Annotated in this window: 200 protein-coding genes, 1 tRNA gene and 2 riboswitches (1 of these 203 running past the window's edge); of the genes, 105 read left to right on the top strand and 96 right to left on the bottom strand. The window is 39.8% G+C overall.

The features are described from left to right. Positions 1 to 553, bottom strand: the 5' portion of a protein-coding gene (locus tag B3600_RS18570) for a SphA family protein (RefSeq protein WP_286753941.1). Its footprint begins 401 nt before the window's first position; only the first 553 of its 954 coding nucleotides appear in the window; its start codon is at positions 551 to 553; the stop codon falls past the left edge of the window. 335 nt (positions 554 to 888) lie between these two features. On the opposite strand from B3600_RS18570, the gene B3600_RS18565 reads away from it, so the two are divergent. Continuing rightward, positions 889 to 2,106 (top strand): transglutaminase-like domain-containing protein, encoded by a 1,218-nt coding sequence (locus B3600_RS18565; RefSeq protein WP_286753940.1) that lies wholly within the window; start codon positions 889 to 891, stop codon positions 2,104 to 2,106. 259 nt (positions 2,107 to 2,365) lie between these two features. Here B3600_RS18565 and B3600_RS18560 read toward each other — a convergent pair whose 3' ends face one another. The 7 genes from B3600_RS18560 to B3600_RS18530 all read right to left on the bottom strand — a co-directional run bounded on the left by B3600_RS18560 (position 2,366) and on the right by B3600_RS18530 (position 9,855). Further along, positions 2,366 to 2,938 carry a hypothetical protein gene (locus B3600_RS18560; RefSeq protein ID WP_286753939.1) on the bottom strand — a complete coding sequence of 191 codons (573 nt, stop codon included), beginning with the start codon at positions 2,936 to 2,938 and terminating at the stop codon, positions 2,366 to 2,368. A 175-nt stretch (positions 2,939 to 3,113) separates the two neighbouring features. After that, positions 3,114 to 3,869, bottom strand: a complete 756-nt coding sequence (locus tag B3600_RS18555; RefSeq protein ID WP_286842423.1) for a DUF6882 domain-containing protein — start codon at positions 3,867 to 3,869, stop codon at positions 3,114 to 3,116. Positions 3,870 to 4,101: 232 nt separating this feature from the next. After that, the gene (locus B3600_RS18550) at positions 4,102 to 5,217 is read right to left on the bottom strand and encodes a TlpA family protein disulfide reductase (RefSeq protein WP_286753937.1); all 1,116 of its coding nucleotides are present in this window, start codon (positions 5,215 to 5,217) and stop codon (positions 4,102 to 4,104) included. An 891-nt stretch (positions 5,218 to 6,108) separates the two neighbouring features. Beyond that, entirely contained in the window at positions 6,109 to 6,948 is an 840-nt protein-coding gene (locus tag B3600_RS18545) for an AraC family transcriptional regulator (protein WP_112376251.1), read from the bottom strand. 79 nt (positions 6,949 to 7,027) lie between these two features. Continuing rightward, on the bottom strand, positions 7,028 to 7,729 hold the full coding sequence (locus B3600_RS18540; protein WP_286753936.1) for a peroxiredoxin-like family protein: 702 nt from the start codon (positions 7,727 to 7,729) through the stop codon (positions 7,028 to 7,030). Positions 7,730 to 7,890: 161 nt separating this feature from the next. Further along, positions 7,891 to 9,189 (bottom strand): spondin domain-containing protein, encoded by a 1,299-nt coding sequence (locus B3600_RS18535; protein WP_286753935.1) that lies wholly within the window; start codon positions 9,187 to 9,189, stop codon positions 7,891 to 7,893. A gap of 102 nt (positions 9,190 to 9,291) precedes the next feature. Then, entirely contained in the window at positions 9,292 to 9,855 is a 564-nt protein-coding gene (locus tag B3600_RS18530) for a dihydrofolate reductase family protein (RefSeq protein WP_286753934.1), read from the bottom strand. Between the two features lie 290 nt (positions 9,856 to 10,145). Here B3600_RS18530 and B3600_RS18525 point away from each other — a divergent pair, with 290 nt between their 5' ends. Then, positions 10,146 to 11,255: a serine hydrolase domain-containing protein gene (locus B3600_RS18525; RefSeq protein WP_286753933.1), complete on the top strand. Its 1,110-nt coding sequence runs from the start codon at positions 10,146 to 10,148 to the stop codon at positions 11,253 to 11,255. Positions 11,256 to 11,332: 77 nt separating this feature from the next. On the opposite strand, the gene B3600_RS18520 is transcribed toward B3600_RS18525, so the two are convergent. The 7 genes from B3600_RS18520 to B3600_RS18490 form a co-directional block, all read right to left on the bottom strand. Next, a complete protein-coding gene (locus B3600_RS18520) occupies positions 11,333 to 12,103 on the bottom strand; it encodes a hypothetical protein (RefSeq protein ID WP_286753932.1) in 771 nt (256 codons plus the stop codon). Between the two features lie 53 nt (positions 12,104 to 12,156). After that, positions 12,157 to 12,624, bottom strand: a complete 468-nt coding sequence (locus B3600_RS18515; RefSeq protein WP_286753931.1) for an SRPBCC family protein — start codon at positions 12,622 to 12,624, stop codon at positions 12,157 to 12,159. Between the two features lie 174 nt (positions 12,625 to 12,798). Next, complete coding sequence (locus B3600_RS18510) at positions 12,799 to 13,437, bottom strand: hypothetical protein (protein ID WP_286753930.1); 639 nt, start codon at positions 13,435 to 13,437, stop codon at positions 12,799 to 12,801. A 202-nt stretch (positions 13,438 to 13,639) separates the two neighbouring features. After that, entirely contained in the window at positions 13,640 to 14,494 is an 855-nt protein-coding gene (locus B3600_RS18505; RefSeq protein WP_115049247.1) for a GNAT family N-acetyltransferase, read from the bottom strand. Between the two features lie 76 nt (positions 14,495 to 14,570). Next, positions 14,571 to 14,999 (bottom strand): DinB family protein, encoded by a 429-nt coding sequence (locus tag B3600_RS18500; RefSeq protein WP_046672965.1) that lies wholly within the window; start codon positions 14,997 to 14,999, stop codon positions 14,571 to 14,573. Positions 15,000 to 15,107: 108 nt separating this feature from the next. Continuing rightward, positions 15,108 to 15,710 (bottom strand): GrpB family protein, encoded by a 603-nt coding sequence (locus B3600_RS18495; RefSeq protein ID WP_115049250.1) that lies wholly within the window; start codon positions 15,708 to 15,710, stop codon positions 15,108 to 15,110. 140 nt (positions 15,711 to 15,850) lie between these two features. Then, positions 15,851 to 16,741 (bottom strand): DMT family transporter, encoded by an 891-nt coding sequence (locus tag B3600_RS18490; protein WP_286726792.1) that lies wholly within the window; start codon positions 16,739 to 16,741, stop codon positions 15,851 to 15,853. 111 nt (positions 16,742 to 16,852) lie between these two features. Between B3600_RS18490 and B3600_RS18485 the strand changes: the two genes are divergently transcribed. Further along, positions 16,853 to 18,265 carry a PLP-dependent aminotransferase family protein gene (locus B3600_RS18485; RefSeq protein ID WP_286753929.1) on the top strand — a complete coding sequence of 471 codons (1,413 nt, stop codon included), beginning with the start codon at positions 16,853 to 16,855 and terminating at the stop codon, positions 18,263 to 18,265. 66 nt (positions 18,266 to 18,331) lie between these two features. On the opposite strand, the gene B3600_RS18480 is transcribed toward B3600_RS18485, so the two are convergent. After that, entirely contained in the window at positions 18,332 to 20,974 is a 2,643-nt protein-coding gene (locus B3600_RS18480; protein WP_286753928.1) for an alpha-L-rhamnosidase, read from the bottom strand. A 159-nt stretch (positions 20,975 to 21,133) separates the two neighbouring features. Then, positions 21,134 to 21,229, top strand: a riboswitch (TPP riboswitch). A gap of 60 nt (positions 21,230 to 21,289) precedes the next feature. Between B3600_RS18480 and thiS the strand changes: the two genes are divergently transcribed. The 8 genes from thiS (at position 21,290) to B3600_RS18440 (ending at position 28,550) form a co-directional block, all read left to right on the top strand. Then, positions 21,290 to 21,496: a sulfur carrier protein ThiS gene (gene thiS, locus B3600_RS18475; RefSeq protein ID WP_286753927.1), complete on the top strand. Its 207-nt coding sequence runs from the start codon at positions 21,290 to 21,292 to the stop codon at positions 21,494 to 21,496. A gap of 46 nt (positions 21,497 to 21,542) precedes the next feature. Further along, positions 21,543 to 23,357 carry a phosphomethylpyrimidine synthase ThiC gene (gene thiC / locus B3600_RS18470; protein ID WP_286753926.1) on the top strand — a complete coding sequence of 605 codons (1,815 nt, stop codon included), beginning with the start codon at positions 21,543 to 21,545 and terminating at the stop codon, positions 23,355 to 23,357. After that, positions 23,354 to 23,971: a thiamine phosphate synthase gene (locus B3600_RS18465; RefSeq protein ID WP_112376242.1), complete on the top strand. Its 618-nt coding sequence runs from the start codon at positions 23,354 to 23,356 to the stop codon at positions 23,969 to 23,971. The genes thiC and B3600_RS18465 overlap by 4 nt, the downstream gene beginning before the upstream one ends. Further along, positions 23,917 to 24,549, top strand: coding sequence for a thiamine phosphate synthase (gene thiE / locus B3600_RS18460; protein WP_286753924.1), 633 nt, complete (start codon positions 23,917 to 23,919; stop codon positions 24,547 to 24,549). Before B3600_RS18465 ends, thiE begins: the two co-directional genes overlap by 55 nt. Next, positions 24,546 to 25,316: a thiazole synthase gene (locus tag B3600_RS18455; protein ID WP_286753923.1), complete on the top strand. Its 771-nt coding sequence runs from the start codon at positions 24,546 to 24,548 to the stop codon at positions 25,314 to 25,316. Before thiE ends, B3600_RS18455 begins: the two co-directional genes overlap by 4 nt. Before the next feature lie 9 nt (positions 25,317 to 25,325). Next, positions 25,326 to 26,450: a 2-iminoacetate synthase ThiH gene (gene thiH / locus B3600_RS18450; protein WP_286753922.1), complete on the top strand. Its 1,125-nt coding sequence runs from the start codon at positions 25,326 to 25,328 to the stop codon at positions 26,448 to 26,450. A 4-nt stretch (positions 26,451 to 26,454) separates the two neighbouring features. Continuing rightward, entirely contained in the window at positions 26,455 to 27,162 is a 708-nt protein-coding gene (locus B3600_RS18445; RefSeq protein ID WP_046672955.1) for a HesA/MoeB/ThiF family protein, read from the top strand. A gap of 146 nt (positions 27,163 to 27,308) precedes the next feature. Further along, on the top strand, positions 27,309 to 28,550 hold the full coding sequence (locus tag B3600_RS18440) for a YaiO family outer membrane beta-barrel protein (protein ID WP_286753921.1): 1,242 nt from the start codon (positions 27,309 to 27,311) through the stop codon (positions 28,548 to 28,550). On the opposite strand, the gene B3600_RS18435 is transcribed toward B3600_RS18440, so the two are convergent. The 9 genes from B3600_RS18435 to B3600_RS18395 form a co-directional block, all read right to left on the bottom strand. After that, positions 28,547 to 31,969, bottom strand: coding sequence for a sulfatase-like hydrolase/transferase (locus B3600_RS18435; RefSeq protein WP_286753920.1), 3,423 nt, complete (start codon positions 31,967 to 31,969; stop codon positions 28,547 to 28,549). The genes B3600_RS18440 and B3600_RS18435 overlap by 4 nt on opposite strands. After that, positions 31,963 to 33,030 carry a hypothetical protein gene (locus B3600_RS18430; protein WP_115049269.1) on the bottom strand — a complete coding sequence of 356 codons (1,068 nt, stop codon included), beginning with the start codon at positions 33,028 to 33,030 and terminating at the stop codon, positions 31,963 to 31,965. Before B3600_RS18430 ends, B3600_RS18435 begins: the two co-directional genes overlap by 7 nt. A 4-nt stretch (positions 33,031 to 33,034) precedes the next feature. Next, a complete protein-coding gene (locus B3600_RS18425; RefSeq protein ID WP_070570518.1) occupies positions 33,035 to 33,391 on the bottom strand; it encodes a response regulator transcription factor in 357 nt (118 codons plus the stop codon). 4 nt (positions 33,392 to 33,395) lie between these two features. Further along, the gene (locus tag B3600_RS18420; protein WP_286753919.1) at positions 33,396 to 37,316 is read right to left on the bottom strand and encodes a response regulator; all 3,921 of its coding nucleotides are present in this window, start codon (positions 37,314 to 37,316) and stop codon (positions 33,396 to 33,398) included. Between the two features lie 326 nt (positions 37,317 to 37,642). Then, entirely contained in the window at positions 37,643 to 38,797 is a 1,155-nt protein-coding gene (locus B3600_RS18415; protein ID WP_286753918.1) for a TIGR03364 family FAD-dependent oxidoreductase, read from the bottom strand. 31 nt (positions 38,798 to 38,828) lie between these two features. Then, the gene (locus B3600_RS18410) at positions 38,829 to 40,169 is read right to left on the bottom strand and encodes a DUF5690 family protein (RefSeq protein WP_286753917.1); all 1,341 of its coding nucleotides are present in this window, start codon (positions 40,167 to 40,169) and stop codon (positions 38,829 to 38,831) included. Positions 40,170 to 40,353: 184 nt separating this feature from the next. Then, positions 40,354 to 40,932 carry a helix-turn-helix domain-containing protein gene (locus B3600_RS18405; protein ID WP_286753916.1) on the bottom strand — a complete coding sequence of 193 codons (579 nt, stop codon included), beginning with the start codon at positions 40,930 to 40,932 and terminating at the stop codon, positions 40,354 to 40,356. Positions 40,933 to 41,097: 165 nt separating this feature from the next. Further along, entirely contained in the window at positions 41,098 to 41,922 is an 825-nt protein-coding gene (locus tag B3600_RS18400; RefSeq protein ID WP_070565327.1) for a glycoside hydrolase family 16 protein, read from the bottom strand. Between the two features lie 130 nt (positions 41,923 to 42,052). Continuing rightward, positions 42,053 to 42,538 carry a nuclear transport factor 2 family protein gene (locus tag B3600_RS18395; protein ID WP_286753915.1) on the bottom strand — a complete coding sequence of 162 codons (486 nt, stop codon included), beginning with the start codon at positions 42,536 to 42,538 and terminating at the stop codon, positions 42,053 to 42,055. A 363-nt stretch (positions 42,539 to 42,901) separates the two neighbouring features. Here B3600_RS18395 and B3600_RS18390 point away from each other — a divergent pair, with 363 nt between their 5' ends. From B3600_RS18390 to B3600_RS18380, 3 genes are read left to right on the top strand one after another with little or no spacing between them, the layout of a single operon-like run. Then, complete coding sequence (locus B3600_RS18390) at positions 42,902 to 43,828, top strand: ring-cleaving dioxygenase (protein WP_070565329.1); 927 nt, start codon at positions 42,902 to 42,904, stop codon at positions 43,826 to 43,828. 38 nt (positions 43,829 to 43,866) lie between these two features. Then, positions 43,867 to 44,166 carry a GNAT family N-acetyltransferase gene (locus B3600_RS18385; RefSeq protein ID WP_046672947.1) on the top strand — a complete coding sequence of 100 codons (300 nt, stop codon included), beginning with the start codon at positions 43,867 to 43,869 and terminating at the stop codon, positions 44,164 to 44,166. Positions 44,167 to 44,190: 24 nt separating this feature from the next. Continuing rightward, positions 44,191 to 44,808, top strand: a complete 618-nt coding sequence (locus B3600_RS18380; protein ID WP_286753914.1) for an alpha/beta hydrolase — start codon at positions 44,191 to 44,193, stop codon at positions 44,806 to 44,808. A gap of 85 nt (positions 44,809 to 44,893) precedes the next feature. Here the strand turns inward: B3600_RS18380 and B3600_RS18375 are convergent, their stop codons facing one another. Further along, positions 44,894 to 46,177, bottom strand: coding sequence for a Gfo/Idh/MocA family protein (locus B3600_RS18375; RefSeq protein ID WP_070565333.1), 1,284 nt, complete (start codon positions 46,175 to 46,177; stop codon positions 44,894 to 44,896). Positions 46,178 to 46,751: 574 nt separating this feature from the next. Here B3600_RS18375 and B3600_RS18370 point away from each other — a divergent pair. Then, the gene (locus B3600_RS18370) at positions 46,752 to 46,943 is read left to right on the top strand and encodes a cold-shock protein (RefSeq protein WP_046672944.1); all 192 of its coding nucleotides are present in this window, start codon (positions 46,752 to 46,754) and stop codon (positions 46,941 to 46,943) included. A gap of 186 nt (positions 46,944 to 47,129) precedes the next feature. Next, complete coding sequence (locus B3600_RS18365; protein ID WP_070565335.1) at positions 47,130 to 48,254, top strand: DEAD/DEAH box helicase; 1,125 nt, start codon at positions 47,130 to 47,132, stop codon at positions 48,252 to 48,254. Positions 48,255 to 48,317: 63 nt separating this feature from the next. On the opposite strand, the gene B3600_RS18360 is transcribed toward B3600_RS18365, so the two are convergent. The 3 genes from B3600_RS18360 to B3600_RS18350 all read right to left on the bottom strand — a co-directional run bounded on the left by B3600_RS18360 (position 48,318) and on the right by B3600_RS18350 (position 52,215). After that, positions 48,318 to 50,585 (bottom strand): cation:proton antiporter, encoded by a 2,268-nt coding sequence (locus tag B3600_RS18360; protein ID WP_115049275.1) that lies wholly within the window; start codon positions 50,583 to 50,585, stop codon positions 48,318 to 48,320. Between the two features lie 177 nt (positions 50,586 to 50,762). Continuing rightward, complete coding sequence (locus tag B3600_RS18355; RefSeq protein WP_201303549.1) at positions 50,763 to 51,485, bottom strand: LytR/AlgR family response regulator transcription factor; 723 nt, start codon at positions 51,483 to 51,485, stop codon at positions 50,763 to 50,765. Next, complete coding sequence (locus B3600_RS18350; protein ID WP_083295901.1) at positions 51,475 to 52,215, bottom strand: histidine kinase; 741 nt, start codon at positions 52,213 to 52,215, stop codon at positions 51,475 to 51,477. The genes B3600_RS18355 and B3600_RS18350 overlap by 11 nt, the downstream gene beginning before the upstream one ends. A 294-nt stretch (positions 52,216 to 52,509) precedes the next feature. On the opposite strand from B3600_RS18350, the gene B3600_RS18345 reads away from it, so the two are divergent. Further along, complete coding sequence (locus B3600_RS18345; protein ID WP_046672939.1) at positions 52,510 to 52,728, top strand: hypothetical protein; 219 nt, start codon at positions 52,510 to 52,512, stop codon at positions 52,726 to 52,728. A 123-nt stretch (positions 52,729 to 52,851) separates the two neighbouring features. On the opposite strand, the gene B3600_RS18340 is transcribed toward B3600_RS18345, so the two are convergent. Continuing rightward, positions 52,852 to 54,030: a thiolase family protein gene (locus B3600_RS18340; protein ID WP_112376231.1), complete on the bottom strand. Its 1,179-nt coding sequence runs from the start codon at positions 54,028 to 54,030 to the stop codon at positions 52,852 to 52,854. Positions 54,031 to 54,348: 318 nt separating this feature from the next. Between B3600_RS18340 and B3600_RS18335 the strand changes: the two genes are divergently transcribed. Together B3600_RS18335 and B3600_RS18330 are read left to right on the top strand one after the other, a co-directional pair. Further along, positions 54,349 to 55,524, top strand: coding sequence for an acyl-CoA dehydrogenase family protein (locus tag B3600_RS18335; protein ID WP_286753913.1), 1,176 nt, complete (start codon positions 54,349 to 54,351; stop codon positions 55,522 to 55,524). A gap of 28 nt (positions 55,525 to 55,552) precedes the next feature. Next, on the top strand, positions 55,553 to 57,664 hold the full coding sequence (locus tag B3600_RS18330) for a 3-hydroxyacyl-CoA dehydrogenase NAD-binding domain-containing protein (RefSeq protein ID WP_286753912.1): 2,112 nt from the start codon (positions 55,553 to 55,555) through the stop codon (positions 57,662 to 57,664). 201 nt (positions 57,665 to 57,865) lie between these two features. On the opposite strand, the gene B3600_RS18325 is transcribed toward B3600_RS18330, so the two are convergent. The 10 genes from B3600_RS18325 to B3600_RS18280 form a co-directional block, all read right to left on the bottom strand. Beyond that, on the bottom strand, positions 57,866 to 59,317 hold the full coding sequence (locus B3600_RS18325; protein WP_115049281.1) for a bifunctional 2-methylcitrate dehydratase/aconitate hydratase: 1,452 nt from the start codon (positions 59,315 to 59,317) through the stop codon (positions 57,866 to 57,868). A 121-nt stretch (positions 59,318 to 59,438) separates the two neighbouring features. Next, positions 59,439 to 60,590, bottom strand: coding sequence for a bifunctional 2-methylcitrate synthase/citrate synthase (gene prpC, locus B3600_RS18320; RefSeq protein ID WP_112376587.1), 1,152 nt, complete (start codon positions 60,588 to 60,590; stop codon positions 59,439 to 59,441). 10 nt (positions 60,591 to 60,600) lie between these two features. After that, positions 60,601 to 61,476 (bottom strand): methylisocitrate lyase, encoded by an 876-nt coding sequence (gene prpB, locus B3600_RS18315; RefSeq protein WP_286753911.1) that lies wholly within the window; start codon positions 61,474 to 61,476, stop codon positions 60,601 to 60,603. A gap of 435 nt (positions 61,477 to 61,911) precedes the next feature. Beyond that, positions 61,912 to 63,423 (bottom strand): SusD/RagB family nutrient-binding outer membrane lipoprotein, encoded by a 1,512-nt coding sequence (locus tag B3600_RS18310; RefSeq protein ID WP_070565667.1) that lies wholly within the window; start codon positions 63,421 to 63,423, stop codon positions 61,912 to 61,914. A 45-nt stretch (positions 63,424 to 63,468) separates the two neighbouring features. Next, positions 63,469 to 66,702: a SusC/RagA family TonB-linked outer membrane protein gene (locus tag B3600_RS18305; RefSeq protein ID WP_070565349.1), complete on the bottom strand. Its 3,234-nt coding sequence runs from the start codon at positions 66,700 to 66,702 to the stop codon at positions 63,469 to 63,471. Positions 66,703 to 66,974: 272 nt separating this feature from the next. Continuing rightward, positions 66,975 to 67,598: a peptide chain release factor H gene (gene prfH, locus B3600_RS18300; protein WP_286753910.1), complete on the bottom strand. Its 624-nt coding sequence runs from the start codon at positions 67,596 to 67,598 to the stop codon at positions 66,975 to 66,977. Positions 67,599 to 67,603: 5 nt separating this feature from the next. Beyond that, complete coding sequence (locus tag B3600_RS18295; RefSeq protein ID WP_286753909.1) at positions 67,604 to 68,995, bottom strand: RtcB family protein; 1,392 nt, start codon at positions 68,993 to 68,995, stop codon at positions 67,604 to 67,606. A 528-nt stretch (positions 68,996 to 69,523) separates the two neighbouring features. After that, the gene (locus B3600_RS18290; protein WP_286753908.1) at positions 69,524 to 70,837 is read right to left on the bottom strand and encodes a PDZ domain-containing protein; all 1,314 of its coding nucleotides are present in this window, start codon (positions 70,835 to 70,837) and stop codon (positions 69,524 to 69,526) included. A 736-nt stretch (positions 70,838 to 71,573) separates the two neighbouring features. Next, entirely contained in the window at positions 71,574 to 72,119 is a 546-nt protein-coding gene (locus B3600_RS18285; protein WP_286753907.1) for a DUF4468 domain-containing protein, read from the bottom strand. A gap of 10 nt (positions 72,120 to 72,129) precedes the next feature. Then, a complete protein-coding gene (locus B3600_RS18280) occupies positions 72,130 to 72,507 on the bottom strand; it encodes a helix-turn-helix domain-containing protein (RefSeq protein ID WP_286753906.1) in 378 nt (125 codons plus the stop codon). A gap of 196 nt (positions 72,508 to 72,703) precedes the next feature. Between B3600_RS18280 and B3600_RS18275 the strand changes: the two genes are divergently transcribed. The 16 genes from B3600_RS18275 to B3600_RS18200 all read left to right on the top strand — a co-directional run bounded on the left by B3600_RS18275 (position 72,704) and on the right by B3600_RS18200 (position 83,467). After that, entirely contained in the window at positions 72,704 to 72,958 is a 255-nt protein-coding gene (locus tag B3600_RS18275; protein ID WP_286753905.1) for a hypothetical protein, read from the top strand. A gap of 10 nt (positions 72,959 to 72,968) precedes the next feature. Further along, a complete protein-coding gene (locus B3600_RS18270; RefSeq protein WP_286753904.1) occupies positions 72,969 to 73,424 on the top strand; it encodes a hypothetical protein in 456 nt (151 codons plus the stop codon). A gap of 89 nt (positions 73,425 to 73,513) precedes the next feature. Beyond that, on the top strand, positions 73,514 to 73,852 hold the full coding sequence (locus B3600_RS18265) for a DUF4406 domain-containing protein (protein ID WP_286753903.1): 339 nt from the start codon (positions 73,514 to 73,516) through the stop codon (positions 73,850 to 73,852). Positions 73,853 to 73,854: 2 nt separating this feature from the next. Continuing rightward, positions 73,855 to 74,289, top strand: a complete 435-nt coding sequence (locus tag B3600_RS18260; protein ID WP_286753902.1) for a hypothetical protein — start codon at positions 73,855 to 73,857, stop codon at positions 74,287 to 74,289. Positions 74,290 to 74,301: 12 nt separating this feature from the next. Then, positions 74,302 to 74,484, top strand: a complete 183-nt coding sequence (locus B3600_RS18255) for a hypothetical protein (RefSeq protein ID WP_286753901.1) — start codon at positions 74,302 to 74,304, stop codon at positions 74,482 to 74,484. Further along, the gene (locus tag B3600_RS18250; protein WP_286753900.1) at positions 74,485 to 77,490 is read left to right on the top strand and encodes a hypothetical protein; all 3,006 of its coding nucleotides are present in this window, start codon (positions 74,485 to 74,487) and stop codon (positions 77,488 to 77,490) included. After that, positions 77,481 to 77,711: a hypothetical protein gene (locus B3600_RS18245; RefSeq protein ID WP_286753899.1), complete on the top strand. Its 231-nt coding sequence runs from the start codon at positions 77,481 to 77,483 to the stop codon at positions 77,709 to 77,711. The genes B3600_RS18250 and B3600_RS18245 overlap by 10 nt, the downstream gene beginning before the upstream one ends. Next, complete coding sequence (locus B3600_RS18240; protein ID WP_286753898.1) at positions 77,708 to 77,995, top strand: hypothetical protein; 288 nt, start codon at positions 77,708 to 77,710, stop codon at positions 77,993 to 77,995. Before B3600_RS18245 ends, B3600_RS18240 begins: the two co-directional genes overlap by 4 nt. A 69-nt stretch (positions 77,996 to 78,064) precedes the next feature. Beyond that, positions 78,065 to 78,589 carry a 3'-5' exonuclease gene (locus B3600_RS18235; protein ID WP_286753897.1) on the top strand — a complete coding sequence of 175 codons (525 nt, stop codon included), beginning with the start codon at positions 78,065 to 78,067 and terminating at the stop codon, positions 78,587 to 78,589. Between the two features lie 147 nt (positions 78,590 to 78,736). Beyond that, complete coding sequence (locus B3600_RS18230) at positions 78,737 to 79,108, top strand: hypothetical protein (RefSeq protein WP_286753896.1); 372 nt, start codon at positions 78,737 to 78,739, stop codon at positions 79,106 to 79,108. Further along, entirely contained in the window at positions 79,105 to 79,956 is an 852-nt protein-coding gene (locus tag B3600_RS18225; protein WP_286753895.1) for a hypothetical protein, read from the top strand. The genes B3600_RS18230 and B3600_RS18225 overlap by 4 nt, the downstream gene beginning before the upstream one ends. A gap of 21 nt (positions 79,957 to 79,977) precedes the next feature. Then, on the top strand, positions 79,978 to 80,367 hold the full coding sequence (locus tag B3600_RS18220) for a hypothetical protein (protein WP_286753894.1): 390 nt from the start codon (positions 79,978 to 79,980) through the stop codon (positions 80,365 to 80,367). 214 nt (positions 80,368 to 80,581) lie between these two features. Next, positions 80,582 to 81,643 (top strand): RNA-directed DNA polymerase, encoded by a 1,062-nt coding sequence (locus tag B3600_RS18215; protein ID WP_286753893.1) that lies wholly within the window; start codon positions 80,582 to 80,584, stop codon positions 81,641 to 81,643. Positions 81,644 to 81,834: 191 nt separating this feature from the next. Then, positions 81,835 to 82,233, top strand: a complete 399-nt coding sequence (locus B3600_RS18210) for a hypothetical protein (RefSeq protein WP_286753892.1) — start codon at positions 81,835 to 81,837, stop codon at positions 82,231 to 82,233. 9 nt (positions 82,234 to 82,242) lie between these two features. After that, the gene (locus tag B3600_RS18205; RefSeq protein ID WP_286753891.1) at positions 82,243 to 83,148 is read left to right on the top strand and encodes a DNA cytosine methyltransferase; all 906 of its coding nucleotides are present in this window, start codon (positions 82,243 to 82,245) and stop codon (positions 83,146 to 83,148) included. Between the two features lie 13 nt (positions 83,149 to 83,161). Next, positions 83,162 to 83,467 carry a hypothetical protein gene (locus tag B3600_RS18200; RefSeq protein WP_286753890.1) on the top strand — a complete coding sequence of 102 codons (306 nt, stop codon included), beginning with the start codon at positions 83,162 to 83,164 and terminating at the stop codon, positions 83,465 to 83,467. Between the two features lie 49 nt (positions 83,468 to 83,516). Here B3600_RS18200 and B3600_RS18195 read toward each other — a convergent pair whose 3' ends face one another. Then, positions 83,517 to 83,666 (bottom strand): hypothetical protein, encoded by a 150-nt coding sequence (locus tag B3600_RS18195; protein WP_286753889.1) that lies wholly within the window; start codon positions 83,664 to 83,666, stop codon positions 83,517 to 83,519. A gap of 116 nt (positions 83,667 to 83,782) precedes the next feature. Here B3600_RS18195 and B3600_RS18190 point away from each other — a divergent pair, with 116 nt between their 5' ends. The 27 genes from B3600_RS18190 to B3600_RS18060 all read left to right on the top strand — a co-directional run bounded on the left by B3600_RS18190 (position 83,783) and on the right by B3600_RS18060 (position 111,548). Further along, complete coding sequence (locus tag B3600_RS18190; RefSeq protein WP_286753888.1) at positions 83,783 to 83,995, top strand: hypothetical protein; 213 nt, start codon at positions 83,783 to 83,785, stop codon at positions 83,993 to 83,995. Positions 83,996 to 84,621: 626 nt separating this feature from the next. After that, positions 84,622 to 85,158: a hypothetical protein gene (locus B3600_RS18185; RefSeq protein ID WP_286753887.1), complete on the top strand. Its 537-nt coding sequence runs from the start codon at positions 84,622 to 84,624 to the stop codon at positions 85,156 to 85,158. Next, positions 85,155 to 85,538, top strand: a complete 384-nt coding sequence (locus B3600_RS18180) for a hypothetical protein (protein WP_286753886.1) — start codon at positions 85,155 to 85,157, stop codon at positions 85,536 to 85,538. Before B3600_RS18185 ends, B3600_RS18180 begins: the two co-directional genes overlap by 4 nt. A 278-nt stretch (positions 85,539 to 85,816) precedes the next feature. Continuing rightward, positions 85,817 to 86,716 (top strand): S49 family peptidase, encoded by a 900-nt coding sequence (locus B3600_RS18175; RefSeq protein WP_286753885.1) that lies wholly within the window; start codon positions 85,817 to 85,819, stop codon positions 86,714 to 86,716. Positions 86,717 to 86,741: 25 nt separating this feature from the next. Continuing rightward, positions 86,742 to 88,274, top strand: coding sequence for a hypothetical protein (locus tag B3600_RS18170; RefSeq protein ID WP_286753884.1), 1,533 nt, complete (start codon positions 86,742 to 86,744; stop codon positions 88,272 to 88,274). A gap of 69 nt (positions 88,275 to 88,343) precedes the next feature. Then, positions 88,344 to 88,898 carry a hypothetical protein gene (locus B3600_RS18165; protein ID WP_286753883.1) on the top strand — a complete coding sequence of 185 codons (555 nt, stop codon included), beginning with the start codon at positions 88,344 to 88,346 and terminating at the stop codon, positions 88,896 to 88,898. Between the two features lie 55 nt (positions 88,899 to 88,953). Next, entirely contained in the window at positions 88,954 to 90,015 is a 1,062-nt protein-coding gene (locus B3600_RS18160) for a hypothetical protein (protein ID WP_286753882.1), read from the top strand. Continuing rightward, complete coding sequence (locus B3600_RS18155) at positions 90,005 to 90,460, top strand: YcbK family protein (protein ID WP_286753881.1); 456 nt, start codon at positions 90,005 to 90,007, stop codon at positions 90,458 to 90,460. Before B3600_RS18160 ends, B3600_RS18155 begins: the two co-directional genes overlap by 11 nt. 11 nt (positions 90,461 to 90,471) lie before the next feature. Then, the gene (locus B3600_RS18150) at positions 90,472 to 90,780 is read left to right on the top strand and encodes a DUF2829 domain-containing protein (protein WP_286753880.1); all 309 of its coding nucleotides are present in this window, start codon (positions 90,472 to 90,474) and stop codon (positions 90,778 to 90,780) included. A gap of 2 nt (positions 90,781 to 90,782) precedes the next feature. Continuing rightward, positions 90,783 to 91,499, top strand: coding sequence for a hypothetical protein (locus tag B3600_RS18145; RefSeq protein WP_286753879.1), 717 nt, complete (start codon positions 90,783 to 90,785; stop codon positions 91,497 to 91,499). A 45-nt stretch (positions 91,500 to 91,544) separates the two neighbouring features. Then, positions 91,545 to 92,492, top strand: coding sequence for a hypothetical protein (locus B3600_RS18140; protein ID WP_286753878.1), 948 nt, complete (start codon positions 91,545 to 91,547; stop codon positions 92,490 to 92,492). A gap of 12 nt (positions 92,493 to 92,504) precedes the next feature. Next, positions 92,505 to 94,268 carry a hypothetical protein gene (locus tag B3600_RS18135; protein ID WP_286753877.1) on the top strand — a complete coding sequence of 588 codons (1,764 nt, stop codon included), beginning with the start codon at positions 92,505 to 92,507 and terminating at the stop codon, positions 94,266 to 94,268. Positions 94,269 to 94,339: 71 nt separating this feature from the next. Then, entirely contained in the window at positions 94,340 to 94,630 is a 291-nt protein-coding gene (locus B3600_RS18130; protein ID WP_286753876.1) for a hypothetical protein, read from the top strand. Continuing rightward, the gene (locus tag B3600_RS18125) at positions 94,620 to 96,041 is read left to right on the top strand and encodes a hypothetical protein (RefSeq protein WP_286753875.1); all 1,422 of its coding nucleotides are present in this window, start codon (positions 94,620 to 94,622) and stop codon (positions 96,039 to 96,041) included. Before B3600_RS18130 ends, B3600_RS18125 begins: the two co-directional genes overlap by 11 nt. A 15-nt stretch (positions 96,042 to 96,056) precedes the next feature. Next, on the top strand, positions 96,057 to 97,001 hold the full coding sequence (locus B3600_RS18120; protein ID WP_286753874.1) for a DUF6712 family protein: 945 nt from the start codon (positions 96,057 to 96,059) through the stop codon (positions 96,999 to 97,001). A gap of 4 nt (positions 97,002 to 97,005) precedes the next feature. Next, on the top strand, positions 97,006 to 97,875 hold the full coding sequence (locus B3600_RS18115; protein WP_286753873.1) for a hypothetical protein: 870 nt from the start codon (positions 97,006 to 97,008) through the stop codon (positions 97,873 to 97,875). After that, positions 97,872 to 98,300 carry a hypothetical protein gene (locus B3600_RS18110; protein WP_286753872.1) on the top strand — a complete coding sequence of 143 codons (429 nt, stop codon included), beginning with the start codon at positions 97,872 to 97,874 and terminating at the stop codon, positions 98,298 to 98,300. The genes B3600_RS18115 and B3600_RS18110 overlap by 4 nt, the downstream gene beginning before the upstream one ends. A gap of 9 nt (positions 98,301 to 98,309) precedes the next feature. Further along, the gene (locus B3600_RS18105; RefSeq protein WP_286753871.1) at positions 98,310 to 98,618 is read left to right on the top strand and encodes a hypothetical protein; all 309 of its coding nucleotides are present in this window, start codon (positions 98,310 to 98,312) and stop codon (positions 98,616 to 98,618) included. Positions 98,619 to 98,678: 60 nt separating this feature from the next. Continuing rightward, on the top strand, positions 98,679 to 99,584 hold the full coding sequence (locus B3600_RS18100) for a hypothetical protein (protein WP_286753870.1): 906 nt from the start codon (positions 98,679 to 98,681) through the stop codon (positions 99,582 to 99,584). 283 nt (positions 99,585 to 99,867) lie between these two features. Next, positions 99,868 to 100,365, top strand: coding sequence for a hypothetical protein (locus B3600_RS18095; protein WP_286753869.1), 498 nt, complete (start codon positions 99,868 to 99,870; stop codon positions 100,363 to 100,365). After that, positions 100,358 to 104,218, top strand: a complete 3,861-nt coding sequence (locus B3600_RS18090) for a phage tail tape measure protein (protein ID WP_286753868.1) — start codon at positions 100,358 to 100,360, stop codon at positions 104,216 to 104,218. The genes B3600_RS18095 and B3600_RS18090 overlap by 8 nt, the downstream gene beginning before the upstream one ends. 116 nt (positions 104,219 to 104,334) lie before the next feature. After that, positions 104,335 to 104,559, top strand: coding sequence for a hypothetical protein (locus B3600_RS18085; protein WP_286753867.1), 225 nt, complete (start codon positions 104,335 to 104,337; stop codon positions 104,557 to 104,559). 101 nt (positions 104,560 to 104,660) lie between these two features. Beyond that, positions 104,661 to 106,508, top strand: coding sequence for a hypothetical protein (locus tag B3600_RS18080; RefSeq protein ID WP_286753866.1), 1,848 nt, complete (start codon positions 104,661 to 104,663; stop codon positions 106,506 to 106,508). Positions 106,509 to 106,552: 44 nt separating this feature from the next. Beyond that, positions 106,553 to 106,870, top strand: a complete 318-nt coding sequence (locus tag B3600_RS18075) for a hypothetical protein (protein WP_286753865.1) — start codon at positions 106,553 to 106,555, stop codon at positions 106,868 to 106,870. Then, positions 106,867 to 107,565 carry a hypothetical protein gene (locus B3600_RS18070; protein ID WP_286753864.1) on the top strand — a complete coding sequence of 233 codons (699 nt, stop codon included), beginning with the start codon at positions 106,867 to 106,869 and terminating at the stop codon, positions 107,563 to 107,565. Before B3600_RS18075 ends, B3600_RS18070 begins: the two co-directional genes overlap by 4 nt. 1 nt (position 107,566) lies before the next feature. Further along, a complete protein-coding gene (locus B3600_RS18065) occupies positions 107,567 to 108,619 on the top strand; it encodes a hypothetical protein (RefSeq protein WP_286753863.1) in 1,053 nt (350 codons plus the stop codon). 10 nt (positions 108,620 to 108,629) lie between these two features. Continuing rightward, entirely contained in the window at positions 108,630 to 111,548 is a 2,919-nt protein-coding gene (locus B3600_RS18060) for an SGNH/GDSL hydrolase family protein (protein ID WP_286753862.1), read from the top strand. 53 nt (positions 111,549 to 111,601) lie between these two features. On the opposite strand, the gene B3600_RS18055 is transcribed toward B3600_RS18060, so the two are convergent. The 4 genes from B3600_RS18055 to B3600_RS18040 form a co-directional block, all read right to left on the bottom strand. Then, positions 111,602 to 112,723 carry a M48 family metalloprotease gene (locus B3600_RS18055; protein ID WP_286753861.1) on the bottom strand — a complete coding sequence of 374 codons (1,122 nt, stop codon included), beginning with the start codon at positions 112,721 to 112,723 and terminating at the stop codon, positions 111,602 to 111,604. A 43-nt stretch (positions 112,724 to 112,766) separates the two neighbouring features. Further along, the gene (locus B3600_RS18050; protein WP_286753860.1) at positions 112,767 to 114,014 is read right to left on the bottom strand and encodes a site-specific integrase; all 1,248 of its coding nucleotides are present in this window, start codon (positions 114,012 to 114,014) and stop codon (positions 112,767 to 112,769) included. A gap of 171 nt (positions 114,015 to 114,185) precedes the next feature. Next, positions 114,186 to 114,265 (bottom strand) — tRNA-Leu (locus B3600_RS18045). Between the two features lie 114 nt (positions 114,266 to 114,379). Then, on the bottom strand, positions 114,380 to 115,117 hold the full coding sequence (locus tag B3600_RS18040; RefSeq protein ID WP_046674621.1) for an SIMPL domain-containing protein: 738 nt from the start codon (positions 115,115 to 115,117) through the stop codon (positions 114,380 to 114,382). A gap of 95 nt (positions 115,118 to 115,212) precedes the next feature. On the opposite strand from B3600_RS18040, the gene B3600_RS18035 reads away from it, so the two are divergent. Continuing rightward, positions 115,213 to 118,032 carry a S9 family peptidase gene (locus B3600_RS18035; RefSeq protein ID WP_286753858.1) on the top strand — a complete coding sequence of 940 codons (2,820 nt, stop codon included), beginning with the start codon at positions 115,213 to 115,215 and terminating at the stop codon, positions 118,030 to 118,032. Positions 118,033 to 118,207: 175 nt separating this feature from the next. After that, positions 118,208 to 120,397 (top strand): glutamine synthetase III, encoded by a 2,190-nt coding sequence (locus B3600_RS18030; RefSeq protein ID WP_070565356.1) that lies wholly within the window; start codon positions 118,208 to 118,210, stop codon positions 120,395 to 120,397. 108 nt (positions 120,398 to 120,505) lie between these two features. On the opposite strand, the gene B3600_RS18025 is transcribed toward B3600_RS18030, so the two are convergent. Then, positions 120,506 to 122,956 carry a TonB-dependent receptor domain-containing protein gene (locus B3600_RS18025; protein ID WP_286753857.1) on the bottom strand — a complete coding sequence of 817 codons (2,451 nt, stop codon included), beginning with the start codon at positions 122,954 to 122,956 and terminating at the stop codon, positions 120,506 to 120,508. 342 nt (positions 122,957 to 123,298) lie between these two features. Between B3600_RS18025 and B3600_RS18020 the strand changes: the two genes are divergently transcribed. From B3600_RS18020 to B3600_RS18005, 4 genes are all read left to right on the top strand, one after another. Then, the gene (locus B3600_RS18020; protein ID WP_286753856.1) at positions 123,299 to 125,326 is read left to right on the top strand and encodes an FUSC family protein; all 2,028 of its coding nucleotides are present in this window, start codon (positions 123,299 to 123,301) and stop codon (positions 125,324 to 125,326) included. Between the two features lie 182 nt (positions 125,327 to 125,508). After that, positions 125,509 to 125,621, top strand: a riboswitch (SAM riboswitch). Between the two features lie 255 nt (positions 125,622 to 125,876). Then, a complete protein-coding gene (locus B3600_RS18015) occupies positions 125,877 to 127,187 on the top strand; it encodes an O-acetylhomoserine aminocarboxypropyltransferase/cysteine synthase family protein (protein WP_046674616.1) in 1,311 nt (436 codons plus the stop codon). 33 nt (positions 127,188 to 127,220) lie between these two features. Beyond that, complete coding sequence (locus tag B3600_RS18010) at positions 127,221 to 128,264, top strand: homoserine O-acetyltransferase family protein (RefSeq protein ID WP_286753855.1); 1,044 nt, start codon at positions 127,221 to 127,223, stop codon at positions 128,262 to 128,264. Positions 128,265 to 128,301: 37 nt separating this feature from the next. Next, positions 128,302 to 129,483, top strand: a complete 1,182-nt coding sequence (locus B3600_RS18005; RefSeq protein WP_046674614.1) for a homoserine dehydrogenase — start codon at positions 128,302 to 128,304, stop codon at positions 129,481 to 129,483. Positions 129,484 to 129,546: 63 nt separating this feature from the next. Here B3600_RS18005 and B3600_RS18000 read toward each other — a convergent pair whose 3' ends face one another. Further along, a complete protein-coding gene (locus tag B3600_RS18000) occupies positions 129,547 to 131,877 on the bottom strand; it encodes a GH92 family glycosyl hydrolase (RefSeq protein ID WP_286753854.1) in 2,331 nt (776 codons plus the stop codon). 353 nt (positions 131,878 to 132,230) lie between these two features. On the opposite strand from B3600_RS18000, the gene B3600_RS17995 reads away from it, so the two are divergent. Further along, complete coding sequence (locus B3600_RS17995) at positions 132,231 to 133,565, top strand: hypothetical protein (protein ID WP_286753853.1); 1,335 nt, start codon at positions 132,231 to 132,233, stop codon at positions 133,563 to 133,565. A 64-nt stretch (positions 133,566 to 133,629) separates the two neighbouring features. Here the strand turns inward: B3600_RS17995 and B3600_RS17990 are convergent, their stop codons facing one another. Next, positions 133,630 to 134,364, bottom strand: coding sequence for a GntR family transcriptional regulator (locus B3600_RS17990; protein ID WP_046674612.1), 735 nt, complete (start codon positions 134,362 to 134,364; stop codon positions 133,630 to 133,632). Between the two features lie 93 nt (positions 134,365 to 134,457). Here B3600_RS17990 and B3600_RS17985 point away from each other — a divergent pair, with 93 nt between their 5' ends. Genes B3600_RS17985 through B3600_RS17975 form a run of 3 tightly spaced genes read left to right on the top strand, consistent with a single transcriptional unit; the run spans position 134,458 to position 138,929 of the window. Then, a complete protein-coding gene (locus B3600_RS17985) occupies positions 134,458 to 135,795 on the top strand; it encodes a sugar porter family MFS transporter (protein ID WP_286753852.1) in 1,338 nt (445 codons plus the stop codon). 50 nt (positions 135,796 to 135,845) lie between these two features. After that, positions 135,846 to 137,600 carry a class I mannose-6-phosphate isomerase gene (locus B3600_RS17980; protein ID WP_286753851.1) on the top strand — a complete coding sequence of 585 codons (1,755 nt, stop codon included), beginning with the start codon at positions 135,846 to 135,848 and terminating at the stop codon, positions 137,598 to 137,600. A gap of 30 nt (positions 137,601 to 137,630) precedes the next feature. Next, a complete protein-coding gene (locus B3600_RS17975) occupies positions 137,631 to 138,929 on the top strand; it encodes a hypothetical protein (protein ID WP_286753850.1) in 1,299 nt (432 codons plus the stop codon). A 277-nt stretch (positions 138,930 to 139,206) separates the two neighbouring features. Here B3600_RS17975 and B3600_RS17970 read toward each other — a convergent pair whose 3' ends face one another. The 4 genes from B3600_RS17970 to B3600_RS17955 all read right to left on the bottom strand — a co-directional run bounded on the left by B3600_RS17970 (position 139,207) and on the right by B3600_RS17955 (position 145,923). Next, positions 139,207 to 140,619, bottom strand: coding sequence for a c-type cytochrome domain-containing protein (locus B3600_RS17970; RefSeq protein WP_286753849.1), 1,413 nt, complete (start codon positions 140,617 to 140,619; stop codon positions 139,207 to 139,209). Next, the gene (locus tag B3600_RS17965; protein ID WP_286753848.1) at positions 140,616 to 141,488 is read right to left on the bottom strand and encodes a sugar phosphate isomerase/epimerase family protein; all 873 of its coding nucleotides are present in this window, start codon (positions 141,486 to 141,488) and stop codon (positions 140,616 to 140,618) included. Before B3600_RS17965 ends, B3600_RS17970 begins: the two co-directional genes overlap by 4 nt. A 4-nt stretch (positions 141,489 to 141,492) precedes the next feature. Next, positions 141,493 to 142,992: a DUF1501 domain-containing protein gene (locus B3600_RS17960; RefSeq protein ID WP_286753847.1), complete on the bottom strand. Its 1,500-nt coding sequence runs from the start codon at positions 142,990 to 142,992 to the stop codon at positions 141,493 to 141,495. A gap of 174 nt (positions 142,993 to 143,166) precedes the next feature. Beyond that, positions 143,167 to 145,923 carry a DUF1553 domain-containing protein gene (locus B3600_RS17955; RefSeq protein ID WP_286753846.1) on the bottom strand — a complete coding sequence of 919 codons (2,757 nt, stop codon included), beginning with the start codon at positions 145,921 to 145,923 and terminating at the stop codon, positions 143,167 to 143,169. 515 nt (positions 145,924 to 146,438) lie between these two features. On the opposite strand from B3600_RS17955, the gene B3600_RS17950 reads away from it, so the two are divergent. Both B3600_RS17950 and B3600_RS17945 read left to right on the top strand, forming a co-directional pair. Further along, positions 146,439 to 148,676 carry a glycosyl hydrolase family 95 catalytic domain-containing protein gene (locus B3600_RS17950; protein ID WP_286753845.1) on the top strand — a complete coding sequence of 746 codons (2,238 nt, stop codon included), beginning with the start codon at positions 146,439 to 146,441 and terminating at the stop codon, positions 148,674 to 148,676. A 248-nt stretch (positions 148,677 to 148,924) separates the two neighbouring features. Then, complete coding sequence (locus B3600_RS17945) at positions 148,925 to 151,336, top strand: TonB-dependent siderophore receptor (protein WP_286753844.1); 2,412 nt, start codon at positions 148,925 to 148,927, stop codon at positions 151,334 to 151,336. Between the two features lie 67 nt (positions 151,337 to 151,403). Here the strand turns inward: B3600_RS17945 and B3600_RS17940 are convergent, their stop codons facing one another. Then, complete coding sequence (locus B3600_RS17940; protein ID WP_070565384.1) at positions 151,404 to 152,039, bottom strand: NAD(P)H-dependent oxidoreductase; 636 nt, start codon at positions 152,037 to 152,039, stop codon at positions 151,404 to 151,406. 336 nt (positions 152,040 to 152,375) lie between these two features. Between B3600_RS17940 and map the strand changes: the two genes are divergently transcribed. Next, positions 152,376 to 153,137 (top strand): type I methionyl aminopeptidase, encoded by a 762-nt coding sequence (map, locus tag B3600_RS17935; RefSeq protein WP_286709999.1) that lies wholly within the window; start codon positions 152,376 to 152,378, stop codon positions 153,135 to 153,137. A gap of 560 nt (positions 153,138 to 153,697) precedes the next feature. Then, entirely contained in the window at positions 153,698 to 154,549 is an 852-nt protein-coding gene (locus tag B3600_RS17930; RefSeq protein WP_286753843.1) for a helix-turn-helix domain-containing protein, read from the top strand. Between the two features lie 85 nt (positions 154,550 to 154,634). Here B3600_RS17930 and B3600_RS17925 read toward each other — a convergent pair whose 3' ends face one another. After that, complete coding sequence (locus tag B3600_RS17925) at positions 154,635 to 155,189, bottom strand: cysteine hydrolase family protein (RefSeq protein ID WP_046674600.1); 555 nt, start codon at positions 155,187 to 155,189, stop codon at positions 154,635 to 154,637. Positions 155,190 to 155,410: 221 nt separating this feature from the next. Between B3600_RS17925 and B3600_RS17920 the strand changes: the two genes are divergently transcribed. After that, entirely contained in the window at positions 155,411 to 156,193 is a 783-nt protein-coding gene (locus tag B3600_RS17920) for an alpha/beta fold hydrolase (RefSeq protein ID WP_286753842.1), read from the top strand. A 79-nt stretch (positions 156,194 to 156,272) separates the two neighbouring features. Here B3600_RS17920 and B3600_RS17915 read toward each other — a convergent pair whose 3' ends face one another. The 7 genes from B3600_RS17915 to B3600_RS17885 all read right to left on the bottom strand — a co-directional run bounded on the left by B3600_RS17915 (position 156,273) and on the right by B3600_RS17885 (position 161,885). Further along, entirely contained in the window at positions 156,273 to 157,571 is a 1,299-nt protein-coding gene (locus B3600_RS17915) for a cryptochrome/photolyase family protein (protein WP_286753841.1), read from the bottom strand. A gap of 158 nt (positions 157,572 to 157,729) precedes the next feature. Beyond that, on the bottom strand, positions 157,730 to 158,785 hold the full coding sequence (locus tag B3600_RS17910; protein WP_286753840.1) for an NAD(P)-dependent alcohol dehydrogenase: 1,056 nt from the start codon (positions 158,783 to 158,785) through the stop codon (positions 157,730 to 157,732). A 304-nt stretch (positions 158,786 to 159,089) separates the two neighbouring features. After that, entirely contained in the window at positions 159,090 to 159,320 is a 231-nt protein-coding gene (locus B3600_RS17905; RefSeq protein WP_046674596.1) for a hypothetical protein, read from the bottom strand. Between the two features lie 7 nt (positions 159,321 to 159,327). Further along, positions 159,328 to 159,630, bottom strand: a complete 303-nt coding sequence (locus B3600_RS17900) for a hypothetical protein (protein WP_286753839.1) — start codon at positions 159,628 to 159,630, stop codon at positions 159,328 to 159,330. Positions 159,631 to 159,769: 139 nt separating this feature from the next. After that, positions 159,770 to 160,357, bottom strand: coding sequence for a TetR/AcrR family transcriptional regulator (locus B3600_RS17895; protein WP_286753838.1), 588 nt, complete (start codon positions 160,355 to 160,357; stop codon positions 159,770 to 159,772). Between the two features lie 32 nt (positions 160,358 to 160,389). After that, positions 160,390 to 160,956 carry a DUF6624 domain-containing protein gene (locus B3600_RS17890; protein WP_286753837.1) on the bottom strand — a complete coding sequence of 189 codons (567 nt, stop codon included), beginning with the start codon at positions 160,954 to 160,956 and terminating at the stop codon, positions 160,390 to 160,392. A gap of 140 nt (positions 160,957 to 161,096) precedes the next feature. After that, positions 161,097 to 161,885 (bottom strand): AraC family transcriptional regulator, encoded by a 789-nt coding sequence (locus B3600_RS17885; protein ID WP_286753835.1) that lies wholly within the window; start codon positions 161,883 to 161,885, stop codon positions 161,097 to 161,099. A gap of 88 nt (positions 161,886 to 161,973) precedes the next feature. Here B3600_RS17885 and B3600_RS17880 point away from each other — a divergent pair, with 88 nt between their 5' ends. From B3600_RS17880 to B3600_RS17870, 3 genes are all read left to right on the top strand, one after another. Beyond that, positions 161,974 to 163,029: an SDR family oxidoreductase gene (locus B3600_RS17880; protein ID WP_286753834.1), complete on the top strand. Its 1,056-nt coding sequence runs from the start codon at positions 161,974 to 161,976 to the stop codon at positions 163,027 to 163,029. Between the two features lie 140 nt (positions 163,030 to 163,169). After that, positions 163,170 to 163,853, top strand: a complete 684-nt coding sequence (locus B3600_RS17875) for a dihydrodipicolinate reductase C-terminal domain-containing protein (RefSeq protein WP_112376204.1) — start codon at positions 163,170 to 163,172, stop codon at positions 163,851 to 163,853. 47 nt (positions 163,854 to 163,900) lie between these two features. Then, complete coding sequence (locus tag B3600_RS17870; protein WP_070565406.1) at positions 163,901 to 164,401, top strand: hypothetical protein; 501 nt, start codon at positions 163,901 to 163,903, stop codon at positions 164,399 to 164,401. Between the two features lie 135 nt (positions 164,402 to 164,536). On the opposite strand, the gene B3600_RS17865 is transcribed toward B3600_RS17870, so the two are convergent. Both B3600_RS17865 and B3600_RS17860 read right to left on the bottom strand, forming a co-directional pair. Continuing rightward, the gene (locus B3600_RS17865; protein WP_070565408.1) at positions 164,537 to 165,676 is read right to left on the bottom strand and encodes an acyltransferase family protein; all 1,140 of its coding nucleotides are present in this window, start codon (positions 165,674 to 165,676) and stop codon (positions 164,537 to 164,539) included. Between the two features lie 105 nt (positions 165,677 to 165,781). After that, positions 165,782 to 166,567 (bottom strand): hypothetical protein, encoded by a 786-nt coding sequence (locus B3600_RS17860; protein WP_286753833.1) that lies wholly within the window; start codon positions 166,565 to 166,567, stop codon positions 165,782 to 165,784. 337 nt (positions 166,568 to 166,904) lie between these two features. Between B3600_RS17860 and B3600_RS17855 the strand changes: the two genes are divergently transcribed. Further along, the gene (locus B3600_RS17855) at positions 166,905 to 168,107 is read left to right on the top strand and encodes a transglutaminase-like domain-containing protein (RefSeq protein WP_286753832.1); all 1,203 of its coding nucleotides are present in this window, start codon (positions 166,905 to 166,907) and stop codon (positions 168,105 to 168,107) included. A gap of 200 nt (positions 168,108 to 168,307) precedes the next feature. Here B3600_RS17855 and B3600_RS17850 read toward each other — a convergent pair whose 3' ends face one another. Next, positions 168,308 to 168,754, bottom strand: coding sequence for a GNAT family N-acetyltransferase (locus B3600_RS17850; RefSeq protein WP_115049334.1), 447 nt, complete (start codon positions 168,752 to 168,754; stop codon positions 168,308 to 168,310). A gap of 248 nt (positions 168,755 to 169,002) precedes the next feature. Here B3600_RS17850 and B3600_RS17845 point away from each other — a divergent pair, with 248 nt between their 5' ends. After that, positions 169,003 to 169,548 (top strand): hypothetical protein, encoded by a 546-nt coding sequence (locus B3600_RS17845; RefSeq protein ID WP_115049336.1) that lies wholly within the window; start codon positions 169,003 to 169,005, stop codon positions 169,546 to 169,548. Positions 169,549 to 169,654: 106 nt separating this feature from the next. On the opposite strand, the gene B3600_RS17840 is transcribed toward B3600_RS17845, so the two are convergent. Beyond that, a complete protein-coding gene (locus B3600_RS17840) occupies positions 169,655 to 169,858 on the bottom strand; it encodes a hypothetical protein (protein WP_139144971.1) in 204 nt (67 codons plus the stop codon). 284 nt (positions 169,859 to 170,142) lie between these two features. On the opposite strand from B3600_RS17840, the gene B3600_RS17835 reads away from it, so the two are divergent. Continuing rightward, positions 170,143 to 170,343: a YqaE/Pmp3 family membrane protein gene (locus B3600_RS17835; protein ID WP_046674694.1), complete on the top strand. Its 201-nt coding sequence runs from the start codon at positions 170,143 to 170,145 to the stop codon at positions 170,341 to 170,343. 34 nt (positions 170,344 to 170,377) lie between these two features. On the opposite strand, the gene B3600_RS17830 is transcribed toward B3600_RS17835, so the two are convergent. Together B3600_RS17830 and B3600_RS17825 are read right to left on the bottom strand one after the other, a co-directional pair. Further along, positions 170,378 to 171,163: an alpha/beta fold hydrolase gene (locus B3600_RS17830; RefSeq protein ID WP_046674583.1), complete on the bottom strand. Its 786-nt coding sequence runs from the start codon at positions 171,161 to 171,163 to the stop codon at positions 170,378 to 170,380. Between the two features lie 45 nt (positions 171,164 to 171,208). Then, on the bottom strand, positions 171,209 to 171,643 hold the full coding sequence (locus tag B3600_RS17825; protein WP_070565417.1) for an SRPBCC domain-containing protein: 435 nt from the start codon (positions 171,641 to 171,643) through the stop codon (positions 171,209 to 171,211). 303 nt (positions 171,644 to 171,946) lie between these two features. Here B3600_RS17825 and B3600_RS17820 point away from each other — a divergent pair, with 303 nt between their 5' ends. Beyond that, entirely contained in the window at positions 171,947 to 172,396 is a 450-nt protein-coding gene (locus B3600_RS17820; protein ID WP_112376195.1) for a hypothetical protein, read from the top strand. Between the two features lies 1 nt (position 172,397). On the opposite strand, the gene B3600_RS17815 is transcribed toward B3600_RS17820, so the two are convergent. The 5 genes from B3600_RS17815 to arsC all read right to left on the bottom strand — a co-directional run bounded on the left by B3600_RS17815 (position 172,398) and on the right by arsC (position 176,119). Further along, positions 172,398 to 172,844, bottom strand: coding sequence for a hypothetical protein (locus tag B3600_RS17815; RefSeq protein WP_286753831.1), 447 nt, complete (start codon positions 172,842 to 172,844; stop codon positions 172,398 to 172,400). Between the two features lie 91 nt (positions 172,845 to 172,935). Further along, entirely contained in the window at positions 172,936 to 173,310 is a 375-nt protein-coding gene (locus tag B3600_RS17810; protein ID WP_139144972.1) for a hypothetical protein, read from the bottom strand. Positions 173,311 to 173,647: 337 nt separating this feature from the next. Beyond that, positions 173,648 to 174,385: a DUF1266 domain-containing protein gene (locus B3600_RS17805; RefSeq protein WP_115045787.1), complete on the bottom strand. Its 738-nt coding sequence runs from the start codon at positions 174,383 to 174,385 to the stop codon at positions 173,648 to 173,650. A 33-nt stretch (positions 174,386 to 174,418) separates the two neighbouring features. After that, positions 174,419 to 175,066 carry a hypothetical protein gene (locus B3600_RS17800; RefSeq protein WP_201303551.1) on the bottom strand — a complete coding sequence of 216 codons (648 nt, stop codon included), beginning with the start codon at positions 175,064 to 175,066 and terminating at the stop codon, positions 174,419 to 174,421. A 699-nt stretch (positions 175,067 to 175,765) separates the two neighbouring features. Further along, positions 175,766 to 176,119, bottom strand: a complete 354-nt coding sequence (arsC, locus tag B3600_RS17795) for an arsenate reductase (glutaredoxin) (protein WP_112376581.1) — start codon at positions 176,117 to 176,119, stop codon at positions 175,766 to 175,768. A gap of 184 nt (positions 176,120 to 176,303) precedes the next feature. Between arsC and B3600_RS17790 the strand changes: the two genes are divergently transcribed. Both B3600_RS17790 and B3600_RS17785 read left to right on the top strand, forming a co-directional pair. Next, positions 176,304 to 177,212 (top strand): helix-turn-helix domain-containing protein, encoded by a 909-nt coding sequence (locus B3600_RS17790; protein WP_286753830.1) that lies wholly within the window; start codon positions 176,304 to 176,306, stop codon positions 177,210 to 177,212. Positions 177,213 to 177,294: 82 nt separating this feature from the next. Beyond that, positions 177,295 to 178,296 (top strand): aldo/keto reductase, encoded by a 1,002-nt coding sequence (locus tag B3600_RS17785; protein ID WP_286753829.1) that lies wholly within the window; start codon positions 177,295 to 177,297, stop codon positions 178,294 to 178,296. 127 nt (positions 178,297 to 178,423) lie between these two features. Here B3600_RS17785 and B3600_RS17780 read toward each other — a convergent pair whose 3' ends face one another. The 9 genes from B3600_RS17780 to B3600_RS17750 all read right to left on the bottom strand — a co-directional run bounded on the left by B3600_RS17780 (position 178,424) and on the right by B3600_RS17750 (position 187,561). Beyond that, the gene (locus B3600_RS17780; RefSeq protein ID WP_286753828.1) at positions 178,424 to 180,160 is read right to left on the bottom strand and encodes a HAMP domain-containing sensor histidine kinase; all 1,737 of its coding nucleotides are present in this window, start codon (positions 180,158 to 180,160) and stop codon (positions 178,424 to 178,426) included. A gap of 24 nt (positions 180,161 to 180,184) precedes the next feature. Continuing rightward, positions 180,185 to 181,306: a histidine kinase gene (locus B3600_RS17775; RefSeq protein ID WP_070565435.1), complete on the bottom strand. Its 1,122-nt coding sequence runs from the start codon at positions 181,304 to 181,306 to the stop codon at positions 180,185 to 180,187. A 61-nt stretch (positions 181,307 to 181,367) separates the two neighbouring features. Then, positions 181,368 to 182,453: a porin gene (locus B3600_RS17770; protein WP_070565437.1), complete on the bottom strand. Its 1,086-nt coding sequence runs from the start codon at positions 182,451 to 182,453 to the stop codon at positions 181,368 to 181,370. Positions 182,454 to 182,500: 47 nt separating this feature from the next. After that, entirely contained in the window at positions 182,501 to 183,067 is a 567-nt protein-coding gene (locus B3600_RS17765) for a K(+)-transporting ATPase subunit C (RefSeq protein ID WP_070565439.1), read from the bottom strand. Positions 183,068 to 183,092: 25 nt separating this feature from the next. Continuing rightward, on the bottom strand, positions 183,093 to 185,102 hold the full coding sequence (kdpB, locus tag B3600_RS17760; RefSeq protein ID WP_286753827.1) for a potassium-transporting ATPase subunit KdpB: 2,010 nt from the start codon (positions 185,100 to 185,102) through the stop codon (positions 183,093 to 183,095). Positions 185,103 to 185,128: 26 nt separating this feature from the next. Continuing rightward, entirely contained in the window at positions 185,129 to 186,814 is a 1,686-nt protein-coding gene (gene kdpA, locus B3600_RS17755; protein ID WP_286753826.1) for a potassium-transporting ATPase subunit KdpA, read from the bottom strand. 141 nt (positions 186,815 to 186,955) lie between these two features. Then, a complete protein-coding gene (locus tag B3600_RS25620; RefSeq protein WP_084823209.1) occupies positions 186,956 to 187,033 on the bottom strand; it encodes a potassium-transporting ATPase subunit F in 78 nt (25 codons plus the stop codon). Beyond that, positions 187,034 to 187,375: a DUF7674 family protein gene (locus tag B3600_RS25650; protein WP_422663611.1), complete on the bottom strand. Its 342-nt coding sequence runs from the start codon at positions 187,373 to 187,375 to the stop codon at positions 187,034 to 187,036. It abuts the gene before it with no gap. A gap of 63 nt (positions 187,376 to 187,438) precedes the next feature. Continuing rightward, positions 187,439 to 187,561, bottom strand: a complete 123-nt coding sequence (locus tag B3600_RS17750) for a hypothetical protein (protein WP_256604641.1) — start codon at positions 187,559 to 187,561, stop codon at positions 187,439 to 187,441. A 683-nt stretch (positions 187,562 to 188,244) separates the two neighbouring features. Here B3600_RS17750 and B3600_RS17745 point away from each other — a divergent pair. Then, positions 188,245 to 188,976: a 3-keto-disaccharide hydrolase gene (locus B3600_RS17745; protein WP_286753825.1), complete on the top strand. Its 732-nt coding sequence runs from the start codon at positions 188,245 to 188,247 to the stop codon at positions 188,974 to 188,976. A gap of 140 nt (positions 188,977 to 189,116) precedes the next feature. Here the strand turns inward: B3600_RS17745 and B3600_RS17740 are convergent, their stop codons facing one another. The 4 genes from B3600_RS17740 to B3600_RS17725 all read right to left on the bottom strand — a co-directional run bounded on the left by B3600_RS17740 (position 189,117) and on the right by B3600_RS17725 (position 191,235). After that, positions 189,117 to 189,587 (bottom strand): hypothetical protein, encoded by a 471-nt coding sequence (locus B3600_RS17740; protein ID WP_046674568.1) that lies wholly within the window; start codon positions 189,585 to 189,587, stop codon positions 189,117 to 189,119. Positions 189,588 to 189,752: 165 nt separating this feature from the next. Further along, complete coding sequence (locus tag B3600_RS17735) at positions 189,753 to 190,070, bottom strand: DMT family transporter (RefSeq protein ID WP_286753824.1); 318 nt, start codon at positions 190,068 to 190,070, stop codon at positions 189,753 to 189,755. 77 nt (positions 190,071 to 190,147) lie between these two features. Beyond that, entirely contained in the window at positions 190,148 to 190,705 is a 558-nt protein-coding gene (locus B3600_RS17730; protein WP_286753823.1) for a Crp/Fnr family transcriptional regulator, read from the bottom strand. A gap of 17 nt (positions 190,706 to 190,722) precedes the next feature. Next, complete coding sequence (locus tag B3600_RS17725) at positions 190,723 to 191,235, bottom strand: DUF4269 domain-containing protein (RefSeq protein WP_286753822.1); 513 nt, start codon at positions 191,233 to 191,235, stop codon at positions 190,723 to 190,725. 282 nt (positions 191,236 to 191,517) lie between these two features. Here B3600_RS17725 and B3600_RS17720 point away from each other — a divergent pair, with 282 nt between their 5' ends. Together B3600_RS17720 and B3600_RS17715 are read left to right on the top strand one after the other, a co-directional pair. Further along, on the top strand, positions 191,518 to 194,784 hold the full coding sequence (locus tag B3600_RS17720) for a TonB-dependent receptor (protein ID WP_286753821.1): 3,267 nt from the start codon (positions 191,518 to 191,520) through the stop codon (positions 194,782 to 194,784). A gap of 63 nt (positions 194,785 to 194,847) precedes the next feature. Further along, positions 194,848 to 195,792, top strand: coding sequence for an MBL fold metallo-hydrolase (locus B3600_RS17715; RefSeq protein WP_070565455.1), 945 nt, complete (start codon positions 194,848 to 194,850; stop codon positions 195,790 to 195,792). A 42-nt stretch (positions 195,793 to 195,834) separates the two neighbouring features. Here B3600_RS17715 and B3600_RS17710 read toward each other — a convergent pair whose 3' ends face one another. Continuing rightward, the gene (locus tag B3600_RS17710) at positions 195,835 to 196,434 is read right to left on the bottom strand and encodes a nitroreductase family protein (RefSeq protein ID WP_070565457.1); all 600 of its coding nucleotides are present in this window, start codon (positions 196,432 to 196,434) and stop codon (positions 195,835 to 195,837) included. A gap of 142 nt (positions 196,435 to 196,576) precedes the next feature. Between B3600_RS17710 and B3600_RS17705 the strand changes: the two genes are divergently transcribed. Further along, a complete protein-coding gene (locus B3600_RS17705; RefSeq protein WP_201303552.1) occupies positions 196,577 to 196,873 on the top strand; it encodes a winged helix-turn-helix transcriptional regulator in 297 nt (98 codons plus the stop codon). 208 nt (positions 196,874 to 197,081) lie between these two features. Here B3600_RS17705 and B3600_RS17700 read toward each other — a convergent pair whose 3' ends face one another. Then, a complete protein-coding gene (locus tag B3600_RS17700) occupies positions 197,082 to 197,990 on the bottom strand; it encodes an NAD(P)/FAD-dependent oxidoreductase (protein ID WP_286753820.1) in 909 nt (302 codons plus the stop codon). A gap of 12 nt (positions 197,991 to 198,002) precedes the next feature. After that, entirely contained in the window at positions 198,003 to 198,611 is a 609-nt protein-coding gene (locus B3600_RS17695; RefSeq protein ID WP_070565463.1) for a class I SAM-dependent methyltransferase, read from the bottom strand. A gap of 266 nt (positions 198,612 to 198,877) precedes the next feature. Here B3600_RS17695 and B3600_RS17690 point away from each other — a divergent pair, with 266 nt between their 5' ends. After that, positions 198,878 to 199,540 (top strand): DUF1349 domain-containing protein, encoded by a 663-nt coding sequence (locus B3600_RS17690; protein WP_286753819.1) that lies wholly within the window; start codon positions 198,878 to 198,880, stop codon positions 199,538 to 199,540. Positions 199,541 to 199,586: 46 nt separating this feature from the next. Here the strand turns inward: B3600_RS17690 and B3600_RS17685 are convergent, their stop codons facing one another. From B3600_RS17685 to B3600_RS17670, 4 genes are all read right to left on the bottom strand, one after another. Beyond that, positions 199,587 to 200,366 (bottom strand): helix-turn-helix domain-containing protein, encoded by a 780-nt coding sequence (locus tag B3600_RS17685; RefSeq protein WP_286753818.1) that lies wholly within the window; start codon positions 200,364 to 200,366, stop codon positions 199,587 to 199,589. A 29-nt stretch (positions 200,367 to 200,395) separates the two neighbouring features. Next, the gene (locus tag B3600_RS17680) at positions 200,396 to 202,951 is read right to left on the bottom strand and encodes a BamA/TamA family outer membrane protein (protein ID WP_286753817.1); all 2,556 of its coding nucleotides are present in this window, start codon (positions 202,949 to 202,951) and stop codon (positions 200,396 to 200,398) included. A gap of 89 nt (positions 202,952 to 203,040) precedes the next feature. After that, complete coding sequence (locus B3600_RS17675) at positions 203,041 to 203,466, bottom strand: GNAT family N-acetyltransferase (RefSeq protein WP_286753816.1); 426 nt, start codon at positions 203,464 to 203,466, stop codon at positions 203,041 to 203,043. A gap of 55 nt (positions 203,467 to 203,521) precedes the next feature. Further along, entirely contained in the window at positions 203,522 to 203,977 is a 456-nt protein-coding gene (locus B3600_RS17670) for a DUF1572 family protein (protein ID WP_286753815.1), read from the bottom strand. Between the two features lie 499 nt (positions 203,978 to 204,476). Between B3600_RS17670 and B3600_RS17665 the strand changes: the two genes are divergently transcribed. The 13 genes from B3600_RS17665 to B3600_RS17605 all read left to right on the top strand — a co-directional run bounded on the left by B3600_RS17665 (position 204,477) and on the right by B3600_RS17605 (position 223,358). Then, on the top strand, positions 204,477 to 205,793 hold the full coding sequence (locus tag B3600_RS17665) for an ATP-binding protein (RefSeq protein ID WP_286753814.1): 1,317 nt from the start codon (positions 204,477 to 204,479) through the stop codon (positions 205,791 to 205,793). Positions 205,794 to 205,883: 90 nt separating this feature from the next. Then, positions 205,884 to 206,483, top strand: coding sequence for a TetR/AcrR family transcriptional regulator (locus B3600_RS17660; protein ID WP_046674552.1), 600 nt, complete (start codon positions 205,884 to 205,886; stop codon positions 206,481 to 206,483). A 77-nt stretch (positions 206,484 to 206,560) separates the two neighbouring features. Continuing rightward, complete coding sequence (locus B3600_RS17655; protein ID WP_286753813.1) at positions 206,561 to 207,763, top strand: efflux RND transporter periplasmic adaptor subunit; 1,203 nt, start codon at positions 206,561 to 206,563, stop codon at positions 207,761 to 207,763. Positions 207,764 to 207,777: 14 nt separating this feature from the next. Beyond that, on the top strand, positions 207,778 to 210,966 hold the full coding sequence (locus B3600_RS17650; protein WP_070565477.1) for an efflux RND transporter permease subunit: 3,189 nt from the start codon (positions 207,778 to 207,780) through the stop codon (positions 210,964 to 210,966). A gap of 24 nt (positions 210,967 to 210,990) precedes the next feature. Continuing rightward, positions 210,991 to 212,418, top strand: coding sequence for an efflux transporter outer membrane subunit (locus B3600_RS17645; RefSeq protein ID WP_286753812.1), 1,428 nt, complete (start codon positions 210,991 to 210,993; stop codon positions 212,416 to 212,418). A gap of 290 nt (positions 212,419 to 212,708) precedes the next feature. Next, on the top strand, positions 212,709 to 213,191 hold the full coding sequence (locus B3600_RS17640) for a DUF4822 domain-containing protein (protein WP_286753811.1): 483 nt from the start codon (positions 212,709 to 212,711) through the stop codon (positions 213,189 to 213,191). A 384-nt stretch (positions 213,192 to 213,575) separates the two neighbouring features. Further along, positions 213,576 to 214,679, top strand: coding sequence for a sensor histidine kinase (locus tag B3600_RS17635; RefSeq protein ID WP_070565481.1), 1,104 nt, complete (start codon positions 213,576 to 213,578; stop codon positions 214,677 to 214,679). Then, positions 214,679 to 215,440 carry a LytR/AlgR family response regulator transcription factor gene (locus tag B3600_RS17630; protein ID WP_115045752.1) on the top strand — a complete coding sequence of 254 codons (762 nt, stop codon included), beginning with the start codon at positions 214,679 to 214,681 and terminating at the stop codon, positions 215,438 to 215,440. The genes B3600_RS17635 and B3600_RS17630 overlap by 1 nt, the downstream gene beginning before the upstream one ends. A 240-nt stretch (positions 215,441 to 215,680) precedes the next feature. Further along, positions 215,681 to 216,799, top strand: a complete 1,119-nt coding sequence (locus tag B3600_RS17625; RefSeq protein WP_115045750.1) for an efflux RND transporter periplasmic adaptor subunit — start codon at positions 215,681 to 215,683, stop codon at positions 216,797 to 216,799. Between the two features lie 184 nt (positions 216,800 to 216,983). Continuing rightward, on the top strand, positions 216,984 to 220,145 hold the full coding sequence (locus B3600_RS17620) for an efflux RND transporter permease subunit (RefSeq protein ID WP_115045748.1): 3,162 nt from the start codon (positions 216,984 to 216,986) through the stop codon (positions 220,143 to 220,145). Position 220,146: 1 nt separating this feature from the next. Then, positions 220,147 to 221,583, top strand: a complete 1,437-nt coding sequence (locus B3600_RS17615) for an efflux transporter outer membrane subunit (protein ID WP_286753810.1) — start codon at positions 220,147 to 220,149, stop codon at positions 221,581 to 221,583. 305 nt (positions 221,584 to 221,888) lie between these two features. Further along, positions 221,889 to 222,758, top strand: coding sequence for a DMT family transporter (locus tag B3600_RS17610; RefSeq protein WP_115045744.1), 870 nt, complete (start codon positions 221,889 to 221,891; stop codon positions 222,756 to 222,758). A gap of 234 nt (positions 222,759 to 222,992) precedes the next feature. Then, complete coding sequence (locus tag B3600_RS17605; protein ID WP_046674543.1) at positions 222,993 to 223,358, top strand: VOC family protein; 366 nt, start codon at positions 222,993 to 222,995, stop codon at positions 223,356 to 223,358. A 72-nt stretch (positions 223,359 to 223,430) separates the two neighbouring features. Here the strand turns inward: B3600_RS17605 and B3600_RS17600 are convergent, their stop codons facing one another. The 3 genes from B3600_RS17600 to B3600_RS17590 form a co-directional block, all read right to left on the bottom strand. After that, entirely contained in the window at positions 223,431 to 224,657 is a 1,227-nt protein-coding gene (locus tag B3600_RS17600; RefSeq protein ID WP_205400959.1) for a DEAD/DEAH box helicase, read from the bottom strand. A gap of 143 nt (positions 224,658 to 224,800) precedes the next feature. Beyond that, entirely contained in the window at positions 224,801 to 225,988 is a 1,188-nt protein-coding gene (nhaA, locus tag B3600_RS17595) for a Na+/H+ antiporter NhaA (protein WP_286753809.1), read from the bottom strand. A gap of 496 nt (positions 225,989 to 226,484) precedes the next feature. Continuing rightward, entirely contained in the window at positions 226,485 to 227,465 is a 981-nt protein-coding gene (locus B3600_RS17590; protein WP_115045738.1) for a hypothetical protein, read from the bottom strand. A gap of 271 nt (positions 227,466 to 227,736) precedes the next feature. Between B3600_RS17590 and B3600_RS17585 the strand changes: the two genes are divergently transcribed. Further along, positions 227,737 to 229,362 (top strand): ABC-F family ATP-binding cassette domain-containing protein, encoded by a 1,626-nt coding sequence (locus B3600_RS17585; RefSeq protein WP_070565495.1) that lies wholly within the window; start codon positions 227,737 to 227,739, stop codon positions 229,360 to 229,362. 134 nt (positions 229,363 to 229,496) lie between these two features. Here the strand turns inward: B3600_RS17585 and B3600_RS17580 are convergent, their stop codons facing one another. After that, positions 229,497 to 230,540, bottom strand: coding sequence for an endonuclease/exonuclease/phosphatase family protein (locus B3600_RS17580; protein WP_115045734.1), 1,044 nt, complete (start codon positions 230,538 to 230,540; stop codon positions 229,497 to 229,499). Positions 230,541 to 230,686: the final 146 nt, after the last annotated feature.

Below are 230,686 nucleotides of genomic sequence, written 5' to 3'. Positions count from 1 at the left end.
ATCCATGCCCCCCATTATCTAAACTACCATGCTCGTATTTCCCAGTCGGCGCCCATAGGCCATAATTTAATGCATATTGAAACTTCCCCTGCTTCCATGATAACCAGATTGGCTGTACATACATGTCGCCAAATCCTAAACTCTTATTGGTAAAAACATATCTTCCAGGACCTGTCTGCTGCGAATAGTAGTCCAACGCAATATTGGCGGTAGGACTGTTTACTGTCGGAATAACCATCAGTCCCCAATTGGCGCCCAAGATCTTCCCCTTTCCTCCGTAAATTGCCATCAGGATAAAAGAATGCGTGATCACCTTTTGTTCAATTTGTAAAGTAGTAGGATTTCCAGGAACCGGATTAATCAATTGATCTGTCTTTTTACCCTGACCATTGAAATAATTCATATTGGCATAACCATACCATACTGGTATAATCAACCCTTCATGCGGAGCAAAATAATCGTTGGGATTAAACGATGAACCGTTGTAATGCCCCTGACCATAAACTTTCATCATGGAAAGGATAAATAGAAACACATAAAATATCTTTTTCATATGACGAATCATTAATCCCTTATAATATCATTCAAAATGCAAACAACTCTACGCGTGTTTTGTTGCATTTTCCAGATAATTTCCACTTTATATTCATCCTCCTACTCGCGCAGCGCTTAAATGTATTAAAGACGATATTCGATCACAGCGAATTAAGCAATAATTATTTAAAAAGTATTTGGATAATATTTTACGAGCCAGATGTAATATTTCACATGGCATAACTGTCTTAAAGCAAAATCTATTTTATAAAATCGTAGAACAACGCTTTTCAAGCACAAAATTACAGTTGACATTGATAAAATAAAGCTATTTACTTAAACTAAAACCCCCCAATGAAACTATTATTTAACCTCCTTCTTTTCATGCTATTGACCACCTGTGTATTCGCGCAGACAGCTTCTACGACATGGCATAAATTCCTCTCAGACTTTAAGAATTTAGAACAGGAATATAATAATTATTACCCGGCAAAGGATTATCAAAAAGCAACCACAGTATTAAATGCCATATCGGCCAAAATGGACAGCTTACAGCTGTCTGAAAAAGAAAAGCAGGAATATCAAACTACGATAAGTGAAATTAATGCGAATATAAACTACAACCTTGCTTGTTTACAATCATTACTCAATCAAAAAAAACAAGCTATTTCAAGTTTTGAAAAGGCAATTTTGTGGGGATATACCGACTATCGTAATGCTTTAAATGATCATGATCTAAATAATATTCGTAAGGAAAGTAAATTTTTAAAAGCATTAGCCCAACTGAAGCAATACGATAAATTAACCCTGCTGCAGCAATCTGGAGGATATGTTTCTGCAAATAGTGACTCTTTGCCGACATTTACTTACGAGGTAACAAGCAATCGTAATTTATCAGCGGTAAAAAGTTTTTTCAACCTGGACTCGATAGCTGGTAATGGCGACGAAATTTCCAAAATCCGTAATATCATGTTTTTTGTGGCAAACAACATCAAATATGACGGCAGCAATTGGGCGCTATGTGAATTTGACGCAATTGATTTTTACAACTACCACAAGGCAACAGGAAAAGGTATCAACTGTCGGCACAAAGCGATGACGTTAAATGAAATGTATCTCGCTATGGGATTTAAGTCACGCTATGTTACGTGCATGCCAAAAGACGACAAAGATACTGATTGCCATGTAATCAATAGCGTATATGCTGAAACTCTAAAAAAATGGCTGTGGATGGATCCTTCCCATGGCACATTTGTGATGGACGACAACAACAATTTACTGAGCATTGAAGAAGTCAGGGAGCATTTAAAAAATAATCAATCGCTCAAGCTAAACCCAGAGTCCAAAGTAAATAAACTTTGGTACCTGGATTATTATATGGCAAAGAATTTATATTGGATTCAATGCACAAATAAAAGCCAGTTTAACACAGAAAGTAGATATAGGCCTGCCGACCCTGATCTGCAGTACATTTCTTTAGTTCCAAGCGGGTTTAACAAAAGCAATAACAAATATTTAAAAAACAATGTGATTACATTCGATCCTGCCTACTTCTGGAGATCTCCGCAATAAATAACAACATACTCATCTTTATTAACGATTTTTGCAAATTTTACATTCGCTAATTGGCTTACTACAATGAAAATTAGTGCTAGGAGATTTTTGTGATTCATTTTTTATCATATTATTGCTCATCATAATTTGGGAACGTTTCGAAATAGAATTTTAATTTCTAGCTCAGACTCGAAGGCTTTGACTTTACGTGAATGCCCGTCATTACCGCGTATTTATAAACACAATTTGTTGATCGCAGATTTTCATACGCTTAAATTCAACTTGTCGGACTATCATTTTTATTTACAATCAATTCTTCAATTTCCTGCTTCCAAAATTCCGAACTTGATAGCAAATCAGCGTTTATTTTTGAGAATTTTTGTTTGAGTGTTTCAATATCCTCTTGCCTATACAAGTTATCAAATAAAGCTTCCGCACCATATTTTGATTGTACAACGTTAATAAACATTCTGTAGGCCAATATTGAATCCAAAAACTCATCTATGTTTCTGTTTGTTGAGACAATCTTCTCCAGTTCAAAATCTAAAAGGACAATTTCGTTGTTGTTTAATTTATTAATACAAAAAGGATTCCCAGCTCCGTCTGATCCAAATACAATATATTCTAAACCATTTTCAAAATTTTTATCGAAATAATCATTTAGTGTTTGAAAGTATATAAAGCTTTCTTTCCTATTAAAACTTGAAAACGGAGCAAATGATTCTGGAACACCGCCGTTTAAAGCTTTTGCTACTTTGTCGTCAGAAATTAAATTACCAATCAGATCAAGGTTTAATTCGAGCCATTCTTCATATTCATGAGGACTCCAATTTTCTTTGCTAAATTTCATATACGATTGTTTTGGTACACATGGGTTCATCATCCATTCTAGACTTATCCCTTATAAACTGAAAAAGATCTATCTTTATTTCTTCTAGATTTTCCACCATAATTTTTCTAACATAGCTAATAATTTTGTAAGGCTGGTTTTAAAGCATCTATACTTGAGGTGATAACCATCAATTTCAATGACAATTAAAGCTTTTCAGTTCAAAGTAACAGTCTTCACAGATAAGTTTGATATTTGCGAATTTCTCAGAATCTTCGTTCCAACCATTATTTCTGAGCCTGACCTTTTCACATTTATCACACCAAGCTTGAAAATCGTCATCGTCACCAAGTTCCATCCCTCTATATGTTTCAAAAGCCTCTTCAAAGCCTTTGGGATCCGCTAAGTTTAGATGCTGACAAATAAATGCGGGTCTTGATCGTCCATGGATTTTGCATTCAACTTTTGCTTGGTTAAAATGGATAACTTCCCGAGAATCTTCCTCTAAAACAGCAATGATGAGAAAATAGCTTTGGAGCTTTTCGGTGGAAACCCTATACACTCCCATGCCGCCCAAAAGATCAAAAGATATCGCCGCAAATTCCCAACAATCGAACTCATCGGCTGGGAAAGTTCCATCTATCAATTTTCGATAATCGTTTTTGATTCCAAATTCTCTAACTGCAAATGTGCTGTCCTTATTAGGCTCGAGACAATGGTCATTGAACCAACTCCACATCCACGTTTCTGATGTAAGTGAAAAAGTACCAATAGGAATATATTTGAAATACAATTGATCTTTATCGTCATTGTATAACCGCAAGAGTGCAAGTTCAGCATCGTAAAACCAATGTTGATAGCCGTCCATGCTCAATTGTTCTCTAAATATTTCCTGGATTTGCATAAGTTCACGACACTTTTTACCAGCAAACTGTTCGTAATTTATTCCCAACTTTGTATATGTTTTATTTTTGGCAGTCTTTACAACATTTCTAACTACTTAAAACTGAATGACTATCCGGCCTTTCAGCTTCTATCAGAGTGACAATATAATCATATGGCATCTATTGATCAAAATAAATAAAATTTTCTTCTGTATCCCGCAATGGAATAAACCTGAATCAATGTAATGCAGTCACATCTATGTCATTTTTAGAATAATAACGTTTTGCTTCTTCCTATAACTAATTGTCCGAAATCAATTTATGCAATACTTTTTTTAATTCACTACTCCGAAGGTTTCGTGCTACAATCTTTCCTTCTTTGTCTAAAAGAAAGTTGTCAGGAACTCCTTTTAAACCAAAAATCTGATAAAGTTCACCACTAAGCCCCCCCTTGTCCCTTACATTAGTCCATGAAAGCTTTTCATTATTTATTGCTGTAAGCCAGTCCATACGTGATTCATCGATCGATACGGCCAGGATCTCAAAGTTTTTTGATTTGTATTCGCTATGCAAAGATTGCAAAAGGGGAAATTCCTTGCGGCATGGCCCGCACCAACTTGCCCAAAACTCAACCAAAACATATTTACCTCTGAAGTCTTCAAGACTAACGAGATTGCCGTTATCGTTTGCAAGCTCAAAAATGGGAAGACTTTTGCCGATTTCAAGCTGAGGCTGAGCCTTTATCTTTTTGTTCAAAAGTATGCCTGTGAAGCTATTTTTTTGTTCGGTTGACAATGCGTTATACAAAGTATTTAGCAAGTCGGGGTGTCTACTCAAGGACGAAAAAGATCTGTTCAAAAGGTATAAGCTATAGAAACTGTTAGGATTGTTTTGGATAAATTTGCTTATTATGCTGTCCTCTAGTCCGGTCGCTTTTTCTTGGTCTTTATTTGATAAATAGATGGCTCTTCGGTTTTCGCCATAGGTAATTGCTATCTTATCCAATGTGGAACCTTTCAATACATATTTGCTATCATCTATTTTCAAATTGCTTTTAGGGCCCACAAGCCAACCTGTTAGACCATGAAAGTCAACCGTATCCCCTGGTGAAACCCAAAATGAGTAAACAATTTGATCTTTTACAAGTCGTGGATTGAAATCATTATCAATAATAAAATTAACCCGCGTCGGCTCACCAATACTACCATGAAAAGTAAAAGTTCGATCCGCAGATAATTGTAGCAAATCATCTATTTTCTTTTCATTATTTCTATACATAATTCTATATTTCGCATTCGGAACAGTGTCGATCTTTCCTTGAATAATAAAGCCGTTATTCCTCTGCCCTAAGATTATCAAAGGCATTGATAACAAGAATGAAACTATAGCCAATAATGCAGTTGACCGTTTTCCCATAACTATTAATTAGGTTTATACTAATCAAATTACTAGTTATAGATCACAAATGCAATTCATCTGCAAAAAACTAATCCTTTGGTGAGAAAATTACCATTGTAGTATCAAGAAAAGATAGGTTGTAAGTTCGCACCTAATCGCATAGCCTCATTGAACGAAATCTATGCTATCGTAAATATTGAGAAAAAGTCTCCCTTGAAGATGGTCAAAAGAAGATTTATTAATTTGCTCTTTCCAAATGATCATTTATCTAGTTCCATTCAAAACTATAATATGCTTGATACCAATGTCCTGACACAGATTGAAATCTAAAAAATAAAACAATGTCGTCCAACTTTGACTGATAGGTTATCTCATAATAATTATCTCCTTTCTTCTTTAAAAAGGAATAATCTTCAACATTACAATCCTGATATTGTCAATAAAAAGTTTAAACATATTAAGTTTTTTACCATTGAATCGATTTGTATTTTTAAAGATTTTATAGGTCATAAGTTAGCACCCCAAATTGTTGAAAACAAAGAAAATTATGGGGCGAAATTTGTAGTCTGGTTGCAGGACATGAAATACTTAAACAATTCTTGAACAATATAGGTCATCCTCTATTTTTTGAAAAATCGTTTTGATCCGTAAAATACTCAAGCCCTATAATTAATACAATGGTGCTGCCATTATTTATTTTCTGTATCAATGAAAGCAAATCCCACCGTCCTGTAACATACAAATAGGTTTTCTAGCGCCAGCTTACCAATGGCATACTTTTTATTTTAGGAGCAAATTCACTTATTTTTCATAAGGAAACCTTAATCGCATATTCATTGAAAGGTATAAAATCAAATTCCCATACAATACAGTCTTTTTCTAAACGGCAACCCGTGCCTTGAATTATGATCAAAGGTTCTTAAAAGCTGAAACATTTGTTCCAGAGTACTTTTTGAAAAACCGGCTAAAATGGGCAGGACTTTCAAAACCGAGTTCGTATGCTATTTCCTTCGCTGACTTCTCGGTATAATGGAGGTACCTTTTAGCCTCAAGAATTATTCGGTTACGGATAAGAACAGATGGCGCTGACTGTTTCAACAGCCCAAATACATTGCTCAGTGTTTTTGGTGATTTGTTGAGTGCAGCGGCATAGAACCTGACTTCATGTTCCTCTTTAAAGTTACATTCCAGTAGCAATGCAAACTTTCTCACAATATCCATTTTTTCGTCGGGAAATAGCTGATAGCTTTCACTTTGGAGCTTTGCAATTCTTGTGGTATTGATAATAACTCTCTTAAGAAGGGTGCGCAGCATTTCACCCTGAAAATTATCTTTTACCATCATCTCATTGGAAAACACATTCTCCAGATGAGACATTTCTTCGACAGCAGTATCATTTAATACAATGAACATTGGATGTCGAATACCATAGAACAGAAAACCAACACAACCGACCTCAGCATCGTGGTCAACGATACAATAGAACTCCCTATTAAACTGCCAGGCAGTCAGCGCATCGGGCTGCTCAAATACAAAATGCTGATTGGAAACCAAAGGAAGTATACACCTTGCTGGCATCGTATAGCTAATCTCATCGATCGTCACTTTCTGTTCGCCGCCCTTGTTGTAGATAAATGTGTTGATAGGCAGAGAACCCGCATTACGAAGTCCCCTACCTGAAAACTGGTTGTTGTCACTATGCATCACAAACCGTGCAGCGGTCACGTTATCATTATACTCCCTAATCATGTTGTCGTTTACTTACAGCATTTCAATTCGCTTAAATTTAATCATTTTCTTAAGAGTCTACTATCCAAAAACTAGAAATTTAAAGGTCTTCTTTAATGCTGCTTGCAGCTGCAAGCAGCAGATTGGAGGACAATCTCTGTTTGAAATCGGGATTGATAAATTCAAAGTGTATGGTTCCCGTTTGATCGACTATAAAAACTGATGGCACTGGGAGCAATAACTCGCTGTCCTTACCTCCAGTTGTTTTCGGAAGCATCTCCCAATAGTCTTTTGGAGCTTTATATGCAATCCCCATTTGTTTCGACAGCGCAAGATCTGAATCCGATAAAAGTGTATAGCTTAATTTTTCTTTTGCTGCAGCTTCCATTAGTCCTTCAGATTCGTCTGTGCTTATGGCAATCAACTGATACCCCATTTCCTCCAATCCTGAAAAGGCCTCTTGTAAGCCCGAAAGTTGTCTGATACAATAAGGACACCAGCCACCGCGGTAGAAAACCAAAATGGTCGGTTTTTGGGAAATCGCCCTATTGAGATCAAATCGTTTACCGGAAACGTCAAACAATACGGCCATCGGTATTTTTTCTCCACACAATAGCGGGCTGATGTCTTCCGGATTTTGCGGAATATGATAAGGTGATTGCTTCATTTCGATTTTATGTATCACGCCGTCAGCTTTACTCATGCGAGAAGGCTCTTGCGCATTGGCTAGGCCTGCGATGCACGTCGTGAATAACAGCAACGCAATAAACGCAGCTAATTTTGTTTTTATATAATTTTTCATTTTACAACACATTTACTACTTATTAAACTGAATCTATACTTTTTCCCCATGGAAACTCAATCGATACTTTAGCCCCGCATGTAATAGGTTGCTGATTGTCCTGTCTCCAGTAAGGACAATAATATCCATGAGATTTTCGTACGTATAACCGGACTCAAAAATTAGTTGATTGTTACTTTTATCATGCTGGAAATTGATGGCAGTGTGGTGAACCCATTTGGATTAGGCACTTCTATAACAGGTTTACGTTCTGTCGCAGGAGTGCCGCCTAATCCTGCTTGCTCATTGCCGGCTCCGGGAAACTGATTAATCGCTGTCCCATTGTCAAACAATCCGATTGAATAGGATACATCTCCTTTTACTGTTGCATCAATTCCATTATCTTTTGTGGCGAAGAACCAATCGTTGGAAAGCCCATACATGCTTGCAATGGCAATTCGGTCTCCACTTGCTACACTTAACTGCTGCGAAACGCTACTTCCCGCCTGCGCTCCGATTTTAGGAAGTAATACAGTTGAGCTAGCAGCCGGAAGGATATAAACAGCTTTTACACCTGCGAGTGTTTTAAGATAAGTCGCCAGGCCTGATGCATCACCTTTTTGCGCTAAATCTTTCAGTCCTTTTCCAAGGTCATTTTCACCGGTTTTATATATCGGGTTTTCGATGCCTTTATACAACACCACCAAAACCGGAGATAATGGTGTAAAAATACCTGTTTGTGTATTGATATAATTTCCTAAAACGCTATTGTCTCCCATTTCCGCAATATTTGTCATGCCATTTGCACTTGGTTTTCCTGCCTCAAATAATGGATTAGAATTTATCAGCTTGCCTCCTGCGATATATGAAATCGCCCAAACTCCGGGACTGAAGGGAGTCGGATTGCTCGTATCGCCAGAGGTATTCGTGATTATAAGTGTAAAATTGGAATTCCCTTCATAATGAAGTGTTGCCTTCATTAAAGTAGAAGCTGCAGCATAAGTATTGCCCTGTGCATCGGTTCCATTTACTTCGCTAATAGCTTTTGGAGCAGTTTCTGTGGTTCCCGGGTGCATTACAGCTGCGCCTGGGCTCTGATTGATACGAGTACCATTATCCCATAATTTGATCTGTACCGAAACATCGCCCTCAACCGGAGTTCCATTGTCCTGATACAGCTTTATGCCAGGATTTTCTGGAGCAAAAAACAAATCATTCGACCAACCATACATCGTTGCAAAGCTAAGCGCTTGTCCTTTGGCTGCAGAAAACTTAATTGAAATTGCTTCACCAGGCATAATCACTGGCGAAGCACCATTGTTTTTAAAACGACCAGACTCGACCAATGGTTTCGAATCCAATACATTTTCTATCGTGATGGTCGTCTCCGACATCGATGGCATAGCATCATTTCTTTTGCAAGCGGTAATTAGCGAGGGGAATGCTGCTATAGCCCACAAAATTGAATGTTTATATTTCATAATGAATTCTTTTTAAATTACATTACAAATGTAAATTTCATCAGAGGAGCTGCAGGTATCTGGATTTCCCGCTGTGTTGCCGATATTTCCCGATGGAATAGTTTATAGGGAAGTAGGTGTTGGACTGTATTGATAGTACAAGAGGACTGATCCGCCAGAAAAAGGCTTTGTTTTTAACAATTTAAAAACTTTTCTATGGATTATATTTTCAAAAAGTGAAAGCCCCTGTCCTACAACAACTGGATAAATGCACAGTTGAAATTCGTCGATCAAATTGAGATTCAACAACTGTACAATTAAACTTCGACTCCCAACCAAAATATCCCTACCGGATTGCTGTTTCAATTTCAATAATTCATCTTTAAGTATACCATCGGCCAATTTTGCACTTGCCCAGTCTATATTTTTCAGGCTATTTGAAAAAACAACTTTTGGAATTTTATCGATAGCCAATGCAAAGTCATCCATTGATTTTTCACCTGAGGGACTTTTCACAAAAGGCCGCCAATATTCCATAAGCTGATAAGTAATCCTACCATACAAAATGACATCAGCGTTATTTAATAGATGCGTATAATGAAGATGTATTTCCTCATCGGGAATGCCAGCTGTATGATCACAAAACCCGTCAAGGGTCATATTGAATGCTGCAATTACTTTTCTCATATCCTTACGATAAGCTTCTTTTACACCATAAATCTAACATTTTATATATTGAAAAGACTTTGCATACGACAAGAAATAAAACTGATGTGCTATTTTACATTTTTCACCATCAAGATTATTATTTTAATTCTTATTTTCACAAGCGCAACAGGAAGCAAAATCCGTTACTCCTACTGTAGGATCAATGCTTTCGCAGGTGCAGTGGCGTCTGTTAGTGAAGTAGTAAAGAAATATACTTAGCAATGCTCAGACAGTTTCTGGATCTGAGATACACGTTTAGAAAAGAACATATGAAAAAAATCGTGTTATTAAATACCATGTTTATTCCATTAATCGGATGGGCTCAATTACAGCCAGTTTTTAAGCATAAAGTAGATTCTATTTATGATAAAAATAAGGATGCAATCGGGATTATTGTTCATGTAGAAGCACCGAAACACAATATTTCCTGGAGTTATGCAAGAGGAGTAGCAGATACCAGCACGAACCAAGCGCTGGAAGACCAACAGCCTGTTTTGATTGCTAGCAACACAAAACCTTATGTTGCTGCAGCAATGCTAAGATTGGTAGAAAAAGGTGAATTTTCTATTGATCAACCGATTGCCAATTTATTATCAAAAAAAACACGTCACCTATTTGAAAGCGATGGCTATAATCTAGCGGGAATCACTATAAAGAACTTGCTGTCACATACTTCGGGAATTCAAGATTATGTAGATGAAGCTTATTTTGAATTCGTCAATCAGCATCCTAAATATAAATGGAAAAAAGACGAGCAGATCAAAAGATCCATCGATATCGGGAGCCCACAGCCTGTCGGGGAAAAGTTTAGTTACGCTGATATTAATTATTTGCTCCTCACCGAGATTATTGAGCAAAAAACGCATCTGCCATTTTATACAGCTATTCGAAATTTACTGAAATACAAAGAATTAAATCTTACAAAGACATGGTTTATAAACTTAGAGCATTATCCTGAAAGCACCTTGCCACTCGCCCATCAATACGCTAACAAATACAACTGGGACTCTTATGCTATTGATCCTTCCTGGGATCTGTACGGAGGCGGCGGAATCGCAGCAACAGCCAAAGAGACTTCCCTGTTTTTCCAATATCTATTTAACGGGAAAATCATTCAGGATAAAAAGCTTCTAGAAGCGATGCATACCTATGTTCTTTCGTCGGATAAATCTAAATATTGTTTGGGAATTTATCATTTTGACATGGGATTCAACGCCTACTATCATGGGGGTTGGTGGGGAACAGATGTGATCTATTCGCCGGAGTCTGATGCGACTATCACTGTCTTTACATTGCAAAAAGGATTTCAGCACGTCATCAATCCATTTATCGGAAAAGAATTTCAAAAGCTATTGATTGCAAAATCAGCAATAAAATAATAGTTGGCTTCGCTGCATTACTATGGAAAGCTTAAAATTCGATTGCCAACAGAATCATGCACTTTATTAGGTAAGGACTAGAAAGGCTGTCGCTTACGATATTGAATAAAGTACACAATTACATTTAGCAAAACAATAATGGCTGCCATTATAGCCGCTGCATATACAGTGCTATTAACTAATTTATTAGCAGCTGCAATGGCTATTAAAGCCCATGCGGCGACAAGTCCAAATACCGGCAAATGACGTTGCCAGATCATCAATAAGTGAAGAATTAATGCAATTGAAAACATGATAATAGCCCACATGGTAGCTGATAATCCAAAACCTCCCCAGCCTATCTTCGTCAGATAGGCTGCAATATTGGCAATCAAAGCGACAGAAATCCACCCTGCATAAAGTTGAAAAGGTATCTTAAGAAATATACGCTTGCTGCGTGCAGCATGAAACGCAATAGTTTGTGTATAGTAAATTATCTTTAATAGCGACACAAAAAGTAAGACCATCAATAAAATAGTTAAAAAGGTATAGTCATACAACCAGGTAATGACCCATAAACTATTTGCTAGACAAGAAATCAAGAACCACCATCCGACTTTTAAAACTACTTTATCTTTTTCATTTGTCTGTCTGACAAAAGGACCAAAATAAATTACAAATCCAAACAACCCCAAATAAATGAGACCCCATATGGAAAAGGCATATCCCGCAGGTGTAAATAGATTTTGATATTTAGCAGAAATTGTTGCCATGGTCTCCCCATTAAAAATCCCCGTATTGGATAGGTAATTAATGATCACAGTGATGACCAAAGCAACTCCATTGCTTATTTGATAAAATTTCTTCATTGTAGACTACTTCTTTCTTTTCGGTCACGTGAACTGCAATAGATTCGTTACCACTAATTCTGAGTTTGATTAAATAATTTTTCTAAAACCTGATGACGGTAATCGAAGATTCGCTCCAACTTCCTTTTAACAAAAATTCCATGCACAATTGTGCCTAGAATCCCCAAAGGCAATTCATAGTCAACCCTGTCTTTCATGAGTACCCCATTTTCGTTTGGAATAAATTCATGAAAATGATTCCAATAGGCATAAGGTCCCTTTAGTTGGAAATTAGTAAAACTTTTATTCTTTTCCACCTGCGTTATTTTGGTCTTCCACTTCAGCGGAAACCGAAGAATCGGAGATACCAAATAATCGATGATCATTCCTTCAAAAATTTCTTGTTGATCACAGTCTGAGGTGACTACAAAACCCATATCTTTTGGAGTAATTTCTGAAAGATTCATGGGTGACGAAAAAAATGCCCATGCGGTATCCATATCGCAGGTCAATTGCTGTTCTCTATATAATTTGTACCTCATCTGATTTGAGCTAACTTTATTGCTTGCCAATATAACAATATTAATGCAATTTAGTTTATTATTACACCATAAAACACCTTTACGAGGTACTGAATCGGTGTTATAAAGAATATTTTTACACAAATACATTATTTAAATTGAAGCTAGCTTTTAAAGCATACTTTTTATCAATGGCTATTTAGCAGCAATATCCTTTTCCAATGCTTTTACGAGCGCCTTTGTATAACTTTTAGAAAAATCTGCTAAGCTGGAAGGGTTGATCGTTTCAGACTGTACACTCCAAAGCAGTTGTTCGGAGCTAACATCATATAGATTGCTTTCCAGATAGTACATTTTATCCGTCGTGTAATAACCAGGATCGTATGCAATTGGGTACCAATGGGAGTAATAGCTCCAAAAATTACCATACCAACCAAATCTCGGATAAGGCATATAAGGCCCATTTCCCGGTACATATCGGGTCTCGCTGGCTTTGTCGATCAGGGTAACAGTGAAAATGGCATCTGCATTCAAACTGTGTACTGCTTTCATCACTAAATCTTTGTTTTGACTTTCATCTTTGGTAAACGTCCGTCTAAAAACGTCGCTGCTTTTAATAGCCTTGTAGCCATGCATGGAAGCTGCTTCTGCCAAATTGGATTCAATGACCTCCTTTGCTTTAGCGTGGTTTGTCATTGCAATAATGAATATTGTTTGGTATTGTTTGGGAGTAAGGTCTCTATTTTTATAGATATCTGTTATCCTTGTTGAAGTGCTACAAGCCAACAACAATAAGCTTGAGACAATTGCGATTAAAAATGACTTCGATTTCATATGTTTTAAAAATTAGTGTCGTTTAAATTGTTGAAGAGCGTCTTTTCCGAGGGATGGTAAAATTACACCAGTAAATAGAATTATAATGGACAGTTTAATAGCACATCCTATCTAACCTTTTGTTAAACAACACTTTTACAACAACATTTGTTTTCACAATTATTGATCGTAAATGAAATACTTTAATTTTTAATTGATATTATCAGAAAATCATCTTGACCATTTCAATCTGGTTGATTGTGTTGACCAGGCCTTGTCTTTGTAGAAATAGTTGCAAGTTTTTGGCTTTTTCATCAACGTTAGTAATTTGTACCTTTGCGCTGGACACAAATACTTTCAGCTCGGATAAAAGCTGTGTTGCAATACCTTTCCGCCTATGCTGCTGTGCTACCGCAATTTGGTAGATCCGCCTATTGGACGAATTGAACAAGATATATCCCACCAAATCGGAGCCAATAAATGCCCCCAACCCTTTAAGCTGAATTAATTCACTACGCTCACTTCTATTTTGCCAGCTGGGTTCAACATCCCAAAAAGACTGCAAAATATCCCAAGAAAAGTCATGGATAGACTGTATACGGATAGGCTGTGTTCTGCCAGATAAAGCACCCATCTTTACATGAAGTTCTCCTCCAAAGCACAGTAATCTACGGCCTTTAACAAAACCATTTTTTTCATATACCCGAATAGCACGTCGATTACTTTCTATCACTTCCAATAGTAATTTTTTCACGCGATACTCTCTGAAGGATGGCTGCATAAATCTGTACATTTCACCGACTAATCCGCTGTTCCGATAGGCGGGCAAAACACCTGTACCAGCATTGTAGATCACTTTACTACCCTCAATTTCTCGCATGCCATGCATGATAAAAGCTACCAGTTGTATTCCGTCAAAAACACCAACTGACAAGTCCATTAAAATATCCTCGCCTCTGATCTTCGACTCCAATTGCAATGCGTCTAACTGAAATGGTACAATATAGTCGGCAAAAGCTCCATTAATTGCATTTAATAAGTCAGCACTATCTCCCGCTTTCAATTTCCGTATCTCCATCCCTTATTTTTTATGGACTATTAAATTTACTGATGCCTGAACAAAGAGCTCTCATGCTATCCTTTCCTAAATTTTTTCATTCGGACAAAATCTGATTTCTGTGATGCTTCAAATGCACCACATAGTCAAGCATTAAAAATTCGAGGCTATGGTCATTACAAGTCCTTTGAATCAATTTGTTCGCAATTACCTGCTTAAACAAAAACAACAATTGTTCGTTTACCGATCGCCATAGATTGCATAATTTCTCGGTCTCAGCATGTTGGTAACCTGCAGATGCACAATAGGCTACCTGATCATAGTATATTTTTGGATTTTCTTCAAATTGAGCTCTTATAAACCGTTGGTAATTAACAAAAGCGCTATCGACTAGATGACCCAGAATCTCTTTTTTGCTCCATTTATCTGGTTCTAATTTGCGATTAAAATCGTCATCATTTATTTCCAAAATTTGCGAAGAAAACTTCTGAATAATATGCTCAAATTCTTCCAATAATGTATTCATACCTAAATTTAGCTAGTATAACCTTAATTTCTTACCAATTTAATCCGATGCATCCACGCTGCTTGTCCAAGGTTCTCATTGTAATACGATTCTATTGTTCCGCAACCTTTATTGTACCATTCCACTATTGTACCATTCCACAGCTTTTGCTTCATGCTCTTTCAAAAATTCATCTTTCGCATCATTATAATCGTTACCATCTTTCCATTGCTGCAGTACCAATTTTTCTTTGAGTGCCTGATAGCGATCTCTTACATTGTCGTGCGTACGCAGGTAATCGCGAAAGGCTATATGGCGCAACCAGTGTTTTGATTGCAAGGGTATGCTATGGATATGTGCTACTCGTAACGAATGGTCATGCAATCGTGCAGGAATTTCATCGCCAGGTGCGATTTGCTCTGGTAATCCTAATACTTCAGGACGATCAATCAGGGCGATAAAAAAACGTCTGTAAGGCATATCCTCATTGTATTTTTCATAATATACATAGCAATTGTCCCGCAACAGGAGCGGAATGCGATCAAGATCGTTTTCTTCCTCTAAACCGATCAATATATCAATGATTGGTTTGGCAGACAATCCCTCAATGGCCGTACTGCCTATGTGATCAACCCTCGACCTTATTGGTTTCAACAACGTAAAAAGTTCATGTTGAATACTGTCAAAATTCGCTTTCCATATCGGATTATAAGGTTCAAACGGTAAAATCATACGCTGTTTTCTTTGCCAATACAAGATAAATACACATCATTCGATCAAATACGCCTCGAATGATACCCTAAAAGTTAAAGTTAATAAATTTATCGTTTTCCGAGAGAGCCTATAATCCAGTTCTCTTTTTTCTAATGCATTTATCGGGCAAATCTCTTCGTTCCAACGACACAAAGAATAACAGCAACTGTTACGGCCAGCATGCCAACACCGACTTGTTCATGAAGAAGCCCGGCGGCTAAAGCCAGACCGAAAAAAGGCTGGAGTAACTGTAATTGTCCGATGGTCGCCGTGCCACCTTGGGCAAGTCCTTTATACCAAAAAACAAAGCCAATAAACATACTGAACATCGACACATAGGCTAAACTGGCCCAGGCCCCGATAGGCACAGTGTCAAAAGACGATGGAAGGTAGACAAAGGTAAGTGGCAACATCAACGGCAGCGACAAAACCAAGGCCCAGGAAATGACCTGCCAGCCCCCTAGCGTCTTGGTCAATTTTGCACCTTCAGCATAGCCCAAACCACAGAGAATGACCGATAAGATCATTAAAACGTCGCCTAAAGGTGAGGCTGTTAGTCCTTGTGCCAGCGCATAGCCGATCACCAGTAGACTCCCTAAAGCAGAGAACAGCCAAAAGATTGGCTTCGGACGCTCGCCACCGCGTATAATACCAAATACAGCTGTCGATACGGGCAAAATACCGATAAAAACGATGGAATGTGCGGACGTGATGTGCTGCAGAGCCAAAGCGCTTAGTAAGGGAAATCCAACGACACATCCTATTGCCACGATGCATAGCGACCCCAATTGCTTTCTTTCTGGACGTTTTTCCTTAAAAACCATCAATGTTATCAGTGCCAATATGCCTGCAATGGAAGCCCTTGCTAGTGTAACAAATACAGGGTCAAACGCTAAAACGGCCATGCGTGTTGCCGGCAACGAACCGCTAAATAATACCACACCAATAAAACCATTTAACCAACCGCTTGTTGTATTTTCCTGTAATTTACTTATACTTAATTGCGCCATGTATCAATCTTTTACACAAAGTTCGTCCATTACAAGAATTAAGCACAGTCACAGTTTTTGATAATTCAATGGACACAGTTACCTTTGAAGACGAACACTAATCCTTATTTGATGAAAAAAGACTATTTGTATCATGAAATAGCAGACAATATTGCCAATAAGATTAAATCAGGCGTCTTAAAAGCTGGCGAAAAACTACCTTCGGTGAGGAACCTAAGCGCTGAACACGGTATCAGTATAAATACCGCAAAAAGGGCATTTCTAGCATTGGAAGAACGTTCTCTTATACAGTCCAAGCCCCAATCCGGCTACTTCGTTAGTCCTCCAAACTATTTGCAACTTCCGTTGGCGGCAGCCAGTCAACCTATTCCAATCGCCAACAACAGAGAACCGGATCAATTGATGAATAAGGTGTATTCAACCATGGGACGTCGGGACTTAACCTTATTTTCAATCGGTGTTCCTTCCGGAAGTCTCCTACCTACCGCAAAATTAAAAAAAGAAATCGTCCTCGCTACACGGGAGCTCAGCGATGGTGGCACAGCATATGAACCCTTGCAAGGCAATATAAAATTACGTCGTATGGTGGCCGTACGTTCATTGGCCTGGGGTGGAAATCTCAATGAAGATGATGTCGTTACCACCAACGGCTGTATGAATGCTTTAGTTTTGTGTCTGATGGCCTTAACCAAACCTGGAGATACACTGGCTCTGGAAAGCCCCTGCTATCCGGGTATCCTCCAACTTGCCGTCAGTCTAGGGCTTAAGGTGCTGGAAATAGCTACGGACCCCATCATAGGAATAGACATTGAAGCCCTCAAAAATCTATTGCCCCAAATTAAAGTCTGTTTACTGGTCCCCAATTTTAACACCCCTTTGGGTTATTGCATGCCGGATGAGCATAAGCGGGAAATTGTGGCATTGCTGTCAAAACACCAAATTCCGCTAATCGAAGATGACACCTACAGCGACCTCCATTTTGGCACCCAACGCCCCAAATGTTGCAAATCTTTTGACCGGGATGGCAATGTCCTCTGGTGTGGATCCGTTTCTAAGACGTTGGCTCCAGGCTTCCGTGTCGGATGGGTTGCTCCTGGAAAATACAAAGAGCAGATTATCAAACTAAAACTGATCCATTCCCTGTCATCTACGGCGATCATCAATGAGGCGGTTGGAAATTTTCTATTAACTGGAAAGTATGAAAACCACCTGCGTAAACTTCGTAGATCATTAACGGAAAACTACCAGCACTACGCTGCCATCATTTCGGACCATTTTCCGGAAGGCACTAAAATTAGCCGTCCACAGGGTGGACTTGCCCTTTGGGTCGAGTTTCCAAAACACATCGATACAGGCAAGCTATATAACTATGCGCTTAAACTACAGATCAGCATTTCACCGGGGCGGATTTTCACCTTACAGGATCAATTTCACCATTGCATGCGTCTCTGTATTGGTTTACCCTGGAGCAATGAACTCGCTTTAAAATTAAAACAGCTTGGTAAACTTGCAAAAGCACTCTAATACATAACATGATAAGAGCATAATACCAACGGTCGGGGCAATGAAACAACAGATCGGAGCCTATGATTACTTGAGTTCCAGCTCCAGCCTATGTTTACCAGCGTCCAATTGGACGACATCGCTACTGCTAATGCTAACATTATCCGGCGGATAAAATGTCGCCGTGGCATTTGCGGGTATTTGGATATCATAAACAATCTTTTTATCCTTTAACTTCCATTCGGAAACAATTTTACCGTAGGGTGAATCATAAGAAATAGAAGATTCTTTCAGTTCCTGGGGAAAGATGGGTTTTAAGAGCACATGTTTAAATCCAGGTTGTTTAGGATCTGGCAGAATCCCGCCGATAGATTTAAAAAACCAACCACCGATTTCGCCAAACATCATGTGGTTGTCTGAAATATCACGGGTTGCTTTTAAATCCCAGTTCTCCAACAATGTTGTTGCGCCATTTACAATCCACCATCCCCAAGACGGATAAGTATCTTGTACCGCAACCTTATAGGCTGTCGTTGCATAACCGTTATCTTTTAACGCATTCAATAATGCTTTTGCACCCAATACCCCTACATCTAAGTGAAAGTTGGTCTCTTCCACTTTCTTATTCAGGCTGGCTGCAACCCGGGCTTTCATTTCGTCAGGTACCACACCCCAATAGAGTGGAACACTCAGTTCAGTCTGTGTTCCATTGCTATAAATACCCTTGGAAGCATCTAAAAATTTAGCGTTGATGGCCGTCTTAATTTTTCTGCTCAGCAGTTCATATTTTTGTTGATCTGCTGTGTATCCAAACAATTTAGCCGTAGCAGCCAAGATGGTCGCATCCACATAAAAATAAACCGAGGAGGTCAACTCCAGATTCGACTGTGACTTCACTGGCACCCAGTCTCCACGCCCAAAAGTCGTCAACCCAGATGGGCTGATTCCGTCGACATAATCGACATAGCGTTTGATATTAAGATAGCATTCTTCTAATGCAAGTGGGTCTCCATAAAACTGATAGATCTGCCAGGGAATGATGGCAATGGTACTTGTCCAATCCAAACCATTCGCTGTACCATAACCCCATCCCCCAGTTGGAATAATATCGGGTAAGACACCGTTCTCCTGTTGCTCATCACGATGATCCGCCATCCATTTTTCATAAATTGTTATCCCGTCAAAATTGTACAAAGCTGTTTCAATCGCAAGGTGCCCATCCCCTGTCCAACCGTTCTTTTCGCGCTGCGGACAGTCTGTCGGATAGCCCATCAAATTGGACAAGTAGGCATTGTTGGTCGCTTCCCATAGTTTGTTGACCAACGCTGATGACGTCTTGAGCTGTCCAATAGCGGGCACATCACTATGCATAAAATAAGCGGTCACAGCCGAACTATCCAATGCAATTGCCGCACTACTACTAATTTCGACGTAACGAAATCCTTTGTAACCGAACTTTGCCATAAACTCATCATTACGACCGCTTAAGGTAAGAATGTCCGTTTGAAAGGGCTCCTTTTCCTTATCGCCCCGGTAATAAACATCAATATTGGACAGGTCAAGACGCCCATCTGCCGACAATCGTTCACCATGCTTGATACGTAGCATAGTCCCTGCAGCTCCTTTGACTTTAACTTTTGTAATCCCAGCCATATTCTGACCCATATCGAAAACATAAGTACGTTGGTCTATCTTTGTCACTGATTTGGGCTTATAGGACTTCACGAGCCGAATCGGTACCATCTGTTGGGAAACGATATGTGCAGATGGCGCATTTCTATACTGAACAGCCTGCCAAGTTGAATCATCATATTTAGGTTTGTCCCAGTTGGGTATTTCCAGTCTTGCATCATAATGCTCACCAGTGTAAATATTATTATAAGTAATTGGTCCCGAAGCTGTTTTCCACTGCTTATCTGAAACAATAGTTTCTACTGTACCATCTGTATAAACGATTTTCAGCTCAAAACAGAATGTTGGTCGGGCCCGCCACGGTGCTTTATCAAAGTTCCAAACCGCCAGTGGTTGGTGATTATACCAGCCATTCCCCAAAACAACGCCAATAGCGTTCTCTCCTTGTTGGAGCTGCTGGGTTACGTCCGTCACGACATATAATGTACGCCGGTCGAATCGAGTATACATTGGATCCAGGCGATGGTCTCCTACGCGTTGACCATTCATGGAAAGTTCATATAGCCCTGCTGTGGCAATATACGCGCGTGCAGACTTTATCGGCTTATTTATCTTAAATTCTGTTCTAAAATAAGGCGTTTCTCGCGCATGAATATCCTTATTGTCGCTAATCCATTTTCCTTTCCAAAGGTCCATTCCCATCATTCCAGTTTCGAACGATGCTATTTTAGAGCTTGTTGATATACCATCCTTATCCCATACTTTAACCTTCCAGAAATACGTGGTCTGTGGCTTTAACTGTGCGCCGTTATAGGGCACTAACATGGACGAGCTGAGCTGTTTGCCACTATCCCAGCTATTTTTCGTCTCCTTCAGTAGTGCCAGCGAATCTTGCCCTAAAAGGATCTGATAAGCCTGTTGTACCGCACCATTACGTTGGTCCTCAAGTCGCCAGCTAAGTCTCGGCTGGGTTGCATCGATACCCAATGGATTGACCAGATGTTCGCATGTCAACTGTACCGCGATGCAGTTGCTTTTAGGTTGGGCATAAGTGCTGTTCGTTATACACAACAGTATTGTCAATAAAATCCTACGCATGAAAAGATACTATTCTTGGTGGTTGTTAAATTGTTTTAGCTGATTTAAAAATCTAATATATCAAATATTTTCCACATGGTGACCTGTACTTTCCTGCACGATATACCTCAGGCAGCAAAATAAATTCTTGCAACTTTCATAAAAATAACCTTATATTAGTCGCAACTTTAGGGGTGTCTGCTCATGCAGGCTGAGATTTTACCCTTAGAACCTGATCCGGATCATACTGGCGTAGGGAAAAGTGAGCTGTCTACAAGGTGCATTGCTGCGCCTTTGTGTAGCCATTCCTAAAGTTTTACCAAAAAAAATTAAGGAATGGAACTTACAATAAACCATCAAATTCGATTTTTCGATCCCGCACTTACGTCACTAGAAGGCTTGTTACTTTTGGAATTATCTGGCAAAACCCAGGGTGTGGCTGTAGCCATCAACAACCAAGTCATCCCCAAAAAGGACTGGGCTACGACAACACTTAAACCTTATGATCAGATTATCTTAATCACTGCATCTCAAGGCGGCTAGCCTTTCAAAAAAAATCAACCGAGTAATTCACCACAATACAGAAAAAATGACAGCTGAAACAATTACGCAATCCCCCTTTCCAAATGCAAAGAAAATTTTTGTAGCCGGAAAACTATTTCCTATTCAAGTCGCTATGCGTCAAATCTCCTTGAGCCCAACCAAATTAACGAATGGACAGATCGAAATTAATCCGCCGGTAACAATCTATGATACTTCTGGGCCTTATACAGATGACACCATCCATATCGATATCCGCAAAGGACTCCCTCGCCTTCGCGAGCAGTGGATCTTGGATCGTCAGGATGTCATACAGTTGGCTGGCATCAGCTCTGAATATGGACAAAAACGACTTTCTGATCCAACGTTGGACGAACTCCGATTTGCCTATAGCCACAAACCGAAAGTAGCCTCCGCCGGCAAGAATGTCACCCAATTACATTATGCAAAGCAAGGCATCATTACCCCGGAAATGGAGTATGTTGCTATCCGGGAAAACCAACGTATTGAGCAGTTGGAAGCTAGTACCCCTGGAATGGATCATCAGCATCGGGGGCAAAACTTTGGTGCGAGAACACATGATAAAGCTATTACACCAGAATTTGTCCGTGAAGAAATCGCCGCCGGAAGAGCGATCATACCCAATAATATTAATCACCCTGAAAGTGAACCCATGATTATCGGACGCAACTTTCTTGTTAAAATCAATGCCAATATTGGCAATAGCGCCGTAAGTTCAAGCATAGAGGAAGAAGTTGAGAAAGCGGTATGGGCCTGTCGTTGGGGGGCTGATACCATCATGGATCTATCCACTGGCAAAAATATTCACGAAACCCGCGAATGGATTATCCGTAACTCGCCAGTCCCAATCGGTACAGTACCGATCTATCAGGCGCTCGAAAAAGTAAAGGGGGTGGCCGAGGATCTTACCTGGGAAATATTCAAAGATACCTTGATTGAACAGGCCGAACAGGGTGTTTCGTACTTTACCATACACGCCGGCGTATTGCTTCGTTATATCCATCTCACGGCATCCCGAGTTACTGGAATTGTCTCCAGAGGCGGCTCTATCATGGCCAAATGGTGTCTTTTTCATCACAAAGAAAATTTTCTCTATACCCATTTTGAGGAAATATGCGAAATTATGAAACAATATGATGTGGCTTTTTCACTTGGCGACGGTCTTCGCCCCGGAGCTATTGCAGATGCAAACGATGCAGCTCAATTTGCGGAGCTCGAAACCCTGGGCGAACTCACCAAAATCGCCTTGAAACATGATGTTCAGGTGATGATCGAAGGGCCAGGACATGTTCCTATGCAATTGATCAAAGAGAATATGGACAAGCAATTGGCCTGTTGTGACGAAGCGCCATTTTATACCTTAGGTCCCTTAACAACAGATATTGCTCCAGGCTATGACCATATCACATCCGCCATTGGAGCGGCTATGATCGGTTGGTATGGCTGTGCAATGCTTTGCTATGTTACCCCCAAAGAACACCTGGGTCTACCAAATAAAAAAGATGTCAAAGATGGTGTAATCACCTATAAACTAGCTGCCCATGCGGCCGATTTAGCCAAAGGACACCCTGGTGCACAATATCGTGATAACGCCTTGAGTAAAGCCAGATTCGAATTCAGATGGGAAGATCAATTCAACCTTTCCCTTGATCCAGATACCGCACGGGAATATCATGACGAAACATTGCCGGCAGATGCGGCTAAAGTTGCGCACTTCTGCTCCATGTGCGGTCCCAAATTTTGCTCGATGAAAATAACGCAGGAAATCAGGGATAGTGCCGCCCAGGGGATGCTGGAAAAATCACAGGAATTCATCGCACAAGGAAAAGAGATCTATTCATGATTATTGCATTGACAGCAGCAGAAACAATCCGTTCTGAACAGGCGATTATAGCAGCGTTGTTTAAAGAAGGTCTTGATATTCTGCATTTGCGTAAGTATCATTTTACAGACTTACAAATGTCGCGATATATAGAAACTATAGCTCCTATATACCGCGACAGATTGGTTCTACACTCACATGCGCATCTATCGGCTGAGCTTGGGATTGCACGAATCCACCTGAACGATAAAAGTAGACTGCATGAATCTGCAAATCAACTGGGGCCTACAACAATCTGTTCAACATCTGTGCATGATATTGATCAATTCAATAGCCTTGATGAACGTTGGGCCTATGCTTTTTTCAGTCCATTATTTCCGAGCATCTCAAAAGTGGGGTATGGAACGCATAATGCAAGACTAGGTCAACTCCCGTCACGCGCCAACTTTGCTGTTCGTCTCATCGGTCTTGGAGGGATAAACCAAGACAACTGTCTTATTCCGATGCAGCAAGGTGCAGATGGAATTGCCTTATATGGCACTTTATGGAAACATCGGGATCCTATTCAAAATTTTATTGCATGCAAACAAAAACTATGGAAAGACTCCAATATATCTCACAAGGTAAAACTATAAGGGAACAAAAAAACAACATGCTGAAAGCGCTGGATGCGGGGGCCAAATGGATACAGATCCGATGGAAGGAAGCCGAGGAAAAAGATCTTTATGCGCTCGCCGAAGAGATCAGGCAGGCTTGTTCCGAATTTGGTGCCAGCTGTATCATCAATGACCATCCTTCGCTTGCAGCAGCTGTAGACGCTGATGGGGTGCACTTGGGACTGGACGACTGCAGTGTAGCAGCTGCCCGGCACCTATTGGGTGCAGGAAAAATAATCGGCGGTACAGCCAATAGCTTTGCCAATGTAAAGCAAAGAATAAGTGAACATTGTGACTATATCGGGCTCGGGCCATTCAACTATACCACGACAAAACAAAAACTAAGTCCCCTACTGGGGATTGCAGGATATGAAAACATCATCCAACAAGTCCGCCGAGAAGGCCTAACCCCTATTCCAATATTCGCAATTGGCGGTATAAGCCAACTTGAAGATATCCAACATCTATTAGAAATTGGCGTCTACGGTGTAGCACTCTCGGGAATCGTAACCAAGACTCCAAACATTGTTTCATCCATCAATAAAATTTTACTATGAGCAACCTACATATAGCCGATTGCGTATTTGAATCCAGATTATTTCTCGGTACGGGCAAATTCGGTAATCTCACGGAAATGAGCGATGCCATTGTGGCTTCGGCTTCCCAATTGGTCACCGTCGCCCTCAAACGAATCGACCAGACCGGCTCAGACGACAGCCTCATCAGCGCGCTCGATCTGGCGGCAATCCATTTGCTTCCCAATACTTCGGGAGCACGAACAGCTGAAGAAGCAGTACTTGCGGCTCAACTTGCTCGCGAAGCACTGGAAACAAACTGGGTGAAATTGGAAATTCATCCCGACCCACGTTATCTGCTGCCCGATCCTATTGAAACCTTACGCGCAACCGAATCACTTGCTAAATTGGGTTTCGTCGTCATGCCCTATATTCACGCAGACCCGGTACTTTGTAAACGTTTAGAAAATGCAGGCACAGCTGTCGTTATGCCTTTAGGTGCCCCTATTGGAAGCAATAAAGGGCTGCGTACCTTGGACTTTCTCGAAATTATTATTGAGGAAAGTAATGTCCCAGTGGTCGTAGACGCTGGAATCGGAGCGCCTTCCGATGCCGCTAAAGCCATGGAAATCGGAGCTGATGCGGTGCTTGTCAATACGGCAATTGCAGTCTCTAATAATCCGATACGTATGGCCGAAGCTTTCAGAGAGGCCGTTATCGCTGGACGGAAAGCTTATGAGGCCGGATTGGGAAAGATAGGCTCCCACGCAATCGCTTCGAGCCCCCTAACTTCATTTTTATTTGATTGATAATTCACTATGACAGATTTCAAAATGATACGCGATGAATACTCCTGGGATAAGGTCCATGCACAGATTTATGACGCTACTGATCAGGATGTACAACATGCGTTAGAAAAAGACCATTTAACGCTCTCTGACTTTAGAGCGCTCATCTCACCGGCTGCAGCACCATATCTGGAGCAAATGGCACAAAAAACCCAACAAATCACGCAACGTCGTTTCGGTAAAACCATACAGCTCTATGCCCCGCTTTACCTGAGCAATGAGTGCCAAAACATCTGTACATATTGCGGTTTTAGCATGGACAATAAAATCAAACGCAAAACGCTGAGCAACACCGAACTATTACTGGAAGCAATGGCACTTAAAGCCATGGGAATCAATCATATCTTACTGGTCAGCGGAGAAGCCAACAAAACTGTCGAGATCACTTATTTCCTAAATGCTATTCGGCTTTTAAAACCTCATTTTTCACAGATATCCATTGAAGTACAGCCATTGGAAGAATCCGAGTACCGATTACTGCAGGCAGCCGGAGTCTATGCAATATTGGTCTATCAGGAAACCTACCATCGCGAAGTTTACAAACAATATCATCCGAAAGGAAAAAAGTCCAATTTTGACTATCGTTTGGATACGCCTGACCGTATAGGCCGGGCGGGAATCCATAAAATCGGACTGGGCGTATTACTTGGGCTGGAGGACTGGCGGGTGGACAGCTTTTTCACCGCGGCACACATCGCCTATTTACAAAAACAATATTGGCAAACACGCTATTCGATTTCCTTTCCACGCCTGCGACCAGCCGCAGGTTCTGTTGAGCCAAATTTTCATTTGGCAGACCGCGATCTACTGCAGTTGATCTGTGCATACCGCCTGTGGAATGAAAATTTAGAAATCTCCATTTCCACCCGAGAGAACGAAACCTTCAGGGATCATATCATACCTATTGGCGTAACGACCATGAGTGCCGCTTCAAAGACCAATCCGGGAGGCTATGTTGTTGATCCGCAAGCTTTGGAACAATTTGAAGTAAGTGATGAAAGAGATATGGAAACAATAAAAAATCAAATCAGAAAGATGGGCTATTCTCCAGTGATGAAAGACTGGGAGAGCAATTATGCCGGTATAGTACGTTAAATACATGAAAAATAACATTTTTGATCGCTATAGCAGACAGATTTTTATTGAAGAGATCGGCGTTGCCGGACAACGGAAGATTATGGATGCCAAGGTATTGGTCGTCGGTGCAGGGGGACTCGGGAGCCCTGTCGTTCAATATTTAGCCGCAGCTGGTATAGGCAAACTTGGCCTGGTTGATTTTGACAGGGTTGAAATCCACAATCTAAATAGACAGATCATTCATTCCGAAGATAATATACACCAGGCAAAAACAGAAAGTGCCACAGCCTATATACGGCAACACAATAGTACAATTGATTTTGAGCCCTTTCAGGTAAAAATAGATGCAGACAACGCGCTAGCATTGCTCGCTCCCTATCATATCATTGTCGATTGCTGTGATAACTTTACAACACGCTACCTGCTTAATCATACGTGCCTACAACTCGATAAACCTTTGGTGTACGGTAGCATCTATGGTTTTGAAGGACAGCTGGCTGTCTTTAACTATCAGGGTAGTAAAAACCTATTGGATATCTTTCCAACGCCCCCCGATCCGGAACAGGTTCCAAATTGCGATAAAAATGGGGTGCTGGGTCCTTTACCCGGTATTATCGGCAGTATGATGGCCATGCAGGTGCTTAAAATAATAACCGGATTACCCGTAGACAGCAACCAGTTAACGGTTGTTGATACATTCCATTGGCGTTTTTCGAAACTCTCCTTCTAAGGATTATTTCGGAAGGCGTTCCGCAAAAAGAGATAGAACGCTTTAAAAGAGCTCAAAAATTTATTTTAAAACAAAAGCAGACAAACAAAATTTGCTAATTTTAGTTTATATATTAGCAAGCTTAAATGTCAACTTTACGATCTGGAATGAAAAAAGTAATTTATCCATTACTCTCCCTCTCTTTATTACCCTTATTTTCAATTGCGCAAGAGACGAAACTCACTGCTGATGATCTCTTTGTAAAAGCGCGAAAGGTAGCCTTTGATTCAAAAGATTATCCGCAAGCCATTCAATTATCCAAACAGGCGCTACTTCAAGCACCGGATTACACCGATATTAGCATCTTTCTCGGGCGGCTTTATACCTGGTCGGATAAAATTGATTCGGCAAGAACCATCTTCACAGAACTGGACAAAAAGAACACAAATGATGAAGATTTCTTTTTGGCCTACGCTTCCTTGGAATATTGGAATGATCAGACTGACAAAGCTATTGCAATTACAGACAAAGGGCTTAGCCTACATCCGCAGTCGCAGGATCTACTTCTGTTAAAAGGTAAAATTAGTTATGGCAACGATCATTATGAAGCTGCCGAAAAGGCAATTCATAGTTTATTGGCCATTAATCCTAAAAACACAGAAGCTCGAGCACTGGCAAAAAGTATTGAAGAATATACGGCTAAAAACGCAATCGGTCTGACCTACAACTTCGTCTATTTTGACAAACAGTTTGATCATAATTGGCACATTGTCGGCTTAAGTTATAAGCGGGCAACCCCCATAGGATCAGTTATTTTCAGGACCAACTATGCAAATAAATTTGCAGAAAATGGCGTACAATTCGAGATGGAGGCTTATCCTCGTCTTTCAAAGATATTTTACCTCTACGTGGGTGCTGGATACTCCAATAATGTGGGGATTTTTGCGAAATATAGAACTGGCGTGTCTCTCTATGCCAATCTTCCGAACAGCTTTGAGGGAGAGATCGGATATCGTCAGCTTTATTTTAGTGACAACATCTGGATGTACACGGCTTCATTAGGAAAATATTACCAAAACTTTTGGTTCAATCTGAGGACTTATCTTACACCGGGCGAAAAGAATATTTCCCAATCCTATACCGGAACAGTCCGCTATTATACAAAAGGAGCAAACGATTACTTCGGATTTAGTGCCGGAACGGGTCTGAGCCCCGAAGAAAACCGAAATAATCTATTGGACAACGCTTCCTATAAATTAAAGACATTCAAAGTAGGTGCCGAGTATAACTTCTCGGTGAAACAAAGTAACCTATTTTCAATTTCGGGCACCTATTATAATCAAGAATTCAGGCCAAAAGAGAAAGGAAATCAATTGGACATCATCCTTGGTTATATTCGAAAATTCTAGTTCTTCTTTGTTCTATTAAAGTAATTTGTATACACACTGTCTGGAAGAAGTCGCTTCTGGGTATAAAAGAGTTTGTTCTTGCGCTTAAATAATTCAAAGCGCTTGGACAATTCCTCTCTTGCATTATCCGAGGCGGCATCTTCATTGAGCACTCCATCCAATTTATACAGTTGTCCGTCGGAAAGATGGTAACTGCCTTTTACAAAATCAATCAATTGATTTTTACTCTGCATCATGGCAATGCCATCACCCTGTGCTGAAGTGCCCTTGTCAAGGCCCTGACCGATCCAGGTAACTTGTGTAGGAGTTTTCATACCAAAATTCTCGCGATAGTAGGCCAATATGGAAGGTGCGACATCAAAATGGCTAACAAAATGATGAAAAGTCTTTGGCCCTTTCAAAAGTGGTGAATAAATCAACAGTGGAACATGATAACGATCGATTTTGCTTTGCAAGGGTATCTCAGGCATCGCGTGGTCCCCAGTTATGACAAAAATAGTATTTGCAAAATCTGGTCTCTTTTTATATTCATTAAAGAACTGCTCCATCGCATCATCCAGATTCAGCACCGAAACAAGCTGGGTACGGTTTTCCAAAGCCCACTTTTTTTGTTCGGGTGTAAGGTTCAATGTTGCGATACGTTGATCAAATAGTTGCTCATAATGAGCCGCATTATTAATCAAAAACGGATTATGGGTTGATAGTGTCAAAAGAACATGGAAATAAGGGTGTTCCTGTACCTTCTGTACTTCAAGAAGTTTGCTAAAGACAGCTTGATCTTCATATCCCCAGCTCTCCCCACCCTTTTCGGGTAATTTTTTATAAGGAGGTCCGAATGCGGCTTGGTCCATGAGCATATCTATTTTATTATAATCCATGAACTTTTTCATGAAATCAAAATTAGAATGACCGCCATAGAAAAACCCAGTATTGAATCCATTACTCTTCAGAATATTAAATAGATTAAAGTTGTCAGGCAAGGTGTCTTGTTCCAGGAATCCATGTGTTGCAAAAGGCAACGAACCTGTTATGGTCGGCAAAACGGAAAATGTCCGACCCGAGGAACTCATATTATTATCCCAATACAAAGACTGTTGCTTCAATGTACCTATAAAAGGTGTAAAGTTGCCAATATAGCCATTTTCAGCACTATAGGCATGTCCTAAACCCTCGATAACAAGAATGACCAAATTGGGTACTTTCGCCGTTTTCTGCATGTATGCCCCTAGGAAATCTTTAGTATCCTCTTTTTTCAAAAAGGGAAATTTAGTATCTACCACTTTTGCATCATCGTCGTCTTTATTGAACATAGCGAGCATCCCAGGGTGCTCATCCACGTAATTAGTGAAATTGGAATCGAAAAAATAACGCCACTTACTCCGGCTTGCGTTGGCGACGAATTCATCTTTTTCGGAGCTCCCCCCCAAAAGCGAAGCCGAGGAGACAAAAAACGATATGATCCCCAAAGATAACAGTGCAATACTCGCATAAGCCTTTTTGAATGTCTGTTTATTGGCTACCCAAAGGGGAACCCAAGAAATTACGATCAATAATAAAAGTAAAGCAATATTGGTAAAACTCAACATACCACTGGCCTCCAAAATTTGCTTCATCTCTTCCGAACTGTAATAGAACATATCAGCCCCAAGCAAATTTCTCGATTCGCCAAAATACAAAAACAAGATGAATTGCATAACGACAATAAACGAGAACGATATGACCATAAGAAGTCTTGCCCAAAAACTGCTGATGAACTGAAGCAATAAATAGCCGATTCCCAAACAGGCCAAGGATTGAAAGATAAACAAGATGTTATCCAAAAACAGGTATTTCCCGGCATGTGACTCCGAAAGCTGAGAAAATCGACGACCGTACCACCACCACTCGACACCAACAGATAACATATACAAGGCAAAGACAACCAACATAACAGGTCCTAAGCTCTGTAACGACAGAGTTAATCGCTGACCAAGGTATTTCCAAACCGACTCATTGGCATCTTTTTGTTGAAAGCCTTGCCGTGTCATTTCTCCCCAGCCATGCTGCTTGCGAAAGTAATCAACAACCCCCTGTACCCCAGCTTTAACAACAATGGGATGAAAGTATAAAGGTTCTAGTATCGCCGTAGTTATCAGGGTGGAGAGATCTCGTTTCTTCGAATAAACCTGATGGCTAACAAGATCAACCAAGATGGCATAGATCGAATACAAAATTCCGGAAGCTATCACCAGTGCAAATAGTGCAACGAAAAATGGCCAATTGATTATTCCTAGAATAAAAAAGATTAGAAAAACAATATAGCCCGTAAATTCGACAATGGGTCCCAAGAATTCAAAGAAAAACCAATAAGGCATACTGAGCATACCAAAACGGCCGTATTTGGGATTGAACATGAGTTTTCGATGTTTCCATAAGGTTTCCATCGTGCCCCGCATCCAACGATTGCGCTGCTTACGCAATACTTCTTTTGACTCGGGTACTTCCGTCCAGCACAATGGATCAGGAATGTTGACCACCTCGTAGGCTTGCTTTTGCTCCTCCATATAGCGGCGCATACGAACAACGAGTTCCATGTCTTCTCCCACCGTATTTCGGTCATAGCCCCCGCACGCTAATACAATCTCCCGGTCAAAAGCGCCAAATGCCCCGGAAATAAGAATTAATCCAGAAGCTCTGGACCAAGCCATACGGCCTAAAATAAAAGCGCGGATATACTCCAAAGCCTGCGTACGTCCCAACCATGATTTTGGTAGATTAACGTCGACCACCGAACCGTTCACGACATTACAGTTATTAGCCAAACGTATAACTCCGCCACAGGCTATAACGCGTTTGTCGGTCTGCTCCAAAAATGGCTTTGCTAATTTTAGAATAGCATCCTGTTCCAAAATGCAGTCCACATCAATACAGACGATATAATCTCCCGAAGAAATATTAACGCCGACATTGAGCGCATCAGCCTTACCTCCGTTTTCCTTGTCAACAACAATCAGCTTCTTAAAAGCTGGATTTTTGCTCTTATAGATCCCCCTTATATCCTTGGTCTCAATAGTTCCCTGAACAAAAAAGGACGTTGGTTCAAGTTCATAAGAAGCTATCAATTTCAAAATTGAGTCGTCTTTACTACCATCATTAACGATAATAATTTCCAGATTATGATAATACAGCGACAATAATGAACGTACGTTTTCAACGATGGTCATCCCTTCGTTGTATGCTGGCGCAATCAGACTGAATGTTGGCGCGTTGGGGTTGGTGGCAATAATACTATAATCCGTAAATGTATTATTGTGTTTGTAACGAAACACCGCTCCATAAGCGTATAGCCCTATCCAAGTATAGATAATGAATACTGCTGCCGAATAAAGCAAAAATAACCAAACTATAATTTCGTATACGATATGGGAAAACTCTAACATTTTTTCTCTTGCAAAGCGTGTTTAATAATTTGTGTAAGTTCGTCGTATGTATCTTCACGTTGTGAAATCTCGCGCAAATACTGTTCTTCGCCCAGTACAACGAGTACTTCTGCTGCAGAAATTTTAATTGACACTTGGTTATGATTCCACAGTTGATCCTTTAGAAAATACTCACTTTCTCTACTTTTGGCAATCTTCATTGCTTTAAGGATTTCGATCTGAACTTCTATTGGTTGCAGATCAAAATTTTGCATAAATTGCTGAATTGTCCCACTGTTCTCAATAGCCTGCAACGTTCGTATGGCTTGTACACGAACCTTCGTAGATGGATGATCCAATAGGCTAAAAACTTCGGTATAAAAAGTCATCAATCTAAATTTTCGGATCAAACGCAATGTAAATACGACGACAGAATCATTTGAACTCTTAAGCCAGGTATCCACATGTAACTCCGAAAGCTCGGGTATTTCATGAATAGAAAACAATAAACGCAATTGTTGCCAGTCAGATAAGGGACGATCGAAATGGTCCAAAAAACCAAGTCCCTCATATCCCTTAAAACTTACGATCGCATATTGTGCTTCTTGATATACCGCAGTACGGGGATCATTAAGCTTGGCTGTTATCTCAGGGATTGCCGGTTCAACATTCATCGCGGCAAGCTCTTGAACACCACCCGCAACCAGATAAGCTTTTCTATGCCGAAGCTTTCGCCAAGCCTCATCCTCCAATTTAAAATCATGAAACAACCTATTGATCGATTGTTTCGCTCCACCAGAAAATTTTCGATCCGAGTCAACTAATACATCCAAAAAAAGAGCCCGAAAAGAAGGTTCCTTCAGGTATTTCGCAAACTCCAAGTCTCGATCGCCATTCTCATCGCCACCTACTATAGTTTCCATAATTTTGTACTCGATGATCTGTCGCCAAGATTGCCTATTATGAAGGATTCTATAGCTATAAAAGCTGTATCCCAGTACTGTGATAATCAATAATAGTACTAAAATCAATACGATAACAATAGCCAGAATAAGCTCATGTAGCTCGATATGGTGGTGCATAATTTTATTTATTTATCAGGCGTTTTATCCTAAGAATCAGTTCGTTTGGACTAAATGGCTTAACCATAAAATCAGATGCGCCTAAATCAAATGCATCCACCACGACCTCCTCTTGGCCCATACTCGATAATACAATAACCGGGATTTTCTTTCCGATACTCTTTATTGCCGAAAGAATTTCAATACCAGAAGCAAAGGGCATCATAATATCCGTTACAACTAAATCCAAATTCAGTTCATTAATTTTCTCGATGGCTTCACGGCCATTTCTGGTCAGCACCACTTCGTGTCCTTCTTTCACTAATTTGTGTTCAACAGTACGTAGTATCAATTCGTCGTCTTCCGCTATTAAAATCAACATATCATTATTTATTTAAGATTTTTGCAATTAATTCCAATCCGATATCCATTTCTTGTTCGATTGCCGCAAAAGCGATCGCAAGGTCTGTTTCAATCGTTGGGCTGATCTCAAGGTCCTTGGTCATTTGAGCCAATTTAATAAGTCCGGCTGTCGATGAAGTTCCCCGCAACTTATGAAGGAGTTCTTTGATGCGTACAATATCGTTTGTATCAATGGCCTCCTTTAACTGCTTTCTAGACCCCTTTATTTCCCGGACGACCAAATCCAGAAAAAAGGTTAAAAATGCGGGATCATCGCCAGCCTGTTCTTCCAGCCGTCGCATATCCAGATGCTCGTCCAAATCTTCCAGATCCGAGGCTTCGGCAGCACTAGGTTTAACCGATAACATGGCTTTTTCCAAGGCCTTGAATAAATCCTGTTGACGAATAGGTTTAGCTAGAAAGTCTGACATTCCCGCTTCCAGACAGCGTTCCTTTTCGCCTGAAATATTACCGGCAGTAACACCGATAATAGGTGTCTCAGCATAGGATGACATTTGCCGGATCTGTTTGGTTGCTTCAATACCATCGACCTCGGGCATCTGAACATCCATCAAAATAAAATCAAATTGTTTTTCTTTGCAAGCACGAATGGCTTGGGCTCCGTCAGAAACTTCGGTTAACTGGGCGCCAGGCATGATACTAGCCATCATGCGTAAATTAAGCGCCATATTAACGGCATTGTCGTCTGCCAGGAGCACCTGAACGTCTTGACCGTACGAATCTGATGATAACGATAAGTTTGCATTCGCCTTTACTTGCACAGCATCTTCCCTATTTTGTTGTATCGCCCTTCTTAAAGTCGAATACAGTTCTTCAGATTTAATCGGCTTAAGTAGACAGAATGACCGCTCCTCCTGTCTAAATGCAGAAATCACCTCATGCTCTTCCGAGGAAGTATGTAATACAATCAATGGAATGCCTTCTTCTTGTTTTCTAAAGAGTTCCTTAATCTTTTCTATCGTTTCCAGACCCGATAAGATAGGCATATGATAGTCCATTAAAATCACATCGAATCGTTCACCTTTCATCAGCAACTGTAAGGCTTCCATACCGTTTTCTGCGAGGACAGACTCAACGTTTTTATAGGCCAACATATGTTGAAGGATAATCCGATTATTAGCATTGTCATCGACAACGAGGACACGATTTAACGGTAAGTCTGTATCTTCCTCCTCCATTTCTTCGCATCGGACCTCGATATCAAAATAGAACGTCGATCCGACGCCCAGTTCGCTTTCCAGATTCAATTTACTACCCATGTATTTCAGGAGGTTGTTGGAGATTGTCAAGCCTAGTCCCGTGCCGCCGTATCGTTTACTGACGGAGCTATCTTCTTGTGTAAAGGCATCAAAGATGCGTTGTTGTTTCTCTGGTGGAATTCCTATCCCCGTATCTCTAACCGAAAAACGTAAGGTCAATTTATCCTCATCGTTGCGAAGTTTACTGATCTTAAATTCAATCTCACCTTTTTCCGTAAACTTAACGGCGTTACCTAATAGATTCACCAATACTTGCTTAATACGTGCCTCATCAATCCAAACAAAAGCCGGCAGCCCCTGTTCAATGTTCAAAAGCAGTTCGACTTCTTTGCGTTGTGCTTGATAGAGAACAACATTAATAACCTGATTCGCTACATCATATACATTATACTTATCGACAAATAATTCAAGCTTACCGGATTCGATTTTTGAAAAGTCTAAAATATCATTAATAATATTGAGTAAGCTATTTCCAGATTCATTGATATAGCCTAAGTATTGTAACTGTGTGTCATTTAATGGTGTTTTTAATAACAAATCGGAGAATCCAATCACACCGTTCAATGGCGTTCGAATTTCGTGACTCATATTGGCGAGGAATTCGGACTTTGCCTTACTCGCCAGATCGGCCAACTCTTTCGCTAATTTTAATTCATCATTTATTTTAACCGATTCAGTGATATTTTGTGTAAAAATAATGATCCCACCTATACTTCCATCAGCGAGATGCCACGGTCTTACTTCCCAATTGAAATGTTGTGCTTCGGCAAGTCCACCAGCCTGTATGACTTCATCCGTATTCTTATACGGTATTCCCTCCAGCGCATCAAGGTAGATTTTTTTTCTATTTTCCGGTATATTTGGAAACAATTGAAAAAAGTTACTATTTGGCGGCAAACTTACTCCTTCGTGAAAATCTTCCAACCATTGATTACTCACCGAAATATAGTTAAAGTCTCGGTCAAACATAGCAACCGAAGCAGGAACATAATCCACAAAAGCCCGTAACATAGATTCTTTGCGTTCCAGTTCCAAGAATAGCGATTTACTTTTATCAATATCCTGAATAATTCCAAAAACACGTTTACACACATCATTTTCAAATTCGGGAATACCTTTTACCCGCACCCAAATTGATTCACCATCTTGTTTTAATAGACGCAATTCGGTATCATAGGGTGTTCTTGTTTTAACGGCGTTTTCAAAAATTCCACGCAAAATAACCTGGCTTTCCGGCTCATAAAATCCGATTGCATGTTCAAAATCAGGTGTAAAATCAGGATCCACACCATGAATTAACTTCGTGGAGTCGGACCAATAGACCTTGTTTTCAGCTAAATTGACCTCCCATCCGCCTACCTGAGCGACAGCATTGGTCTGCTCCAGGATTTGTTTGGTATGCAAAAGATCATTTTCAAGGCGCAGTCGATCCGTCATATTCAAGGCCGTACTGACAACATAAGATCGTCCATTTTCATCCGTTTCCAACATATTATGGTATAGCCAAGAAATGTCTTCACCATCTTTTGTTTGAAGAACCATCATTCCCGAGTCCTCTTTGTTGCTTGCAATACGTTTGAGATAGTCTTCAACAAGACCGACATGATGAGACGGCACCAATTTCTTGAGGTTAAGTCCTTTTACCTCTTCTTTGGCATACCGCAATATCTCCCTTCCTTTTTCATTAACGGATAGAATATTACCGTCCAAGTCATGCATGCTCATCAGACCGATCGCATTTTCAAAAAAGCTACGGAATCTACGTTCAGAATTCTCCAACTTGAGTTTTTCTTCGCGCTCTTTTGTTACGTTTCTGCCAAAAGCCAGAATATCATGATTTATTGGATCATATTTGAAATGCCATTCAATTTCAACAACTTGGCCATTCTCTATTTTAGTCCTACTCGTTGATTGAACGCCGTATTTGGTTTCCTCAACCCGACCTAAGTCCGACACTAATTCCCTTTCAGTATCTCCCAATAAGGTAAAAATAGATTTGCCTAAACTATTCGACCTGGACAATCCCAGGACTTTACTAAATGCGGGGTTAACTTCTTTTACCTTGCGCGCCTCATCCAATACACAAATAATATTGTTCGTCAAGTGAAAAATTTCGGAGAAATAACCAGCCTGAACTTTTCGTTTTTTTCCCAATAATATTTTGGTTACTGCCTTGCCCAGCTCCTCCAACGAGTCTTTTTGTTTATCCGAAAGCGTTTTCGGGTGGAAATCAATGACACAGATCGTTCCAAGCGCATCGCCATCATCATCCAGGAGCGGAACGCCGGCATAAAAACGGATATTTCCCTCGCGAATCAATGGATTGGAAGACGAGCGTGGGTCTTCAAAAGTATCTTCAATGACGAGGACCTCCTTACTCATTATGGTGTATTGACAGACTGTATTCTTCCTGTCAACGGTATCCAGCTCCATACCAACGCAACTTTGAATACGTTGTGTGTCTTGCTCCATCATGGCAATTAACGCTGCGGGACAATCTGTAATCAGACAGGCCGCCTGCGCAAAAACATCCAGCTCAGGGTCTTTCCCGAGTCCCATTAACTCATAGGACTTTAATTTTTCTATCCTTCTTAACTCATTTTCAGGAAAAACATTATTTGCCATTCACTTCTACTATTTAGATCTGGTTTATTGTGACCGTGAAGTTAATAAAAACATTGTTTAACGCCTAAACAATAAGGAAATATTGCTCAGATAAATGTTTTATAAAGAACAATCAACTGCAAAAATAGTTGATGCTATAAAAAGATTATTCATACGCCTTCTTCATAATTTAGTTATTTACTAATTGAATTTTATATCGTTTTTACCTTATTAAGAAAGCGGGAACTTTAATTCTACAGTGCATTTGGATAAATTGATCCAGAAAATAGCTTAAAAACGAAAGAGCCCCGCTAAATGTGATAGCGGGGCTCTGCGATAGGTATAAGTTAAAAAAGTTTTTCAATACTATGTTCGGCATAGCCGGCACTTGCTGTCATTCCCTTCCCTCCGATACCGGTTCTAACATGTATCCTTGAGCTAACGTCGATTTCAAGAATATGGTCTTTGTGCTGCGAATAATAACCTGCCCAAGAGGATGAAATCGAGGCACGCTCCATCGGCATGATACGGTTGGCTTCTGTAATCATCAATTCATTGATATAGGAATTCACAGCGAAGCCCAATTCATCCAGTCTGTTGCCCGCTGCATATTCGTGCGAATCACCGATAATAATACTACCATCCGTGGCCTGTTTAAAAAGCATATGAATTCCATAATTGCGTAGCTCCTGATAGTGATCAGGCAATGGAATTGTTTGAAAAGATGGGCAGTATTCTTCAAAACTCTCGTATCGACGAATGGTCAGTCCTGTTAAAATATTCCCTGGCAAATGGATATGGGCCAAAGGTTTCGTTCGCATCATTTGCAACTTGCTAATTTCAAGTCCACTATTGTCAAATAAGGAACGATATAAAATTTTAAACTCGTATCCATTGCAAATAAGCAATTTCTTCCCTTCAAAGTTTTGCAACGTACTGCTTGTGACAACAACAGCATCATTTTTATCCTCGCAGGCCACAATTGTCGTATCGTATTTCAACGTATAGTCCACAAACTTATTTTGCATATAAATATGCAGCTGTCTAATCATTGACTCGGGTTCTACACTGAGTTCCTGCGGAAAAAAGATGGCCTCTTTAACATAACTAGCATTCATCACAGGATATTTCAATAAAACCTGTTCCTTCGACCAAAGTTCATGTTCATATCCTTTCGCTTGATAATGCTTAGATAACTCATGAAGTACCTGAACTTCATCATTATCTGAAGCAATATAGATACTACCATTTTTTCTAACGGATATATCCATCTCCCGCTGAATAGATTGATATATTTCAAGTCCACGTACACCATAATCAAACCATTCACCGGCCATCCCCGATGGCACTACTTGTCCAAAATTACGAACGGTAGATCCCACGGGAAAATTATCCTTTTCGAGTTGGAGCACACGTAACCCCTTTTGTAACGCATGATAGGCATGAAAGGTTCCTAAAATCCCGCCCCCAACAATAATTACATCATATGTATTTGTTTTCATCTTTATAAATAGAATATCATAAAAAGTATAGTTAACTAATTTGTACTTCTCCTTTTGTCGCATGCCAAGGAGCCAACAACTCATCGTCGCTTTCTTTCATCTGTTCTTTTTTTCGAATAAAATAAAGTAGGGAGAAGATGCCCAAAATCGCTCCGATAATAGACGCCGAAAAAACCAATTGAATAAAGTAATTTCCCCAAGTAACAGAATTTGGCATAAACTCTTTGTTCACCAATATCAGAAAACTACCCAAATAGCCGATTGAATCAGCCATATACATCACAAAACCAATATTACTTTTCATACGATATGTAGCGATCATTCTTTCAAAAAATATAGCGTTATAAGGAATGTATGCCATATATAACCCCAAACCGACGAGCAACATCCAACTTAAACCATCAATCCATTGCCTCGTAAACAAATAGGTAGAAATACCTGCAGTAAGGAAACCCATAATGATCATATAGTGAATCAACTTAAACGCTTTAAGATTGTTTTTAACCATGATAAGACAACTCACCAACAGCAATACAATTAATGAAATAGTCCCATCAACTTTTGCAAAAATACCCGCTCCTTTTACATGTAACATCTGCCAGATTTCTACCTCAAAGTTATCCCGCACGTCACGTAAAATAGTAAGCATCGTGTACACGATAATAGTCAATACAATCCCGGGCATAAAGGTTTTAAAAAAGTGTTTTCGCATTTGACTGTCCATTGCAACGCGTTCTGTCCGTAGCTTCTTATCCTCCGTTGTAGGTTCTGGGGCATTTTCAAGTATCCATACGCACAAAATAAAGGGTAGAAAAAAAAGTAAACCCGTCAAAAATGGCATCCAAAATTCATTAATATGAAAAGAAGACATCAACCACCGTCCAACAGTTTTTATCAGTCCAGAAGCAAAAATCAGACTCACGGACATTACTGCCCCCATAATCTCTGTAAAACGCCTTCCTTCTAAATAACTAAATACCAATCCCCAAACCATTCCCAATGGAAAACCATTGATAAAAAGAAAGACAACATTCCAAGGCCTTGGACAAAGTGCAAATGCCAAAAGCCCTATCCATGAAATACAAATCAATGCGATTAAATACCGTCCTCTATTACGTTGTTTACTTTCAGAAATAAATTTAATGCCATAGAACTTTGACAACAAATAGCCCAGCATTTGAATGACCACCATACAGACTTTATAATCGACACCAAAAATAGTATCATTTGCAAAGGCAGATGCCGTAAATGACTTTCTAAATGAATACATACTCGTATAACATAAAAATGCTGTAACAGCCAGAACAATAGCCACAGATTTCTCATCCAGTCTATTTATGCGTCGTTTTATTCGTTGGTTTAACTCCATCATCTAAACTTGTTAACAGACCTCATCGTCCGCAATCAAAAGTAAATTTTGGAAATTAACACAAGACTAAACTTTTGTTAAGTATTTGTAAACAAATATAATTATCCATTTGTAATACGAAAAGTATAAAATAAAAAAAGCATCATTGAATGATTCAATGATGCTCTAATACTTAACGTGTTATTATCTATTTCTTATTTTCAAAAAAGTATACAATTAGCATGACGGCCTTTCCATTTCCAACATTGCGCGGTGTATGTGATAGTCGTCCATTAAAGAAAATCGAATCGCCCTCCGCTAAGCTAATTTTTTGATCATTGAAGATATACTCCACCTGTCCGCTAATGATATATTTATATTCATAGGCTTCGGTCTCCACCATGGGGCGTTCTGCATCTGGAAGCAACTCCAAAAGAACAATATCCATGGTCGAACTATCCATCGCAGTTGTAAAAATCCGTTTATAATGAAAACCTATCGCCGACTCTTTTTCAAACGGACTATACGTATCTTTTTTCCGAACGACCACAGGGCCTGAATCCAAGTCAGAATTAAAATCTTTAAAAAACTCGTTAAGATCAATATTCAGTGCATTGATGATATTAATCAATACGAGTAAGGAGGGTATTGTTCTGTTATTTTCAATCTGCGAAATAAGCCCCTTGCTTACACCCGCTCTATCGGCAACTTCCTGTATGGTAATTCCTTTTTCTTTTCGAATTTCCTTAATTTTATTGCTAATCTTGAATATCGTATTATCTTCCATAACTTGGCCAAAAGTAAACATTTTTATGATGTCGTGTATATTAAGTTTTTATCACTTAATCATAGGTCACCTATAAAATTATGATATTTTACTGTTCTCAGAAAACTGAGGTTCAATAACAGTAGATTTTTTTTCATCATTCATTTTGCTCAGCATTGGTGAGTACTATTGGTAAACTTTAACCCAGTCAACACGCATCTCAACGGGTAGCTTGTCTTGATTCACTTCACCAACCCAGCTTCCGCCCAACTGTTGGTCAATCAAAAGATAAAAGGGTTGATCATAAGGCCACTGAGAGGGATCTACACCATCAACTCTTGGGTAAGTAAAGGTGTCAACACCATTTAACTGAAATACGATACGGTCGGGATACCAGCTTATACCATATATATTATACGCGTCAGTGTTGACCGAAGCGGTACCAAAATGTTTCGGATTCTCCTTTTGCCCCAGATCCAACGTATAATAGGAATGCGTGGTCTGGTATATGATATTGTCAAAATTAAGATGCTCCATAATATCGATTTCACCATTTCTAGGATATTTCCCATACTTGTCCAACTCCGCCAGCATCCACATGGCAGGCCATGCTCCTTTTGCACTTCCTAGCTTGGCTCTGATTTCTATGCGTCCGTACTGAAAAGCAAACTTCCCCTTGCTCCATATCCCGCCTGTCAAAAATGGTCTTGAATCGCTATTTTTGTCTGTATTTTTTATTCCTTTAAGAATTAACTCACCATTTTCCCATCCAAAACAGGCGTCATCCATGCTCATATGCCGATTCCAATCGGCTTCCCCTGCTGGAATCCGGGACCATTTACTACTATCTAGTTTTGGGGAATTGAAGTTTTCTTCCCATACCAGCTTCCATTCTTTAAGCTCACGATCCTTCTTTTGCATATACACATAAGGATATTCTTTTGGACTATAATGAACACTACATGCAGAAAATAGTAAGAAAAAACAACTTAGGCTTAGGACTCTCTTCATAATTAAAATAGTGGTTTCGCAAAAAATGATTTAGGCCTAAATTTAGACATAAATTACCATAACCGACAACTCCGCTAAAAATTAATAGAAACAAAGATTCGAACGCAAAAAATGAGATTGCGCAAAGTCCTTAAAACATAGGGTGAGCATTTGCCGCGTTCTTAGGTACATCTTGCTGCGCGTCCCAATGCTCTACGATTTTACCTTCTTCCAATCTGAAGATATCGATTGTCGATTTAAGGCTACCATCTGGATTCTTATTTTTTAGGTGTATGAAGACCAAGTCGCCGTCTGAAGCAATATGCTGTACATCAATCTTTGTCTTAGGCTGCCCTTCAAACCACTTTGTCGCAGCGAGCTTAAACGCTGCTGCCCCATCCGCAACAGCGGGATTATGTTGGATATACTGAGGAGAAATGGACTTGTCAACTGCAGAAATATCCTTATCACCAAACATTTGCTGATAAAAATCTAAAACGATTCTTTTATTCTCTTTGTTTTCGTCAAGTTGTTTTTGCGCAGCTTCTTTGGATTCATCTGTCGAAGGTTGCTGACAACCCAGCGTTAGCAATAAAACAGAGAAAGTCATAACCTTAACCATTATTCTATTTTTCATCTTTAAATCCATTTTAATTGAAGTCATCGATTCACACCTCACCTTAGCACACTCCAATTTACCTAATTTATACAATATAAACAGCTTTTATCTGAGGTCTTTTACTTTATAAATATTGGCATGATAATTGGATTTATTCCTATAGTATAATATTCAGAAATATACATTTCATAAATTTAGGTTAATAATTGGTTAGGTTAAACACCTGAAGTCCCCAACTTCAGGTGTTTTTTATATATTTTCGAAAATCAGTATTGCTATAAAAACAAAAATGACAATTATCGCTTTTATTAATCTAGTTCAATAAAATTCCTTATTGCGCGATGTAACTTTACGTCAGTTAAGAAAATAAAATTATCAGCTATGGAAAATAAAATATTAGGACTACATCACATTACGGCGATAGCAGACAATGCGAAGCGAAATCTCGATTTCTATACAAAAGTACTGGGCGTACGCCTTGTCAAAAAAACAGTTAATTTCGACGACCCAAGCACCTACCACTTCTATTTCGGTAATGAACAGGGCGAACCAGGAACGATTCTTACGTTTTTCCCTTGGGAAGGTATCGGAAAGGGTACTCCGGGAGCGGGAATGGCAACTCATATTGGCTATGCCGTACCTCAAGGGAGTTTGGATTTCTGGAAAAATCGCTTAGCGGAACATCAGATTAGTTTACAGGAAAATGAGATTTTTGGAGAGAAGCTGATTTCATTTAATGATCCCGATGGATTGCAACTTCAGTTTATTGAAACTAACGACCCTAGAAAGGCATGGACAACTACCGACGTCAATGCAGATCATGCGCTAAAAGGATTCCATAATGTCACGCTTTCATTAAAAGAAGCAGATCCAACTATACGCGTATTGACCGATATTTTAGGTTATTCGTTTCATCAGCAGGATGAGAACCGCTATAGATTAACAACTGACAGCATTGAAACAGCAAACATTGTCGACATAATAGCGGATAAAAATCTGCCCTATGGCAAAAATGCGGCCGGCACAAACCATCATATCGCATTCCGGGTAAAGGATGATAATGTATTGATGGAGTATCGCGAAAAGGTCCTTTCGGCAGGGCTGAATATCACAGAAAAAATAAATAGAGATTACTTTTTCTCACTCTATTTTCGTGAACCTGGCGGTGTCTTATTTGAAATCGCGACAGACAATCCCGGGTTTACAGTAGATGAACCCTTATCCACTTTAGGAGCGGCACTCAAATTGCCAAAACAATATGAAAGCTATCGTTCGCAGATTGAACAGACATTGCCAAAAATCGATTAATAAAAGTTTATAAACATCATTTTACAAAAGAAAAAGTTATGGAAAGAACTGAAATTGTATTAGACAAAAATCAACGTGGGGAGCTCCAATTATTCTCCGACGATCACAAAGCAGGTTTAATGAGCATCGCTATCATTGACGGGAATTTAGTAGTTTACCATACAGAGGTAGACGAAGCTTATGAAGGCCGAGGATTTGCCAAAATACTTCTTGAGAAATTGGTATCTCATGCGCGTGAAAACAACATGAAAATTGTTCCTTTATGTCCTTATGTAAATGCACAGTTTCATCGTCATCCAGAGCTTTATCAGGATGTTTGGTTTAAAAAAACGGTATAAATTACCATAAAAAGAAGGTACAAAATGAGTCATTCAATCAATATTAAAACGGCTGGGCAAAGTTTGGAACAGGCAAAAAAAGCCATCGTCATGATCCATGGTCGTGGGGGAAGTGCAGAAGACATCATTGGTATGTCATCCTATCTTCATGTCGATAATTTTGCGTTACTTGCACCACAGGCAGAAAATCACAGCTGGTACCCCTATTCTTTTATTGCTCCCGTACAAGAGAACGAACCCTGGTTGAGTTCTGCAATTGATCTGATCGATCATACGGTCAAACTAGCTTTAGCCAATGGAATCCTCACCGAAAACATCTATTTTTTTGGTTTTTCTCAGGGTGCCTGTTTAACACTAGAATACCTTACACGGCATGGTCAACGCTATGGTGGTGCTATAGCAATTATTGGCGGAGTAATCGGTGAAGAAATTAACAGGGATAATTACAAGGGTGACTTTGCTCAAACACCTATTTTTATAGGCACTAGCGATCCAGATTTCCATGTTCCTCTTGAACGGGTGGAAGCTACAGTAGCCATCTTAGAACAAATGAATGCCAATGTAAAGCTCATGGTATATCAAAACGCAGGCCACTCCATCAACCGCGAGGAGATCGATCTTGCAAACGAATTCGTTCTTTAAGAAAGACAGAAATGATCCATTGGTAAGAGTGATCCATTGGTTGTTGATTAACTATGATTAATCAACAACCAATTTTTTCGACACATTAGACTTTAGGGTATTTATAGCCATTATGATAAACTGATGCCAGGTACCTATTCGCTTTCTGATCCGTAAAATGCTGTTGTTCTTTATCCCAATAGAGTTTTTGTCCTGTCCTAAATGCAATATTTCCCAATTGAGAAAAGATGGCAATATGGGCTCCTACTTCAATTGGTGCATGGAGTATTTGTGGATTACGTTGGCGAATGGCAGCCACAAAATTTTCCATATGTTTATCCAAGCCATTATCTAAAGAAGGTTGGATAGAGACCGCTTCCATCCTTCCTTTTTCTGGAATGACCTCCCATCCCGATCTATTCAACACCAGCGTACCATTGTTACCAATAAATGCGACACCATGATTACGATTATAAGGTCCGAGATCAATACCCTTAGCATGCTCCCATTGGATGTTGAAGCCCTCAAACTCATATACGGCAGTCATGGTATCAGGCGTTTGGCCAGCATCGTCCGGGAATGCGAACTTACCTCCTGAGGCCATGATGGATTTTGGATCGGAAACTTTCATCCCCAGTAAAGCATAATCCAACATATGCACGCCCCAATCTGTCATCAAACCACCCGCATAGTCCCAAAACCAGCGGAAATTAAAATGGAATCGATTCGAATTAAATGGTCTTTTTTGTGCCGGGCCTAGCCATTCCGTATAATGCACACCTGCGGGAACCGGTTCATCGGGTACAATGGGAATAGCACTTTTCCACCCCTGATAAGACCAAGCTTTCACCAATCGTATTTTACCTAATTTACCCGAATGAACAAAATCAATGGCGTCCTGGAAATGTTGCTGGCTCCGTTGCCACTGTCCAACTTGCACAATAGCCTTATTCTTTTTTGCCGCCTGAACCATTAATTGACATTCAAGGATAGAGTTACCAATAGGCTTTTCGACATAGACGTGTTTCCCCGCATTTACGGCATCGATCATTTGCAGGCAATGCCAATGATCCGGAGTTGCAATAATGACCGCATCCACCATTGGGCTGTTGAGCATTTTTTTATAATCTACAAATGTTTCGACATGTATGTTTCTTTTCTGAAGTTCTTCCGCTCTCTTTTTAAGAATATTTTCATCCACATCGCAAAGAGCGGTACAAACCAAGCCATCATTCTTTAACAACGCATTCAAATCAGCCCAGCCCATACCATTTACACCAATTAATCCAACCCGGATGGATTGATCTAAAAAGGTTGAACCTTTCGCATTTAAAAAAAATGTTGAAGCAGCTAAAACAGTAGACGTTTTGATAAAATCTTTTCTATTCATTGGATATTGGTTTAAGTTTTGTTTTTAACGGATATCATCTAAATATCAAATACGAATAGACTACATATGCTTGGATGAATGCCATTTAACAAGAATTACGTTCTTTATTATTAAAAACAAATTGCTTCGATGAAAATACAAAAATGAATTTAGGTGCTCGCAAAAAGCATTGTAAAATATATATCGACAATTGTTGCGGAACCTTATGGACAAAACGAAAAAATGGTCGAGTTAGAATCACTCGACCATACATCTACCTATGAAAAACATGCCCTTGGGAGGGGCGCATGAAGTTAATACTAATTTCACGAAGAACAAACATTTAAAAAAATATTTATCTAAATAATTAATAATACCATTAACAATGGAATTATTAATTGATCATGTTACATTGGTTGGAGGGATTGTGTTTTATTAGGCATTTATGTTCAATAATTTCCTTCCTCTAGCGCTGTTCCAATCAACATCTTCTTCAAAAAAAGCCTCAGTTACATAACACATTTTATAATTCATTTAAAAAAAATAAAAGATTAATCATTTATTATGCCTACCTTGCTGCACTTAATTAAAAATAATGAATACAGGTAAAATTAAATTTTTCAATGAAACTAAAGGTTTTGGTTTTATTACACCAGAGGATGGTAGTGCAGATGTTTTCGTACACGTTTCTGCGCTTAAAAACCAAGTATCTGAAGGCGACGTTGTAACTTATGATGTAGAAAGAACTCCAAAGGGGATCAGCGCTACAAATGTAAAATTGGCGTAATCCAAAAAATACACTTTCTTGTTAATGGGGTAATTCTTAATGACTTATCCCATTTCTTTTTCCTATTCTTCCTTTACAATTTTTCAGCAATCCTTTACTTTTCCGTTGAAGACTTTTAGTTTTCAAATAAAAGCATAAAAAGGATTCTCAAAGGTTTTATTTAAGACAAATTCGAACATACTATTTATGGAATTTAAACAACTCAGTTTAATCGCTCCGCTTTTAAAAGCAATAACAGAAACAGGCTACACACACCCCACTGCAATTCAACAGAAAGCCATTCCAGTTGTATTGCAAGGCAACGATCTTATTGGTTGTGCACAAACGGGAACAGGCAAAACCGCCGCTTTTGCACTTCCGCTTTTACAACGTCTTGAAGAAACTAAGACTTCAGGTAAGCTCGTTCCGATTAGGGCTTTGATCCTTACGCCAACACGTGAACTAGCCATTCAAATTGGAGACAATATAAACTTATACCGGAAATATCTAAAACTAAACTACTGCACTATTTTCGGTGGTGTAAGCCAAGAAAAACAAGTTAAAGAAATTAAAAAGGGTGTCGATATTCTTGTAGCTACCCCAGGCCGCTTACTGGATTTAATGAATCAAAAAATAGTTTCTCTAGATAAAATCGAAATCTTAATATTGGACGAGGCGGACAATATGCTGGACATGGGCTTTATTCATGACATCAAAAAGATCCTGGCCAAAGTTCCGTCAAAACGACAAACATTATTCTTCTCGGCAACGATGCCACCCAATATCCGTAAATTTGCACATGGCATATTACATAAACCTATTGAAGTTGACGTCACCCCGGTAAGCTCAACGGCCGAGAAAGTCAATCAATCTGTATTTTTTGTTGAAAAGAAGGATAAGATCAAATTATTGACGAGCATACTAAAAAAGCTGAAGCATGAGCGTACCATTGTCTTCTCCCGAACAAAACATGGAGCGGATAAAATCGTTAAGTTACTTGCGAAAAATGGTTTGAGAGCAGCAGCCATTCACGGAAATAAATCTCAAAATGCGAGACAAAAAGCGCTAGGTGAATTTAAGGACAGTCATCTTAAAATATTGATCGCTACCGATATTGCTGCAAGAGGAATTGATATCGAACAACTCCCCCTTGTGATTAATTATGATCTCCCTAATGTACCGGAAACCTACGTTCATCGCATCGGAAGAACAGGAAGAGCTGGCCAGGAAGGAAAAGCCGTTTCTTTTTGCGATGTAGAAGAAAGACCATATTTAGCTGATATTGAAAAATTAATCGGACTAAAAATCAAAATAGAAAAGATCAATAAATAGATCTTTATAAAACCTCAAGTAAAAGCCCCTAAATTATTGGATTTAGGGGCTTTTATGTTTTATTTATGGTTTGCGATCTGCCATCAACAGTGTCGATGGCGTGAAAGGAAGCCAATGTACTTTTTTATTGACAATTTTGTTCCAGCTGGGAAGGCTGATCAACATTAAGTCTTGCTCCTGCCAGGTCTCACGGTTTAACTCTTTTTCAGTTATTGTAAGATGATTTGGTACAAGTTGTTCCAATTGCCTCAATTTCTCTTTAAAGCTCTCATTGGTTTTCAGCACTTGGTTGAGATCCCACACAATGACTTGAGCATCGGAATGCTGTATTAGACGCTGTATCATTTCACCAAGAAATTCATCGTTTTTTAAGACAACAGGAACAACCACACGCTTTGCCTTTAGAAAATTTTTATCGATTAAGATACCTACCTGTGCATTTACTTTAGCATTGATTTGCTGATTTCGATCGAAAGTCATGAAAGGAGACTCTGCATTTGTAACCGTATGGAATAACTTCTCGGGATTCACAATCCGGGTAGTAAAATCTAAAAAACGCCCCAGTAAGCTTCCCTCATAAATTGATTCACTGACACCCAACAATAATAAGTCCTGATTGCGCTCATTGGAAGTTTGAACAATCTCGCTGTCAATATCACTGGAGATTTTAAAAATTGTCTGGATCGGTTGCTCAAGCTGCATCGCCACCTGCTTAATTTCACGGAAACTATCCAGCTCCTGGATTTCCACTTCATAATGATGTAATTCGTTGGCAGGCTCAATATGTAATGCCGTAATTTCAGCGTTCTTTTTTGATTTCAACGTTAAAGCATCAGCCAGATACAATAGTGAAATCCCCGTGTTACTTTTCGCAAAAGACAATAGAATCTTAAATTTTGATTTATCACGGAAATCTTCCTGTAGTGAATTTTTCTTAGGTCGATAGAGGAAATTGATTAAATCTAAAGATGGTCCCGTCATAAAAGTAGTGACCAACGCCATTACAACCATCATCGAAAATAATTCAGCACTTAAAACGCCAAGATCGTATCCAATATTGAGGACGATAAGTTCCATTAGCCCCCGCGTGTTCATTAAGGCACCAATACTCAAACTATCTTTCCAGCTTTGACCAACAAAGCGCGCCGCTAACGTACTACCTGCAAATTTACCAATAACCGCAACCAAAATAATCCCAATGGTAATCATCCATAACTGAGGGTCATTAAGCAGACCGATCTGCGTGCGGAGACCTGTAAAGACAAAGAATAAAGGTAATAGTAACAAGGTTGAAACATCTTCGATTTTTTCGATAAATGCTGTCCGGAATCGACTCCCTTCGGGCATAATAGCTCCGGCCATAAATGCTCCAAAAAGTGCATGGATTCCGATTACTTCGGTCGCATAAGCCGACAATAACAGCACAATAAAGAAAATAGCAACAACAGGCTTACTTAGAGCTTCTTTACTTCCTTTTACCTCTCCAACGCGCATCAAAAATGGACGAACGATCTTAATCATGATGAGCACATAGGCAACAGCCAGCCCGATGGTATATAATGCACTAGCAAAATCACCCGCTTTGACAATTGCTATCACGACAGCCAGAATACACCAAGCTGTAATATCGTCTGCAGCAGCGCAGGTAATCGCCATTGCACCTAACTTACTTTTTTGCAATCCCCTTTCTTGTATAATTCTAGCAAGAACAGGAAACGCTGTTATACTCATGGAAATACCAATAAACAAGCTGTAGGATAGAAACTCTACATTTGTGGGTGGATGGAATAGGTATAAAAAATAAGCCAGTGAAATTCCCAACGTAAATGGGATCACAATGCTTGCGTGAGAAATGACAACAGCATCATGCGCTTTATTTCGCAGCACATTCAGGTCCAGCTCCATGCCAATGATAAACATAAATAAGATTAGCCCAATTTGGCTCAGAAACTGCAAGTTACTAAGCGATTCTACAGGAAAAAGTGTATGCGAAAATTCGGGAAAATGGAGTCCCAGCAACGATGGCCCCAATATGATACCGGCGAGCATCTCTCCTATGACGACAGGCTGCTTAATCTTTATGCAAATCCAGCCCATGATACGTGCAGCGATAATGATTGTCACGATTTGCGCCAGTAATATCGCTAGCGGATGCTGCAGACTATGGAATAAGGTTGATGTAAAATCGTTCCAGGCACCTTGACTTGTTTTCTGTCCACGCAGCAGCTCTGGAGCCTCCAGCTGTGTCCCCAAATGAATCACCCAATACATCACACCGAGTAATGTACCCACTAACACTACGTAGAAAATTGTATTCCTATATCTCCTCATCTTCAATGGCAATTAAAATAAATATAATGACAATAGCATACTAAGTCCCGACCAATATTCTTTAAATAAAGGGGGGATAAAATACATTCTCAACAAAAATATAATTCTGTTGCAGTTTTAATGCCTTTCAGCAGGTAGGTCTAAGAAAATATGTAATGAACCAAAAGAATTTTGTAATCAACTGAATTTCTCGAAAAACATTTTCTTGTACGATTCGCCCAAATTAAAAACAAGGGGTAGATTTTGTTCGTCCAACAAAGTGCTTGTAATTTCATCAGCCGAGAAAAATTTGACGATCTTGGCTGCAATGATCTCTTTTTTATTGATACGGATAAAATCCTGTTCAGGCAAGATCTCCATCAGCTTATCAAAGCTTATATTTTTCAATAAAATAAATGAACCATCCGCCAAATAAACTGTTTTATCCCGGCTGTCTACTTCAGCTATTTGAACATAGTTAATCTGTTCGAAATACAATACTGTTTTTCCTTTATTCGTATTAAATTGCGCAAACGAGACAGTTTCAGATCGCTTGCTGATTAGCTGCTCAACCTTCATAATGGCTTGTTGAAGACGTTCCAAGGACAGTGGTTTACGCATATAATCTACTGCGTTGATGTCAAATGCCTCGCTCGCATATTGTTTATATGCGGTAGAAAACACAATTGGAAAGTCTTTTAGCTCTATGGCTAGATCAAATCCGTTAAATTCCGGCATTTCAATATCCAGAATACAAAAATCAAAACTCAACTTGCGGTATTCACTCAATAATACAGTTGGATCATTAAAAGTTTTCACCACCTCCAAGCCAGGAATCTGTTCACATAGCATTTTCAAAAATCTCAAGCTTGGTATTTCATCATCCAAAAGAATACATTTCAAATTTTTTTCAATCGGCATACAATCTAATTTGAAGGTGGGCAGTATAAACATCATTTTCTACAAATCTGCGCAGATGATGTCTACCTGGATAATACAACATGAGACGCTCTTCCAAGGTTTTGCTACCTATTCCACTTTTAGACTTTTGCAATGGTGAACGTTTTGATATTCGATTGTTTACAACTAATTCGAATAAACCGTTCTTAAAGGTCAACATGATTGCGATAAAAGAATCCGGACCGTGAAAGTCCGCATGCTTAAACGCATTTTCAATTAAATCAACCGACATCAGAGGAACAAAAGAAGGTGTGTTCAATATAGCGTCATTTAGTTCATCAATATCAAATTTTACGCGGATATCAAATAAAGGGCTTAATTTAACTTTATTAATCTCAATGAGATTGCGGGCAAATTCAATTTCGGCCTTTGGTGAAACGAGTTCATCTTCGCTTTCATACAACACGTAATCCAATACCATGGCCAATTTGTCCATCGTATAATAGGTTTGATAAGCATGGGAAAGTATTCCGTTCAACGAATTTTTAAGCAAATGTGGATTTAATTGAGCCCGATGGAAATGTGCTATCTTTTGATTGTCCATACGATTAAAAAGATCTTTTTGTCGTCTATTTTCGACCTCCAATTTCCGGTATTTTTGTCTTAACAATAGAAACAAAACCAATACTACAGCAACAATGGTCAGCAATAATAGAATGATTATATTCGAGATTTCAGTCGTCATGTTCATCCAAACTTAGTTAAAATTTCATTCTAAACGAAAAACCAGTTGCAGAAAACCTGGATAATCAAACTCGTTAACGATCAAATGAAATCTGAGCAATCTAAACAAAATACAGCACTGTAAAATTCTCATGTATTTATTACAAAAATTAACAGTTTCATTACAATTTAGTCACTTTGAAACATTAATTTCAGATTATTATCCTTATATTGAGACTATTGTAATTAGCCGATCAAATGATTGTCTACGCTATTTTGGTTAAACCCGCCTGATTTTTAATCAGGCCTAATATGAAACACTATGGAAAAGCTCATTTTCGAAACTAATGCACAACATCCCAGTCTTGTAGACAAAATTAAACAAGCTGTTGAAAAACTGAATGGCATCCACGAATGGAAAATCGACTTGGATTCTATTTACAATCTGTTAACCATAGAAGGCATTCGATTAAACCCGACGGAAATCGAATCGGAGCTTGCGCTCCATGGCGTCGAAGCAAGTCGTCTATATGAAGAGTAGACAAACGACTTGATAGCAAATAAAATAAGTTTCTTGGAAGCTAGATGGTTAATAACAACCGAATTCAATAAAACCGAACTTCTTCCAGCATAAGATTAATGCATTCTTATGCTGGAAGAAGCATCAAATCTTTTTAATAACCATGGCAGAGGCACCACCGCCACCATTACATATCGCAGCCAGTCCTAATGATCCCCCTTCCTGTCTTAAGATACTACTAAGTGTTACCACAATTCTAGCTCCCGAACATCCCAATGGATGCCCCAAAGATACCGCCCCCCCATAAACGTTTACTTTGTTCAAGGGTAAGCCTAAAATTTGTGCATTTGCCAAAGCGACAACAGAAAAGGCTTCATTAAATTCGAAATAATCAATATCATCAATGGTAAGGCCTGCTTTTTTTAATACTTTATTTGTGGCAATACTAGGCGTTGTCGTAAACCATTCTGGCACTTGTTCAGCATCAGCATAAGCAATAATCTCGGCTAAGGGGACAAGTCCAAGTTCTTCCAATTTTTCACCAGACATGAGCAGTACCGCAGCAGCTCCATCACTTATCGTTGATGCGTTCGCTGCAGTTACAGTCCCCTCTTTTTTGAAAGCGGGTTTAAGCTCAGGTATCTTGTCAAAATTGACCTGAGAAAACTCTTCATCCCGCGAAACAAGCACCTCTCCTTTTCGACTCTGTACCGTTATAGGTTGGACTTCGCTCAAAAACTTATTTTTTTGCCAAGCATCGAGACTTCTTTTATAGGAACTTATTGCATAATTATCCTGTTCTTCACGACCAATATGATATTTTTCGGCGCATAGTTCCGCGAAGACTCCCATGGCATCATTTGAATAAGCATCACTCAAGCCATCGCGTTGCAAGCCATCACTCAGGCTTTGAGCACCAAACTTCGCACCCCAGCGCATAGCATCTGCATAGTAAGGTACCCTGCTCATGCTTTCCATCCCCCCTGCAATCACAACATCCGCATCTCCCAATAGAATACTCTGCGCAGCAACCGCTATGGCTTTCATGCCACTTGCACATACCTTATTGATGGTTGTTGCAGTTGTATGATCTGATAAACCGGCGAAACGAGCAACCTGTCGAGCCGGTGCTTGTCCTAAATCAGCTTGCAAAACAGCCCCCATAATAATCTCGTCGACTAAATCACTGGCAATTCCAGCTTCATCAACAACCGCTCGGACAACCCGGGCTGCGAGCTTCGTGGCTGAAATTGACGATAGCGCTCCACCAAAGCTTCCAATTGGTGTACGTTTCGCTGCAACGATAAATACGCTTTTTGACATGATATAAAAATTTATAATTGTTTTGCTAAAATTAGGAGGCCTATCCTAAGCGTATCCGCAACAGCCCTTCCTCATCTTAAAGATAAAAAATATAACAGATACCCCACAACAAGTCGGTTTTATTTTTTTTATAAAAACAGAATAAATAGAAAAAAAACAACCCAAAAACTTCCCTACTTAAACTATTAAACGAAAAATAAAGAATAAAAATTTGCAAAAAGCCAAGCCTTTTCGTTAAATTCGTTTAGATAACATCCTAATGGACGGGCATTCAAGAGGCCCCCTTACATAAGATAACCAGAAGCAAGATAAACGATTATGCAGACAATCCGGTTTACAGCTGAACATCAGATTTTTCGCGATACACTTCGCGCATTTATTCGAAAAGAGATTACACCTTACATCGATGATTGGGAAAAACAGGGGGAGATCGACCGGAAAGTGTGGAAGAAAATGGGTGATATGGGATTTATGGGTCTCAATTATCCAGAAGTGTATGGCGGACTAGAACTCGATTTTTATTATTCCTTGATACTCTGCGAAGAATTATCGTATTGTTTTTCTGGCGGATTTACCATTTCCGCGCTTGTCATTCAGTTTATGTCGGCTCCATACCTACTGAAATATGGATCAGAAGATCTGAAAGCACGCTATCTTAAACCGGTTATTGCTGGTGATATGATCAGCGCTGTTGCTATTACTGAACCTGGGGCTGGTTCTGACGTAAAGCAGATCAAAACAACAGCTGTCCGCGACGGAGATTTTTATATTGTCAACGGATCTAAAACATTTATTACCAACGGTTACTACGGTGATTTTTTCATTACAGCAGTCAAAACGGCTCCTGACCAAGGAACAAAAGGAATAAGCTTGTTAATTATTGACAGAAATGCAAGCGGAGTCACTTCAAGCAAAATCAATAAATTAGGTTGGCACGCCTCAGACACTGCCGAACTAGGTTTTAATAATGTGCGAGTCCCTATTTCTCACCTTGTTGGCATTGCCGGAGAAGGATTTCGCTATTTAATGGATGGACTTCAGTTGGAAAGGCTTACCGCAGCTGTTCATAGTCTCGCTACCGCAGAATCCGCATTTCAGTATACGCTTGATTATATCGCACAACGCGAAGCCTTTGGAAAAAAGATCCAGGAATTTCAAACCATACGGCACCGGATCGCACAAATGGCAGCCAATATTGCTACCACGAAAGCCTTTGTCTACCATTGTTGTGATCTCCAAGACCAAAACGAATATGCAGTCCAAGAATGTTCCATAGCGAAGCTACAAGCAAGTGAGCTCGCCGTCAATGTCGTAAACCAATGTCTCCAATTATTTGGCGGTTATGGCTTTACAGAAGATTATAAAATCGCACGTTTATATCGCGATGTCCGTGTCGGCACCATTATCGGAGGAACCTCAGAAATCATGCTCGAAATTATCGCGAAAATGACAATAGATCATGTGACTTATCAATCCGGAAAGTCCAAACAATAGAAAGCTTTTAAAAATCAGGACCAATACAATGGATGAAAATAAATCTTATAGGACACACCCTCTCTTTCGTGTAGAACAGGATAATCATCACATCATTACAATCCAACCTCTATCGGCAGCAGCTCCAGAGCAGTTGGATATGATAGGCTATCTCACACAATTTGTCGATTTGGTTACGTTCATTCTCGAACGGGAAGATACGGTAGGCGTCGTATACACTTGCCCGATTCAAGACGAAAAAATTGAGTATGCGCAATTATTTAGGCAGTTTTCTTCGAGCCGCTCGAGCCCTTCGGACTTATTCGAGCTTACATCAAAAGTTTTGCGTTGGGAAACGTTTAAAAAGCCAATTGTCTCTCTTTTCACTAACAATTGTACTGCGATTGCCCTAGCGACTATGCTATGGTCTAATTATCGTATCGCCTCCGAAAAACTTCAGTTTGGCTTTCCGGAAAGTAGGTATGGTTTGTTTACGGCTTTTGGTGCAACGATCTATTTGCCAGCATTGATAGGTACTGAAAATGCCCTAAGTCTGCTGACACAAAACAAACTTGTGAGCAGTGAAGAAGCACATCAACTTGGGTTAATCAATGAATTGGCGCAGAAGCCGGACGATTGCCTATCTTTAGCAAAAAACTGGATTCTTCATCCTCCCAGCATTGATGCCAACCAGCACACAAAACAAATGGACGAACTGGGGCCTGAAGCAATTCTCGCTATCCAAAAAAAAGCACGCGGCTTATACCCCGGTACAAATGCAGTTATTGAATTATTACAAAAAAAACAATTATCTACACCGTTTGAGGCCGCCGAGCAGGAAGCAAACTTGTACCTGCATGTATTAAGACGTCCCGAGCCACTCAGCATGGTCCGTACACTTCATTATGGTGTCCAATTGGCGAAATCACCCAAAAGTATAAACCATTTTGAGGATTATAGCCTAAAAAAAATAGGCATTCTGGGTGCTGGAATGATGGGTTCGGGGATCGCTTATGAGGCGGCCCGGGCGGGAATAGAAGTTGCTTTAAAAGACGTTACAATTTCCCAAGCCCAACGCGGCAAAGCTTATGCTAAGCAGGTTTGTGAAAAATCACTGGCTTTAGGGGCCATGACCGCATCCCAAGGGGAGCAATTGCTTGCACGCATAAAACCAACGGAACAAGTCAGTGATCTGAATGGATCTGAATGTATTATTGAAGCTGTATTTGAAGATTTCCACCTAAAAGCTAATGTCACACAAGAAAGCTTACCCTATTTAAGTGAAAATGGGTTCTTCGCGACAAATACGACATCATTGCCCATTACGGAGCTTGCGAAAGCAAGCACCGAACCTAAGAGTTTTATCGGCATGCATTTCTTTTCTCCTGTTGACCGCATGCCCCTTGTCGAAATCATCTGTGGTAAACTAACCGCGCAAAAAACGTTGGAGAAAGCACTCGCCACAGCTTTACGCCTCAATAAAATTCCGATAGTCGTACAAGACGGTCCAGGTTTTTTCACCTCGCGTATTTTCTTCAACTATTTACTGGAGGGTATTACAATGGTATTGGAAGGAATCTCTCCAACTCTTATTGAAGAGGAAGCGATAGCTGCAGGTTTTGCCGTAGGTCCCTTAGCGGTATTAGACGAAATCTCCTTGGAGCTAATGCTCCATGTATATGATCAACTTCCACAACTACATGCCAGCCAAAAGCGCGCATACAATTACCTCAAAGGTATGGTGGATCAAGGAAGAAAAGGAAAAAAATCAGGCGCCGGATTCTACGATTATGACACTGAAACCAAAAAGAAGAAAATTTGGAAAAACCCTATAATTGCATCTGTAAAGGAAAATATAACAGCTACAATTATCCGTAAGCGTTTATTGCATGTTATGGCATTGGATAGTTACCGATGCCTCGCAGAAGGTGTACTTCATCAACCCATCGATGGCGATATTGGTTCCATCTTAGGGGTTGGTTATGCAAGCCATACAGGGGGGGTATTCGGTCACATCGATCTCACAACACTTCCTCTATTCGTTTCGGAATGTCAACTATTTCAGCCCTACGGTGAACAATGGGATATTCCAGCATCTTTAAGAGAGCTGGCAGATAAAGATTTCAGATTTTATAATGGTTTCGACTCAAACTGGTCTTAAAACCGACCTGTGCTCAACTGAAGAAGTTGTCTAGCACCTATTAAATGCTACCCTAATAGATAACCATTAAAGGGTTAAAAAACTACCAAACAAAGGATTACATCTTTAAAACTAAATATTCTATATAATTGCGTAATGATGTTATAAAGTACTAAACAAAAGCTAGGGCGACAAATAGGGTGAGTCGCCCTAGCTATATCATTAGCGCACAAACAAATCCATGAGACGCGAAACATCCTGTTCGAGGAAAGTATCGTAGTCCAAGGTAGCTGCAAGTATTTCCTTTTGCTGTTTTTCAGAAAATACCCGAGCAAGATTTGTTTTGTATTTTTCAATTAACTTAGGTATTCCTTCTGCCCTCCTTCTTGGATGACCTATTGGGTATTCGACAACTACCTCAGGCAATAAGGTCCCATCAGTCAATTCAATGGTCAAAGCATTTGATATCGCCCGCTTTTGTGGATCGTGATAATCAAGGGTGAATTGAGTATCTTCGATACAATAAATTTTATCGCGCAGTGCATCAATTCTTGGATCAGAAGCGATATGATTTTCATAATCTTCAGCTGTCAGACGTCCAAAGATCAGCGGCACAGCAACCATATACTGAATACAGTGATCACGGTCTGCAGGGTTGTGCAAAGGCCCCTTTTTATCGATAATCCGGATAGCCGCTTCATGTGTACGAATGGTAACACGGGCAATATCCGAAGTACTTTTTCCGAATTCCTTCAATTGCTGATGAAGTAACATTGCTGCTTCGGCTGCAGTCTGTGCATGGAACTCAGCGGGAAAAGAAATCTTAAAAAGAATATTCTCCATCACATATGATCCGTAAGCACGTTGAAATTTAAATGCACTTCCTTTAAAGGATACATCGTAGAATCCCCAGATTGGAGCTGTCAAAACAGATGGATAGCCCATTTCTCCTGTTTTTGCGATCATGGCCAGTCGAACAGCACGTGAAGTTGCATCTCCGGCTGCCCATGATTTTCGGCTACCTGTATTTGGTGCATGCCGATAAGTGCGTAAAGCTTGTCCATCGACAAAAGCCAAAGAAACCGCGTTGAGCAATTCCTCTCTTGTGAGACCAAGGAGCCTACCTACCACCGCTGTTGAAGCTACCTTAACCAAAATAACATGGTCCAAACCCACTTTATTAAACGAGTTTTCAAGCGCCAAAACACCTTGTATCTCATGAGCCATAATCATTGCCTCGAGCACCACTTTAGTTTTCAATGGTTTTTGACCATTCGCAATATTGGTTCGGCTCAACCAATCTGCGACAGCTAAAATTCCCCCTAAATTATCGGATGGATGGCCCCATTCTGCAGCTAGCCAGGTATCATTAAAATCCAGCCATCGAATAATCGTGCCGATATTGAAGGCAGCCTGAATGGGATCCAATTGAAAATTTGTACCCGGCACCCTTGCACCATTCGGTACAACGGTCCCTGCCACAACTGGCCCTAACAATTTAGTACAGGCAGGATAAGTCAATGCTTCCAAGCCGCAGCCGATGGTATCGAGAAAACAGTAAAATGCTGTATTCCAAGCAACTTTTTCCTCAATTTTATAATTTAGGACATAATCCACAATGTCCACTAAAACCTGATCCGGTTGTGGTCTTTCATTTGATATTGCTGAACTCATTCGTGTATTTCGTATAAGACTATCGTTCTATTTATTAATATAATTCGTTTTTTTTATGCGCTAAATTCTTCCTCTCCCCCCTGTTCAAAAAGCACTTTAAACACCTTTCATTAATCCAAATTTACCGTTCGGAAAGAGGTACAAAAGGTCTATCATCGGGACCAATGTAGTTTGCACTCGGCCGGATAATTTTTCCATCCTGACGTTGCTCAAAAACATGCGCTGACCAGCCTGTTATACGTGAGAGAACAAATAAGGGCGTAAACATCTCCGTTGGAATCCCCATAATATGATAGGACACGGCGGAGTACCAATCCAGGTTCGGAAACATTTTCTTTTCTTCCCACATAACTTTTTCCAACCGCTCTGCGATCAGGTAGAGTGTCATGTCTCCTGCTTCTTCCGACAGCTCTCTCGCAACTTGTTTTATCACTTGATTTCTTGGATCCGAGATCGTATACACCGGATGGCCAAATCCAATAATGACTTCTTTATTTGCCAATCGTCTTCGGATATCCTCTTCCGCCTCATCAGCATTTGCATAACGACTCTGAATTTCGAAAGCGACCTCATTGGCTCCGCCATGCTTAGGTCCACGTAGCGCACCTATTGCCCCTGCTATACAGGAATACATATCTGATCCTGTTCCTGCAATTACCCGAGCGGTGAATGTGGATGCGTTGAATTCATGCTCCGCATATAAATTAAGTGAAATTTGCATCGCTCTCACCCAAGACGGCGATGGGACCTTTCCGTGCAGGAGATGTAGAAAATGTCCGCCTAAAGTGGAGTCCGAAGTCTCAACCTGCACCTCACGTCCATGCTGACTAAAGTGATACCAGTACAACAGTGCTGAAGCCATCGATGCCATCAGACGAGTTGCAATATCCCGTGCACCAGCAATGGGATGACTATCCTTTTCTGGCGATACACTACCGAAAAACGAAACATAAGTCCGTAAAACATCCATGGCATGGGCTGTAGATGGCAACTGCTTAAGGACTTGTTGAACAGTAATAGGTAGGCCACGTTGACTGATCAACTGACTTTGATACGTAACGAGCTGCGCCTGTGTTGGTAGACTTCCATAAATAAGTAAGTAAGCAACCTCTTCAAAACTTGCCTGATGCGCCAGATCTAAAATATCATAACCCCTATAATGCAGATCATTACCACTTTTTCCGACAGTACTCAAAGCCGTATTACCAGCTGTTACACCAGAAAGTGCTACACTTTTTTTAGGCTTAAAACCTGCGCCGTTTGTCTCTTCCATCTGAATATAATTATTTGTTAAACAATTGATCCAATCGATTTTCATAAGCATAATAATCGATACTTCTGTATAACTCCTCTCTCGTCTGCATATCGTCGATCACATTCAGCTGCCCCCCATCTTCCCGAATATGACGATAAACAGTTGTAGCGGCTTTATTAGCTGCACGGAAGGCAGATAGCGGATAAAGGACAATAGAAACATCCGCGTGACGAAGTTCATCCAGGCCAAACAACGGTGTTTGTCCAAATTCGGTGATATTCGCCAAAATCGGAAGGCCTGTTGCCGCACTAAATTGAACGTATTGCTCCAAATGATGCACCGCCTCGGCAAAAATAAAATCCGCTCCGGCTTCTTTATAAGCCACTGCCCTTTCCAAAGCAAGCTCAAGGCCTTCGGAAGCCAGTGCATCTGTACGTGCACCAATGGCAAAATGCTCATCCGTGCGTGCATCCACCGCCGCTTTCAGACGGTCAACCATTTCAGATCGAGAGACGAGCTCTTTCCCAGGCCGGTGCCCACAACGCTTAGCTCCCACCTGATCCTCCATGTGTACTGCCGCCGCGTCCACTTTAATTAAAGACTTTATTGTACGTGCCACATTGAATGCCGAAGGACCGAAGCCAGTATCAATATCCACCAGCAAAGGAAGCTTACACACATTTGTAATGCGATCCACATCAATCAAAACATCCTGAAGTGTTGTAATCCCAAGATCCGGAATCCCAAGAGAACCTGCTGCAACACCACCTCCAGAAAGATAAATAGCTTTAAAACCGGCCTGTTCAGCCAAAAGAGCATGATTCGCATTGATCGCTCCAACAATTTGTAATGGTTTTTCATTCTTGATCGCTTCCTTAAAAAGGAAGCCCGGGGATTTTATCATAATATCGAATTTGAAATTCCATGCCCTATAACCTCCTTTAGATGCAGGTTACAGCGACTACTTAAGTTTACTTAGTCTGAAGGAATTCTTTTGAGGCCCTTCCTCTTAAAGATACTAATTATCACCGCAATAAAACAAATTATTTTCTACATTAAAGGTCAATGACAGAAGAAAATACGGTAATAGTCCCTATTAATTATAAATAAATTATTTCAGCGGCTAAAGCTTTCCCGCAGTCTGCTAAATGGCCTTATCAACCGTGCACTATTTTTTCTAAGGGAGGATACAGTAGCAATTAAAAAGCCTCAACTTTTGATGTTGAGGCTTTATCAGAAAGGTTGGCAGGACGTCTTGCACCGAAGGGGTAAAATTGTCATTAAAACGAGCAAAAAAAAAGCGGGATCTTTCGATACCCGCTCAATAAAGCATTTTAAACTAGTTTTTACCGTTATTTTTAGCCCACCATAAGCGTTTTCCCCAGTTATAATCCACAGTCCCTTGCGCAGCTGCTGTAACGTTATCCGTATTATATAGGTATTCATTATTCGGATAAGGCAGGCGAAATGGTTGGTCTGTATGTGGAGTTGCTGAATTTTGAATTTTTGAAGGATAATTGGTGCTAGGAATTCCCGTCCTTCTATACAAACTCCAGGCTTCAAAATTTTCTTTAAATAAAGCGACCCACATATCCCAATAGATACGATCCTTCGACCCATCAAATTTTCCCGCTCCGGCTAAATAAGCATTCACAGCTGGTTCAGCAACTTCGTTATCTTCCATAGATAGCCTAACTGCTGTTTCATAGGCTGCTTTAGCTGTAATTCCAACATTATAACCTAATAATGCGGCTTCAGCCAACATATAATAAGTTTCACAGGCTTTATAAAAAGGTACTGCCCCAGCAGGGTTATTGATATAATGGAGTCCAATCCATGAAATTGATGTTGAAGGGGAAGGATTAGTCAACGAACCATTAACAAACCCAACATATTTACCGGCATTATTTTTCTGCGCAATGGACTCAATCCGAGGGTCGTTCGTTTCCGTTAAATGATTGATAAAAATATCAAACATTCCCCAATTGTTGATGCGTTTACCGTAAATGCCAGACTCATACCAAGGTTCCATATAAGGCAGATTTCCAGGGAAAAACATTTGACAACTTTCCGCATTGGTCTCAATTAATGGATATTTTGTCTTATTTCCAGCAATTTCCTCAATTGTAGATTTAGCTAATGCCGGAGCAACGGAAGAAATGCGTATTGCCATCCGCAAGCGTAGCGAATTACAAAACTTCTGCCACCTTAACATTTGTGTTTTTACATCCGGACTACCACTATTAGCCTCTCCATAGATGACGTCATAGTTACCAACATCATCCGTTCCAATACCAGCCGCCAATTCATCAGCAATTGATTTGAGATCCGCTAAAACTGCGGGAAAAACATCCTCCTGTTTATCATATTTGGCTTTCAATACCGAACCATCTTCTGGCCGTCCTTTAAATGCCTCTGAATATGGAATATCACCCCAGCCGTCCAATAAATAAGACCACATGTAGTTATTCCAAATTCTTGCTATAGCCCTTGTATTTTTATACCCTTCAGCATTGGCTTCTGTCTTTTTAAGCAGGTCTTTCATTTGGGTGATATTATAGTAGCAAGCAGCCCAACGATTGCCATAGGTATTATTTGTCGGAATCAATCCACTCAGGTTATCCGGATATTGAATTTTAACAATATATCCAGCAAATGTACCATAACCATCAACGTCACCGCCAAACTGGTCTCCGGCATTTCGCATCACGTTGACCAACATATTTTGTGGTGGAACGTCATTTAAAGCATCCGGATCGGTATTAATTTTCTCAAAATTTTTGGTACAACCTGTCACCAAAAGAACGGCTAACAAAGGCGTATATTTAAATTTTTTAATGAAAGTATTCATAATCATAATTTTTTGGGGTTCTATATCTTAAACTTTATGTATTAATTAAAATGTAAAACCAAGTTTAAGACCTATACTTCTTGAGTTTGGAACTGTCGCTTGCTCAAATCCTACACCTCTAGAATCGCTAGATACACCTCCCGCTTCGGGATCTAACCGCATCGTATTTGATTTATGCACCCAAAGCAAGGCTAAGTTGGTACCCGTTACAGAAATATTAGCCCGCTTAATCCCTTTTATTTTACTATATAAATGTTTTGGTAAATTATACGAAATATAGGCCTCTCTTAATTTCAGGAAAGAACCATCAAAAACATACATTTCGGCAATCCCGCCATTTTCGTACCAGTCCTGCGCTGACGTTTCTATGGTATTTGCAACCCAGCCTCCTTTTCCGTCCGACATTGCAAATCGTTCATTCTTCATCACGTCCCGACCTGCTACAATTGCCCTTTCACGAATGCCATCCGCAGCAGTGATTTCAGCTATACCCGTCGCATAACCATGGGACATCGTTTGTGACCAAATATCTCCCCCCTTACGAAAATCGAGCATAAAGCCAAATCTAAAATCTTTAAAGGTGAAGTCATTACGCATCGAAGCCAAGAAGTCCGGCACAGCATTACCAATCACTTGACCATCAAGTGGTGTAGAAACCAGACCGTTAGAACCCACTTTAATAGCACCCTTCATCGGTCCATCTTTTACACGATCGTATCCGGGGCCAACCAAGCTTCCCCAAGGGCGCCCCACAGAAGCCATATTGGAGATGCCCCAAGTCCAACCCTGTCTGTAATCTTTCAAGCCCAATTCAGGATAAAGTTCTACAACCTTGTTATTATCTTTTGAGAAGTTGACAGTTGTTGTCCAATTCAATCCGTCTTCACGTTTCAGGATATCACCGCGTAATTGAACTTCAATACCCTTGCTTCGAATTTCTCCCGCATTTAAGAAGATACTACTAAACCCAACCACATTGGAGGTCGTCACTGGAAGCAATTGTTTTTTATTTATTTTTTGATAATAGGTAAGGTCTAAATGAAGACGGTCTTTGAATAATCCAAGCTCAGTACCGATTTCATAAGAAGTGATAGCTTCAGGTTCCAGGCCTTCGATCGCATAGACCATACTCTTGTACATTTGCGCTAGGTTATTATAAGCATCTGTTTGTGCATAATAATAGTTTCCATTTTGATAAGGTTGTGTAGCGTTACCTACTTTCACCAAATTAAATCGCATTTTCCAAAAATTCAAATAATCACTTTTCAGACCTTCAAATGAAGCTGTCGGAATCCAGCTTAAACTTGCCGAAGGATAGAAAAAGGATTTGCGTAGTGTCGATGACCAGTCATTCCGCGCTGTCAGATCCAAATATAATTGATCTTTCCAGCCCAAATTTGCCTGAGCGTAAACCGAATTGGATCGGCCTTTCGAATGATCCATAAACGTGTAGGCATCTCCTATTTTATTCGCAATCGTATAAACGCCTAATACATTTAATCCTTTGGCCCCTAGTGTACTTGTTTCATATTGATAATCGCGGTAGTTAGCACCCAAAATACCTGTCAAACTCAAATCCCCAAATTGTTTATTGAAATTCGCGATAAAATCTGCATTAAAATCGGAATTGCTATTTTTTATGTCATTGAACTTACCATCTTGGTTATCAAAGTTAAAATAAGTCGTCTCAAACATATGTGTGTTATAGTAATCCAATCCTACACGTCCCTCAAATTTCAAAAAATCAAAAGGCTGATAATATAAGGATGTCTTACCGAAAACACGGTTCATCTTCATCGCATTACGGGATTCATGCATCGTATAAAAAGGATTCATATGATAAGCGGAATTCCAATTGTAATAGGTATATTTCCCTTGCGCATCTTTTTGATCCCAATTATTTTTCAAGTCTTGCATATCCACCTGGCGACCAAACCAGATCAGGCCGTTCATTGGATTTGCTGCATCATATCCCTGCGTGACCAAGTTGTTACTTTCTGTACGCGTAAAGTTACTCATAATGTCATAAGACACTTTATCGCTAACCTTATATTCATTGTTCAGCTGGGCAGTATATTTTTTCTGATCTGTATTAGGTACTGTTCCCTTTTGATCCCTAAAGGAAATAGATGCACGTGTAGAAGATCGATCTGATTTGGAAAGCAATGAAACATTATGGTTTTGGGAAAAACCTGTCTGGAAGAACTCTCTAACATTGTTTTTATGTGAATTCCATGCTGTTGCCTGGCGTACACCATTCACAACCGGACTGTTAAACTGTGGTATCAACAAACCAATGTCCATGCGAGGCCCCCAAGATTCATCGATATTATCATTAACACCAATGTTTCCTGTGCCATCAACGTAACTGAATGAATTCTGCGTTACATAATCCTGATAAGATAGATTTCCACCAAATTTCTTAAAACTGTATTCATCCCCCCGTGATCCTTGACCATATAAATTTTGGTACTTCGGTAAATTGGCGGCTCTGTCGATGGAAAAATTACCATCGTATGAAATCTGGACTCCGTTTTCGGCCCGTTTTCCAGATTTTGTGGTAATCATAATAACGCCTGTACCAGCACGCATACCGTATAGTGCTGCTGCCCCACCTTTCAGTACGTTGATGCTTTCAATATCATCTGGATTAATGTCGTTTAGACCCGAACCGTAATCCACCCCAGTATAGGTATTATCTCCAGAACGCTGAGAGTTATTTGTAATAGGAATACCATCCACTACGATAAGCGGTTGCTGGTTTGCCTGTAACGACGTGTTTCCGCGGATCGAAATACGCGCTGAAGATCCGATCGCTCCACCAAATTGGTTTATTTGGACACCTGCAACTTTACCCGCCAATGCTCCTGTTAGACTATGTTGTCCGGCATCTGTCAATTCCTTGGCTTTAACCTCCTGCATGGCATAACCCAACGATTTCTTCTCTCTTGTGATACCTAATGCGGTAACCACCACTTCGTCTAAATTCTCCGCTGAAGATTCTAATGTAATGCTTAAATTCGTTTGATTATTCAGTTGAAACTGCTTGGATTTATAACCAACTGCAGTGACATTTAAAACTCCTCCACCTGTATATGTTAATGAAAATCCACCATCAATTCCTGTCTGCGTGCCGGCACCGCCTCGAATGGTTACCGATACCCCTGGTATTGGTTTGCCATCCTGATCCAACACTTTACCTTTAAGTGCTGTTTGGGCATAAAGCGCAGAACATACTAGTATATTGGATGCTAGTATTGCAATACTTCTTTTGTTCATAAGCTAGTCTCTGTTAGTTAGTTTAAAATGCTTTTATAAAATCTAAATTATGCAAATGTTAAAACAGAGCACGCTATGATATTGACCAATATTACCCATATTTTAACATCAAATGTTAAAATATTACAAGTCTAACACAGCTAAATCCCGATCATTGACTTTCAACAAATAAACCGCAAGCATTTTTCAAATAAAAAAAATTAACGCTAAAAAACAAACCCTTGCCAAAATACTAGCAAGGGTTTTCGCTTCAGTAAAACAGTAAAAATAACTTACTTTTCAATAAATTTTTGTCCATGAAAGACGCGTTTTGCCTGTCCCCGTGACACCTCAATTTGATCTTTCCATTTTTGTGCTTTGGCCGCATTTAACTTGGCCTGCCCTAAATCCCGAAGACGTGCAGCCAAGCGCAGCATTGCGATCTCCTTATTCTGCAATTGCGATCTCGTGTCCATCACCTGAACACTTACCCCTGTCGGTGCATGCGTAGCTCTGACGCCAGAACTTACTTTATTGACATGCTGCCCACCTGCGCCGCTACTCCGCATTGTTTGGAAATATACATCCTTCAAATCCAACAGCTTTTCCTTTTCCCCAGGATCGTACATTTTAACGTCGACAAACCAATTCTTCCGTTTGTGTAAAGGACGAAAGGGGCTTTTACACACCCAACAGATTGTGCCAATCCAATGATCAATCAATTGTTCCATATCTCTTCCGCTCAATCTGACGATTAACGAACAAGGAAGTCCATCAACGTCTTCTCTTTCTATTTCCGTGACTTCTACACCAACTTTACGGCTTTCAACAGCGAGTCTATCGAATACTAACCCGACAGCCATATTACATTCCTTAGGACCTCGTCCCGAAGAAACCTGTAGATACCTTTCTTTCATTGCCTTTATTTGTCCATGCGTACAATCTTCGGACTAAACGTTCCGAGAACATTGACTAGCTCCTCTTGCAATTTCATCACCCGATGAATATCTTTATAAGCACGTGGCGACTCATCCAATGCGCCCCCAATCAACTCCACACCACATGCTTCCAGATCTTTCAACATGGCGCTTTTTGTTAAATTATTTTTGCAGGCAGATCTCGACATGACCCGCCCCGCTCCATGGGATGCCGACTGTAAACTTAAGGGGTTTCCCCTCCCTTCCACAATGAACCCCGGTGCTGTCATCGAGCCGGGAATCACCCCCAACACACCCTTTCCAGCAGGAGTTGCTCCCTTCCGATGAACGATATATTCCTCACCATTCACGAATTCCTTCCATGCGAAATTATGATGATTTTCGATCGTTACCACGGGGTTACATCCAAGTGCTTTAGCCAAACGTCGGTGGATATCCGCATGACAGGCCTGGGCATAGTCCCCTGCCAAATTCATTGCCATCCAATATTCTTGTCCTTCTTGGGTTGATAAATCCAACCAGGCCAAATGCTGCACATGACGAGGTAATGGACACAGTTGGGCAGCCAGACTCGTATAATGTTTAGCGATATGTGCTCCCAGGCCGCGAGAACCACTATGGGATAAAATCCCCAAATACTGCCCTGGATCCATCCCCCATTCGTTCCGCACGGTATGAAGCTCAACAATGCCCATTTCGACAAAATGATTTCCGCTGCCAGAAGTCCCGAATTGCCTATAAGCTTTCCCCAACAGGGATTTTAACAGCGGGATTTCCTGAAATTCCGCCCTACTGAAAATGATGTGATCAGACTTCTCACGATGCGTGTCGGTTAAACCAAATTTGGTATTTTCCTTCAATATATTTCTCAGTTGAAATTCTCGTCCTTTAAAATAACTGCCAGGTAAATCGAATATCGACAGGCTCATCCGGCAACCGATATCCACCCCGACACCATAGGGTATAACGGCATTTTCTGTAGCCAGCACCCCACCGACGGGAAGCCCATAACCTGTATGTGCATCTGGCATCAATGCACCTTGCCTTGAAATAGGCAATTGCAATGCATCGTACAATTGTCTTTTCGCCTGCTCATCAATTTCATTTGCACCAAATATGTTAAATGGAGCTCCATGCGCGCTCAGCTCCCGGACACGTATTTCTATGGGCTGCACCAGTCCTTCAGAAAGCTTTCCCCATATTTTATGCTCCATAAATCGCTCTGGAGCTTCTAAAAGCTCAGCAAGTTCAAGAAGAATGGTTTCTTTATTTTCTTTCTTTCGATACCTTGTGATCAGTCCCAAAGCTGTGTTAACTATATTATTTTGTGGAAAACCTATTTTTATTAAGTCTTTTCCAGATAATTTACTTCCCATTTTTTGTAAAAAACATACATAATTAGCCACCAATTCCATCGTAGAAATCGGCAGCATTTTTGAAAAAATTTCGGGAATATTCTTTTAGAGATAACGAATCTATTAAACAAATGCTCTTCATTATGCACAGTTGATTCGTGCGAAAGAGCGGATTATAAACAGCTTTTCAGAAAGCCATATGCCCCTAAAGTGTCTAAGTTGTATGAATAGAAACGAAAATCAGGAAAAATAAAAAGCCCGAATGAACTTCGGCTTTTTCATCTGTATTAATTGGTTTTCCAAAAGAAGTGAAGCGATCCGATTATTCATTCCAGCGGATTGAACAAACACGATGTGCTCCAATTTTGAAGAATGTCTTAACTATGACAAAAAGCACGAAGATTGCTTTCAGCAAATCCATTTGCCTCAAAAGCTTGCGGTGTTATAATCTTGGCGACCAACATATCTCTTCGTGTTTAATTGTTAAAATACTATTCTTGACAGCAAAGATAAATAAGTTTTATTTAAACTTTTCATATTTGCAAAAATTTAATTCGGGTTAAATGGAAGTGGATCCTTTAGCACAAATTTAAAGTCGCGTGTATTCCCGCCTCTGGTTACGCGGAAACGCATTTCCTTTCCCTCTTCTGATTTAAAAAGATTGTGAATCGACTCCAGGGAAAATGAAGATGCAGGGCTACCATTGATCCTTATAACCTTATCTCCCGGCATTAGTCCTGCGATTGCCGCAGGCGAACCATCACGAACCGTCGCAATTTTGTACATATTCCGTAGTACAAAGCGATACTGCACACTGTTGCCCATTCTTACCTCTGTACCGCCATCTTTTTGCAGAACCACGGGTATTTCTTCTTTTTCGTATTTAATGCCATCGTGGATAATTTCTAAGCCACTCATATTCAAATAATAAAAGCGATCAAAATCTTTATTCTTATGAAGGTATATGGATTTGTTGGGGTAATCGAATACGACCTTAAATCGGCGTAACAACTCATTTCCAATGGAACCTACCCTTTCGCTCACAAATGTTGCATGCTGTAACGAACTCAATTCGGGATAGGCTACGAGGGGATAATCCATTGTAAACGGCCCAAGTTCGAGCGATCGGATTCGATTTCTTTTTCCATAAATCTCACCGTTAAATCCTTGCCCTATGTAGTCATCAATAAATGGAGGCTTAATATCAAAATTATTTAGCTTGGAAGGAATAAGCATTAAGGCATCGCTATTTCCCATGTCGATCAATACACGACCATCAATAGCCACATCGCCCTGTTTAAAAGCAACCGAAGTATAGGGGCGACTGTTTAAAATATCCAAGGGCAAACGCTGCATCTTCTCAAGCCCCTTAGGCTTGTTCGCTCTAGGATATAAGGTGATGCGATGTTTTTGAAAATCCATTTCGATCATTTGGTTTTCAAAAAAACGACTACCCATAATTCCATTCACTTCCACGCCGATCCGGGTAGAAATATCAATATGAGCGTTTTGAAGAATATAGATCGGTTGATCCGAATCTTCATATACGCCTGCAATATTCACGTGATTGCTGATGGATAAATAGCCATCCAAACCCTCTTCCCGACCCAAGCCCTGAAACTTATTAACAAAAACAGCGCTATCAATTGACTTTAATGTTTCCCCAAATATCATGGTTTCTTTAACACCTGTATCCAACAGGAAGTTCATCATATACCCGTTTACTTGCACAGGTATAATGACTAGGTTATGAACAAAAAGAAAAGGAATTTTGACATTCTTTTTCCCGTTCAAGACAAACCCCACTTGTCCCTGCGTCATGAAAAAACACAACAGTGCCAACGATAAAAAAACTGTTTTCATCCAAGTTTATATTTGGTATTTCCAATTTAAACAAGAAAATTCAGATTAAAGAAAGTTTATAAAAAAAAGCCCGTCTTACTGCCAATTCAACGGTAGGCAATTTATCTTTCTTATCTACAAGTCTGGTTGAGGATTACACCTACGTTACCGTTTCTTTGCTCTTTTATTGCTCTTTTATTGGCATTTTATCGTTAAAACACCAAAGAAAGACCAGAGAAACACCAAAGAAAGACCAAAGAAATACCAGAGAAACACCAAGGAAACACCAAGGAAACACCAGAGAAATAGCGAACGAATACCCAGGAAGGTCTAATGAAAGTCCCTATAATAAGCGAAGAAACACCAAAGAACAAGCTATAGCTATTGTAGCAAATTCGGATCAAAGAGCGATCAGATTAGCTCTTTAGACACTGCTTATTCAGTGCTTGTTCAGTGCTCGTTCAGTGCTTGCTCAGTGACAACTGAATAAGTAATGACTAATCACTGTCTAAAAACTGCTTAAAAACTGGTATTAGGTATACGTTGGTATTAGGATATATCCGTTATATTGTCTATCTTGATAAGTTATTATCGGGGTATTGTCGAAATCATCAGGTCAGAAAAACATAGGTGTATAAAAAAAGCCTCTTTACGTATCGTAAAGAGGCTTTCAGTACCCGGAGCCGAAATACTATTGATCTTGATATATAGACAGTTACAGTGTTTGTCTACGAATTGTCTACAAATTTTTAGACAATTACCAATTTTCAGTTTCTGATTTTGTTTTTAAGGGGATCGCATCAATGTCTGACTTTAATTTCTCAGAGAACGATTGACTTTGTACGATTATCCTCTCAATTGCAGCAATCCCTGCTTCAATTCCTTTTCTAGTGTTCCCCTTATATTTTAACGCCAACTTACGGTTATTGTCATTTTCCGCTGATAATGACTGTAAAGTATATTTACCTAGTTTATCAGACAAAAAAATATCTTTAATCAAGTATCTATATTTTGAATCTTTTAATTGAAAATCTATTGTAAAGTCCATTACATAATTAACAGGTATAGACAGGTCGCCTGATACTGATTTTTCGTTAAGATCAGCTTTGCCTTTTACAATGATTCGATCCGGTTCATCTAATTGTAAAACATCTTTTGCGCTCCTAAAATAATCAGCTACCCAAACTTTAAGACTAGACCTAATTTCAGACTGCAGCTTACCATCCCACTCTACAACTTTCCATTCTTGGGCGAACAGCCTACTTCCAATTAACATAAAGGCTATTAAAACTATTCTTTTCATAATACAAAATTTAAGGTTTTGCCACTTTTTCTAGTAGCGTCATATATTTTTTAGTTAATATATCCTTTTCATCAAGAATTTCGAAGTACATCGATTTCCAATCTTTATCAATTGAATTGGCTTTAATATCTATTCTATTTGAATTGGATTTAAAAGGCTCACCCTCTCCTTTCATAAGCCAGTTGGCATCAATATCTATGAATACATTAAGAATAGTTATAAGGACGTCAACAGAAGGCGAAGGGTATCTATTTGTTCTTAAGTCTGGGTGGAAAAGCCTATTCACTGCTTGCCTTGAAATACCAATTTTATCTGCGAATGAAGCTACATTGCCTTTATGGTAATGATTTATTAAAAAATTAATTCGCTCACTTATAGGGTGTTGCATTTTTATTAGAATAAAATGTATTACAATGCTTGCTAACCGTAAACCATTGTAGTACATTTGTTGTATAACATAATAAATAACACATAGCGAGAACCTGAATTGCAGCTCTCGTTCCCGCTATATTTTTTCAACATTATTTGTCATACATTTTATGTATAACTAAAAATGTATGACAAAGATAAAATAATAATTATCAATGTCAAACAAACCGACACAATCCAAAATCAGTTTAGAGCCCGAAGAAGTGCTCTTTCTGTACAAGAACTGCAATGCCAGTATCAAATCAGTGGTATTTGAGCGTCTTAAAAAACAAGGACACAAATACAATAAATTACTGATAACCAAAGAGGTTTCAAAACTTAAGCGGGAGTATAACCCAATTATTATAGCAGAGATACGATCTGTTCTTAAGGAGAACCTTGGATTAGAATTCAACCCAAAAAATAATTAATTTTTTTGCGATGTTGTCTCATATCTACTACGAAAAGGATCAGATCCTGGTCGTACAGTATCCAGCCCACTTAAGGATGCCATCAAAAAGATTGACAAATGTACCCGCATTATCAGTCCAAACTGTTCTGCAGATTCAAACTTTGAAATACATGCAGGACAAGTTGACAAAATTTGTCAACCAACGGGAGAAAGCTTTCGCATTTAGGAAATGCTATGGTCAAAAAGAAATGATGGCCATACAGATAATCAGATCAATGCTGAAGGCTAATCACGAATGCCGATTGCAAAAGTTTGTAAAAGCGGTGACTGACAAGCAAAACACGTTGTTTTTCCTTCAGCCGTCAAAGCAATCGACCTGTTATGAATATTTTATAGGAACCATTTATCCAATTATTCGCTGGTGTGCGGAAGCATCAAGCCAGTATTATCAAACGCCATTTCATAGGAAACCCGTGTCAAGGTAAGGCAGGCTAAAGTACCTCGTTCTTTTCGCCTCTATTCCTCCCATTTAGCCGGGAGGGTTCTGAACTATTGACTAAAAAAAATTAAAACAATGGAAAAACCAATCGTATATATCGCAGGGCCAGTAAGTGGTCAACCTGATTTAAATAGACAAGCATTTTATGCTGCACAAGAAGAGCTCAACGCTTTAGGTTTTGACGCTCGCAATCCCCATGATTTTTGTATCGGGATTAAATCGACGGATCCATCCGATCCAAAATTCTATAAAAGAGGCTTTCAGGTATTGACAGAGTGTACCGATATCCTGCTTCTGGATGGTTGGGCTTACTCCAATGGCGCTCATGTTGAACGCGATGCAGCAGTCCTTTTTAAGCTCGGCATTTTCGAGTCAATTGATGATCTGAAGTTGAAATATTCAAACGAACTGTAGACATGGCCACACTACTTATCATCGCGTCACTGGCTCTTAATGTCGCCTTAATTACCATTATTAGGATAATCCGTAAAGGTCATCAGAGAAAACAAGTTCATTCAACCTGTAAGGATTATAAGAGAAATATCCAAGGTCGATTAATGGTTCCTTACTCTGAGATCAGCAGGAAATCTCTTACCCTTATATCTCATGCTGAGTTGTCTAAAGGCATTGGCATTATGCCTAAAATAATTACTGATCAGGTAGTAGGCTGTGTCACTGAAACTATTAAGGAAGAATTAGAATCAAAACCACAATTTATCAATATACAAGTTGCCAGAGATAGCAATTTCAAAAGAGTTGTTGTTGATTTTGATTTTGACCTGATCTTAAAAAGCTGTGCAAGTATTCAGACAGATCTCAATAAACCACGAATAATTAACACTCACTTTTAATAACCTATTACTATGAATAATCTATCAACAGTGATCGAAATGCAGCAACAGCAGATCGATGCGCAGCAGGCGCAGATATCATATATGAGCAACATCATTTTGATCATGTTCATCGCAGGGTGCGGCCTTATACTCGCATTACTATGCCTAATACTATACCGTAAAGATCAGATACAATCCGAAGACCAAGACTAAATGAAGAACTACAAAATCACCAAAGAGGATATCTTCCAAAAAACCGAAGGCGGACTCGATATCATCCGGCATTATGTTCCGGAGATCGACGAATGCCTGCGGACTAAGAAGAAATTCAAATTGCACGAAGAAGAAACACCTTCCTCGTCGATCAAGAAAATGAGCGATGGCAATTATGTCGTTGCAGATTTTGGTGACGGTGGTAGATGGATGAACGGTATTGCTCTTGTCCAGGACAAAGAGAAGGTGGAGTATGGTGAGGCTATACGGATTATTGCGGAACGACATGGTATTGGTTCTTCAGAGGAAATAAAGTCGATGTATGAAGCTCAGGTCAGCACCAAAGATGCAGAGCCTGATCAGGCTGATGGAACATGGATCTTTAACCCGATCGAGGAAATACCCGAAAATCATTTACAGATAATTTTCAGCGATAAAACGATTGCATATATCGAGAATCAGTATCGTGATGTATCTGACAAAGGCGAGCGTAAAGAGAAAGTCTTAGCCCATCTGAGAAAGATTATGCTTGAACAGCATTGGCATGGTCTGGAAAGCTATACAATTATCAAAAAACGTAAGGCGATTACTTTTACAGCTTCTGAATTCTATCCTATTTTCAGGATTGAGGAACAGCCTGCTGAGGGAAAGACTTTTTCGAAAATTTACCAGCCAAAGTCCAAAGACAAAAGCAGAAGGTTCTTCTATCATGGCGATTTCGATGCACAATTTCTGCATGGTTTAAAGCAGGTGAAAAAAGCTTATCAGGAATACATTGACGAGCACGGAGAAGATGAGGACGAAAACAAGGAAAAAGGAAAGGTTGTCAAACTACCTGAAATATTTTTCTGTACCGGTGGATCCGATGCGTTGAACCTAAAAGCAATTGGATATCATGTTGTCTACCCATCATCTGAGCATTTTAAACTATCGAAAGATCAGCTTTTCAATCTGTTCGTTATGGCTGATTCTGTGATGACCTGTCCGGATCTTGATGCAACTGGTCAAATGCAAAACCATAGACTTTGCCTTACTCCTACTTCTGACCTGTTTTTGGATATCCGTACCGTTGAACTTCCGGAATACCTGAAGAAACACCGTGATCAATACGGCCGCCCATGTAAAGATGTCCGTGATTATCTAAAATACTATCGCGCAACTGACTTCCGCAATCTTGTAAAGATCGCACGCATGTACCGTTTCTGGGATTATCATCTGGCGCTTGACCGTAATGGCAAGGAGAAGATCCGGTATGGCAGGAAGCTTTATGAATACAAAATATCCATGGAGCGTGTGCTTAACTTCCTGATCAAAGTTGGATTCGGAAGGCTTAAGAACCAAATGGAGGCTATGGAATTTGTCCAGGTCGAGGGCAATCAAGTTCGAAAGGTTAATATCATAGATATAAAAAGTTACCTACTGAATTTCCTGCGATCGCGTTTCATGCCTGAGGATCTGATCAATATTATCCACCGTCCACAGATCATATCGTCATCGTCTTTTGATTCTCTGCCTTTGCTGGAGCCGGACTTCAAGGATTATGATCACCTATCTCAATATATGTTCTTCCAAAATATCAGCTGGAAGATCAGCGCCAAAGGCATAGAGGAATTTGCCAATGATAAGGTCGATAAGATGGTGTGGGAACACCGGATACTTCCACGTAAAGTCAAGTTGCTACCTCCTATGTTCAACATAAGTTTGACAGAGGATGGACTATATGACTTGCAGGTATTAGACGACAGGGACATGTTTTTCCGCTTCCTGATGCAGGGGTCACGCGTACACTGGCGCAAAGAATTGGAGACGAACCTTGAAGGTCTTAGCGAAGAAGAAAAGGAAAAATACAAGCAGGAAAATAAGTTCACCGTGTTTGGGCCGAACCTCACTCCTGAAGAACGTCAGGATCAGATTCACCACCTCTGCAACAAGATCTATCTATTTGGATACATGATGCACCGGTTCAAAAATGATTCGAGAGCATGGGTTCCATATCCAATGGATGATACTCCCAATCATGAAAATGATGACTCAAATGGTAGATCTGGAAAATCACTTTTCGTCAAAGCACTTGGTACGGTAAAGAACCTATTGATATTGGACGGTAAGGACGAAAATCTATTTAAGGATAATCACGTGTTCGAGGAAGTGACAATCGATACAGATATGATCCTAGTCGATGATGCGACGAAAGATTTTCCAATCAAACGTACTTTCTCGTTGACTACCGGTGACCTTAAAATGAATCCTAAAGGAACCAAGCGGGTAACCATACCTTTTGATCTTGCACCAAAACTAAGTATTACGACAAATTTTGCTCTAGATGATGACAGCGCATCAGCAAAGGCACGGGTGTTTTTTGCTGGCTTCTCTAACTACTACCATTTTGATGCGGAAAAAAAGACTTTCAACGAAACCCGACAGCCTATTGATGATTTTGGCAAACAGATGTTCAAGGTTGACTATACCGAAGAGGAATGGAACCTGTCCATGAACTTTATGGCCCAATGCTGCCAACTCTATTTATCCTGGCCGCATGAAGCTATAAAAGCTCCTATGGCAAATATTACTGACCGGACGATGGTCAACTTACTTGGATTGAATTTCCTCGGCTGGGCTGAAGTATTTTTCTCGGAAGAGTCAGGACGTATGGATTGTTTCATGCCACTTCAATATGCCCTTGAGGATTACATCTCAGAGTCAGGAGTCAAAACTTTGAAAGCACACGGTTTTGGAATAAAGATGAAACAGTTTGCACGGCTTAAGGGCTACGAATTCAATCCAAAATCAGAGCAAAATAAAGATGGCCGGTTAACCAAAAATATCAATGAGTTCAGATACGACACGCGCGAAAGGCGGTGGATCAATACCGGGAGAAAAAAAACCCAGACCATGATCTATCTGAGATCCGACATGTCAACAATTAATAACAGAATATATGACCCGTCAGCAGAGAGCATTGAAGTGCCTCAACCCGACGAAAAGAAAAAATTACCATGGGAGTAAACAAAGAACTAACACCGTTGCAGCAGCTGGCTGCATCCCTTCAGGGAATATATGAACCACGTCCATATATGGGCGGGATTGAATTCAGATCTATGAATAGTCTAGATCAATTAAAGCAGGATATACCCCGGCTGATCAAGGCTAATAACTGGCCACTGGAAGTATTCAAGACAGATGTTCGTGTCAGGTCGGTATCGGTCAGAGAAATCAAGGAACCATGACACTGGGCAAAAGGTCGATCCGGTGGCCATTAGGTTGCCGGTTCGTTGACTACAACAATAAAAAGTTCACCATCCGAAAGATCGTATTCGGAAATGCAATTGAGGGACAGTGCAATGAGATCTGTATCGACGAGGGTTTGATCCTCTTCAACTCAAGCAATGAACCTCAGACAGCGGCTGGATTCGTCCAGGACGGATCCGAAGAAATGAAGACGATATCGGTCGATGAACTTGAAGAACTGTACAGAACTAGAAATATTGATTACCTGCCATATGGCACTTAAAAAATTAACATGAACAATTTAGAAAACAACTTCCCGGAAAGACTGCTAGACGGCCGCTTTACGGACATCATGATAGACTTGGAAACATTGGACACCAAAAATTCAACAGCAATTGCCAGCATCGCTGCTCAAGCATTCAATATTGAGACTGGCGAAGTAAGTCCAGACACCTTCTATGCAACACTTAACTATGAAAGGCAGATCCACGAAGGGCGGACAATATCTGTTGATACAATGCTATGGTGGGGCAACCAATCCGAGGAAGCCAAAGAGGAAGCGTTCGGGGGCAACATGCCCTTATGGGAAGCCCTTATCGAACTGAGAAGATATTTCGATAAGTATTGCTACACAGATAGGCATGTATGGGCCAAATCTCCGGCTTTTGATCTCTCGGTTCTTAAGCACGCCTACGATGAGTTGGAGCAGGAAGCTTATTGGCACTATTCAAACGAGCGCGATGTCCGGACTTACCTATGGTCAACAGTAAACTTGATCGACCCGACTGATGATAACACTACACATATATCTAGAGAAGATGTGGCTGATCAGATCACTAAGGTATGTCATGTGTATCAAGTAATCAATTCAAAATAACCATGACATGGCTAACTGATAGAGAGAAAAAGAAAGTTTACCAGGACTGGCTGTCAGAAGGACTTACTCTTTATCAGTTAGGCCAGCGGTATAATATTTCGCAGGCGACAGCTAGTAATATCATTTCAAAATTTCTAAACCACAAAAATGAACAAGAAAATAGAAAGGAGGCTTCCTCCATATCAATTAAATGGCAGGGGAAACCCGATAGATCTGAATGATCCCAAAGATTGCGAACTGGTAATCAAGCGGAACAAGTTCCTCCAGGAGTCGATTGACAATGGCGTGCAATTGTACGACGTAGAAATAAAGGCATCGATACACATCGAATTCCCCTGCTTCAAATGCGGATCTACAATAGAGCTCACAAATAGTCCCAACCTAGAAAATGGATACTACGCCATAGAACTCGAGGAACTATTTGCCAAAGTTAAATGCAGCTGCTGTGGATCAAAATTCCGCATCGATGAAGACAATAATATTTTTCTCACTCAACAAAAAACAATAAAGAAAAAATGAAAGCAACAATTCAATTTAACGGAAAATCAGCTGTTATCGAACTAACACCTGATCAATTAGCACACGCTAAAAAGCAAACGTCTCATTTCACCAACATCAAAACATTGCAGGACGCATTGGATTACGTCGGCGAAACTATCGATCAATTCAATCATCGCACACAGTTTGATGATGATGCACAAAAGGCAGGTAAAGAACTTGAGGTTATTGTATTAGCTGTTCGTCAGGGTAACATTTTGGGTCATAACCAGGGAGACAAATGGTACTTTCCATTATTTTATTCGAAACGTTCGGCCTCCGGGTTCTCGTTTGACGACTGCGGCTACGGTCACTCGCGTTCGTGTGTCGGCTCCCGCCTCTGTGTTGAGAGTGCAGAAAAAGCAGAATATCTGGGTAAACAGTTTGCTGATATCTATGACAGATATCTTAACGCAAATGATCTGGCCATTGAAAATCAAACATCTTCTAGCGTTGAACCTAAAATATTCAACTCTTACAAAGACATCAAAACGATTGATGATGCTTGCGCAGCTTTAGGTATTGACCTTGTTATCTTCCTTGATGGAATAAAGAATCTTACTCCAGATACAAATGCTTACGAGCAATTGAAAGTTGTGGTACGGGCTCTTAATGGTGGTGAGCATATGGATTACAAGGATGAAGATGAATACAAATACTTCCCTTATTTCAATTCGGTCGGTTCGGCCTCCGGGTTCTCGTTTCGCGACTGCGGCTACGGTCACTCGGATTCGAGTGTCGGCTCCCGCCTCGCTTACAAATCAAGAGAGATAGCAGAATACGCAGGTAAACAGTTCATCGGATTGTACGATCAACACATTAATGGTTAAATCTTAAAAATAAAAAATAGCATGAAACATTTAGCAACATTCGAGGCAGCAGCCAAAACGATCGGACTAGATCCGGCACAACTTCCAATCGTATCGCACCTACCTGAGTCAATGCAAAAGGCTCCTGTAGCATTGTTTAAACTGTCGGTGATCAGTGCAGCTGCATGGAAAAAAGAAGGAAAAAAAATAGACTGGAATGACTGGACGCAAGAAAAGTTTTTCGCCTGGTGGAAAATGTCTTCAAATGGTGAATCGGTCGGTTCGGCCTCCGGGTTCTCGTTTCTCGACTACAGCTGCGATCGCTCGGGTTCGACTGTCGGCTCCCGCCTCGTATTCCCAACGAGAAAAGCGCTGGAGTATGTCGCTAAGACACACTATGATTTATACAGAGACATCTACGTGATCGACTAAAGAAAATAAGGTGGCCCATCTTAGCTGCTGAGTCGGTTCGGCCTCCAGGTTCTCGTTTAACGACTACAACTACGATAACTCGAATTCGAATGTCAGCTCCCGAAACTGTAAGGAAAGATATTGAGATGGGCACCCTGCCATCATGGCAAAAAACAAAGGTTTAAACGGTCATTGGTAACCGACATAGGTGAAGATGACCAACTAAAACAGAGGCATGAAGAGAATAAACAATTTATACGAGCAAATTTACAGCATTTTTAATCTGGAATTGGCAGACCAACTCGCCGGTAATGGTAAAACGAAAACTTATGGAGTGATCATGCACCGGGCTGATCAGCAAATGAATCTTCTAAAGCTTCAACGGATGCTGATGGATAAGACCTATCGAACATCCAGATATCAGGTGTTTAAAGTTTATGAGCCAAAGGAAAGAGAAGTGTACCGACTCCCCTATTTTCCGGACAGGATTGCTCACCATGCGATCATGAATATTTTGGAACCAATATTCGTTCGGTCATTCACGACGGACTCATATAGCTGCATCAAAGGAATGGGATTGCATAAGGCATCCAGAAGATTAACTAAAGCATTAAAAGATACTACGTACAGCAAATACTGCCTAAAGCTTGATATTACCAAGTTTTATCCAAGCGTTGACCACGATATCCTCAAATCAAAGCTTAGGCGGAAATTCAAAGACGAGGATCTGCTGTGGCTGCTGGATGAGATTATAGATAGCGCTGACGGCCTACCCATAGGGAACTATTTAAGCCAGTATCTGGCTAATTTTTATCTGACAGGGCTTGATCACTGGCTAAAAGAAGTTAAAGGCGTACGCTATTATTTTAGATATGCTGACGACATTGTGATATTGGCCCCAGACAAGCAAGCACTGCATCAATTGCGTGCAGATATCTCGGAATATCTTGAGACGAATTTGAAGCTTAAGGTCAAGGGCAACTACCAAGTATTTCCTATAGATTCCCGCGGCATAGATTTTCTAGGTTACGTACATTTTTCAAAGTATATCCTGATCCGTAAAACCATAAAGAAGAATTTCGTTAAAGCGGTCAAATCGGGAAAGCCCCGATCCAGCATCGCAAGTTACCTCGGCTGGACAAAGCATGCCAATTGCCGGAATCTAGAACGAAAAATTTTAAATGAAAAAATTCAGCGACTTCAATATAACCGTAAATGTGGAAAGCTTCATCGGGGAGAAAATAAAAGTTACCAAGATTTTAAATCGACCAATAATCGTACATGCGTTCAAACTTGACCCATCAATTTACTATGAAGGCGAACGTATCGCAGTACAGATCGAAGTGGACGGTCAAAAGAGGGTTATATTCTCCGGATCAAAGAGACTAAAAGAACAGATTCTACAAGTCCCAAAGGAGGGATTCCCTTTTCACACCACAATCATTGAAGAAAATGACATGCATTTATTTAGTTAAAACAACTCCAAACATGAACATAAAGCAAAAATTGAAGCTGATTCTAGGACGAATCACATTCTTTCATTCCAAATCAAATTTCACAGATGATTATAACAAGGGTTTTAAACATGCAATAGACCTATTTTCGATCGCCATGGAAATGGAGTTTGGCACATGGTGCGAGGATCAAATTAACCTTCAATATGAAATTAGAAATTTGGAAAAGGAATTATCTGAGAAATCTCAGTTGGTAGCCAACCAACAGATCTGTATTAAAAACTTGCAGCGAGGTATAGATAAAGTACCGGTTTTTAAACTCGGAAAAACCCAGCGCAATAAACTCATCGGACTTTTGTCAAACATGACCGGGCTTAGTTACCTGGAAGTTCGCAAACATCTAAACAGTAGTGTTAAAATTCAGGAATTATAAAATATTGAAATGTATATACCAACAGTAAATTCATATTTTTCAAGTATTGGAGGATTAGACTTAGGACTTGTAAGAGCAGGACTGAAACTTCAAACTTCATTGGAACTAGATAGAGGAGCTGTCAGAATAATGGAAATGAATCGTCATCTATTCGGCGATCATAATATTATTCATCAGGATATAACTCAGGCCACAGTTCTTGATCAGGAGCAGGCAGATATTATGGCGGCAACTTATCCGTGTCAGAAGTATTCCACTATTGGAGATATTCACGGAACTCGAACTGGTGAAGACCTATATCTACATGCATTTAGACATTTCGTATTGGGACAGCCTGAAGCATTCTTATTGGAGAATGTCCCCGGTATGTTAAAATTCAAAGTGGTTATGGAAGCGATGACAAAATTACCTGGATATTATGTACATGTATTTTGTCCCGTTGATACAAGATCATGGTTACCGCAAAGACGTGACAGAGTAATAATATTTGGAACAAAAAGAAACTTTGATCCTAGACCCCCAAAAGGTACCAAGCAAATAGCGTTAGCATCTCTAATCGAAAAGGATCCTTTGATCGATATTCCAAATAATGTATTTGCGAGGATTCAGGGCAAATACAGAGATAAACCCATTATCGTAGATCCGAACATCCCGAATGCATATGCCCCTACTTGTGTTGCTCATTACGCCAAAGACCAAGGAACGAGGCTTGTAGTCGATAAGTACTCAAAACACGGCATACGACCGTTCACTGTACGAGAATGGGCAAGGCTCCAAGGTTTCCCGGACGAATTCATTTTCCCAAAAAACAAGGATGGATCTGATATCAAAAAGAACTATGTGCATTTTGGCAATGCAGTACCTGTACATATGGGCGAATGGGCTGGAAAAGAACTATTGAGATATTTTAATTAAAAAAAAGATAATTATGAAAACACTAAAAGAATTTGAAAAAATTGAGGAATTAGAGCTAGAGGAATATCTAGGGGCTAAACCTGTAGAAATCGATGAAGATCTTTGCCATCATATTTCACATGGTTATGTAGCATCAAACTATGTAGGTCACATTTCGGATGGGTATTACATCGATCAACAAGGCGAGGCAGCAGGTTCGTTTGATGATGGAGAAAACAAAGAACGATATACATATATGACTGTCGCCACATATCCTGATGGGACACATTGGTATCTGGGAATTTTGCCAGATCTTAACAGAGATAGCCAGGATGATTAACAATAAAATTAAAAAAGTAACGCCTACTATAGATCTAGGCGTTACTTTTTTAAACTTCCTTTAACCTCTTCCGTTCCAGAACAACCCATCTGATGGAATCCTCTAGTTCCTTGGGCCATTGCTTTAAACCTTCAGTGAGAATCCTAACACCAGCCTCAATACCGACTTCCTGAGAAGCTAGTAAAGCTGATCGTCTCATGTGATCTACATACTCAACTGGCGGCTCTTTATTTATCTTCATAATCACAAAACTATATTTTCATTTGGTATAATACTAATATTTTTAGTATTATTACAAAACAAAAGATTTATGCTATGGAAGAAACTAACATTTTAAAAGATGAGATGAATTATTTGCCAAAGGAATCCATTATTGAGTTGCTCAATCATTCCAACGATAAGCACATGGCTATACGTGACAAGGTCGAGCAGATATTCCTTTCCATGACTCATGGACGCGTCGAGAGATCCACACTTTCGACAGCTGAGATGCTGACAATAATTAGCACTCTTCTCGGCCGCCTTTAACCTCCACTCCCCGCCTTTCATTGGTTGAATTTCCAGCGCTCGCGTAGCAGCGCAAAATAGCAGCTGGCCCCAAAGGCCGGCTGCACCTTTTTATATCCCGCTGCCGCTCCGGCTTTTCCCTTTTACCCTTTAACTCTTTTAACCTTAAAATTTTTGTAATTCTGTAAACAAATAAAAAACAATAAGATAAAGGAGTGATCTACAGAAAATTAAGTGATTACAAAAAAATGTAACATAAAAAGGAGATATTACAAAAAAATGTAATCACCACAGCTCTATTTTAAAGATTACAAATTCAAAAAAAAATTGTAACCATAAATATGGCTAAATGTTTCAACATAACTTACTGTATATCAGATTAAAATTACAGGTTTACAGAATTACAGAAAACTATGCGATTTTTCAGGTACCCGTTGCAAAGTTGTCAACATGATCCGATTTTTATTTGGTAATATTTTATCACATACAATTCCGATCTAAGAGGAAAAATATGTATTAAATCTGCTATAAAAAATCGGAATAATCTGTTTAAATAAAACGCTATAATTATACTAAAAACCAATACATTAAATTCCGATCCAAGCGGAAAAATAAGTATCTTTGATTGTACCAATTTCGAAGTATTTATGAATGTTTTTTGCCATATCAAAAAAGATATCCTGCGCGACTACTTACATTACCTTTTTGCTTATGAAAATGATGCGTTCAGTATTTTCAGAGACACTAAGGTTGGAAAGTTTATTTGCTCAATGGTCAAGTATTCAGACTTCCCTATTGAGCAGAAATTTGATCCGGAAAAATCAGTCATTTTTAAACTGCCTAAAACATCGGCCATGCCAGGGTTATTCCAACGATTCTGCTATATCTCTATTGACGACCAGCAAAAGATCGAAGATTACATCACGGCAACATTTGAAAACGACTGGATCCAATTTTACTATAATGGAATGGCCTTAAAGATGAAGCAAAAGGATGTTATACAAACCTACATACTGTCCAGAAAGCTGGTTTCAAAGATCGGAGATCCGGAGCAGCTGAAGAAAAGGCAGTACAGATCAGAAGAAAAACAGATCAAACAATTGTACGAACGGCTAGCCAAACGCGTGCGGATCCAAAATGCAGCAATCAAAAAAGTTATAAACGAATATCAAGACGCCCTATGAAATTGATCGAATCCATACAATACGCTCCAGCTGATCAGATCGTGCGCTGGATACCTATAGACAACAACATTACAGTACAGCCCTTGAACGGCTGGTCAGACTTGCCTATGCATGTAACTTCCGGAGAATATACGAGCTCTGGTAAAACCGATAAATCAGGAAGACTGCATACGACAACAATCAGTGCGCGGTTAAAAGAACAAGTCATCCTGCCTGATCTTATCATCATCAGAATAAACTTTTGTCATGGCACTAACATAATTGTCGGATCGCCTGATATTCCAGTTGATATTAGTGACAATAATACGCTATTCCTTAGCACGATAAACATATCGCATAATTCAGTAACACCACCACTAAATGAAAAAAAGACGGTATAGAAAAGGTTATTCTAGAAATATGGTAGCTTATTACCATCTATCTAACTTCGTGATAATTCGTGAGCGATATGGACTTTACAGTTATCGAATGCTCTATAAACATAAGCATACAGGAGAAATAATACCAAATGACATAGTTCTGTCTCTTCAACAAATAGAGCAAAGAAAAACTTGGAATTCATTAAAAAAACTCTTTCCAACAGAGTAGATAACACCCCTCAAAACGTCCTTTCCTAGCCTAGCCTGCTTCGACACCTTTGCATCAAATCATAAGAATTATGCAAAGGAAACTAGCGGGCAATTGGCAATTCCATTTATTATCCACCATACTCAAAGGCCATTTCATGATATCGCCTACAGAGGCACAAGGTCTGTTGTCACAGGCCAAAGGTATCATAGCTAACAATGGCGTTTTCTCCAATCAGATCCAGGAACTTAAAGAAATTGATATCCGTGCTTTCTCTGCCGGGTCCGATGACGAGGTGACAGCTGAAGTTGATACGGAGCAGAAACGTGTTGTGGTGTTGCCAGTCAAAGGTGTAATGCTAAAGTATGGCACCATGTGCACATACGGCATGGATGAGATCGCCCATTACATTCGACACTTTGCTGCCAAAGAAAATGTATCTGGTATCGTCCTGGATATCGATACTGGAGGCGGTGCCTGCAATGCTGTTCCCCCGCTATTAGATGCGATCAACTATACGAAATCGCTCAATAAACCTATTGTGTCCACTATTGATTCAGCCTATTCTGCCGGGTACTGGACAGCTGCAGCCACTGATCGTATTTTCTTAGACAATGATACCGTATCGGGTACAGGATCTATTGGCGTCATGATCTCTTATTTGGATCCTATTCCCTATTACGAGAAAGAAGGTGCTAAATATCATGAGGTATATGCAGATCAGTCGCCAGATAAAAACAAACCTTTCCAGGAATTTTTAAAGGGAGAATATGATCTGATCCGCAAGGAGATGCTCAATCCTCTTGCAGATAAATTCCATGCTGCTGTAAAAGCCGGTCGACCTAACCTTAAATATGAAACGCAGGGCGTACTCTCCGGCGCAACATTCGATGCAGAGAAATCTATTGCCCTTGGTCTGGCTGATCAGCTGGGCGGACTTAAGGCAGCTATCGACTACGTCAATGTCCAATTCTGGACCAATCACAAATAATTTTTTCATCCTAAATCACTTAACTATGAATTTTAAAAAAATCAAAGCTATTTTCTTAAAGGCGATTGGGGTAACAACTTTGGCAGATAATACACTATCTGAGGATCAAGAAGCTACCTTAAAAACAGTATTCGGAGAAAATGCGCTTGCAGCTTTCAAAGAGGGCTTGTCTGCCGAAGATCCGGAGACCAAATCACAATCTATTCATGCTGCCATGAAAGAGTTTTTCACTGCTGAAGCTAATCAGGCCACTGCTAATATCTCAGCTCAGTTCGAGGCTCTAAAAGCAGAAAACGACCGATTGAAAGCTGAGAACAATAACAATCGACAAACGATCGCGACATTATTGGACACTCCGGAAGATTTACCTAATTCCGAAAACTTGGACGATTTAGGTCAACAAGCATCTAAGCCATTGAAGGTGAATACTACAGCTTCACATTATTCTCGTGCAATCGCTTATACGCGTACAGGTGTAGCTCCAACTGGAAAAGGTTCAATTGAGGTATCGGATTTACGAAGAGAATTTGGCACTTACCTTTCACAGGGCGTTAATAACCTTGATATCATTAAACAGATATTTAACGGTTTTACATCTCAAAAGTATTTTAAATCCGTACCAGCAACGACTGAATACCGTGCTGTCCAATCAATGATCAATTCTGTTGTTCAGCAGTTCAAACCGAAATGGACACCAAAGGGCAATGCTAAATTCACGCCCTTGAAGATTCCAAATTTCCGCCATAAAATCAACGTTCCGATCTATCCATCAGATGTGGTAGACAGCTACATGTTCCATTTGTATGACGAATCATTGACACCTAGTCAGATGCCGATTTCTAAATACATCATCAATGAGTTGATCTTGCCTAGAATCTTGGATGATATCGAACTTCGCATGATCTTCAAAGGTAAATATGTAGAATCGACAGATGATGAAGCAACGCCGGCTGAAGATTCAATGGATGGAATCGAAACTCTATTGATTAAAGAAAAAGCCAAAGCTGGCACACGAATTAACTTCTTCCCAAAAACAATCAACTGGGTAACAGCTACTGATGCGGAGGTAGTAAAATTTGTCGAAGAATTCGCGGACTTTGTCGATGACAAGCTCAAGATCAGAATGATCATGGCTTCAAAATTCGTTAAAAAACGTTATCAACGTGCCTATGAAAATGTTTACGGCGGGGGCACGAAGCAAGTTGGCGGAATGAATCCAAACGCAGAAGTCGATTACGTGGAGATGGAAATTGTTCATCTTGACGGCATGGGTAACTCTCCAATCCTTATCGCAACGGTTCCAGGTAATATGGTGAAGCTTCGTCACATTAACGAAGCGCCAAATATTATCAACAAAGTAGTTGAAGGTCACTACAATCTTGATATTGTTGGTGAGTTCTGGTTATCGGCAGGATTTGCAATTGCTGAAGCTGTTTTCACCTATGTACCCGACAATTATGATCCACAAGCAGGATTAAAACCAGATGCAGAATTCCCTGACGGCACATTACCGGCAGCTGATTCTGAGGGATCAGGATCTGCAGGCGGTGGCGTATAACTATCAACCAAAATCACTTAAGGGGCTTCGGCCCCTTTTATCCATTCACAATCAACTAACAAAAATAATATGGCAATTAAAGTTTCACTGCGAAAAAAATCAGCAGCTCCAATAGCCAAAGAAGGTGTTATCCAGCTTGTTCATTATGATGATATCGCAACATGGCCTGCACGTTCACAAGATGATGTCGTTGTTACCGGTAACATCGTATTAAAGCCCGACGCAAAGGCCATTGCATTGGAGGTCACAGCTGAGACCATTGATATCGCCAATGATATCGAAGGGGATCCAGACGCTGAGGGCGTTGTTCAAAAATTGGTATTTGAACACCCAGGTGTTCAGGCTGATTCAGAATTATTCTTCCAAAAATTTCTCGGTAAACCTTTTATCGGACTTTCAAACGACTGCTCCGGAGAGGGTACCCGCGTGATCGGATGGAAGTGTAATCCTATCTACTTATCTCCAGCTGGTCAGGACAACAACGACGGCGCAAAGACCACGGTCACAATGGCCCAACGTGTACGGTCAATCCTTCGTGCCGGCTTCTATAAAGGCACAGCTATTCCAAATCAACCCTGGAATGATCCGTCAGGATCTACCGGTTCGGGCGGAGCTGGAGTGTAAAACAAATCAGTAAACCAAGTGCCGGTAACCTACCGGCACTCAATACAATAAACCAATGAACTTATCAGAAAAAGAAAGCAAAGTTTTAGCCCTGGTCATTGCTGGGGTATTGATTGCCAGCGCTATCGCTGAGCAATCAGAGCTGTCTGTTGGATCAGTAAATGCCGTATTAAATTCACTGATCAGCAAAGATCTTCTATTACGTAATGAAGACAAATCTGTGTCTCTCACAGCAAAGGGTGTAGAATATAGAGATAGTGTTAATGAAAGCGATCAAGCCTCTAAAGATCCTAAAGGCGAAGAAAATAATTCGACTCCTATTATTCAAACCGATGGGCAGCAACCTATCGCAGTCGTAATTCCCTATCTTAAATCAGAAGCAGCTGGAGAAGAGCTACGTTATGCGTTGCGCTCCTGGGCGGATCATTTCCTTGCTGATCATCGGATCATTATTGTCGGTGACAGAGAAGACTGGTTTTCTCCAGAAATCACGCACGTTCCACTGGATCCAGTATTGATTTTGGAGGACTGCAATTGCGCAGCGCCTGCTGAAGTTAGAAACCCTCAGGCAGATGTCACTCATAAAATTTTGACGCTGATTGCTTCAGGAGAAGTGACTAGCGATTTCATCTTGACCAATGATGACATCTATCTAGCCGGCCCTACTTCTTTGATCGATATCCAGGTACTGAAAGCCTTTGGCGATCTGGAAGATCACGCCAAAGGAACATCGCTATTTTGTGAAAATTCCTTACGCACTAAACAAGCATTGGCAAAAGAAGGATTATCCACACATCATTATGGCACACATACGCCCATGTTTGTGAATGCGGAAATACTGGCTGAAGTCATTGAGAAATTCAATGCCACTGAAAAAGGGTTTCTGCTGACATCATTGTATTTTAACTACCGGTTCCCTGATGCACGTCCAATTCAGATTACAGGCAATATCAAAGATAGTGTGCTTGCCTCTGTGTACCGTGACAGCGTTGAGCCTGCTATGATGTGGGATATTTTCCAGCAACGGAAATTTATTAACTGCAATAGCAAAGGCTGGCTATCGGTCAAAAATGTTATTGCAAAAGTATTCCCTCAACCTTCCCGATATGAGCAATAAAAAAATATTGGTTACCGGCATTCTAGCGCTTGCCCTAGCCTGTGGTATTAAAACGGATGGTGATTATTTAGAGTTCAATAAGAATACACCGGACGTTCAGATCACCACCAATTTTCGTCTGCATGAATTCCTGACGAAAAATACCAAGAACTCATTTACCCGGATAAACGCTAACATCATCGCAGAAGTTCAGGATCTGCGCGATATCTTCGGATCTGCTATTGGGATATCCAGCAGCTATCGATCTCCGGAATACAACCGATCAGTCAATGGAGCAACTTCCAGTCAGCACATTTTGGGTAACGCCCTGGACACCTATCCAATCAATGGCAATCTTGCAGGCTGGAAAAAAGTCATTACGGAAAATAAAAAATCCGGAGGCATTGGATACTACAAATCATTTGTTCACATCGATACAGGTCGCACTAGATTCTGGAACGGATAAAAATCAATACAATGAATAGGAATTTAAATTTTGGTCAAGCTGTAGAAGCTTTAAAACAAGGTAAGCGAGTTGCTCGTCAAGGTTGGAACTGCAAAGGCATGTTTATATTTCAGCGACCTGGTGATATATTGAGTAAGAACTTTTTACCCAATGTAAAATCGCTGCCAGATGCTGTCAAAAAATACCTGATCGATCAGGACAGAGATATCGAATTTACACCTTACTTCTGTATGTATTCAGCAACTGGAGATATCGTCAATGGTTGGCTAGCGTCTCAAACAGATATGCAGGCTGAGGACTGGTGTGTTTTGGAGGATTAACGATGCTTTCATCTTTAGTTTATAATTGGTTATTAGGCGGAGCCGACCCAACGGTCGGCCTTCGCTTATTTATGGACTACACCGACCCGAATAAGTCCATCGCAAACATTGTGTCAAAGAATCCTGAAAGACATGTACAGCTTATAAAAACGGCTTTATTTAAAAAGGCTGATATACCACATGATTTTCAGGTGAACAAAGCTCATATCGAATCCAAAGCGGAAGTTATTGCAAAGACTCAGGAGTCAAATCGCAAGGAACAATTTCGCGTACGCACACAGTGGCCATTTCTGGCTGATCCCGAATGCCCGCCCGAATTAAAACTGTTGATATCTGATAAGATCACCATTTATTCCAATTGTGTAAAAGCTTACGAGTCGTTATCAGATGCCCAAGAAAATGAGCTATGTAATCAACTGCGTATCCTGGTGACAAACTTCGTGGACAATCATAAGATATACCAGGAATTACAGCACTACAAAAAATCGAAAACCACGCTCGGGGAACACCCGATATTTGCACAGATCAAGCGGATCAAAGATCTTCGGAATCTCAACACAATAGAGCTTTTTAAGAAAAAGAAAAATCTTGAGAACAATCTCTGGAGGACTAAAGCAAAACTGAAAAAAGAAAAACGCGACGATCTTGTCCGGCAGCGCAACGAAAAAATAAAAGAGCTCCAGATGCAACTGGCTGAAGTTAACCGGCTGCTAGCATAAATTTCCGTCCTTTCCCTGCCGCTATGTTAGTGGCATTTTTGTTTTATGGAGGAAAACAGACCCATAAGACACGCTAATCTTAACCTATCGGATGAAGAGTGGGACAAATTGGAAACCCTCTCCGCCCTGGGGTATTCCAATGATAAGATCGCCACATATTTCGGTATCAACAAAACCGTCTTCAGACAAGTCGCTGAAGACGGCAACTCCTTTCTGGCAGAACGTCTGGAAGCTGGCAAGCTCAAACAGGATATGGACGAACGTATGGCCCTGTACAATGTCGCTTTATCCGGAGACGTGCCTGCCCAAAAGCAGATCCACGAAATCAAGCGCAGCCGGGCGTTCAAAATATCCAAGATGGATATCTTCGGAACGTTCGAACATCGCCATATCCTGGAAAAATTAAACGATTACATCCAGGCAGGTAAAGCGATCGCTGATATCAGTGTCGAAGAGCAGCTCTACATCGATGCGTTGATCTTTATCCGTGACATGGATAGCATTTATGGCCGTCGTGCTACTGTTGATTTCTTTGTCAAAAACTTCGGACTAAAGCATCAGCGTGCATCGCAGATGTATGATGAAGCGGTAAACCTGTTCTATGGCGATCGTAACATCAATAAAAAAGCCCTCCGCCATAAGTATGCCGAACGCTTGGAGATGGCAGCAAACGTAGTTGCTCAAAACGCAGAATCTTCAAGGGATTATGAAGTGTATGGAAACCTGACCAAACAGGCTGCAACACTTCTGGAACTGGACAAGCCAGATGTCAACAAGCTTCCAAAAGAAATGTACCTGCCTCCTGTCAAAGTATTCACGCTCAATACGGAATTAGTGGGGCTTCCTCCTATCAACCGGAATGATCTCGCCGCAGAGATCGACGCACTCGATCAACCCGAGTCTGTCAAATCGAATTTACGTCAGGATGCAATGCTGGAACCGATCAAGCTGCTTGACAAGTTTGATATCATCGAAGAAGATTTTAAAAAATAATACCCCTATCCCATGGCTTGGAGACCAAAAATAAAAAAGACCGTCGATACCGCTATCGCTTTTATGAACTGGCTTGCCCAGATGGCACTGATGATCCTGCCGAAATTCCTGTACATGATATTGGGACGCGGATCAGCCAAAACAACCGAGATCGTTGTTGAACGACTGATAGCCATTGCTGAGGATATGCCCGGAGCACCTATTGTATGGGTATCTGACACGTATTCCAATTTACAGAAAAATGTGCTGCCTTCGGTATTGGAGGGACTCGAACGCAAAGGCTACAGAGAAGGGATCCATTATGTCATTGGAAAACAGCCACCTGAATTTTCAGAAGCGGAGAAAGAAGATCTGCCACCAGAATTAAGAGAGCACTTTTGGAAACCATATAACAGGCTGGTCACTTACAAGCATACTATGATCTGGTATACGGGATTAAACGTTACGTTTGGATCATTGGATCGTCCCGCCAGTTTGGCGGGTAGATCATACGTGCACGTGATTGGTGATGAGGTAAAATATTTCCCTGAGCATAAGATCGCCAACCTGATGAAAGCCTTGAGGGGGTATATCATAAAGTATGGTAAATCACCTTTCTACCTCGGTCACACATTTACAACGGATATGCCCAATACAGCGAATATTGGAGAGTATGACTGGATCTTGAAGCAGGTTAATAAGATGCGCAAGTGGGGAATATTACGGGTATTGAAAGCTGCTTTTGTACTGAATGAAGCTATTCAAGAAAGGATCTATTATCAGCAGCGGAATGATCTGGAAGAAACAGCCAAAAAGCTGCGTACAGAGGAGCGATGGAAAGAACGTTGGCGTATGGCCCGTATGCATAAGGATGGCAGCACCTTATTCTTTATCGCATCTTCCCTGGTCAATGTGGATATCCTTACCCCAAATTGGTTTGCCGATGCCGTAGCCAGTGATCTGGGTGATGTCGATACAGCCATTCTATCGCTTAAGCCTTCCCTCGAATCTGGTGATAGGTTTTATGCGAATATCGCAGACATTCATTTTTATAAGGACGGTCTAGATCCGAAATGGCACGATAGGTTTGGAATAGCTGATGTTGCCGACTGCCGGGAACTGACATACTTAAACCGTAAAAGAGCTATTGAGGGCGGTTTGGACTTTGGAAACATGATGTCTTTGACCATTGGCCAGCCGAAGCCAAATAACGAATATCGTGTATTGAAATTTATGCATGTGCTATCACCAAAGCATATTGTCCATTTGGCTGCTGAATTCCGGGAGTACTTCGACACACACGAAGAAAAGGTTCTAAACCTCTATTATGACCGTGCCGGCAATAACCAAAAAGAAGCTGGAGTCGATCAGGCCACAGCATTTAAGAATGCGATTGAATGGGTTACCAATGAAAAGACCAAGACAAGAACCCGGACAAAATGGAAAGTAAATCTGCTTTCGAGGAATCAAGGTATCATCCCGCAACAGGAAGAGTATATCTTTATGCAGACCATCTTTGGAGGATACAATAAAAAGCTGCCAAAGATATTTATCGACATGTACCAGTGCAAACCATTGAAAGCATCTCTTGAGCTGGCACGCACCAAAATAAAGCCGACGAAAACTGGTGGTAAGATGATCACGAAAAATAAAACATCGGAATCACTTCCAATACATCGTCTTCCCATGGAGTCGACCAATCCATCAGATAGTTTTAAATACCTGATCATGCGCCGGGAATGGCGTGCCCTAGTCAAATCCAAAGCAACCAATATCGAAGATACTTCATCGGTATAGATCGACCTGAACTGTCCTTTATCACCTTATCTAGAAAGAGCACCTTTGAATCAAATCAAAGGTGCTTTTATATGACTATTTACGAGGCGATAGCGGAAATGCGGAGACTGTCCAAATTGAACAGATCGTTTTCTTTTAGCTTTTACAGCTACTCGATTACCCGTAACAGTACATCAGGAATCGTAACAGTTCACAATGCCAGACTCAGAAAGCGCGGGCGTGTAGAGGATAACCAATACGCGGAGCTTCAGGAAGAGTATATCAACCTTGACACGATGGAGCCACGCCACTTTTGGCACTGCTGCCTACAATCTTTAAACGGACAATCACTCACATTTACCACTTCAGAAGATGGACAATAAACCTCAAATAAAACCAATATCAAAAGATGCTGTTGCTATCCATTTAGCCGATGGCGACGTATACACCATATCATCCAACTACAAAACTGACGACAACTTTTCCACAAGGCTAGCCTCATTTACAAATAGCTGGGAGTCCGATCCTGCTATCGTGATGGGTAAAGAAATAGTGCCGTATGGTCACAATAACGATCTTCCTACGATCATCAAACGCGTCATGGATAAGTCCAACATTGGTCCGGGTATCTTGAAGCGGAAAATAGGATTGCAGTATGGTGACGGGCCTAAACTATACACCGAAGAGATCAACGACGACAATCAAGAGGTCCGAATTTCGGTTCGGGATCCCGAGATTGAAGCCTGGCTGGAGTCATGGGATTTTGACCGCTATCATGATATGATCCTGACCGAATTTATGTACGGTGAGGGCTTTTTTTCTCGCTGGTACCGTAACCGTACAAATAAGCTTTCAGATGATCAGCTGGACGATATCGAAGCGATGGGGATCAAGACAAAAAACAAGATCCTTAAACTGGAATGTGTGCCCGCATCCTGGGCTCGCTTAGGCTGGCCAAAGCATCCGGAGAAAAGGCTGGAGAACGTGGATACGATTTACGTGGGGGATTTTGAAAACAACTGCATGCGATCAGGTATTGCGACTTACCCAGTACTGGATAAAAAGAAGCCTTTCAAAAATCGTGTTTCAATGACCTACCATAACTTATACAGTTATGCACGGACATTTTATTCCATCCCATCCTATTACGGTACCATTCCCTGGCTGGAGACGGCAAGCGATATTCCTGATGTAATCAATTACCTGACCGATAACGGGATCACGGCAGCTTATCATATCCATAGTCCGCAGGCATATTGGGATGACAAGCGCCAAAAATTTCAGGATAGATATCCAGAGGAAACCGATGCCCAGATAGATAAACGCGTTGAAGATCTGAAAACAGAACTATTCCAGCGGATCGCTAATACATTGGCAGGAAAAGCCAATACAGGCAAGTTTATCCAGACAGTCGATTTCTATGATACTGACAATAATCTTTGCAAATGGTCTGTTGAGCCGATTCCACAATCGATCAAAGATTTTATAGAAGCACAGGTCAAAATATCAGAAAAAGCTGATTCTGCGGCAACCTCAGGAATGGGATTGCACCCTACCCTTGCGAATCTGGTCACCACAAATGGTCTGAGTGGCGGCAGCCAACAGCTTTACGCCATGAAATTCCATGTATTAACCGATGTGAATAAACCCGAAAAGGTTATTTTTCAGGCATTAAATGATGCTATTGCGATCAACTGGCCTGATAAAAAGCACATCAAAATGGGGTTTGCTCGCAAAATCATCATGAAGGAAGATGAGGTATCGCCCAAAAACCGCGTAACAAATAACGTATAATATAGATAATGCATTATGTTGATCACTACTACAGAAGAATTAAAAGAATTGACCGGATCTTGGTACGCATCGAATGAATTTGATCCGATCATGCAGGATATCGAAGATGAAACCGACGATCTGGCATTGATCATAGGTGATGATATCATCGACAAGGCAAAGGAAATCCAGGATAAGACCGATCCAAGCGAGGAAGAAAATAAACTGTTGCACCTGGTCAAACGTCCTATTGCTATTATGGCTGTTTTGCGTTTTTATCAGACAAACCTAGTTTCGCATGATCAGTCCACCCGAAAGATCAAAATAGACAAGGAAAATGAATCGGTTCCCTGGGAATGGATGCTCGATAAGGACGATGAAGCCCACCTCAACAAGGCGCAGCGGGCTGTAGACAGATTGATCTCATTTTTGGATAAATCGGATTTTACCGAGTGGAATGATAGTGACGCGAAAAAAGAAGCGAAATCATTATTTGTCAACTCAACTAAGGTTTTTGGTGAATACTATCCAATCGATAATTCGGCTCGGTTCTATTACATGGCCATTCCACTGCTTCGTGAAGTACAGACATTGCATTTAAAAGAGGTACTGGGCGCTGATTATAAAATTTTGCTGGATGCGTTTCAGGAAAATGAAGCGCTATCGGACTATCAGGCAACGTTGCTCGATTATGCACGACGTGCACAGGCTCTGGCAACAGTCGCCCTAGCTGTACGCCGGCTTAATGCGAAGGTATTGCCGGAAGGTATTGTCAAAACACTCAAATCATCGTCTCAGACGGTCAATGCATCACGTGCTGCCATTACAAAGGAGATCGATTATTTTAGCAAGCGTATGGAAGCCGACGCCTTTACCATGATCGATAAGATCAAGCGTTATCGCTTTCGCAATAGTCCGGAATACCTGAATTACCAGATGCTGCCGAATCACGATCCTAAAGATAAATTTCTAAGTACCTAGCCGTATGAATACAATCGAGATCCCCGACAAAAACATAGTGATCGAAATTCCTTCGAGATGGGATGAGTGTTCGCCTGAGCAGGTTTACTTTCTCTTGAAAAAGGCATTTAAGGTGATATCGGGTAAGCTTTCCATTGGCATGTTCCGGATAATCGCTTTTCAGCATTTCACGGGTTTAAAATTTGGAATATCCTATCGGATCAGACAGCGATTGGGACTCAATCAAAAAGTAAATTCGGAGATTGCAAGGCTTTCGAAAACATATTGTGACTGGATTTTTGAGGAAGATGACGACCAATATCATTTGACATTTGATTCGATAATAAATTATTTCCCTGAGATAAAACGCTGTTATGGCCCGGCAGATCTCCTGGCTGATCTGACCTTCGGTGAATTTCAGCAGGCCCTGGTATTGATGAATGAATATACCGAAATCCAGGAAAGCGGATCCCCTACTGATCAGCCGCTGTACGAATTCATAAAGCTGCTCTATCGGCCAAAAATTAAAGGGCAGCGTGTAGCACTGACAGGATATCGGGGGGATCCAACTTTTAAATACGTTCCTGATTGGAAGCTAAAAGTTACTCTGATGTGGTTTACCAACTGTATACAGGCCATAAAAGAAGAAGATCTGCACATAAGCGGTGTTGAGGTAAATTTTAGTCCGCTATTCCCGGCTGAAGAAAAAACCAGATCGAAACGAAAAGGGCTCAACCTCGGGTGGAATGGAATTTTACTGGATGTGGCCGAGTCCGGTGTTTTCGGCAAAGCAGCTGAAGTAAATGAAACACCGCTCTACGAAATATTGTTCTACCTGCTAAAAAAACAGGATGATCATAAACAACAGATGGATGCAATAAACAAAAAGAAATGATAAACGTAAACCAATTTAAGCAGCTCTGCGTGGATATCGTTCCCGCTATAGGAATAAACAGCTATGTGATGGCCAGTACGTACGAACAGGGCACAAAAAAGCTAAAAGATAAGGTAGGATTGATATTGGTAGGCGTATATCCCGCTTATCATTTTGATGGAAATGTGGATGCAAGTAGAACAATAAATGAAATGTTGTTATACATTGTCACTAGACAGATCGAAGGTGGTAGCGATGGTCAGGAGATCAAGCAATATGCTGATACGCTCGAAGCGATGATCAAGCTAAAAGATTACCTCTTTGGTAAAAAAGAAAACAGCTACTGTCAAAGATTTCCGCATATCGATGCTGAATCATTACAGATTGATCCTGAATACAATATATTTGGAGGTTATATTGGTTATTCAATCAAATTTACTTGTTAACTTTACAGTATGGGAATCCTTAAAAAATTAAAGAAAAAGCCTGTAGGTGTTAAAATAGGTAGCGCCGCAAATCTGTTTTTGTTGATCGATAAAATGAAAAATAATAGGATATTGAAAACCACAGACACCGGTGTTTTTTATACATTTCCGGAAGTTATCCAGACGGGCCATAATCCAGAGGCTTTACTACGTAATTTTTATATCTATGGACGTAGTACCGGTTTGCTGAAAGAAGGAGATATCTTAACCATTCGAGATATTGAAGATCCGCATACAGCATTGGCTACAGTGCTGGCAGATGAAGTATCAATACTCTAAATAAAAAAGCATTCATCTGAATGCTTTTTTGCTATATTAGACATTCAAAAAATTAGCCATATGATTAATTTATTACAAGCTGCTTATAAGATTATAGAAATACCGGAACATTCATGTTATGAAATTTTTAAAGATATATTCGTGCCTATTATAGGATCAGGTCTAGGTGTTTTTGGAGCCTATTGGGTAATGTCGTCCCAAATCAAACAGACAAAACAAATAGAATCTGAAAAAGAAAACAAAAAACTTCTGACTACTAAAGAAATATTGAAACTCAATATTCCAGATATGATAGACAAGATGCATTTTGTATACAAAACTTTAATGGAACAAAAAGGTAACTTTAATAGTTTTGAAATAGAACATGTAGTTGCAAATGTTTTTAATTTAGCCAATTTTCATATAATAGCAAATTTAGGATATCAAAAAATACTTGATCTTGTAATTTCCGAAAATATTGATAGAGATATATTTAATAATTTTTGGATTTCCATAGACAGATTTTTGATGGTTGTAAAAGACTTTGAAACAACTTATACCTATATAGATAGTAAAGTGACAGAATCGAAAAAAATTGTTAACTCAATTTTAGATACTTTAAATCCTCAAATATCGATTCTAATTAATAAGGTTGGAGGCGTGCCTTATTTAGATATAAATAAAGACCCCAAATTAATACTGGGGGCTGAACTGTATAAAATTAAAAGTAATCTATACATTAATGACGGTAAAACAAATGGGATTAAGATTTACACTTTTTTTAAAGAAATAAGAGAACTTTCAAAAGATACCAGATTTTATAAAATTATTCCACCTAAAATTATATCGGATGCTATTTCCGGCTTACTAGAATTTGACCATCGAGAAGCTTTTATGAAAGGGTGCGTTATTAGTTATGAAAATATGACTGCGCGAATACCCGATGATATTGAGCACATTAAGAGATTCGAACAATTATTAAAATAAATCCAATATTTTGACTATAATTTCCTTTACAAGATGTAGTTTGTCGGTAAAACCCCCGAAAAATCAAGCCATTAGTAAATAGTTTATTTGCAATAATCTAATATTTAGCTAATTACAACAATAAGACGAAACACCTTTTTTCGCTCACTCACGTTCGACAGCAGCCCGCCCTGAGGGTGGAATGCACTTGCACTCGAAGGAAAAAAGGGTGATATATGACGATACCCCTTATAAAACGGCCTTTAAATATCTTTAAAGGCCGTTTTCGATCCTATTTAACACCTTGTCGATTGTTAAAATCAATGAAAGCATCACCTACAGGCCATACTACCGACTCTTTGGCCTTACCCCCTGTCCTTTCCCCTGCCTGTTTGGGTATCTACCTTCGGATATCAACACGAACAGCATGTCACTTGAATCTACATTTATCCGAAACGTACTGAAGGAAGAGGGCCAGCGTTTGAAGCGTAACGCAGGCAAGGCGATATCCAGAGAGGTTAAGTTTCATACCAAACGCTTATTGGATGACCGAACTATCGAAGTACTGGACACACCTGCCAGCGGTGGTACGCTTGTCTACACAGTGCCGGCCTATAACCGGCTCCTAGACATCAAACAGGAACGCAAGAAGAAGTCGGGCATTGGCACCTCACTTCGATCGCTTCGTATTTATAATCGCTTTGTTTACGGTGCATACTACTCTATTGCCTTTAGGGTAGCTAATGACTTTACCGATGAGGTTAAAGCACAGATCAGGCAGATCGGAGGTGCCAATGGCTAAGAAGCTATCAACAGAAGATCTTGTATTGAACATTATCGTAAACGGTAATAAGGCGCAAAGTGAGATCGGTAAGCTGGCTAGATCCTTACGTGACACCAAAGCAGACCTTAAGGGTGCAACCGAGGAAATGAAGCAGCTGGAAAAGCAGGGAAAGACTAATAGTTCCAGGTACCAGACCTTGCGTGCTGAGGTAGAGAAATACAATGCTGCTATCGCTGAATCAAAGCGTAAACTGAATGAACTTAATCAATCACTTAAGTTAGAGGATCAGAACGAGAAGCAGCTGGAGCAGACACTTAAACGTTTGATATCCCTTCGTAAACAATCGAACCCTAAGTCAGAAGACTACCAGTCCTACCTGTCCCAGATAGAATTGGTACGCAATAGGCTCAATGAATTAAGACAGGGAGCAGAAGGCGCTGGGCAGGGCATTATGAATGCCGGCGATAAACTGACCAGATATATCGGTGCTCTTGTAGCTGGTGGTGCTTCCCTAGTGTCGGTATGGACAGGTATTAAAGCTGTTTCGGAAGAATACCTCAAGTTTGATGATATCCTTGCCGATGTAATGAAAACAACCAACTTGACCAGAGGTGGTGTTGAGCAATTGAATGGTGAGCTTGAAAAGATACAGACCCGAACCAGTCAGGATGACTTGCTTGGCATAAGCCGCATCGCAGGTAAATTGGGTTATACCGATATTAGTGAGATCACCGAGTTCGTCGAAGCCAATAATAAGATCATTGTTGCGCTTAATGAGGATCTAGGCGGTAACGTTGAAGAGACGATCAACAAGATCGGTAAGCTGGTTGACATCTTTAAGCTGAAAGATCTCTACACAACTGAAGATGCCTTCTTGAAAGTTGGTTCTGCTATCAATGCCCTTGGTATGGCGAGTACCGCCAATGAGGGTTATATGGTCGAATTCTCCCGAAGGATGGCCGGCGTTGCTCCTTTGGCTGGTGTCACCATTGAGCAGATCCTCGGGCTCGGTGCCACGCTCGATCAGCTCGGACAGACCGAAGAGGTTTCTTCGACTGCTCTTTCGAAACTCTTTATCAAGATGGCAAGCGATGCCGAGACGTATAGCAAATACGCCGGTATGAGTATTACGGATTTCAAAAAGCTGCTTGAAGAAGATTTCATGGGCGCTTTCGTTAAAGTCATGAAAGGTGTTAAAACCAATTCAAATGGTATAAACGAGCTTGCCTCTACTTTGGGTGATCTGGGCGAAGACTCCGGACGTGTGGTAGGTGTATTGGGGACATTGGCCAACAATGCTGGTATTTTGGAGAAACAGATCGAATTATCCAATAAAGCATTTTCTGATGGTACTTCGATAACCGACGAATACAATATCAAAAATCAGACAGCAGCTGCACGTTTGGAAATGGCTCAAAAGGAAGCGTTAAAATATCGCCGGGAATTAGGTGAAAAGCTTTGGCCAATATTAATTGAAGGCAATAACATTCAAACGACTTTCCTTCGTATCCTATCTTCTACTGTTGGATTTTTGATCGAAAACTATAAAGCGATCGGAATCCTTACCGTTGCCATTGCTGGATGGACGATTGCCGCGAACTGGAATGCTATTGCCCAATATGCCCAGGCCAAAGCTACTGCCGTCGCCACAGCTGCCACACGGTTATGGAACGCAGCCCTTTTAGCTAATCCTATAGGTTTGGTTGTTGCTGGAATAGCGACTTTAACAGCAGCTCTATACCTCAAGGGGCAACGTGTCAGTGCAGCTACTCAGTTTCAGGAAAAATACAATGATGCGCTTAAACAGGGTGAAAATGCTGTAGAAGCAGAACGGGGAGCACTTGAACGGAATTTGGCTGTTGCTACCGATAAGAACCGATCGGACAAAGAACGTATAGTTGCCGTCAACCAACTACGAAAATTAATGCCAGATCATCTAAAAGCCTATGACGATGAAGCAATCAAAGCTGGCAAAGCAACCAAGGCTGTTAAAGATTACGTACAGGAGTTGATTAAACGAGCTACTCTAACCGCTATGCAGTCGAAGCTAGAGTCCCTTGCTGCTGAAAAAAGGGATCTACTCGATGCAAAACAACGAGGTTTTAATAAGGCATCTTTTAAGGAAAGATGGGAAGCCTTAAACGGTGACACGTTTTTCTCTGGTGATTGGGAAAAAGCTTATAAGGATGACGTAGACAAGCGTATCAAGGCTGTCGAAGTACAGGAACTCCGATTCGGTCAGGAGACTTTAAAAATACAGACAGATCTTGAAAAAAACCTTTCGGTGATCCCAGGATCAGAGGATGATGGATCGAAAGTAACCAAAGGTGATAAAGAAGCCGAGAAGGCCGCTAAAAAAGCAGCGAGAGAAGCTGCAAAAGCCGCGAAAGCAGCAGAAATGGAAAGGAAAGCGCAAGAACGACAAGATAATAAAATTGATAAAGAACAAGATTATTGGGATTCGTTAGATGAGGTACAGAACGATGGAATTGATAAGCAGCTTGTCGATCTAAAGAAAAAATACAATGAATATCTGCGTACCACGAAAGATAACCTGGAAGGCCGTCAAAAGGTAGCTGAAACTTATGCTGCTCTTCGATTGAAGCGTGAACATGAGATTGACCAGGAATCGGCAAAGGCAGAACTCGATCGCCAAAAGCAAGCTGCTGAACAGAAGGCTCAGCAAACAGCTGCTGATCTTGATAAAGAGTATCTATTGAAAATTCAAGATATTGATAAAACTACCAGTTCTGAAGAAGAAAAAAATGCAAAGATTAAGCTTTTAGAGGAAGAAAATCGACTTGCTAAGGAAAATGCACAGCAACAGGATCTGACGACAAGATACATGATGCTGGAGGCCGCTATCGCTGTTGGGGATCTCGAAATTGAGGAAGCTATACGTGTTGCCGAGCAAAAGGCCAAAATACAAGAGCAACTCGTAAATCTATCCATTTTGCAGGCACAGCGGGAAATGGATAAGAAACTTCAAATTGAAAAGCAATTAAGGGATGCGACATGGAGTATTAAGATTGAAACTGCAAAAGCCTATGAAGCAGGATTTCAACTCATAAACGGCTTCTTCGAAGAAAGTTCTGCCGCTGCAAAAATTTTCTTGGTACTTGAAAAGGCTGCTGCTGCTGCGACAGTAATAATCAATTTACAGAAAGAGCTATCAGCTATTAGTATGCACGCGGCGACATTAGGCCCTGTAGCTGGCCCCATTTATGCAGCTAAAAATGGATTGGTCGCGAAAATTAGGGCTGGAATATCGCTTGCTACTATCGCGGGAACAACTATAAAAGGGATTACAGCGAAATCAAGCAAGTCCTCAGCCAGCAGTAGTTCTTCCAGCTCGACATCATCGAGCAACAATCAAAGGGTGTCAGGCCGTGAAGATGGTGGCTATTTCGATGTGACTCGGGAACAAGACAAAAAAGAGTTCCGGGCAAAGAGTAGTCCGAAGCAACGGGGTTACATAGGCAAACCTACAGTGCTCGTCGGTGAATCTGGTCGGGAATGGGTAGCCAACGATAAATTGGTCACCAATCCGACAACAGGGCCGTTAATCGCATGGCTCGATAGTGTGCAGCGCAATGGAGCTATTAATCCGGCGATGCTATCAAACGTTATCCGATCGACAATGATGCCTGGTCGTGCATCAGGTGGATCTTTCTCCAGTAGCGAAAATAATTCGTCTATGCCGTTCTACGATCCACGCATGATCGAGGTGCTCGATACGCTTTCAACTCGGGTCAATGAGCTTGGCGATAAGATGCAGAATATCCGTGCAGATGTTTCCCTGCTTGGTAAAAATGGTTTTATCGAACAGATGCGACAACTGGAGTCCGATCAGAATGCGGGTACATTATAAGATTAATGCAATCACGAATAGTTACGTTAAATACGGGTTACGTATAATACACGCTTTTTTCACTTTCCGTATTTACACGCTTGACTATATGCTAATAATATTAGTAAAATTGTCGAATGATATTCGAAGGATTTGAAGTTGATGGAGTCCCACAGTTTGTAGATATTAGTCCATTGATGGGTGGATATTTTCATGTATATATCAATAAAATGTTCGTAACCAGCATATCGATGACGACTGAGGGGTGGCGCGTACATTTCAACAATAATTCATGGCTGAGCAAAGATGAAGCCGATATATTGATAGAATTGATCGAGTCAGGGGAAATACCTACTTTATAAGAAAGCCTAGATTAACACCTGGGCTTTTCTTTTTCCATGCAATAGCGTTATATCACTGTAATGTCCTTTAGTGGAGCATAGCACGGAATTACCTTCGTGCTATGCTTGAAATCAAGGTTAACAACATAATTATTGATCTTCCGGAAGATATTTCGGTCGCCATCACCATCGAAAATCCGATGTTTACAACGGATAAATTGCCTTTACCTTTTTCTCTTTCCTTTGACCTCCCCCCGACCCCCAAGAACTTAAAGGTATTCAAACATATCAATCGATTAGGTGCACATAAAGGCGACAGCCTATTCCAGCCTTATTCGTGCCAGATCTATTTTCAGTCGATATTAATCCAGGACGGGGTAATGAATGCCACTAATTCCGAAAAATCGATTAAAGTCCAGTTTACAGGTGTTGATTTCAATGAGAACCTCAAAAAAGCACTCTTCGTCAAAGAGCTTGGTACGGCGAATTTCCCTGGCGATTCAACCGCTGGGTACAACAATACCAGCTCATACTATTATAGTTATAGACAATGGGCAACAGCTCATGCCTACAACACATCAAACGATTATATCTTCGCCCCGATAGCTGTAAAAACCAATGAGGATGAATTTGGATACTACTCTGAAAAAGTCAGGGGTTTTGCGGATCCCCGCGATGGTGTAATGTATTATTCCAATGTGATCAATCAGCCCTACTGGATGATCCGGGATATCTACCTCAATTGTTTCAATGCGACAAACCAAAGCTTTTATTATCCGGGCGGACTGGTAGGATACCACTCCCTGATGTACCCGCAATTCAGGATCGGATATATTATTAATCAACTGATCGGATCCGCATTGACAATATCGCCTTTTGATTCCGGAATATTGCGCGATGTACTATTGCCAACTTTCTATCTGCCAAACGTCGGTAACTGGTCGATGTATGGCCCGTGGATATCGTCGGATTATGGTGATGTTCCTGCCTACCTCAAATTACAGGATGTTATGCCCGATATCGATGCAAATAAGTTTCTACAGATGATCTTCAATGTGTTTTGCATGACGCTGCTTGCGGAGAAAGGAAAGTTTCAGATCGTGTATAACAAAGATATCCTTACCCGTGCAGTCAAGCATAACTGGTCTTACAAGCTCATGAATCAGATCGATATTTCTTCAGATGCAGGCAAATACTATGATTACGGGTATAATGACAGGAAATCATTTACTGACAATGTATCCTATAAAACGGTAGCTACTTTGGAGGCCATGCATGATGATCACTTCGAGCTTATCACCCATGAAGATGTATACGAACAGCTATTCTACATCACCAGTACCGAGCAGTACATCATGAAAAAAGGATTTTGGAGAAAGGTACTTACCGATAACATCGAATCATGGGAATTGATTGCCGCTTATGAGTTCAAGGGTTTTGAGCCGATAAAAAAGCCGGACATTGGAGATCGGGATAAGTACAACGCCCGCACAGATATCAACCAGCTTTATTTGATACCTGCAATATATTTTCCAGACATGGAATTGCATCCAGATGACAAGAAATATTGGTTCGTGCCCAAATGGGATCCTGATCAGGGAGATGGCAATACGATCCTGTCGCGCAATGTCCGTTCCTCTGCTCTATCGCTTTTACTTTATGCTGGCACGAAGCAGGTTGATGGAAAGAACTATCCATTTTTGTCGCCATACGAGAACGATAACCTTAGTCTCAATTGGGAAGGAACCAAAGGTCTTTTAAATCAATTCCATAAAGAATTCAAAGCATGGAATGAAAAATCGAAAGTTCGGCTTAATGGAACATTCCTGTTATCGGCTTTGGAATTAAATAGACTATCCATTATCGATAAGGTGCACTTTCAGGGGCGCAATTTCTACATCGAAAAATTGCAGTACACTATACGCCGTGACCGCATTGATCCTGTCGTCGCTGACCTGATCGAGGTCTGATTCGTTGTCCTTTACTATTAAGCCATATAAAAGCACTTTTGAACATGATTAAGATATTCCAAACCATTTTAGCCGGACTGCGAAAAGATGTAAAGCTGACGCTTATGGCTCTTACATTGGCCGTCCTGATATCTTGGGGAATATCGGGCGAAGTACGTATCAAAAATAGCAGGGATAATTGCGATGAAGACCGAAAGAATGACATTAAGGAAAATGAAGAATTACGGGCTGAAATACGGGCTGTAAATAAAAAATTCCAAGATGCATTTTTCGAACGGGAACAAATGCAGCGCAAGGCATCAGAGAATGATTCGGCCATCAGAGAAACAGCACAAAGAGACATTAATAAAGTATTACCATGAAAAAGACAACAATCATCCTTATAGTAGCTTTGGTCGCGTGCCTTGTTGCTATATTTATTTTATTCAGGAACTGGATCGGTTCCGAAAATGAATACAAATCACTAAACAAAGCTTACCAAGAAGCTTTATCATCCGGCACAGCTGCTCCACTGCATATACGTGATACGATCTATGATACCGTTGCTGGCACAGTGAGCTATATATATAATCCTATTCAGACCGAGAAGCCGGTAACGAATTATGTGTCGAAAGGATTGGCCGATACTTTGGCTCGCGCCCTGGGTGTGGCCACTGAAAAGATTGACCGGCTCCAGTCGGAATTGGTCAGTGTTAAGGGCAAAGGCAAAGGAGAACGCTATACCGATACAATAACAAAAACCAAATGGTTGGCCATGAAAGATCCCGTCTTCGACGTAAAGGTCAATCTTGAAAATGATTCGATCTATCCTGGTGCAACGATTGCACTTGATCGAGCCTATGCCCCCTATAAAAAGAACATCTTTAGCCGCTATGAATATCGCAGTGTTATTCGTGCCAGAGATCCACGTGTCACGATTTCGAATCTATACGATGTCAACAAAGTTCCAAAATCACCGCGCTGGGGTATCAGCTTTATTGGCGGTCCAGTCGTAACACCGAAAGGCTTATCGTATGGCGTTGGCGTAGGATTAACTTATGACCTAATTTCATTTTAATATGCTCGTCATAAAGTCAAAACCCGATGCATTAAACTATTCGATCAGCCTACCTCCGATCGTTGTGTCTTCAACTCAGCCCGAAGTCACTGTCAAGCTATTGGATGGCACTACGCAAGTTATTGAGGAGACTTACAATCCTTTTGATGCTGTGACACCATTGGTTTTGAAATTCGCTTTGCTTATCGATGAATTGTTGACCATCGAGAAACCATCGGCTGATCTGGTGACGGTTCATGACCAGGGATACAGATCGTACAAAGTACAAATCACCGATGCAGACGGTATGCAGGAAATAAGCTTTAAAGTGATCAAAGGCTTTTGGGTACGTCAACCTGTGGATATCGAATTTAAGACTGCTAACTTTTGGCTGAACATTGCGAGCCTTCCGCAGTCTGTAAAAACACATCAGCCGGTATACCTTACAGCCCTCCCCGCTTCGGCCATTACGGTCAAAGTTGACTGTGTGTATGAAGATGGAACGACAGCAAGTTATACGCACGGATCCCTAGTTGCTTCGAAGCTTCAGACGATCGATGTGGCTGCATACCTGATGCAACAAAAATCTACCAAAAAGCTTGTTCAGTATACAGTTTACGGGCTTAAGGGAACGGTTTTACAATTAGCAAAACAGGTTTTTATTGTTGAGCATTACAATCACCTGATCCATGAGTTTTTCGTCTGGAGGAACCGTCTTGGCGGCTTTGATTCTCTGGTCATGTCCGGAGAAGAAAAATCGACTTTTAAAAATGAAACATCGGTCGCACTGATGGACGAATACAACATCGAATATGCAGGCATCAAAACACGCACAGTAAAAAAGAACTCCGGATATATCCAGAGCCGTCAGCATCGCATGATGCTGATCGATTTCGCTTTTTCAAAACAGAGATACCACTATTTAGACGGTGCTATACGAGCGATCACGGTAAAGGATCCCGCCGTCGATATTACCAAGAACTCTGTCAACGAGGTTGATTTTGAATTCACTTATTCGGATACGCTGCTAGCATATCCATACCTTGATCAAGCACCTAACTATTTACAACTATAATTTTACGATAATGAACGATAATTTATTAGAAGCAAAAATTAATTCCCTTCCACCGATTACCGATTGGCAAAAAGTATTTATGGTACTTCAACAGGCAAATGAGTCTTTTTTACGGGGAGCTACTTTAAAAGAATTAGGCGAACAACTTGTAGGTGATATTGAAATCCAAGGGGCCGATTTTTATGATCTTCCAATTGCAACATCTTCAACACCTGTACCACTACCAATTCCGACAACATCAAAAAAATTCGGTTTTTTAGCGAATGGGAAATACAGTCAACCAACTGGGGGAACATTGGAATATACAGCTACACAATGGGGTATGACTTTATTTGATGGGACTAAATGGGTAAAGAAATTCACTCTAGATATGCCCCTTCCCGAAGGTACCAATGAAATTGAAGAGGGAGGGCAATTACTTCTCAACCAAGATGGTGGTTACAAGCTAAAATCTGGTATCGACGGGGAATTGTCACATGTAATAGAAAAAACTCCTGTTACAACTATTGTAGAAAACAATGGTGGGTTCAATGCTTGGGGATTTGAAGTTTCTACATTTTCAGGATATGGTGATGATTATGGCCCAATAAAGAACTTTAATAAGCTATCGTTTTATCTTAAGGATTTACAGCCTGCTGAATTGGCTAAGGTTACTAAACTAAAGTATCAGGTTAGGGAAGTAAATGAAACAGGGACATTATTGGCATCTGGGGAGATAGATATAGATTTCACCAAAGGTAAAATTGACTATGTAAATGTAATGTTGCCATCATTAATTAAAAATGATAGTGGCGTCAATATTTGGGTTGGTTATTGGGGTAATGGAAATGTTCCTATAGCAATTGGAAGGAGATTGCATAATCCAACAAGGCAAATAAGATATAAAACAATCGGCGGATATAATACTGATTTTTCGGATTCTAAGTTGACAGATTCTCCACAAGCATATTTTCCTTTTGTTATATTTTCAAGGGAAGAGGATAACATTACAGCAGCTAAGAATTATGCTGACGATGTTATGAATAAAGGTAATGCTATTGGAAACATCCAAAGTGGCGACACAAAAGCGACTTCAGGTGAAAAGGTATTCAAGGAAGTAAAAAAGTTCAATGATATAATTAAAAGTGACTTTGTTGTAGATAGTTCAGAGATTGTCGGGGGTACAACAATACTCACTGCAAATTCGACATTCGCTGCTTGGGGGCAATTAATGGGGAAGAAAAAAGATTTCGACGCATTGCGTTTCCCGTTCAGGCCATATGATACTAACAATATCCCAACTTATGTTACTATGTCCATAAGGAAAGGTAGTGACACTGGTCAGATATTGGTTCAAAAAACATTGACAGGCACGTTCTTGGTAAACACGACTGTTGATTTAATTTTTGTCTTAGATTCAAGATTTGCTAATACCGCAGAAGATGACCTTTTCGTGCAATATCATTCAGATGGATATTTAGCTGCAATAGGTACATTTGGAAGTCAAACAAGTCCACTTTTCTATACTACTGTCAAGAATAGTTCGACTCTTGATAAGACGACAACCAATACCAATGTGCTTCGAACCGAATTTTTAAAAGGCGGAACAAGAGGAACATTTACCCCTGCTGGTGCACAACAAATTAAGGAAATTTCGGGAACAGTAGCCCCAGCAATTCCTTCAATTCTGTTCCCTTCAAAGGTTTATATTTATCCAAATTCTGAGTTCAATATTTTTAATAAAAATGTTGTGATTCCACGAGTAGGCGAGAATTTCAATAACTTTTCTCTTGACTATAACGGTAATTATGGTAAGCAATACAAACGTTTTTTTAGACTTAGTCCTGTAGGCGCTAACCTAAATAGCCCTTTAAGCCTTTCATTGTATAAAGATGGTCTATTGCTGGATACAAAGACAGTACAATTGTATTCAGCAAACACTTCAACAGGTTCGGGTATAACTAGAAAAGTACTGATTATTGGTGATTCAACAGTAGACGGCTCAAATATCAATATTCCACTGAAAGCTATTTTTGATGCTGATTCCATGAAAGTTGAATTTGCTGGTACACGCGGGACTACAGGATTAAAACATGAAGGCCGCGGCGGATGGACACACAATGATTACTATGGCCCTGGAAGAGTATTGTATGTGATAAATGTTTCAGGAATAACCACAGCTCCTTCCATAAATTCAGTTTATGTTCAGGGAGGTGTTAATTACACCGTTATTGAGGTTAATATGACTGGCGGGACTGGATATTTTAGCGTACAATCTGCCGCTTCAAATAGACCCGTAGATGCATCAGGCACATTAACCAAAGTTTCAGGGGCAGGTGATGCGACTATTGTTTATTCAAGTTCTTCCACTACTCCGACAAACCCACTTTATAATCCTTCAACACAAAAGTTCGATTTCTCATATTATTTGCCTTCTACAAGTCAAACAATGAGCGCTGGCGACTGGGTATTTTTTCAACTTGGTATAAATGATATGTTTGGTCAGGATGACTTAACAGCTGCAGCAACTAAGGCAGCAACTATGATGACCCAGCTTAAGGAAATGATTGACAGCATACATGCATATAATGCGAATATTCGTGTAGGGATAATCATCACATTCCCTCCAGCAGATCAAGACGCTTTTGCTGCGAGCTATAATTTGGGACAAACATCTGAAAAATATACAAGAATAGGCTTGCTGACATGGCAAAAAAAGGTATTATCTGATCTCGATACAACTACAAATTTTAATGCTAGAACATATGTTATTCCGGCTCATTTCAATCTCGATTGTGAATATAATTTTCCGAGTGAAAATGTTAAGCCTAACGCGAGTTATTCAGGATCAATATTGGTAAATCAACAGACTAATGGCGTGCATCCTAATGCTGACGGGTATGATCAAATAGCACGAATGTATGCGGCTATAATTAAGTATTTTGGATAATAAAAAAGGGACAATCAATCGTCCCTTTTTTATTATTGTAATAATTCGTCTATCTAAATACGTTCCCTAAGCAGCTTATATTGATTTTGGAATTCACGATCCGCTTCTGTGTCAAAAAACACATTTGGATCTCTTAACGGTATGTGTGTTTTTTGTAATAATTTTTCACGTAAATCGTCCCAATGACAGAATATAATAGCGCCATGTGTATTGTGTAAAATTCCAATATTTCCTGGAAGTGTGTCAGATATAAAATTATTAGTTAAGATAGTTTTTAGAGCGTGGTCAGCTTCATTACTTCCACTCATGTAGGCGATGTGAAATTGGTCTACATCCATGTTACGATAAGATAACAAACTAACAATTGATACCCTAGAAAATACATATCTTAAACTTGTTGGAGGATGGGTAATTGATAATAGATTTTCACCAATAAAATTGTTCTCTAAAATACGCCAGGAAAGCATCCTGACAAATGCCCATAATCTAAACACATAATTTTCATTTTTTAGTATATCCCTACAGCCCTGGTAATTAGTATTATATTCTTCCATCAAAGTGTTAAAAGTACTACGAGCAGAATAAGCATCTGCATCTATTTCCATAGTTTGACGATCCAAACTAGCCATTGCTGACATTTTACTTTTTACTGAGGAATATTCTTGAATGAATCCAACACCACCAGATAATAATAAATCAACATGGCCATTAAGAATATGACCTAATTCATGAAAAAATATATTAAGTATCGATTGCTGGAAAATCCAATTTGCAAGAATAGTCCTACTTTTGGTAGTAGGTTTAGGCTTTAATACGTTTTCTAAAACATTTGAATCATTTATAGACTTCAAATCTATCAATTCAGTATCTGACTCTCCGGCTGACTCTCCAAATTCAACCAACAGGTTTGGATTGGCGCTAATCTTCTGTGCGAAAAAGTCATATAGGGATAATACACCTATATTTATCCCAATAAAGTAAGTGTTTTCTATTTTCGTAGCGAACGCATTGACTGTTGTATCGTCAATAAAATCTACATAAATATCTATTTCTGGCCCACTAAAATCTTTTGCTACCTGATTTAGCTTTTCCTTGAGTCCAACTACACTTTGATGTGGTTCAATGTACCCCCCTGAGTTAAAGTTTTCTTGAAAAATTTCTTTGTTACTTTTCATAATAATATTTAAATAAAAAAACTAGTGATTAAATATAAAAATTTTATGCAATAATTTTCAATTTGGGCAGATCACTGAACTCATCGTTAACCTTAAGCGCCAGATCCAAGTTATCGTCGTCGTCCAAATGAGCATAAGTCATCGTTGTTTCGATTTTGGTATGCCCTAATATCTTATTTAAAGCAAGTATATTCCCGCCAAATTTCATAAACAAATGCCCAAAAGTATGTCGTGCCGTATGGCTAGTCACCTTTTTATTTATATTACATTCCCTCATAAATACTTTTAATGTCCGGTTATACTCTTGCTCAGTAGGCAAGTCAAAGAACTTTCCCCTATTATTAGATATGAATCTTTTTGCAATTGGGATAAGAGGTATCGTTATAGTCTTCGGTTTATTTTCTGAGTTTTTAACCATTAGGAACTGGAGGAAGTTATCCGACACCATCCATTGATAAGTTGATTCGTAAAGATCCGAAATCCGGAATGCTGTAAAGCAGCAAAAAAGGAATGCAGATAGCACTTGGTAATCCTGGGCGCCTAAAGCACCTTCATCCAATTTGTTGATCAGTTTAATTACCTCTTCCTTACGTAGGTATATAGCTTCTTTTTTGTGATATGAATTCTTGACTTCTTTGGGGCCAAACTCGGGAACATATATTCCATGCTGCTCGCTAGCAATGGCTAAATATGCTTTCACATCTTTGATCCGTGTCCAAACGGTATTATCCTGAATAGCCTTCTTAACGATTCTGCCATTCTCCCGGATTTCAGACTTGAGATAATTTCGATAATCCGCAAACCATTTCTTGTCGATCTCAGGGAATACTGTCAGCGGTCTAAAGTCAATGATCGAATTGATAGTGCTAAGATGGTTCATATAAGTACGTTTGACAATCTCTTTTGAAGTATAGCGCTCTCTTCTTGACAACTGCATAAATGCGACCAATGATCGAGAAGCATCAAAATATAATAGCTCCCTCTCGACCATTTCATTTGACAAGATCCTGTTCTGAAGACGGAACCTTTTTGCAATCTCGTTTATCTTCGATATATGGTCGCGAATGATCAAGTTATAATCATTTACATCAGGATCATTTTTGAAACGCTGGCGGAGCTCATTCTTGCCGAAATCTATTTTGTCAGCTGGCCATTCCAAGTTTAGATTGAATTGTTTTCTATCGGCCTTTGGCCCAATACCTGAAATATAAGATTCAACATACAGAGCAGACATTCCATTTTGCTGTATGCGTGCTTTCCACGTAAAGAGTTTTAAAGAAATTTTGAACATTACTACGGGTGATGATAAAGATTAATACAGGCCTTGATCTTGTCTACATCATGTCTACAAAATTTCGGCATTAAAACTAAACCACCCGTGTCAAGGAGTTGATTCTATGTTCCCAAAAGGGTATTTTAATCAAAAAGGGCCTTATCATGTGTAATGTTAAGACCCTTTTAGTACCCGGAGCCGGAGTCGAACCGGCACGGTTTCCCACTGGTGTTTGAGACCAGCGCGTCTACCAATTCCGCCATCCGGGCATATCCGTTTGGGATGATGCAAAAGTAGGTTTTTTATTGAAAAGGAGAAAACTTTTTGAATAAATTTTCAATCAAAACCAATATAGGACTGAGATTCAGTCAAATAATTTTTCATTAGTTACTCAAAAAACTTGCTTTAACTGTGATATTAGCTGTTTTTTTTCTTGATGCTGTATTAAATGCACCACCTGAAGAGTATTCTTCGTTGTCGTTTTGTCCCGTTATCTGAAAAATTCCCAGATCGGCCTTTACCAGATTACCCAATCCGGCATTCGATTCCTTTGCGATATTCTCTGCACGTTGATGTGCATTTTTTGAAGCCTGTGAAATAAGTTCCAGCTTTAGATCCTCTAGCTTGGAGTAATAATAGTTAGGGGTACTGGAGCTAAGTTCTATCCCCTTGGAAATTAATGTCGATATTTCTCTTGAAGCATTGTCAACTTTATTTAAGTCTTTTGATTCGACACTGACGGCCTGCGATAAGGTATAACCGGAAAAAGTATTATAACCATTGCCTTTTCCATCGGTATGATATTCAAAGTCTTTGGCAATATTAACAGCCTCGAAACGGATCTCGTCAGCCTTAACCCCCTGTTGTACTAAAAAGTCCCGCACCAAATCTCTATCGGTAGCCAATTGTGCTGAAGCAGCACTCAATTCATAATTCTTTCGGCTAAAAGTAGCACTCCATTTGACTAAATCGGATTCAAAATCTTTTTTGGCATTACCATTAACAGTGATTGTCTGCGTCGATTTAAACTTATAGCGATAAGCTGTACCCAATATCCAGGTGCCGAGCAAGAGCACAACGCCCATTATAATCGAAATAATAACAGCGGATGATGATTTCATAACCAGTTTTTTATGTTTACGTAACAATGAATATACCAAAAAATCGATGTTTATTTATTTTTTATGAATAAATTGCGACAAAAAGGTTTAAAAATATGAATAAGAAAAGTATCTGTATTCCATTTTGTTTTCTGGCTGCATTCGCTGCCCATGCGCAAAAGAAACCATTGGATCATACGGTATATGATAGTTGGCAAAGCGTATCATCACCCTATATCAGTAAATCGGGAAAATTTATCCTATTCCAGGTCGTTCCACAAGAAGGCGACAATCAGCTTTTTCTCAAAACCAAAGAGAACAAAGAAATCATTCAAATTCCCCGTGGGTATAATGGAAAACTAACAGATACCGAAAATCATCTGTTAAGTTTGGTCAAAGCGCCATTTGCCTTAACCCGCGAAGCCAAGATCAAAAAGAAGAAAGCCGAAGATCTCCCAAAAGATTCATTGGCAATCTACAATGTAACAACGTCATCCCTTGTCAAATTTGCGCAGGTAAAATCCTATAAAATTGCTGATCAAAACAACAATTTCGTCTCTTTTCTTTTCGACAAGGAAATAAATGAAAAACCTGATTCAAAAACGGCTACTGATGCCACACAAGCAAAGAAAGGCAGCGATAAAAAGAAAAAAACAGTGGCAACGCTTGCTTTATATGATCTAAATTCTGGTGATTCGGTGCAATTCTCATCTGTAGATCAATACGAATGGAATAAAAATGGATCAAAAATCGTTTTTTCAAAAAAAACAGATTCAAAAGATAGCCTATCAAAAGAATCTGGAGTCTACCTTTACGAAATAGCAACTAAAAAGCTTAAAAAGATATCAAATGGAAAAGGTAATTATAAAAATTTCAAATTTGATGAATCAGGTAATCAGCTCGCTTACCTGGGGGATCTCTCCAATGAAAAGGCATTACTAAAAAATTACAATCTATATTATTATGCCAATGGTATAGATACAGCCCAATACCTCGCAACAAAAACAAGCAATGGTATACCTAAAGACTGGGCCGTTAGTGGGGATGGCGATATCCGTTTCAGCAAAAATGGGGAGAAGCTATTTTTCGGCATAGCACCAATACCACGTGTCAGAGACACCACTTTGGTTGATTTTGAGCATGCTAAAGTGGACGTTTGGAACTGGCAAGACGACTATTTACAGCCCATGCAGTTGGTCAATTTAAAGAAAGATCTTGCAAGAAATTTCTTAGCGGTTACTTACCCCAAATATAATCGCAACATTATTCCCCTTACGGACCAAACATTTAACTCCACCGCACTTACACCGGACGGAAATGAAGAGTATATCTTAGCTCGCACTGATTTTGGCAAGCGCATCGCAAGTCAATGGGAAGGCAGTACACGAGACGACATTTATCTGGTTTCAACAAAAACAGGAAATAAAGAGTTAATCCTTTCAAACTTTTCAGGAAATGCAATCTTAAGTCCTGACGCAAAATACATCGTATATTTCGACCAAGATAAAGGTTCCTGGAATTCCTATCAGGTTAGTTCAAAGAAAAAGATTGTGCTAAATGACGGTATACCAGCGTCCTTTGCCGACGAGGAAAATGATATGCCTACTGCCGCGCAAGGATATGGCATGGCAGCATGGAGTCCGGACTTTAAAGGGATTTACGTCAATTCGAGGTATGATATCTGGTATTTTAACTTGGACGGTTCCAACAAATCCATCTTGACCAACGGCTATGGAGCTGCATCGCAGACAACTTTCCGCTACTTACCGCTAAAAAGAGAAGAGGACCGCGAACAAGCCACAACACTCGACTATAAAAAGGGTGGTTTTCTAACTTCCTTTGACAATAAAACCAAAGAATCTGGTTTCTACCAGTTCAAGGGGCAGCATAGCGATCCTAAAAGTCTTTTGGTGGAGGCAAAAACGTTCAGGAATATCAGCTCTTCAGCGGATCAACAAACGATACTGTACAGTAAAGAGGATTATATGAATTCGCCTAATATCTACACCAATACCATAAAGTTCAAAGACGAATTACAACTATCCAATATTAATCAGCAACAGGCAAATTACAACTGGGGGACAGCGGAGTTAGTCCATTGGACAACGCCCGAAGGAAATCAGGCTGAGGGAATTCTTTATAAACCAGAAAATTTTGATCCTGCAAAAAAATATCCCATTATAGCTTACTTCTATGAAAAGCTTTCAGATGGATTATATACGTATCAACCCCCTGCTCCTACGCCATCGCGTTTGAACATCCCCTATTTTGTAAGTAACGAGTACCTGGTATTTGCGCCAAATATAAGCTACAAAACAGGTCATCCGGGTAAATCAGCTGAAGAATACATCAATTCTGGGATGAGATACCTCGCTCAGAATGCATGGGTTGATAGCACAAAGATGGGAATACAGGGCCAAAGTTGGGGCGGTTATCAAGTTGCTCACCTCATTACGCGGACCAATATGTACGCTGCAGCATGGACTGGTGCTCCTGTCGTCAACATGACATCTGCCTATGGCGGAATACGCTGGCAAAGCGGTATGTCCCGCCAGTTCCAATACGAACATACACAAAGCCGCATCGGAAAAACCCTGTGGGAAGCTCCAGAACTATATATCGAAAATTCACCTTTATTCCATTTGGATAAAGTTAAAACTCCTGTTGTCATTATGGCTAATGACAACGACGGGGCCGTGCCATGGTATCAAGGTATTGAAATGTTTACTGCGTTACGCCGATTAAACAAACCTGTATGGATGCTGAATTATAATGGTGATGAACATAACCTCATACTTCGACAAAACCGTAAGGATATACAAATTCGCGAACAGCAATTCTTCGATCATTTCCTAAAAGGTGCCCCCGCTCCTGCTTGGATGAAGAAAGGAGTACCTGCCACCGAAAAAGGAATAGACTGGGGATTCGAATTATAACACAAAACAATAAAAAAGGTGTGATTTATATAAATCACACCTTTTTTATTAGCCAAAAACCATAATTTTTGAATTATTTCACAAAAAACATCAAAAAAAATTTCAGTTTTCAATAAAAACACAATATTTTTGAAAAACAAAATCAACAAAACTGTAATTTAACTACAAAATACAAATGTCGAACCTAAGATTCAAAGCAGTAGAAGCAGCAGGCTCACGCCAAATTGCTTCATTTGAAAAAGTTGAAACTAAAAAAGCAACTGACATTTACGGAAAGAATGTTTTTTCCGTAAACAAAATGAAAGACTACCTTCCTAAAAATTCATACAAGGAGTTAGTTGCATCCATTGAAGAGGGACAGATTATTTCAAGAGATTTGGCTGAACACATTTCACAGGCCATGAAAACTTGGGCACTTAACCACGGCGTTTCTCACTACACACACTGGTTTCAACCTTTAACGGGTTCGACTGCTGAAAAACATGATGCTTTTTTTGAGCCAGACGAAAACGGTGAAGCCATTGAAAAATTTACTGCTGACGCATTAGTTCAACAAGAGCCCGATGCATCTTCTTTCCCAAATGGTGGTATCCGTAATACATTCGAAGCTAGAGGATATACAGCTTGGGACCCATCTTCTCCTGCATTCATTTACGAAACAGGTGCTGGTAAAACATTATGTATTCCAACAGTTTTTGTTTCCTATACGGGTGAATCATTAGACTATAAAGCTCCTTTATTGAAAGCCATCAACGCAGTAGATAAAGCGGCAACGGATGTTGCTCAATATTTTGACAAATCGGTCACTAAAGTAAACGCTTCTCTAGGTATTGAACAAGAGTATTTCTTGGTTGACCTTTCCTTATATAATGCTCGTCCAGATCTTCAGTTAACGGGCCGTACGTTATTTGGCCACATGTCGGCCAAAGGCCAACAATTGGAAGACCACTATTTTGGTGCGATTCCAGAGCGCGTATTAGCGTACATGGTGGACTTGGAAAACGAAGCGCTAAAATTAGGTATTCCTTTAAAGACTCGTCACAACGAAGTTGCACCTTCTCAATTTGAATGTGCTCCAATGTACGAAGAAATCAACTTGGCCATCGATCACAACCAATTGTTGATGAATGTCATGGAACAAGTTGCTTTAAGACACAACTTCAAAGTATTGTTGCATGAAAAACCATACTCTGGTGTCAACGGATCTGGTAAACACAACAACTGGTCTTTAATCACAAATACTGGTGTAAATTTATTATCTCCTGGAAAAACACCTAAAAACAATTTGATGTTCTTGACTTTCTTCGTCAATACCATCAAAGCTGTTTATGAATACGCTGATTTGATGCGCGCTTCTATCGCTAGTGCAAGCAACGATCACCGTCTGGGTGCAAATGAGGCTCCACCAGCAATTATTTCAATTTTCTTAGGCTCTCAATTGGATGAGCTTTTGGAAGAAGTTGAATCTGCTCGTGTTGCTAAAAAAGTAAAAGCAGAGGCAAACTTATGGCATGGTATTCCTAAAGTTCCTGAATTAAAACTGGACAATACAGACCGGAACCGTACTTCACCATTTGCCTTTACAGGTAACAAGTTTGAATTCCGCGCTGTTGGTTCTTCTGCAAACTCCGCTTTACCGATGACCGTGTTGAATGCGATCGTTGCAGCGCAATTGATCGAGTTCAAAACAGAAGTAGATAAACAAATCAAAAAAGGCACGAAAAAAGATCTTGCGATCTTAAATGTTGTCCGCAAATACATCAAAGATTCAAAAGCTATCCGCTTTGAAGGCAATGGATACAGCGAAGAATGGGAAAAAGAGGCCGAAGCACGTGGTCTTTCTAACATCAAATCGACACCTAAAGCATTAGATGTTTATGTAAAAGAAGAATCTTTAGCCCTGTTTGAATCACTAGGTATTTATACCAAACGTGAATCAGAAGCTCGCCACGAAATTTTGCTTGAAAACTTCTATAAAAAATTACAAATTGAGGCGCGTGTCATCGAAGAGATGGTTAACAACCAAATCGCCCCGGCATGTTTCATTTATCAAAACGAATTGATTGAAAACGTCAAAGGATTAAAAGACCTGGGTCTGGCACAAGCAGCATTCAGCTCTCAATTGAACTTTGTAGAACGTATTTCAACACACGTAAATACCATCTTGGAGCAAGCTGAAGCAATGCGTCAAGAACGTAAAAAAGCAAACCAAATTGATGATGTACGTGAGAGATCAATCGCTTACGATGAATTGGTTAAACCATATTTCGATGTGATCCGTTATCATGTCAACAAATTGGAGAAAATTGTTGATGACAAAAAATGGCCTCTTCCAAAATTGAGAGAGATCTTATTTTTAAGTTAAGATAACTTCCCAATAAAACAAAAAGAGCCGGCGATATTGCTGGCTCTTTTTGTTTTAGGGGAACGTTCGTCATCTCTTGCTCCTTACCTCCTCTCACAACAATAGCTCCTATTTTTTTAATCGATTATCTTCGTCATTATCCCCCCCCTTTTTATTGACTGACTTAATATTCATATTACCAAAACGATAAGAAACAGACAATCGGATAACCCGACTATCATATGCATTTCGTATACGATAGTATCCATTTTCCTGATAACTCGACAGTCTGCGCTGGCCTCTTGTATTCAAGACATCATTTATACCCAACTTGACATTCAATTTTTTGTCAAGAAATGTTTTACCTGCACCTAGATCAATGCCATAGTAAGACTGAAAACTAAATACGCCATATACTGCTGGCGAGAAATAATTGCCCGTCAGCTCCAGGTTTGTTGTTTCCCCAATTCGGATATCATGATTGGAACTTACCTGAAACGATAACTTTTCCAATTGGCGTTGCGCTCCGGAGTGCTCATCAAAACTAAACTTATTATAAAAAGCGCTGGCATTGTTAGAAATACTCCACCATTTAAAAAGCTTAACGGGTATATTGACATTCATGTTGTAATAATCAAAATAAGCCAAATTTCGATCGGTCTGTGCAATAGCTTTGGTCTCTGAATTACTTTCTATGACCTGAGTGATTGCATCGTTGGTCCTCTTATAGCCCAAACTCAGTAAATAGCGATCTTTAAAGGTATAATTTACTTCATACGAATTGGTATATTGTGGATTTAAATAAGGGTTGCCATACTGATACGTGTATTGATCCAAATAATACACAAAGGGATTCAATGACCCATAATCAGGGCGGTCAATACGTCTGCTATAACTCGCACCAAGCTTGTGATTATCATTAATCTGTTGCTGTACAAATATTGATGGAAAAAAATCGGTATAGGTACGTTTTGTTTGTTGCTCAAGCGTCACTGAGTTTCCTAGGGAGTTCGTATTTTCAACACGCAGTCCAGTTTGTACCGAAAACTTTCCGAACGATTTATTTAAACTGAAATAAGCTGCTGCTATATTTTCATTGTACAAAAAATGATTACTTTGACCATTATTTTGCACAAACTCGCCTTGCTGATCCTGATCTTCGTACAACAAATTATTATCTGTTTTTACGCGGCTATATTTTAACCCCGCCTCGAGTTTCGTCGTTTTATTAAAAGGATGCACAAAATCGGTTTTAAAAACTAATATTTTTGTCTTAGAAAGCATATCATTCCGGAAAATATGCGGTGATTTAAATTCTTCCCAGTTTGCGTCCAAAAAATGGTTTCCAACAGTGCTATTGTCATTATTTTTCGAATATGAATAGTCCCCATTAAATGTCAATTCAGTCCCTAAGGTATCAAATGTCTTTTTGTAATTCAGATTATAAGTGAGGTAATGGTATTTAAAATCTGACAAATTACTTCCTAATACTACCGAATCAAGCTTTCCTTTTTGAGAAGCGATCAGATTGCTTCCCTCCCGTGTTGAATGACCATTGCTTACATTACCATTAACCACAAATCCAATGACCTCCTGTTTCCCCAGGTTAAAATCTGCCGCAAATTTGAAATTATGGCCTCGATAGCGGAATTTCGAATAAGAATCCGAATTGAAAAAAGTCGTCCCGCTTTTGGTATCTACAGCCCTATCGATATCTAAATCATTAAAGCCTAAGGCAGTTGCATAGTTATAGGAAGAAAATAAGTTCACCCAATTGTTACGATGGTTTATGAGAAAGCCACCATCAGCCTTTGTATATTTACCCTGCCCTAAATTGAGGTTTAAACTAACATTACTTCCAAATTGCGTATTCCTCTTTGTCTTAATATTAATAATTCCTGCATTCCCTGCCGCATCATATTTTGCAGGTGGATTGGTGAGTACTTCGATCGAGGCTATTGCATTTGAAGCTGTATTTTCCAATAAGCGCGACACTTCATCTGCAGAAAGATAAGTAGGCTTACCATCAATCATGATGATCACATTACTTTTTCCACGAAGGTTGATCTTTTTGTTGTCTAAAGTTACCCCCGGGACCTTTTGCAAGAGTTCCAATGCGTTATTTCCGGTTGCCAAAATACTGTTCTCGACATTGAGCACAACTTTATCAAGGTGACTTTCAATTAATGGCTTCTTGCCAATTACCTGCGCCTCATCCAGCACTTTACTTTCCAGCTGTAATCGAATCGTATCCAGCACCTTGAAATCACCCGCACGCAGCATTATTTCCCCAGAACGATAAGTACCATAACCCACCGTGGACACCTGTAAACTGTACTTCCCCTCGGGTATCGCAAACAACACAATTTCTCCATTTTCGTTGGATAAGGTTCCTTTTAACAAGACATCATTGGGTTTACGAAACAGTGAAATATTTGCGGCTGCAATGGGCTTGTTGTCCTGCCCAACAACGACAGTACGTAATTTCCCCTCGTCAGACTGTGCTGAAACGGGTCCGGCATTAGAACACAGGAATAAAACAATAGAAAATAAGAGCAATTTAATTTTTTGTGGTTTCATAATGTAATTTCTTTGGGCTATCGATCGGATAGTCAACTTCATAATAATGACAACAAACCTCGTGTATTCATTACACGTTGACTAGCAGAAATAGACAGGTAGTGCGATTCACTCGGTAGACAACCAAATAATATCGGTAAACCCTATCCTTCGCTGATCGCTTTTACAGCGGATAGGATCATACGAGCTAATTTTGAATCTTCTGAAACATATCGTAGGAAAAAGACATCGAATCAAAATAAAAATTCAAAAAACAAATAAAATTCAAAACAAATAAATTGTATACAAAAAATATTAAGCATAATATTTGTATTTTTGCATCGAAAATTAGTAAACTGATTCATGAGCACTGTATCATTGAAGAAAAGACTCTACCGTATTTATATCCTTATGATACGATTTATGCATGGCGAGCATGCTGGAGACGCATTACGTAATGTTGCCATCAGTATTTTACCAAGTTTGGCGATCTATTTATTGGGAGCGCAAGCGAGCACGGCTATCGGAATCGGTGTCGGATCGTTGTTAACGACACTCACCGATCCTCCTGGCAACAGAAAAGATAAACTTTCTTCAGCTCTAGTATGTATTCCCACCTTCTTTGTTGCATCATTGTTTACAGCTATTGTATTTCCCTATCATTGGCCCTTGGTTATCGTGCTAGCGGCAGCCGGTTTTATATGCACCTTATACGGCATTTTTGGAGCCCGCTATGCTGCAATTGGAAACATGACATTGATTCTCATGAGTTTTGTGATCGGAATGGCCCCACAACACCCCTTTGCGGTTAGCTTACAGATTACAACAGGGTCCATAATATATTACTTTTTTAGCCTTTTACAAGCCTATATACAACCTTATCGCTCTTTAAAACATGCCATGGCTAATGGCTTTCATGGATTGTCCCAATTTCTATTGATACGATCACAGTCTTACGATCCCGATATTCCTTTGAATATTACGTACAGTCGCGTAGGAAAAATTCATGGCCAGATCAGCGAACAGCAGGAACAAATCAGGTCTCTTCTGTTTCGAGAAAAAAAAATCATAAGCCAACAGTGGCATAAAAGCAATTATTGGCTTAGTCAGGTTTATGGATTAATTGACCTCCATGAGTTAATTATTGCGCTTGATCATGACTACGATGCAATTCGCAAAAATCTTGCAGACACGGGCAGCCTTCCCATAATTCGTCACACAATCAAATTATTAGCGTTAGAAATCGATAGCTTTTCACAACCCGACAAGAGGTTCCGGTATGCACATCAATTATACCATAATAACTTTAAAATTAATGCCCTCTTACGGGATTTAAAAGAAATTCAAGAACAACAGGCCGATCCAGCAAAAGGTATATTATGTTCTATCATAAGCAACATCGAAGCAATTATTGATGTACTCAACAGAATCCAGGTCGCTTTTTATCAAAATCAGGAAATTCAGGATAAGATTGACACCAGCGAGTACCAACAATTTATCAGTCGACCATTACGTAATCTCGCTGATCTAAAAAGTAAACTCCATCTGAATAATCCGCTTTTTCGATTTGCGGTTCGGATGGCTCTTCTTTTTGGAACAGGTGCATTGATCGGTATTTTATTTTTGGATTTTAAATATACCTATTGGATCTTACTGACGATCGCTATTGTTGCCAGGCCAGCATTTTCAATGACAAAAACCCGTAATATAGAACGTATTGTCGGTACATTCTCGGGTATTATAGTTGGTGTGTTCTGCTTAATTTCTATTCATTTTCTTCCAGCACTCCTAACCATAGCTGCATTGGGTCTTTTTGGATTCTTTTTGTTCAACCGATCTAATTATATGGTCAGTGTCATCTTCATTACCTTGGGAATTGTGATTGCGCTCAATCTGTTCGAAGGGAACATCAATCTCATTTTAGGCAGCCGAATACTTTTCACACTGATTGGAGCATTCTTGGCTATAGCGGGTTATTTCTTGATACCTGTACGCCAGAGCACAGGCATGGTTCAGCTGGCAAAAGAGGTATCCCTTTACAACGCGCATTATTTCCAGATCATCAATAACCGTCTGTCGGACGAACGACAAAGTTCGTTTGATATACGACTGGCTCGTAAAAAGGCGCAGACCGCCATGGCCCTGTTTTCAGACGCCATCAATCAAATGAAAAAAGAACCCGAGCACAAATGGATGGATTGGTCACATATTCACCATTTTCAGGCACTCGCATATCAGGTCAATTCCCATTTGGTGGGCCTCTCGCTATCTTTAAACAAAAAGACGAATCGCCACCTCGCCTATGATATCCATAGTAGAATCGATGCGCTTAAACCTCTTCTAACAGATTTAAATCAAACTGCAGAACGGATCAATTTAAAGAAATCATAATACCCGATTGACAGTTACTTTTGCGGTTTCATCGGAAGATATGTGATGCCAATCGGCATGTTATTCAAAATTCCTTTAACTAAAAAATAGCATTTCTTTTGCTTTAATAAAAAAAGAGTTTATATTTGTGTCGTCTTCGAAAGAAGATTTCTAATCAACACCTCCCTTCATCAGTAGGTCTTGATTTATAAAGAAGTGGCGAGAGACTGGCTCAATGACCCACTGGCAACCTTCAATTTGTTTGAAAAGGTGCCAATTCCTGTCCAAAACAATATCGTTTTGGAGCATATAAATGACATAAGACAATGATTATTAAATTACTGAAGTCCATTAAAAATTCAGGTTCAACACAAGTGAACCGCACGATAAGCGAAAGTGTAACCCATCGTACAATTGTATCGATGCGAATGCGTATGCATATGCACTTCCATGCTTGTTAAAAATCATTTCCGTTTTCTTGGATAAAGATTTAACAGACCCTTCAAGGAGGTGTGTATGCTTCTCTTTTTACTTTGCAATTTCTTTTTGAACCCTTAAAATCTGATATATTATGTCTTCAAACAAAAATTTAAAATTCGAAACTCTTCAGGTTCACGCTGGCCAAGTCGCTGACCCTACTACGGGATCTAGAGCAGTTCCTATATATCAAACAACATCTTTTGTATTTGAAAATGCCGAACACGGCGCAAACTTATTTGCATTAAAGCAGTTCGGTAATATTTATACACGGATTATGAACCCTACTACGGATGTTTTCGAACAACGTATTGCGGCACTGGAAGGTGGAGTTGCAGCTGTTGCTGTTGCATCCGGCCAGGCGGCACAGTTTATAGCTTTAAATAATATTTTGGAAAGTGGTGACAATTTTGTTGCGGGATCCAACTTATACGGCGGTACATTCAACCAGTTTAAAGTTTCTTTTAAGCGCCTAGGCATCGAAGCTCGTTTTGCAACAGACGCCGAAGCAGATAAAATTGAAGCGCTCATTGATGATAAAACAAAAGCAATCTATGTTGAAACAATCGGAAACCCAAGTTTCAATATTCCCGACTTTGAAAAAATTGCTGCCGTAGCAAAAAAATATGACTTACCATTAATCGTCGACAATACTTTTGGAGCCGGAGGTTATTTATTTAAACCTCTGGAGTATGGTGCAAATGTGGTTGTTGAATCGGCAACTAAATGGATCGGTGGACATGGCACAAGCATTGGCGGTGTCATCGTCGACGGCGGAAACTACAATTGGGGCAATGGAAAATACCCGCAATTTTCCGAACCATCTGAAGGCTATCATGGTTTAGTATTTTCCGAAGTTTTCGGTGAAAGCGGACCATTCGGAAATATTCAATTTGCCATTCGGGCGCGTGTGGAAGGGCTCCGGGATTTCGGACCAGCACTCTCCCCTTTCAATTCATTTTTATTATTACAAGGACTTGAAACCTTGTCTTTGCGGGTGCAACGCCATGTAGACAACACTTTAGAGGTCGCAAAATGGCTTGAGGCGCATCCACAGGTAGAAAAAGTAAACTATCCGGGATTAAAAAGCTCTCCGAGCTTCGCTAACGCACAAAAATACCTTAAAAATGGCTATGGCGCGGTACTTTCTTTCCAGCTTAAAGGTGACGCAGCGCAAAAGGCCAATAGCTTTATCGACAGCTTAGAATTGATCAGTCATTTAGCCAATGTTGGTGATACGAAGTCATTGATTATTCATCCAGCAGCTACAACCCATCAACAATTGAGTGATGAAGATCAAGCCAATGCCGGAGTCTTCAAAGGCTTATTACGTCTTTCTGTAGGAATAGAGCATATTGATGATATCAAAGCTGATTTACAACAAGCTTTTGATAAAATTAAATAATCAGATTTTTTCGGCTTAAAACTTAAAACTGAAATGAGTAAGCATATATATCTGCACCCGGAGCCTTTTGTATTTGAAAATGGAAGAGAGCTTACTGATTTACAAATCAGTTATGAAACATTTGGCAAACCCAACGCAGATCGCAGCAATGTGATCTGGGTTTGCCATGCATTAACGGCCAATGCAGATGTGCTGGATTGGTGGTCCGGTCTTTTTGGAACAGGTGAGTTGTTTGATGCAAACGATTATTATATTATTTGTGCCAATGTCATAGGATCAGCATATAATAGCAGTAATCCGCTATCTGTAAACCCAGCAACCGGACAACCCTATTACCTATCTTTCCCCGAATTCACAGTGAGGGATTTGGTTCACGCACATCAAGTCCTTGCGGACCACCTGGAAATCAAACAAATAGAGATCCTTATCGGGGGGTCATTAGGCGGTCAACAAGCATTGGAATGGGCCGTATCGCACAGTATAGCCATCAACCATCTCATCGTGGTTGGAACAAATGCCGTCCACTCACCATGGGGTATTGCATTCAATGAAAGTCAACGTCTGGCCATTACAACTGATCGAACCTTTTACGCCAATCACCCTGATGGTGGAGCTAAAGGATTGAAAGTTGCACGCGCTATGGCACTGTTGTCTTACCGCAACTATACAACGTATGCCAACACGCAAAAGGAAGATGATAACGAAAAACTCGATCATTATAAAGCATCCTCCTATCAGAACTATCAGGGTGAAAAATTGGTGAAACGCTATAATGCGTACAGCTATTATTTCCTGACCAAAGCAATGGACAGCCACAATTTAGGTCGGGGAAGACGATCTATTGAATCTGCTTTGGCGAGCATTGATTGTCCAACTTTAGTCCTGAGCGTTAATACAGATTTGTTGTTTCCGCCACAAGAGCAACAATTCATCGCGCAACATGTTCCCAATGCCCATTATCAAGAGATTGAATCGACCTATGGCCACGATGGCTTTTTGATCGAAACAAAAAAACTCACAAAAATCATTAGCAGCTTTCTGCGGGAACAAAAAGAATACATAAACGAATTAGTATAAGAGAGTAAATAATATATAAGAGAATTTAAGAAGAGATATGAGTAATAAATTAACAATAGGGATGTTTGGGTTTGGTGTCGTAGGCCAAGGTCTTTACGATATCATCAAAACCAAAGATCTTAATCTGGAGATCAAGAAATTTGTCATTAAAAACGGAGATAAAAAACGCTCGCTACCAGCAGATTTATTTTCTACCGATGCCGAAACAATTTTAGGTGACCCAGAAATTAATACTGTTGTCGAACTAATCGATGATGCCGAAGCAGCATACCAACTAACTGTTCGTGCCTTGAAATCGGGGAAAAATGTGGTATCTGCCAATAAAAAAATGATTGCCAGCCATTTGGAAGAGCTGGTTGATATCCAACATGAATACGGGACCAGTTTATTATATGAAGGTGCCGTTTGCGGAAGTATTCCCATTATACGGAATTTAGAAGAATACTATGACAATGAATTACTGCATTCTGTCAGCGGTATTTTTAATGGATCTTCCAACTACATTTTATCTAAAGTTTTCAACGAAAATCAGCAATATACAGATGCTTTAAAGAAAGCACAAGAACTTGGTTTTGCAGAAACAGATCCAACGCTGGATGTAGGTGGATTTGACCCCAAATTTAAGGTATGTATTGTTGCTTCGCATGCGTACGGTATCTATGTCAAACCAGAAGATGTGTTCAATATTGGTATTGATAAATTGGGACAGCAAGATATTCGTTTTGCGAAAGAAAAGAACCTCAAGATCAAATTGATACCGACGGCAAAAGAGATCGACGGCGACAAAGTTGTACTTTATGTATTACCACGCCTAGTAGGCAAAGACAGCATGCTCTATAATGTAGAAAATGAGAACAATGGAGTATTGGTGAAAGCGGCCTTTGCAGACGAACAATTTTTCTATGGTAAAGGAGCAGGTGGCCACCCAACAGGTTCTGCTGTGCTATCGGATATCGCGGCTCTTCGCTATGGATACCGCTATGAGTATAAAAAACATTTAGAATCCAGCACATTAAATTATAGCCAAGATTATTTAATTAAGGTTTATTTGAGATATACAGATGATACACTGATTGAAAAGTTAAATTTCAGTGAAATCACAGAACGATATTACGCACCAGATTTCAAATATGTCATCGGACATATTAATCTTCAACAAATCGCAGCCCATAAAGCTGATTTGGATCAAGAGGGCAATTTTATTGCTGAAATCGCGTAGGCAATCAACAAACCAACCTACCTTGAAAATAGCCCCGAATGGGGCTATTTTTTTATCTTATATTTAGTCACCTTTCAACTTGAGATCTAAAATCCCACCTTCCACCAAACGTTCAAAAGGAAGTTGCCAACCTTTCCACAGGCGATTATTCAACCGAACTTGATCAACAATAGAACTATTGGGTTGCTCTTTCTTCACCTGAATGATAAATTTATTTTTTCTCAATTTCTTCGGCAATTGTATCGTTACCCGATCGAAAAGTGGCGCGCCTATCTGAAGTGCGGGCTTCTCGGTGGTGAGACTTCGGACATCGAATAGGCCGATACTCGACAAGACATACCATGCTCCAAGCTGTCCTTGGTCTTCGTCTTGTCCGTAGCCATAGCCATGTATCGCATCGTTACCATAAAACTCATTGCAAATTGCCCGTACCCATTTTTGACTCAGATCAGGTCTACCAGAAAAATAGAACAGCCAAGAGATATGCAGGTTCGGTTGATTACCGTGATTATAAAGACTTTCAATCCCTGCGAAGGCGTCAATTTGTGTACCACCTCCAAACACATTCTTCTGCGACACCGTAAAGATACTATCCAACCGCTGATTGAACAGATCCTTTCCAACGAGTTTAACCAATTCTTGTGGGACATGCGGAACATAGAACGTATACTGCCATGCATTTCCTTCCTGAAATCCACGCCATGGTTCATAAGGGTTAAAGTTTGAAATGAATCGTCCAGTACTATCCTTTGGCCGCATAAACTTCGTCTCGGCATCATACAGATTGCGCCATCCATTGGATAATTCCTGAAATTTAACATAGTCTTTTTGACGCCCCAATGATTTTGCAAATTGCGCAGCCGCTCCAGCGGAAAAAGCATATTCCAAGGTATGCGAAGCGCCAAAAGGAGATCCATTGGTCATTAATTCGGGACTGCCATGATCATCTTTTATATACGGTGAGTAGCCTTTGCGGACGAAAACTCCCACATCTAACTTTCCTGCTCCAGGCAGACGGTCCTTCGCTTCCAATTCATTTTTGCGTACCGCATCATAAGCAAGATTCATATCATAGTCACGAATACCGACATTGTAGGCCGCTGCGATTGCCAAACCCGTAAAATTAGTTCCTACACCCGAAACGTATTTACTGTTGGCAATACCGTCTCCTAACCAACCTGCATCGCGATAGACCAACAATTGACTCTGAATCCAGTCGTTGTAATAGTCTGGATACGCAATAGACCACAACTGTGTCAAATTCCAAAATGCGCCCCAGATAGCATCGGTATTATAATGATGATGAATCGGTTGCCCTTGCTTATTTAGGGCAATCTGCCCTACCGAGCCGTCATTTTTGGGATATGCACCATTTACATCGCTTGCAAGCCCACGGCCAAGTAAAGCATGATACAATCCCGTATAAAATTTAATGCGGTCGTCCGCTTTGCCCCCTTCCACCAAAATTCTTCCCAGTTCACTATTCCAGGTTTGCAAGGCATTATTCTTTGCAGCATCAAACGACATATCCTTCGCCTCTTTAAGCAAATTCAGTTGTGCGTTTTCTACAGAAGTATAAGATAAACCCGTCTTGATGTCTATTGATTCGCCTGCTTCAGTGCCAAACTTCAGATATACTCCAGCTCCTTTTCCTTTTATGCGCGTATGTTGGTCAAAAGTTATAGAATCTCTAAATGTCCCAAAAGACTTCGGTTGTTTGTTGATCTCCGCAAAGAAAAACATTTTGACCGTAGCCCCCTGCTGATATTTTTGTACATATACAGGATTGGTAACCACATATCCCCAGACGTGCTGTTTGTCATAATTTACTTCGGCATCAACGACCGGTCCACTTTCCCCCATCACATGGCCAATATCGAAAATAAGGTTGGCTTCTTCCGTTTTTGGAAAAGTATAGCGGTGAAAACCGACACGCTTAGTTGCCGTAAGCTCAGCAAGTATATTATAATCTTTTAGCATGACACGGTAATAGCCAGAAGTGGCAAATTCATCCTTCTTGTCAAAATCGGAACGATAACCGCTTTTTGGACGATCAAGCTGACCGGGCATTGTCTTCAATTTTCCGACGGATGGTGCAAATACCACTCCGCCTACCTGAAATTCGTGAAAATTAGCAAAGCCTTCTATTGAGGTATGCCTATCGTCATAACCCACGGCCTCCCAGCCCGACTTGTTCCCATAGCTTCCATTTGTGCTCGGAGCGAGCTTAGCCATTCCAAAAGGTACGGCTGCTGGTGTATAAAAGAAATACCGACTATGGACGGATCCAATATTAGGTTTTACAAAAACGGTCAAATCTGTTTTCTGCTGTGCGGAAACAGCTGCCGTACTCACAAATAAACTACAAAAATAATAAATGATACGCTTTACCATTGTTCTCAATTAGGTTCTACAGCAAACTTACAAAAAAATAGAGTATGTATAAACATGAGTTAGATTTTATTACTTAATTTAACGACTTAACAGATTGCATCGCAACGCTTAAATTTGTAAAATTTTAAATACTAATCAAATAAAACACTATTAAAGCTTAAATACTGACATTTTTCCATAACTTTGATTGTACATACATATTAAAATATAACCAGTAAATAAATTCAAAAAAATACACATCGAACGGCTGATCTTCGATCACAAGCCTGAAATAAATACAAATTAACGTTGAAATAAATACCAATGATTGACAGGTACACTTGTCAATCCTAATTAATTACAATACAACCACAATGAAAAAAAACACCACATTTTTTAGTCTAATACTTCTGTTACTCGGAACCCAACTATCAGCACAACAAACAAAACCCGACCTTATCGCGCAACTTAAGTTAGCAAAAAGCATTCTAGCGGATCAAAACCTAAAATATGTGGACAGCCTTGCCCGAGAGGTCATCAAAGAAGGTTTCAATGCGGGAAGTGGCTACTCACAAATTTGGGCCAGAGATCTCAATACATTCATCGAAACCGCATTGGAAGAGCGGTCCCAAGCGGACATTAGAGGGGCTATTTTAGTATTTTTTAAGATGCAACAGCCCAATGGCGAAATGGTAGACGGCTATGTACTAAAGAAAGACTTTACCTGGCATGATGATAAACCCTACTATTCAAAAAACGCTCCTGATCATGTGGGTTTTAAAAACACGGTAGAAACCGACCAGGAAACGTCACTCATCCAATTGTTGGGTAAATACATAATAAAAACAAAGGATTACAGTATCTTGGAGGAGTCTGTCGGTGGAATTTCTGTAAAAGACCGTATCCAACTTATGTTGGATTATCTGAAAAAGGAACGGTTCAACCAAAAGTATCAGCTACTGTGGGGTGCGATGACAGCAGATTGGGGAGATGTACAGCCCAACGACAGCTTTGGTTGTGATTGGAATGACCAACTTTCCAATGAGGCAATCGATATTTATGACAACGCGATGTTTATTATTGCATTGCAGGCATTGATTGATATCCAGCCCAACTCTCCAAAGGTGGCGGAATGGAAAGGATTAAAAAAGAGTCTCGAAACGAACAGTAGACGTTATTTATGGGATAAGAAAAAACAAAAATTTATCCCACACATATATCCTAAGACATCACCTATTCCTAAAGGATTTGATGAAAATACGATCCATTATCATGGTGGCACCGCCATCGCTATAGAAGCGGGGCTACTAACACCTTCAGAAATAAAAACAGTCAATACGCAAATGCTGGAGAACGTCCGGTTATCTGGCATGCCGAGTATTGGATTGACCTTGTACCCAACCTATCCCGTCGGATTTTTCATTGGCGGAATGGCTCAACCTTACCAATACCAAAATGGTGGTGATTGGACCTGGTTTGGCGGGCGGATGATCCAGCAACTCGTTTTAAATGGCTTTTATCAGGAAGCCTATACCGAACTCCAACCGATGATCGATCGGGTTGTGAAAAACAAAGGATTTTACGAATGGTATGGTCAAAATAACGTACCCAGTGGATCAGGAAAATTCAAAGGTTCAGCAGGCGTGCTGAGTAAAGCAATAGCTCTCCTAGAAAGCTGGGCTGAAACTACCCTGGAAAAGAATCATTAAAAGAATAAATAAATTAGCTATTCACTCATCCAATTAATCCATTCAAAAAGGATGAGTGAATTCCCTAATAATCTCTTCTGCTTTCGACAGTATAGGTAAAACTTTCCGCGCGGTAGAACCCTAAATTATATTCAATCGGCTTCCCAGATTGGTCAAATACAAAGCGCTTGCGGGACAGAATAGGATCACCGATATTAATCTCCAATTTATCAGCTATAAATTTATTTGCGGCCATTGCATCCAGCTCTTCCTGAGAAAGATCTGCAACGACATGATAATCTGCTTCTAAGATCTCATATAAAGGTCTCTTAAAATCTTCATCGCCGTTTAAACCTATACGCGGATGGAAGTAAGAGATAAAATAAACAAATGGGTCATCTTTCTTTCCTCTCAGACGTTCTAGTTTTAATAGCTTTTGGTCCTCATCTACATTAAAAAACTTCGAGACTGCTTTGTCCGGAACAACCCAGCTGACGTGAAGCTCAAAATTCTTTACCTCAATTCCTCGGTTTTTCATCTCTTGTGAGAAACTCAGCCAATTCTTGGATTTGGAACTAAATTTGGAACTAGCCACCTTCGTGCCTATTCCCTTCTTTCTAATGAGCAACTCCTCGTAGACTAGTTTATTGATCGCCAAACGCAAAGTAGAACGGGAAATTGCCAATCTTTTTGCTAATTCAATTTCGTTGGGCAATAACTTACCCTCTATATATTCAGGCTGCTTAATTAATTCGCGTAACAGATTCTCTGCTTGTATATGCAGCGGAACAGGGCTTTTATGATCTATTTTTAAATTCATCAGTTGGATTGCTTGTGCTAAAATAAGATTTTTTGCATAATTAAAAAAATAGATATATGTTTGTATGTATATACATATTAATATAAACCGCAGATGTCAAAGAGATTTATCATCATTTTATGTATCGTTTCACTTGGAGGACTCCTTTTCGGTTTCGATATGGCTGTAATTGCAGGTGCATTGCCGTTAGTAAAGCAATTTTTCGGACTATCTCCTGCTCAAGAGGGCGTTTTTGTCAGTTCAGCCCTGCTAGGCTGTATTGTTGGTGTATTTTTCACAGGACCATTAACAGATAAATACGGCAGAAAACCAGCCTTTGTTACTGCGGCCCTGCTCTTTTTATGTTCAGCAATTGGCTGTGGATTCAGTCCTTCTTATAGCATATTAATTGCAAGTAGAAGCATTGGGGGCTTGGGTGTTGGAATAGCCTCAATCGTTGTGCCCTTATATCTCGCGGAAATATCGCCAAGTAAATTTAGAGGAAGATCAGTCACCTGTTACCAACTCGCTATTACATTCGGTATCCTTTTTGCGTATATCAGCAATTATTTGATTCTCGAATATAGCTCCGCACAGCAAAATGAACTCTGGCGAACTATGTTTTTAGTTGGTGCAGTACCGGCTTTATTGTTATGCATCGGAGTTTACTTTATTCCTGAAAGTCCACGTTGGCTATCTAAAAATGGGCGGAACACGGAAGTAGCAGCGATCAGTGGCGCATTAGGACTATCGGATATACAAGAGGTCGGCAACGTTTCCTCGAAGGGAAATCTACGTGATCTCTTCTCGCCTATTTATCGCAAGGCCTTCCTATTGGGCTTATTCCTTCCTTTATTTTCACAGCTCAGTGGCATAAACGCAATTGTCTACTATGGTCCGAGCATATTGCTTGAATCTGGTATTTCATTAAATAATTCCTATCATGCTCAACTATTCTTTGGAGCCGCCAATGTGTTATTTACTTTCTTTGCCATCTGGAAGGTTGACAATTGGGGTAGACGTCCCTTATATCTTTTGGGAACGGTAGGTGCTACCCTGAGTTTGCTGGTTACTGGATATCTTTTTAATCAAGGTCAAGTCAATAATATCGCATTGATTATCGCTATACTTTCGTTCTTATTTTTCTTTGCTTTTTCCATTGGCCCGCTAAAATTTGTTGTGGCGGCCGAAATCTTCCCAAATGCCATCCGGGCTCGTGCCATGGGTATCAGTATTATGGTGATGTGGATTTCCGATGCTATCGTGGGACAACTAACACCCATTCTACTCGCTTCCTGGGGGGCCCGCTATACGTTCTGGTTGTTTGCATTTTTCTGTGCCATCGCATTCCTTGTTGTACTTGCATTCCTTCCGGAAACAAAGGGTAAACCTTTGGAAGAGATCGAAAAATTCTGGATTGAAAAGCACAATAAAAAATCAACAAACAAGTAAGCAAAAAGCGACTTAATCCAACATCATTCATTTGCAATAAATTACATTATATGTATTCTAATACTCAAACAAAACCTTTTCAGTACGAAATCACACCGACGTTTCCGGTTCAAGGAACACTATCAAATTCCTACACGGATCTTGTTGCACATCTCATTACACATAATATACATAGCATTGATGGTTTTGTAGGTGTTGACTGGGCTACAATCATCCCCAAGCTAAAGCAAGAATTTGAAAAACAGGGCGTAACTCCACGATTTATTGCCATGGATTCAGCTTTAAAAACTGAATCAGCGATCCAGGAGCTTGTCGCACCATACCTCGGTGGCGACGATCCATTATTTGGAAAAAAGGCCGGGATTCAACTCATTGAATACTTTGACACCCAAAAGCTTGCGGACCTTCAAACCATACGAGCAAACGCCGAATCAATACAAGCTGAGTATACCATCTTTTATGGCCCTGGAGCATCATTAGTCGATACGTCTAGTCAGCTGATGTTTATTGATCTGCCCAAAAACGTGCTAATTCAACGTATGCGTGCGGGAGAAGCTTTAAACTTAGGTTGTTCAACACAGACCAATCAAAAGGAAACCTACAAGCGTTACTATTTTGTCGATTGGGAAATATTGAATAGACATAAAAGGTCTATCCTTTCCCGTGTCGAAATTCTTGCCGATCAACAATCGTCCCAAAACCTACCATGGATCACAGGGAAGGATCTACATGCTACTTTGCTGGCCATGTCCCAAAATTACTTCCGCGTACGACCAACTTTTGAACCCGGCGTATGGGGTGGACAGTGGATGAAAGAGCACCTTTCAGGCATAGATCAGCATGTCAAAAACTATGCGTGGTCCTTCGAAATGATTGTCCCTGAGAATGGCATTTTGCTCGAAGCAGATGGACATACACTCGAAATTTCATTTGATCAATTGATGTTTCAAGAAAGTGCCAATGTGCTTGGTCATGCCCAGCAACGTTTCGATGTTGAATTCCCGATACGCTTCAATTTTCTGGATACCTTTGATGGCGGCAACCTATCCATTCAATGTCACCCTAGTCCAGCCTATGCAAAAACAGAATTTGGAGAAAACTTCACACAGGACGAATCATACTATATCGTTGATAGAAAAGAGGACGCACAAGTGTATCTGGGCTTTCAGCAATCCATTGATGCAGACAAATTTCGCTCAGCTTTAGAAGAGAGCTTCCATACCGGAACAGCCATGGATATCGAGCAATACGTTCAAAAATTCGAATCCAAGAAACACCAATTGTATTTGATACCACATGGTACTGTACATTCTTCCGGCGTGAATAATCTCGTACTCGAAATCAGTGCAACACCTTACAATTATACCTTTAAAATGTACGACTGGGTGCGTCCGGATTTAGATGGGAAACCACGCCCATTAAATATTGATAGAGCATTCGCCAACCTCAATTTTAGCCGAAAAGGTGATGTCGTAAAAAACACGCTGCTTGCTCAGCCCACTGAAGTAGCCCTTGATGCGCAAGCAACAAGAATACATTTGCCAACGCATGAAGATCATTTCTACGATGTTTTTAGATACGAATTCGATCAGGATGTTGCAATTGAAACACAAGGACAGTGTCACATCATGATGCTTGTGGAGGGGGAGGCAATTGAGCTGACGACAGCAAATGGCATGAAGAAAGTCTTTCATTATGCTGAGACTTTTGCTGTTCCTGCTGCTGCCGGATCCTATACATTGCGTAATTTAGGAAACGATAAGGCAAAGGTTATCCAATCTTTTGTCAAAGAATCCAAATGTTAATCAAACCATTTACTATAAACTAACAGCACAATGAGAACTATATTTTTTGCGTTATCTTCGTCTCTCCTATTACTGTCCTGCCAAAATGCTGGCGGTAAGGTTTCGACAAGCAATTTACAGGACAGCATCCAAAAAGACAGCAGCTTCAATCTTGTCAAAGATATGGCTACGAACGTCATTAAAAGTGGATTCAATGCGGGGGATGGATACAGTGAGGTGTGGATTAGAGATTACAATACATTTATCACCTTAGCAACAAAAGTCCATCCCCATGAACAGATCAAAGATCAATTAGCTTTGTTTTTTAAGCTACAAGGTCCTGATGGTAATATTGCCGATGGTTTTGTCAAAAAATCCAGCTTAAAAAATGGCGTATCGGACTATTATACCATCACAAGTCCCTTAGCTCCTGATTATGCAGCACACAAAAATACAGTTGAAACGGACCAGGAGTCTTCTTTGATCCAAGCGGTACATAAATATATCGTTGCAACGAAAGATAAGGCTTTTCTCGATGAAAAAATTGGAAATGCGGCTGTAAAGGATCGCATGGAGCATGCTTTACAATTTTTATTGGACAAACGTTATAATGCTACTTATGGTTTACTTTGGGGCGCAACTACAGTCGATTGGGGTGACGTTCAACCTGAACACGATTGGGGTGTCCACCTGGATGAAAATTCGCATATTGCTTTGGACATCTACGACAATGCAATGTTTTTGATCGCGCTTGACAATTACATGGATCTTTTCCCTGAGAAAAAAGAAAAGTGGGGAAAAATCAGAGCGTCTATAGCAAGTAATACCATGAAACACCTTTGGGATGAAAAGAACCAAAAGTTTATTCCCCATATTTATATCAAAGGCTCTCCATTTGCGGCTGATTTTGATGAAAATCAAATCTATTATCATGGTGGAACAGCAATCGCTATTGAGGCTAATTTGCTCAGCAAAGAGCAAATAAAAGTTTCATTGGATAAAATGATTAAAAATGTAAATGACGCTGGTGCAGCAACAATTGGACTTACTGTGTACCCGACTTATCCGGCAGGCTCGTTTAAGAACAAAGGCATGTATCCTTACGGTTATCAAAATGGTGGGGACTGGACCTGGTTTGGTGGTCGTATGATTCAGCAGCTTGTTAAAAATGGCTTTCAACAGGAAGCTTATGCGCAAATACAGCCGATGCTTGCCCGTGTTATCAAAAACAAAGGATTTTATGAATGGTACACAAAAGATAACAAACCAGAGGGCTCTGGAACTTTTAGAGGTGAAGCAGGTGTCCTTTACGATGCCATCGAGTTATTAGAAGGTGCTGGCACGAAATAAAAACAGCTTATCGTGATGTAAAAAGAGCAGCAGGAAATTCCTTGCTGCTCTTTTATTTGAAATCGTCACCTCCGCATTCCTATTCCTATTCCTATTCCTCCTATCCTACTCTAGCGCATTTTGTCTCATTCCCCTTATACATTCGCTTCACATCTGCTAAAAAATCCTGTTTATGTTCCTTAATAACTTTCCCGTCTTACCCAATCGTTAAATTATACAATAATATTTCATTCGGATTGCGGATTTCCAGCGTATAGCCAGCAATTCCAACAACAGCTCAAAACCTGATTGTATCGGTTTCAATAAAAGGCAAACTATAATTACCGGTATCTGCCTTAATCTTAGCGTTCAACTGCTTTATCGTAGCGACTTCCTGATTTGCGGTTTTATAGAGATAAACGTTTTTTAAACTCGGAAGGTCGTTCAGTTTTGACAGACCTTTTGAGGTAACTTTTGTTCCCGTCAGATTTAAATACGTTAATTTTGACAGACCTTTCAACTGGCTCAATCCGGCATCGGAAATTTCTGTATTTTCTAGATGTAGGCGGGAAAGACTCGGCATTGCCGAAAATATTGAGAAAGCAAGATCTGTAACAGCTGTATTTCCTAATTTCAGCTGTACAATATTATCCTTAATACTTAATAATTCCTGTAGGTCCTTATCATTAAATTGAGGATAATTAATGGCATTAACCAACACAAAGTTATTATCTTTTGCAACTTGGATGATCTTAATACCCTTAGCCTGCCAAGCATCGATTTTATCTTTTGGCAAAGCTGGCGCTGCAGGTAAATCTGCATATAATACCGATGGAGTGTCTTTTTCCCCTGTTTCTAATTTTTTCAACAAATGAGCGATTTCCTCCGTTTGTGGTATTTCACGCACTTTTTTATCAAAATTGGCTCCTTGATCTATCCACCAGGCAATCAGTCTGATCTGATCAGGAGTTATCGGCGTACGACCTTTAGGTGGCATTCGCTTCTTATGTCCCTCAGGTAATACCAACCTGGCATATAATTCACTCTTTTTCGAATCGCTTGCATGCAGTACTGTGCCATTCTCTCCTCCTTTTAACAAATTCTCTTTTGTATCCAATGCCAGCCCCCCTTCCTGCTTTTTTTTCCCATGGCAGCTTTGACAACGCTGTTTAAGAATAGGTTGAATAATTCCATTATAGGCATCTGCTTCCTGTGCATTTTGAACGATAAGAACCTCCTCTTTGTCTTCTTCCGTTTTAAACAGCTTTTTTAGTGCCACTGGCATAGCTTCGACAAAGTAGCCCTTTCCATGCGTCAATGTTCCACCATAGTGTCCAGTGACCCCAATCATGATTACTACGAGAAAAAAAAGCCAAAAGCGAAATGCAGCAGAAGATTCTTTACGATAGAGAAACCACAATAATAAGCTGCTCAACGCCACGACAATTCCTAACCATTTGTGATAGCTCAGTACATCCTCCTCATAACCTCCATTTCGTGAAAGCAGATAACCCGATAAAGCAGCCATTATGGCAGCTATAGTCCCTAGGAATAAGGAGAGCTTAATAGCAGGCAAATACATAGCTCCGCTTTTAAACTGCGTCCTAATTGCCATAACAAAAGCCAACAACAATATGCCGATCGGTAGGTGGACCAAAAGAGGATGAAATCGTCCCGAAAAGCCCAATAATTCATCAAAGAAAACCATCATTCTTTATATCTGTCTTTGAGTAAATGCAACATATAGACATTGATTGACCACTGATCGGCCACCGGTTGTTGTGTAAATGGCAATGTGGGTAAATAACCCGCTGGGCCAAACTCGGTTGTTATGGTTAATAACTTCATCCCGTTATCCTTGTGTTTAGCAACAACTTTATCCCACCAGGCCAAATGTTGTGCAACAATACTCTTCCATTCAGGAGCGGCGGGGTCGTTGACTTGTGGTCCTTCGGGATGCCCAATGCGTGCATGAATGTGCTCAGTTCTAGAAAGTGCCTTTGTTACGGCCTCGGTCTGATCAGAAAGCATTGATTCGTGTACATTACACCAATGTGAAATATCCAATGCAAGTTGTAACGTCGGAATCTTCTCTAAATATTCTTTTGTTACATGGGCTGCAAAACTAAATCTTCCGCGGTGTGTCTCATGATAAACGGGGATACGGTACTTATTTTTAGCTGCATCAGCAAGCTCAATCAATGTTTTGTTCTGTTCAAACGAGTAATAATCTTTACCTGTATGGCAATTAATATAATCGGGTTTCAGCTGTGCTGCTTCATCCAAATTACGCTTAAAACTTTCTTTATATTCCTCATAAGTTCCACCAGATCCCCCTGAAAGTAACCCTAAACTCAATCCATGTTTATGTAATGCATCCATCATCTCTTTGCGCTCTTTGGGACTACCAGGTAACCAGGATTCAACACCATCGTAACCTGCATTTTTCACACGGAGACAGAACGTATCCCAGGAATCATTATTTCCCCAATTGGTGCAATAATATTTAATGTGCAACTGCTGGGCAGTCATGGATAGAAAACTGCTCATAAATAAAATTAATACTAGAATTTGTTTCATTTTTTTAAATTATAGCTTGAATTAGTTCACCCTCCACATCTGTCAATCGGAATGGCCTTCCCTGAAAATCGTATGTAAATTTCTCATGATCAAAACCCAAAAGATGAAGCATGGTCGCATGGACATCGTGTACAGAACTACGCCCTTCTACCCCGGCGAACCCGATATCATCGGTTTGACCGTAACTTATACCATTACGAACTCCTCCACCTGCCATCCAGATGGTATAGGCATCGGTATGATGATCACGTCCCAGGAATGGCATGTCGCTGTTGTCCCTATTTTCTTGCATCGGTGTGCGCCCAAATTCCCCGCCCCACACCACAAGTGTTTCTTCCAGCAAACCACGTTGTTTTAGATCCATAATCAATGCGGTCATTGGTCGATCAATCTCTCGGCATTTATTTCTAAAACCGAGATCAATCGAATCTGCTGGATTTGTACCGTGACTGTCCCAGCCCCAATCAAATAACTGAACGAATCTCACCCCTTGTTCTACGAGTTTCCGAGCCAATAGGCAATTATTGGCGAACGATTCCTTACCAGGCTCTGTTCCGTACAATTCGTGAATATAAGCCGGTTCATTATTGATGTCCATCACTTCAGGTACGGCTACCTGCATTTTATAAGCCATCTCATATTGTGCGATCCGCGACAAGGTTTCGGGGTCTTTAAAGGTATCATACTCTGTTTTGTTGACGCTATTTATGGCATCAATCAAATCACGCTTCATACCCCTTCCCATTCCTTCAGGATCGGCAATGTACAATACGGGATCACCCTTTGAACGACATTGAACGCCTTGGTATACCGATGGTAAAAATCCACTTCCCCAGACACTTTTACCAGCATCAGGCGTTTTACCTCCCGATGTTAACACAACAAAACCGGGTAAATTGCTATTTTCAGATCCCAGACCATAAGTTACCCATGAACCAATGCTAGGGCGACCGAGACGGGCACTTCCTGTATGCATAAACAATTGGGCCGGGCCGTGATTGAACTGATCGGTATGCACAGCCTTCAGAAAACTCACTTCATCAACGACTTTACTAAAATGAGGCAAATGATCTGATACCCAAGCCCCACTTGCTCCATACTGTTTAAAAGTAGCCTGTGGTCCCAGCATTTTTGGAATCCCACGAATAAAAGCAAATTTCTTTCCTGCAAGCAAGGACTCCGGACAAGGTTGATTATGTAATTTCTGCAAGGCAGGCTTGTAATCAAATAACTCCAATTGTGATGGAGCGCCAGCCATATGCAGGTAAATGACACTTTTAGCCTTACCTGGGAAATGAGGTGGCTTGGGCACAAGTGGATTGAGTGCATTCAGATCCAACTTTTCTGCTGATTTTGACTGTCCCCATCCATTACAACTCGTTAACAAACTCCCCAAAGCAATACCGCCGATACCGGCCACACAATCTTTTAGAAAATGTCTTCTGGTGACAGCCTGCAATTCAAATTGTTGCGCTTCTTTTATTAGCTTATTTAGGTCTTTCATCTGACTATCATTACGTATGAACGGGCTGTGTCTCTAAAATTTTAGTGCGCAGCTTTAGCTCATTTCGGTTTATATTCTTACTATTTTATAGGTCTAACCTTCTCAATAAAAGACTTCGTTTTCATACGATAGTCCTTATTCAGAAGTCTCTATCCATATTTTTCATTTCATTATTTATGATTTCGTTAAAAACTCGTCCAAATTCAACACTGCATTCGCAACAAGCATGTAGGCAGCTTTTGAAGGCAGGACCTTTACATTGCTTTTTGCTAAATCTTCATTCAAAAATTTGGCTGCCGAATCAGGCTTTTTGCTGAAATCAACCAATGCCTTTTGATAAAGATGTTCCAGTTCCTTGAGTTTCTTTTCATCGGCATCCTTCAACATGGCACGTCTATAACCGACACGAATACCATTTCTAAGGTTTCCATTTCCCTCTTTCTCCATAATAGTCCCCAGATGTTTAGCCGCTTCGAGATAAACAGGATCATTTAATGTGGCAAGCGCTTGCAGCGGTGTATTGGTGCGAATACGGTCGACCAAACAAACCTCCCTGCTAGAAGCATCAAAAGAAACAAAAGACGGATAAGGACTCGTACGCTTTAAAAACGTATAGATGCCCCTTCGGTATTGATCTTCTCCAGCACTTTTCACCCAGGACTCACCGCTATATACAGTCATCCATACCCCATCAGGTTGGTAGGGCATTACACTTGGTCCATACATTTTGTTGCTGAGCAATCCACTTACAGCTAAAGCTTGGTCACGAATCTGTTCGGCAGATAATCTAAACCGAGGTCCCCTTGCCAAATAATAATTCTGTGGATCCTTCTCAAAATTGGAATTGTTCAAGCTAGAGGACTGCTTATACGTTCCGGATAAGACAATCTCGCGGATCAGTTTTTTAACGCTCCACTTTTTGGTATTCATCAGATCTAGGGCAAGGTAATCCAATAACTCTCGGTGAATTGGCGGGATACTCTGAGTGCCCATATCTCCCAATGGTTCAACTAGGCCCCGGCCAAATAGCTGTGCCCATACGCGATTAACTAAGGTTCGTGCTGTCAAGGGGTTTTCCTTACTGACAATCCACTGCGCAAACCCCAGACGGTTGCGCGGAGCGCCTTTCGGGAAACTATTCAGTGAAGCCGGAACTGTAGGCTGTACTTCCGCCCCCAGAGACAGACGGTTACCACGTATAAATACATTTGTTTTACGATGCATGTCTTTGGGATTTTCAATCATGATTGGCACACCTTCGGGTTGCATGTTGACCAACTGGAGAAAAGTCTTTTGAAAATTCATATTATCCAGTGACTTTTCATGTGGAAAGTTCTCACGAAATGCAAACCATTCAATCATGCAGATCGGCTGCCCATGCGCCACAGATGGATTTTTGAAAACCAGATATAAGTCATGTACACCGCGAGTCGGGAGTATGGGAGAATGAATAACCTGTCTTCCATTTGTACTCGGCAAATCAATAACGGCGAGAATTGGTCCTGTAGGTTTATCCACGTGAATTTCTAATTTTCCATCTACCGCGCCTGTCCAGAAATTCATAAAAAATTGCTGTTTATTATCCAAGTTTATTGCCCTTAACCGAGCCGATCCTCCAGTTCTAACCCCCAACCATTTCGTATCATAAAGCGCACCATCTACTATTTGATCGCTGTAATGCGCATGTATTTTGGGTTCAAGAGTGTGAAGGAATAGATCTGTTGATTTTACCAAGCTTGTATTTCCTGTCGTCGACAACCACCTTTTTATACTGTCAATTCGCTTTTCATCTTGTGCCGTATAAAAACGAAGTTTAGGATGATCACCTTGGGTGTCTTCATCTCTGGTGTTGTTAAAAAAAGCTAACGATTTATAATACTCTTCAAATTTAAAGGGATCATAAGTATGACTATGGCATTGCACGCATTCGAAGGTTGTACTCAACCATACTTGATAGGTTGTATTTAAGCGATCCAAAACCGCAGCCATCCGAAATTCCTCACTATCGGTCCCCCCTTCATCATTATTCATGGTATTGCGATGGAAGGCGGTTGCGATAAGTTGATCCTTGGTTGGCTCCGGGAGCAAATCCCCAGCGAGCTGTTCAATCGTAAATTCATCATAAGGCATATCCTTGTTCAAGGCCTTAATGACCCAATCCCGATAGGACCATATCGTGCGCGAACCATCCTTCTCGTAACCCTTCGTATCTGCATATCGCGCCATATCCAACCACCAACTCGCCCACTTTTCGCCATATTTCTGCGACGCCAGCAAACTATCTACACGCAAGGTATAAGCATCATCACGCTGATCTGCTTCAAAGGCTTGAATTTCTGCCAACGTGGGTGGAATACCAATCAGATCTAAATACACTCTCCGTAGCAACAGTGCTTTATCGGCCTCATCAGCAAAGGATAATTTCTTCTCTTTCATTTTATCCAAAACAAAAAAATCAATCGTATTATTCACCCCTTTAGGTTTGACACCAAATATGCCGAGCAATGAAAAAGGTTTAGGTACCTCAGTCTCCTTGGGCGTTGTATATGCCCAATGCTCTCCCCATTTGGCACCTTCATCGATCCATCTTTTGAGTATATCAATTTCATCATCGTTCAGTTTAGGGGCATTGTAAGGCATACGCAATTCAGGGTCATCGGAAATCAGTCTCTTTAACAATTCACTATGTTCGCCATCGCCACGAATAATTGCTGGTTTGCCAGACTCGGCTTTGGCGAAGGCCTCATTTTCAAAAAGAAAACTTAGTCCGCCATTTTTTTTAACCCCACCATGGCATGTGATACAATGTTTATTCAATATCGGTTTAACATCAGCGCTAAAATCAATTGGCTCTTTCTTTCCAAAGGTCAAAATGCTCGTACCAATAAGCACAAGCGCCAATAATGTTAGCACCACAATCTTTTTTCTCATAGCATTGGGATATATCTACTCTATAACATTTTAGGTTTACGCACTACAACGAAATAAATAATGATTGTTTTTTTCGTTAAGTGGAGCCGAAACTATCCGATAAATGTGCTAGTTTCGAGTAGGATAAAATTAGATAACAACACTGGATTATACTAAAACTGGATTAACAGAAACATAAACAATATTACCCTTTGCTCTTGCAAGGTTTTCTGGATACTATATTCCCACTTGCTCAAAAGATTGATTTAAAACAGCATGATGTACTTTTTTCGGTTAAACTGCAGACCCTAAAAACGGTACTTTTATACCATATTCTTTCGTCTCAAAAAGTATAACAATTTCGATACGAACTCACTTTTTTGATTTCATACACTGCATACATCTCAGTTAAATTTGCTTAAACGTGATTCCAGGATCAGGGCCATCGCTTTGCTAAAATAGTATGCAAAAAAGTAACAATAGTGTCAGTACCTCCCCATCCAGAGTTTTAAATTTACAAGCTAACCCTTTCAATTATGAAATATCTTTATTTAATACTATGCTGTTCGTTTACCCTGTTCTCTTTCGGGCAACCAACACCTGACAACAACCTCCATTTCGATCAGTTGGCTTCGCGATGGGATGAAGCCATTCCCTTGGGAAATGGTCAATTGGGTGCACTGATTTGGAAAAAAGACAATACGATTCGATTTTCACTTGATCGCGCAGATCTATGGGACGAAAGAAAGGCCTTTGCAATAGAAAACCACAATTTCAATTGGGTCCAACAACAAATAAAAAACAACAGCTACGGCATTGTACAACAGTGGGGAGACGCTCCTTATGACAGATCCCCCTATCCTACCAAGCTTCCAGCAGCGTCGCTGTTCTTTGACTTGGCGAAATTTGGCACTGTCGTTTCAAACGTACTTGATCTGGAACAGGCCACCAATATTCTTAGATTTAAAGATGGTAGGATATTAAAAACCTTCATACATGCCTATAAACCATTTGGCTATTTTGAAATCACAGGAAACAATGTTAGTGACCTTTTACCTCAATTAATTCCACATCAATATGAAAATAACGCAAACAAAGACGAAAACAAAAGCGTTGTCGAAGGTCAAGATTTAGCAAGATTAGGGTATAAGCAAGGAAATATAATCCGCACCAGCAACTATGAAGTGCTGCACCAAAATACGTATGATGATCATTTTTTTGAAGTTGTATTGAGGTGGGAAAAAATATCAGCTAAAAAGCTGATTGGTTATTGGACAATCGTCAATGATCAAAAGGCAAGCCCATCTGCACTTTCCCTCAAAAAATACACCGAAGAAAAAGCAAGCCATTTGCAGTGGTGGTCAAACTATTGGTCCAAATCAAGTATAACCATTCCTGATAAAAATCTTGAAAAACAATATTATCTTGATATGTATAAACTCGGTGCTGTCGCAAGAGAAGGTGCTCCAGCAATTACGCTTCAGGCCGTGTGGACGGCGGATAATGGTGGTCTTCCTCCTTGGAAAGGCGACTTTCACAATGACCTTAATACACAATTAAGCTACTGGCCAGCCTATTCGGGAAATAGATTGGCCGAAGCCAAAAGCTATACGGATTGGCTCTGGAAGATCCGCAAAAAAAACAAGGACTTTACAAAGCAATATTTTGGTGTCGATGGGCTGAATGTACCCGGTGTCCTCACGTTAAATGGAGACCCTATGGGTGGATGGATTCAGTATTCTCTTTCTCCTACTATTGGTGCATGGGCGGCCCAGCATTTTTATTGGCAATGGAAATATAGCATGGATAAAACCTTTCTAAAAGAACAAGCCTATCCCTATATCATGGAATCTGCAACTTACCTTAAAAATATAACCACACTAAAAAATGAACGCCGTTACCTGCCCTTGAGCAGCAGTCCCGAATACAACGACAATAGTGTATCAGCATGGTTTGACAATTGGACTAATTTCGATCTTAGTTTAGCGCATTTTCTTTTCCAGGCTGCTACAGAGGTGAGTACAGCAATGGGCAAACCGCAAGAAGCAGAGAATTGGTTAAAATGCAAGGCGCAACTACCTCATTATGCGACCGATGAAACTGGGCTACAAGTTGCTGTAAGTCTTCCAATGAAACATTCCCACCGTCACATGTCTCCCTATATGGCAATTTATCCATTGGATTTATTAGACATCAATAATCCGCAGGAAAAAGAGCTCATTGAGAGCTCCCTAAATCACATTGAAAAACTGGGTACACGAGCGTGGGTTGGTTATTCCTTTGCATGGATGGCTTGTTTACACGCGCGCGCTAAACAAGGAAAGGAAGCCGTAACCAATCTTCGAAAATTTGCGCAGAACTTTTGTTCCTCCAATTCCTTTCATTTGAATGGCGACCAAAAAGACGGACAATATTCAGACTTTACGTATCGACCATTTACCTTAGAAGGTAACTTTGCATTTGCACAAGGAATACACGAATTGCTCATTCAGAGCAAAAATAACTATGTAGAAGTTTTTCCGGCTTTACCTGCTGAATGGGCAACAGCGTCTTTCAAAAATTTGAGAACGATGGGTGGATTTATCGTAAGCGCTGAAAAAAAAGAAAATAAAATTGTTCTGCTGAAAATAACTGCTACCGAAGATGGTACCTTTCGAATTTTTGAACCCAAGGCACTCATGCACATCAGCACTAAGAAGCTCATACAGAGAGATAACACCATACAATATGTGAAATTAAAAAAGGGACAAACGGTCAACCTATGTAGCCTATAAAAACAATGGATTTGCCTTACCAAATAAAAAAAACACCTTACACAGTACCGATACAGTCAATTTAAGTCAGCTGATAACGTGCAAACAATGCAAAGAGCCCAAATCATCCAAAGCGATAATTTGGGCTCTTTGCATTGTTACATTACATTATTTAGAATGATTATAAAAAATAACAGATAATCCTTTGAAAAATGCAATAGGACCAATAACTTTGCCTCTGTTTATAATTAATCTAAATAAAATATTCAATGAATCGCATCATCATCTACCTTATGTTGCTTGTCCCAGGAGCTCTACTTGCGCAAGCACAGCACAAAGCAGAAATACTGGGTAAAATCCTTTCGTCCGACGGAAAGCCCATTGAAGGGATAACCGTCAGACTACAACCGCAAAACATAACAACTTCTACACGATCTAATGGTTCATATCAATTTAAATCACTTAAGCCGGGTCAGGCAAAATTAGCCATCTCAGCCATAGGTATTCAACCACATGAGCAGGAAGTCGAAATTACGGATGGTAAAAATAGGGTTCCTGATATTTACTTAATTGAAAATCAAGCGACACTGCAAGAGATCGTTATTAATGGTAAAGGAAATAACAAATTCACACGGAAACAGAGTTTATATGTTTCCAAAATGCCACTGAAAAATATGGAGAACGCACAGTCGTATGCTGTCGTTACCAAAGAGTTGCTAAAAAGTCAGGTGAATACAAATTATGATGATGCATTAGCCAACGTTTCAGGAATTGATAAGCTTTGGTCGGCGACTGGACGGCCCGGAGACGGTGTTAGTTACTACACGTTGCGCGGTTTTAGTACGCAGGCTGCCATGATTAATGGTGTAGTCGGTATTTCCAGTACAAGTCCAGACCCTGCGAATCTCGAAACAATTGAAGTGATTAAAGGGCCCTCTGGTTCATTATATGGCGGTGCGGCTGTTGGTTTCGGTGGATTAATCAATAATATCACGAAAAAACCTTTAGATACCGTGGGCGGTCGGGTAAATTATATTTTTGGAAGTTTCGCACAACATCGCCTTACGGCAGATATATATGGCCCATTAACAGCAGATAAAAAATTGCTCGGACGAATCAATACAGCATTATCCCATACAGGTACCTATCAAGACGCAGGATTTAATAAGTCGGTGTTTATTACACCTTCACTAACCTATAAACCAAACGAGAAACTGGATATCCAACTCGATGTTGAACTTTACCAAAACAAGGCTACTAATCCACTGATGGTTTTTCTCAATCGTTCACGTCAATTATTTGCCAGAACCCCCAAGGCACTTCAATTCGATTTTGATAAGTCCTATACTGCTAACGACGTCACATTCAAAAACCCAACCACCAACCTCCGCGGAAATGTAGTGTACCGGTTTAATGAGCGGTGGACGTCCAACACCACTGTAAACTGGAACAACCGGAAGGCAGATGGCTACTTTCAATATGTGATGTACCTACAAAACAGCAATGACACACTTATTAACAGATATGCTGGTAAACAAAATTATGCTGCAAAAAATATCAATGCTCAACAGAACTTTATTGGTGATTTTCATATCGGCGAGCTTCGCAATAGACTACTTGTCGGTCTGGATTATTTATACCAGCAAACAGAAACACATAATTCGCCCTATGTCCTCGTAGACCAGATCAACACAGCAATAGATGATCCAGATTACTATAAATTTAATGCAGGAACCATTGACGCAGCCATAAGCGCTTCAACGGCAGCCAAAACGAACAATAGAGGTCGAAATCAAGTATTGGGAGCCTATGTTTCAAATGTATTGGATCTCACGTCGCAGTTACATTTAAACCTAGCGTTGCGTATGGATTATTTTGATAATAAAGGAACCTACAACTTCGATAAAGACACAACGACTGGGACTTACCATCAGACTGCGTTCTCACCCCGTTTCGGTTTGGTTTATGAAGCTGTAAAAGGTCAGGTATCACTATTCGCCAATTATCAAAATGGGTTTAAAAATGTATCTCCAGTTGTACAACCACATCCCAGCATCTCGGGAGACTTCAAGCCCCAACAAGCCAAACAATGGGAAGCCGGAGTCAAATTAGACCTTTTAAACAACAAATTAGGCCTGACAGCAAGTTACTATGACATTTCAGTAGATAATATGCTTCGTCCTGACATAGTCACCATTGACGGACAAACCTATAATATTAGTGTACAGGACGGCACGCGCTTGAGCCGGGGAGTTGACTTTGATGTAACATTGGCCCCTATTCAAGGTCTAAACCTCATTATGAGCTATAGTTATAACAATAGTAAGATGACTAAAGCAGACAAGAATGTCAACAACCTACGTCCGACAGAAGCTGGGCCTAAACATCTTTCCAACATCTGGGCAAACTATAGCTTACAGCAAGGAAAACTAAAAGGACTAGGATTTGGTATCGGCATGAATTATGCAAGTGAAAATGTAATTACCAATAGTGTTGCAACTGGCACATTTACCCTTCCGTCTTACACACTCCTGAACGCGAGTCTATCTTATGGATTTAAACATTTTGAATTCGCCTTCAAAGCAAACAATTTAGGAAATCAAACTTATTTCAAAGGATGGACAACGGTAAACCCGCAAATGCCTAGAAATATACTTGGAAGTTTTGCCTATCAATTTTAAAAATATTTTTCTATAAAAAAAGCGTTTCGACAATGGTGGAAACGCTTTTTTTAACGTGAACTACAATTTATGCGAGCTCAATCAAAAATTCCTCTTTTGGAAGTCTAAATTTTTTCAGCTTCAACAACCAATCTTGTTCTTCCATCCGATAACCCAACGGAAGCATAACCGCACTCTTCAATCCCAGCTTGTCTAAACCAAGTAATTCATCCAATTCGGCATTTGAAAAACCCTCCATAGGCGTCGCATCAACGCCTAGTTCTGCTGCCTGCGCAATTGCCAAACCAAAAGCAATATAAGCTTGCTTCGCCGCATGTGCCGCTTGTTGTTCTTCTGTAAAACTTGCTAATTGGCCTTTCAACCTATTTTTATACTCGTCAGTGCTGTCTAAAGGTAAACCTCTCAAGGTATTCATCTTGTCGAAGGTTTTATCAATGCGTTCGTCGGTGTATCTATCCCATCCTGCGAATACCAATAGATGTGAACTATCAGCCACTATTTGTTGCCCCCAAGCCACAGGCACAATTTTTTCTTTTAATTCCTGATTCGTAATCACAATTACACGGAACTGTTGAAGTCCAGAAGAGCTAGGTGCCATCCGTGCTGCCTCCAAAATCTTATCCAAATCTTCCTGAGCGACCTTTTTTGTAGGGTCGTATTTTTTTGTGGCATAACGCCATTCTAGAGTATCCAATAAAGCCATTTTGTTTTAATTTAAATGATCAATAGCAATTTCATAAAGTTATATAAAGATACATAAAAAAATAAATGTCTAAACATCAAAATCAAGAAATAAAACAATAAAAACTAGGACAAAAACAGACTGGCATTCAGCATTTATTACTAAACTTTTAAAGCCAAAACACAGTATATTTACTTCTAATCGCAAATAAATGCCTATTTTATTCAATTTTATTAAGACCTTTGTATTGGTTTATATCCGGTATAACAAAATGACCTTGAACTATTTGTTCTCGGTGGTAATACCCTAACAAAATAGAAAACTGAGCTTTCATGCTCAACAATAAAAACATCAGCGATGTCTATAACGAATGAAACTGAGCTAACAGGCATACAAAAAGCGAGCGATGCCGTTGCCATCACCTTAAAGGCTATGATAGAATATGCTCAAGAGGGCATGTCCACGAAGGAGCTTGACGAATATGGAGCCGAAATATTGAAAGGTATGGGTGCAAATTCTGCTCCCGCTCTCACTTATGGTTTCCCAGGTTACACGTGTATCAGTATAAACAACGAATTTTGCCACGGAATACCTACGGCGGAAAGGATATTGCAAGAGGGCGATTTGATCAATATCGATGTATCTGCCGAATTAGATGGATATTGGGCTGATAATGGTTGTTCCTTTGTTATAGGAAAGGACATCTTTGAACACGAAAAATTGGTCAATGCATCGAAAGAAATTCTTCAAAAGGCAATCAATAATATTCGTGGTGGTGTGAAAATAGCCGATATTGGGCATCTAATCGAAACTGAGGCTAAAAAAAGAGGGTATAAAGTCATCAAGAACCTTGGCGGACATGGTGTAGGAAAAAGTCTGCACGAGGAGCCCGACGAACTGCTTAACTATAAAAACCGCTTCGACCAACGAAGATTTCGAAAAAATACCGTTGTTGCTATTGAAACCTTTATTTCAACGACCTCCACCTACGCAACCGAACTCAACGATGGCTGGACAATGGTTGGTGACAAAGGTGGATTCATGGCACAACACGAACATACGATTCTCGTTACCGATGGCTATCCCGTTATATTAACTGTACAGAATGCAATTTACTAGCCCGTAATAAGAAAATCCTTATAGGTCTTTTCTAACAAGTTATTGAAAGCTATCGAAAAGACCTATTTTCTTTAAATAAGACTCCAAACTTGTGGTATAGTGCATCAACCCTTTACATCAGGATAGAGGTTGTTAAAAAAATTAAGGGGCCTCTCATAATGAGAAAACCCCCAAATAATATATTTTTATGGCTAAATAATTTTTGTCAAACCCAAAGATTAATCCCACTGGATAACTGACTACAGCAGTAAAAATAGCTTATTCTTCTCAGCAAAAAAGTGATGAAAATCACTTTTCATAAAATTTTTATTCTCCTGTTCAAAATTCAGCTTCACTCGTCTTCACATTTCCCTCAACTATTGTCTTTTAACTGTTTTGAAAACTATTTTGAAAAACACCAAACATTAGAAAACCTTTGTTCCAAACTCTTCGCTTCCAACCCTTACTCCTTGCTCAGCTGCCTGAATAAACATGCAGAATAAAACGCTACGATAATATTTGTATTTAGGCTGGTGTAACTTATAAAGTTTAGTATTTTTGATCGATTAAAGTAATCTAGATTGAGAACAATAAAATTCCATAAGGGAGAATGCGGTGTTGACTTCTTGTTGAATGTCCTCAACGAAATAGAAACGGATTATACACATCAAGAAACTTACCATAAAGACTTTTTTGAAATTCTATTTTTCAAAAAAGCGAAAGGCAGATTGATATTGGGGCAAGAGATCCTCTCCTTGTCCGACAATTCAATTATCTTTATTTCAGCTTTTCAGAAACATACCTGGGAACTGGATCCTGAACACCTTGAGTTTACAACATTGATTTTTCAGGAAGACTTTTTAAATGATTTCTTTTCGGATAAATTATTCACATACAAACTATTATATTTCTACCAGCTTAGTTATGTACCCCAGATTATAGCAGATGACACACATATGTCAAAATTCTTAGGTCTTCTCGCCGAAATTAAACTTGAACTCATGGAAACCCAAGCAGATAGTGTCCATATTATTCGTTCTTTACTTTATTACCTATTGCAAACTTTAAACCGAAAATATGCACGCTTAAATATGCTTCCGAACCAAAAAGCGGAAAATAACTTCGCCTATCAATTCAAAGAGCTTATGGAACAGTTCATTCGGGAGAAACAACGGATAAACGAATATGCGACACTTATGGGAATAAGTAGGATTACACTAAATCAGGCCGTTAAGGCACAGTTTAATACCACAGCTGCCCACTTACTTCGACAACGGTTACTATTTGAGATTCAGGATCTGCTGATCCACTCTGACCATTCCGTTAATCAAATTGCTTTTGCTCTTAACTTTTCAGAACCCAATCATTTAATGCGTTTTTTTAAAACTCAAACTGGAAAAACCATAAGTGCATTTATTCAGGAATTCAAGTAAATGTTGAATTATCTATTATACAAATTGTCGCTATGGAAATCGGGCCATGCAGATCGGCCTCCCAATGGCCCGATTTCCCTATAAATCAATAGCGTGCCAAGTACGTCTCGGTATCCTGAACCTGCGCATAAAAGAACGCCAAAGCAGCAAGAAAGGCATGCTGAACATCCAGTGCAGCAACTACGGAACCATTAATCTCAAGATCTCGCGTTGCACAGGCATCAGCAATTACAGTACATGAAAAACCTAAATCGACAGCGGCGCGTACCGTAGCGTCGATACACATATGGGTCATCATGCCTACGACAACAAGTTTCTCGACCTTATTGCTGCGAAGGTAATCCAATAATTCTGTCTCTCTAAAGCTGTTGGGAAAATGTTTACGTATTACTAGCTCGTTTGGCATTGGACTCACGCTTTCATGAATTTCGGCAGCTCTTGTGCCATCAATAAAGAATGGCATTGCTTTTGGATCTGAGGAAATATGTTGGATATGAACCACAGGTAACTTTTCTCGCCTAAATTGGTCGATCACTCTTCTGGCGTTCATCCCTGCCTTTAAGGGATCCACAAGTTCCATTCCGCCATCTTCAAAATACTCGTTTTGAATATCAATGACTATTAATGCGCTATTTCTCATCTATTTTATGAATTAAGTTTAATACAAAATTAAGCTGGATTTAGCGGCGATGACCTACCAATAAATCACCAAATACTACCATTTTGATAAGAGCGATAAGACGGGATGGATAGAAAGTTATGTAATGTTTTACATAATTTCGATCAAAAAATCACCAACAAAAGCTAACTTCGCTGCATATACACGTCACATACAGGTGATAAATCGTAATAATAGATATCATGGCATTGAAAGAATTACAACACAGCAAAATATATGGCGCAGATAACGGTGGCACTCCATTAATTGTCCTACATGGGCTTTTTGGCATGGCAGACAACTGGGGATCCTTTGGTCGTAGTTTTGGCGAGAAAAGACAGGTACATCTACTCGATCTTCGTAATCACGGACGAAGTTTCCATAGTGAAGATATGTCGGTGGAAGTTATGGTAGACGATCTGCTGTCCTATATTGTATCCATTGGAGCAGATAAAGTATTGCTATTGGGCCATTCTCTAGGCGGAAAAGTAGCGATGCAATTTGCTATTGACCATCCTGAAAAGATTGAAAAACTGATCATCGCTGATATAGCTCCGAAAGCTTATCCTCCACATCATGAGGACATATTCGACGCGCTATCTGCTGTAGATATTACAACACTAGAAAACAGGAAAGATGTACAAGTAAAGATTGAACACTACTTGAGCGATCCGGGTGTTATCCAATTTTTATTGAAAAATGTATATATCAGAGAAGATCGAAAATTAGATTGGCGCTTTAATCTGGATGTTTTAAAAAATAAATATACGGAGTTTATTACTGTCGGGGTAAAATCAGGAATATTCAACGGCCCCACATTATTTCTACCAGGAGAAAAATCAAGATACATATTACCTGAAGATAAGATTAAGATCAGGGAACAATTTCCAAATGCCGTATTTAAAACAATTCCTAATGCTGGTCACTGGGTTCAAGCTGAAAATCCACAGGTATTCGACGCATTCGTTGCCGAGTTTTTAGATTGATAAAAATGAGATACATTGAATGTCTACTCCGACTTGTTGGTCCTTAAAACCTCTCGTAAGATGTAGACATTCAATTCTATTATTTCAACGCCTTTGCGTAGGTCTTTATCGCACGATCACGGGCAATCTGATGGTCAACCATAGGCTCACAATAGGCTGGAGTACCTAATTCAGGAACCCATTGTTTTATATATTCCTGATTTTTATCGAACTTCTCAGCCTGAAGCGTCGGATTAAAAACCCTGAAATACGGGGCTGCGTCACAGCCACTGCCTGAGGCCCATTGCCAGTTACCATTATTGGCCGACAGATCATAATCATTTAATTTTTGCGCAAAGTAGGCCTCCCCCCATCTCCAGTCAATCAAAAGGTGTTTACAAAGAAAACTGGCTACGACCATTCGTACGCGATTGTGCATATAACCGGAAGTATTCAATTGGCGCATACCCGCATCTACTAAAGGATATCCGGTCTGTCCTTCACACCATTGCTGGAATTCTACCTCATCGTTCCGCCATTGTATGGCGTCGTATTGCTTTCTAAAGGATTCGGTAACAACATGCGGATAGTGATAGAGAATCTGCATAAAAAATTCACGCCAGATCAATTCAGACAACCAGGTCGCATTGTGTTTGAAAGCAAAGGTAACACACCGACGTACACTGATTGTTCCAAAACGAAGTGCTATCCCCAAATGAGTAGTGCCCATTAACGCTGGATAATCGCGGGTTTTATCATAGTGATCAATGATAGTAGCATCCAGGTGTGGTTCTTTAAAGCTAAGATCGGTCTCTAAAAAACCTAAGTTCTCCAAAGAAATGATCTGCTGATGCTTTTGCTGAACGAAGGATTCCATTGCGTAGGTATAGGAACGATGGTCATCAGGACGTAATTTCTCACGCCATTTTTTTGCATAAGGCGTATAAACCGTATATGGTGTCCCATCATTCTTTAAGATATCTGCTTTATCAAAAATAACCTGATCTTTCACAGCTTTGAAGGGAATTCCCTTAGCTTGACAGAACTCAAAAATTTCTTTGTCCCGCGCAATTGCCATTGGCTCATAGTCCCGATTACAATAGACGCCCTGCACATCAAATTTTTCAACCAAGTCCCTGTAGATAGCGATAGGTTTACCATAGAACGTATTCAACGTTGCACCACTTTCCCCTAGTATAGTATTGATACGGGTTAAAGCCTCATGGATGTAATGAAGACGTCGATCCCTTTTATCCTCCAATTGCTTCAAAATTTCCTCGTCAAATATGAAGATAGGTAATACGGGATAACCCAAAGCCAGCGCGCGAGCAAGCCCGGCATTATCATCCAGCCGTAAATCACGACGAAACCAAAACACAATAATTTTATTTTTTTCCATAAAAACGACCAATATTTACCATCATTACCCATGTTAACAATTTTAAAGGGTAAAAGGTTAACTCAATAATTCGGTAAAAATACCTCTATAAACAGACTGAACCATCAAAGGTACTTGAAATTCCCCTTGATGGTTCAGCATTGAATAATTTTATTGTGCTAGTTTTTCAAACTTGCCATGTCAATAACAAACCGGTATTTAACATCACTTTTCAATAGTCTATCATAAGCATGATTGATATCCTGCATTTTAATCAGCTCTATGTCGGATATAATATTGTGTTTACCACAAAAATCAAGCATCTCCTGTGTTTCGGCTATCCCCCCGATCATCGAACCTGAAAAACTCTTTCGTGTTGGAATCAGGCTAAAAGGAGCCACAGGAAGTGGATGCTCCGGAGCACCAACAAGAGTCAGGGAACCATCTCGTTTCAATAAACTTAAATAGGCATTGATGTCATGCTGTGCCGAAACGCAATCTAAAATGAAATGTAAAGTTCCCGCATGCGCTTTCATTTGTTCTGTATCAGTTGACAAGATCACTTCATCGGCACCTAAACGTTTGGCGTCATCCACTTTAGACGCAGACGTTGTAATGACAACAACTTGTGCTCCCATTGCTTTCGCTATTTTTACCCCCATGTGTCCCAAGCCGCCGATACCTACGATACCTACTTTTTTTCCTGGTCCCACATTCCAATGCCTCAAAGGCGAATAAGTGGTAATTCCAGCACATAATAAAGGCGCTGTTGCTGCAAGATCCAAATTTTCAGGAATGTGGAGCACAAAATCCTGGTCTACTACAACGCGTTCGGAATAACCGCCGAATGTCTGTTTATTAAGGTGCTTATCGTGTCCATTGTAGGTTTGAATATTTCCATTTTCACAATATTGTTCCAGTCCTTCCTTACAACTTTCACATTCGCGACAACTATCTACCATACAGCCTACACCAGCCAAATCGCCGACTTTAAACTTGGTCACCGCTGAGCCAACTTGAGTAATTCGCCCTACAATTTCATGGCCGGGTACATTCGGATAAACGGTCCCACCCCATTCGTTTCGCGCTGTATGTAAATCCGAATGGCAAACTCCACAAAATAAGATATCAATCTCGACATCTTTCTCCGTCACTTCGCGACGTTCAATATCCATCTGTTTTAGATCGGCCGTTGGTGCACTTGTTCCAAAAGCTCTAATTGAAAATGTACTCATACTTGATAAAATTGTTGTTTTCTGTTTTAAATGACTGCATAAAATTCCTATGTACAACACAGATTCCATCCGCACGATAAAATTAACCAATGGATGGAAAAAATGTTTTGAAGGAACGATAACAAAAGTAAAAAGCAACTTTCAGAATTATGTTGCCATAAAGCTCAAGTTGCTGTTTCTTTACGGCTCACCGCATCATGCTTGAACATCTGCGATAAGCTAAGCTTTGTAAACCGCACGGGTTCGTCAGGATTTTCTACCTGCTCAAACGAACTAATCAGCATCTTCTACCTGTACAGACGGATTAATCAGTATCTTCTACCTGTACAAATTGCATTGCCAACCCCTGTTTCTGGCAGATGTTCAGAATAGAAAATTCCAATCGGGTACTAATCCGCAGGACAAGCAAAAATTGCTGATCATCCAACAATAAATCAATATTTTTTATCTCCGGGAAACTCTGATAGAGAAAATGATAAATCTCGCTGGCTTTCCACTTCAGCTTACGAGATAAAGAATAAACAACTTTATACATATTTAGATTATTTCAAAATTTTAACGGCAATTTGTTGTAATTGGTGGTTCAAAAAAGGCATCTGTTTCAGTTCCTCAAAATCTCGGGCTAGTCGAACCTTTTTATTTTCATTTTCCAGCGCAAGAGCGAGGCTATCCAAGCGCTCCACATCATTGTGTATCAATAAATAACAATCAATATCGGGATCCAGTACCCCCATCATTTCAGGGCGGATCGTTTCCTCTGTCTCCACCATGACCAAAACGCATCTTTCTGATGCAAAGCTATCCACCGACTTGCCTACTTTCGCATTTAACACCATAGTTGTCATCCTGTTTATTGTCTGTATAAAAAGAATCGATCAATCAAAATAGACATATTTTGTATTTTTGTCGAAACCACCTTCTAAAAAAAGAACGATATACGTCCCTATTATTTACAATAACTTTTCTCGTTATCCTGTCGAATGGCTAGCGCAGCCCCTTAACACATATACTTGTCAACCAGGAAAGCCTCGCTTCAAAATCCGGAAAACGATCAAAAAGTAAAACTTCCTGCTCAAAACAACGTGATGTTGTCACTAACATTTCCGATAAAAACAAGACATCCTTTTCCTCCAAGGCCTGAATTTCTTCTTTCCTAACGGCTAATTCAATCATTTCACGAATCAGCTTAATCTCGTCATCCAGCATGTATCGTGTTTTTGAAACCATCAAGGCTGGGTCGGATTTCATATCTTCGAATGCGAGATGAAAGCGTTTCGTAATTAAATTAATCTGACGTAGTTTTGCTTGTAAAAAACCAACTAAATTATCTTCCAGTGAAGCGTCCCTGTTATAAGTTTTACTCGCGACCTCAAACACTTGCTGACATAAGTACTCCGCAATCGCATCAAAGACATCCATCTTACTGGTAAAATAGTAATACAACGTGCTCCGCCCCTTTCCACAAGCTTTTGAAATATCCTGCATGGAAACCCTTGCAAATCCATAGGTTTCAAACACTTTCATGGATGATAAGATAATTTCCTCTTTAATATTTTCTTGTTGACCTGTCATTACTCGACAAATCTACAAAAAATGTCGAAAAATCAATTCACCCAGCCAACTTTTTTTCGCCACTCATTATAGGTGTCGTTCTCTTGATCCAGAAATGGAATTCGCTCCACATCTTCAATTTTATTCATTTCTTTAGGATTAAGGGGTAAAAGGTTCATTGTGCTCCTTAAGCTGTTTATTGCATTTTTATCTTCCACGGGATAAATACTGCCACAGCTGCTTAACTGTGTCCCATAACGTTGCGGCTTACTTTTGAAAACCTGAATTCGATCGTGCAAATAAGCCAGATTTGCGAGATTGATGTCCATGATATTATCAAGAAGCAACTGATAACAATCTTGCATAAATTGAGGTTCTCCTATCGCATGCTGAACAATCAGCCAAGCTGAATTGCTAGCTGCTTCGCCGACTTTTGAAATAGTTGGATAACCTATTTCGACAATGATTTCACGTAATCTTTTTGCATTCCGTCGGTGAATTGTTTCCATCTCCACATGATATCCACCATGAAGCTCTCCCCTCTGCAATAACTTTTCCCGCATTGATTCGTCGTCCTGCGCTAATCGGATAATCTCTTCCGCAATATTTCTATATAACATCTCAATTTTCTAAAATTTTTAATACGTATTTTACTTCTCTAAATCCTTTCCGCCTCGGCCGGTAACCTATTACATTCATAAGCTATCTTGCTCAACTATTGCTAGATTACATTTGATTTGAATACATCGACGGAAATACACTACGTTTTATGTATAATCTTATTCAGGTGACTTACATCAGTCAGCCCAAATTCAGCGACAATTTCCTTTAAGGGAACTCTTCCTGTTGCTATTCTTTGACGTATTAATGTATTGCGGTAGTTTTGAATATATTCGCGTAAGGTAATTCCTGCCTGACGTTTAAAGTAAATACCGAGATAATCGTTGGCAATGTTAAAATGCTCCGCCATTATTTGTATCCGTAAACGATTGGGATCGTAAATATTTTTATGTATATAACAAAACATGGCCTGCAGGTCACGGCTTTTAAAACTATTGCTACGCAATTCGGGCATATTCCGCTGCAAAACATGTACAACACTGAATAATTGGAACCAAATAAGCTCCTGATTTACAATTTGATCTTTTCTTAATAAGAGAAGGGTATCAAAGATCAGTGTTATTATCGCATTATCTTCTCCAACTAACTGAAACCCCATCTGATGAGTTTCTCTACTTTTTATAAGATATTCCAGCTGTTGTATAGCGGACGTAGAACCCGAACTGTTACGACCAAGGTAGGCGTCGGTGAACTTAAGATATACAAAATGGGTGAGTTGTTCGATTTCAAAATAATGTTGGTCATCTGGCCCTAGTAGAAAGATCGACCCTGCTTTGTAAGGAAATGAATGCCCATTAACAATATGTCGCCCTGTCCCCTCACGAATAAAAATGAACTCGTAATGATTGTGATTGTGTTCCGGATGAGTCCATTCAAGTATCTTAAACCCTGAAATAAGCACCGGTTCAAACTGACGATAACGTTTCATTTCAGAAATATACCTAATTATATTGGATTTTTACATTAAAACCCACTAAGCTTCCAACTAACTTTGGCCCTATAAGTAATATAGAAAGATGAAGACTAGAAAAAACACCGCTTTAGTTGTTGGCGCCAATGGCGTTATTGGCAACAATCTCATAGACTATCTTGAAAAGATGGAGGAATGGGAAATTATAGGTTTATCACGACGAGCAAATGCCGATCGGGCTAACGTTCGTTTTATCGCTGTAGATTTATTGGATATAGCCGATTGTCTCAAAAAGCTAGGCAACATGGATACCGTAACCCATATTTACTACGTTGCTTATCAGGATAGACCGACCTGGGCTGAGCTAGTGGAGCCCAATATGAAAATGCTAAGCAATGTTTTGACCGCGGTGGAACCGGTAGCAAGTGATCTTCAGCACATCAGCTTAATGCAAGGGTATAAAGTATATGGTGCTCATCTGGGCCCTTTCAAGACACCAGCCAAAGAATCAGATGCCGGACATATGCCGCCGGAATTCAATACCAGCCAACAGCAATACCTCGAACAATTGCAAAAGGGTAAGAAATGGACTTGGTCAGCGATGCGTCCGTCAGTTGTTGGTGGAACGGCCCCCAATAATCCCATGAATCTAGCGATGCTCATTGCTGTATATGCATCTATCTCAAAAGAACTCGGTATTCCACTTCGATTTCCAGGAAAAATTGGCGCTTTTCAGACATTGATGGAAATGACCGATGCAACACTATTAGCCAAAGCAACGGTATGGGCCTCGACCAATCCACAAGCGGCCAATCAAGCCTTCAACATTAACAACGGCGATCTCTTCCGCTGGAAGGAACTATGGCCCAAATTAGCGGCCTATTTTGATATGGAAAGCGCTGATCCTATTCCGCTATCACTCAACACAATGATGGCAGATAAGGAGCCTATATGGCAAAAATTAAAAGAAAAGCATTTATTAAGCTATAGCTATGATCAAGTTTCAGCTTGGCCTTTTGGCGATTTTGTATTTTCTTGGGATTATGATTTTTTTGCCGATGGCACAAAGGCAAGGCGTCTCGGCTTTCATGAATTTATTGACACCGAACAAATGTTTTATCAGCTCTTTGACGAAATGCGTAAAAAAAGAATAATTCCATAATAGCAAAGATTAAATTTTACCGTCTATTTTTGTAACTTACCCGGCTCAAGCATAACCTTTACTTCATTGCAATTTCATCCGGTATCATTTTATCGTTTCATAGTCAAAAGGATAGCAGATGTTTTGATAAAACAAACAATATGAATACAAAAAAAGCCTTTGTAGTTGGATCAGGAAAACTGGCAAACGCGATACTGGAAGCCGATTATTCCATCCCCAATGTAGAAATTCTACCTTGGCAGCCATCCATTACAACGTCGTCGCCATCGATCATTATACATGCCGGATCGGGTCGGGAGTTGCAAGATTGTCTTGATTTTTGTGCACGTACAGATTCGTTATTCATTGAACTGTCTACAGGGCTAGAGACCGAAAAGCTCGAGACAGCGTTTCCACTTGTCATTTGCCCAAATACCTCCATACTTTTGCTAAAAACACTCCATATGCTTCAACAATTTGGTCATAATTTCAAAGACTACGAAATATCTATTATGGAGTCTCATCAGTCCTCCAAGCTTACTGAACCAGGTACAGCTTATCATATAGCCAATTCTTTACATGTCGCTCATGAACGCGTTATCTCTATTCGCGATGCAAAAACGCAAGCTTATAAAATCCATATTCCCGTTGCCTACTTAGAAAAGCATGCCTACCATCAGATTGTGATCAAAGATAAAAATGATGAAATTAAAATTGAGACCAAGGTCCTCGGACATGATTCTTATTCCAATGGTGTCAAAAAAATCCTTGAAGCATGTGTCAACAATAAATTAGCCAATAGAAGGCATACTGTATTGGATTTGGTAGCTATGGGGCTACTTTAGTTAAACTTTCAATTTAGAAAGGAGCTTTCTACACAACGTCTAAAAATATGGGATTTGGAGTATTTATCTTTATACCGTTGCTGATAATTCTGCTGTTATGCGGGGTTATCACAAAAAGACGATTCTTCGGGTATGCAATTTTATCTCTGATCGGTGGCGCAATTATACTTTTTTCTTTGTCTCAATTTTTTCAATGGATCACGAGCCCAAAAATCCTAAAAAAAGAAGATTATTATGGTACCTACCACATAAAGCGTGACCTGTTCCCAGGAAAACAAGCTGACTGGCAATATAATAGCTACAATTTTGTCATAAAGGATAACGATTCGATTTATTTCAACGTCGTAAGTGCGGGTAAAGTATCCAAAGTTTACAAAGGCAAGATCGAAACAGTCTGTCCTTACCAATCCGCACGCTTAAAACTGTGGATGGACTTCCCCGCTCATCATATTCTTGCTTCAGATCCAACGGTATACCGAAGCCCTTTAGGCTTCTATTTGGTATTTTATTCGTCGAAATATAACAACGTTTTTTTTGAAAAAGACTGACATTGAAGCGTTATTTAACATGACAAGATATTTTCTCTATGTACAGATCACTGTCCTAGGTAACATGCATAAAAAAACACCAAAAAATGGTGTTTTCTTATTTTATAATAAATAATAGGATTAGTTTGCTAGCATCTATTTCCCTTTTGCCTTTAGAAATCGTTTTGACAAATATTGCCGTACGGGTATATCGTATAACTTCAAACAGCCGTATGCAAGCACAATACTTCCGATCACAACAGCCGCTGCTCCGGGCAACGACTCTTCAAAACTCAGATTTTCATTCTTAACCCAAGCATAGTATAGATAGATAAAGGGATAATGTACCATATACAAAGGATAGGATATATCACCTAAAAACTTGCAAAGCCAACTTGTAATACCATTACCGCCCTTGCCAGAAGCGCCTAACACAACGAGTAAAGGGAAAACCACGACACAACATAGCGTGTCGTATAAACCATTCATCCATAGTTGCTCGGCACCACCAATGCGCGGCATAGCCAAAAGTGGCACTAGGATCAAACTACAAATCCAAAATGCGCCCTTAATCTGTAAAGACTTAAATACTCTAGATAAGAATAAGCCTGCTGTAAATGAAAACAAAAGACGAAGTGAACCCGCCGTAAATTCCGTTTCTGTGAGTGAAAAACCAGCACAGATATCTCCCAAAGGTCCCAATATCGCAAAGGCCGCCAACCCTATCCCGAATAAAACAACGAGCCCAGCCAATACTTTGGTTGAAAATCTACGAATAATCAATGCATACAGAATATTACCGATGTATTCGAAAAACAACGACCAGCTCGGCCCATTTAATGGAAACATCTCCCCAAGCCCTCTCACTTCTTGCCCTGGAATGGCAGGAATCAACAAGGCATTCAAAAGGGTCGCGATTGCCAGCGAAGAAAATGTCACCTTAGTCACATCCCAAACAGAACATCCCTGAAAATAAAACATGACTGCTCCAATGATCGCACCCATTACAACCATCGGATGTAAACGTATTATCCGACGCTTGATAAATTCTTTTATTGTCATTGTCTTCCAACGATCGTCATAAGCATAGCCCACGACAAAACCTGAAAGCATAAAGAAAAAGTCAACGGCCAAATAACCGTGATTAATACGCTGGTCTAAATGGCTCGTCGCAAAGGCTTCAAAAATATGGAAGCAAACAACAGTTATAGCTGCTACACCGCGTAACCCGTCAAGTACTGCATAATGTGGTTTGGTATCTGCATAAACGGAAGTCGGTATTTGAGTATCGGACATAAAAACAAAACGATTTGATTGATTTTTTTACAAGGACGTAAATATAAACAAAATCGTCCATGCAGATTTGTAACAAGTTTACCGGTGCTCCATTTTTAAAGGCTGTTAATTAACACTGGGAATATAATCCGGTAAGTAAACCTGCTCTTTTTGCATATTTTGGATGTAAATTTTAGAATAAATTTCCAAACGGATATCGGTGATGTCTGTAGTCGTCGGCTTGTCGTCTTCATCTTCTCCAAATGAAAAAATCTGTTCTTCCCTTCTATTTTTTTTATGCAAAAAATAGTAAAAGTCTTTATTTTCCCAACCTTTTATATCACTTCCAGCATCATCTTGAACCTTCAATTTTGTAAACGTCTTCTGTAGATAGTTGTAAATATTTTGAAAATCATCTTTATTTTTTGAAGTCTTCAGTGCATATAGATAAGCAAATTCACCATTTTTATCCTCTGCCACTGTCAACGCTGGAAAAGGAACTCCGTTTAATATGGCTATGGTGTCCTTATCTTCATTGTAAGAAACCGTGGTGTAACGATAACCGAAATCTCTGACCGGCTTTAATTTTCGTGTTCCCCAGACTGCAGTAGACTCGATATAAAATGGTGTTGGCAAACTCCCTTCTGAATTAAAAACAGCAAGCGTATCCTTTTTAAATATGGCGGTTTCAAAGACTTCTTTCAACTCTTTCTTATCCATACTTTTAACGTCTGCATGCAGCAACTCTTCGCTCCTTTTTATCTTGGGGCCATAAAATTTGGATGCATTAAAGGTTCTATCCAATTTTTCAAGTATCACCCTGTCTGGATCTTGCGATTGACAGGAATACAGCATACCCGATAAAAGGATCAGACAGCATACACTATAATATAGAAAATGAAACGGCTTCATCGGAATTGTCATTTAAATTATTTTTTGGGTTATGATCTTTACTTTGCCGTAAAGATCTTCAAACTAAAATAAATTTGTATTCATTTGCAAATGAAATTGTGCGGGATTAACACCTTTTGACTTTTTAGAAGTGCAGCGCAATCCAAAGTACATCATTCGTGGTCGCTTGCTATTTGGGAGTCCTTCTGCTCAAATTCAGAAACATCACTAAGTAAATTGGGCTTCCAAGCTACTAGTCAGACTATAAAACGTATTCTTGCATATAAAAATCAATTTATCTATGTTTGAAATATACAAATTGTGTTAATTTAAATAGATCAAGAACAAGCAAGCTCATATGATGTTCAAAAAGGTATTTTCTTTCGTTTTCTGCTGTTTGTCTACAGCCATTTTTTTCAACGTATCTGCACAAGATTTCAAGCTTTCCTCGTTGCCAAGTCAGTATCAAAAACCGGTCAAAAATGCACTAAAAGCTGCCGGCATGAATCGCACTGAATTAGAGAAAGTACTAGCGAAACTACCCAAAGAAATGCGTGAAGGGGCGGCTTTTCTCATAGCTTATATGCCCAAGAATGATTTAACGACTATTAAGAGTGATCATCTTATCCATAATATTGAAAAGGCTTACCAGGCAAGATCAACGTTTTCCTGGGCAAAGGAAATTCCAGATTCAATTTTTCTAAATGAGGTATTGCCCTATCGGGTTTTTTCTGAAGATCTCGACGATTGGCGTGGTGACTTCTACGATCGTTTCTCAAAATATGTGACAAATAGCAAAACGATAAAAGATGCCATTGTAGCCATAAATAAGAATATCAGAGATGAAGTGAAAGTCGATTACAATACGCAACGAAAAAAAGCAGATCAAAATCCATCTGAATCGATAAGCCAAGGAATGGCTTCTTGTACCGGATTATCCATTTTATTGATCGACGCATTGCGATCAGTAGGTATACCGGCTCGGATTGCGGGAACGCCAAACTGGCATGACAACCGTGGTAACCACAGTTGGGTCGAGGTGTGGATTAATGGTAAATGGTATTTTACTGAATATTATCCGGACAAAGACCTGAATTACAGCTGGTTTTTAGCAGACGCGGGTAAAGCCGATCCGAATAGCAAGGAACATTCTATTTATGCGGCTTCCTACAAACCGGCAGCTACCTCATTCCCGGCGTGGAGTGAAACAGAAGTGTATGCCGATAATGTTTCTCAGCGCTATATTGATCTATTCAATCAGCAATATAGCCAACAATTGAAGGACAAATCTTACACCCGTCTAAACGTAACCATGTATCTCAGTAAGGATCAATGTCAACCGGAAGGAAGAACAAAATGCAATGTAGATATCTTCCAAGGAAATGATCAAATTGGCGGAGGCTCGACTGCTACTAAACTGCAGGATGCGAATGATCATTTAACATTTATCGTGAAAAAAAATCAGTCTTATACATTGAGGTACAGCAATAAAAATGGGCCTACCGAAAAGAAAGTAACTGTAAATGATGAGCCTTTAAATGTGATATTATACTTCAATTAATGTAGATTATTATTTCGTAAATTGAAATTATGAAAAATATTTTTGACCAAACAGTGAGTGATGAAGTGATAGCACGGATTCAAAATCTTAATCCAGGCAGCAGTGCCCAATGGGGTAAAATGACTGTCGATGCCGTCTAATTAATCTCAGTTGCCAATTGGATCGCCAGGCGCGGGAGTGCACTGACGATCCAATTAAAGTTATCGCCACCAATGATAATAGTTATGCATGCCGTCGTATTCAAATCCACACCTCGGATAAAGACTATTACCGATAACATTTGTTTTCTCGGTCTCAAGCATCAGACCACAAGCTCCAGTCTCTTCACACCAAGCTTTACTTCGATCTATAAGCCGAACCGAAAGACCTTTACTCCGATGATCAGGATGCACAAATAGATCACTCAACAACCACTGCCGCTGCAATTTAGTATAATGAAACAATTTATAAAGCTGAACAAAACCAACCGCATGTTCGCCCTGAATTGCCAAAAAGATTTCTGACTCTCCGTTCAAAAATCGCTCCCTCAAAAATTCTTTGGCTTTTTCCAAATCCGATTCCTGTCTGTAGAAAATTCGATAAAGATTGAATAACGCTGCTGCTTGATCAAGATCCTCAAGACTTGCCTTTCTAATGTTATAATTCATTTCATTAAATAGTTTGATTTATAGTGCAAATGTATCCTAACTCTTTCGTATCAACCTCATCCAGATAGCAGATGTACAGTGGTCCAATCTTCGGTAGCATGGATTTCGATGCGACCAATAAACAAGTTCATAATAATTTCAAAAACAGACTTCATGCCCCTATAACTAATAGTTGTCGAATTATAAATGCTTCTGAACGAATTGTAATTCTTCGATGCAGTCAATTTATAAGGTCCCTATATTTAGATATGAAAAGGAGAAAATTAGCAGCTACAGACAGTGAAACCTTTATCAATTATTACCTACCAAATTGGCGATCCATTATCATTGGCAGTATTTTGATTTTAATGGGGATATCGACTTGTTTTATCGGTTATCATCCTCATAATTCACTTAAAGAGAATTTCAGCGCCATGGTACTTGACTTTAAAGACGTATTTCGCTTTTTAGTCTCATTATTTATGCTGTTACTCCACTTATCTTTTATTATCGGCGGCTTCCTTCTTCTAAAAAACAGCAGGAAAGTTATCCGAGCCCGGACAGATAAAAAAGGATTGTATTTTAAACGGATCGAAAAAAAGACCGGGAGTGTGTGGGCTTTGGCAGATCTGGATGCGCTGGTATTCGTGCCCTACATTCAAATCGTTAATATCCGCGTTATTGAAAGCAATTGGTTGGGTCCGAGACTTGAGCTTGAGACTTTTCAAGGTAAAGAAATCCTGACCATGTTGAACGTATTAAGCCGAAAACAAAAAGAGCAAATTTGCCAAACCGTGAAAGAATTCGGCATTTAATAAGATTTACTGGTCCTTTTTTTTAAAGAAGAAAGTTTACTAAAATCAGGACAAACTGATCCTAGTAAACTTTTAATTTGATTTACTTGTTCGTATAATTTTATAATCAATCGTTGGGTAACAACTGATCGACATATTCTCTGATCTCTTGGGGTAACATCAGATAAACCGAGGTTTTCAGATTTGCTTTACTTGGTTCCCCATCGATGAAAATATTCTTAAATCCTTCATTGAGCCATTTCCCCTCATCTTCTAGATATCCATGATATTTGCTGTTTAAATTCTCAATAATATTATTATCGTTTCCCATGTTTTCCGTCATTTATTATATGTAATCTGCATCTAAAATATTCGACAGGGAAACATCAACTTTGGTGCCACTCCTCCTTAAAATTTTTAAATTTGGCTATCCAATAGCATGTTTTAAGTTTTCTTAACATTTACATAAGCTAACAGGACAAAACCACTAAGCGTTATATATCAATACATTACAATTCTAAAAAAACTACTTATTTTGCTTAAGTTGATATTATTTGCAATTTTTAGTAGTGAATACCGTAATTTTGTATTTTAATGTTTATAAACCTTTTACTTATGATACTAATAGCAGTTTTACTTCCTTGGTTATCGTTTTTTTTACGTGGTAAAATTCTAAGTGGCATTCTCTGTTTGATCCTTCAGATAACTATACTTGGTTGGATACCCGCAGCCATATGGGCGGTTGCATCGCGTGTTGACGGGAAAAATGAACAGCGCATGCGTAAATTGGAACGCAATATGCGTAATTACCGATAAATCATTAGGGCTCCGTTATTCGATAACCCGAACATCATTTAGATTCCAAAAATTGTTGTACTTGTTTTAATGTAAAATCAATCAGTTCAACGTTGACATCGCCATTAAAATCAGCCATCATATAGTTGCCATGATTTGCCGGTAGAATAAGTAATCGTGCAGCAGGAATCTGCTGTTGCATAGCAGCTAAATGTGTCGTTTTCACAACATCTTGGTCTCCGCCTAGCAAAAATACGGGGCAGGTCAAACGCGTTAAGGATTCGGCGTCAAAATCCTGAAAGTGTATCATGCGCTGGCTGTCTTTTTCATACATATTTCTAAACTTCTCTGGATCTGGGTTCAGCTTCATAAAATTCTCCTTCAGAAATGGCGGCATATCGTTAATAGTTGACGCTTCCATACTTTCAAAAAAACCATCCAGAAGCCCCTCTCTTTTGGTATTTCCAGATGCTGCTATCAGCTTTTCGACCTTGTCTGGATACATCGTCGCAAATTTCAAAAGGGTTGTCGCTCCATTACTAAAGCCAAAAAACGAAGCTTTTCCGATGGAAAGAAAATCTAGAACAGCCAAAATATCTTTGGCATCCTGCTCGAATGTTTCAGCTGAGGATCGATGATCGGATCTTCCATGATTTTGGAGATCTATCAAAATCAACTGATACTGATCATGCAACCTTTTTACAGTCTCCTCAAAATCCGAAAAACCGGAGGAGCCACCACCATGAATAAGAACGAGAGGTTTTCCTGTGCCAAATATTTCGTAGTAAAGTTTTATCCCGTTAGCAGGTGCATAACCGCTTTTCGATTCTATTTCACGCATAATTTATACTAAATGGTCTATATTTTTATCATTAGCAACACGCTTCTACAGCGATTTGTTTTCTATAAATTTTTTAAAACTTAACAAGACCCCATCGGTAAAAGACTGTTGCAGGTCCAAACTTGTAAACGGATCAGGGTCGAAAGTTTCGCGAATAATTGTATTGTTGTCAATCGCCTGAAATTCCACAATACACTTTCTTCCCCCACTGTTACTTTCAATAGACTCCATCCAAATAATCTCATCGTACACACCCACATAATCAAATCCTTCGCGACTATTTTTTTGTTCCATTCTAAAATTAAACATCCCTCCTTCCCTAAAATCGATACCAGCAGCCGGACAGTGCCAATCGTCAAATGGGATATTCCATTGCATAATGGCATCAGCATCATTCCAGTATTTCCAAACATCGGCTAGCTGCTTTTCAACTAAAATAACCGAAACCAATTTTTTTACAGGTTGATCTTTATGTTTCATAGGATGTTTTAAATGATAAGAATCCTTTTATCTATCTACACCGGTTTAAAATCATTCCGTTCAATGTACTGAGATAAAAGGCTACATTGAACGACATCACAATATTAATAAACTATACAGAAATTCGACTTGTCCTATGACAATATTGACCTACGCTACACATTTTTCTGCGATACTGTAGAGATACACTTTATAGCTAATTAAAGGAGGAAAATCTAACGTAGTGGGTCGATTAAAGAATAAACTGATGACTGTGGTATATTTATTGTACGAACCTCATGGAACATATAAAAACCGATTCAAATGAGAAAATTAGCATTTATAGCAATGAGTCTTGTTACTTTCACGGCCTGTAATAATACTCCCAAGAACAATGAATCCAAAGAAGCAGTTGATCAAAGCAAGGAAGAAGCAACCTCGTCGATCGGCGGCAACAAGGATGAGCACGGTTGTTTGGTCGCGGCAGGACAAACTTGGAGTGAGATCAAACAAGGATGTATCCAGGTCTTTAATGTTGGCTTACGCCTAAATCCAACGGAGAAAGAAGAAGGAAAAGCTATCATTAGTGCCTTTGTTGTCCTTAGCGAGGACAAATCAAAGCTAGAATTATTCTTACCTGATGACAGTAAAAAAACCGTTATCTTGGATAAAGTTGAGAATGACATTTATCAGAAGGATAACTATAGATACGATGCTAAAAAATCAGCGCTTTATGTAAATAATACGATTAAATACAAAGGTGATGTCGAATAGCCTAGAAAGATTGAACTATTGGCACAATTTGCACTATATATGGCCCTGAATAATGATTCCCTATCATTTTATTCTCATTCACAGTAATATGATATTGGCCAATATCTTTAAATCTATAGGTAAACTCCTTGCCAAAAGGACCATCAGAAGAACCATCGGGCAGAAAAAGCTGACTAATTCGTACATTGGCTGTATCCATGGGAGTTTTTATTTTGATAAGAACCGAATCTGCCTGATGGACTGAAATGAAAATAGTATCTGTTTTCCCTGATACCATATTCATTTCCTTAGATCTTCCACCACCAAAAAAGGTTACGTTAGAAGGTAATTCCTGTGCCTTGTGATTAGATTCATTTGTACTGGATTGTGGTGGGCGCTGAGGAAATTGACAAGCTCCATAAATAAAAATTGCCAACACACTCATGATCAATAATCGTAATTTGCCCATAAACTTTTACTTAGGATAACAAAAGTTATTAGATTACAGTTTTAGTTACGACAACTTTTTCAGTACAAAACAAACGCTGAAATTGAATTTGTTACATCCTCCACAAACTCCATTTTGATTTGATTGCATGTGGATTTAGTTCCCGTATTTTTTGATAAAAAGCATAGAAATTCCTATTCCAGAGGGAATAGTTATGCGTAAAACTGAAAATGGACTGTCCCTTACTATCCAATTGAACGACGACTTGCCAGATATAGTGATTATTAATTTGAGTCGATGTCCTACGAAGCTCAATGATATCCACTAACCTAAAGGATCTACCTGCCCCGCCTCTTCGACCGACAGCGTAGAAATAATTTTCATCAAAAAAATAATCTTCGTCACTTAGCAGATTATCTTCTATACCAAATAAAAAGGGACGTGATGACAGTTTTCTTAATTTATCTGTCTCAAAATGATCATTCATTTCATAGCTTTTTTTAACACCGTATAAATATTTCTTAGCTACATTTTTCCTATAGACTTCTATCAACATGACAACGATCAACACACAACTGAGAACCAAAATGATGCCTTTAGAATTCATTTATTCCACAAAAAGAAATTAACTTCCACAAGTCAGATAGAACATCGGAATTCCCCCTTCATCTTTCTCGATAGCATCTAATCCTTCGAAATACCTATGGTCACCGAGTTGTTTCTGAGCGATTTGTTGTTCAAATTGATAAAGCAAATCCAAAGCTGTAAAATGTAGTGGATGTGAAGGCCACGTGAGACAACACTCAGACGGAATGATTACCATTCTACCATGCGATATTATTCCAAGGACTTCCTTTCTTTTCTTTAAGATACCCAATATACCTTTTCAAGTAAGATTTCCCAATTTTACTGTTTACACCAACTTGATCTTCTCCTTCCAGGAAATAATCGGAAAATTGCAACCAATCAATAAAATGCTTTCTCGCATATAGTGACAAACTCTTGAGAACATTTAATGCCACAGGTTTTGGTAAATATCCAACGTCTGTTGCGGATGTCGTAATATGACTTACTACAGCAACAACAAAGGCATTTACCCCTGATTTGGAGATATCCCAAATGGATGTATCAATTTTGCAGTTTTTTCCCTCTAATGCGGTCCCTGTCTTTTCTATCCCAAGTAACGTAAAGTATGAACTCAACATTTGAAGACAAGTTTCTCTATCCGTTATACCAAAATCTCTCTGTAGCAATTTGATAAAATCACTTCTATATTGATCAATTCTTGGATAATTACCAAATTGATATAAGTGAATGGGATAACTACCATCATCTCCGGTACTTCCGAATACTGTAAACCAATCCCCAAAAACAATCACTCTAAATGCGGCTCCTAGCGCATTACCAAACTGTTCTTCATAAGGAATATTCAGAAGTATAGTGTTATCAGGTACTAAACTTCCCGCCCTTTTTTCCTCTTCGGCTTTCAAAGTAAGTTCATCTTTGGCTTCATTTACACCTTCCTTTGCCGCATTCAATAATTCTTTCAAAAATTTAAACATAACGGTATTGATATTAACTACTTAAAAGAAATCTTACTTACTATATTTTGCTACCAGCGCATAATCGTACGGGATTCTCATGGACAGCTCGCGTGCTTGCCAAATATCCCCTTCGGACGCCTGGTAGAAATCATAGGCATTTTTCAAGAAATTCTCGCCGTTTGGAGCTTCAACCCAATCTTTCTTCTCTCGATTGTAAAGTAAAATCATACAACTTACACAGCGATAATTACCTGCTGTTTTTGGGTTTTCAAAACAAGTTCCAACTTTAATATTAATCTTCTGATTGATTATCACATCGGTCAATTTACGATCTGTGAGATGAATTAATGCAATTTGTGCATCCTCATGATCGGGTCGTAACTTTGCTATTACTAATCGCCCAAAATCTGCTTTTTTAATTTTTTCGATTTCTAAAGCCCTAAATTCCGGCGATATGCGATTCGTATCGACCGGATATAGATCATCTTCGGCAGCCGTCACTTCCGTCGTCGTTACTTCGGTGGCTCCGGAAGCCAATAGCTGCTTATTTTTTTCGTAATTTTCCCAATCTGCTGCGTCGTAGCTAACCCACTGCTGTATCTTATAGAGTAAGGTTTCCCTCTTGTTGACTTTTATAAAAAACGCTGCAATTAAAAATGAAACCAGCAATATGAACAGGATAATGAGGACTCTTTTCAAACTAAAAATATTTAATGAAGTATTTAAATCTGTAAAATCGTGAAAACATACCCCATGTTTTCATTGATCACCGTAAATCTGCACATAATTATTCACCCCTTAAATCTGCAACCCATATTAGGTCAAAACTTAGCGATATTTGTAGCTTAATAATCAATATTTGAAAACAACATGACAATAGTTATTTCAAATATTTTAACCAATTAAATACAAGTAGACTGTATGATTTCCGTATTTACTAGAGTAGGTCATAGACATCAAGGATAAAACTGAAATACATTGATACCAAATTGTATCTAATAACAGTTTTAAATCAATTTTTAGACAGTAGTCAATCATTGTTTATTCAGTCTACACTGAATGATCACTGAACAAGCACTGAGTAATCACTGAACAAGCACTGTCGAAAGTTAGAATCCGAGTACTGTCTGATCTTCCCTTTGTTGCCCTTGAAAATGATAAGAAAAAAATGACCAGCATATTGCATCCGAACACGTCAGCAAGCCCTTGATTAAGTAAACATAACCATAGATAGCCTATTTGACATCAATAAACTTAATTTGCTCAACTAATAGTCTGTTCAGATCACTGAAGATAAGTATGAGTTAGATCAGACAAATAGTTTAAAAATATCGAACAAGGCTGTCAATATATTCATAAAATGCTTCATAAAAAAGAAGTCACAAAGATCAAGCCAACTTATTGTTTAGCCAGAATGAGCTTTACAACTTTTTCAATAGGTCGACCAATTACGGCTACACCATCCTTTACAACGATAGGTCGCTCAATTAAGATCGGATACGCTAACATCGCATCGATCCATTGCTCATCGGTCAAATGAAGATTTTGGAATTTTTCCTGAAAAACAGATTCTCCTTTTCTGATAAGTTCCAAAGGTTTTAAATTGAGTTGTCCCAATAATTCAATCAACTGGTCTCTGGTTGGAACATCATTTAAGTACTCCTGCACTTCTATATCCACAGCTTGATGCTGTAGCACTTCCAATGCATTACAACTCTTGCTACAATTTTTATTATGATAAATTTTAATCATGGCCATAACATGTAAAGGGTATCTTTGTGATAAAGAAAAACAATTATTGGATAACGCAAAAATACGAACAAGATCACAAACAGTTTAAATAAAATACCATTAGCTAACCAAAAATTGGAATTCATTTTTGAGAAACTGATCCATTTATGACCTAGGATTGTTTCACTTTTTTTAATTTAGTGATATGAAATCAGCCGAAAGTGTAACAGATTTTTACAAAAGGCAACCAGGTTTAACTAATTTGGATTTGCCGCTAAATAATACCGGAATTGGGCATTTCAATGTTTTCAGTAGAGAATCCTGTACTGTCGTATCTCCGTACAATCGCCGTGATTTTTATAAAACCTCCCTTATTATAGGGCGTGGAAAACTATATTACGCAGATAAGTGGATACAAATCGATAAACCGGCCATGTTATTTGCGAATCCGGTTGTCCCCTATGCTTGGGAACCGGAATCCTCAGAACAATCAGGATGGTATTGTATATTTACAGAGGAATTTATACAGCATAGTGAACGGATAGAAAGTCTAAAAGACTCCCCGCTGTTCAAGATAGGCAGCAATCCGATCTATTTTCCGGATGAAACACAATTAGCAGAAATTTCTGCAATCTTCCAGAAGATGATAGTTGAAATGAACTCAAGCTACGTTCATAAAGATGATATGTTGCGAAGTTATCTACATCTTCTAATTCATGAAACCATGAAATCGAGTCCCGCAGCGAGTTTTGGATCTTATACCAACGCTTCAACCAGGGTATCGGGACTATTTCTTGAGCTGTTAGAAAGACAATTTCCAATCAATACCCTTCAGCTTAGCCTACAGTTGAAAAGCCCTGCAGATTATGCTCATGCGCTTTCGGTTCATATCAATCACCTCAACAGGTCGGTAAAAGAAGCCACAGGCAAAACCACCAGTACACACATTGCAAACCGTGTGGCCCAAGAAGCCAAAGCTTTGTTGTTGCATACCAATTGGAATATATCGGATATTGCCTACAGCCTAGGATTTGAATATCCTTCCTATTTCACCAATTTCTTCAAAAAGCACACGGGGATGTCCCCAAACCAAGTCCGAAGCGGTTCTGTTTGAATTGTATAACAATCTGTTTGATTGTCTTAACTCCCTTCGTTTATTCCATGTGTACTTTTGTATTAAACAAAATGTCATTATTATGAAATATAGAAATCTTGGAACAACAAATGAAAAACTCTCTGCGATTGGATTAGGTTGTATGGGAATGAGCTTTGCATACGGACCTACGGACGAGAAAGAGAGCATTGCTACATTGGAAAGAGCATTGGACCTAGGCATTAATTTTTGGGATACCGCAGATATGTACGGCAACGGTGCCAATGAGGAGCTTATTTCAAAAGTACTTGTTCCCAACCGTGACAAAGTTTTTATTGCAACAAAATTTGGGTTTCGCTTTAAAGATGAAGTAGCAGGTCCAAGTGGTACGGCAAACACCTACTTCGATGGCTCGCCCGAATGGATAAAATTAGCGGTGGAAAAAAGTTTAAAACGCCTTGGAATAGATACCATAGATCTTTATTATGCACATCGCGTAGATCCCAATATTCCCATCGAAGAGACCGTAGGCGCTATGGCGGAATTGGTTAAAGAAGGAAAAGTGAGGTATCTTGGCTTAAGCGAAGCATCCCCCGCCTCAATCATCAAAGCAAATGCCGTACACCCTATAGCTGCTTTACAGAGCGAATATTCGCTCCTTACACGCGATGTAGAAAAAGAAATCCTAAAGACTGTACGTCAATTGGGGATAAGTTTAATTCCTTATGCACCGCTAGCGCGTGGATTATTTTCAAATTCTTTAAATCTAGAAAATCTCGCTTCGGACGACTTTAGAAGAACCTTACCGCGTAATCAAGGCGAACATGCTTTGAACAATGCACAATTGGTCGCCGACTTCTCTCTACTGGCAAAAGATAAAAACTGTAGTCCTATACAGCTCGCTTTAGCGTGGGTACTGGCACAGGGAAATGACATCATTCCCATTCCAGGAACTAAAAAAAGAAAATACCTGGAAGAAAATGTGGGCGCCCTTGACATACAATTATCGAATGATGATTTAAAAACAATCGATGAAATACTCCATAAATACCCTAATATCGGAGCTCGATACAGCGAAGCTGCTATGGCTTTAGTTAACCATTAATCCATTTTTGAGATTATGAGTGGCTCGCCGGCACCACTTATAATCTCAAAAACTGTTCTCATCTGATCCAACTTTGTCGTGTTGTCATAATACACTATAGGAACAGACACCATCCGATTAGTATGTATTAATTATCGGGAATAGCAGTACGTAATGAAAAATAGAAAGAACTTCCTGCGCCATAATCACTTTCAACACCAATCTCGCCTCCTTGCGCTTCTATAAACTCTTTACTAATACTTAAACCAAGTCCTGTTCCACCTTTTTTGGATCCCGGTACACGAAAGTAGCGTGCAAATATTTTATCCAGATATTTAGGCTCGATCCCTTGTCCGCTGTCGGTAACGATAAATTTTGTTTTAAGTTCGTTATTTTCCACCCCTATACGAATGACCGAATCTTCATGCGAGTAACGTATCGCATTGGAAAGAAAATTGGTAAGAACCCAGGCAGTTTTCTCATTGTCAGCAAATATAGCTTTCACTTTGGGATCTACCTCGATAACAAAGTGTATATTTTTTTGATTCGCAGCAAATTGATTCGCCATGATAGCATATTCAATAATAGGCTGTATTTCTGTCGTATGTAAGTTAATTTGGATGGAACCACTTTCAACCTGGGTCATATTTAACAGTTCACCGGTTATTTGAAGCAGTCGGTTAGAATCCTCTTTTATTCCGTTTAACAAGGTGAGCTGTTCGGTATTCAGATGGCCTATTTGTTCATTTTCCAGCAATTGAACCCCCATCTGAATCGCAGCAATAGGTGTTTTGAACTCGTGAGAAACGGTGCCGATAAAGTTTGTTTTTGCAAGATCAAGTTCCTTAAATGGCGTAATATTCTTTAGGATAATCACCTGCCCAATAAACTTTGATTCCAGTTCACCAGTCGGCAAAACATTGATATCGATAACATCTTTCTCAAAATAGCTTTCTCTATCGTCCGCATAAATTTTAACAGCATTCTTTTCACGTTGCTCCACGGGAAGGAACAGGTCTTTAAAAATATCTTTAGCAAGATCATTTTCATCTGAAACTGCCAAAGCAGATCTTCCGAGAAGTTGATCTTTATGTAGATTGGTGATGCGAAGCGCTTCCTCGTTGACAAAAATAACACGTCGCTCTTCGTCGAAGCCTATCACCGGATCATGCATATGATCCACAAGAGACTCGATTCGACTTTTTTCCTTTAAAATTTTTTCAAGTTTACTTTCAGCGTATTCTTCAAGTTTCTCTGCCATGGAATTGAATGAAGCGACGAGTTCAGCAAACTCACCTCCGCTCTGTACCTGAATTCGTTCTTTGTAGTTCTGTCCTGCAATCTGTCGAATACTCGCTGTCAATTTTGCTATGGGATCAGCTATATTGGACGGCAAATTGACCAGCAATATAAAAGCAATAATAAAACAGAGTGCCCCAGCAAATGAAATGACCAAAATTGCATGTTCTGCGGTACGATCCGCAACAATACTCTTCCTAGAAATTGCCGTCATATTTTGCTCCATTAACAAAGCAATATCCTTTCTGATGGACGAGATAATAGTGATGTCTAAGGGCTTATATTTCAGTTTTAAAAAATGTTCAGCAATCGCGTTCGTTGTTTGTTGCTCTCCGACTTCAGTAACATTTCTCCGTTGTTTGTCAAGGTTGACCTCGAAGTTCTTAAAAGCAGTTTTTTCAACAGGAATTTCCTCCAAAGCCAATAACATATTCTTGGCATACAGCAGCGTGTTGTAATTTGCTGTCAATATATTTGCGGTATCCTTTTTTAACCGGTTTACATACCAGCCGCTTAAAGTGGCGAGTAGAAAGATCATGAGAAAAAGTGATCCTACACCAAAGGTAAGTTTCGTTTTTATTTTCATCTTATTCACAATTTACCTTTATCATTATGACAATATAATCAGGTCGATGTCTTCGGTCGACAGTTGCGTCAGCAATTTGCTAAATGTATCCTTAGCAAGTAACATCCTTAAAAGAGATAATCGTGGTTTACCAATACAAACTGTGGTGATCTTGCGGAGCTCGCACAAAGCGATAATCTCTTTTGCCACACTATGACTTTCCACTTTGATAATTTCACCACCAAGTTCTGTCGCCAGCTTAAAGTTATTGATCAGGTGCCGCTGTTTATTTAAGGCTATCCGATCGCCACGCTCTTTTGGCAACTGTACATAAAGCAGAAACCAACTGCTATTGTAATACCCTGCTAAGCGCGCTGTTTTTCGGATCACGTTTTTTGCTTTTATTTCATTGGAACTTATACAAGCCAGGAAACGCTCCTTTCGTACCCATCGTTGAGGTTGAACTTCGATCTCCACTTTACGTTGAACCTGGGAAGCCACTTCTTTCAACGCCATTTCCCGCAATTGCAAGATATGTTCGCTTTTAAAGAAGTTTTGAAGTGCTGCCTGAATTTTTGAAGCGTCATAGATCTTGCCCTCTTTTAGGCGGATGATAAGTTCTTCTGCAGTAAGGTCAATGTTAACGACTTCATCGGCGGAATCAATAACACTGTCAGGGACACGTTCTTGCACTTCAACCCCTGTAATCGCTTTAACCTCCTCGTTTAAACTCTCAATATGCTGGATATTTACAGCGCTGATCACATTAATCCCGGCTTCCAGAATCTCCATAACATCCTGCCACCTTTTGGTATTTTTGCTACCTTCAATATTGGTATGTGCCAGCTCATCGATAATGACGACCTCAGGATGTGAATTCAAAACAGCATAAAGATCCAGTTCCTCTAACTGTTTGCCTTTATAAAAAAGATGGCGTCGGGCTATAACGGGTAGACCATCCAGCAATTGATGGGTTTCCTTCCGATTATGTGTCTCAATATAGCCAATACGCACATCGATTCCTCCCTGTAAAAGTGTATGGGCATCCTGTAACATGCGGTAAGTTTTTCCGACGCCTGCACTCATGCCGATATAAAGTTTGAAGCGACCTCTTCTCGATTTTCGGATAAGGTCCAAAAAGTGTTCAGCGCTTTTCCTTTCTTCCATTTTTATTGCCTTTCATTTCAGAAAGTTCCTGCCGATCCAACACACGACAGGAACGATTGTTTTAAAAACTAACTGTAAGTGCTGTGACAGCCGTCAAACTATTTTTCACCAACTTATTTGTCCGATCAAGGAAAATAGCATCTTTATTGGTGAGATTACGTAGTTCCGTGCGCCAAACGACATTGGGAAGAATTGCATAATCTGCATTTAAAGAATAGCCAAACGTTTGAAAACCTTGATCTGTCGTAGTCGAAACGATTACACCATGCTTATCGTTGTAATATTCTCCTCTTGCTGTTAAGCTAAATTTTTCGGTCGTCGCATATCGTGCAATTAACACAGGCGTGTACCATACATTGTACGTTGAGCTACCTTTTGCTTTTTGTTCCGCTCCAATATCAAATCCGAATGTAATTCCCAGCTTTTCATTCATTTGATAAATGGCATATAGATTATGAAAATAGCGCATCTGTCTGACGCTATCCGCTTTATCACTGCCAATAAAAGAACCACTATTGATAGTCCATTTAGCTGTCGGTTTATAGACTAATTGATGTCCAAATGCAGGTAAACTGCTACCATCCACACGTTGAATCCGCTGCCATCCGTTTAATATAAGCCCGCTTAAAAATAGTTTTCCTGATGCGGATGTATAGGATATTTTTGCGCCGGTTTCAAAATAAGGGGAATTATCAGCAAAAATACTCCTTGTTACAGTCCAATTATCCTTTCCTATAGCGCTTTCAAAGCCCAAGTGGGATGAAAATATTCCAGCATCGATCCATAGATTATGTTTTTTCGAGATACGAACACCGGCATTCGCTTCGTAAATATTTTTTAAGACACCGGGTTCCGCACTGTAGTTCGCATTCATATATGTACCGACACCAAAAGCAAGATTTGCACGTGTATTGGTTGTTTCGTACGCAGCTTTTAAAAGTGCCAAGTTTATGTTTACTTCATTTGTTCTGTTGTGACTATATACAAAGCCTGGGCGTGTATTTCCAATTGGGTTGTTAAAGTCCCGAAGGTAATATGCTTCAAGGTAACCACTGATAGACAATTGGGTATTTTGAGTTGTATCTTGCTGTGCAAATAATTGTGTTGCTCCTGCGAGTAAACAGGCCAACATCGCTAGTTTTTTCATGTATATCGTTCTTGTAAAGTGTAAATCAATGACCCATCAGGTCAATTTTATTTTTCAACCATCTTGTCCAAAGCAATATTTAGTTCAAGGACATTGATTTTGCGAGGTCCAAACATATTCCATAGAGGGGTCTGAACGTGAGCATCAACGAGAGACTGTAAGCTATTTACCGATATACCTCTTGCTTTCGCAACACGATCGATTTGTATTTTTGCGGCCTCTACCGAGATATCTGGATCCAAACCACTGCCACTGGCTGTAACAATGTCTACCGGTACCTGTTCGCGTTTTACGGTGGGATTGTGGACTAAGAACGTATCAATACGGGCCTTAACTTCCGAAAGATATTCCCCATTAGAGGGTCCTTTGTTACTTCCTCCCGATCCTGCTGCATTATAACCAACAGCGGAAGGACGCGACCAGAAGTAATCATCACGCGTAAAGGCCTGTCCAATATTTCTGTAATACTTTTGCCCGTTGTACGCTAGCATTTCCCCTTTTCCATGATTAGGTGCTATCTGAGCTATTGCCCAAACAAGGGCCGGATATACAACTGACAGCAGGAGCAATAAAACTATTGTAATCTTTATTGCTGGATATATATGTGTTTTCATCTTTGCTTTAATTATTAAAAATGTATTAGATAAATAGCGAAACCAGTAGGTCTATGACCTTGATACCAATAAATGGAACGAGCACTCCACCAAGTCCAAAAACGAGCAGGTTTCTCCGTAACAATGCGCTTGCGCCTATAGGTTTGTATGCAACTCCCTTTAATGCCAAAGGAATCAGTAATGGGATAATAATTGCGTTGAAGATGACAGCCGATAGTATGGCGCTTTGTGGACTACTGAGCTGCATAATATTTAAACCTTGAAGCGCCGGTATTGCCGCAATAAACAGGGCCGGAATAATCGCAAAATATTTGGCAACATCGTTTGCAATACTGAATGTTGTCAGCGTACCCCGGGTCATCAACAATTGCTTACCTATCTCCACAACCTCGATCAATTTGGTCGGATCATTGTCGAGATCGACCATATTTCCAGCCTCTTTTGCAGCTTGCGTACCGCTATTCATTGCTACACCAACATCCGCTTGTGCAAGTGCCGGAGCATCGTTTGTACCATCCCCCATCATGGCGACCAATCGCCCGTCAAGCTGTTCTTTTTTGATATAGTTCATCTTGTCTTCGGGTTTCGCTTCGGCGATGAAATCATCCACCCCTGCTTTTTCGGCAATATATTTGGCCGTTAACGGATTGTCTCCTGTCACCATAACAGTCTTAATACCCATTTTTCGCAACCTTTCAAAGCGTTCATGAATCCCGGGTTTTATCACATCCTGCAATTCTATGACACCGAGTACTTGTTCATTCTCGGCTACGACCAATGGGGTCCCCCCATTTTGAGAGATAAGCTTTACGCGCTCATCTATTTCCTGAGGAAATAGATTTCCAGCCTTTACAATGATATTTCGAATAGCATCTGTTGCACCTTTACGAATACGTGTCTGTTCAAAGTCTATTCCCGAGCTACGGGTTTCGGCGGTAAACTTAATGAATGCCGGGTTTTCGACCTTATAGCTCGATGGGTTGACACCAGCCAATTCGACAATTGATTTCCCTTCTGGTGTTTCATCCGCCATGGAGCTCAATGTTGCTGCACGTACCAGCGCTTCTTTCATGACACCATCGGCGGGATAAAAATTTGTCGCCTTACGATTTCCGATCGTAATGGTTCCAGTTTTATCAAGCAACAAGACATCAATGTCACCCGCCGTTTCAACTGCCTTGCCACTTTTTGTAATAACATTTGCACGAAGTGCGCGATCCATTCCCGCGATACCAATCGCCGATAAAAGACCACCTATTGTCGTTGGAATCAGACAAACAAAAAGTGAAATAAACGAAGCAATGGTGATACCGACATTGGCATAATCCGCAAATGGTTTTAAGGTCACCGTTACGATAATAAAAACAAGTGTAAAACCTGCCAAAAGGATGGTTAAGGCAATCTCGTTAGGTGTTTTTTGGCGGCTTGCCCCTTCGACCAGTGCGATCATCTTATCCAGAAAGCTTTCACCCGGTTCTGTCGTTACCTGCACGACAATTCGATCGGATAAAACCTTGGTGCCACCTGTAACTGAACTTTTATCGCCCCCAGCCTCGCGGATCACCGGTGCTGATTCACCGGTAATTGCACTTTCATCTATTGTCGCCAACCCCTCGATAATTTCCCCATCCAATGGAATTACATCACCAGCCTGACAAACAAAAACATCATTTTTTTTCAATTGAGCGGATGAAACGACCCGACCATCGCGCAGGGTTGCAGGAGTTTCCTCCCGAGTTTTCCGAAGACTATCTGCTTGCGCCTTCCCACGGGCTTCGGCAATTGCCTCCGCAAAATTGCCAAACAGCAAGGTTAAAAATAGAATAAGAAATACTGTAAAATTATAACCAAGTGTACCTTGTGATTTTTCTCCGGTCATTATCCAAAGACAAACCACGGCCATAATCAACGTCCCGATTTCCACGGTAAACATCACTGGATTACGGAACATTATTTTAGGATTTAGCTTCACGAAAGATTGCTTTAACGCTTGTTGTACAAGCTCTTTCTGAAACAATGTTTGTTGACTGCTCATTTTTAGAATTCTTTAATTTTTACGTATTACATGGAAAAATATTCCGCAATTGGACCCAGTGCCAACGCAGGGAAGAAAGAGAGTGCCGCAATAATCGCGATCACAGCGAATACCATTAAACCGAATGTACTTGTATCAGTTTTTAGCGTTCCCTCGCCTTCAGGTATAAATTTCTTCTCAGCCAATAACCCAGCAATAGCAATTGGGCCTATAATCGGTATAAATCGGCCGAGTAACAATACGATACCCGTCGAAATGTTCCACCAAATGGTATTATCTCCAAGACCTTCAAAACCACTACCATTGTTGGCTGCGGACGAAGTATATTCGTACAATATTTCACTAAAACCATGGAATCCAGGGTTATTCAATGTAGAAGCACCTTGGGCTGGAAATGCTGTCGCAAGTGCTGTACCGACAAGGATTAGAAAAGGATGGGCAAGAGCAACAATCATGGCGATTTTCATTTCGCGCGCTTCAACTTTCTTACCCATAAACTCTGGTGTGCGCCCCACCATCAAGCCACTAATGAAAACGGCAAGTATAATAAAAATGAAGAAATTGAGTATCCCCGCGCCCACACCGCCATAAAAGGCATTCACCATCATGGCTATCAGTTCGTTCATACCAGATAAGGGCATGTAACTATCATGCATAGAATTGACTGATCCCGTCGAAATCATCGTTGTGACAATACTCCAAAAGCCGGATGCTGCGGCACCAATACGTACTTCCTTTCCCTCCATAGCCCCCATAGACGTATCAATACCCATCTGTGCGATCGCTGGATTTCCAGCCATTTCCATTTTTATATTTGGAATCGTCAGGATGATAAACCCAATGGTCATCACGCCAAACATCATCCATGAAAATTTACGCTTGCGAATAAAAAAGCCGAATGCAAATATCATCGCCATCGGGATAATAAACTGGGCAATCATTTCCACCATGTTGGTCAAATAATTGGGATTTTCGAATGGATGCGCACTGTTCGCACCAAAAAAACCACCTCCATTTGTTCCCAGATGTTTAATTGGAACAAAGGCAGCTACTGGTCCTCGACTTACCTGTACGGTATCTCCAGTAACCGTAATCATACTGTCCTTACCTTCGAATGTCATCGGCATGCCTTGGAACACGAAAATAGCAGCAACCAGGACCGAGATAGGGAGTAAAATGCGGGTGCAAGATTTCACAAAGAAATCGTAAAAATTGCCCAATTGCGTTGTTGTTTTATCCCTAAAAGCTTTAAAAATAACCACTGCAGCAGCCATTCCCACGCCTGCAGTCACGAATTGGAGAAACATGAGCCAAATTTGTCCTAGATAACTCACGCCCGACTCCCCAGAATAGTGTTGGAGATTACAGTTAACCAAAAAGGATATACTAGTATTAAAAGCCAAATCAGCAGTCATTCCAGGATTTCCATCTGGATTTAAAGGCAAACTTCCCATATTCATCAGGATAGCCATACTCAACACGAACCACACTAGATTAATTGTCAGAAGAGCAACGAGGTGCTGTTGCCAAGTCATCTGAACATTGGGATTAATTCCTGTCACTCGATAAAAAAAACGTTCCAATGGTTGAAACAATGGATCTAACCAGGTCTTTTCGTTACCATATACCTTAGCTATATATTTCCCGAGGGGAAGTCCGAGTAGTAATGTTACGATGAACATCACTATGATTCCAAGAATCTCTGTATTCATTTCTTTAATTGATTTGTATAAAAAGTGTATCATGATCAATCGTCAGCTAACTTTAAGCCCTTCTTTTGACTTCGTAATGCCAAAAGGACTGACTGAAAGCGCAGTTTCATCGCTGACAATGACGAATGAGTAATCTTGTTATTAAAATTTTTCTGGCCTTAAGAGTACATAACAGATGTATGTAAAAACCAGTAGTGCTACAATAAATAAAGCTGTCATTTACTTTGATATTAGAAGGTTATGGATTTGTTGTCCTTTGAGGACCTCTAAAAATGGTGTTGGTAGCTGGGCTTCGATTTCTGCCCATGCATGGACCGAACTTATACGTCGAAGACCTCCTAAAGATCTAACAAAAAGATTTTCCAAAATGTATTTTACATAATTGTTTCCTCGTCCATAAATCATTCCGAGGAAATGAATATGCTGGCAAATTTTGTCCGTGCTTTGCAGTACTATTAAGCTCCGAAGATGATTAATAACGGCCTGTAAAGCTCCTGCAAAATTGTGCTTCCGTAATAGGAAACTAATCTCTGATCGGATTTCTTTATAATGGAGCGCCATATACAGACCTGCACCGTATTGATTTAATTTTTTCATGTTGTTCGTAAAACTATGTATCAAAATCTACCCGATATAGAGTTGAAAAATCATTGCAATAATCAATACCACTACGATGACCTTCGCTATACGGTCGCCCGACACATTATGAGCGGAACCTCTGCCTTTATTTTCTTGCTTCTCTTTCATATTATTTATTTTATATTTTGCCGAAAAAGTCGACCATTTTATAGAATAACCAGAAGAAAAATAGTCCAGTTATGATGAGTATGATTGTTATTACCATTGTTAAACTTTATTAGTGACTTGCGATTTCATTTTTTAAACTTGAATTTAATGCTAGTAGCTTTGCCGATCGTCCCCCTCGGCGGACTCTTACCACATACTTTTCTTTTCCGTCCTGTTTTCATATTTACATTCATTTGTCCCCATAAGCCAAATCCTGTTCCACTGTGCCGAAAAACATCATAAAACACTATTAATCAGATGATATAAAAAAATAAGTCACAAAATAGAATTGGAGAATCCTATCATTTTGATACGGTTATTTTATCAAAATGAGAATGACTATGCTGAAAATGTGATCAAATCATTATAATGTGTACCTTGTCATCTATGCTTGAAAGGTGACCAAAAAAGTATAGACGGCTTGAGCCGATTTATCTTTTAAAATGATGGGCCAGCACATTTTAAAAATTCATGAATGAATGGGAGAATATGTGAACCTCGGGATAAGTATTAGCAGAAGCACTATGTAACAAATTTGCAAAGGAATATGAAATTGTCTCCAAAAGTTCACATTAAAAATTATTTTAGGGAATACATATTGGTTGGGAAAACGTATTAAAAAGACACTTATAAAAATAAAAACAATGATAAACTTAAACCTTTTCAAAAAAATCACCTTATGGGTCTTTCTGGGCTGTATTTTACTCTCCTGTCAAAATGAAAAAAGCAGTCCCAATACATTGACAGAAGAAGAGCAAAGTAATGGCTGGCAACTTTTATTTGATGGTAGCACGCTCAACAATTGGCATACGTACAATAATAGCAAAAATGCGCCTACGGCCTGGATTGTAAAAAATGGAACAATTTACTGTGACCCAAACAGTGAAAGCCAAAAATACGACTTGGTATCGGACAAAGAGTATAAAAATTATGAGTTTAAGTTTGAATGGAAGCTGGAAAAAGAGGGAAATAGTGGCGTTTTTGTCAACGTACAGGAAAGACCCGATATTAATGCGACCTACCATTCTGGACCGGAGTACCAACTGTTGGCAGATTCCCATCCTGATTTTGATAAACCGCTAAAGCGTTCGGGCTGTCTTTATACATTTCTACCGCAACAAAACTTTGTCAACATTAAAACGCAAGATGATTGGAATGAATCCAGTATCGTTCAGAAAGATGGAAAAATTACATTCTTCCTAAATGGAAAAATCACTGCTGAAATGGATTTTAATTCAGCTAAATGGAAAGATTTAGTAAAGCATAGTAATTTCAAAGATTATCCGGAGTTTGGTAAGCATATCAATGGGAAATTAGCACTGCAGGATTGGTCGAGAGGCGTATCGTTTAGAAATCTAAAAATAAAGCTTTTATAAAAAAGTCCTTCAGATATGCGAAGGACTTGGACGCTAAAACAAAAAATTGTTTTAGCGTCTCGATTATAAAAAATATCGCAAGAAGTATTCATTATAAAAGGAGATAATGCTTGGGAAACAGCATCAAGATGAGCTGCAAACTACCGCCATTCAATTCTTGTATCTATCCAAAAACAATCCCTATTCCGCCGAAATAGATCTTCTGGTCTTTGGTGATTGTAGATGAGTTCTTCCAACGCATTAAAATTATAGCGAAACATATCTTCATCCTTTGACTGAATAGGGCGCAAAATTGAATCTTCATCATCGATAAAAATATCGGATTCGAAAATATTGATTTGATGCGTATTCACCCAAGCAATTGCCATTTCCTTACTCATTCGTTCCAATGCTTTGGTCGTTTCCTGATATTGTTTCATTTCCCAGGGAAGATCTTCCGGATAATGAGAAGCAATATAGTCTTGGTACGCTTTTATATCACCTTCACGGAGACATTCATTGCGAAGCAAAAGTCTTGTCGTGTCCCGAGCAAAGCTAATATACTCCGGCCGCATAAATAGGCCGTACCTTTTACTATACAATTCTATTTTTTCTGCTAGTTCTTGCCTCATAATTTGATTATCAAGCAAAAATCATCCCAACCTACTCTTTTATAAGGAGTTTTGATTAAAAAAGTGCGTTTCAAACGACTTTGAACATTCTAGTCAAGCAAATTGAGCTCACCTTTATAATTTATTTAAATCTTCCCTAACATAAATAGCATTTCCTGTGGCTTTTTAGAATATTTTTAAACCGATAATTCCAGCGACGATCAATGTTGCTGAAAGGAGCCTAAATATATTGGCAGAATCTCCGAAAAAAAAGATTCCAACAATCAATGTTCCCACAGCTCCCAAACCTGTCCATACGGCATAAGCTGTACCGATAGGAATTGCCTTTTGAGCGAAAAACAATAATCCTCCACTAATGCTCATAGAAACAATAGCCAATATGATCCAACCCAATTTATTTGAATCTGGCTGTTGAGCCATTTTTAATCCGAGCGGCCAGCCAATTTCAAAAATGCCAGCGATGATCAATGCAATCCAATTCATTTTCAATAGTTTAAATTTCTACAGCAAAGATAATCGCTAAATGAGGTGCATTTTTTGACTTATATCAAAATCGTACCTTATCGCCGGATCCGACTAAGTGTTTCTTGTGTAATCCCTAAATATGATGCAATATGACCGAGATTAATTCTATTTAACAAATTGGGCTGTAAGCGTATGAGCGATTGATATCGTTCTACTGCAGATTCGGTATGCAGCGACATAATCCGTTCTTCAAGAATAATACAAACCTCCTCGGCAATCTTCCGACCGATAAGATTTAGTTCAGGATAAATTCTATACAATTCATTTAAATCGTCTACAGAAATAGCATAGATCTCGGAATCTTCAAGAAGCTGAATATTTTCAAAAGAGGGTTTTTCAGTATAAACGGGTAAAATCGATCCAAAAATCTGGTTTTCCTCACCAAACCAGCTGTTCATTTCACGTCCGTTTTTAAAAAAATAAGCTCGTAGTAATCCTGTACTTAAAACAAAATAGCTGGATAAATGCTGCCCTTCTCTCAAAAAATGCTCGCCCTTTTTCTTAAAGAAATAACGCGTTCTATTTTCTACCGCTTTCTCAATTGCTTCATTGAGATAGCCATATTTTTTGAACTGTGCAACTAGGGGATTCATTCTATTATAGATTAAAATCATTCATAGTTCATCGTGTTATCTGCTGGATTATACTTTAGAAGTTCTGTATATGCATCGCCTTCAATTCCCAATAGCTGACAAAATGCAGGCTCAGTTTTTATCCCACTCCTCTTGAGCTGTCTGACCTGTTCAGCGAATTCTCCACCCCTCAATTGAATAATTTCATGCTCTTTAAGCATATGTAAGTATCCATTCTGAATTTCAGTTGCTTTATCCGTTGCATAAATTTCAAAAAGCTGCTCTTCAATCGTGAAACGGCAGACGATTACACGATCGGCCGGCCGCTGTAACCGAAAATGTGCATGTTTCGAAAAATTAAGAGACAGCATTTCTTCAAGAGCATCAAAATCGTCGACACAAAGAATAATGTCTATATCACTCCCACCCACATCTAGCTGAATCGGTATCGTACCAACTACAATCGGATCATAAGCATCAAGAAGAGTAGTAATTTGATAGTCAGTCAATAACCGATAGGCTTTTTTCTGCACGTCGTTTCCAGACTTCAAATAATCTATGTTTTTAAAATTTATGGTCATAAGTAACGATAAAATCCAATCCGGTTAAATAGGTTTGAATATACTAAACAACAAAAGAAAAAACGTAAACATAATCAAAATTAAAAAATAGCCGCAAGCAAGATTGGACTGAATTATCAATAATAAAAAACGGTTTATACCTACGACAGTGGAAACCGTTAAATAATATTTACTTAACACAAAATCAATACTACTCTCCTACCTTTATCGCGGTTTAAAAATCACCTAGTCATTTAAACAGCTACAAAACAAATGAGAAAACATTTGATTACCAGCATTTTGCTAAGCACAATCGGTACCTCACTTACCTATGCGCAAAATGAAACCACCTCTGCTCTGAATGGAACCGTCAGAGAGGGAAATTCGCCAATCAATGGGGCGACAATTGAAGCCATACATTTACCTTCTGGGACAAAGTACGTTACTTCATCGCGAAGTGACGGACGCTATAATCTCCCCAATATGAGAATTGGTGGCCCTTATCAAATCACTGTAACTTATCTTGGGCATTCACCCAATATCAAGCAGATCGAGAAACTGGCTTTGGGACAAAGCTCAACATTAGATATTCAGATGCAGTCCGCATCGCAAGTATTGGATGAAGCTGTCGTTGTAGGTACGAGACAGGGCAAAGTCTTCAACTCCGGCCGAACAGGTGCGGCACAAAACATTTCCCGCACAGCGATTCAAAATCTACCCACACTCAATCGAAGCTTTACAGACTTTGTCAAACTGACCCCTCAATTTTCGATGCAGTACGGTAATCCTTCTTTTGCAGGAAGAAGCAACCTTGCCAATAACTTTACCATCGATGGCGCGCTATTTAACAACGCGTTTGGACTACAAGGAACCATCGGAAGCCAAACAAACTCGCAACCTATCAATATGGATGCCTTTGAGGAGATTTCAGTAAACATTGCTCCTTATGACGTAAGACAAAATGGTTTTACCGGTGCTGCAATCAATGCCGTAACAAGAAGTGGTACCAACGAAGTACAAGGTTCGTTAAATTATTATTTCAGAAATCAGAATTTAGTCAACAAATACAATTCGGCCGGACTAAGAGCACCAGTCAACAACTTCAGCTTAAAAGGCTATGGTTTTACCGTGGGGGGACCAATTATCAAAAACAAGCTATTCTTTTTTGCAAGCGGCGAGCTTGAGCGAAGAACAGACCCAGGAACAAATTTTATAGCTTCACGCGGAGGAAATACGGGGCCGAATGTTTCAACCGTATCTGCGGAGAAACTTGATGAGCTAGCCAACTACCTTAAATCGATCGGGTATAATCCTGGATCTTATCAAGATTATCCTTTGGATACACGCAGTGACAAATTTTCCGTTAAATTAGATTACAATATCGATCAAAAAAATACCTTAAGCGCTAAATATTTCTACTTTCGTTCCTATCGCGACATCTTACCGTCCAATAGTGGTGCGCCCAAAAATAATCGGCAACCGTCCAACCTTGGCCTACCTTTCAGCTCAGCAGGCTACGGTATAAACAACAACATGGACAATGTGAATTTAGAATTACGTACGCGTATCAGTAGCAAATATTCTAATTCATTGACCGTAGGATACAATGTCATGAACGACTATAGAGAGTCGAAAGGTGGCCAACCATTTCCTTTGGTAGACATCATGAACCCCGACGGTAGTAGCATGACAGCATTTGGTTACGAACCATTTACAGCATTTAATAGCTTAAAGACGAAGGTATTTCAAGCAACCAACAACTTTAATATTTATGCCGGAAAGCATGAGATTACCTTGGGAGCCAATTTTGAAAATTACAAAACCACCAATGGATTTGCACCGAACTATTATGGAGCCTATACATTTGCCAGTTTAGATGACTTCTACAACTCTGCAAAAAATAATGTTTCCAACGCAACCAAATACCAAATCCAATATTCTGTTTTACCTGATGGGTCATTTCCTTATGCAGAAATTTCAGCACGTATGTTTGGTCTATATGCACAGGATGCCTATGCTGTAAATGATCATTTTAAATTGACTGCTGGATTGAGAGCCGATTTGACTAACATATCATCCCCCAATGAACTGAAAAATGATAATGTAACCAAGTTGAATTTTGATCAAGGTGAAAAGATCGATGTATCAAAATATCCAAAGAGTGCAATTCTTTGGTCGCCACGAATTGGATTTAATTGGAATGTCAATGGAACCAATCAAACGCAGGTACGTGGTGGATCGGGAATCTTTACGGGTCGTCCGCCATTAGTATGGATTTCTAATCAGGCCGGCAATAATGGTGTTATGTTTGGTTCTGAATCTATTAATAATCCTACAAACCGCCCATTTACACCTGATGTAGATGCTTATCGCAATGTGAACCACCAAACTGCAGCCAACAACTCGAGTTATAACTTGGCGGTAACGGATAATAACTTCAAATTTATGCAGCTTTGGAGAACGAACCTTGCCATTGACCAAAAATTACCAGGCGGTGTTATTGGTACTTTTGAAGCCATGTATTCAAAAGATATCAATTCGGTCTATTTCCGTAACGTCAATCTAAATACGACGGACGGTAAAGCTTTAGTTGGTGCCGATAACCGTATGCGTTACAATACTCCACGTATTTATGGTGCTGCTCAACCTACTCCCGAAAATCCGAATATTTCCGACGCCATTGTGATGTCCAATACATCAAAAGGTTATAGTTATACCTTGACAGGAACATTGTCGAAAGAGTTCAAAGGTGGATTTTTTGCAAATATCGGTTATACCTATACAGATTCAAGATCTGTGAACGATGGAGGATCTATTGCTCAATCCATGTGGCGTGATCGCTATGTGTCGGGTAATCCAAATAGCGCTGACCTATCTTATTCAACTTATTTGGTTAAAAATAGATTTATTGCCAACTTCTCTTACCGTAAAGAATACCTGGATCATTTAGGAACGACATTCTCCTTATTTTATCAACTGCAGGACGGGCCTCGCTACTCTTATACTTATGGCGGTGACCTGAACAATGATGGTTTGTCTGGTAATGACTTGATCTACATTCCAAATAGTAAAGCTGAAATTGCACTTGTTGGCGACAATGTGCAAGACACTCGGACAGCTGATCAATTATGGTCTCAATTGAACGGATACATTAATCAGGACAATTACCTGAACGCGCACAGAGGCCAATACGCGAAACGTAACGCATTGGTAGGAAAAATGATCGGAACACTGGATATCCGCATCGCGCAAGATGTATTTTTAAATACCAGCGGTAAGAAACATCAATTGCAGATTACTTTTGATGTATTTAATTTCGGTAATATGATCAACAAAAGCTGGGGAGTTGCCCAATTTGCCAACAGAGCGAACGGTATCTTAAATTACAAAGGATTGAATGCGCAGGGACAACCAACATTCTCATTCCCGTATTTAGATGCAACAAATCAGATTCCTTTAACCAACACTTTCTCGAACAGTGTGGATGAAACTTCACGCTGGAGAATTCAGCTGGGTGTACGTTACCGATTCAACCAATAAACAAAAAATAACGTAAATTTGAACCCATCCTATAACAACGGATGGGTTTTTAGTTTAATAATCATGAAAAAACTAGCGCTTTCCATTTTTACATTTCTTGTGACCATGACCTGTCAGGCACAGCATTTTGACCTTGTCCCGCTGGGAATATATGGTGGCGAACAAGAAGACAATCTTTCTGCTTATTTAGTAGGCACTCCAAGAGATACGGCCTTCCTTTGCCTCGACGCCGGAACCATAAATACGGGGATTAGAAAAGCTATTGTGTTGAAAAGTCTAAATGGATCGGTCGAAACAATTTTGCATAACCAAATAAAGGGATATTTCATTTCCCATGGACATCTCGATCATCTATCGGGTCTTATTATTAATTCTCCTGCCGATAGCAAAAAGAACATTTTCGCTATTGATCCGGTCCTTCAAATTCTACAAAATCACTATTTCATCACGGATACCTGGATCAATTTTGGGGATCAGGGCCAAAAACCCATACTAGGAAAGTATCATTACAACAGTTTACAGGAGGGGCTGGAAATGCAAGTACCAAATACAGCATTATCTTTGACGGCATATGAGCTGAGCCATGTAAATCCATATAAAAGTAGTGCAGCACTTGTCCGCCATGATAATCACTACCTCCTTTACCTCGGCGATACTGGCGCGGACCGGGTGGAAAAATCCGATCAGCTAGATAAGCTCTGGAATAAGATTACCCCTCTGATCAAAAATAAACAATTAAACAGCATATTGATTGAAGTCTCCTTCCCAAATAATCAGCCAGAAAATTTACTCTTCGGTCACCTAACCCCCAATTTGCTGCTAGAAGAACTCGTAAAGCTCAAAGAAAAAACGGGACTAAAAAACTTGGAAGGGCTAAGCATAGTAGTCACACACCGAAAACCAACTGGTAACAACCCTGAAATCATTAAAAACGAATTGCTCAACAATAATCCACTTAAAATAAATTATGTTTTCCCCGAACAGGGCAAAAAGATAAGTTTAAACTAATGTAAAAAAGATGAAACCACTATTGGTTTCATCTTTTTTTACCTAGAACTCTTCAATTATATCTGCAATTGTCAAACGTGATTTTGCGGTAATTGCAGGCTGATTTGCATCCTCCACATGTCGATAGCCAATAGCAACTGCAAACAGCGTCTGATAGCCATCGAGTTCCAGTATTTCATCGTAGACGGAATTTTCAATTCCTTCCATTGGGGTTGCGTCAATATGATTTGCAGCACAGGCTGCAAGGAAAAATCCCAAAGAAAGATACACCTGTTGCTTCATCCAGGATTGAACATGGAACTCCCCTTTCGACTGCAAAAATTGCTTATAGTAATTAATCGATCCCTCTGGAAGCGTGTTTGCGATCTGCTCTTCAAAGCGATCTACATCGGTAAGTGCGCTAAAGACAACCAGATGGCTTGCCTCATTTATCTTCTGTGCGTTCCAATAGGATGCGGCAGCGAGTTTTTGTTTCATCTCCCCAGAAGAGACAAAGAAGAATTTCCATGGCTGGCTATTGATGGAAGATGGACTCAATCGGATTATTTCCTTTAATTCAGCGATTTTCTCCTCCGGAATTAGCGCTTCTGAATTATACTTTTTCGTTGTGTAACGTTGCTTTGCAGTTTCTAAAAAAGCCATAACATACAAGATTAAATTAACTATATATTTTATAGTTGCAAACTTAAATATAGTATTATATATTTGCAATAACGGTCAAACTTGATAGTAACAGATGTATTTGATAGACAACAAACAATACCCATGCAGTACCAGCCTAACTATGAAATACATAGGCGGAAAATGGAAAGCAGTAATTTTGATTCATCTAATTGAAAAAAAACGTTATAATGAATTAAGAAAAGAATGTGCATTAATTACCGAGCGTACATTAAGCTTACAATTAAAGGAACTTGAGGCTGATGGTTTAGTAAAGCGTACAGTACATACCGAAAAAGCTCCTTTGAAAGTAGATTACGAACTTACACCATTCGGCAAGACGCTTATTCCGCTATTAGAATCTATTGCAGAATGGGGACGGGAAACGGCTAGTCGGACCGAACGTATTCAACAAATGTAGAGTAGGAACCGTCGACTTTTAAAACGATTATCCATCATAAAGGATCACTTCCTGGTGTCGGTTTATCTTATCGGCAGCTATTATTTCAGTAAAATTTGGACAAAAAAATTTAATAAAGACAGCATTTACGCATCAGGAAGTTTTTGTAAAAACTTCCTGATGAATTAACAATGTGTCACCACTGCCGGAAAACAGATCAATATGGCCACTAAAAAACCTCATCAACAAGTTCTTTATTAACCATTGCTCCAGCTAGGTTTCCTGCAGCAACCGCATTCGCTACAGAACGCATCATACTGGAATTATCTCCACAGGCAAAAACACCCGCGACTGTTGTTTTCTGGAAATTGTCTGTTTTTATATGTCCCTGATCGGTCAATTCGCAACCTAACATAGCAGGAATAAGCGAATGTTGCCTGAAAGGTATGGCAGCATAAACAGCATCAAAGGCAAGTTCACGACCGTCTTTTAATTGTACCTGTTGGACCCATCCATTCTTATGCTGGATTTTAGTTATTTCTTCTTCAATAATCGAAATACCATGTAACTTCAGTTTTGCTTTCTGCTTAACATCAAAACTAGCCTTACCCGAAGTCAATAGCGTTAAGTCGTTCGAGAGATTATTGACCAATCCCGCTACGTGAAGCGCACGCTCTCCATTGGCCATAATAGCAGTTTTTCCTTTTCGGAATTCATAACCGTGACAATATGGGCAATGGATAACCGAAATTCCCCAACAGGCTGAAAATCCTTGTATACTAGGCATAATATCTTCCACACCAGTCGCAAAAATGAGCTTTTTAGCCTGAAAGACGTCCCCATTTTCGATGGTTATTTCATACCCTGTAGCTGTCATCATGCCGCTCACAGCAAGCCCTTTCTGGAACTTGACACTCGGGTAGTTCAGAACTTCCTCCCTCGCTTTTTTCGCTATACTAAGCGGCTTTTCACCATCATGCGTAATGAAATTATGAGAGTGCGGCGTCTGTCGATTACAAGGTAGCCCACTATCGATAATCAACACATTCCGCAAGGAACGTCCCAATGCCATCGCTGCAGAAAGCCCCGCATAACTTCCCCCAACGATAATTACCTCATAGCTTCTATCATCTTTCATAAATATATATATTTAAATATTAATCCTCTTCTGACAAATGATGAAGTAGAATGGAAAATTTTCCTCTACCTCCCTAATTTCCATTAATCCATAGGGATCGAATTCGGCATGAATGGAATCAATATCGTAAAAAAACATATGTACTCCATCAAACATTGCAAATCGATCAGTGCCTATGGCCTCCCCCTTTCCATAGATACTCGCTAGCTTTGATACGGTCGTAAAAATCATATAACCTCCTTCAGCTAATTGGTCAAAGCAATGCTGGATTAACGCATTACGTTCTTCAGCATCCAATAGATGAATAAGCCCGTAACAAAATATACCGTCATATATATCCTGATCAAAAGGCATTTCATTAACCGAACCATGATGGATTATCGTATTTGTCCCAAAGGATTTCCGGGCGAGTTCTATTGCCGTTTTCGAGATCTCAATGCCTGTAATTTTTATTCCATTTTCCAAAAAAGGGCGACCGTTGCGACCGTAGCCGAACCCAGGAATCAGTATATTTTTGATGTTGTGTTCCAAAAAAAAGCCTACTGCAAACGTTGTAGACTTTGCGGCTTCATCCCCCCACATTTCTTGCTTCTCTATAAAATTACGTTCCCAAAATTCCATACTGCTGTTGCTTATATTGTTTAAAATTGAAATCGATCTTGTTTGCTATACCGATTCGGTACTACAGTGGATTAAAAGTCAACTCAGCGAAGATAGTATTTTTCACTATTGCAACTATGTAGCAAAAACATTAAATGCAATTAAATTGCAAATAAATTACAATAGGATGAATTATTGAAATCATGGTTATTTATCAGTATTGAAAACCTGTGCTATGCTTAAATATCTTTGCTGATGAAAATGAATATCATCACAAAAACAAAAACATGAAAACTATAAAGACATTTTTAGCAGCTTCATTATTTCCATTGCTTACGACACAGGCCAGCGCACAAAAATTGGATAAGATGCTTTGGTTTAACGAACCAACAGAATGGAACATCAAAGACAATTCACTTTCGATGTTCGTTACGCCTAAAAGCGATTATTGGCGTATCTCTCATTATGGATTTACAGTAGACGACGCCCCCTTTTTCTATACGCTACGCGGGGGAGAGTTTGAAGTCAAGGCAAAGATCTCGGCGAACTACCAAATCCGCTTTGACCAAGCAGGTCTCATGCTGCGCATTGATCATGAAAACTATATAAAAGCAGGGATAGAATTTGTGGATGGAAAATACAATTTGAGTACGGTCGTTACGCATAAAACGAGTGATTGGAGCATTATTCCAATAGATAAGGAAATCCCTTTTATTTGGATCAAAGCAATACGTCGATTAGATGCTGTCGAATTTTTCTATTCTTTTGATGACAAGGAGTATATCATGATGAGGAATGCCTGGCTGCAGGATAATCACCCTGTTATGGTTGGTTTAATGGCAGCTTCACCAGACGGCAATGGCTTTCAGGCGAAATTTGACTATTTTACGATCAAACACCTTGCAGATCAACGTCGAAGCAAATGGCTGAAAGAGAATAATTCAAACTAAAAAATATCGACGCCCGTCTAAGACAGCCCCATAGACGGGCGTCATCTTAAGTCAGTATGTCCTGCTGCATCTTGTTAAACACACTCACTGCTTCATATGAATTTCGTACACGAAGCTTTTGGAGTATATTTTGCCGATGCCTGTTAACGGTATTAATGCTCAACCCTAGTTTTTCGGCAATTCGTTTACTAATCATCCCCTCCTTGATGCAGCTTAAAATTTCTTTCTCTCGTGTACTAATCGAAGTTTTCGCACCATAGCCATCTAAGTGATGGACTACGCCTGTTACCTGATTGAGGATATAATTTCGAAGATTGATTGAAGTTTCAGTTTCTGGTAGTAAGGTATAACAGCATAAAGCCAGCTGGGGGAATTCCGGTCCTGGGGTGTCCAAGTAAAAAATCTGATGGGACAGCTGGATGATTTGCCCCTCTCTCCCTTCGACCCGAAGTATACTGTTTGCTTGATAATTGAATCGCTCCGCCAGATCCTTTTTTTTGACCAAGTTGAGAAATTGAAGCTCCAAAGCATGCTTAATGGCCAAATCATCGGGGTAAACACGTTCGAGAAGAAAATCTTCCCAAATACCGTTTATTTCCAGCTTCTTGTCATATAAAGGAAGGTAAAGTCGTTCTGCAATTGTCCCCATATAGGTATAACTCCAGTTTGCCGTCAGGTCACTCAGTACGACTATACCGTTATGAATGTCGGCAAAAGTTTTTGCGTAACTCTTATAGTGTTTTAGCACAGATAAATCGATGCTGCTATTTCGTAATCTACGCTCAGCAAAATTTCTATCTAATTTTTTTTTGATCTCCGATTTCATTTTATACTTAAAAGCTTCGTTTTAGGTCTTTAAAAAGAAAGTCCAATTCGGAGATAGGGCAAGGTTGCTTCTTTACTGAACCCTATTACTCCTTGAATAGTTAATAGATCTCCTGGCATAAAATAAATTCCGCCACCATATCCCATATGCCAGTCATTGGAATTTTCATGACTCATCCAGACCCTTCCTACATCATAGAAACCAATTGCCCCGACTGTTCCAGGAACGATATAAGAAGAGTAGCTAAATAATTTCAATCGCATGTCAAAATTATTATAAAGCGCTGTTTTCCCAGTAAATCGCCGAGAATTATACCCTCTTAAGCTCATTTCTCCTCCAATTTGTGCGTGCTGATAAAAGTAGGGATCTCCCCATACCGCATCAAATCCCACACGATTAGCAAAAGTAATATAGTTGTCGGCAACCGTTTTATAAAAACTCATGGAATGCTGTAATTTTGTATAGTTACGGCCTTCGCCTCCAATTTCAGCATTCCACCCCAATCTTGTGTGAAAATGTACTCCCGATTTTGGATTACTGATATTATCACGGGTATCGTAATCTATACCAGTTGTAACCCCAGTGAAAAAATTACTACCGTAGATAGGCTCTGAAGGATATTTTTCATGAAACTCTTCAAAGTATCGTCCAACATTATTTAATTCTTTACTATTATAATATTCGGAGGAGGATCCATAGAAAACCTTGAATTTGGGGGCTAGGTATCTTTCTAGAAAAATATCACCATTCACAAGATCAAATCGATTTCGGTAATAGGAAATGCGCTTTGAATCCGATTTATCAAAAATGGTATTATTTCCATACCCAAAGAAGTTGCTCAGGTTTTTGGGCCCAAGGGATGAAAGATGAATGTAAAGATCATGCCCTGCAATGAGTTCCTTATAATTACCTTTGTAATCAAACATAAATGATTCGCGACCGGTCAAATAACTGGCAAGAAACTGATGCCTATACGCATAAGGTTTCTTTCTGAATCCTTGATTTTCGATCATATACCCCAGTCCAAAAATAAGTCCGCGGTCAACGCCATAGTCCAAATTAAAAACAACGCCTTTACGATCATAGACAAAATTGTCATAGTCAAACGTATGGACAGCGCTGTCTTTGCTCAATTTCAGATGAATAGCATCATCAACCTGCATAGTACCCGGAACCTGGTCTTTACCGTCATAGATATAAACTTTGCTGCCATTGGCAAACTTGTCAGTTGTACGATACAAATCCTGCCCATCACCACCAATTATCCGAATCTTTATCGGTGATTTGCCCGATCCATGTAACTTATATTCATCAGCGCCCGATATACCATATATACGAACTTCTTTGGTCTGATCAGGAACAAAGGTGCGCTTTAGCAATTTTCGCCCTTCGGTGCCATCCTTTTTCTTGTTATGGATATTGACAGTGACCGAACCATCTTTATTGTAATCGACATCTACAAATTCAGATTTAGCAGACAAGGGTAGTTCAACGACACGCGCTAGAAATCGGTAGTAGGTCAATCCACTTTCCATCAGTTCGTCCCTTCTTGAACGAATATTTGTTTCCAGCTCTTTCGCACTCATTTTCACAATAGTATCAGGCATCGTTAACATGGCCTGATGAATCAACGAATCCGTCAATGTTTTCTGAACAAACTGTATTTCTTCAATCCACTCGTCCTCCGTAAGATGCGTGAGAAAAAAATGATCAAAAGTACTTGCATTAAAATTCCAATGGGGTACATTGCGGATATGTGGACTAAAGGGTTGCAAATGGGCCTTCAACCATTGATAGGAAAGTAATGTTGGAAATACACCCGAAGTTTTATAATACACCTTATCCCGATCTCTAGGGACAGGCGTATAGATCTTTTTACCTTTTTCTTTTTCAGGATCCCAACGCCAGTTATCTTGATGGCGATCCCAGTCGCCCAACGTAAAATCTAACAATCTTGCACGTAATGTGAGCTTCTGATCAATTTGTGTATCATTGTCTTCCAATACTTTACGCACAACTTTTGCGCTATTATCTGTTTTTTGATCCTCAAAAGGGGTACGCGCCTCAAACATATAGGCCCTATTCTTAAATACCTCACGATACTCGCCAAACCTAGGGTCATCTCCTACAAAAACCAGTTCCGGTGAAGCTGAAGGAATTCCTAAGGCTTTGTTAAATGGCGGAACGGTCAATGCTCCAAATGGATGATGTATCGAAATCTGATCCTGTACAATATCTTTTGCAAATGTCTTTCGGAGGCTTTCCGGGAGACTGCGTTCAGGATATTTCTGAATGGACCTGAGCACCCACTCCCTACCTGAAGAATCTACCAGTCGAAGCGACTGGGTCTGCATACCGCCGCCCAACTTGACGATCTGAAGGCCACCTCGCTCTGTAGCAAGATCCATCACACGCATCTTAACAGGAGTATTGTATAATTTACGGTAACTATCTCCAAGCCAAAATCGATGCAATAAACCCACTCGGTCATATTCAGGTGCGATCACCGTGGTAATACTGTCCATACGCTGTGCATGCGAATTAAAAACACAGCAACAGGCAATTAATGTAAAGATTCTTCTCATTTTATCTAAGTCGGTCTTCGAGAAATCAACAGTCGATACAGGTAGAATGTTTGATAGCCTCGAAATCTAATTGGGCTAAAGTTCACCTTTTAAAGCAAAGAATCAAAAACTTTCTGCTCCTTTTTTAGCATAAAGCCACTATTTTGATAAAACTTATGGCTCTCGGTTCGAATGGTATTACATCTAACACGCAAACGGCGACACCCTATTGACCTAGCCCAATCGGATGTCGCATGCAATAATAATCGACCCAGCCCCCGACCTCGATATTCTTCATCGACAACCAATCCCATGATTTCCGCATAAACACCAGTCTCCATACTGATAACCTGATGAACTTGAATCCAGCCAACAGTCTTATTGTCAATGGCCCCCACAAATACAGCATACTCTTGCTGCCGCAACAAATCGTCCAAAATAATTTTCATTCCTTCAATATCGGCTGGATAACCCAGTTGCTCGGTCAACCTTACGAACTCCAAGGCATCAGATAATACCGCTTTTCTTACGTCCATAATATTAATTTGTTTCCTATGTTTTAGAATAAGAATAGATCACCCAATACTTCAGTTATGCATCAGGTTGATCCAACAATCGGCGGTGATAATTTATTTGGCCAAGGTGATAAGTTAGATGCGTGGTCAGATGAACGAGCAAATACTGTGTCGTTGTTTTTTCTTCAAACACGAGTATGGGATATATCGCTTGCAGGTTCTCTTCTGACAACAGATCCAAAGAGCGGGTAACCACATCAATCGTATCATTTATCTGATCTATTAATCGTGTTCTAGGAATGTCTTTTAACGAAAACTCGGCCGCTCGATCCCTAATATACCCAGTCTTCCCTATTTCAGCACCGATATAGGTTTGAAGATTTCCTATCAGGTGTAAACATAGATTGCCGGCTGAATTGGAAATATTACGTTCAATAAGCCATATATTCCCTTCCTGTTTGTACAATGAAATTTCATCACGCAGCCTGTTTAAGTCCCGTTGGAAAAGACTTTTTAAATTTTCTATAAGCATAGACTAAATTTAGGCATATTTTCTGCCAAAAAAGCAACTTCTATATCAACGCATCAACTTTAGCCGTCAATAGCCATTTTGATACGAATGAGCAGTATACATCTCTACATGATATTATGTAATTTTAAACTACTCAAATAACAATAACCATGAAGGTATTTTCAAATTTCCCAAAAAAAACCTGGGTAATTTTTAGTGTAATAACAGTCACGACTACCATTCTCTTCGCCAAATGCGATAGCATATCCGATGGAAATGACAGATTGGGTTTTCCATTTCCTTTTTATGAATATATGGGTGGCAAGCGCTCAGTGGAACCTGAGAATCGAAGTAGTTTCAATTCTATTTATTTTCTTTTCGATCTTATTATCTGTTTTGGACTTGCTTATTTTTTCACATTTCTAATCCAGAGATCTAAAAAATAGCGTACATTGAAATGGAATTAATCGACCAAATTATTTCCATCTGTTTTATACAAGTTTTAAGCTAAACCGTCTTTATGATGAAGAAAAGCACAAAAATAACGAACCAAAGTATCGAATCAGCAGGACTTCCCAAAGACCCTAAACATGCCATTGCTGAATATTTCTGGAATGGATTTGATGCAAAAGCCACACAGATTGAACTCGCTATAGACAGTAATGAATTAGGCTACATTAATCGTGTAAGCATACAGGACAATGGCGAAGGCATACCCCTAGAGACACTTTCTTCCTCATTTGGAAACTTTTTGGATTCTATAAAAAAAAATAGTCTCAAACGGAGCTCCTATACCAGAGGAAAAAAGGGAAAGGGTCGATTTTCTTTCTCGCTTTTTGCAACACGTGCGATTTGGGATACCGTTTTTCAGGAGAATGAATATTTCTCAAACTACCGAATTCAAATCGATCGCGAAAGTAAAGAGCAATACGATATCAGTGAAAGCAGGCTGGTAGAATCTAAAAATACGGGAACGCAAGTTACTCTTGAAGGCGTTTTTGGACTTAATGCTACATTTTTTGAAAGCGACGACTTTAACAATTTCCTCGCACAAGAGTTTGGCTGGTTTCTCTACTTAAATAAGGATAGGAATTACGCCATACGCGTCAATGGAAAGCTATTGGCTTATAACCATTTAATCCAGGAAGCTGATCAATTATCGTGGACTGTCTATAGCCCCGAACAGGATAGCTCCTATCATTTCACCATCAATTACATTCGCTGGAACCAGCAAATTGGTGATCGATATTATTATTATTTTCTGAATAGTGATAAAAAGGAAATTGCCAAAGTACTTAGCAGTTTCAACAATAACGCGATCAATTTCCACCACTCCGTCTATGTGGAATCTACCTTCTTTGATCATTTTGAACAACAAGATATCCTCCTATCTACAGAAGATAATCTTTTCTCGGGGAAGGCCAAACAAGTTATTTATCGGAATTTACTTGCTGAGTTACGTGATTTACTCGATAGAAAGCAAAAAAAATATGTACTAGAGCACGCTGTCGCGGTAAAATTAACAGATCTTGAAAGAAAAGGCCTATTGCCCGAATACAGCAACTCGGAACAAGATAAAAAAAGAAAAAACCTATTGTTAGCATTAATACAGGAACTATTTATTGTAGATCCACGCATTTTCTTCGGCATTAAAACAGACCTTATCCGCACCTATCTCGGTTTCATCGACTTGTTATTGCAGTCGGAAAAAAGCACGGAAATCCTCCCTATCATCGAACAGGCACTTCCTCTAACTGACAAAGAAAAGAATCGCATAAAACAGCTTATAACCCGCGCTGTGAACGATGAAAACACTTCTTCCGAGCAGAAAAAATAATACATTTTTATTTAATGACTTTTAGATGTCAATAAATAAAATTAAAAGTATCACTTTTGCTTAACACTGTTAAATTATTTACGCATTAGCATGGGTAGCAAAGAACGCATACAACGGCTCAAAGATGAGAATAGAACTAATATTCTAGATGCTGCGCTCCAAATCGTCAAAGAAGAAGGATGGCAGGCCTTGAGTATGCGCAAAATTGCAGATATCATCGAATATACTGCCCCCATGATATACGAGTATTTCGCCAATAAAGATGCCATTCTGATGGAGCTTGCTAACCAAGGTTATCTCCTGCTTGCCAAAAAAGTAAAACAAGCCAAATCAACTGAAACCGATTTGGAGAAACAATTGGAAGCAATGTGGTTTAGCTATTGGGATTTCGCCTTCGAAGAACGCGAATTGTACCAATTAATGTTCGGTGTGGGAACGGCCTGTTGTGGTTTTGAAAAAACCTATAAATGTGCTGAATCCCATGGAAAATTGATAAGTGATGTCATCCGTGAAATCATGAAAGAGAAAAACCCATCCGAAGAATTGATCTGCAGGAAGTATTTTACGTACTGGTCAATTATACATGGATTGATTTCGATCAATTTGGTAAACCAAGGCAATGGCGACAATACCAATCAAGAGGTTTTAAAGGATGCTATTTACGGCATCACACGCTCCCTGACTGATTAATTTTTTTACACCAAAAAATACAACGTTAAGAAATCTAACACCGTTAAATATACCAAAACTTCAATTTTTAATATCACATGAAAACAAATCTATCACCAAGTCTTAAAAGGATTTACGTTCCAACACTTAACAGTGTTAAACGAATTAATATCGTAAAGACTGCATATGTGCTCAGTGCAATCTTTCTATATAGTTGTTCAACAGGCACGAGCAAACCCATTGATCCACCACCGGTTAACCTTCCGGTCGTTACCGTCGAGAATGGTAACGAGACGGTTTATCAAGAATATCCAGCAACTATTGAAGCTTCGGCCAATATTGAGATCAGGCCACAAGTCGAAGGGATTTTGGAAAACATCTATGTCGATGAAGGTGCTAAAGTAAATAAAGGTCAGGCGCTTTTTAAGATTAACGACCGCCCTTATCAGGAACAATTAAATCAAGCTAAGGCAAATTTGCTGGCAGCAAAAGCTTCCTTGGAAAACGCCGAGTTAGAAGTGGAAAAGAAAACAAAGCTGGTGAACACCAAAGTACTGACAGACTTTCAGTTAAAAACTGCAATTAGCGCACGTAACGCCGCTAGAGCAAATGTACAACTGGCACTGTCGGCGGTTGAAACGGCAAAAATCAATGTCGGATACACGCTAATACGGGCTTCAGCCGAAGGATACATCGGTAGATTGCAGCGCAAACAAGGGAGTTTAGTGGGACCTACAGACTCCCAACCACTTACAGCATTGTCAAATGTAAGGGATCTCCATGTCTATTTCTCATTGGGAGAAAATGACTTTATCGCATTCAAAAACAATACAGAAGGTAGTAATTTACAACAAAAGCTTCACAACCTACCTCCGATCAGCTTAGTTCTTTCGGATCAGACAATTTATGATCAGAAAGGAAAAATTGATATGGTGGATGGCCAGTTTGACAAAAATACCGGTGCGATTACCCTCCGCGCGACGTTCAACAATCCGGAAGGGGTTTTACGTAACGGAAATACCGGCCGTGTAAGACTGCAGAAGAAGTATGCACAAGCATTATTGGTACCTCAACTTGCTACCCTTGAAATGCAGGATAAAATCTTCGTTTACACCGTTGGCAAAGAAAATAAAGTTGTTCAACAGCCCATTACTGTCATCGGAAAAAGTGGTGCAAATTACCTCGTAAGCAAAGGACTGAATGCGGGAGATCGGATTGTCTACAAAGGCATTGACCTGCTTCAGGATGGGCAGAAAATTACGCCACAAGCTTTATCAAGGGATAGCATCAATTCATTATAATATTAGAAAATCACATGCTTAAGAAATTTATAGAAAGACCTGTACTTGCTACCGTTATCTCCATATTACTTGTCATATTGGGGGTGATTGGTATCCTTAAACTGCCTTTGCAGCAGTTTCCCGATATTGCACCGCCCGCGGTGCAAGTAACGGCATTATATCCTGGGGCAAATGCCGAAACGGTACTCCGTGCCGTAGCTCCCTCACTCGAAGAGTCAATCAACGGTGTTGAAAATATGAGCTACATGAGCTCTACTGCCAGTAACGACGGCTCGTTAATGATTACCGTATATTTTAAACTTGGCACTGACCCTGACCAAGCTGCTGTGAACGTCCAAAATCGTGTGGCTCAGGCAACCAGCCAATTGCCCGCTGAGGTTGTACAAGCCGGAATTACAACAGCAAAACAGCAAAACAGCTTGATCATGGTATTGGATCTCTATACGGAAGATCAGAGTAAATACGATCAGACCTTTATTACCAACTACGCGCAAATCAATATTATTCCCGAACTGAAACGGATACCTGGTGTTGGACAAGCATTGGCGTTTGGTGGTAGCAAAGACTACTCCATGCGGGTATGGCTTAATCCAAATCAAATGGCGACCTATAAACTAACGCCTGAGGAAGTTATGGCTGCAATTCAAGATAAAAACGTTGAAGCTGCTCCTGGTAAATTCGGCGAGAGCAGCCGTGAAGCTTTTGAATTTGTGATCAAATATAAAGGTAAACTCAACCAACCAAGTGACTACGAAAATATTATTATCCGCTCCAACACTGACGGTTCAGTACTTAAACTCAAAGACGTCGCTCGTGTTGAACTGGGATCCTATACCTATGCGAGCCACACCCGTATCAATGGCAAAGCAGGATTGAATATTGGGGTAATGCAGCTGGCAGGTTCGAATGCAAATGAAATTCAGATCGCGATTCAAAAATTCATGGAGAAAGCCTCTTTAAGCTTTCCGAAAGGTGTCAAATATCTCGTTTTATACAACACAAAAGATGCACTTGATCAATCTATTGACCAAGTAAAACATACACTAGTTGAAGCATTTATATTGGTATTTTTAGTTGTCTTTCTATTCCTTCAGGACTTTAGATCGACATTAATACCAGCGATTGCAGTACCAGTAGCCATCGTTGGAACATTTTTCTTCATGCAGCTCTTCGGCTTTTCAATCAATCTATTGACCTTGTTTGCCCTGGTGCTTGCCATTGGGATTGTCGTCGATGATGCAATTGTGGTCGTCGAGGCAGTGCACGCCAAGATGGAACATGAAAATCTCCCACCTAAGCTCGCTACAACATCTGCCATGAGCGAAATCACCGGGGCAATTATCTCGATTACATTGGTGATGTCTGCCGTATTCCTTCCCATCGGCTTTATGGAAGGTTCTACCGGAGTGTTTTACCGACAATTTGCTTTCACGTTAGCGATTGCAATCGTTATTTCAGCAATTAATGCCTTGACACTAAGTCCTGCGTTATGTGCACTCTTCTTAAAACCAACGCATCATGGTCATTCTGATGCTAAGAAACTTAATTTCAAGGAACGTTTCTTTGCTGGATTCAATGTTGGATTTGACCGGTTGACTAAAAACTATTTAGGTAGTCTACGCTTCTTGATCCGTTACAAGTGGGTTGCATTTGCAGGATTGGCGATTACCCTACTTTTGACAATATTTATGATCCGTAAAACACCTACTGGATTTATTCCGTCGGAAGACCAAGGATTTATTGCCATTTCTTTATCCATGCCTGCAGGCGCTTCGTTAGATCGTACTTCTGGGGCATTAGCCGAAGCTGAGAAGCAACTTCAACATGCTGATTTTACCAAAACTTTAAATGTACTTGCTGGTTTCAATATTTTAACACAATCCACAAGTCCTTCAGCGGGTGTTGCATTTATCCTCCTTAAACCACATGAAGAACGTGGTCAGATAAAAGACATCAATGCGATTATGGCCGATGTGAATCAACGCCTGGCAAATATCAAAGGTGCAAATTTCTTTGTCTTTACCTTCCCTACAGTACCAGGGTTCAGTAATGTTGACGGTCTCGATATGGTATTGCAGGACAGAACCGGTGGACAACTTGGAAAATTCAGTGGCGTAGGCCAGAAGTTTATTGGCGAACTGATGAAACGTCCTGAAATCATGATGGCTTTCACAACCTTTAAAGCGGATTATCCACAATATGAGCTCCAGGTAGATGATATCAAGGCAGAGCAACTTGGCGTAAGCACAAAAAGTATATTACAAACCATGCAGGCCTATTTTGGTAGTGCCCAAGCTTCAGATTTTAATCGTTTTGGAAAGTACTATCGTGTGATGGTCCAAGCTGATGCCAAGGATAGAAGTGAACCTACTTCAATGGACGGTATTTTTGTAAAAAACAGATTAGGTGATATGGTTCCCATCAATACATTAGTCAAATTAGAACGTGTATATGGACCGGAAACAGCATCGCGGTACAACTTGTTTAATTCAATCGGCATAAATGCAATACCAAAACCCGGATATAGTTCTGGAGACGCTATCCGTGCAGTTGAGGAAGTTGCAAAACAACAATTGCCTACTGGATTTACCTATGAATTCTCAGGTATGACCAAGGAAGAAATTGTCTCCGGAGGACAGTCTACATTGATTTTTATTCTCTGTCTGATATTTGTTTACTTCTTGCTTGCGGCACAATATGAAAGCTACATCATTCCATTAGCGGTTATTCTCTCCATTCCAACCGGCATATTTGGCGTCTTTGCAGCAATTAGCTTCACTGATATCGCCAACAACATCTATGTACAAGTTGCACTTGTCATGTTGATTGGTTTACTGGCCAAAAATGCCATTTTGATTGTGGAATTTGCTATTCAGGGGCGCAAACAGGGGCTATCGATTCCTAGCGCTGCACTTAAAGCCGCAAGATTACGTTTGAGGCCTATTATCATGACTTCTTTAGCCTTTATTGTTGGTATGATTCCAATGATGACAGCCGTAGGTCCGTCTGCTCAAGGAAATCATTCCATCAGTATTGCCGCTGCGGGTGGGATGTTCACCGGAGTAGTTTTAGGACTCTTTATTATCCCGATTCTCTTTATTTTCTTCCAATTTATCCAAGAGAAAATAGCTGGTGTCCCGAAGCAAAAACAGTATGAAAGCGAGACCGCTTCGTTGGAAATACCCGTGCATACAAACAATTAGTATATCATGACAAAATTTAAATATATGAATAGTAAAGCAAAGTTACTGACGGTTTTCATCTTATCTTTTGTCGCATGGTCCTGTAAAACAGATAAGTTGGTCAGCAATCAACACCTTGCCCCTAACTTACCCGAACAGTACCGCGACCAAGCTAAAGCTCCGCAGGAAACTAGCATTGGCTCTATTCCATGGCGTGATTTTTTTAAAGATCAAATCCTACAGACATTGATTGAAAGTGCAATACAACATAACTTAGATATGAAGCTAGCACTGAAAAACATAGAAGCGTCTCAACTTAGCCTGAAACAAGCAAAAGCGAACTATCTTCCCTCAGCCCAGCTACAGATCAGGGGAAATAGCACCAATCCATCCAATAACAGTATGAATGGATTGAGCCTCGGACAGTTTTTAGGCCAACATCATGTGGAGGATTATACGGCATCCTTAGGTTTATCCTGGGAGGTCGATCTATGGGGTAAAATCAAAAATCAAAATATCGCTGCTTTAGCTTCCTATCTGCAGACAGAAGAAGCTAAAAAAGTAATTCAAACCCAATTAATTGCACAAGTTGCACAAGGTTACTATCAACTGCTGATGCTATATCAATTGCGTGATATTGCCAAACAAAACTTGCAATTAAGCGATACAACCTTACGCATCGTCCAACAGCAATATGAAGTTGGTGACATTACGCTGCTTGCGTTGGAACAGGTTGATGCGCAACGATTGTCCGCAGCGGCGTTAATCCCTGACTTTGAACGGCAGATCACTATTCAGGAAAATGCCATTCAGATTCTTAGCGGAAAACTCCCACAAGAGATTAAGACAGCGGAGAAATTGACAGACATCCAGTTCCCCGAAGAGCTAGCAACTGGCATACCAGCTGATTTGTTGAGCCACCGTCCGGATGTAAAACAGGCCGAACTAGCTGTTACAGCTTCACAGGCCTATCAACAGTATGCAAAAGCGCGCATGTATCCTTCCTTGATGATTAGTGCCGAAGCTGGCGTAAACGCATTCAAAGCAAGTAATTGGTTCAACTTGCCCGCGTCATTATTTGGTGCAATTACAGGGAGTATTACACAACCTATTTTCCAACGCAAGGAATTAAAAACGCAATATGAGCTGGCGCGTGTCGAACAAGAAAAGAATGTATTGATCTTCAAGCAAAAAGTAATTTCAGCCGCTGGGGAAGTATCCGATGCTTTAATTTCAATTCAAAAATTGAAAGAAAAACAAAAGATTACTTCGGATAGAACGACGCGTTTAAAGCAAGCGACAAAGCATGCCAATCTTTTGTTTGAAACAGGAATGGCCACCTACTTGGAAGTAATCACAGCGCAAAGCAATATCTTACAAAGTGAGCTCGAACTTGCTCAGGTAAAAAAAGCAGAGCTTTCTGCTGTTGTTGATCTATACCGCTCATTGGGAGGTGGATGGAGCAATAACTAATACGGTATAAAAAGCAATTTTCTAATTTTATTATACATATCTGGTAGATGGGGGGCCCTTAGGGTCCCCTGTTTTATTTTTATCCGAAGTTCATTTTTACACCACCTTTAACATAACGCCCTGTAAAGCAAACTTCAAATCAGGCAATACATAAGCTTTTTCTATTTTTTATAATTTCTTCAACAACCCGATCGCATTCAATTTATAAATCCTTCAAACCTTGGAATAAAAGAGACAAATGCAACTGAACCAATGCGATTACTTTTGTTTCATAATATAAATTTTATAAAATGAGAGATTTAAAAAAGATTGCACTAGCGGTATGTATCGCCTTAAGCACATTAGTAGCGGTGAGCTGCAGTAAAGATGATGAAACTGTTGTTGAACCCCAGCTTACCCCAAGCGAAATATTAGCTAGTACGCCATGGGAAACCACAAACGCAAAGAATAATAAAGGTGAAAGTGTAGTATTAACAGATGCTAACGTGGCAAATTTTGTAGGATTTGCTTATTTCAAATCTGATGGTACTTTTACAATGTTCAATCTTGACAATTCTCCAAAAATGCACGGCGACTGGACCGTATCTGCAGATGGTAAAACGAGAACAATTGTTGCTAAAAATGCTACTGGAGAAACGTTGTTTACTCGTGTGGTTGATATTACGGTATTAACAAAGAAAGAATTCACTTATAGAGTTTATCCAAACGCTAATGACAAAACGATCTATTTCGATATCATCCATACACCAACAACTCATCAAGAGCCAAAATAATTTATTAGATAACACATCGAAAAAATAGTAACCACAATAAAACAGAAAGGCTTGACGAAATGATGTCAAGCCTTTCTGTCTATCGCTAAAAACGAATTCCATATTCAAAGTCACTCTTTGACACGATTAGATCAAATGATTATAAAACAAAAGATAACTACAAGATTTACAATATATTAAAAAAATATCACAGGGATTTCATTATGAATTATACACTGATAGGCCAAGGTTAGATCATCTATCAGCCTTCGTCAATATACGCCTGAGTGCATCAAATTGATATTTCAGTCAGGGCTTTATACGCTTCAGCAGAAATTTGTCGTCCAATACTAAAAGGAATTACGAAATTTGCATAGATTTCACCGATACAGATAAGTTAAAAGAATGCAGGATATAGCGATCTATAAAAACGATAAGACTCTAATTAGTACAAATAAAAAAAGGCTGATATTTACCTTTCTGTCCTTTCTGCTTATTTATCTCGTTGCCTATATTATTGATCCTTTCTCGAGTTGCTGGGATGGCTATTTTAAACGGAATATGTTTGAAATACTCGGTGAATGGACATTTACGATCATTTATAGCTTTATCATTTCCGAATTTAGTATCATTGTCCATGACAAGCTTAATAAATTCTTAACCTGGAAAGATAGTCCGACAGAGCGACTTCTACTTGAAACCGTCATCAACCTTTTTGCAGTACTCTTTATCAATTTACTTCTGGAGTACCTGATTTCAAAATATTATTTTGGACCTCAAAATGTTACTATAGCCCCATCTTTGGAGGAAAAAAGGGGGATGATTCAAAACATTACAATCAGTGTATTGATTGCGTTGATGATCATGGGGATCAATATTGGTAGTCATTTGATCACCAACTGGAAGAATGAATCCATGCGCGCTGCAAAGCTTGATCAGGTCATTCTTGAAACAGAACTTCAATCGTTAAAATTACAGATCGACCCCCATTTTGTCTTTAATAACCTGAGCGTGCTCTCAGAAATCATCCTCGAAGACCAACAATTAGGCTATGAATATGCAGAAAACTTCTCCAAAATATATCGCTACCTTCTTGTCAATTCCAAAAAGGACATTATCTCACTCGAAGAAGAACTCAACTTTCTAAATTCATACATATTTCTCATCAAAAACCGATTTGGCGATGGGGTAAACTTCGAAATAAACGTCAATCCCGCCAAACGCAATTGCCAATTACCTCCTCTTACCTTACAGTTATTGGTAGAAAATGCATTAAAGCATAATCAGACAAATAAGAGAAAACCGCTGAAAATTAAAGTCTACACCAACGCCCAGAATCAACTTGTTGTTGAAAATATATTAATTCCTATTGAGAATGTATCCGAATCATCGGGAATCGGAATTTCAAACATCATTAAAAGATACGATTTGCTATCCAACTTAAAACTGCAAATAAAGAATGATGGCAAAACATTTAACGTTATCCTCCCACTTTTAGCGCAAGCATAATGAATATAACCAAAGTATTAATCATCGAGGACGAAAAACTCAATGCCGATCGTTTAAAGCGACTTTTGAAAGAAATAAAACCATCCATCGTTATTTTGGATGTACTTGATAATATTGCGGATAGCATCAATTGGTTCAATAGCAATGAACTTCCCCACCTGGTCATGATGGATATTCGTTTATCCGATGGCTTAAGCTTTGAAATATTAGAGACTATAAAAATAGACTGTCCAATCATATTTACAACAGCATTTGACGAATACGCTGTGAGGGCTTTTAAATTCAATAGCATAGATTATTTGCTCAAACCTGTAGAAAAAATAGAGCTGGGAAATGCCATCCAAAAACTTGACTATCAAAAAGATCTCCAGATCAACCAACAACCGCTTCAAGGTTTATTGGATTTTATCTATCCAAAAGATTTTCGCTCACGTTTTCTAATTCCATTCAAAGACGGTTATAAGACCATTCTCGTCGAAGAAATATTATACTTTTACTCCGAATTTAAACTTACCCATGCGCAACTCAAATGTGGTACTGTCGAAATTGTCCCTCAAACAATGGAAGAACTCGAACAGCAATTGAATCCAAAAGTATTTTTTCGCGCCAACAGGCAATTCATTGTACATATAGATGCGATCAAAAGATTACATAACCACTTCAACGGAAAACTAAAAATAGAAATTAAAAATAACGATCAAGTGGAAATCCTTGTGAGCAGAGAAAAGGCTCAACTGCTAAAAAATTGGTTAGACTATTAATGTTAAAACTGATCCGCTTGCTCCTTTTTTCGTCAGAAAGGTAAAGTAAGTTTTCGCGATGAAGAAGGGATGTTAATCTATAAGCCCAATATCTTCAACACAATTGGATCGTACCATTTAATATCGTAAAATTCAGCTCACCACTGTGACGTTTCAGTAAGCAATTGTAACGTCTCGGTAGATTTCTTTGCCTTATGGCTTAAAAGAATTCTTTTCTTTGTTTCATTATAAAATGATAAAATGGCACAAAGAACGATGACTTTAAAACCTTTCCTTACACTTATTACAGCAGCAGCATTATTATCGTCCTGTGGAGGCAACCAAGATCAACCGCAAGAGCAGGCAGTTACTGTTGACTTTATCGAATTATCTCCTACCCACGCGGAGACCGAAAAAAAATATCCTGGTACATTAGAGGGGACCGTCAACGTCGATGTCAAAGCGCAAGTAACGGGATATCTGGATCAGATTTATGTCAAAGAAGGAGACTATGTATCCCAGGGTCAACCCCTTTTCAAAATAAAAGCTGATATCTACAACGAACAAGTAAACAACAGCAAGGCAGCTTACCAAGCTGCTTTATCGGCAGAACAAAACGCGAAATTGGAGATTGAAAAAATCAAACCACTTGTTGAAGGTAAAGTGTATACCGAATTACAGTTAAAAACTGCAGAGGCCAATTATGCCGCAGCTAAAGCACAGGTAGCGCAAGCACAAGCTGCACTCGGTTCATCTCAAATAAATGCCAAATTTACGTTGATCAATGCACCAGTGAGTGGTTATATCGGCCGTATTCCTAATCGGATCGGAAATTTAATTACCGCAGCAGATGCGACACCGTTAACAACGCTATCTGAAATCAATACCGTAAATGTGTATTTTTCATTGAGTGAGGCCGATTTTATAGCCTTTATCAAAGATCAGAATAACAAATCATCCAATCAACAAGCAACGCTATTACTAGCTGATGGAACGGCATACAACCATTCGGGGAAAGTAGAATTAGCCAGTGGTAACATCGACAGAACAACCGGAAGCATGGCACTTAAAGCAAGTTTCACCAACCCTGATAAAATTCTCCGTTCGGGTGGTTCAGCCAAAGTAATCTTGAAAAAAGCGCACGAAAACGTATTGTTGGTACCTATGGCGGCTGTCAAGGATATTCAAGATCGCTACTTCGTTTATGTTATTGGCGAAAAGAACAAAATTTCCATGAAACAGATTGAAATTGCGGGAAATACCGCCAACGCCTATTTACTTAAATCAGGACTTACAGCTGGTGAAAAAATCGTTATGAATAGAATTGACATGCTTAACGATGGAATGCAAGTTCAACCGACTAAAAAATCCACCATGTAACCAGATGGAGCGTAGATAGCAACGACAGAGCTGCTGAAAAAGTTCCTTTTTAAATATTTGGGAGAAATCTAGGCAATAGCAATCATGGCAAAAGCTGCAACGTCCAAAGAGCGGTAACACGCCTTTACGTTCCGTATGCGTTTTTAAAAAATGGTACTAAAAGCTTTATAAAAATTATACTAAAATGTTAAAGAAATTTATTGACAGGCCAGTTTTGGCAACTGTTATATCGATCATATTTGTCATACTGGGGGTCATCGGTCTTTTTAGGCTGCCCCAAACGCGATTCCCGGATATCGCCCCGCCCACGGTCCAAGTTACCGGAAGCTATCCCGGAGGAAATAGCGAAACAGTATTGAGATCAGTTGTTACACCCCTTGAAGAACAAATCAATGGTGTGGAGGACATGGAATACATTACATCGACTGCAAGTAACGATGGTACATTCTCAGTGCGCATTGTCTTTAAAGCAGGTGTAAACCCAGATCAAGCAGCCGTCAACGTGCAAAACAGAGTACAACAGGCTACTCCGATCTTGCCACAGGAAGTTGTCCGGATGGGATTAACAACCTCCAAGCAACAAAATAGTATGATCATGATATTTAATATCTATACAGAAGATAATAAAAAATATGATGAACTATTTTTACAGAATTATGTGAACATCAACTTGATCCCACAGATCAAGCGTGTTCCCGGGGTCGGTCAGGCGATGGTATTTGGTTCCAAAGACTATTCGATGCGTGTATGGTTGAATCCGCAAAAAATGGCAAGTTATGGACTTGTGCCGCAAGAAGTCATCGCTGCAATTTCCAAACAAAGTCTGGAATCTGCACCTGGAAAATTAGGTGAAGAATCAAAAGCACCTCTTGAATATGTTATACGCTATAAGGGGAAAAAGAATCTTCCAGAGCAGTATGAAAACATTATCGTTAAAAACAATAATGTCCAGATCGTACGTTTAAAGGATGTGGCACGTATTGAGTTTGGCTCGATCAGCTATAGCGGTAATTCCCAAAATAACGGTCTCAATACCGTCACCATCGGTATATTCCAGACATCAGGCTCCAACGCCAATGAAATTGAAATTGGAATCGACAAACAGATTGAAATAGCGCAACGCTCATTCCCTCCTGGAATCAAGATTTTTAAATTGATCAGTACCAAGGAGCGCTTGGATGAAAGTACAGCCCAGGTACGCTCGACATTAATTGAAGCCTTCATTTTGGTTTTCCTCGTTGTATTCTTATTCTTACAAGACATACGATCGACTATTATTCCAGCAATTGCAGTCCCTGTAGCTATCGTAGGTACCTTCTTCTTCCTGCTCGTATTTGGCTTTACCATCAATATATTGACGTTATTTGCCCTCGTACTCGCCATTGGTATTGTTGTCGATGATGCAATTGTCGTTGTCGAAGCAGTACATGGAAAGATGGAGACTTCCAATTTAACAGGTAAACAGGCTACCCATAGTGCCATGAGTGAAATCACTGGAGCTGTAATCTCCATTACCTTGGTGATGTGTGCAGTTTTTATTCCCATTGGATTTATGACAGGTTCATCGGGCATGTTTTATAAACAGTTTGCCTATACTCTTGTGATCGCCATTGTGATCTCTGCGATCAATGCCTTGACGCTGACACCTGCACTATGTGCATTATTACTTAAAAATACACATGCCGAAAATCAAGATGGACAGACCTCAAAAACTGGGTTTTCTCAGCGTTTTTTCAAAGCGTTTAACGCAGGCTTCGAAAACATGACCAATCGATACGTTGGTTCATTAAAATTCCTGGCAAAGAAAAAATGGATTTCGTCACTTTTGATCCTGGCTACAATTGGCGTTGCGGGGTACCTCATGACAAGCACCTCCAAAAGTTTCGTACCAATGGAAGATGATAACTTTGTCGTATACAGTTTGGAAATGCCCCCAGGAACGGGACTGGACCGAACAACAAAAGCAGTAGAAAAAATCGAAAAACTACTGGCCGATATCCCTTCGATTGAAAGCCATACAAGTATTACTGGATTCAATATGATCGGTAACAACTCCAGCGCAGCCTATGCGACAGGATTTATACGCTTGAAAGATAAAAAGAAACGTGGTGAGATGAACGATATTGATCAGATTCACCAAGTTATCTCACAAAAATTATCCAGTGTCAAAGAAGGTAACGCAATGGCATTTCGTTCCCCTCCTGTTGATGGTTATGGTATGATGAATGGCGCGGAACTCGTTTTGCAGGACAGAGCTGGTAAATCGCCGGTAGAGCTCAAAGCAATGTCTGACTCCGTTATTGCGCAGATTATGAAACAACCGGGAGTGCAATTTGCCTATACCATGTTCAGAGCAGATTATCCACAGATGGAGTTAGAAGTAGATGAAGACAAAGCGGCCCAACTTGGCGTAGATGTCAGTGAAATGCTTTCGTCCGTTCAAACTTACTTTGCGGGTGACCAATCATTGAATTTCAATCGTTTCGGTAAATTCTATCGGATAGCAGTTAAAGCTGATGGCATTTATAGAACCGATAAAGAAGCATTCAACGAAATATTTGTCAAGAATAATCTTGGCCAAATGGTCCCTGTAAATACCTTGGTCACACTTCGTAAAGTGTATGGTCCTGAGTCGGTAACCCGTTATAATTTATACAATTCGCTCACGATAAACGTTGTTAGTACGCCTGGTATCAGTAATGGTGCGATCATGGAAACATTGGAGAAAAATGTATTGACCAAGTTACCGGGAGACTACAGCTACGAATGGACGGGACTTAGCTTGGAAGAGAAGTCATCAGGCAATCAAACCGTACTTATCTTAGCATTAAGCTTGCTATTTGTCTATTTCTTACTATCAGCACAGTACGAAAGTTACTTATTGCCTCTTGCCGTCCTGTTGTCAATCCCAACAGGTATGATCGGCTCTTTCCTAGGAACACGTGCTATTGGATTGGACAACAATATCTACGTCCAGGTCGGCTTGATCATGCTCATCGGTCTTTTGGCAAAAAATGCCATTTTGATTGTTGAATTTGCTTTACAGCGGAGAAGAGCAGGCTCCTCACTCATTGATTCGGCTTTAGAAGGCGCAAGAGCTCGTCTACGCCCAATCTTGATGACTTCATTGGCTTTCATTGCGGGTATGGTCCCCTTGATGTTTGCGACCGGCGGAACGGCTACAGGTAACCATTCCATCAGTACAGGAGCAGCAATGGGTATGTTAAGCGGTGTTATCCTTGGGGTAATTATTATACCATTACTGTACCTGGTGTTCCAATATTTGCAAGAAAAAGTTTCGGGTAAAAAACTTACGGACAATACAGTACACAATACAAACGATTAAAATGAAAAAATTTCATCACTATATAACAATTTTCGCAAGCACTACCCTGTTGTTGTCCGCATGCAGCGTGGGCAAAAAATACACCCGTCAGGAGATAGCAATGCCCGAAAATTTCAAAAACAGCGAGGTTGTCGTGACGTCTGATACGCTACAGCTATCCTGGCGTAACTTTGTACAGGATCCCCTGTTGACATCACTCATTGAAAAGGCTTTGTCCAATAATACGGACGTCAATGTAGCACTCCTGAACATGCAACAATTGGAACTCGCGTACAAGCAGTCTAAGAAAGGATTACTACCAACAGCTGATTTAAGTATTGGAGCGAATAGAACCTGGTTATCGAGCAACTCTTTAAATGGCTCACTAAGTGACCAATTTATCGGGACGCCTCATATGGACGATTATAGTGCTACGCTCAGATTGTCTTGGGAAGCCGATATATGGGGAAAGGTAAAAATGCAAAAAGAAGAATCCTTGGCCAATTTTTTTGGCCAAAAGGAAAATTTATCGGCTTTGAAAACCCGGGTTATTGTACAGGTCATCCAGTCATATTACAATCTGATTGCTTTGGATGAACAGCTTAAGATTGCACAAAGAAATGTTCAATTGAGCGATAGCACACTGAATATGATACGTTTGCAATACAACTCATCACTGGTCAGTTCGCTTGCTGTGGAGCAAGCCGAAGCTCAGAAGAAAACTGCTGAATTATTAATTCCCCTAGCCCATCAAAATATGGCGGTCGAAGAAAATGCACTGAGCATTCTTTGCGGAGGTTTCCCCGAGGGCATTCAACGTACAGCAAGTTTAGATGATACGATTGTTGGAGACGGACTTGCCGCAGGGGTACCGGCCGAACTATTAAGCCGCAGACCAGATGTCAGAGCAGCTGAATACGCTGTTGTGGCTGCGACAAGCAGAATGGGACTCGCTAAAGCAGCAATGTACCCCTCCATAAGCTTGACTCCATCCATTGGTACAAACTCCATTCAATTTAGCAAATGGTTTGATCTACCGGGTTCTATTGTGAAAACAATAGCAGGGAATATTGCTCAACCGATTTTTCAGAAAGGGGCCTTGAAAACAAACTATGAGATATCGGTCATCGAACGCGAAAAGATAGCTTTGCAGTTTAAACAGTCGGTTATGGTCGCAGTTTCGGAAGTTTCTGATGCCTTGGCAAAAATCAAACATACAGAACAGCGCCTGCAACTTATCCACGCCAAATCAAATGCCCTCGCAAAAGCCACCGCTGATGCGGCCTTACTTTACAAAAGTGGGATGGCAAACTATTTGGAAGTGATAACTGCCCAAAACAATGCACTTCAAAATGATTTGGAACGTATTACAGTAAAACGGGAAAAGCTCAATGCGGCCATAGATCTTTACCGTGCACTGGGGGGCGGAACGGATACTTTACCGCCAAATACGCCATAAAAGCAGAAAATAAAAAGCACAAAATAAAGGCAACTGAATAAATATACGCCCCTAGAAGCAAAAACTTCCTAGGGGCTTTTTCATTACTTTTTTGCAGCTGCGCCCAAAATTCCCTATCTTCGGGTAAATACAAATATGATGAATAGAACGAGTTGTCTTCCTCCTCCAGTAGCGTAATATTTTTTCCCGATATTACTGAAGCCCAATACCAGAAATGGACCGATTTGCTGTGCTTCTTATTTTCTATCAATTTTATTATTTAACATCTTTCGTCCTTATTGGGCGGAATTGGAAGACAATTTCTTATGAAACATTCATATTTCATGCTGCACCTTGCTGTGCTGTGCCTGGGACTATCTGGCGTATTTGGAAAAGTGATTTCACTCAACGAGGGGATACTCACATGGTACCGTGTATTTTTAGCTGCCGTTATCCTATTTTTTATTCTAAAATGGTATAAAATACCTACAGATTTTACTTTCAAAGAGAAACTGCATATTGCAAAAAATGGGCTACTATTGACAGCATCCTGGCTATTATTCTATGCTAGCATCAAATATTCAAACATTTCCATCGGCGTGATCTGCTACTGTATGGCAAGTTTTTTTACCGCTATTTTTGCACCGATGATCAATAAAACGAAATTTAGATTGTCTGAACTTCTGTTGAGTGGACTTACGTTGTGTGGGATAGCACTGATATTTCACTTCGATACCTCACACCAGCTTGGCATAGTCTTAGGGATAATTTCTCCGGCTTTTGCCTCACTCTATGCGGTTCACAATGAAAAATTGACCAAAAAGTACAATGCAATATGCATTAATTATTATCAAATGATCGGTGGAACAATAGGGCTGGCATGTCTACTTCCTTTTTACATTCAGCACTATCCAATCAGCACTTTCATTCCCAATGCCCTGGATATTTTCTATCTGATCATCCTATCTTTATGTTGCACTGTGGGAGTCTATCTCGCATTTACAGAAATCTTAAAGAAGATATCAGCATTTACATTGAACTTAAGCTTAAATCTTGAGCCAGTATATGCTATTTTGATTGCATTTTTACTTCTTAATGAAGCAAGAGAATTAAACCTATCCTTCTATGTTGGACTGTTTTTGGTTGTTTCATCTGTGTTATTGCAGTATTGGATCAGCAGTAAAAAGAGCGCTTAACAACCTCCATTCATTTCCCAGTCCAACGAAGATTGGGAAATGAATATTGTTTCCTCCTTGTGCCAAGCAGGTAGCCCCGATAAACAGGTAGCCCCGAAAAAACATGTTGAAAAGAAAAATGTGTGTCATTTTCAACAAAGCATTATATTTATGAAACGATTCGGGTTTTAATTCCAAAACCGGCACAACCGGTCAAGCAATTTATTATATATACATTAAATAGATAGTTCCGTTATGAGCAATAGCAGTACAGAAAACAAATTTGTCAACCAGCAGATCCAATACCTTGAGTTTGTATCAAGCGACCTTGAACGTGCCAAAGCATTCTACTCAACGAGTTTCGGTTGGGAGTTTACGGATTACGGACCAGCATATACGGCTTTTGGCGGAAAATATGTTGATGGTGGTTTTACACTTGGTGACCCCAGAAATGGCAGTATTCTCGTCGTTATCTATGCCGACGATCTACAGGCTACGCGTGATCAGGTTATCCGTGCTGGCGGGACCATATTAAAAGATATTTTTAGCTTTCCCGGAGGAAAAAGATTTCAGTTCCAGGATCCTGATGGATATGAATTGGCCGTATGGACTGTTGAATAAAAGTTAAATACAATATATACTCAAATACAAAGCCCCCATATTTTTCTCATATGGGGGCTTTGTATTTTAAAATCAGGCTCTTTTAGCTTTCTGATAGTTTTTATTTTTATTCCTATTGAAACGCTTCTTCTTATGCTGTGGATTCTTTTTGGCAGGATTGTAAGTAGGTCCCGCTTCAAACCCCTCTGGCAATGGAAGTTGTTCAATCGGATAACCTATTAAATTCTCGATCTGAGCGAAACGGTTTTGGTCTTTCTCATTGACAAAGGTAATGGCTGTTCCTGTAGTTGCTGCCCGTGCCGTACGTCCAATACGGTGTACGTAGTCTTCCGGATCCGGTGGAACATCGTAATTAACGACCAAACTGATCCCCACCACATCGATACCGCGAGATATCACATCTGTCCCTACCAATACCCGTACCTGACGAGACCGGAATCTAGCCATGATATCTTCCCGTTTCGACTGCTCGAGATCCGAATGGAAACCCTCCGCATCAATCCCCTGCTTCTGTAATTCCTGAGCGAGAAGTTTGACCGTAGTTTTTTGGGACGCAAAAATAATAACAGATACATAGTTCGGATCCTTCAGTATATTCTTCAGAAGGTCCATTTTCTGTTGATCATACGCAAGATATACACGTTGATCTATCCCTTCCGAAGGTTTAGAAATGGCAATATTAACTTCCACAGGCTCTTGCAGAATTTTTCGGGCAAAAGACCTTATCTTCATCGGCATCGTCGCCGAAAACAAAAGCATCTGCTTTTTCTTCGGTAGATAACTTACAATACGTAAAATATCGTCTTGAAATCCCATATCCAGCATACTATCGGCTTCATCCAAAACAAAGTGCTTTAAATGAGAGAGATCAATCTTCATGGAGGTAAGATGGCTTATCAACCTTCCCGGAGTAGCAACAATAATATTTACCCCCTCTCGTATGGCCCGTTTTTGCTGTTCATACCCCATACCATCACCACCACCATAAATGGCTATGGATGTTGCACCCGTATAATAAGACATGCCCATAATCTGCTGGTCAATTTGCATAGCAAGTTCCCGGGTCGGAACAAGGATAATAGCGAGGATAGATTCCCTTGAATTCCGTGCTATTGCATCGAGGATCGGCAACATATAAGCTGCTGTTTTACCTGTACCTGTCTGTGCACAGGCAATCATATCTTTTCCCTCTTTAATAATCGGGATGGTCTGTTCTTGGATCGGCGTAGCCTCCTCAAACATCATACTTTCTAAACCTTCTTCCAAAGCCGGAACAAAGCCAAATTCATCAAATCTCAACGTATTGTTTTTATTGTTGTGCCCTAAATTACTAAATCTAATTCATAAAAGTCTAAAATTAATACCTATAGCTCGTTATCCGCTTTCAAATAGATGCCCAAATAGGATTAATCTTTAACCTTCGACTGCTATCTATTCAAAATCTAATCAATAACCTCTGTTTTCTTTGCAGCTGACACAGCGCTCAAAACGACGTAGCCTAGCAGGCCGGCACATAAAGAAGCGATCAGAACCGCGAACTTGGCCTCTTCAATCAGCATGCTATCATCAAAAGACAGTATCGAGATGAAGATCGACATCGTGAAACCGATTCCCCCCAATAAGCCTACTCCAAAAATCTGTTTCCAGCCAGCCCCTTCCGGTAATTGCGCAATCTTCAACTTCTTCGCAATATAACAGATCAAAAATATACCAATTGATTTACCAGCGATAAGACCAAAGATAATACCAATCCCCAATTTTGAAGTCAAACCACCAATCATTTCCCCATGGATTGGAATAAGCGTATTCGCAAATGCAAACAGCGGAATGATAATAAAATTGACGGGTTTGGTCAATAGATGCTCCAATTTTTCCAGGGGAGATTCTTCCGCATCCGGTGTTGTTGGTAACGTCATAGCCACCAACACGCCAGCTATTGTTGCATGAATTCCCGAGTGGTGAACAAAGTACCAAATAAATAGACCCGGAATAAGGTAAGCCCATATCGCTTTAACGCCCAGTTTATTCAACACGATCAAAAACAGAAAGATGCCTAAAGCAATAAATAAATAGGTCGCATGAATACCATTGCTATAAAAGATCGCAATGACCAAAATGGCAAGTAAGTCATCAACAATGGCCAGAGCAGCCAAAAAGATTTTAAGACTGGCAGGAACCTTATTTCCCAGAAGCGTGATAACAGCTAAAGCAAATGCAATATCCGTCGCCATAGGGATACCCCAGCCGTTTGCCGTATTGGTTCCCTGATTTAATACAAAATAAATGATGGCTGGCAAAAGTGCCCCACCAACCGCAGCCAAAATGGGCAGGATTGCTTTACTTGGCGATGAGAGTTCACCCTCTACAATTTCACGTTTTATCTCGAGCCCCACCAGTAAAAAGAAAATAGCCATCAAACCATCGTTGAGCCACAATAACCACGAATATTTTAAATGAACATGATCGCTCTCAAAGCCTACTTCCTTGTTCAGGAATTCCATTACACTGGCATACAAAGGTGTATTTGCAACGATCAATGCTAGAATAACACAGGAAAAAAGTATAATTCCACCTGCAAAGCTGGATTTTAAGAATTCTCTAAAGACAGTTAAATTGATAAGTTTTGACATGATTTGAATATCTAAAAACGCTTACAAAGGTTCACAAGATACGATTTTTAGGACCATTTACCGAATTCGAGCGACGATATCCCGGGCTATATCCAATGTAGCTACCCTTTTATTTTTCGAACCTAACAAATCAAATGGGAGAAACAGACATTATACATTAAATTTTTATAAAAAGCTTTGTCATTTTTTAATGAAATAATTTGGCTTTGTTGCAAAAAATACTTAGCTTGCTACTATAGTTAATAAACCGTTTATTATGTGCAAGAAGTGGATTTTCATGGTACTTCTTTTCGTGGCAAATTTTACATATGCGCAGACGACAGAGGATAAAACCCAACATTCAGGTTCCCATTACATTATTTTAGCAATCATCGCTATTATTGTCATTGTTTATATATTATACAGGAGGCAAAAGAGGAAATTTAATGAATANNTATTCATTAAATTTCCTCTTTATACCCTTCTCTTTCCTATCGACCTTTCAATGCCTCACATCTTAATCACGAATCGGTTCATTCGTTTGTGCTAATCGTTGCGATCCCGTATTTGCCGGACATGCAATATCGTCTGTTGCATCGTATACAAGCTTCTTGCCATTCAATTTTGTAATCAACTCTTGAGGGACATACACCTGAACTTTGGTAATCGCATAACCACTTGGAAAATAGCGAACATAATAACCATCGGGGTGAAGCGTCCAAATACCACTTGGAACGTCCGTACGAGGTTCAGCCATACCAGCTAAGATTGCATATTGTTCAAAATCAGCGTACGAATAGTTTCCTGAGGAAACGAGCTGCCGAATATTATTTTCCGCTTCAAAGATTGTCTGTACTGCAGGAGGCATTTGGTCTTTTGCCTTTTGGACAACATCGAATGGCAAAACGCCGAGCGCACCACCTTCCAAATGCAAAATTTGTTCAGCTGTAAGCAATTTTAAGGCTGTCTCTTTCACCGGACCCGAATAATCAATAAATTTTGTCTTCGCTATGATCGTCCACAATAGCATCTGTATGTCAGATTGTGCAACTTCCGGGTGCTTTTCAGCACTTTTCAAAATTGCAATGACTACTTCTCTCTTCTTGCCCAATGTAGGTGCATACATATATCCATCACCTTTCGAAGGCGCATAAGTACCTGCTTTCAAGCAATAGCTCTTATTGGTCATTTCAAAATGTCCAGCCTCCAATAAGTAACCATCATTGCCATTCTTTTGCAAATTTTCTAAAGGTTTATAAACAGCCGTATTTTGAAAATCGGGCATTTGCTCCCCCTTCCTATTTACATCTTCAAAACTTGTACTAATCGCTTCTGGTTCCTTTAGCAGTTTATCCAAACCCAACATTTTGCTTCCCTTGGAAGCAACGGCTTTGCTTGCCTTATCCAATAGCCCTCCAAATTGAGCCGAGGCTCCTTGGATATTAAATAAAAAAGCAACTGTAAGTATAACGACACCGGTTATTCTATTTCTTTTCATAATTGATTTCATTTCAGCTCTTGTCCACAAAAAAGAAGCCAATTTAAATCACCAACACAATATTTATAATTTATTAATTCATTGTTTGCACACATTGCCGGATTTCACACGTCATTTCAAGATCCTCTTCATCCTTTGAAATTTCAGACCATACAGGTTTTCAAAAGAAGCTAAAAACAGTTGATTTCCCCAACATTACTCTCCGCAATTTCTCCTGAAACTGATCACCGTAAATAGTTAAAAATACAATATTAAAACGTATCTTTGCAGCATGATTAATGTGTCAAATCTCTCCCTTCGTTTTGGTAAACGTGTACTATTCGAAGATGTCAATCTAAAATTCACACCTGGAAACTGTTACGGTATTATTGGCGCTAATGGAGCAGGTAAATCTACTTTCTTAAAAATTATCTCAGGGGAAGTTGATCCTTCGACAGGTTCAGTGGCATTCACGCCAGGCGAACGCATGTCTGTTTTAAGTCAGGATCACTATGCTTTCGACGAGTTTACTGTTCTTGAAACTGTCATGATGGGTAACCAAGAGCTTTACAAAATCATGAAAGAGAAAGATGCCATTTACATGAAAGAGGATTTCTCTGATGCCGACGGCGAACGTGCCGGCGAATTGGAAAGTCTTTTTGCTGAAATGGATGGATGGAATGCCGAATCAAATGCCGCAACTTTATTGAGCAGTTTGGGTATTAAAGAAGAACTACATTATAAGTTGGTTTCTGAAATCGACGGTAACCAAAAAGTGCGCGTACTTTTAGCGCAAGCATTATTCGGTAAACCCGATATTTTGATTCTCGATGAGCCTACCAATGATTTGGATATTAATACCATTGCATGGTTAGAGGATTTTTTAGCGAGTTACGAAGCAATCGTCCTCGTTGTATCCCACGACCGTCACTTCTTGGATGCTGTATGTACGCATACAGTGGATATTGATTTTGGTAAGATGACAATCTATACTGGTAACTACTCATTCTGGTACGAATCTTCTCAATTAGCGTTAAAGCAACGTTCTGATCAAAACAAGAAGATGGAAGATAAAGTAAAAGAACTCCAGGAATTTATCCGTCGGTTCTCTGCCAATGCTTCCAAATCCAAACAGGCTACGTCTCGTAAAAAAGCCTTGGATAAGATCAATATTGACGAGATTAAACCATCCAACCGTAAATATCCTGCCATCATGTTCAATACCATGAATCGTGAACCAGGAGATCAAACGCTACAAGTTGAAGGATTAAGCAAAACGGTCAATGGCGAGGTATTCTTTAAGGATATCACGTTTATGATTAATAAAGGCGATAAAATCGCTGTTCTAGGTCCAAATTCATTGGTTACCACAGCATTTTACGATATTATCACTGGTAGAGACACCGATTTCGGCGGCGAATTCAAATGGGGCGTTACCATCACTCCTGCCGATATGCCGATTGAAAATGCCGCGTTCTTTGAAGGAAAAAGTGATAATTTGGTTGATTGGTTGAGAGAATATACAACTAACCCAGAAGCAGATGAACAGTTTATACGGGGATTTTTGGGGAAAATGTTATTTTCCGGTGAAGAGGTTATGAAGAAAGTATCTGTGCTTTCGGGAGGAGAAAAAATGCGCTGTATGTTCTCCCGTATGATGCTTCAAGGTGCCAACTTCCTGATCTTCGATGAACCAACCAATCACTTGGACTTGGAATCTATCACTGCATTGAACAATGGAATGTCTGATTTTAAAGGATCCATGTTGTTCACATCCCGTGACCACGAATTGACTGAAACTGTTGCCAATAGAATCATCGAATTGACGCCGAAAGGTATCATCGACAAATTGATGACTTACGATGAATACATTAATAGCGATGTAGTGAAAGCACAACGTGAAGAAATGTATAAATAAATAAGATAATTTATCCCAATTTAATAAAGGCTCCATAATTCATTTTATGGGGCTTTTTTGATGTCCATTAAAAAAGCACTGAGGGGTTCAGTGCTAATCGCGATTGATATGAAAGAATTGAGAAAGTTTTTATTTTACTGAACCGACGGTTTGACAATACGCCAGCCTAATTGTAAGGACACTGCACAATGATCGGATAAATCTTGGCCCTTTTCGTTTTGAAAAAGCTTTTTTTGAACCTGATAATTCTTTGCCTCAAATAGCAAATGATGATCGTTGCGATAGTAGATTTTATCAATACCTTCACAATCCTCTGTTAACTCCAACGCCGTTTTCGCTTCAAAGTTCGCTTGATGCGCAGGAATATCACCTTTGTTGCGTAAACTTACCCATGCATCTACCAAACCTAAGTCCTTCTGAAAAGAACCGATGTTATCCAGCTCGTAAGCATAATGTGCATTAAAGTCACCCATAATCAAAAGTGGTCTGCCAGCCGAATACTTTTTGATATAGGCTTTTAGCTGATTTATATTCTTCTGCCGGGCAATCGTTGCATTCTGATCATCCTGCGCTGTAGCATGTACATTATAAACATCAATAAATACTGCCTTGGCCAATTGAATTCGAGCATAAGAAAAGCCTTTAGGCGTCAGACAATCTGCACCATTGCAATCGGTCCAGCTTATTCGCTCAAACTCTACGATCGGATATTTTGAAAGTGTACTCAGCCCGTCCCCAAAAGGTACTCCACCCATATTTGCCGTTCGGTAGCTATGCTTATTTTCGCTGTAAAGAAACTTGTTGTAGTTAAAGTCCTCCTGTACATTGACAATATCAAACGCATTGATCCGATTGCCGATCGACGTAATACTGGAAGACCGCTCGGTTACAGCACTGGAAATCAATTCAGGAAGGCCAGCTATATTGTATGTTAACAAATTTAGCTTTCCGTATGTCGCCTCCGGCATAGCTGCATACACCGAATTACTAAACTTCGGCTGTTGTTTTGGCTTCAACTTAAAACCCAACATAACACCGGCAGACGCACAAATAAATAAGATGACAATCTTTCGAAAACCCTTGGGTCTAATTTTTTTTTCGAACAATAGATCTAATAGCATGGACTGAATATTTTGTTCACTCCAAAGGTACTCCACCAACATTAGCTCTATTATCATATTCAATTAATTCTACTTTTAATAATCATGCACAAATCATTAAAAACTAATAATTTATAAACACTATAATGACAAAAGGTTAATACCTGCATAGCATAGGGGTTACAGCTTTCAACTATTTTTATACAACCCCTAATAAGAATAAC

The sequence above is a fragment of the Sphingobacterium sp. UBA2480 genome, assembly GCF_002341965.1.
GTDB lineage: Bacteria > Bacteroidota > Bacteroidia > Sphingobacteriales > Sphingobacteriaceae > Sphingobacterium > Sphingobacterium multivorum.
This window is presented reverse-complemented; position numbering and strand designations above follow the sequence as displayed.

Excerpts from the sequence above, each read along its gene's own strand:
- B3600_RS18565 (WP_286753940.1), top strand. The coding sequence starts at position 889 with ATGAAACTATTATTTAACCTCCTTCTTTTCATGCTATTGACCACCTGT.
- B3600_RS18560 (WP_286753939.1), bottom strand. The coding sequence starts at position 2,938 with ATGAAATTTAGCAAAGAAAATTGGAGTCCTCATGAATATGAAGAATGG.
- B3600_RS18550 (WP_286753937.1), bottom strand. The coding sequence starts at position 5,217 with ATGGGAAAACGGTCAACTGCATTATTGGCTATAGTTTCATTCTTGTTA.
- B3600_RS18545 (WP_112376251.1), bottom strand. The coding sequence starts at position 6,948 with ATGATTAGGGAGTATAATGATAACGTGACCGCTGCACGGTTTGTGATG.
- B3600_RS18540 (WP_286753936.1), bottom strand. The coding sequence starts at position 7,729 with ATGAAAAATTATATAAAAACAAAATTAGCTGCGTTTATTGCGTTGCTG.
- B3600_RS18535 (WP_286753935.1), bottom strand. The coding sequence starts at position 9,189 with ATGAAATATAAACATTCAATTTTGTGGGCTATAGCAGCATTCCCCTCG.
- B3600_RS18530 (WP_286753934.1), bottom strand. The coding sequence starts at position 9,855 with ATGAGAAAAGTAATTGCAGCATTCAATATGACCCTTGACGGGTTTTGT.
- B3600_RS18525 (WP_286753933.1), top strand. The coding sequence starts at position 10,146 with ATGAAAAAAATCGTGTTATTAAATACCATGTTTATTCCATTAATCGGA.
- B3600_RS18520 (WP_286753932.1), bottom strand. The coding sequence starts at position 12,103 with ATGAAGAAATTTTATCAAATAAGCAATGGAGTTGCTTTGGTCATCACT.
- B3600_RS18515 (WP_286753931.1), bottom strand. The coding sequence starts at position 12,624 with ATGAGGTACAAATTATATAGAGAACAGCAATTGACCTGCGATATGGAT.
- B3600_RS18510 (WP_286753930.1), bottom strand. The coding sequence starts at position 13,437 with ATGAAATCGAAGTCATTTTTAATCGCAATTGTCTCAAGCTTATTGTTG.
- B3600_RS18505 (WP_115049247.1), bottom strand. The coding sequence starts at position 14,494 with ATGGAGATACGGAAATTGAAAGCGGGAGATAGTGCTGACTTATTAAAT.
- B3600_RS18500 (WP_046672965.1), bottom strand. The coding sequence starts at position 14,999 with ATGAATACATTATTGGAAGAATTTGAGCATATTATTCAGAAGTTTTCT.
- B3600_RS18495 (WP_115049250.1), bottom strand. The coding sequence starts at position 15,710 with ATGATTTTACCGTTTGAACCTTATAATCCGATATGGAAAGCGAATTTT.
- B3600_RS18490 (WP_286726792.1), bottom strand. The coding sequence starts at position 16,741 with ATGGCGCAATTAAGTATAAGTAAATTACAGGAAAATACAACAAGCGGT.
- B3600_RS18485 (WP_286753929.1), top strand. The coding sequence starts at position 16,853 with ATGAAAAAAGACTATTTGTATCATGAAATAGCAGACAATATTGCCAAT.
- B3600_RS18480 (WP_286753928.1), bottom strand. The coding sequence starts at position 20,974 with ATGCGTAGGATTTTATTGACAATACTGTTGTGTATAACGAACAGCACT.
- thiS (WP_286753927.1), top strand. The coding sequence starts at position 21,290 with ATGGAACTTACAATAAACCATCAAATTCGATTTTTCGATCCCGCACTT.
- thiC (WP_286753926.1), top strand. The coding sequence starts at position 21,543 with ATGACAGCTGAAACAATTACGCAATCCCCCTTTCCAAATGCAAAGAAA.
- B3600_RS18465 (WP_112376242.1), top strand. The coding sequence starts at position 23,354 with ATGATTATTGCATTGACAGCAGCAGAAACAATCCGTTCTGAACAGGCG.
- thiE (WP_286753924.1), top strand. The coding sequence starts at position 23,917 with ATGCAAACAAAAACTATGGAAAGACTCCAATATATCTCACAAGGTAAA.
- B3600_RS18455 (WP_286753923.1), top strand. The coding sequence starts at position 24,546 with ATGAGCAACCTACATATAGCCGATTGCGTATTTGAATCCAGATTATTT.
- thiH (WP_286753922.1), top strand. The coding sequence starts at position 25,326 with ATGACAGATTTCAAAATGATACGCGATGAATACTCCTGGGATAAGGTC.
- B3600_RS18445 (WP_046672955.1), top strand. The coding sequence starts at position 26,455 with ATGAAAAATAACATTTTTGATCGCTATAGCAGACAGATTTTTATTGAA.
- B3600_RS18440 (WP_286753921.1), top strand. The coding sequence starts at position 27,309 with ATGAAAAAAGTAATTTATCCATTACTCTCCCTCTCTTTATTACCCTTA.
- B3600_RS18435 (WP_286753920.1), bottom strand. The coding sequence starts at position 31,969 with ATGTTAGAGTTTTCCCATATCGTATACGAAATTATAGTTTGGTTATTT.
- B3600_RS18430 (WP_115049269.1), bottom strand. The coding sequence starts at position 33,030 with ATGCACCACCATATCGAGCTACATGAGCTTATTCTGGCTATTGTTATC.
- B3600_RS18425 (WP_070570518.1), bottom strand. The coding sequence starts at position 33,391 with ATGTTGATTTTAATAGCGGAAGACGACGAATTGATACTACGTACTGTT.
- B3600_RS18420 (WP_286753919.1), bottom strand. The coding sequence starts at position 37,316 with ATGGCAAATAATGTTTTTCCTGAAAATGAGTTAAGAAGGATAGAAAAA.
- B3600_RS18415 (WP_286753918.1), bottom strand. The coding sequence starts at position 38,797 with ATGAAAACAAATACATATGATGTAATTATTGTTGGGGGCGGGATTTTA.
- B3600_RS18410 (WP_286753917.1), bottom strand. The coding sequence starts at position 40,169 with ATGATGGAGTTAAACCAACGAATAAAACGACGCATAAATAGACTGGAT.
- B3600_RS18405 (WP_286753916.1), bottom strand. The coding sequence starts at position 40,932 with ATGGAAGATAATACGATATTCAAGATTAGCAATAAAATTAAGGAAATT.
- B3600_RS18400 (WP_070565327.1), bottom strand. The coding sequence starts at position 41,922 with ATGAAGAGAGTCCTAAGCCTAAGTTGTTTTTTCTTACTATTTTCTGCA.
- B3600_RS18395 (WP_286753915.1), bottom strand. The coding sequence starts at position 42,538 with ATGAAAAATAGAATAATGGTTAAGGTTATGACTTTCTCTGTTTTATTG.
- B3600_RS18390 (WP_070565329.1), top strand. The coding sequence starts at position 42,902 with ATGGAAAATAAAATATTAGGACTACATCACATTACGGCGATAGCAGAC.
- B3600_RS18385 (WP_046672947.1), top strand. The coding sequence starts at position 43,867 with ATGGAAAGAACTGAAATTGTATTAGACAAAAATCAACGTGGGGAGCTC.
- B3600_RS18380 (WP_286753914.1), top strand. The coding sequence starts at position 44,191 with ATGAGTCATTCAATCAATATTAAAACGGCTGGGCAAAGTTTGGAACAG.
- B3600_RS18375 (WP_070565333.1), bottom strand. The coding sequence starts at position 46,177 with ATGAATAGAAAAGATTTTATCAAAACGTCTACTGTTTTAGCTGCTTCA.
- B3600_RS18370 (WP_046672944.1), top strand. The coding sequence starts at position 46,752 with ATGAATACAGGTAAAATTAAATTTTTCAATGAAACTAAAGGTTTTGGT.
- B3600_RS18365 (WP_070565335.1), top strand. The coding sequence starts at position 47,130 with ATGGAATTTAAACAACTCAGTTTAATCGCTCCGCTTTTAAAAGCAATA.
- B3600_RS18360 (WP_115049275.1), bottom strand. The coding sequence starts at position 50,585 with ATGAGGAGATATAGGAATACAATTTTCTACGTAGTGTTAGTGGGTACA.
- B3600_RS18355 (WP_201303549.1), bottom strand. The coding sequence starts at position 51,485 with ATGCCGATTGAAAAAAATTTGAAATGTATTCTTTTGGATGATGAAATA.
- B3600_RS18350 (WP_083295901.1), bottom strand. The coding sequence starts at position 52,215 with ATGAACATGACGACTGAAATCTCGAATATAATCATTCTATTATTGCTG.
- B3600_RS18345 (WP_046672939.1), top strand. The coding sequence starts at position 52,510 with ATGGAAAAGCTCATTTTCGAAACTAATGCACAACATCCCAGTCTTGTA.
- B3600_RS18340 (WP_112376231.1), bottom strand. The coding sequence starts at position 54,030 with ATGTCAAAAAGCGTATTTATCGTTGCAGCGAAACGTACACCAATTGGA.
- B3600_RS18335 (WP_286753913.1), top strand. The coding sequence starts at position 54,349 with ATGCAGACAATCCGGTTTACAGCTGAACATCAGATTTTTCGCGATACA.
- B3600_RS18330 (WP_286753912.1), top strand. The coding sequence starts at position 55,553 with ATGGATGAAAATAAATCTTATAGGACACACCCTCTCTTTCGTGTAGAA.
- B3600_RS18325 (WP_115049281.1), bottom strand. The coding sequence starts at position 59,317 with ATGAGTTCAGCAATATCAAATGAAAGACCACAACCGGATCAGGTTTTA.
- prpC (WP_112376587.1), bottom strand. The coding sequence starts at position 60,590 with ATGGAAGAGACAAACGGCGCAGGTTTTAAGCCTAAAAAAAGTGTAGCA.
- prpB (WP_286753911.1), bottom strand. The coding sequence starts at position 61,476 with ATGATAAAATCCCCGGGCTTCCTTTTTAAGGAAGCGATCAAGAATGAA.
- B3600_RS18310 (WP_070565667.1), bottom strand. The coding sequence starts at position 63,423 with ATGAATACTTTCATTAAAAAATTTAAATATACGCCTTTGTTAGCCGTT.
- B3600_RS18305 (WP_070565349.1), bottom strand. The coding sequence starts at position 66,702 with ATGAACAAAAGAAGTATTGCAATACTAGCATCCAATATACTAGTATGT.
- prfH (WP_286753910.1), bottom strand. The coding sequence starts at position 67,598 with ATGAAAGAAAGGTATCTACAGGTTTCTTCGGGACGAGGTCCTAAGGAA.
- B3600_RS18295 (WP_286753909.1), bottom strand. The coding sequence starts at position 68,995 with ATGGGAAGTAAATTATCTGGAAAAGACTTAATAAAAATAGGTTTTCCA.
- B3600_RS18290 (WP_286753908.1), bottom strand. The coding sequence starts at position 70,837 with ATGAAAACAGTTTTTTTATCGTTGGCACTGTTGTGTTTTTTCATGACG.
- B3600_RS18285 (WP_286753907.1), bottom strand. The coding sequence starts at position 72,119 with ATGAAAAGAATAGTTTTAATAGCCTTTATGTTAATTGGAAGTAGGCTG.
- B3600_RS18280 (WP_286753906.1), bottom strand. The coding sequence starts at position 72,507 with ATGCAACACCCTATAAGTGAGCGAATTAATTTTTTAATAAATCATTAC.
- B3600_RS18275 (WP_286753905.1), top strand. The coding sequence starts at position 72,704 with ATGTCAAACAAACCGACACAATCCAAAATCAGTTTAGAGCCCGAAGAA.
- B3600_RS18270 (WP_286753904.1), top strand. The coding sequence starts at position 72,969 with ATGTTGTCTCATATCTACTACGAAAAGGATCAGATCCTGGTCGTACAG.
- B3600_RS18265 (WP_286753903.1), top strand. The coding sequence starts at position 73,514 with ATGGAAAAACCAATCGTATATATCGCAGGGCCAGTAAGTGGTCAACCT.
- B3600_RS18260 (WP_286753902.1), top strand. The coding sequence starts at position 73,855 with ATGGCCACACTACTTATCATCGCGTCACTGGCTCTTAATGTCGCCTTA.
- B3600_RS18255 (WP_286753901.1), top strand. The coding sequence starts at position 74,302 with ATGAATAATCTATCAACAGTGATCGAAATGCAGCAACAGCAGATCGAT.
- B3600_RS18250 (WP_286753900.1), top strand. The coding sequence starts at position 74,485 with ATGAAGAACTACAAAATCACCAAAGAGGATATCTTCCAAAAAACCGAA.
- B3600_RS18245 (WP_286753899.1), top strand. The coding sequence starts at position 77,481 with ATGGGAGTAAACAAAGAACTAACACCGTTGCAGCAGCTGGCTGCATCC.
- B3600_RS18240 (WP_286753898.1), top strand. The coding sequence starts at position 77,708 with ATGACACTGGGCAAAAGGTCGATCCGGTGGCCATTAGGTTGCCGGTTC.
- B3600_RS18235 (WP_286753897.1), top strand. The coding sequence starts at position 78,065 with ATGATAGACTTGGAAACATTGGACACCAAAAATTCAACAGCAATTGCC.
- B3600_RS18230 (WP_286753896.1), top strand. The coding sequence starts at position 78,737 with ATGAACAAGAAAATAGAAAGGAGGCTTCCTCCATATCAATTAAATGGC.
- B3600_RS18225 (WP_286753895.1), top strand. The coding sequence starts at position 79,105 with ATGAAAGCAACAATTCAATTTAACGGAAAATCAGCTGTTATCGAACTA.
- B3600_RS18220 (WP_286753894.1), top strand. The coding sequence starts at position 79,978 with ATGAAACATTTAGCAACATTCGAGGCAGCAGCCAAAACGATCGGACTA.
- B3600_RS18215 (WP_286753893.1), top strand. The coding sequence starts at position 80,582 with ATGAAGAGAATAAACAATTTATACGAGCAAATTTACAGCATTTTTAAT.
- B3600_RS18210 (WP_286753892.1), top strand. The coding sequence starts at position 81,835 with ATGAACATAAAGCAAAAATTGAAGCTGATTCTAGGACGAATCACATTC.
- B3600_RS18205 (WP_286753891.1), top strand. The coding sequence starts at position 82,243 with ATGTATATACCAACAGTAAATTCATATTTTTCAAGTATTGGAGGATTA.
- B3600_RS18200 (WP_286753890.1), top strand. The coding sequence starts at position 83,162 with ATGAAAACACTAAAAGAATTTGAAAAAATTGAGGAATTAGAGCTAGAG.
- B3600_RS18195 (WP_286753889.1), bottom strand. The coding sequence starts at position 83,666 with ATGAGACGATCAGCTTTACTAGCTTCTCAGGAAGTCGGTATTGAGGCT.
- B3600_RS18190 (WP_286753888.1), top strand. The coding sequence starts at position 83,783 with ATGGAAGAAACTAACATTTTAAAAGATGAGATGAATTATTTGCCAAAG.
- B3600_RS18185 (WP_286753887.1), top strand. The coding sequence starts at position 84,622 with ATGAATGTTTTTTGCCATATCAAAAAAGATATCCTGCGCGACTACTTA.
- B3600_RS18180 (WP_286753886.1), top strand. The coding sequence starts at position 85,155 with ATGAAATTGATCGAATCCATACAATACGCTCCAGCTGATCAGATCGTG.
- B3600_RS18175 (WP_286753885.1), top strand. The coding sequence starts at position 85,817 with ATGCAAAGGAAACTAGCGGGCAATTGGCAATTCCATTTATTATCCACC.
- B3600_RS18170 (WP_286753884.1), top strand. The coding sequence starts at position 86,742 with ATGAATTTTAAAAAAATCAAAGCTATTTTCTTAAAGGCGATTGGGGTA.
- B3600_RS18165 (WP_286753883.1), top strand. The coding sequence starts at position 88,344 with ATGGCAATTAAAGTTTCACTGCGAAAAAAATCAGCAGCTCCAATAGCC.
- B3600_RS18160 (WP_286753882.1), top strand. The coding sequence starts at position 88,954 with ATGAACTTATCAGAAAAAGAAAGCAAAGTTTTAGCCCTGGTCATTGCT.
- B3600_RS18155 (WP_286753881.1), top strand. The coding sequence starts at position 90,005 with ATGAGCAATAAAAAAATATTGGTTACCGGCATTCTAGCGCTTGCCCTA.
- B3600_RS18150 (WP_286753880.1), top strand. The coding sequence starts at position 90,472 with ATGAATAGGAATTTAAATTTTGGTCAAGCTGTAGAAGCTTTAAAACAA.
- B3600_RS18145 (WP_286753879.1), top strand. The coding sequence starts at position 90,783 with ATGCTTTCATCTTTAGTTTATAATTGGTTATTAGGCGGAGCCGACCCA.
- B3600_RS18140 (WP_286753878.1), top strand. The coding sequence starts at position 91,545 with ATGGAGGAAAACAGACCCATAAGACACGCTAATCTTAACCTATCGGAT.
- B3600_RS18135 (WP_286753877.1), top strand. The coding sequence starts at position 92,505 with ATGGCTTGGAGACCAAAAATAAAAAAGACCGTCGATACCGCTATCGCT.
- B3600_RS18130 (WP_286753876.1), top strand. The coding sequence starts at position 94,340 with ATGACTATTTACGAGGCGATAGCGGAAATGCGGAGACTGTCCAAATTG.
- B3600_RS18125 (WP_286753875.1), top strand. The coding sequence starts at position 94,620 with ATGGACAATAAACCTCAAATAAAACCAATATCAAAAGATGCTGTTGCT.
- B3600_RS18120 (WP_286753874.1), top strand. The coding sequence starts at position 96,057 with ATGTTGATCACTACTACAGAAGAATTAAAAGAATTGACCGGATCTTGG.
- B3600_RS18115 (WP_286753873.1), top strand. The coding sequence starts at position 97,006 with ATGAATACAATCGAGATCCCCGACAAAAACATAGTGATCGAAATTCCT.
- B3600_RS18110 (WP_286753872.1), top strand. The coding sequence starts at position 97,872 with ATGATAAACGTAAACCAATTTAAGCAGCTCTGCGTGGATATCGTTCCC.
- B3600_RS18105 (WP_286753871.1), top strand. The coding sequence starts at position 98,310 with ATGGGAATCCTTAAAAAATTAAAGAAAAAGCCTGTAGGTGTTAAAATA.
- B3600_RS18100 (WP_286753870.1), top strand. The coding sequence starts at position 98,679 with ATGATTAATTTATTACAAGCTGCTTATAAGATTATAGAAATACCGGAA.
- B3600_RS18090 (WP_286753868.1), top strand. The coding sequence starts at position 100,358 with ATGGCTAAGAAGCTATCAACAGAAGATCTTGTATTGAACATTATCGTA.
- B3600_RS18085 (WP_286753867.1), top strand. The coding sequence starts at position 104,335 with ATGATATTCGAAGGATTTGAAGTTGATGGAGTCCCACAGTTTGTAGAT.
- B3600_RS18080 (WP_286753866.1), top strand. The coding sequence starts at position 104,661 with ATGCTTGAAATCAAGGTTAACAACATAATTATTGATCTTCCGGAAGAT.
- B3600_RS18075 (WP_286753865.1), top strand. The coding sequence starts at position 106,553 with ATGATTAAGATATTCCAAACCATTTTAGCCGGACTGCGAAAAGATGTA.
- B3600_RS18070 (WP_286753864.1), top strand. The coding sequence starts at position 106,867 with ATGAAAAAGACAACAATCATCCTTATAGTAGCTTTGGTCGCGTGCCTT.
- B3600_RS18065 (WP_286753863.1), top strand. The coding sequence starts at position 107,567 with ATGCTCGTCATAAAGTCAAAACCCGATGCATTAAACTATTCGATCAGC.
- B3600_RS18060 (WP_286753862.1), top strand. The coding sequence starts at position 108,630 with ATGAACGATAATTTATTAGAAGCAAAAATTAATTCCCTTCCACCGATT.
- B3600_RS18055 (WP_286753861.1), bottom strand. The coding sequence starts at position 112,723 with ATGAAAAGTAACAAAGAAATTTTTCAAGAAAACTTTAACTCAGGGGGG.
- B3600_RS18050 (WP_286753860.1), bottom strand. The coding sequence starts at position 114,014 with ATGTTCAAAATTTCTTTAAAACTCTTTACGTGGAAAGCACGCATACAG.
- B3600_RS18040 (WP_046674621.1), bottom strand. The coding sequence starts at position 115,117 with ATGAAATCATCATCCGCTGTTATTATTTCGATTATAATGGGCGTTGTG.
- B3600_RS18035 (WP_286753858.1), top strand. The coding sequence starts at position 115,213 with ATGAATAAGAAAAGTATCTGTATTCCATTTTGTTTTCTGGCTGCATTC.
- B3600_RS18030 (WP_070565356.1), top strand. The coding sequence starts at position 118,208 with ATGTCGAACCTAAGATTCAAAGCAGTAGAAGCAGCAGGCTCACGCCAA.
- B3600_RS18025 (WP_286753857.1), bottom strand. The coding sequence starts at position 122,956 with ATGAAACCACAAAAAATTAAATTGCTCTTATTTTCTATTGTTTTATTC.
- B3600_RS18020 (WP_286753856.1), top strand. The coding sequence starts at position 123,299 with ATGAGCACTGTATCATTGAAGAAAAGACTCTACCGTATTTATATCCTT.
- B3600_RS18015 (WP_046674616.1), top strand. The coding sequence starts at position 125,877 with ATGTCTTCAAACAAAAATTTAAAATTCGAAACTCTTCAGGTTCACGCT.
- B3600_RS18010 (WP_286753855.1), top strand. The coding sequence starts at position 127,221 with ATGAGTAAGCATATATATCTGCACCCGGAGCCTTTTGTATTTGAAAAT.
- B3600_RS18005 (WP_046674614.1), top strand. The coding sequence starts at position 128,302 with ATGAGTAATAAATTAACAATAGGGATGTTTGGGTTTGGTGTCGTAGGC.
- B3600_RS18000 (WP_286753854.1), bottom strand. The coding sequence starts at position 131,877 with ATGGTAAAGCGTATCATTTATTATTTTTGTAGTTTATTTGTGAGTACG.
- B3600_RS17995 (WP_286753853.1), top strand. The coding sequence starts at position 132,231 with ATGAAAAAAAACACCACATTTTTTAGTCTAATACTTCTGTTACTCGGA.
- B3600_RS17990 (WP_046674612.1), bottom strand. The coding sequence starts at position 134,364 with ATGAATTTAAAAATAGATCATAAAAGCCCTGTTCCGCTGCATATACAA.
- B3600_RS17985 (WP_286753852.1), top strand. The coding sequence starts at position 134,458 with ATGTCAAAGAGATTTATCATCATTTTATGTATCGTTTCACTTGGAGGA.
- B3600_RS17980 (WP_286753851.1), top strand. The coding sequence starts at position 135,846 with ATGTATTCTAATACTCAAACAAAACCTTTTCAGTACGAAATCACACCG.
- B3600_RS17975 (WP_286753850.1), top strand. The coding sequence starts at position 137,631 with ATGAGAACTATATTTTTTGCGTTATCTTCGTCTCTCCTATTACTGTCC.
- B3600_RS17970 (WP_286753849.1), bottom strand. The coding sequence starts at position 140,619 with ATGATGGTTTTCTTTGATGAATTATTGGGCTTTTCGGGACGATTTCAT.
- B3600_RS17965 (WP_286753848.1), bottom strand. The coding sequence starts at position 141,488 with ATGAAACAAATTCTAGTATTAATTTTATTTATGAGCAGTTTTCTATCC.
- B3600_RS17960 (WP_286753847.1), bottom strand. The coding sequence starts at position 142,992 with ATGAAAGACCTAAATAAGCTAATAAAAGAAGCGCAACAATTTGAATTG.
- B3600_RS17955 (WP_286753846.1), bottom strand. The coding sequence starts at position 145,923 with ATGAGAAAAAAGATTGTGGTGCTAACATTATTGGCGCTTGTGCTTATT.
- B3600_RS17950 (WP_286753845.1), top strand. The coding sequence starts at position 146,439 with ATGAAATATCTTTATTTAATACTATGCTGTTCGTTTACCCTGTTCTCT.
- B3600_RS17945 (WP_286753844.1), top strand. The coding sequence starts at position 148,925 with ATGAATCGCATCATCATCTACCTTATGTTGCTTGTCCCAGGAGCTCTA.
- B3600_RS17940 (WP_070565384.1), bottom strand. The coding sequence starts at position 152,039 with ATGGCTTTATTGGATACTCTAGAATGGCGTTATGCCACAAAAAAATAC.
- map (WP_286709999.1), top strand. The coding sequence starts at position 152,376 with ATGTCTATAACGAATGAAACTGAGCTAACAGGCATACAAAAAGCGAGC.
- B3600_RS17925 (WP_046674600.1), bottom strand. The coding sequence starts at position 155,189 with ATGAGAAATAGCGCATTAATAGTCATTGATATTCAAAACGAGTATTTT.
- B3600_RS17920 (WP_286753842.1), top strand. The coding sequence starts at position 155,411 with ATGGCATTGAAAGAATTACAACACAGCAAAATATATGGCGCAGATAAC.
- B3600_RS17915 (WP_286753841.1), bottom strand. The coding sequence starts at position 157,571 with ATGGAAAAAAATAAAATTATTGTGTTTTGGTTTCGTCGTGATTTACGG.
- B3600_RS17910 (WP_286753840.1), bottom strand. The coding sequence starts at position 158,785 with ATGAGTACATTTTCAATTAGAGCTTTTGGAACAAGTGCACCAACGGCC.
- B3600_RS17905 (WP_046674596.1), bottom strand. The coding sequence starts at position 159,320 with ATGTATAAAGTTGTTTATTCTTTATCTCGTAAGCTGAAGTGGAAAGCC.
- B3600_RS17900 (WP_286753839.1), bottom strand. The coding sequence starts at position 159,630 with ATGACAACTATGGTGTTAAATGCGAAAGTAGGCAAGTCGGTGGATAGC.
- B3600_RS17895 (WP_286753838.1), bottom strand. The coding sequence starts at position 160,357 with ATGACAGGTCAACAAGAAAATATTAAAGAGGAAATTATCTTATCATCC.
- B3600_RS17890 (WP_286753837.1), bottom strand. The coding sequence starts at position 160,956 with ATGTTATATAGAAATATTGCGGAAGAGATTATCCGATTAGCGCAGGAC.
- B3600_RS17885 (WP_286753835.1), bottom strand. The coding sequence starts at position 161,885 with ATGAAACGTTATCGTCAGTTTGAACCGGTGCTTATTTCAGGGTTTAAG.
- B3600_RS17880 (WP_286753834.1), top strand. The coding sequence starts at position 161,974 with ATGAAGACTAGAAAAAACACCGCTTTAGTTGTTGGCGCCAATGGCGTT.
- B3600_RS17875 (WP_112376204.1), top strand. The coding sequence starts at position 163,170 with ATGAATACAAAAAAAGCCTTTGTAGTTGGATCAGGAAAACTGGCAAAC.
- B3600_RS17870 (WP_070565406.1), top strand. The coding sequence starts at position 163,901 with ATGGGATTTGGAGTATTTATCTTTATACCGTTGCTGATAATTCTGCTG.
- B3600_RS17865 (WP_070565408.1), bottom strand. The coding sequence starts at position 165,676 with ATGTCCGATACTCAAATACCGACTTCCGTTTATGCAGATACCAAACCA.
- B3600_RS17860 (WP_286753833.1), bottom strand. The coding sequence starts at position 166,567 with ATGAAGCCGTTTCATTTTCTATATTATAGTGTATGCTGTCTGATCCTT.
- B3600_RS17855 (WP_286753832.1), top strand. The coding sequence starts at position 166,905 with ATGATGTTCAAAAAGGTATTTTCTTTCGTTTTCTGCTGTTTGTCTACA.
- B3600_RS17850 (WP_115049334.1), bottom strand. The coding sequence starts at position 168,754 with ATGAATTATAACATTAGAAAGGCAAGTCTTGAGGATCTTGATCAAGCA.
- B3600_RS17845 (WP_115049336.1), top strand. The coding sequence starts at position 169,003 with ATGAAAAGGAGAAAATTAGCAGCTACAGACAGTGAAACCTTTATCAAT.
- B3600_RS17840 (WP_139144971.1), bottom strand. The coding sequence starts at position 169,858 with ATGGGAAACGATAATAATATTATTGAGAATTTAAACAGCAAATATCAT.
- B3600_RS17835 (WP_046674694.1), top strand. The coding sequence starts at position 170,143 with ATGATACTAATAGCAGTTTTACTTCCTTGGTTATCGTTTTTTTTACGT.
- B3600_RS17830 (WP_046674583.1), bottom strand. The coding sequence starts at position 171,163 with ATGCGTGAAATAGAATCGAAAAGCGGTTATGCACCTGCTAACGGGATA.
- B3600_RS17825 (WP_070565417.1), bottom strand. The coding sequence starts at position 171,643 with ATGAAACATAAAGATCAACCTGTAAAAAAATTGGTTTCGGTTATTTTA.
- B3600_RS17820 (WP_112376195.1), top strand. The coding sequence starts at position 171,947 with ATGAGAAAATTAGCATTTATAGCAATGAGTCTTGTTACTTTCACGGCC.
- B3600_RS17815 (WP_286753831.1), bottom strand. The coding sequence starts at position 172,844 with ATGGGCAAATTACGATTATTGATCATGAGTGTGTTGGCAATTTTTATT.
- B3600_RS17810 (WP_139144972.1), bottom strand. The coding sequence starts at position 173,310 with ATGAATGATCATTTTGAGACAGATAAATTAAGAAAACTGTCATCACGT.
- B3600_RS17805 (WP_115045787.1), bottom strand. The coding sequence starts at position 174,385 with ATGTTTAAATTTTTGAAAGAATTATTGAATGCGGCAAAGGAAGGTGTA.
- arsC (WP_112376581.1), bottom strand. The coding sequence starts at position 176,119 with ATGATTAAAATTTATCATAATAAAAATTGTAGCAAGAGTTGTAATGCA.
- B3600_RS17790 (WP_286753830.1), top strand. The coding sequence starts at position 176,304 with ATGAAATCAGCCGAAAGTGTAACAGATTTTTACAAAAGGCAACCAGGT.
- B3600_RS17785 (WP_286753829.1), top strand. The coding sequence starts at position 177,295 with ATGAAATATAGAAATCTTGGAACAACAAATGAAAAACTCTCTGCGATT.
- B3600_RS17780 (WP_286753828.1), bottom strand. The coding sequence starts at position 180,160 with ATGAAAATAAAAACGAAACTTACCTTTGGTGTAGGATCACTTTTTCTC.
- B3600_RS17775 (WP_070565435.1), bottom strand. The coding sequence starts at position 181,306 with ATGGAAGAAAGGAAAAGCGCTGAACACTTTTTGGACCTTATCCGAAAA.
- B3600_RS17770 (WP_070565437.1), bottom strand. The coding sequence starts at position 182,453 with ATGAAAAAACTAGCGATGTTGGCCTGTTTACTCGCAGGAGCAACACAA.
- B3600_RS17765 (WP_070565439.1), bottom strand. The coding sequence starts at position 183,067 with ATGAAAACACATATATATCCAGCAATAAAGATTACAATAGTTTTATTG.
- kdpB (WP_286753827.1), bottom strand. The coding sequence starts at position 185,102 with ATGAGCAGTCAACAAACATTGTTTCAGAAAGAGCTTGTACAACAAGCG.
- kdpA (WP_286753826.1), bottom strand. The coding sequence starts at position 186,814 with ATGAATACAGAGATTCTTGGAATCATAGTGATGTTCATCGTAACATTA.
- B3600_RS25620 (WP_084823209.1), bottom strand. The coding sequence starts at position 187,033 with ATGACAGCTTTATTTATTGTAGCACTACTGGTTTTTACATACATCTGT.
- B3600_RS25650 (WP_422663611.1), bottom strand. The coding sequence starts at position 187,375 with ATGGCGCTCCATTATAAAGAAATCCGATCAGAGATTAGTTTCCTATTA.
- B3600_RS17750 (WP_256604641.1), bottom strand. The coding sequence starts at position 187,561 with ATGAAAGAGAAGCAAGAAAATAAAGGCAGAGGTTCCGCTCATAATGTG.
- B3600_RS17745 (WP_286753825.1), top strand. The coding sequence starts at position 188,245 with ATGATAAACTTAAACCTTTTCAAAAAAATCACCTTATGGGTCTTTCTG.
- B3600_RS17740 (WP_046674568.1), bottom strand. The coding sequence starts at position 189,587 with ATGAGGCAAGAACTAGCAGAAAAAATAGAATTGTATAGTAAAAGGTAC.
- B3600_RS17735 (WP_286753824.1), bottom strand. The coding sequence starts at position 190,070 with ATGAATTGGATTGCATTGATCATCGCTGGCATTTTTGAAATTGGCTGG.
- B3600_RS17730 (WP_286753823.1), bottom strand. The coding sequence starts at position 190,705 with ATGAATCCCCTAGTTGCACAGTTCAAAAAATATGGCTATCTCAATGAA.
- B3600_RS17720 (WP_286753821.1), top strand. The coding sequence starts at position 191,518 with ATGAGAAAACATTTGATTACCAGCATTTTGCTAAGCACAATCGGTACC.
- B3600_RS17715 (WP_070565455.1), top strand. The coding sequence starts at position 194,848 with ATGAAAAAACTAGCGCTTTCCATTTTTACATTTCTTGTGACCATGACC.
- B3600_RS17710 (WP_070565457.1), bottom strand. The coding sequence starts at position 196,434 with ATGGCTTTTTTAGAAACTGCAAAGCAACGTTACACAACGAAAAAGTAT.
- B3600_RS17705 (WP_201303552.1), top strand. The coding sequence starts at position 196,577 with ATGAAATACATAGGCGGAAAATGGAAAGCAGTAATTTTGATTCATCTA.
- B3600_RS17700 (WP_286753820.1), bottom strand. The coding sequence starts at position 197,990 with ATGAAAGATGATAGAAGCTATGAGGTAATTATCGTTGGGGGAAGTTAT.
- B3600_RS17695 (WP_070565463.1), bottom strand. The coding sequence starts at position 198,611 with ATGGAATTTTGGGAACGTAATTTTATAGAGAAGCAAGAAATGTGGGGG.
- B3600_RS17690 (WP_286753819.1), top strand. The coding sequence starts at position 198,878 with ATGAAAACTATAAAGACATTTTTAGCAGCTTCATTATTTCCATTGCTT.
- B3600_RS17685 (WP_286753818.1), bottom strand. The coding sequence starts at position 200,366 with ATGAAATCGGAGATCAAAAAAAAATTAGATAGAAATTTTGCTGAGCGT.
- B3600_RS17680 (WP_286753817.1), bottom strand. The coding sequence starts at position 202,951 with ATGAGAAGAATCTTTACATTAATTGCCTGTTGCTGTGTTTTTAATTCG.
- B3600_RS17675 (WP_286753816.1), bottom strand. The coding sequence starts at position 203,466 with ATGGACGTAAGAAAAGCGGTATTATCTGATGCCTTGGAGTTCGTAAGG.
- B3600_RS17670 (WP_286753815.1), bottom strand. The coding sequence starts at position 203,977 with ATGCTTATAGAAAATTTAAAAAGTCTTTTCCAACGGGACTTAAACAGG.
- B3600_RS17665 (WP_286753814.1), top strand. The coding sequence starts at position 204,477 with ATGATGAAGAAAAGCACAAAAATAACGAACCAAAGTATCGAATCAGCA.
- B3600_RS17660 (WP_046674552.1), top strand. The coding sequence starts at position 205,884 with ATGGGTAGCAAAGAACGCATACAACGGCTCAAAGATGAGAATAGAACT.
- B3600_RS17655 (WP_286753813.1), top strand. The coding sequence starts at position 206,561 with ATGAAAACAAATCTATCACCAAGTCTTAAAAGGATTTACGTTCCAACA.
- B3600_RS17650 (WP_070565477.1), top strand. The coding sequence starts at position 207,778 with ATGCTTAAGAAATTTATAGAAAGACCTGTACTTGCTACCGTTATCTCC.
- B3600_RS17645 (WP_286753812.1), top strand. The coding sequence starts at position 210,991 with ATGAATAGTAAAGCAAAGTTACTGACGGTTTTCATCTTATCTTTTGTC.
- B3600_RS17640 (WP_286753811.1), top strand. The coding sequence starts at position 212,709 with ATGAGAGATTTAAAAAAGATTGCACTAGCGGTATGTATCGCCTTAAGC.
- B3600_RS17635 (WP_070565481.1), top strand. The coding sequence starts at position 213,576 with ATGCAGGATATAGCGATCTATAAAAACGATAAGACTCTAATTAGTACA.
- B3600_RS17630 (WP_115045752.1), top strand. The coding sequence starts at position 214,679 with ATGAATATAACCAAAGTATTAATCATCGAGGACGAAAAACTCAATGCC.
- B3600_RS17625 (WP_115045750.1), top strand. The coding sequence starts at position 215,681 with ATGGCACAAAGAACGATGACTTTAAAACCTTTCCTTACACTTATTACA.
- B3600_RS17620 (WP_115045748.1), top strand. The coding sequence starts at position 216,984 with ATGTTAAAGAAATTTATTGACAGGCCAGTTTTGGCAACTGTTATATCG.
- B3600_RS17615 (WP_286753810.1), top strand. The coding sequence starts at position 220,147 with ATGAAAAAATTTCATCACTATATAACAATTTTCGCAAGCACTACCCTG.
- B3600_RS17610 (WP_115045744.1), top strand. The coding sequence starts at position 221,889 with ATGAAACATTCATATTTCATGCTGCACCTTGCTGTGCTGTGCCTGGGA.
- B3600_RS17605 (WP_046674543.1), top strand. The coding sequence starts at position 222,993 with ATGAGCAATAGCAGTACAGAAAACAAATTTGTCAACCAGCAGATCCAA.
- nhaA (WP_286753809.1), bottom strand. The coding sequence starts at position 225,988 with ATGTCAAAACTTATCAATTTAACTGTCTTTAGAGAATTCTTAAAATCC.
- B3600_RS17590 (WP_115045738.1), bottom strand. The coding sequence starts at position 227,465 with ATGAAAAGAAATAGAATAACCGGTGTCGTTATACTTACAGTTGCTTTT.
- B3600_RS17585 (WP_070565495.1), top strand. The coding sequence starts at position 227,737 with ATGATTAATGTGTCAAATCTCTCCCTTCGTTTTGGTAAACGTGTACTA.
- B3600_RS17580 (WP_115045734.1), bottom strand. The coding sequence starts at position 230,540 with ATGATAATAGAGCTAATGTTGGTGGAGTACCTTTGGAGTGAACAAAAT.